This is a genomic window from Enterococcus sp. AAFC-DPL-5182 (assembly GCF_058216605.1).
This window is the reverse complement of the sequence record NZ_CM177101.1, coordinates 288,358-519,043: the sequence shown is the minus strand read 5'-3', so window position 1 is coordinate 519,043 and position 230,686 is coordinate 288,358. Positions and strand designations below refer to the sequence as shown.

Here is a 230,686-nt window from a genome sequence, read left to right as displayed (position 1 = left end):
AACCGCTTGTACGCCTCAGTACTAAACTGAGTAGTTCACCTAGTTTCGTATCACGAATTAAGGTGCTGGTGTGTATTCAATTGACCATGTGATATCTGCTTCGTAAGTGCCTAATTCAATGGTTTGAGCTGGTACGTTTAAGGAAACTGAACTAGCAGATTTACCAACACCTGCAGTAGAAGCACCTGGACGTATAATCCCCGCTGCAGTAAAGTCAGCGGATTGTCCGAATTCCGCAGAATACGTTCCTAAACCAACAGCTCCTGTAGACGCTGTGTTATCAAAGACCAACTGTTTGCCGGCACCTGGATTGGTTGCGCCATTTCCTAATGTGAAGTTTGTTGGTTCTCCTGCTGGCCAATAGTTAATATTTTCTTGTGTTGAATTTAATAAGCCATTTGTGTAAGCAATCGTTGCTTTATCTAGTGATTTCGTTGTTTTTGTTGTGTGTGTAAATTGTTTTGTCATTTCAGCTTTGATAGAATACGTGTGGTCATCTCCAGCACGTTTGTCTGTCCATTGTACGTATGGTCCACGTACTTTTCCTGCTGTTTCTGTCCCATCTGGAGCCACTTCTGTTACTGGAATTTCTGCGGCTGTGTATGTTTCTGTTTTTGTCGATACTTTTTGTTGCCCAAAATTCAACACCGCTACACGGTCAATCGTAATTGGACCAAAGACTGGGTTTTTATCTACAGTGTTTGGATCTTCTGGCTTGATTGTCCCTGGTTTCTCTGGATCGATGTCTTCATTGTCCCCATTGTCTTCAATGATTTCAATGATTCCTTTTCCTTTTAATGAGTGCTCATCCGCAAAAGCTGTTGCGCTCCCTGCTAGTGATGCTGAAACGATGGCTGCTAAAGCAACGGTACATAGTGTTCTTGTTTTCATTGTGTTTTCCTCCTAAAGATATATGTGTGTTTTATATATAGTTACTTGCTTGCACAAGTGAACTCCAATTAAGTTGGCAAGGCTGCCAAGATCCAGGTCAATTCTGTTTCATATTGCACTGGTTTGATTTCTGTTCTCTCTGGAACAGATAAGAAAATAGCGGTGTTTCCATAAACTGGTTGATTCTCAAAATCTGGGTCTACGATGGCATCACCAGATGGGGTCGTTTTTGGAAATAGAGTATTTTTTTGTTGGTTTTTATTCGTTTCCGATGCGCCAAATTCAATCGTCCATTGACCTTTCCCACTGCCTATTTCGGCAATCGCAATGTTTTGCGTCATGGCCAACTCTGAAATTTCAATGGTATCTTTCGTCACGATCGGCGGGGTTTCCCACGTATAGACACTATTGGCCCAACCGTGGTCTAAAGACAAGGTCGCTCCTTTTAATTCTTGGGCTTCTTTTTCTTGAATGATCGTATTTCTAAATTGATATTCTTGGCGTACTTGTAAGGTCCACCCTTTTTTATCCGAACGCTCATCCGTAATTTGGATATAACTCCCTCTGGGCGTTGTCCCGTCGTGAAACAATTGGGCATTCGCGTAAAACTGTCGGTTTTTTTCCTCGATTTTATTATGTCCAAAGTGGAATGATGACACAAAATCGATGCGTAATGGACCGTCTGTTGACGGGCTTGGCCCCGGATCAACGGGGATTTCTGGGTTTTCTGGATCGATCGGCTGTTTCAGGATGCCCCCTGTCATTTCGATGTTTCCAGTCCCTGTTACATCACTGCTTTCGGCATAACTAGTAAGGGGTGAGCCTAGCGCTAAGAGAGCCAAGCAGGAAAGAGGAATAATTGTTTTTAAATCACTCATTGATTCCCCTCCTTCGCTGACCGATTTTTCTTCGCTCGTCGAAACAAGATCAAGGCTCCGACAGCCAACAACACGCCCACCCATGTATACGGACTTTGAATGAGCTCACCGGTACTCGGCAAGCGGCCTTTCGGTTTTGTAATGGGCAACTCTTTAGAAGAACTGGTTGCCGTTGACGGTTCACTGGTACTAGACTGTGTCGGTTCAGTACTTGATTCTTCATAGAAACCAACTACACCATTGGTCGTGACTTGGCCACCCTCGGCCAAGGCCTTTTGGGTATTCGCCGCTCCAATTCCTACAAGAAGTAACAGAGCGAAAAATAGTCGTTTATAGCTTTTTTTCATATCTCTCCTCCTTCTCTTACGGATCCGGCGTCGCTGCGAGTTCCCATAGAATTTCTCCTTGGTAGCTGCCTAATTTTTTAACATCGCCTGGGTCAACTTCTAACTTGAAGCCGTCGCCTGCTTTGGTGCCATTCCATGTGGTACTAATGTTATAGAGTTCTTTCTCTGCCTCATTTGTATGAACCATGATCGGCTGAGCACCCTTGTCTAAGATGATTTCTTTCCCTTCATATACATAACGAATCGCATTTTTTAAGACACTGTCTTTATGAGCAGGATCTATATGGGTCATTTCAGCTGTTAACTTCGCCGTTAAGGTCCATTTATCTTTGACAGAACGGCCATCTTTGACCACCAAATCTTGGTCGTATGCCGGGGCGTTCACCCTTGTGGTTTTCCCATCATATTTGTGGGTACTGAAATTAATTCTATTGGGTGCAGAATAAAGCAGAAGTTTTCCATCAAATACATAGGTCACTTCATTGACTCCGTCAATAATTTCAACAGAGGCTTCATTCGCGGGGCGCTCAACGAGTTTAAATTGGTTCGCTTCGACCGCTTTGATCGCATTGTAAAGAGCTGAACCGACAGTCTCTGCCTCTTCTTTCAACTTGACAATCGAACCAATCGTTTCACTTCGGATAATCGGCTCCGCAATTTTTTCACCGGCCTTATTTACAAAGTGGATAGTGAGGTCTTTGGTCAAAGGTTTTTTGGGAAATACTGGAATCGCCACTTGAGCCTCTGCTTTTTTGGTCGAATCACTCACTGTATAAGCTGTAACTTTATTGGTAATCGTCGTTCCTTCACCAGAGATGATTTTTGCTTTATATCTTAGGGTTATCTTTTTCCCTGGTTGTACCTCTAGTGGTGTATCACTTACTGTAAATGAAGGAAGTGATGCATGAAAAATAGGTGTAACTTTCTTTTCTACGCCTTTGTCATCTACTAAGACGAAGGACTCTTTATCTAATTCTAATTCTGCTGGATACTCATCTTTCCAGCCCACTTCTTGCCAAGAGGCTTCTCCTGCATTTGATGCACTTAATTCGAAAGTAAGACTGTCATCAATTCGATCTTTTCCGTCCGTTGACGTGTTATTGGTATATGTTTTAGCCGCTTCTGGTTTGGCGGGTTCTCCTTTCACTAGAATACTAAGTTCGGCTTCATCTTCATCGTTTTTGTCATTGTATGCTTTAAAACGATTGATGATCGTTGTTTGCGCACCACCCACGATTTTTGCTTTATACTTAATAGCTATTGATTTTTTCGCTTCAATATCATATTTGCCAATTGCAAAAGTGTGTGTGCCCGGATCATAAATAGAGGCAGGTAACGATGTCTCTATTCCATTTACATCAACCATTACAAGTGAACGAGTATCTAGTTCTAATTCTGGTGGTAATTTATCTTCTAAAGTCACTTGTTGCCAAGGGTTCATGTCTCCATCATTTGAAGCTATAACTTCAAAATCAAGAATATCTCCAACCATGTTCTCTCCATTGAGTGATGTCGTGTTCTTGTATGACTTCTCTGCAGTAGGTTTCAAGAGTTCTGGTTCTTCGATTGACATATCTAAAGTTGCGGTTCCGACGCTATCGTTTGGAACGGTTATCTTTGGCCACCTCATTATAAAAACAGGGTGTTTTAAAATGTATTCCTCATGCATCGGTAGGTAGTTATTGGACCAAGGACGATACGGTTCATCCTGACTTCCAGCCTTTTCAACAAAACTAGTTCCTATCATATACTTAAAGTAGCCTACTTTGGCGTCACCGCTACCTAGATCCCCCCACAGATATTCTGTCGGCATATTACTACCTTCTGGATAACCAATATTTGTATAAAAATAAATACGAGCTGGAATCCCATCTGCGATTGTCTTATCGGGTTCATTGAAATATAACCCTCCTGTCCCATATGAAAATAACCTAGAAGACGTATGGTTCCCACCAACATCCATATGGGAAGAGTGAGTCACTCCAAAGCTTGTCTGTTGGCCACGTTGATTATAAAAACTAACATCATAACGAATTCTACCCTTTTTAAAATTAGCTACATAGCCATGAACTCTTACTGGTAAATATTCATATTTCGGCGGATAAGAGTTTCTAATCTCTTGCATAAAATAGCCATATGAAACAATTTCATTCTCTTTCACATATTGTTCAGTAATGTACTCACGTGCAGCGGAAGATACTGCTGGCGCAACTACTCGCCCTGATGCAGATATTTTCCCTGTTAAATCATCTAACACACCAATATCAAAGCTGCTATTAGAAGCCCCATATCCTCCCTGATTATAACTATAATCATAGCCAAATACTTGTTGCTTCCCACTTGTTCCTTTTTTCACACCAATCATAGCTGGACCTGTTAATGCTAAAGTTCGACCAGTTGTCATATCTATTTTCGCATAAATATTTCTCCCTTCGAATTTACCAGTATCATGGTTGAATACCTCTCCTTTAGATGGATGACCGAAATACATGTAATAATCTCTCTGAGTAGTGGAGAAGGCTCCACCCGTTAATTTAACAGGGGTATTCACATCTACTTTTTGAAACGTTGACAAATCTATATCGTCTGTATCTAACAATCGCCAATTAAAGTCTGGTAGATTGGCCCTTGTTCCAGGAGACAACGCTAGTTTATCGTTGCTTAATGAATCCATAATTTTATTTGTTAATTGTGCTGAGTCATTTTCCCCATCACTTGTTTCATGCGCTAACACATTTTTTCCTAAGAAGAATATTCCCACTATAGCCATAAGCGCAATCATAGAGAAAGTGATTTTTTGAGTATTTTTATTTTTTTTCACATTTCTCCTCCTTTCATAGTAAATAATAGTATATATTTCATTTTTTATAGCAGCCTACATTCAAAGGAAACCTTGCCGATCATACAAGAACTACTTCCTTATATGTTTTAGCTTCTTTTAAACGATGGTTGGTATAAAAATTGAAAACTAAGAATAGTTGTATTCGAAATATTTTTCTATTTTTCTGGTTTATAGTATTATTAAATTAGTCACTTCTCACGAATTTTCTACAAAAATTATTTTATCCCAAACTTTTATATCCTTACATTATCAAATTTATTTTTTCAATTTATACTGAAAAAAAAGTAATAAAAATATATACCTAATTATAAATTCCAGACAGATAAGCAAAGCAATTGAATTATTTCTTTTTTAGAAAGGGGCTTTTTCAGTGCTGTTTCCTGTTTTTCTATAAAACAGGAAACAGCACTGAAAAAGCCTTATATAAAACTATTTACCTTTCTCGTTTGACGACTAATTTGACGGCGGATTGCAAAAAAATAACCTTACTCAGATGAGTAAAGTTAATCATAAGAATATTATCCCAATAAAAAAACATTGGTTATTTAAAAAACACACAAATATAATGTATTTGAGATAAAATTTTAAAAAACAGATTAAATAAGCGATAATTTTTTTATTGCAGCTCGTTGTTCTTCTAAAAATGAGTTGGTATAGGTATCTAATGTTAACTTTATAGATGAGTGGCCTAATAATGAACTAATGGCTGCTATATTTACTCCTAATTCTACACAACGTGTGGCAAAGGTATGGCGAAGAGCATGAAATGGCATGTTAAATAAACCCAGCTTTTGTTTAATTTTTTCAAAGCGATAACTAACTGTACGAGGCTCTATTGAGCGATTATCACTAGTCACGACATACTCAGCTGAAGAATGACCTTTCCAATACAATAGTACTTTTTTTATTTTTGTCGTTAAGGGAATAACTCTAGTCGAATTTGCTGTTTTTGGCGCTGTTTCCACAATTTTTGACCGTTGCCCAGTAGTACTATTGGGTAAACAAATTCGTTGCTTTGTCCGTTCAACTCTTAATAAAGAGGACTCAAAATCGATATCCGTCCATTTCAATGCACAGATTTCACCAATGCGCATCCCAGTTTCTAATGCTAATAAAATAGGTAACCCCTTTTCATCCATTAAACTCTCTGCTTCTACAGCTTTCTGTTGAGCACGAGTCAAAGCTTGTATATTTTTTTTTGAATTTTTAGGTAAAGCTGTGTTCTCACAAGGATTCAAATAAATAAATCCTCGTTCTTTTGCCGCTTCAAAACAACTTTTGACGATCCGAAATACAATTCTGATCGAACTTGATCCCAATGACTTCGCTAACGATTGAACGAATTGATTGATCGTTAATGAAGTAATTTTTTTTAGCGGATAGCTTTCTAAAAAGGGTAAAATATGTAATTGAAGTTTATTGTTATAGCTAGCATATGTGCTTTCTTTGATTTTTTTCGCCATTATCTCTGTCAGCCAAAGGTGCGCCCAGTGACCAAAAGTTCCTTGAAATTCTTTTGAATGCCCTTCATAAGATACAATTGCCTGTGCTTTTTTCTCAATCATCTGTTCTTTGACGGTTCGATAAGAGCGTGCATAGATATAGCCATAATAAATAGAACCATCTGCTTTTCTAGCCTTTGGATAACGTCCTTCCCACCGTCCATCTTTTCGCTTATAAATATTTTCACCTTTAATCAAAATAATCAAATCCTTTCTATTGTATTGACGGCGGAACTGACGGCGGAAAAAAACGAACCGCCTCTTGTACACTTCGATACTGATTTTCTAAATAAAGTCACTATCAAATTTCATCTACTGAAAAAAATTAGACCAGATTTCTACTTTTTTCTCTCAAAAAAAACGATATAATTATATAAATTCTCATTTTTTTGCATATTTAATAAAAAAATTGGAAATAATTATGAGATATTTTTCGATTAGCTACTTGATTTTTATCAAATACTCTAATAGAATTAATTGTGTTGTTAAACTAGTTACTTTAAAAATCAAATTAAAAACGTTTCCTGTTTTATAGAAAAACAGGAAACGTTTTTGATTTAAATAAAGTATACAATAAACATGCCAAAGAAAAATTTCAATTTTTACTAAAAATACAGTATTTTTCTTTATACTAATTTCATTTATCGTGGAGTATTTTCACTATACAAATACGCTTAGCTTATTAACATACCTGTTTCTTCAATATGACATTTAATTTATAGATGTAATTAATCCATATCTACTTTTTCTAGATATTCAAAAGCATATTGCGCGTATAGTTCCGCGCCAACTTCCATTGCGTCTTCATCCACATTGAAACGACCATGATGATGAGCCCATTGTGTATCTTTTTCTGGATTTCCACAACCGACTAAAGCAAAACAACCTGGTGTATTTTCAGTAAAATAGCTGAAATCTTCTCCTCCAGTAGTTGGCGGTTCTTGAATAAGTGCTGAATCACCAAAGTTTTCTTTGATAATGCCTTGGGCAAACAATGCGTCTTCTTCATCATTGATTACCGGGACTGTCCCATAATCATAATTCAGAGTAGCTATTCCTCCATACATCTCGGCAGTTTGTTCTGCATAACGTTTTAAAGCTTTCTCTACACGATCTCGCGTCTCTATACTAAAACAGCGCACAGTTCCCTCTAATCGAGCATTTTCAGCAATAACATTAAATCGCGTACCAACATCCATTTTACCCACAGTCACTACAACGGGATCTAATGGGTTCGTTTCTCTTGAAACAATCGTTTGTACATTCATAACAAAGGATGAGGCCATAACGGCAGCATCTACACAAGCATCCGGCATAGCACCATGCCCACCGCGTCCTTTAAAATCAATGGAGAAGATATCAGCTGAAGCAAATGATGAACCAACAACACAAGATGCTGTTCCAGAAAGCATTTGTGACCAGATGTGAATTCCAAAAACATCATCTACACCCTCTACCGCGCCTTGTGCAACCATCGCTTTTGCCCCTTGTGCATTTTCTTCTGAGGGTTGAAAAATAAAACGGACAGTACCTTTTATTTGCGCTTGAACCTCTTTTAAAACTTTGGCTGCTGTTAGTAGCATCGCCGTATGTGCATCATGTCCACACGCATGCATTTTCCCATCTTCCAGCGACTTATATGAAAGTCCATCCGTTAGTTCTTGAACAGGTAAAGCATCCATATCCGCTCGTAGAGCAACAGTCTTTCCAGGCTGAGCGCCAACAAGTTCCGCAATAATCCCTGTAGGCTCCGTCTTACGATAAGCAATCCCAATTTTATCTAACGCTTCAGCAACCTTCTCAGTTGTTCTAAATTCTTCAAATTGCAATTCTGGATGTTGATGTAAGTCTCGTCTAAAATCAATCATCTCTTCTTTATATTTTTGGATCAACGCTTTTATTTCTTTCATTTTATTCCCTCATTCCTATTCTATAAACTCAATAAAATACTTGCAAAAACGCCTGCTAATATCACTGATACAATGGTAACCGTTATGAAACCAGCAACTAACATTGGCGGCATCATATGGCTGGTCAGTGCTTCTTTTTCTTTTTCATCTTCTGTCAATGACTGAATAACTTCATTGGTAATGATGTAATCCGCTGGAAAGCCGTATAACGCTGTCAGTGAAACAGCAAAGGCCATTTCTTTACTAACACCTAACAAACGCCCGACAATCGCAGAAAAAACATACATCCCAATAACGCCAATAACAATAATACCAATCATAGGTAAAAATAATTCTTCTAACATCTCTGGCGTTGCTTTTTTCAGTCCATCAAAAATAAATAACATTAACCCTAAAATCGCAAAACCAAAACTATTCGCCTTTTTCAATGGTTGCTTCTCTAGAAAGCCTATTGAAGAAGCTACAACACCAAAGAATAAACATAAAACAAATGGGCTAATTGAAACAAAAGGTGCGCACCATACTGAAACATAATAGGCGGCCAAGGCCACAATTGCCAAACGAAAGATTCTTGAAAAATCAGTATGGTATTTTACAGGAACATTTTTAAATAATCTTGGTATATCTTCATCTACTTCTACTTGTCTATTTTCTTGTTCATGAACGGGTGTCCATTCCCCATTTCGGTACTTTTCAAGCATTCGTTTTCCTTCTTTTTTCAACATAATCGACGTTAACGGATAGCCTGCGAACCCTTGCATTACATAAATCAAAATGGCCAATACTGATAGCGAGGTTAATCCCGCCGTTTGAGCAGCCTCTGACATAATCAATGATGAAACAACACCGCCAACTAGCGGTGGAACTGCGACCAAGACTGTTTTAAAATCAAAAATCAATGATCCCACTGTTAATAATAATACAACGATACCTAAAATTCCTGAAAGTGTAATCACGATTGTTTTCCATTGATTGGCTAGTTCTTTGATCGATAATAAGGTCCCCATATTTGTAATCAATAAATACATCAATAATGTCGCGACTACTGGTGGAATCCCTGCAATTTCAACAATATTCTCTGGAAAAAAAGTCCAATAGCCAATAACAAATAGTACTGCACAAACAAAAACGGATGAAATCCACGCTTTTGTCTTACTTGATACAACATCTCCGATATATAAAATAGCCATCAGTAATGTGAAAGCTGTCATTTGCGCCATGATACTCCCCCTTTAAACTCTTTGTATTTGTCTGAAAATTCCGACTAATAAAAGTATACTAAAGTTCACACCTAGATGCAATAACATAACAAAAATAAAAAAAGTCCTAAGAAAAATTCTTAGGACAAAAAAATACACCTTATACTATGATGAGTGCTTCCCTGTCAAACCAAGTTCGACAGGGAAAGCGTTGAGCTAGACTAGGAGTCGCCTCCAACATCATAACACTCTAAAAGAATCATCTATAAAGTGACGGTATAGTTTGATTATTTAACAAATTCGATAATTACCATTGGTGCTGCATCTCCGCGTCTTGGTTCTGTCTTCAAGATACGAGTGTAACCACCTTGGCGCTCAGCGTAACGAGGTGCAAGATCATTGAATAACTTTTGTAAAGCTGATTCAACAACGATTTTTTCGTCTTCTTCACGTACGCTAGCAACTTCATTACGTACATAAGCAGCTGCTTGACGACGAGCATGAAGATCTCCACGTTTGCCTAAAGTAATCATTTTTTCTGTAGTTGAACGAATTTCTTTCGCACGAGATTCTGTCGTAACGATACGTTCGTTGATAATTAAATCAGTAGTTAAGTCACGCAACATTGCCTTACGTTGGCTTGATGTGCGTCCTAATTTACGATAACCCACGTTGGTTTTCCTCCTTCGTAAAAAGTATTAATCGTCTTTACGTAAGCCTAAACCTAAATCATGTAGTTTTAGTTTAACCTCTTCAAGAGATTTACGACCTAAATTACGTACTTTGATCATTTCTGGTTCAGATTTATTTGTAAGTTCTTGTACAGTGTTAATACCTGCACGTTTTAAACAGTTATATGAACGAACAGACAAGTCTAGTTCTTCGATGGTCATTTCTAGCATTTTTTCTTTTTGTGTTTCTTCTTTTTCAACCATGATTTCAGCGTTTTTCGCTTCATCAGTAAGGTTAACAAAGATGTCTAAATGCTCCGTCATAATCTTAGCAGCTAAGCTAAGGGCTTCTTGAGGAATGATTGAACCATCAGTCCATATTTCCATTGTTAATTTGTCGAAATCATCACGACGACCAACACGAGTGTTTTCTACTTGGTAGTTCACACGGCGAACTGGTGTATAGATGGAATCAACAGGGAGAACACCGATTGGCATATCTTCCTTTTTGTTTTCGTCTGCTTGAACATAGCCACGACCAGGTTTCACTGTTAAGCGAGCATGGAAAGTAGCTCCTTCAGAGACACTACAGATAATTAAATCTTTATTCAAGATCTCAACATCGCTGTCGACGATAATATCGCCAGCAGTTACTGTAGCAGGTCCTGTAATATCGATCTCAAGGGTTTTTTCTTCTTCTGCATAAAGCTTAAGAGCTAAACCTTTAATATTCAAAACTATTTGAGTTACGTCTTCTCTTACACCTTTAATGGTAGAGAATTCATGCAACACACCATCGATCTGAATATTTGTAATAGCCGCACCCGGCAGAGAAGATAATAAAATACGACGTAGAGAATTACCTAAAGTAGTCCCGTAACCTCTTTCCAGTGGTTCAACGACGAACTTGCCATAATCTCTATTCTCATCAATTTTTTCGATTCTTGGTTTTTCAAATTCAATCATTCTTATCTATACCCCTTTCAAAACGAAAAGTGTCTTGTTCAATGACGTTCTTAATTCAAACTCAGAATGAGTGGCACTCATTAAACACGACGGCGTTTTGGAGGGCGGCATCCATTATGAGGAACTGGAGTCACGTCACGAATTGCAGTCACTTCTAAACCTGTTGCTTGCAATGAACGAATCGCTGCTTCACGTCCAGAACCTGGTCCTTTAACTGTTACATCAACAGTTTTAAGTCCGTGTTCTTGTGCTGCTTTAGTTGCAGCTTCTGCGGCCATTTGAGCTGCAAACGGTGTTGATTTTTTGCTTCCTTTAAAACCTAATGATCCTGCTGATGACCATGCTAATGCATTACCATGACTGTCAGTGATCATTACAATTGTATTGTTGAATGTAGAATGGATATGTGCAATCCCAGTTTCTATATTCTTTTTCACACGGCGTTTACGACTAACTTTTTTTGCTGCCATGAAGATCTAACCTCCTTCACTTAGGAATTATTTTTTCTTGCCTGCTACAGTACGAGCTGGGCCTTTACGAGTACGTGCATTATTTTTCGTGTTTTGTCCACGAGTTGGTAATCCACGACGGTGACGGATTCCACGGTATGAACCGATTTCCATCAAACGCTTGATGTTCAAGTTCACTTCACGACGAAGATCACCTTCAACTTTTAACTTATCAATTTCCGCACGGATGGCATCTGTTTGATCATTCGTTAAATCACGAACACGAATATCTTCAGATACGCCAACGTTTGCTAAAACTTTTTTAGCAGTAGTATTACCAATACCAAAAATATAAGTAAGAGAAATTACTACACGTTTATCACGAGGGATGTCTACTCCTGCAATACGAGCCATTATTCGTTACACCTCCTATTATCCTTGACGTTGTTTATGTTTTGGATTTGCTGGGCAAATGACCATAACACGTCCTTTACGGCGAATTACTTTACAATGTTCACACATTGGTTTTACTGATGGTCTTACTTTCATGATAATACCTCCCTGAATTTTACGGAGTACAATTATTTAAAGCGATAAGTGATTCGACCACGAGTTAAATCATATGGAGATAACTCAACAGTTACTTTATCTCCAGGTAAAATTCGAATATAGTGCATACGGATCTTACCGGAAACAGTAGCAAGAACTTGGTGTCCATTTTCTAGTTCAACTTTAAACATTGCATTCGGCAAAGTTTCGACGACTGTACCTTCGACTTCAATCATATCTTCTTTAGCCACGCACAGTACCTCCTTGTACTTGTTTCGCATTTTCACACGATAAAATGGCGGAAACTTCAGCCCCCACCTAGAATTTTCAATTAAACCTCTACAAAAAGGTAGAAGTCGGACTGATATATTCTATCATAAACTATTCTATTTGGCAAGAGAATCTGAATCAAACACAAATGGTAAGCTTGCGGCAAATCAGAAAACTATTTTTTTTCAATGATTTGTTTCACTTCTGAAAAAACAGTATCGATCTCGCGATTCCCATCTATTGTATGCAATACGTTCTTAGCCTTGTAAAAGTCTAAAATTGGCGCACTGCTTTTGATGTTGACTGCCAGACGGTTTTTGACCGTTTCAGGCTTATCATCTTCTCTTTGATAAAATTCATGTCCGCCGCAACGATCACATGTTCCTTCCTCTTTGGGAGGATTGAAGATTTTATGATAAGTTGCGCCACATGAACGGCAGATAAACCGACCAGCTAAACGTTCAACCAAAATCTCTTCTTCAACATGGATGTCGATGACAGCATCAATTTTTTTATTTAACTCTGTTAACATTTTATCTAATGCTTCTGCTTGATCCAAAGTACGTGGAAAACCATCTAATAAAAATCCTTTATCAGTATCAGGTTCTGCCAAACGTTCTTTGACAATTCCATTCGTTACATCGTCCGGAACCAAAGCACCTTTATCGATATAAGATTTCGCTTCTAAGCCAAGAGCAGTTTCGTTTTTCATAGCGGCACGGAACATATCTCCTGTAGAAATATGAGGAATACCATAAGTATCCACGATCTGTTCTGCTTGAGTACCTTTGCCTGCCCCAGGCAGTCCCATTAAAATGAGGTTCATTTCATCTCCTCCTAATTTTAAAGGCTGGCTTTTGAAGCTAGCCTAGCGAGAGAATGGTGCTGAGGATGATCCTCAACACACGACTCTTACTTATTGATAAAGCCAACATATTGACGTTTCAACATTAAACCTTCTAATTGTTTCGCTGTTTCTAAAGCAACACCAATCACAATCAGTAAGCTCGTTCCACCTAGTCCGATAGATTGCGGTAACTTCCAGATCATTTGAGCAATGATCGGTAGCAAGGCAACTAGTCCTAGGAATATAGAACCGACAACACTTAGTCTCATTAACATTCCAGAAATATATTCTTCTGTCCCTTTACCTGGTCGAACGCTTGGAATATAGCTTCCTTGTTTTTGCAAGTTTTCCGCTAATTTCTCAGGGTTAACTTGAACAAACGCATAGAAGAATGTGAAAGCGACGATCAGTACAGTATAAATAATTGCACCTGGAACGGTATTATAACTAAAAATTTGTGTCATTATATCATACCAGCCTTCACCAGCATAGCTTTTAGAAAAGGCTTGTAAAACAGCGTTCGGCGTTGCGATCAATGAACTGGCAAAGATAACTGGGATAACACCGGCAGCATTTACTTTTAACGGTAAATAACTACTAGTCGGCGCACCAGAAACACGTTTAGTATATTGAATCGGAATTTTTCGTTCTGCTTGCTGGAAAAATGTTACTAATGTAACAATAACCAAAATTGCAAGAATTAAAATTGCGATGAAAATGGCAGATTGCCAAATTCTAGAAGACTCAATATTGATAAAGTAATCGTCAACGATTTCTTTGATTCCTTCTGGTAAACGGGAAATAATCCCTGCGAAGATAATCATTGAAACACCGTTACCGATGCCTTTTTCAGTAATTTGTTCTCCTAACCATGTAACAAACATTGTTCCACCAGTTAAAATTACAGAAATCATCACAAAAGTGTTGATGTTCGGATTTTTTACGATCCCAACTGAACTTAAGCTTTGAAATCCAGCAGTAATCCCAATAGATTGAGCAATACCCAAGACAATCGTTAGATATCTTGTTGCTTGATTCAATTTCTTACGTCCAACTTCACCTTGCTTCGACCATTCTACAAATTTTGGTACGATGTCCATTTGTAATAATTGGATGATGATCGATGCTGTAATGTAAGGCGAAACCCCCATCGAGAAGATAGAGAAGTTTTGCATTGCACTACCACTGACCATATTCAACATATTTAAAAATGGTAAATTGCTTAAGTCTTGCAATCCTTTTGCATTTACGCCAGGTACAGTTATATGCGCACCTAAACGAAATACAAAAAGAATGAATACAGTAAACAAAATTTTTGATCTAATGTCTTTGACTTTAAAAGCATCTTTTAATAGTTTAAACATTAGATCACCTCGATTGATCCACCAGCTGCAACAATTGCTTCTTCTGCTGCTTTAGAGAATTTAGCTGCTTTCACAGTTAATTTTTTAGTTGTTAATTCACCATTAGCAAGAACTTTGATTCCAGCTTTTTCGTTTTTCACGATTCCAGCTTCGATCAAGCCTGCAGGTGTTACTTCAGTTCCATCTTCGAAACGATTTAAGACATCTAAGTTGATGACTGCATAATCTTTACGGTTGATGTTCGTGAAGCCGCGTTTTGGTAAACGACGGAATAATGGAGTTTGACCCCCTTCAAATCCAAGTCTTACACCACCACCTGAACGAGCTTTTTGCCCTTTTTGTCCACGGCCGGCAGTTTTACCATTACCAGATGAAGTACCACGTCCAACACGGTTACGTACTTGGCGTGAACCTTCAGCAGGTTTCAATTCATGAAGTTTCATTGGTTTGGCACCTCCTTAACAATGTACTATTGTAAATTAAACTTCTTCAACGTCCACTAAATGTGACACAGTGTTGATCATACCTTTGATTGCTTCGTTCGCAGGTTTCACAACAGAGCTGTTTAGTTTACCTAAACCTAATGCTTTAACTGTATCTTTTTGGTTTTGAGGACGTCCGATAACGCTGCGTTTTAATGTAACTTTTAATTCAGCCATTATTTTGTCCTCCTTATCCTAAGATTTCTTCTACAGATTTACCACGAAGTGCTGCCACTTCTTCGGCACGTTTTAATTGTTTTAACCCTTCAACTGTTGCACGAACAACGTTGATTGGTGTATTTGAACCTAATGATTTTGATGTAATATCTGCTACACCAGCTAATTCCAATACGGCACGAACTGGTCCACCAGCGGCTACCCCAGAACCTTCTACTGCAGGTTTCATAAGGATACGGCCACCACCGAATACCCCGATCACTTCGTGAGGGATACTAGAACCAACCATAGGCACTTCAACTAAGTTTTTCTTCGCGTCTTCGATAGCTTTGCGGATTGCTTCTGGCACTTCTTGTGCTTTACCAGTCCCAAAGCCAACGTGACCGTTTTTATCTCCCACAACAACTAATGCTGCAAAGCGTAGACGACGTCCACCTTTAACAACTTTCGTTACGCGGTTGATAGCAACTACGCGGTCTTCTAATTCCAAGTGTTTTGGATCAATATAAACCATGAATGGTGTTCCTCCTTCTCCTAAAATTCTAGTCCATTTTCACGCGCTGCTTCAGCTAAAGCTTGCACGCGGCCATGGTAAAGGTATCCACCACGGTCAAAGACTACTACTTTAACGCCTTTTTCAGCGGCACGCTCAGCGATTAATTTACCAACAGCTGCGGCTGTTTCTGTTTTGTTTCCACCTGAAATTTCTTTATCTAAGGCAGAGGCACTTGCTAGCGTTACACCCGCTACGTCATCAATGATTTGCGCGTAGATGTTTTTGTTAGAACGGAATACGTTCAAGCGTGGGCACTCAGCAGTACCAGAGATTTTGTTACGTACACGACGGTGTCTCTTTTGACGTGTTTTGTTTTTATCTGGTTTTGTAATCACAATTGTCACCTCTTTATATTTGCTAGCTATTAAGCTGCGATAGACAACGGATCGTTATTTTTCAAACAGAGTTGAAAAATAACTCTCAAGCTGCTATTATTTACCAGTTTTACCTTCTTTACGACGTACGAATTCGCCAACATAACGGATTCCTTTGCCTTTATAAGGTTCTGGAGGACGAGTTCCACGAATGTTTGCTGCTAATTCACCAACGTGTTCTTTGTTAGCGCCTTTTACAACTACTTGTGTATTCGAAGGTACTTCTACAGTTACACCAGCTGGTGGTGTAATTTCGATTGGATGAGAATACCCAACGTTAAGAACTAATGTAGTTCCTTGCATTTGAGCACGGTACCCAACCCCGATAAGTTCAAGACCTTTTTCAAAGCCTGTACTTACACCAACAACCATGTTGTTGAAGTTCGCACGAGTTGTTCCGTGGATTGTTTTCATGTCTTTGCTATCATTTGGACGAGTGAATGTTACTTCGTTTCCTTCGATATTCATAGTGATATCAGCAGAAAATTCACGTGTTAATTCACCTTTAGGTCCTTTTACAGTAATGTTGTTTCCTTCTTGTTTGACTTCAACGCCTGCAGGAAGTACAACGATTTTATTACCAATACGGCTCACTTAGAGACACCTCCTTGTGTGTTTTTTTAAATTACCATACGTAGGCGATTACTTCGCCGCCGATGTTTTTAGCTCTTGCTTCTTTATCAGTTACAACACCTTCAGAAGTAGAGATAATCGCGATTCCTAGACCATTCAATACTTTAGGTACTTCGTCAGATTTGACATAAGCACGTAAACCTGGTTTAGAGATACGTTTTAAGTTTGTGATAACACGTTCTTCGTTTTTACCATATTTAAGGAAAACACGAATCACGCCTTGTTTGTCATCTTCGATATATTCTACATCGCGTACGAAACCTTCACGTTTCAAGATTTCAGCGATATCACGTTTGATTTTTGACGCAGGCACTTCTAAGCTTTCATGTTTAACCATGTTTGCATTACGAATGCGCGTTAGAAAATCTGCAATTGGATCTGTCATGACCATTGAACTATTTACCTCCTTTATGCGAGTTTACTTGTTTACCAGCTAGCTTTCTTCACGCCGGGAATTTGACCTTTATAGGCAAGTTCGCGGAAGCAAATACGGCAAAGATGAAATTTACGATAAACTGAATGTGGACGTCCGCAACGTTCACAACGAGTATACGCTTGTGTTGAATGTTTTGCAGGGCGTTTGTTTTTAGCAATCATTGATTTTTTAGCCACGTAGTTCGCCTCCTTTTATTATTTTTGGAATGGCATACCTAATTGTGCCAACAATTCACGAGATTCTTCATCTGTGTTTGCTGTTGTTACAATAACGATGTCCATACCGCGTACTTTATCTACTAAATCGTAATCAACTTCTGGGAAGATTAATTGTTCTTTAATACCTAAAGTGTAGTTACCACGTCCGTCAAAGGCTTTTTTGCTTACACCGTGGAAGTCACGTACACGAGGTAGAGAAACTGATACTAATTTATCTAAAAATTCGTACATTCTTTCTCCGCGTAAAGTAACTTTCGCACCGATTGGCATTCCTTCACGTAAACGGAAACCAGCGATTGATTTCTTAGCTTTAGTGATCAATGGTTTTTGACCTGTGATCAATGCTAATTCTTCAACTGCTTTATCTAAGTTTTTTGCGTTTGAAACAGCGTCACCCACACCCATGTTAATAACGATCTTATCAACTTTTGGTGTTTGCATAACTGAACTATAATTAAATTTTTCCACTAATGCTGGAGTAATTTCTTTAATATATTTTTCTTTCAGGCGGTTCATTTAGTAAGCCCCTCCTTCCTATTAATCTATTTATCTAAGACTTCACCGGTTTTTTTAGAAACACGGACTTTTTTACCATCGACTTCTTTGTAACCTACACGACCAGCTACACCTGTTCCGTCAATCACCATTACATTAGAAACATGAATCGGCGCTTCGACTTCTAGGATTCCGCCTTGCGGCGCTGCTTGATTTGGTTTTTGGTGTTTTTTCATAATGTTAACACCTTCAACGATGACTTTGTCTTTTTTAGGAAACGCTGCTAATACAACGCCTTCTTTATTTTTGTCTTTACCAGTGATAATTTTCACTTTATCGCCTTTTTTAACAAACATTACTGTTTCGCACCTCCTTTGATACGTGTCCTGATTATAATACTTCTGGTGCTAGAGAAACGATCTTCATGAAGTTGTTTTCACGTAATTCACGTGCAACAGGACCGAAGATACGAGTTCCACGCGGGCTCTTATCATCACGAATAATTACAGCAGCATTTTCATCAAATTTAATGTATGAACCGTCTGTACGACGAGCTCCTGATTTAGTACGAACGATAACGGCTTTTACGACTTCACCTTTTTTGACAACCCCACCTGGCGTTGCTTGTTTAACCGTAGCAACAATCACGTCACCAATATTAGCAGTTTTACGTCCAGAACCACCTAGTACTTTAATCGTTAAGATTTCACGAGCACCTGAGTTGTCTGCGACTTTTAATCGGCTTTCTTGTTGGATCACGATGTGTATCCCCCTTTCAGATTTTATGTTTCAATCTATATAGGAAAATCTCGTTTTTATTAGATAATAACTGCTTCTTCGACTACCTCTAGTAAACGGAAACGTTTTGTAGCTGATAATGGACGAGTTTCCATGATTCTTACGATGTCTCCAACTTTTGCAGTGTTGTTTTCATCATGAGCTTTGTATTTCTTAGAATATTTCATACGTTTACCATAAATAGGATGGTTTTTCTTTGTTTCTACGACAACAGTGATAGTTTTATCCATCTTATCTGAAACAACACGACCTTGGTAAACTTTGCGTTGATTTCTTTCTTCAGTCATACGCGTTTGGCCTCCTTCCACTATTAGTTAGCTTGTTCACGCAATACTGTTTTGATGCGTGCAATCGATTGACGTACTTCTTGAATACGTGCAGTGTTTTCTAATTGACCTGTTGCTAGTTGGAATCTAAGATTAAATAATTCTTCTTTGAATTGCTTTTCTTTTTCAAGCATTTCGGCAGTGGTTAATTCTCTGATTTCTTTAACCTTCATTCGATTCACCACCCATTTCCTCACGTTTTACAATTTTGGTTTTCACCGGTAATTTGTGGGATGCAAGACGAAGTGCTTCACGAGCTACTTCTTCAGGTACGCCTGCGATTTCAAACATGATCTTGCCACGTTTAACTGGTGATACCCAGCCTTCAGGTGCCCCTTTACCTTTACCCATACGAACACCGATAGCTTTACTTGTATATGATTTGTGAGGGAAAATTTTAATCCATACTTTCCCGCCACGTTTCATATAACGAGTCATAGCAATACGGGCAGCTTCGATTTGACGGTTAGTAATCCAGTGAGATTCAGTTGCTTGTAAACCCCATTCACCAAATGCTACTTCTTTTCCGCCTTTGGCTTCACCACGCATTTTACCTCTAAATTCACGACGGTGTTTCACACGTTTAGGTACTAACATGATTATTTCCCTCCTTTCTCAGTGTTTTTTTTCGTTGGAAGAATTTCTCCACGGTAAATCCACACTTTAACTCCTAATTTTCCGTAAGTTGTGTCTGCTTCTTCCCATGCGTAATCAATATCAGCACGCAAAGTGTGAAGTGGAACTGTACCTTCAGAGTAACCTTCTGAACGAGCGATATCAGCACCGTTTAAACGACCTGATACTTGTGTTTTGATTCCTTTAGCGCCTGAACGCATAGTGCGTTGGATCGCTTGTTTTTGAGCACGACGGAAAGCAACACGGTTTTCTAATTGACGTGCAATTCCTTCGCCTACTAATTTTGCATCTAAATCTGGTTTTTTGATTTCAATGATGTTGATATGAACTCTTTTACCAGTTAGTGAATTCAATGATTTTCTTAGGTTTTCGACTTCAGATCCGCCTTTACCAATAACCATACCTGGTTTAGCTGTGTGGATTGAAATGTTCACACGATTTGCAGCGCGCTCGATCTCAATTGTAGACACAGCGGCATCAGCAAGTTTTGTCGCGATAAATTTACGGATTCTTAAATCTTCGTGTAAGAACTCAGCATACTCTTTTTCAGCATACCATTTTGCATCCCAGTCGCGGATGATGCCTACACGCATTCCAATTGGATGTACTTTTTGACCCACTGATTGTCCCTCCTCTTAATCTTTTAAGGTTCGGTAGTCACTATCTTTTAATACTTAGGTATCAAAGATAATGATCCTCCTCTTATTAAGTGACGTCTGTTTAAAACAGAATTATTTTTCTGATACTACTACTGTAAGATGACTTGTACGTTTATTGATTGGTGATGCTGAACCTTTTGCACGTGGACGGAAGCGTTTCATTGTTGGTCCTTCGTTAACAAATGCTTCAGATACTACTAAGTTTTCAACGTCTAAGTCAAAGTTATTTTCTGCGTTAGCAACTGCTGACATTAAAACTTTTTCAATGATTCCAGCAGATTTGTTTGGCATGAATTTCAAGATAGAAATTGCATCCGCAACGCTTTTACCTCTGATAAGATCGATTACTAAACGGGCTTTACGAGGTGAAGTGCGAACTGTTTTAGCAGTTGCCTTAGCTGATGTAATTTGTTCTGACATTTGCATTTCCTCCCCTCAAAATTAACGTCTAGTTTTCTTATCGTCGGCACCGTGGCCACGATAAGTTCTAGTTGGTGCAAATTCACCTAATTTATGTCCTACCATGTCTTCTTGGATGTATACAGGAACGTGTTTACGTCCATCATATACGGCAATTGTAAATCCAACGAATGTTGGAAAAATTGTAGAACGGCGAGACCAAGTTTTAATTACTTTCTTCTTTTCGGCACCTTGTTGAGCTTCTACTTTTTTCATTAAATGCTCATCAGCGAAAGGTCCTTTTTTCAAACTACGACCCATGGTGAACCTCCTCTCAAAATGTACGACACATGGTCAAAAAAATTATTTAGTACGACGACGAACAATAAGTTTGTCTGATTTAGCTTTTTTATTACGAGTTTTCAAGCCGATAGCTGGTTGACCCCAAGGTGATACTGGAGCTTTACGTCCAATCGGTTGTTTACCTTCACCACCACCGTGTGGGTGATCGTTCGGGTTCATTACGCTACCACGAACTGTTGGGCGTTTACGCATCCAACGAGAGCGGCCTGCTTTACCAATGTTGATTAATTCGTGTTGTTCGTTACCAACAGAACCGATTGTTGCACGGCAAGTTGCTAAGATCATACGAACTTCACCAGAGTTCAAACGGATCAATACGTATTTGCCTTCTTTACCAAGTACTTGAGCACTTGTTCCAGCAGAACGGATCAATTGACCGCCTTTACCAGGTTTCATTTCAATGTTGTGGACAACAGTACCTACTGGAATATTTTCCAATGGTAATGCGTTCCCTATTTTAATATCTGCATCAGTACCGGAAACAAGGCGCATGCCTACTTCCAATCCTTTTGGTGCTAGAATGTATGCTTTGATTCCATCTTCGTAATGTACTAACGCGATGTTAGCAGAACGGTTTGGATCATACTCGATAGTTTTGACAACCGCTACAACGTTATCTTTATTACGTTTGAAGTCGATCATACGGTATTGACGTTTGTGACCGCCACCTTGATGACGAACTGTAATACGACCGTTGTTGTTACGACCGGCATGGTTTTTTAATGGCGCCAACAACGATTTCTCAGGTGTTGATGTCGTGATTTCAGCAAAATCAGATGCTGTCATATTACGACGGCCATTTGTGGTAGGTTTATACTTTTTAATCGCCACGTCTTTTTCCCTCCCATTTAATAGTTAACATGGACTGCTTATTCAGCAGCATCGAAAATTTGAATTTCTTTTGAATCATCTGTTAATGTCACAACAGCTTTGCGACGTTTTTTTGTGTAACCAGCGTGTTTGCCCATACGTTTAAATTTAGGGCGCACGTTAATGATGTTTACGTTTTTAACTTTAACATCAAATGCTGCTACAACAGCTTGTTTTACTAAAGTTTTGTTTGCGCGAGTGTCTACTTCGAAAGTGTATTTCTTTTCGTCCATAGCAAGCATGGATTTTTCAGTGATCACTGGGCGTTTGATTACGTCTAGTAAGTTCATTATGCAAGCACCTCCTCAATTTGAGTAAGAGCAGTTTGTGTTGCCAATACTTTAGTATTAGAAACGATATCTAAAACACTTACGTTATCAGAAGTTACTACAGAAACGTTTGGTAGATTGCGAGCAGATAATGCTGCGAAATCATTGCCTGTTTCTAAAACAACTAATACTTTCGTATCAATAGATAAGTTTGTAAGAACTTGTTTGAATTCTTTTGTTTTTGGTGCATCAAAGCCTAAAGCTTCAACTGCTACCAAGTTGTTTTCAGCAACTTTATCTGACAATACAGATTTCATTGCTAAACGACGAACTTTTTTAGGAAGTTTGTAGCTGTAAGAACGCGGTGTTGGTCCGAAGACTACGCCACCTCCACGCCATTGTGGTGAACGGATTGATCCTTGACGAGCACGACCAGTTCCTTTTTGACGCCATGGTTTACGGCCGCCGCCACGAACTTCTCCGCGGTGTTTAACTGAGTGTGTGCCTTGTCTTAATGAAGCGCGTTGCATGATGATTGCATCGTAGACAACTGTTTCATTAGGTTCGATTCCGAAAATCTCTTCGTTTAAAGTGATTTCACCATTTTGAGTTCCATCTTGTTTGAATAATGCTACATTCGGCATTCCTTAGTTCCTCCTTTCCCTACGCTTATTTAGCTTTCACAGCTGATTTGATTGTGATTAATGATTTTTTCGCTCCAGGAATGTTACCTTTGATCATGATTACATTTCTTTCAGCGTCCACTTTAACAATTTCAAGGTTTTGAATTGTTACGCGGTTACCACCCATACGGCCGGCAAGTTTTTTATTTTTAAATACACGGTTAGGTGCTACTGGACCCATTGACCCAGGACGACGGTGGTAACGAGATCCGTGACTCATTGGTCCGCGGCTTTGTCCGTGACGTTTGATAACGCCTTGGAATCCTTTACCTTTCGAAGTTCCTGTAACATCAATAATGTCTCCTGCTTGGAAAACATCTACCTTAATTTCTTTACCTACTTCATATTCTCCTAGCTCAACATTTTTGAATTCCTTAATGAAGCGCTTAGGAGCCGTGTTTGCTTTTGCAACATGACCTTTCGCAGGTTTGTTCGATAAAACTTCACGTTTGTCTTGGTAACCGATTTGGATAGCTTCGTATCCGTCAGTCTCAACAGTTTTTACTTGTAAAACTACGTTTGGCGTAGCTTCAACTACTGTTACTGGAATTAATTCACCAGACTCAGTAAAGATTTGTGTCATTCCCACTTTTTTTCCTAAGATTCCTTTGGTCATGAGTACACCTCCATCATCTTGATTTTATAGTTTGATTTCAATATTTACACCAGATGGTAAGTCAAGCTTCATTAAAGCATCAACTGTTTTTGGTGTTGGGTTCACAATGTCGATTAGACGTTTGTGCGTACGCATTTCGAATTGTTCGCGTGAATCTTTGTATTTATGAGTCGCACGAATAACTGTGTAAAGCGAGCGTTCTGTTGGTAATGGAATTGGTCCTGACACGTCAGCTCCAGTTCTTTTTGCTGTTTCCACAATTTTATCCGCTGATTGATCTAAAATACGGTGTTCATACGCTTTTAAACGGATACGAATTTTTTGTTTTGCCATCTTGTTCCCTCCTTCGCCTATTTTGAAAGTAGACATAGCTCCACGAAAATTTTTCCGTCACGCTCGTTCGTGGCAAAGCGTCCGGGCGTGTCGCAACCTCTCGTTTCTTAGCCGGTAGATCAAAAGCTTGATTTACCAATGCTTTTTACACTTCTGTAAATAGCACCTTTGTAATTATATTATAGAAACATAGTAATAGCAAGGTTTTTTTCAGAAAAAAGGTATTTTTTTATTGCAAGCATTTTCTCAACTTTTATTTCTTGATGCACAACTTATTTAATTAGCAATTTTAAAAACTTTATAATAGAAGAAAAAGCTATTTTTTACGAGACAAAAAAATAAGGCAAAACATTTTTTGTTTCGCCTTATCTTTCTACATAGCACTGACTTCTTTTATAATTTAGCAATAATTCGTTCAACATTCATATACTGAAAATCTTCGGGTTGTATAAATATGATGTTAGATGTACATTTTTCCTGTTCAACAATTCTTTTTATTTTGTCTTCATGCCTTGCAACTTGAGGTGTCAAAAGTAATACATCATAATTTTTAAAGGCCAGCTTTTCTTGAACGCGACTTACAGGTGCATAATCGATCGTATACTCTAACTCTTTTTCCCTAAGAGCCTCAAGCATTTTTGAAACCAATAAAGACGCACTGATTCCAGCCTCACAGATAATCAAAATATTCTTTTCCATTCTATCCCTCCCTTAATTGATGCATGCTTTCCCAACTATATGTTTACTTATTTTATTGCAGACTCGCTAAACCTATTGGAGAAAACGCAATATACGTCAAAATAACAATTGCAACCAAAACAACGGAAACAATTTTTGTATAACGCCATGGTTTAATATCTACTTTCGTATCAAACGACTCCAACACAAAATTGCCATCTGGTTTCCATTTCGAAATTGCTAGCATAATCAAAACATCTAAGAAAAACAGCAGACTTAGCACATATAAGAAATGGATATCTTTCAAAAAGACTTTTGATAACGCATACAAAACAATATGAATCGCAATCGTTGATTTCGCTGCAACAGCTGTGGCTTTTTTAGAATAAAAGGCAAATAGAATAATCACCAATAATGGCATATTGTATAACCCATTAAATTCTTGGACAAATTGATACAGCCCTGCTGGTGCAAAAGATATGAATGGTGCTACGATCACAGATATTACACCCACTACTATAGTAACAATTTTCCCAGCTCGCGCAATTTGTTTATCATCTGCTTGCTTATTGAGCACAGGTTTGTAGAAATCTAATGAAAATAGAGTTGCGGTTGCATTTAAGGCTCCAGCAAAAGAGGATAGGATCGCCCCGAAAATTACAGCTGCAAACACACCGAACAACGCTTGTGGTAACACTTCTGTCACCAGATGAGGATAAGCATTATCAGGATTGCTCATCAAGGCATCTCCAAAAATATTACGCGCTACTATACCTGGAAACACCAAGAATAGCGCTCCAAACACTTTAAATAGCCCCACCATAAATGTTCCTTTTTGCGCTTCGGCTAAATTTTTCCCTGACAACGCTTTTTGTACGATCATTTGGTTGGTACACCAGAAATACAAATTATTAAATAGCATTCCTGTAATCAACGTCGGCCATGGTACGATTGCTGAATCGATTGCTCCAACAGAGTTTAGCAGCCACGGCGTATGATCGACGATATAATCAATCCCGCCAATAAAATTGCCCTCACCTAATTTCATCACACCTAATATGGGGATCAACAGGCCGCAAATCAACAATCCAACCCCATATACTGTATCACTATTGGCACTCAACGATAATCCACCGATCAATAAATATAGAATACCGATTACGCCTATTATCAAGGCTACCAAAATAATTGCTACGATTGGACGGACACCTAATAGTTCATCTATATGAAAAATCTTATTAAAAACGAGTGAACCTGAATATAAAACAACAGGCAAAAAGGAAATCATGTACGTTACGATAAATAAAATCGAAATAATCCGTTTCGTCACTGTATCATAGCGAATTTCAATAAAATCTGAAACAGTATTAATACCATATTTAAAATATTTCGGTAAAAAGACGACCGCTAAAGCAACAATTGCAATCGCAGCGGTCACTTCCCACGCCATCACTTCCATACCCGCATGATAGCTTTGACCATTTTGACCGACGATTTGTTCTGTTGATAAGTTTGTCATGATAATTGAACCTGCAATCGGCAAAGCAGTCAGGCTTCTCCCTCCCATGAAGAAGCCTTCCGAGCCAGAAGTATCTACACCTTTAGCACGACTGTATGCAAAAATCCAGACACAAGCCACGATTACGACAAAACTAATAAGAGAAAATAGGTTCATAGGATTCCGCTCCTTTTTTGGATTTTAAATACTCGTGATTTTACGAATATAGTTTCTCGCTTTCACGGCATATTCAAAAGGATTCGCTTTTGCTGGATCTTGTTCTGCTTCAACAACGATCCACCCTTTGTAACCGCTACTCTTGATAGCTTCCCAAATTGGCTCAAAATCGATCATTCCATCACCTGGAACAGTAAATACACCTGCTTTAACTGCATTTAAAAAACTTTGCTCCTCTTCTCTTACTTGCTTTGCTATTTCCTCTCGAATATCTTTAAAATGGATGTGTTTGATACGATCTTGATATTTTTGATAAATCTCGATCGGATCTTCTCCAGAAAAAACTAAGTGTCCTGTATCAAAAAGTAACGAAACTTTCTCAGGATCGGTCAGTTCCATCAATTTAGCGATTTCTTCCGTCGTTTGTACACCTGTCCCCATATGATGATGGTAAACAATTGCCATTCCTTTAGCTTGCGCTAACTCACCCAAGCGCTCCAATCCAGTAGCCAACGTTTGCCACTCCGCTTCTGAAAATACAGGCTTTTCTTTAAAAATCCCTAGTTCCATTTGCCCTTGAATACTATGTCCTTGTTCTGAAACGACGATTACTTTAGCTCCCATAGCATGCAGAAAATTCATATGTTCAATAAAAGCTTGTTCTGTTTCACCATACGGCTTCGTTGTTAAAAAGGCGCTGAACCACGCACTCGCTACAGACAATCCACGAATATCAAGATATGGTTTCAGTACAGCGGGATCTTTTGGGTACTTATTCCCAATTTCAGTCCCCACGAACCCTGACAAGGCCATTTCACTGATGCATTGTTCAAACGTGTTTTCTTTACCTAACTCTGGCATATCATCATTTGTCCAGGCAATTGGTGCAATCCCCAAACGGATTTTCGACTCATTCATTTTATTTTTTCTCCCCTTTCTAAGGAATATTGCTTACAAATTCTCAATTTCAATCAATTCATTTGTTTCAAACGATTGTTTACATGCTAATGCCACTTTTGTTGACTGTAGACCATCATTGGCTGAAACTTGCGGTTGGCGCTTTTCTCTGATACAGGCAATAAACTCTTTCGCTTCATTAACAAAAGCTTCGCGAAATCTTTCTGGAAAATCTTGTGAGCAAGCTCGTACAACGCCATGTTCATCCATTATCGTAACTAGATTTTTCTCTGGTGCTGCAGCCACCCTAAGCATTCCTTTTGTTCCGATCAGCTCTGTTTCTACATGATACCCGTGATGACAATTTCGACCAGCGACCAAGATCGCCATCGCTTGATTTTCCATCTGCATCATAGCAGCTCCTGTTTCCAATTCTCCTACTTCATCTAATTCAGGATAAGCCGCATTTTTTCCAATCGCCCAAACTTTACTAACTTCTTTTTTCGTAAACCAACGGACTAAATCAATATCATGAATCGACATATCCATGAAAATCCCTCCGCTATCGCTAGCCCCTGCAAACTTCACAAAGCTTTCCATACCGGAACTAGGATCAATACTATAACAGCGTATTAAAGTCAGTTCCCCTAGTTCCCCAGCCTCTAATAGCTGTTTGGCATAACGATACGAATCGTCATAACGACGCATGAATCCCAACATGAAGACTTGATCTGGACGACTTTGAATCACTCGTTCAGTTTCTTTTATTTCAGCCAGATCCAGGCCGATTGGTTTCTCACTAAATACGTGTTTCCCCTGTTTCATCGCTAATTGAATCTGTTCGCAATGAAAACCTGAAGGTGAAACAATAAAAACAGCGTCGATCGTTGGGCTTTTTACCATCGTTTCATAATCTTTGTATGTTTCTTGTACGCCTAATTCTGTTACCGCATAATCTAATTCCTCTTGAACAAAACTACAAGCAGCAACTAATTGACATCCTTGAACATTTTCAGCTAAATTTTTGGCATGAACTTTCCCTAAACGACCTAAACCGACAATTCCAACTTTGATTTTCCACATTCGGACATCCTCCTAAATTTAAAAGCTGAAAGAGCTGTTCAGCCTTGACTGGAAAATAGGAAAAAACGACTGTGGCGCTTTTTGACACATTCTTTTTTTATCTTTTTCCTGAAAGGCTAGCTCTTGAAGCTAGATAATCACAAAAACTGAAAGAGCTTGTTCAGCCTTGACTGGAAAATAGGAAAAAATGACTGTGCGCTTTTTGGCACATTCTTTTTTTATCTTTTTCCCGAAAGGCTAGCTCTTGAAGTTCATCGTTATTTCCACAAATAAACTTGTCTTATTTATATAATGCTGGGCAATCTGGCAATTGAATAGACGTTTTCTCACCTGTATCTCTTGCCTTACCACAAGCATCCATCGTAACGGCTGCCGCATAGCCATCCCAAGCCGTTGGTCCTGTTAAATTGCCTGTTTGAATTGAACGGATCCACAACTCAAACTCATAGTCATACGCTTCGACAAAACGAGTTTGCCAATCTGGGGCAACTTTCGTGTAATTTTTGCCTTTTGCCTTCACATGAGTATACGCCGGATCTTCTAGTCCAATCTCCCCAGTCTCACAAACAACTTCACATTTGATATCATAGCCAAACTGACAATTAACGAAAATCTCCAAATCAATGTGAATACCAGAAGCTGTTTCTAAAATCAACATTTGCGGATCATGCAATTTTTCATGCGTAAAACTCGTTTGTTTCGGCAAAATCATCTGAGCCGAAACATAATCTTCTTGAAGCAGCCAACGCAACGCATCGATTTCATGGATTCCTGTATTGATAATCGCCATTGGTGTTAGATAGTTTTCATCTGCCGTTGGATTTCTATGAGCACAATGAAGCATCAAAGGTTCTCCGAATTTTTTAGTTTCGATTGCTTCTTTCAACTCAATATAACCACGGTCATACCTTCTCATAAAGCCAACTTGGACTAATTTCTTTCCAGCTTTAATTTCGGCATCAACAATCCGTTTACAACCTGCACTATCTGTAGCTAAAGGTTTTTCGCAAAAAACGTATTTTCCATGTTTAATTGCTTCTAATACATATTTTTCATGGGTTGGATCCCAAGATGTTACCACAACAATATCCACCTTCGATGACGCAATCAATTCTTCTCCTGTCTCAAAAAAGACAGCCTCAATCTGATCTGCTAAACTTTGCGCTTGCTCTACATTAATATCTGACACCGCAGTAACATAAGCACCTTGTACTTTTTCATTGATTCTTCTAATATGTTCGATCCCAATTGCACCTGTTCCAATGACGCCGACTTTTAAATCCATTGTTTTGCCTCCATTTTCTTTTTTTACAAACCTGTCAGACAACTTCTCCAACTCAATTGAACGTATGCGCTTTCAAAAAAACTTTAGTTATATGTCCGCTTCTTTATAAAGCGGACATATAACGTTAATACTCTTTGGCTTTTTTCAACATTTCTTGACTATGCTCATACGCTGCCTGAACAGTTGGACTATTCGAAACTTCAGCAACGCCCACATGCCACCAACTATCATAGCCATCTGACATCGTTTTCGGTAAAACCTTCATTTCGATCAACGTGGATTTTTCTTGTTTCTTAGCATCTTCTAACGCTGCAATAAGTTCTTCTTCCGTATTAGCCCGATAACTTTTAGCGCCATATCCTTCCGCGATTTTTGCATAATCTATATTCATGATTTGATTATTATAATCTCTAAATTCGCACTTATAGCTATCACTGCCATTCCCCATTTGCAAATTATTGATACAGCCAAATCCAGAATTATCAAACAGTAGAATATTGATTTTTTGTCCATATTGCAGTGCTGTGACCAGCTCTGAGTGAAGCATCAGGAAGCTCCCATCACCTACCATGGCATACACTTCTTGTGCTGGATTTGCCAACTTCACACCTAAGGAACCGCTGACTTCATAGCCCATACAAGAATAACCATATTCTAGATGATACGTATTCGGTACAACAGGATTCCATAAACGCTGCATGTCACCAGGCAACGATCCAGCCGACGCAATAACAATACTGTCTTTAGCTACCGTATGATTGATCGTAAGAAATGCACTCGTCTGAGTCAGTTCAGTCTGCAACGCATCCGCATATTCATTAAGAATTTCTTGTGCAAATTGGTCTTTGATTTCTGGTGAAAAATGCTCCCTTGAAAAAGAAATCTCACCTAGACGCCTTCTTTCAACAGCCCACTCTTCTTTCAGCTTTTGAATACTTCCGCCAAATGATGTTTGATATTCTGTTAACATCGGTATCAGTCGTTCCAATGTCTCTCTTGCATCACCGACGAGCTGAAAAGCATCAAACTTGTAGGCCTGCATTCGATTGACATTGATATTTAGAAATTTCGTTTCTTCATAATTAAAAGCCGTTTTTGAAGAAGTCGTAAAATCTGTATACCGTGTTCCAATCCCAATAATCAAATCAGCTTGTCGAACCGCTTTGTTGGCCGCTAACGTTCCTAAAATACCAGTACCACCTAAGTTATTCTTAAAATCCGATTCTACAGTGGACTTGCCCGCAGGTGTTTCTACTAGCGGAATCTCACATTGTGAAGATAAACGAATCAAAGCCTCACGTGCTTCGGAATACTTCGCACCGCCTCCAACGATAATCACTGGTTTCTTACTTGTTGCGATTCTCTGTGCAGCCCCTTTTAATTCACGCTCCGTCGGGACTTGCCGATCAATGTAGTGGACTCTTTTTTTAAAGAACTCTTCATCGTAATCATACGCTTCGGCTTCTGTATCTTGGGCAATACAAATCGTTGCTGGTCCACAGGTCGCCGGATTCGTCATCACTTCAAAAGCTCTTAGCAAACTACTCATTAACTGTTCTGGTCGTTGAACACGATCCCAATACCTTGAAACTGCTTTAAACGCATCATTCGTTGTGATTGCCGCACTCGTTTCATGTTCTAATTGCTGTAAAACAGGATCAGGCTGCCGTGTAGCAAAGGTATCAGCCGGTAAAATCAACACTGGAATATTGTTAGCAAATGCCGTCGCCGCTGCTGTAATCATATTAGCTGATCCAGGGCCAGCTGAAGCCGTAACAGCAAAAATTTTCTGTCTCAATTTCTGCCGACTGTACGCCACGGCTGCATGTGTCATCCCTTGTTCATTTTTACCTTGAATTACTTTCAAATGCCCCGGATCTTCTTCAAGCGCCTGACCAATCCCCAAAACATTTCCATGACCAAAGACATTGAAAATCCCTTCAACAAAAGGGAATTCTTCCCCATCAACCTGAATATACTGCTGATTCAAAAATTTGATAAGTGCTTGTGCTGTGGTTAATCGAATTTTTTTAGCCATTACTTCCCCGCCTTACTTTTATCAAGATTGATCTGCAATTAATTGCTCGATTTCTTTGGCTGTCGGCATCGCTTCTGATGAACTATGTTTACTAACAACGATAGCCGCCGATGCACTTCCATACTTCAACGCGGTTTCTATATCTTTTCCCGTATTCAGTGCGTATAGAAATGCCGCTGCATAAGAGTCTCCCGCACCAAACGTTTTCAACACTTCGGTCTTATAAGAACCTGCTTGATACGTTTCCCCATTTTTCGTATAGGCATAGGACCCTTTTACACCATGCTTGATTACGATCAACTCTGGTCGATGTTGAAATAGATATTCAATAGTAGCTTGGTTTGTTCCACCTTTTTCCCCTTCCATTTCATCGTATTCATCTCTCGTACCGATCACAATATCAGCATTTTCAGCGACAATTGAATAATAAACTGAAACTTCTTCCGATGATTGCCATGTGTATGGACGATAATCTAGTTCAAAGGCTACTTTTACTTGATTTTTTCTAGCATACGCAATCGCTTTTAATACAGCTTCTCTAGAAGGGCTTTGCGCAAGAGCCGTTCCAGAAACTAACAAAAGATCTGTTTGTTTGATATACTCCTCATCAATTTCTTCAGGCGCTAAGTACAAATCCGCCACTTGATCCCGATACATCAAAATACTACATTCTTCTGGACTTTTAATTTCTGTAAATGCAAGTCCTACTTTATGGCCTTTTTGATCAATAAACATCTGGCTCGTATCGATTCCAGCTTCACTCATAAATCCTTCAATAAAACGTCCATGCTGGTCATCTGGAATTTTCCCGATAAAGCCAACTTTTCCCCCTAACTTCGCACTACCAATCGCAATATTTGCGGGAGAACCGCCCACATATTTTTTAAAGGTTATCGTTTCTTCCATCGGCCGATTATATTCAACTGCATTCAGATCAATACATGCTCGACCAAGCGCAATCATATCAAATTTCTTTGTCATCATTTCCACTCCTTCTATTCTCTCGTTAAAATCCATTCATGATCAGGATCATTGTGAAACTGCCATTTTCTAGTTGGACCAGCCATGACATTCAAGTAATAAGAGTCGTAGCCATCAGGCACCCCTACTGGGTGGTAGCCTTTAGGAACTACAACAACATCGCCATTTTCCACAGACATTGTTTCATCTAGCAATCGATCATCTGTATACACTCGTTGAAACACAAATCCTTGCCTTGGATTCACTTCATGATAGTAGGTTTCTTCTAATTTAGATTCCATTGGCAAATTATCTTGATCATGTTTATGCGGCGGGTAACTAGACCAGTTACCGCCATCTGTGAATACTTCAACGACTAACAAACGATCAGCCAGTAAACTAGTATCTGGTAAAATATTATGAACTAAACGTTTATTCTGATACTTCCCTCGATGTTCAATGGTATTGTCTGAGGCTTTGATCAGAGCAGTCGTTTTTTTCGTTTCAGATGGTGAGTAACAAAGAATCACCATGGCTTCGGATATCGCTGTAATCTTAAAAGTATGTTCTATCGAAATATAGACACTATCTGTCGGGATTTTTTCAAAGACACTTTCCCTTGTACCGATAGCCTCAAATTTTTGTTCGCCATCTGATACTGTGATTTTTCCTGTCAGTGCAACGATACATACTTCTTGCTTTCCTAAGCTTTCTTGAAATACGCTTCCATTAGTCATTTTGATCACTTTTAGTTCAATGTATTGCAACGCTGTATTTTTATCATTGATATGCTGAAGCAATGTGATCCCTTGTGATAATGTTTGCGGGACAGGTTTATACTTTAAATGAGCCATCTTTACGCCTTCTTTCCCAAATTAAATACTTGTTTTTGGATACCGCGCTGTCACTACTTTTTTCCGTGTGTAAAACTCTACGCTGTCTTTACCATTTGCATGAAGCGTTCCGTAAAACGAAGACTTCCAACCAGAAAACGGGAAGAAGGCCATCGGTGCGGGAACCCCTAAATTGATTCCTAACATGCCAGCATCGATATTTTCCCTAAAGTAGCGAATCGCCGAGGCATTATTCGTGAACAGGCAAGCCCCATTTGCAAATTCAGACTGATTCGCTGTAGCAATAGCTTCTTCTAAATTTTCGACTCTGATGATCGACAAGACAGGGGCAAAAATTTCATCCCGCCAAATGGTCATATCTGTTGTTACACCATCGAAAATGGTTGGACCAACAAAATAGCCATTATCCGGAATATTTTCTCTGCCATCAGCAATCAATTTTGCACCTTCTTTGACTCCTTTTTCAATATAAGCTAATGTTCTTTTTTGATTTTCTTCTCGAATGACTGGTCCTAAAAAGACACCATCGTCCAAACCATTGCCTATGTTGATATCTGATGCTTTTTCTTGTAATTTCGTGATAAACGCATCTGCTATTTCATTTTCAATCGTTACCACCGCACATGCCATACAGCGCTCACCAGCGGAACCGAAAGCAGCGGATACAATATTGGTCACTGCATCCTCTAGATCTGCGTCTTTTAAAACAATTGAATGATTTTTAGCACCTGTCAATGCTTGTACTCGTTTCAAATTTTTACTCCCTTGAGTGTATACATATTCTCCAACTGGTTGCGACCCAACAAAGGAAATCGCTTTCACTTCTGGATGTTCTAAAATCCCATTCACAACATCATGTGCGCCATAAACAATATTGAACACACCAGCTGGCAATCCTGCTTCTGTAAATAATTCTGCCAAGCGCTCAGTCAACAAGGGCGTTCTTTCTGAAGGTTTTAAAATAAAACTATTCCCACACGAAATCGCCATTGGAAACATCCAACAAGGAACCATCATTGGAAAGTTAAACGGAGAAATTCCAGCAACCACCCCCATTGGGTAACGATAGTTAGCAACTTCCACATCCGTTGCAATCGAAGCTAATGAATCTCCCATCATTAGTGTGGGCGTTCCTGCAGCAAATTCTACATTTTCAATTCCTCGTTGAACTTCTCCTAAGGCTTCGTTAAGGTTTTTTCCATTCTCTAACGTAATCAGACGAGCCAATTCTGATTTATGTTTGATTAGAAGTTGTTGATAGTTGAAGAGAATCCTTGCACGTCTTGGCACTGCCAGCTCTTTCCATATTTTGAATGCCTCTTCAGCAACCGTGACCGCTTCTTCTAAATCTTCTTTTGTAGAAAGTGGCACCTCACAGAGTTTTTCTTTCGTAGCTGGATTATAAACCGCTTCATACACTTCTGTACGACTGGATTTCCATTCTCCACCAATGTAATTTTTTAACTTTCGTACCGCTACCATCTATCATGTCCTCCTTGTTTTCTATTAAAAATCAACACATTGGTCATATCTTGATAATGTTTGGTTAACTTTTGATTACATTGTACAATTCCAATTTCCGATAGTCAACCCATTTCCGGTGAAATATTCTTTTTTTTGATTACTTTTTGCTAAACTTCTTTCTTCAAAATAAAATAGTCAGGAGAAGAAAGACAAAAACATACACAGATTTGGTTACATGTTGATTACATTCAGGTCATATGTTATAGTAAATCTAATTACACGAAGTGGAAAGGTTACAGAATATGAAATTACAACGGATTCAGCAAATTGAAAATTACATACAGCAACAAGGCAGTATTTCGCTTGATGAACTATGCCGTGTTTTCAATGTCTCTAAAAACACCATTCGTCGCGATATCAATGAATTAGAGAAAAGGGGAACCTTGAAAAAAGTCTATGGTGGAGTAGTTTATGTAGAAAATAATCTGGTTTCATTTGAAAATCGGAACATCCATAACCAAAAAGAGAAAGAACAGATTGGTCAAAGAGCTGCTGCATTGATCGAAGAAGATGATTTAATCTACATCGATTCAGGGACAACTACTAGTCAAATTTTAAAAAACATCGATCCAGAACTGCCATTTACCTTACTCACGAATAATCTCGATATTATCAATCTTGCAGCTGCCATGAAAAATGTCCAACTTATCCTTATTGGTAATAGTTACAAAAGAAAGACACGTTCTTTTGTAGGGATCGAAGATGAAGCTGTTGTGACAAGATACAATATAAACAAAGCTTTTATGGCAGCCACTGGGGTCTCGATCACAAGCGGCTTGACCAATTCAGATTTGATGGAGTATCGGATAAAAAAAATGATTGTTCAACGAACGAAAGATATTTATTTGCTCGCAGATAGCTCGAAATTTGACCATTCCACTTTACTCACTTACTCTCCTTTAGAAAGTATTAAAGGAATCGTCACTACAAGAGATATACCTGAAAAGTATGTAGAATTTTGTACCACACATACGATTGAACTTTTATATAGCAATTAGAAATATTAAAAAGGAGGAAACAACTTGCCACTACTAAAATTTGATTTGGTCGAAGGACGCAGCAAAGAAGAAATACAAGCGATACTTGATGTCGCTCACTCCGCAGTTTTAGCATCCTTTAATGTTCCAGCAGGCGATAGATATCAAATCGTGACTCAGCATAAATCTTTCGAAATGGTGATGGAAGATACTGGATTGGGTTTTAAAAGAGATCCTGCTAAAATGATTTCGTTAACTGTCATCAGCCGAGAAAGAACCACAACTCAAAAAGAAAAATTCTATCAGCTACTCTCACAACAGCTAGACGAGTTATGTGGGATCACACCCGAAAACTTACTTATTTCTTTCATCATCAACAATGATGCGGATTGGTGTTTTGGCTTCGGGGAAGCACAGTTTCTGACGGGAAAACTTTGAGATATAAAAACAGACTGAAGAAATTTCTTCAGTCTGTTTTTATATCTGCTCTTCTCTTTTGATAATGCGATTGAGCTTCAAAAAATTTTTTAATTGAACTCCTACTAACACAACCATAATCACTCCATAGATTGCTACTAACATCAGCAAAACATTGTCTCTTCCATTGCTTCTATTTAACAATAAAGGGACTAAGTACATTAACGGAAATAGTGTTAAAAGAAGAATCATACTTTGAAACCTGACTACTTTCTTAGCCATCTCCGCACGAGATGGAGCATCATTAAAAATTACATTTTCCTCTTCTAATTCAGATTTTGGCTTTCTAAAATAATACCAATTACCAAATTTATAGAAATAATCCCAACCGCAGTCTTCAAATAATTGTAAATATTCTTCAAGATCCTTTCCTTCTTGTTTAAAATCTAGCTGATATACATAATCCTCTGATTCGCTTTTTTCAAAGATATACGTACTAAACGGTAACCTGAGATCCACCATTTTCCAGCCATTTTTATGTTGTTCTTGCAAAAATTTCTCTTCCTCTAAATAATCTGCCAACTCGAAGCGTTTTCTGATTTTTTTATACTCCATTCTTTTTCTCCCCAATACTATTTTTATATAACCTTTTAATTCTATTGATTTCGTGTAGTAGTATTTCTTCTCCCAGCTCGGTGATCAAATAGCTTTTCCTTCTATTTTCTTCTTTTGTCACTCGAATCAGACCGTCTTTTTCCATCTTGCTGAGACTCCCATACATTGTACCAGCGCTAATAATAATTTCTTGATCTGTCAATTCTCTCACGTATTGAATAATGTTATACCCATGTCGTTCTTCTCGAAGGGCAAATAAAATATAAAACCCTGTTTCAGTCATTGGTATGTAAATTCTTTTTAGTTTATCTTCCACCAGCTCATCCATTCCTCTCACGGTATATCGAAGTTCGATACATTGTACCACTATATTATATCGAACCTCGATACATGTCAAGTTAATTTTGATTTCTTAAAACTATGTACGTAACTGAACTAAAAATTTTTCTAATCCGCCTATAAAATTAATCAAACAAAAAAAGCCGAAGGGAAATCCCTTCGACTTACGTCCGAGTACGCCGATGTTTTACGTCGGTTTTGTTGCTTTATATTAAATCCTTAAATTTAAATTATTTAGTGATTTCAGAAACAACGCCTGAACCAACAGTACGTCCGCCTTCACGAATAGAGAAACGAGTTCCGTCTTCGATAGCGATTGGGTGGATTAATTCAACGTCCATTGCAACGTTATCACCAGGCATTACCATTTCAACGCCTTCTGGTAATTCAACTACACCAGTTACGTCAGTTGTACGGAAGTAGAACTGAGGACGGTAGTTAGTGAAGAATGGAGTGTGACGTCCGCCTTCTTCTTTTGATAAAACATAAACTTCAGCTTTAAATTTTGTGTGTGGAGTGATTGAAGCAGGTTTTGCCAATACTTGTCCACGTTCGATATCTTCACGTGCAACACCACGTAATAAAGCACCGATGTTATCGCCAGCTTCAGCGTAGTCTAACAATTTACGGAACATTTCAACACCAGTAACTGTTGTTTTAGCTGTATCTTCTTTAATACCAACGATTTCGATTTCGTCACCAACGCGAACTTCTCCACGTTCAACACGGCCAGTAGCAACTGTACCACGTCCAGTGATTGAGAATACGTCCTCGACTGGCATCATGAATGGTTTGTCAGTATCACGAGTTGGAGTTGGGATGTACTCGTCAACTGCAGCCATTAATTCCATGATTTTTTCTTCGTATGAAGCGTCGCCTTCTAATGCTTTCAAAGCAGAACCAGCGATAACAGGAGTGTCGTCACCTGGGAAGTCATATTCAGATAATAAATCACGAACTTCCATTTCTACTAATTCTAATAATTCTTCGTCATCTACCATATCCATTTTGTTTAAGAAAACAACGATGTATGGTACACCAACGTTACGTGATAACAAGATGTGCTCACGAGTTTGAGGCATAGGACCATCAGCAGCAGATACTACTAAGATAGCTCCATCCATTTGTGCAGCACCAGTGATCATGTTTTTAACGTAATCCGCGTGTCCTGGGCAATCCACGTGCGCGTAGTGACGAGCATCAGTTTCATACTCGATGTGAGAAGTGTTGATTGTGATACCACGTTCTTTTTCTTCTGGAGCGTTATCGATATCAGCATAGTTTTGAGCTTCACCGCCACCGTGTTTAGCTAACACAGTTGCGATTGCAGCAGTTAATGTAGTTTTACCATGGTCAACGTGTCCAATAGTACCAATGTTTACATGGGGTTTAGAACGGTCAAATTTTTCTTTAGCCATTTTAAATGTTCCTCCTAAAATATATGAATTTTATTTTATTTGATAGATAGTGACAACTACCTGATCATCTTTAATTAGTTTAACCGAAATCGGTAGAAAATCCTAGTCATAAATAAGCTTACGCCAATTTCTTAACTATTATGCGTTGTTTCCGCCATTTTTCTTGATGATTTCTTCTTGTACAGATTTTGGTACGTCTTCATAGTGGTCAAAGACCATCATAAATGTACCGCGACCTTGTGTTGCTGAACGTAATGTTGTAGCGTAGCCGAACATTTCAGCTAGAGGCACCATCGCGTTAACGATTTGTGAGTTACCGTGTGCTTCCATTCCTTCAACACGTCCACGACGACTTGTAACGTGTCCCATGATATCACCTAAGTAATCTTCTGGTACAGTGATCGTTACTTTCATCATTGGTTCTAAGATAACTGGGTTAGCTTTCTTAGCAGCCGCACGTAGAGCCATAGAAGCTGCTACACGGAAGGCTGTTTCATTTGAATCGACATCATGGTATGAACCATCGTAAAGTTTTGCTTTAATATCAACTAATGGATATCCAGCAAGAACACCGTTGTTCATAGATTCAGCCAAGCCTTTTTCAACCGCTGGGATGTATTCACGAGGAACCACACCACCGACGATGGCATTTTCAAATTCAAAACCTTTTCCTTCTTCGTTTGGTGTAAATTCAACCCAGACATGTCCGTATTGACCTTTACCACCAGACTGACGTACAAACTTACCTTCTGCCTGAGTTAAAGGCGCACGGAAAGTTTCACGGTATGATACTTGAGGAGCACCAACGTTTGCTTCAACCTTGAACTCACGTCTCATACGGTCTACTAATACGTCTAAGTGCAATTCGCCCATACCAGAGATAACTGTTTCACCAGTTTCAACGTTTGTTTCAACGCGGAATGATGGATCTTCTTCTGCAAGTTTTTGCAGAGCCACACCCATTTTATCTTGGTCAGCTTTTGATTTAGGTTCAACAGCAACTTGGATAACTGGTTCTGGGAACTCAATTGATTCAAGAATAACTGGTGAATCTACCGCACATAAAGTATCACCAGTTGTTGTATCTTTCAATCCAACAGCGGCAGCGATATCTCCTGAGAACACTTTGTCGATTTCTTTACGTGTGTTCGCGTGCATTTGTAAAATACGACCGATACGTTCTTTTTTGTCTTTAGAAGCGTTCAATACGTATGAACCACTTTCAAGGACACCAGAATAGACACGGAAGAATGTTAGACGACCTACGAATGGGTCAGTCATAACTTTAAATGCTAATGATGCAAAAGGTGCTTCGTCATCAGCAGGACGAGTTGTTTCTTCGTCTGTTTTAACGTCGATCCCTTTGATTGCATCAATATCTAGTGGTGATGGCAAGTAATCAAGAACTGCATCAAGCATTATTTGAACACCTTTATTTTTAAAGGCAGACCCACACATTACTGGGAAGAATTCAACGTTAATCGTTGCTTGACGGATACCCGCTTTTAATTCTTCGATTGTAATTTCTTCACCGTCTAAATATTTCATCATTAGGTCTTCATCAGTTTCAGCAACAGCTTCAACTAATTTTTCACGCCATTCAACTGCTTGATCCATATATTCTTCTGGAATTTCAGTTTCTTGAATGTCAGTACCTAAATCATTTGTATAAATTTCAGCTTTCATCGTAATTAAATCGATGATCCCTGTGAAGTTATCTTCTGAACCAATTGGTAATTGGATTGGATGAGCATTAGCTTGTAAACGATCATGTAATGAGTTTACAGAGTATAAGAAATCCGCACCGATTTTATCCATTTTATTACAGAAAACAATACGCGGAACTTTATAATCAGTTGCTTGACGCCAAACTGTTTCAGTTTGAGGTTCCACGCCTGATTGTGAGTCAAGAACGGTTACAGCACCATCTAATACACGTAGTGAGCGTTGAACTTCAATAGTGAAATCCACGTGTCCTGGTGTATCAATGATATTTACACGGTAACCTTTCCATTCTGCAGTTGTTGCAGCAGATGTGATAGTAATACCACGTTCTTGTTCTTGTTCCATCCAGTCCATTTGTGATGCACCTTCGTGTGTTTCACCAATTTTATGGATTTTACCAGTATAGTATAAAATACGCTCTGTTGTTGTTGTTTTACCCGCATCAACGTGCGCCATAATACCGATATTACGAGTGTTTTCCAACGAAAATTCTCTTGGCATTCTAGGTTTCTCCTCTCTTTATTTAAATCGATTGTAAAGTGACTGTCTGCAGTAAAGTTAAATTACATACAGAGAGGATCTTACCAACGATAGTGTGCAAACGCACGGTTAGCGTCCGCCATTTTGTGTGTGTCTTCACGTTTTTTAACAGAAGCACCAGTGTTATTGGCAGCATCCATGATTTCTTTCGCTAGACGTTGTTCCATTGTATGTTCACCGCGTAGGCGAGCATAGTTAACAACCCAACGTAAACCTAAAGTTGTACGACGTTCCGGACGAACTTCAACTGGTACTTGATAGTTAGAACCCCCAACACGGCGAGCTTTTACTTCTAGTACAGGCATAACGTTTTTCATTGCTTGTTCGAAAACTTCCAATGGATCGTTACCTGTAGATTCTTTGATGATATCAAATGAATTATAGATGATATTAGCAGCAATCCCGCGTTTTCCATCAACCATTACACGGTTGATCAAGCGAGTTACTAATTTTGAGTTATAAATTGGATCTGGTAAAACATCGCGTTTTGTAACAGGACCTTTACGTGGCATCCGTAACTCCTCCTTCCGAAAATTCTTTATTATATAAGACCTTAGTGATTGTCAAATTATTTAGCAGCTTTAGGCATTTTAGTACCATATTTAGAGCGGCTTTGTTTACGATCTGTAACACCGGCTGTATCAAGCGCACCACGTACGATATGATAACGTACCCCTGGTAAATCCTTTACACGTCCACCGCGTAATAGTACCACGCTATGTTCTTGTAAGTTGTGACCAATACCTGGGATATAAGCTGTTACTTCGATTAAGTTAGACAAACGAACACGGGCATATTTACGTAAAGCCGAGTTAGGTTTTTTAGGTGTCATTGTTCCCACACGAGTACAAACCCCACGCTTTTGTGGTGAATTTACGTTCGTTTGAGATTTCTTAAAGCTATTATATCCTTTGTTTAACGCTGGTGAATTAGATTTATCCACCTTTGATTTACGAGGTTTACGTACTAATTGATTAATTGTAGGCATTCCTTGTTTCCTCCTTCCTCATTTCGCATCTAGTCCCACACATCCAGGTGGTTCTTTTTTAGCGATAAAAAATAATGCAATCTCTGCACTTATTATCAAATATGCTTCGATAGACAGTCAGCACGTCTCAACGAGAGACCTGTAGATAAAGCACCTTTGATAGCATATCACGTCATGTTTTGTTTGTCAACCTCTGTATTTCATTTCTATTTCAACTCGTTAAAACTTGAATATCCCCAATCAAAATATTTTGCCAACTACTTAAAAGAAGATAGGATACAGACATTTAGAAGGAACTAAAAACCAATGCTGCTATTAAAATATATAAACTTTCTGCATAAAGCATTAGATTTGGTCAACTCAACTATTAACATGACTTTTCCAATTGCAAGACACTGCTGTCCAATCAATCCGTACGCACTCACTTCTTCTTTCCACATTCCTATCAGTTTTATCATGATATTTCCTATAATATAAAAAATATAACAAAAATATTTATATTTCTTTTTAAAAAATATATTTGACCTGCAGGAATATAATAAGTACAATTGTAAATATATCAAAAGGGAGGCTCTAAAATGAAAACACACACAACAACTGCAATTAATACTACTTATCAAAAAATAAAAGTAAAAAAACACCGTTATTTATTTTTTTGTATCACGCTCATATCCTTTTTATTTTTGTTACCAAGCCGCAATTATGCAACAGATTTACCAGAAAAGTACGACCCTAGAGAACTAGGACTGACCACACCTGTTAAAACACAAACTAGAGGACTTTGTTGGGCATACGCAGTAAATTCAGCGCTTGAAAGTTATTTAATGATGTCAGGGGAAACGCATGATTTTTCTGCAAATTACTTTAACTATTTACTTGCAAGGGATGCTACGGGAACAATTGGGGAAAATCCGTACGCACATTCTATCAACAGCAATGGAGGTAATTTGGATCAAGGATTTGACTCTGCACCTGCTTTGACTGCCCTGCTAGATTGGTCTGGTCCTGTGAGAGAAACAGATTTTCCAAATAGTATTACTGGAGCTCAACCTTTATCTCTATGGGAAAATCTTCCTGAGCAAAAACACGTGCAAAATGTGATTAACATGAACTCGGTGCCGCTAGATATCAGTGCGGAAGAAAATAATCAACGCGTACAAAAAATCAAGGAATATGTCCATAAATACGGCAATGCCATCCAACGAAATCGAATGTATGTTGGCTACGAAACAGGTCACGCTTCCCAGTTTATTCCCAAAGACCGTGTCGGCCCTGTAAATCATGTTACGACTATCGTCGGTTGGGATGACTCGTATAGCAAAGATACTTTTGTTTATACTCCTTCACAAGATGGTGCATTTATTGTCAAGAATAGTTGGGGAACTTCATGGGGCGATGGCGGCTATTTTTATATCTCTTATGACGATTTTCAATTGAAACGTTCTGATATCGACATCATCTCTCTGGTAGAACCTACTACTAACTACTATAAAAAATATAATTCAGCACTAGAAAACATTGGTTCTTTGATGTCTATCCCTTCAGACAAAACTAGAACTATCGCTAATTCTTATAGTCGTGATAGCAACACCAAAGAGAAACTATCTGCGGTTTCGTTAAAAACTCTTTATGAAAAAACAGCCTATGAAATTTATGTATTACCTTCTGGAAAACCAACGAAAAACTTGGATGGCTTTATTAAAGTCAAAGAAGGGATCAAAAATGACATCGGCACAGAAACCTTTTCTTTAGACACCCCTGTAACATTATCTGGGTCAGATTATTCAATCGCAGTCGCTTACCGCTCACTCGATCCAAATAACAAGTGGCTACCAGTAAATTCAAAATCAGGTGACAACTTGGGTGACAGCTTCACACTCACTGATCGAGGTTCCTGGTACAAAGAAACCTATCGTAATTATTTCATTGCCGGCTTTACTAATCTCGCAGTTGAACAAGTTCCTAGTAATATTAATATCTCAGAAAAAAATGTTCAATTAATTGTCGGGGACAATCATCAAGTAAAAGCAGCCCTAACACCTGAAAATGCGACTTATCCTGAGATTGGATTCAAAAGTAATACACCCAAAATTGCTACAATCAATAGCAATGGAACAATCAATGCTCTGCAAGAAGGTAACGTAACTATAGAAGCTTTTTCTACAAGAAACCCAAACATTACAGCTACTGTCCAAGTAACCGTAACTGATAAACCTAAAATAGATAAGATAGAGTTGAACCTATCCGCACTTTCACTAAAACGCAATGAAAAAGCGACCATCACAGCTAAGACATTGCCAGAAAACGCTCAACCAGAAAAAATCATTTGGAAAGCCGAAAACCCACTTATTGCAACGGTTGATGCTAATGGCGTCATTACAGGTCAAGGAACCGGCGATGGAAGAATATTTGCTATGACAAGCGATGGACGCATTAAAGCTGAATGTGTAGTAACGATTGCTCCTAGCACGTATAATGGCGGGTTCACTTCACTTGAAATGGCGACTGATTTACGAAATAATCAACGTTCCTATTTATATGTTGATGATCCATTAAATGACATAATCTACCTACGCTACGGAAAAGGAATTATATTAAACAGTAAAGATAATTGGTCTGAATTCCATTTGACTACACCTCAAGGCAGAAAGCTAAAATTACTAGACTATCCAGTAATTTCTTGGCATAACATTTCAGAAACCAAGCAATTTGAGCCTAATATCATAATTGAATATTCTACCGATGGAACAACTTTCTCACCAGAAAAACCTGCACTACATGATTTAGAAGGATTTCGTATTACTTTAGATGCTAAAATATCTGAACAGATATTGCTATATGCTGACTTAAAAATGAAGGCCGATAATCTTCAACCAGAAGACAAAAATAAACGCTACTTACCATTAAAAATTGCTTCTGGCGACACTATATACTCCCCATCAGAAAAAATACATTCTGACGGTGAAACAACAAATTGGATTACTAGCTGGAATTTATACTTTGCTAATTAAAGAGACCATCTTTCCTTGCTTTTCTACTCCTAAAAATTTTGCTCGTCGCCTTGATTAGACTATCTTTTTGTACCGTTTAACGGTACAATATCTTTGATTATTTGAAAGGGGCTAACAAGTGAATGAATCTTAAACAAATGGCAGGGATAGAAGCAGCAAAATATGTAAAAGACGGGATGATTGTAGGTCTCGGTACCGGATCTACTGCAAAATTCATGGTAGATGAGATTGGTCGCCGTGTAAAAGAAGAAGGATTATCGATCATCGGTGTAACAACCTCAAAAGAAACGGAGCGTCAAGCACAAGAGTTGGGTATCCCTTTAAAAGGGATCGATGAAGTTCCTTATGTTGACCTAACAATTGATGGAGCAGATGAAATCAGTGAAGATTTCCAAGGCATCAAAGGGGGCGGAGCTGCTTTATTATTCGAAAAAATCGTTGCGACCTACTCAAAAAAATGCATTTGGATCGTGGATGAATCAAAGCTTGTAAAAAAACTTGGTAAGTTCCCGTTACCTGTAGAAGTAGTTCCATATGGCAGCCAACAGTTAGTTCGTTTATTTGAAGAAAAAGGTTATGCTCCTATTTTACGAAAAACAACTGGGGGAGAAACATTAATCACTGATGGCGGTCACTATATCATTGATCTTCATTTAGAAGAAATAGCAGATCCAATCGCTTTAGGTACTTACTTAGATCAATTAGTAGGTGTGGTCGAACATGGATTATTCCTTCAAATCGTCTCAACTGTTATCGTCGGTGGAGAAACAGGTCCTAAAACTATTCATGTACCCAAATAACGAATTATTTGAATAAGATTTGAAAAAAAAGAATAGCATTAAAAAAAGATAAAAAAACAACTACCATTTCGTTCGTTTATATGCTACATTTTTAGTATCCTATTTTACTTTTTTATTAGAAAGGACGAACGATGAAAACAATTGGTTATGCACGAACAACAATTACCGATAACGATTTAGAGGCTCAAATCAAAGTGTTATCTGAATACGGCTGTGACGAGGTTTATCATGAATCTTTCGAGTTTACAGATGACAAACACCTCATTTCTGAGCTGGAGACTGTCCTTAATAGTTTAGAATCAGGCGACACCTTAGTCATCTGCCGCTTGAATCGCCTAGGACGTTCTACACGTCAATTAACTGAATTGACACAAACGTTCAAAGGTTCTGGCATTCATTTAGTCAGCCTAGACGAAGAGATCGATACTCGACATCCCATGGGAGAAATTTATTTCAAGTTAATGAATGGTTTGGCGACGATGGAATGTGATTTAATCAAAGAACGTACTCTAGTCGGGTTGAATAATGCGCGAAAAAAAGGCAAAATCGGCGGACGACCAAAAATAGATGGACGAACCGTAAAAAAAATCCGACACTTATACCACGAAAAGAAAGAGACGATTCAATTTATCTCTTCAAAATGCAACGTTTCTGTCGGTACTTGTTACAAATACATCAATTTATCTGACGAAGATGTTGCGAAGCTTTCTCAAGATTGATAACAATACAACCACTTAATTTTTTAGGAGAGCACAGTGTTCTGGCGCTCTCCTTGTTTGCGCCCTCTTCTTTTTTTATTAAGGAGACTTATCTGTGCTCACTAACTTAAGCAGCACTTTCAGTATTTTCCACTAATTTACAATGGAAATCTATTTTAAAACGGTGTACAATAGAAAAGGAAATGAAAGTTTCAGAAACTACAACTCAAAGGAGAGCTATACATGCCAAAATTAGTATTTTCTCGTCATGGACTTAGTGAATGGAATGCGTTAAATCAATTTACAGGTTGGGCTGACGTAGATTTAGCACCAGAAGGTGTTGAAGAAGCAATCGAAGGCGGACGCAAAATCAAAGAAGCTGGAATTGAATTTGATGTAGCTTATACTTCTGTATTAACTCGTGCGATCAAAACATGTAACTTACTTTTAGAAAACTCAGATCAATTATGGGTTCCACAAATCAAATCTTGGCGCTTAAACGAACGTCACTATGGTAAATTACAAGGTTTAAACAAAAAAGAAACTGCTGAAAAATATGGAGATGACCAAGTTCACATTTGGCGTCGTTCTTACGATACTTTACCTCCATTGATGGAAGCAACAGACGAAGGTTCTGCTGCAAACGATCGTCGTTATGCAATGTTAGACCAACGTGATATTCCAGGTGGAGAAAACTTAAAAGTTACTCTAGAACGTGCATTACCATTCTGGCAAGACGAAATTGCCCCTGCTTTACTAGACAACAAAACTGTTTTAGTAGCAGCACATGGTAACTCTTTACGTGCCTTAGCAAAACATATCGAAGGTATTTCAGATGAAGACATCATGGATCTTGAAATCCCAACAGGTCAACCACTTGTTTATGAATTAAACGATGACCTAACAGTAGCTAAAAAATACTACTTATAAAAAGAAAGACCGCTGAAACCTTATCGTTTCAACGGTCTTTTTTTATTTTTCTAAATTTTCTTTCAAGCGTTTAAGCCAAATAGAGATGCTATCTTGTTGTGTCACAAATTCAAAATCAGACATATTATATTGAACATAGTATCGTTCATCCACAAAACGCACCATGATCGAAGATCGTACTTCTTCCTCTAATGCATCTTTTTGTAACTCTTCACGGTAAAATATCCAACTTGTCGCCGAAACATCCTTAGAGGCCTGTAAATCCTTTTGGATAATTTGGCTAATCGTTTCTATTAAATCCATTTGCTCTATATCTTTAAAATAAGCATACCAAAGTGTTCTGTTTTCAGCATACGTTTCATCAAACAATTGTTTCATAGAATCGTCCCTTTCTCAAGTCGTTGATTTTAGTTATACAAAGTTAGTTTCTGTTAAACATTCACGATAAATCGCTTCAACATCTGATTCAGTTAAGGGAACAAACGCATCTGTTTTAATCGTACTGTGTGCAACTGCTTGTTTCGCCATCTCACCAAATTTTTCCTCATCGATCCCAACAGCTGGCAATGTCATTGGAATATCACAAGCTTTAAAGAAATCGTATGTTGCTTGAATGCCTTTTTTCGCCGTAAGCATGGGATCTTCTTCAGTGATTCCCCAAACATTATGGGCAAACTGAGCAAATCTAGCGACTGTTTGTTCCGAAAGTACATAATTCATCCAACGAGGTGTTAAAATAGCTAAGCCAATTCCATGCGTAATATCATAAAATGCGCTTAATTCGTGCTCCATGGCATGACACGACCAAACACCATGTTTGCCATTTCTTGTTAATCCATTTAATGCTAAACTACTTGACCACATCAAGTTCGCGCGAGCATCGTAATTATCAGGTGTTTCTAATGCAATCGGGCAATTCTTGATTACTGCACGCATCAAGCCTTCTGAAACAAAATCTTGTACATCCGTTCCTTCCGTGATATTAAAATAACTTTCAAATAAGTGGCTTAATATATCAGCAGAACCTGCTGCTGTTTGATAAGCTGGTACAGTAAATGTCGTGGTCGGATCTAAAAATGATACTTTGGGCATCATTGCTGGCCCACCAACACCTAATTTTTGGTTTGTAGCTAAATTGGTGATCACGGCACCAATATTCATTTCGCTCCCCGTTGCAGCTAAGGTTAAAATCGTCACAATCGGCAGCGCTGCACCTTGGAATCCTTTGCGTCCTGCTATGACTTCCCATGGGTCTTCATCACTGTAAAAACCTGCCGCAATCACTTTAGAACAATCGATCGTCGATCCGCCACCTACAGCTAAAATGACATCGATCTCATTTTCCCGGCATAATGCTACGCCACGACGAACCGTTTCAATTCGAGGATTGGGCTCTACACCGCTCAATTCCACCACTTTATTTTGATTCTTTTCAAGTAAGTCGATAACTTGATCGTACAAACCATTTTTCTTAATACTGCCTCCGCCGTAAACGAGCAATACATTTTTACCATATACATCCAATACATCTGTTAACTCTGTTGCCAAACGGTCTTTCCCAAAGCGAATATCTGTGGGTACGTAAAATCTAAAATTATCCAATTTTTCTTCCTCCGTTCAATTTAGGTTTCTTATTATATGATAGTTCATCAAAAAAGAGTGTCAAGAAAACAGACCTTTAATTTCACTCGATTAAATCGTAGTATAAAAACAGCTCCGTCTATAAGCAGGAGCTGTTTTACTAACTATTTTTATTAACTGTTGATTGCTGTTTCTAAACCGACTTCGATCATATCATTGAATGTTGTTTGACGTTCTTCAGCAGTTGTTTCTTCACCTGTTACTAGACTATCACTAACCGTCATGATCGCCAAAGCTTGCACATCAAATTTAGCTGCTAAATAATATAATGCTGCAGCTTCCATCTCGATTGCTAAAACGCCTAATTTCCCTAACTCAAAAACGCCATCCATACTATCTTTATAAAAGACATCATCCGATAAGACATTCCCTACATGCGTTACGAAACCTTTTTCTTTTGCTGTTGTGTAGGATTTCAACAGCAAATCAAAATCAGCGATTTGCGGAAAGTCGTACTTAGGAAAATCATTTCGGATCATTGATGATGGTGTCGCTGCCGCTTGAGCGATCACTAAGTCTCTTACATGTACTTTCTCAGAGATGGATCCGCAAGTACCAACACGAATCAATTTTTTCACATCATAAGAGTTGATCAACTCATGGGCGTAAATAGTCGCAGAAGGCATTCCCATCCCTGTCCCTTGAACAGAGACACGTTCCCCTTTATACGTACCTGTATAGCCTAACATTCCTCTGACTTGGTTATAACATACTGGATTTTCTAAAAAAGTTTCCGCGATGTATTTTGCACGCAGAGGATCTCCCGGTAATAAAATTTTATCTGCGATTTCACCTAGTTTTGCTTCGATATGAACGCTCATATTTTTTCTCCTTTATAATAACTCTTTTATAGTTCAGCTAATGTTGCTTTGATCAATTCTTTAAACTGCGCCTTAACACGTTCTGTTGTTTCAACAACTTCCGCATGGTTCAAACTACTTTGCATACCAGCAGCTAAGTTTGTGATACATGAAATCCCTAAAACTTTCAAACCACTATGTGCTGCAACAATCACTTCTGAGACAGTCGACATGCCAACTGCATCGGCTCCCATCACACGGGACATACGAATTTCAGCTGGTGTTTCATAGGTTGGACCAGAATAGCCCATATAAACGCCTTCTTGTAATGGTACATTTTGTTCTTTTGCCACTTTTTTAGCAATTTCAAAGTAAGCAGGTGTATAAGCATGACTCATATCTGGGAAACGAGGACCCATCGCTTCGTCATTCTCACCAATTAGCGGGTTATCGCCTGTAAAGTTGATATGATCTGTGATCAACATCAAATTACCTGGAGTGAAGTTTTCGTTCACACCGCCAGCGGCATTTGTTACGACAAGCGAATGTGCACCCATTGCTGCCATTACACGAACTGGATACGTCACTTTTTGCATCGAGTGGCCTTCATAATAGTGGAAACGTCCTTGCATAGCCAAAACTTTTTTCCCAGAAAGTGTACCATAAACTAACTTACCAGCATGTCCAACAACCGTTGAAACTGCAAAGTGGGGAACTTCTGAAAACGGAATAGCGATCGCATCTTCGACTTCATCTGCCAACTCACCTAAACCAGAACCCAGAATCAAACCAAAATCAACTTCTCCAACGCCTTTTTCTTTTAAAAACGCTGTTGTCTCTTTTAACATTTCACTTAGTTTTGTCATTATGTCTCTCCTATACCAGTTTATTTAAAAAGCTTTCGCCATTTTCTGTTTTTGGAACTGCAAAGTTTTCAGCCACAGTTGCTGAGATATCTGCATAATGACCTTGCGGCAAGCTGCCTTGGCCGTTCATCTTTTTGCTGTACACTAACAATGGAACATATTCTCTTGTGTGGTCAGTTCCAGGGAAAGTCGGATCATTTCCATGGTCGGCTGTGATCATCAATAAATCGTCTTCTTCCATTGCATCGATGATTTCTGGAAGTCTTAAATCAAAAGCTTCGATTGCATGTGCATAACCGACTACGTCACGACGGTGACCATATAATGCATCAAAATCAACCAAGTTAGTGAAACTCAAACCTTCAAAATCGCGTTTCATCACGTTAAGTAATTGATCTACACCATCCATATTGCTCTTTGTACGAACAGAATCAGTAATTCCTTGACCGTTGAAAATATCGTTGATTTTCCCAACTGCAATGACTTCTTTTCCATTTTCTTTCAACGAATCCAACACAGTGTGACCGAATGGATCTAGCGCATAGTCATGACGGTTGCTTGTTCTTGTAAAGTTGCCTGGTTCACCAAGATATGGACGTGCAATAATACGACCGATCATATAGGGCTCATCTTTAGTAATGTCACGAACATACTGGCAAATACGATATAATTCTTCTAAAGGAATGATTTCCTCATGAGCTGCAATCTGTAATACCGGATCAGCAGATGTATAAACGATCAAATCTCCAGTCTCCATTTGATGTTGTCCATAATCATCAATAACTGCCGTACCACTATATGGTTTGTTACAAACGATCTTACGGCCAGAAAATTCTTCGATTTGTTTTAATAATTCATCTGGAAATCCATCAGGAAATACTCGGAAAGGTTTTTGAATATTCAAGCCCATTATTTCCCAGTGCCCTGTCATTGTGTCTTTCCCTACAGAAATTTCTTCTAATTTTGTCGCATACCCTTTATGATCCGCTACAGCTTCAACATTATGAAGAGGAGCAATTGTTCCTAGACCTAGATTTTCTAAATTTGGGATCGTCAAACCTGCTTCTTTTGCAATATGACCTAACGTATCACTACCTACATCGCCAAATTTTTCAGCATCAGGCGCTTCCCCGATACCAACTGAATCCATTACAACTAAATGCACACGTTTAAACATAACCATCCTTCTTTCCTATTCTTTTAAAAGCTTTACTCATTCATTCTGTAAAACTAGAGTGATAATTATTTATAAAAAGGGCATGACTTAAGATAACTTCCCATAGCCCGCCCTTTTATACTAACTTTATTTTGATTTGATATAATTTTTCCCAATCGCTTTTGGTCCAGAAGCTTTTCCTAAGAAAACGACTAAAACAATAATGGTCAACACATACGGTGCTGCTTGTAAATAAACCGCTGGAATTGATGAAATCACTGGTAAGTTTGATCCAGCAATACTGATATTTTGAGCAAAACCGAAGAATAAAGCAGCGCCCATCGCACCTAGTGGATTCCATTTACCAAAAATCATCGCTGCCATCGAAATAAATCCTTGTCCAGCAATTGTTGTAACTGCAAAACGTCCAGCAATCGTTTGAGCAAAGACTGCTCCTCCGATTCCGCCTAAAAATCCAGAAATCAAAACGCCAGCGTAGCGCATTAAATACACATTGATTCCTAACGTATCAGCTGCTTGAGGATTTTCACCTACTGAGCGAAGACGTAAACCAAAGCGGGTTTTAAACAACACAAACCATGAAAGAATCGCGACTAATATCGCTACAAATGCAGGTAAGGTCGTTTGTTTGAAGAATAAATCTCCTAAAATTGGAATATCCTTCAAAATCGGAAATGAAAAATAACCAAACGATTCAGTGATTGTATCTGTTTGACCTTTTCCATAAATAACTTTGATCAAGAAAATGCCTAAAGCTGGTGCCATCAAATTGACAACCGTTCCACTAATAATATGATCGGCTCTTAAATTGATTGTCGCAACTGCATGAAGCAATGAAAACAACATGCCGACTACACCACCGACTAAACAAGCTAGCCAAGGCGTTGCTGCACCAAAAGTTTCAGCAAACGTTAAATTAAATACGACTGAACTAAAAGCACCCATAACCATGATACCTTCTAGTCCTACGTTTACAATACCACTACGCTCAGAAAATGTCCCGCCCAAAGCCGTGAAGACCAAAGGAGTGGAATAAACCAAAGTTTGTGTAATAATCGGCGCTAATACAGCGATTAATGCAATATTCATTAGATTTTTCCTCCTTCTTGACTGGTCGGATCTGATTTTCCAACTAATTCTTCAACTACCGCTACTTCTTTTTTGCTGCCTGATGCTTTTGCTAATAAGAAACGAATTAAATAGTTGATTGCCACAAAGAAAATGATTGCCGCAATAACAACATCCACTAATTCAATAGGCACTCCTGCACGAAGCGGCATTCCTTGCCCACCCAGTTTCAGCACGCTGAAAAGGATTGCTGATAAGAATATTCCGACCGAGCTTCCTGCCCCCAATAAAGAAATAGCCATTCCGTCAAAACCAATACTTAATGAAGAGCCTTGGACAAAGAAGTTACCAAATGTTCCTAAACCTAGAACAACGCCGCCAAGACCAGCTAATGTTCCAGATATCACCATTGACATCACGATTGTCCGTTTACTGCTCATCCCTGCATATTCTGAAGCGAATGGATTCAACCCAACTGAACGAATCTCGTAGCCCAATGTTGTCTTCTTCATAAGGAACCAAATTAAAACTAAGAAAATAAGAGCCATAAAAATACCAATGTTCAAACGTGAACCGCTACTCAATTCTTTCAAGAAACCTGTTCGTAAACTAGCATTTTCGCCAATTACTTTCGTAACACCTTTGTTGGTCATTAAATCTTTTGACATGACATTATTCACAATATGTGTACTTGTATAAAGAAAAACATAGTTCAACATAATCGTAACGATTACTTCACTTGTCCCAAAGAATGCACGTAACAATCCTGGAATTGCAGCAGCCAACGCTCCCGCCAAAGCACCTGCAAGTACAGCTACAGGCAGTACGACCATACGAGGTGCATCAGGCATAGAAAGTGCCACCCAAATACTTGTTACCCAACCGCATAGCGCTTGACCTGAAAGCCCGATATTAAAGAATCCAGCTGAATTCGCTACGGCAAATCCTAGCGCTGTAAAAATCAATGGACCTGCTGTTACAAAAATTTCCCCGATACTTTTCGGACTTTGAAAAGCAGTCTTCAGCATCGCTTGATAACCAGTGATTGGATCTTGCCCTGAAATCAGCATAATAATTGCACCAAGAAGGAATCCCATCAATACTGATAAAATAGGGACTAAAATATTCCGTAGTCTTTCTGATTGATTATTCAACTGCCTCACCTGCCTCTTGACTTAATTCTCTTCTAGCTTCTTCTAATGAATAACCTGCCATCAGCAATCCTAATTCATTTTCGCTTGTTTCTTTAGGGTCAACGATTCCGACGATTTTTCCAGCATGGATCACTGCAATACGGTCAGAAACATTTAAAATTTCATCTAATTCAAAACTAACAACTAATACCGCTTTATCTTTATCTCGTTGTTCAATCAGGCGTTTATGGATATATTCGATTGCACCAACATCCAATCCACGTGTTGGTTGAGAGACAATCAGCAAATCAGGATTACGGTCGATTTCTCGTGCAATGATCGCTTTTTGTTGATTCCCTCCTGATAGTGCTTTAGCAGGAACCAATTCATTGACTGTCCGCACATCGTATTCTTCTATTAATCTACGTGCGTATGAATTGATTTGAGTGTAATTCAACACGCCAGTATTACTTAATGGTTTTTTATAGTATGTTTGTAGCGCAATATTTTCTGCCAACGTCATATCCAAAATCAATCCATACTTATGACGGTCTTCTGGTACATGTCCAACTCCTGCTTCTGTAATCGCACGAGGTCGTTTATTGGTGATTGATTCTCCTCTTAATTCAACTGATCCGCTTTCTGCTTTGCGTAATCCAGTTAGAGCTTGGATCAATTCCGTTTGACCATTACCATCGATCCCAGCAATCCCTACTACTTCACCAGCGCGTACATCTAAACTAAGACCTTTCACCGCTTCTAATCCACGGCTTTCTTTGACAATTAAATCTTTGATGGAAAGAACCACTTCTTTAGGTTCAGCTGCTTTCTTTTCTGTTTTAAATGAAACAGAACGACCTACCATCATATCCGCCAATTGTTGTGAAGAAACATCTTTGACATTCACCGTGTCAATACTTTGACCGCGACGAATAACGGTACAACGATCCGCTACTTTTTTGATTTCATCTAATTTGTGTGTAATCAAAATGATCGATTTGCCTTCTTGTACAAGTCCACGCATGATTTCGATCAACTCATCGATTTCTTGTGGAGTCAAAACGGCTGTCGGTTCATCAAAAATCAGAACATCTGCACCACGATACAACGTTTTCAAAATTTCCACTCGTTGTTGCGCGCCGACAGAGATATCACGAATATACGCACTTGGATCTACTGATAACCCATACTGCTCAGAAACTCGTTTGATTTCCGCTGTTGCTTTTTTGCGGTCTAATACGCCAGCATTGGTTGGTTCACTTCCAAGAATGATGTTCTCTGTTACGGTAAAAGCATCTACCAACATAAAGTGCTGATGGACCATCCCTATTCCTAAACGATTTGCTGCAGTCGGTCCATTGATCGATACTTTTGAACCATTCATAAAGATTTCACCCGATGTTGGTTCTAATAAACCAGATAAAATATTCATCAAGGTGGATTTTCCTGCACCATTTTCTCCAAGCAAAGCGTGGATTTCTCCAGGCCGGACAGTTAAGTTGATATTATCATTGGCTTTAAACGTCCCAAACTGCTTAGTGATATTGCGCATCTCAATTACAAAGTTTTCCTGAGCCACATTTTTCACATCCTAACGATTTAATCACTTACATTTATATCATCTATTAATACGGTAACTCTAAAAAAATAAAGTAGCTTTTAGGCTCTTAAAGAAAGAAAATGAGTGGTTCGATCATTCGTTTTCTTTCTTTAAAGGCTTAATAAAATCTTAGCGCTGCTACAAACGCAGCGCTAAGCAGTAAATCCTATTCTTTTACGTCTTTTGGTACTTCTGGAACAGTGATTTTTTCAGCGATAATTTCTTCTTTCGCTGCATCAACAGCTTTTTGTGCTTCTTCTGACAAGTAACCTTTTGTCAAATCAACACCGCCGTCTTTCAAACCGTAAACTAAGTGTTCGCCACCAGGGAATTTATCTTCTAATGCACGATTAGAGATATCTTGTACTGCAGCACCTACACCTTTAAGTGTTGATGTTAAAGTGAAGTTATCTTCTTTACCATCTTTTGTTTTGTATTTACCTTCTTTATCTTGATCACTATCTACACCGATAACCCAAACTTTGTCTTTTGAACCAGTTTCATTCAAGTCTTTTGCTTCTTGGAAGACACCTTGTCCTGTACCACCAGAAGCGTGGAAGATAATGTCTGCGCCTTTTTGATACATAGAAGCAGCTAATGCTTTCCCTTTAGCTGGATCACCAAATGAAGCAGCATATTCGATCTCAACTTTGATGTCTTTGTTCAATTTTTTCGCTGTATCGATTACACCTTGATGGAAACCAGCTTCAAAACGGTCGATAACCGCGCCTTCTTCACCACCGATAAATCCTACAGTATTTGTTTTTGTAGTGTGAGCAGCTGCTACACCAGCTAAGTATGAAGCTTCTTGGTCTTTAAATGTCGCAGACACTACGTTATCTTTTCCTTCAATGACACTATCAATGATACCGAATTGTGTATCTGGATTTGCATCTGCTGCAGTACCGATTGAATCAGCTAATAGATAGCCAATACCAAAGACTGTTTTAAATCCGTTAGAAACAGCTGTATCAATATTTGTTACGTATTCTGAAGCATCGTTTGATTGAATGTAATCAAAACCATCTGCTCCTTTTTTCAAATCATGTTCTTTCCCCCAAGCTTGTAAACCTTCCCAAGCTGATTGGTTAAACGAACGGTCATCTACCCCACCGATATCAGTAACGATTACAACGCTATGATCAGCGTCCCCACCTGCTGATTTTCCACCTGTTGAATCTTTTTTACCTCCACCACATGCCGCTAGTGCAACTGTTAATGCTAGTGCAGTCAAGCCAAAACCAAATAATTTTGCTTTTTTCATCTCTGTAAAGCCCCCTAAAATAGTTTTATATTTTCAACAGCCGGATGACTGAATGAAACAAGATAATAATGATACTTAGATTTAAAACAAGTAATGTTCTATAAATCTTTTTCTGTAAATGCATACGGCAATAACTCAGCGACAGTCGTCTCTTTCGTTACACCGTGTTCGCCAACCAGCGTAACTGGCATTTCAGGCGCGCAAAATTCAGCCATCACTTGGCGGCATGCACCGCACGGAGAGATCGGCTCAGGTGTATTTCCTGCAATCACTAAATGTTGAAATTCTCGTTCGCCTTCAGAAACAGCTTTAAAAATCGCTGTCCGTTCTGCACAATTGGTCAATCCATATGAAGCATTTTCAATATTAACACCTTGATAGGTTTTTCCTTCTTTGGTGATTAGGCATGCTCCCACCGGAAAGTGAGAATACGGTACATACGCTTTTAATAACGCATCATCTGCGATAGCTAACCATTCTTGTTTTGCTGTCATTTGTCCGCCGCTTTCTTCTTTAGATTAATAGCCTGCTCCAGTTGAGCCTTCCATAATTGCAACCCCAGCACTTGTTCCGATACGTGTCGCTCCTGCATCGATCATGGCTTTAGCTTCTTCTTCATTGTGAATACCGCCAGAGGCTTTAACGCCCATATCTGGTCCTACTGTTTCACGCATCAATTTCACATCTTCTACAGTTGCTCCGCCAGTTGAAAAGCCAGTCGATGTTTTAACAAAATCCGCACCTGCTTCTTTAGCAAGCTCACAAACTTTGATTTTTTCTTCGTCTGTTAGTAAAGCTGTCTCAATGATTACTTTCACTAGCGCTTTACCTTTCGCTGCATCAACAACGGCTTGAATATCCTTCAAGACTTTTTTATACTGCTTAGATTTAAGCGCACCGACATTGATGACCATATCAACTTCTGTTGCTCCATTATTAATCGCATCCGTCGCTTCATAAGCTTTTACTTCTGAAGTATTAGCCCCTAGAGGAAATCCGATTACTGTACAAACATCAACAGATGTCCCTGCCAAGTGTTCTTTTGCTAAAGCAACCCAACATGGATTGATACAAACTGAGAAGAATTCATATTTTTTTGCTTCTTCAATGATTCGTAAAACATCCTCTTCCTTTGCGTCTGCTTTTAAAATAGTGTGGTCAATCATTTGATTTAATTCCATTATTTTTTTACACATCCTTTATGCTGTTATTATATCATGAATCAGCTCAGGTTCAGTGCCAGAACTGCCGATTTCGATATTTTTATATAAAAGTTCTTTTACGTTCTCGATTGATTCTGAATTTGAATAAATAGTTAACAGAGACTCCCCAGATTTCACTGGCATACCGACTTTCTTGTGTAACTTGATACCTACTGCATGATCGACTTCGTCTTCTTTTGTTGCTCGACCTGCACCTAGTAACATTGCAGCGATACCAATTTCGTTTGCCACGAGCTTTTGAACAACTCCTGACGTTTTTGCAGGTAATTCTATTTGATATTTCGCTGTCAATAAGCGTTCAGGATGATCGATGATACTATCATCGCCACCTTGATTGCGGATCATTTCTCTGAATTTATCCAATGCTTTACCTGACTCTAGCGCTTCTTTCAACATCGCACGTGCTTCGTCTAATGTATCAGCCTTTTTAGCTAAAACAACCATTTGACTTCCTAAGATGTAGCACATCTCCATTAAATCTTCTGGCCCTTTTCCTTGAAGTGTTTCGATTGCTTCGACGACTTCTAAGCTATTTCCAATCGCTTCACCTAAAGGTTGGGACATATCTGAAATCACTGCCATTGTTTGACGATTGGCTAATCGACCGATCCGAACCATTGTTTCAGCTAAGCGACGCGCTTCATCGATATTTTTCATAAAAGCACCTTCACCAGTGGTTACATCCAACACGATTGCATCGGCGCCAGCTGCGATTTTTTTACTCATAATCGAACTTGCGATCAACGGGATCGAGTTGACTGTTGCCGTAACATCGCGCAAGGCGTATAATTTTTTATCCGCTGGCGCTAAATCACCAGACTGACCAATTACCGCTACATGACTCTCATTTACCAAACGAACAAATTCTTCATCTGGTATCTCTACATGAAATCCTGGTATAGCCTCTAATTTATCAAGTGTACCGCCTGTATAGCCAAGCCCTCTACCAGACATCTTAGCCACGCTAGCACCAACACTTGCAACAAGTGGCGCTAAAATCAAGGTTGTCGTATCACCAACACCACCTGTAGAATGCTTATCTACTTTAATGCCTTGAATCGATGAAAGGTCGATCATTTCTCCTGAATTAGCCATGGCTAATGTCAGCGTCGTAATTTCTTCATCTGTCATGTCTTTGTAAAAAACAGTCATCAAAAAGGCACTCATCTGATAATCCGGAATATCGCCATTTGTATAACCTGTAATAATGAATTGGATCTCTTCTTTCGTTAAAACCTGTCCATCACGTTTTTTCTCGATCAAATCTACCATTCTCATGCTTTTTTCCTCCGAATCAATCCCCAAGGATGTATTATACACTAAAATCATTCAGGTTAAAACCTTTTAGTAAAACAGTTTACTAACGCTTACATAATTTGAAAACGCTTATAACACGAACATTAAATCAAATCGACCAGATTGTCAATCGATTTCGTGCTATTTCTTAAAATAAATGTTGTATCGAAAATTTTATTGGGCATTTTTTTGTCAGGATCATTGATCGATTCCACTAAAAATTGTGCGGCATAAAAGCCAATATCAAAACTAGGCTGATAAACAGTTGTTAGTCCAGGCACTAAATATTCTGAAATTTCCAATCCATCAAACCCGATAACAGAAATGTCATCCGGAATTTTCTTGCCGGATTCTTCAATGGCTTGATAGGCGCCCATCGCCATTTCGTCATTTCCACAAAAAACAGCTGTGATCTGACGATTTTTCAATACATTTTTGGCCGCCATGTACCCGCCGCCTAAATTCAAGTCACCACTGCTCATATATTCTTCTCTCACTGGAATTCCATGATCTTTTAGCGCATGCTGATAGGCTGTTACTCTTTCTGTCAGCTGATAATAACCGTCATTTTCTTTTAGCATTGCAATATGTCTGTGTCCTTGCTCAATCAAGGAACAAACTGCTTGGTAAGCGCCCTCATATTCTTTCACGATCAAGCGGCCGTTTTCACGGGGATTGATGCCGCGATCGACTAAGATCACTGGTACTTTCCGTTTGCTTTTATTTCTCAAGATATGATCCACTGGTAAAATATTCGGCGTTGCAAAAATAATTCCATCAACTGAACGATGGATCAGTTCAGTAACATATTGCGTTGCCTTTTCTTCATCATGCTTGGAATTACACAACAAGATCATATAGCCTAATGAATTTAAATAGGTTTCAACACCTTCAATCACTTTAGCAAAGAAAAAATCTGTCACATCCGGTACAACCATTCCAATCGTTTTCGAATGACGAGTAATGATATTGGAGGCAAAGTAATCTGGCTTGTAATCAAATTCCTCCACTACAGCTAACACTTTGTTTCTAGTTTTCTCACTAAAACGACTGCCTTTGTTATTGATGATTTGAGACACTGTTGTAACAGATACACCTGCCATATCTGCAATTTCTTTAATAGTCAATTTCATATTTTATTCTCCCTTTATTGACAAGACCTACCAACCATGTCAACGTTTTCAAAATACGTATCGAATGATCCTAGTTTATCAGAATTCGATAGAATAAAATAGCTTAAGCAAACATTTTACAAAATTTAGCAAAAAAAAGCTGCTACTCCACTTTCACAGACCACTTTTTTCACCAGTTATTCGTTAGCATCAACAGCCCAGGAATCCAACAAGTGACAACTCCTTCAAAAATCGCAAAATAAAGAACAGGTCTCCCAATTTCTTTTTTCAGGACATATTCTATCTCTTATTGACAGAGCTCACTCAGCATGTTAAAGTCTTCAAAATACTTATCAACGAGACCAATCGCTTCAAAAGAAAAGAGAGGATGATATCGTGAAACGAGAGCAAGTCAAGAAACTACCAAAAATAGAGCTGCATTGCCATTTAGACGGTTCCATACGCCCAGAAACCTTACGGGAAATAGCAACCCCTCAAGGAATCTCTTTGCCCGCGGATAACGAGCAGCTAAAAGAACTCTTAGTCGCGCCTGTTGATTGCCAAAATTTAAATGACTACTTAGAACGTTTTGATTTAGTTTTATCTTGCCTACAAACCGAAGCAGCCTTAACAGCCGCTGCATTCGATGTCATCAGTCAAGCAGCAGAAGAACATATCCAATACATCGAAGTCCGTTTTGCGCCTTCTCTCCATACGGAAAAAGACCTTTCCTTACCTAAGATAATAAAAGCTGTATTAGCAGGTCTCGAGCAAGGACAACAACGTTTCGGCGTCAAAAGCAATGCCTTATTATGCGGCATGCGACATGAAGATACAGCAGCTATCGAAAAAATTGTTCAATTAGCTGAAGATTTCAAAACAGATGGTATCGTAGGTTTTGATCTCGCTGGAAATGAATCAGATTTTCCGCCTTATACTTTTGAAGAAACGCTAGAGTTAGTCAATCAATTGACGATCCCTTTAACCCTTCATGCAGGCGAATGTGGTTGCGGAAAAAATGTTGCTGATGCAATTTATTTAGGCGCCAAACGAATTGGACATGGCATTGCTGTAAAAGATACGCCTGAATATTTTTCTTTATTAAGAGATAAAAATATTTTGATCGAGATGTGCCCTACCAGTAACTTTCAAACGAAGACCGTCACTAGATTAGAAGATTACCCTTTCCAAACATTTATTGATGCTGGCATCAAAGTCTGTATCAACACTGACAACCGGACCGTTTCTAACACAACGTTAACAGATGAATATATAAAACTCCACGAATGGTACGGTATCACTTATGCAGATATGGAAAAATTAAATCACAACGCAGTGGATGGTGCTTTTATCCCTGAAAGTGAAAAACAAGTTCTTCATGAATACTTAACAGGTAGCTATCAACTTTAGTTCAATAAATCCACTAAAAAAGTCAAAATGAATGACTCTTGAATCATTCATTTTGACTTTTTCTATCTCAAGTAAATGCTAAACTTTAACATTTACTATTTGATGATGCCCGTTTGATCCACTCCAATAATCTGCCAATCATAAATTCTAGCTGTTTTTCCATTTTGTTCTGCTTTTTCTAAAGACAGTTTGACATATCTCGCTTCAACCAAACTGATTGCATCTTTGCTATTGTCTGCTGCGTTTCCTCGATGTTGAACCACAGTTGTCCAATTACTTCCATCATGGCTTACAGAGATATCATAGTCTCTCGTATTCCACTCTGGACTTTCACCACCTGCTCCAGCATGGAAAAGCTCAAACCCAGAAATGGTTTTCTCTGCACCTAAATCTACGATCATCCACGGCTTCTCACTACCGTTATCACACCATTTTGTCTGTAAATTTCCATCTAGTGCAAAACGATAACTTTCACGCTCATTCGTGTAGCCAGAACCTTGAGTAGCACTCGTTGTTGGCAAAGTAGCCAAATTTTCTATTTTGATTCCAGCATTTTGATCGTAAACATAGAGATAATTTTCTTTGATAACCTCTGTTTCACCTGAAGCATTCACTGCAACTGCTTTAACTGTATAGATGCCAGATTTAGCAAAAGAAAGTGTCACTTCTTTGCCAGAAGCACTTTGAGGTATCGCTCCAACCACTTCCCAATTAACCGTTTCCGTCGATTTAGAGACCTCTGCTGACAATGTTACTGTTTCACCCACTGACAACAATGTACTGCTAGCATTGATCGTTATTTCTGGTTTTTTCAACGCTTCAAATGTATAAACTGCCGCCGCTCCTTTTCTTTGGTCTTCTCGACCATACTGATCGACTGGGATCACTTGATAGTTAGCCGTGTCACCTGTTCGCTCTTGATTTAATAGCGTATACGACGTATTCGCTGTTTCACCTTCAAATTGTAATTGTCCAGCGACTTCTCGATAAATACGATAAGATGCAGTGTTTTTCCCTTTTGTCTGCCAGTTCATTCGAATACTTTCTGTCAAATCGTCCACAATCGTTTTCCCAGAAAATGTAAGATTGCTGACAGCGCTGATCGGTGTTGATTTTTCTTTCCCCATTCTTAATTGACCTAAATAGATAGAAGCTGTTTCAGTTTGAGCGTTTTTCACATTCAATCCAATCGCTGTAATCGTTTGGCAAACCGCTGGCTTAAGTGAATAAGTCGTTTGTACCCAACCATTTTCTAAAGGTTGCTTAGTTCCTTGAATAATCAATGGTTTTTCTTTTCCTTGTAATTCCAAGACTAAAGATGTTTCACCTGCACCTTTCGTTACAATCGATGCTGTTTCTGAAGCACTAGCTTTCACTTTGGTAGCGTAAAGCTTGATAAAGGTGTTCTTGTCTGCTGTCATTGGCCCTGTCAACTTGATAGAAGAACCGCCATTAAAAGCATCCTCATAACTAACTGCAGCCTTCAATTGGTTGCCCTCTTCATTATCAATGACCCAACGATAGGTTGGCATTACGTCTTGAATACTTCGGTTATTAAACGTTCCTTCTTTGACCTTTGTGCCATTTTTATAAAAAGCATCTCCATTTCCCACGTTAAAATTCGTTAAGAATGGCAACTTCGTAACAGGCGTTTTTTCTACATAGTAACGTGAGACTCCTTGCCATTCATCGTTAGAGCTTTCCACTGCACGTGGATCTCCTTGCGGATTTATCCATAGTAGTTTTTCATTTTCCCAATACTGATTGATATCATACTGTCCACCATCTCGTAATGTCCAGTCTGGGCAATACAGTCCTAACGAAACTAATGGTTTTCCATCTTCGCCTAAAATACTACTTGGCTTACGTCTGCTATTTACCCCATTCGCTTGTACATCAATTCCAGCAAAAAGGTCGTAGGGACTGCGCTTCAATTGGGTTGCTTTTTCGTTGGATGATTTAAGTCCTTGCCAACGGAAATCAATAAACATCTTATCTGAAACACGTTTTTTCCCTTCTTGAAAATAGCCTTGGTTCGTTTCATTGAGTGCTCCTTGCCAAGCTACTGCACCACTCGGGATCATGGAATCATACCAAATGATTTGCTGATTCTTTGGTTTTCGTGTTTGTAAATAACTCATAAACTCTTTCATTCCACTAGCCGTTTGCGCATCAACATTGGTTTCTTGATTAATAAACCATCCATCAAAACCATACGCTTTGGACATCTCCAACAACTTATCCGCCATCGGAAATCTTCCTCTTTGATCCTTTTGAACGAATTGTTCTACCCACTCACTCTTTCCCCCATATGCTTCTGGCGGAAAGAAAACGGTACCCACTACCGGCACGCCATTTCTATGAGCTGAATCCGTTACATCACCACTCGGCGGAACAATGATTCCTTCACCCGATGAACCTGCCCACGCAACCAACGTATCTACATATTGCCAATTTGTAAAATTATAGACTGCTTTATCCGTTCCACCTTGTGATGGGGTACCTTTTGTATGCCGATTCACGATTGCGATCGATAGTACTTTTGCTTCTGTACTTTGATTCGCGTTTGATTTCTTCCCTTGAACTCGATCAGCTAAAGGAACTTTTGAAACATTAAACGGTGCATCTGGATCAATTTTAGGACTCCAATTTAACAACGTCTCTGGAAACAACGCTGTTGATTCTGGCATTTGCTCAAACACTGGAATGCCACTTTCCTGATTACTTCCCAATTCAGCTGACTCTGCATAAACAGTTGTCGTAAAAGCCAGATTCGCTCCTGTTACAAAAGCAAACATAACAGCCGAACAATAACATACACTTCTCCACGTTTTTCTTTTCACTGAATGAACCTCCTTAAGTTAGTTGCCTAAATCCCAGCATTATTCATTCTCCACCCAAAATGTTAACGCTTTCTTTCCGTTTTATAAATAGATAAACTATAGCATTTATATCAAAAAGTATAGGTTTTTTTCTTGGTAAATCAGGAATAACAGCCGAAATATCGAGCTTTACACTCTTTATCTCAGCTGTCCTATCACTCGGATCTGTAAAAATGAAAAGAATAGCCTTCCATCAATTTCATAAGCTCGATTATGATCTCCTCTTCTTCTTTCGCTTCTGGTTTATCACACCAAACTGCTAGAGCGGCGCCTTTGAGCTGTTGCCGTTTAGTTGGGGAAATTAGTTGGTGTGAAGCGAATAAATCGGGATGCCAATTTTCTTTGATTTTTTCTGTCGTTGGATAAGTATAGCCTGCATTCTCACCAAGTACATAATAAAGATAATTATCATTGAAATTAATGACGGTATATCCTTCATCCAAAAATGTGTGAACAGGTGCCATTTCTTTTTGCCATCTTGTCCAATAGGTGATTTCAACATTTTTTGTCAGTGTAGAACTTTGATTTTTTCTAAAAAAAGCGTCATTCCAAACTCTAGGAATAAATCCGTGATTTCTAACAAAATCTGCTACCGTGTTGATGTAGGATTCAAATTCTTCGACCCCATTCTTTGCCAACGCAGGATAGCACTCCATTTGATCAAAAACAACAAACTCATCTCCACCGATATGGAAATAGCGACTATCAGAAAACAACTGCAGATACTCTTCGTACAGCGAGAGTACAAATGACACTGCTTGCGGATTCGTAATATCTAAAGCCGAAGGAATTTTATCGATTCTGCCATCTTCCTCTTGTATCGACAATTGCCATTCAGGATATGCTTTTAATAGATGTTCCATATGCCCTGGCGTATCAATATCAGGAATAATTTCAATCGAGAGATAGGCTGCATAGCGAATTAGTTCTTCTACCTCCGCGATCGACAGACATTCATCTGAAACAAGTTCAGGATAGCGTAGTGATTCAATTCGAAATCCATTATTTTCAGAAAAATGTAGCTGCAGGAAGTTACAGCCATACAGAGCCATTTCCTCTAAAATCCGGTATAATCCTTCAGGGGAAAAATATTTTCTGCCAATATCTATCATAACGATTCGTTCGCTTACAATCTCTGAGAATTTTCCGGAAGTGATTTCAACTCCTGTTCTTAACTGCTTCGCTAAATACATGACACCACGAAAAGCAGTCACTTGGCTACTTGCCTGAACCACAATCTGTTCAGCTGCTTCAATAACAAAAGAGTTCTTCGCCTCTGATGAAAAACGCACGATAACATCCGCTTTCTCTATCGTCTTTATAAAACTAATTTTTTTGTTTAATAATCGCAAGTATAAATACGCTATTTTCTCCTGCTCTGTTTCAAAAGTCTGATCCATATAAAAATAGATTGTTTGTAATTTAAATAAACGAGTCACGCTATCATGCTTCACATCAAACCTCTTTGTTCCTTCGCCAACAATAAGCACCCCATCGTACCGCTATTATCACCTAAACCACAACCCACAATATACTCTTCTAAGTCTGGCAACGAAACATAACCACCTAATTGTTGTTCTAATGACTCACGTATTTTAGGTAAAAGATGCGTTTGCTTCATCACTCCTCCGCCTAGGATGATTTTTTCTGGCGAAAGAACTAATGTATAATTCATCAAAGCCTGTGCTAAATAAAATGCTTCAATTGACCACGCTTCATGAGCTACTTCTAATAGTTGCCCTTTGATTCCCGTCCTTTTTTCTAACGCTGGTCCAGCAGCCAAGCCTTCCAAGCAATTATCATGATAAGGACAGACACATTCCAATGTATCGTTTGGATAACGCTGAACAGTAATATGCCCCATCTCGGGATGACTAAACCCTTGTAAAACAGCACCATTCACAACCGCACCACCACCAATTCCCGTACCCACAGTCAGATAGATACAGCTTTGAGTTCCTTTTCCAGCACCCAAATGAATTTCACCGTAAGCAGCAGCATTTACGTCAGTAGTCCAAGCAATCGGAATAGCAAAACGCGCTTTTAGCGCTCCTAAAAGATCCATATTTGTCCAACCTATTTTTGGGGTTGAAGTAATATAACCATACGTACTGGATTTCTGATTAACATCGATTGGTCCAAACGAACCTACCCCGAGCGCCTTTAATTGGTAGCTATCAAAAAATTTAAAGACTTGATTTAATGTTTCTTCTGGTAATGTCGTAGGCAAACTGATTCGTTCAACGATCTGTAAATCTTCGTCCGCTACTGCGCAGACAAATTTAGTCCCGCCAGCTTCGATCGATCCATAATATTCCATCAAAATCACTTCTCTTTCTTATCGGTCAAATCCAATCGTACGAATTTCATAAGCTTCTAGGTTGTCCGTTACTTTTTCAGGTTGTTTCACTTCTAGTAGGTTTAATAAATATGATTTTTCGCCAGTGCTTTTTTCTACTTTAACTTCATCTGACTTATCACTCATATTGAACCCTCTAACAACAAGTGCTTGATTCTTTTCACTGTTTTTCATTGCTGTTACTGCAAAATTTGTGCCTTCAATCTTTAAGTAGACGTCTTCGGCTTTTAATCGCCCTGCATGATTTGTTGTTTGTTTTACACTAAAAGGTATTTGCGCCGCGTATGCTCGTTTATAGCTAGCGTATCGCTCCGCCGCTTCTCCATGAAAGTCAACACCATAATTAAAAGTATGTTGTCCTATGCATTGCGCTTCTGGTGTCGGGAAGTAACCCCAATCACCCATTTCACCGACGGATCTTAGAAGCGTTAACGCAATCGTATTGGTTTCAGGTAAAATCTCATATTCGTTCAATCCAAAATTTGAAACAGTTATTCCAGCTTTTTCATCATGAATATTGACAAATGCATGCTGATGTTGAGGATTGGTTGGATTCTCCCAACTTTTGCTAACTTGATTCGGTCTAGTAACTACTTCATAGATGCTATCAGCTTCATGCGTCTCTGCTTTTATCCCTGTTGGAAATAGCATCCGCAAGCGATGATCTTTCATTTGGTTATTTACAGTTGTTTCAAAGTTCAGGTATGGAGAATCTTTTTCCATCGTTACTACTGTCTCGATCGTCAATTCTTTCAGTTTCGATGAACGCTTGGCTTTTCTATAACGAAAATCAACAACTGATTTTTGTTCTTGTTCTAATAAATCTTCTGCAGATTCGGGAATCATCATGCGTTGGATGATCTTGATTTGTGCTATGAAAGATTCATCTTTCACTACAGAAATTTCTGCTGGAAGTCCGCTAGATAAAAGTGGAGTTGTATCTTCTGGTTGTTTAAAAATATATTCATTTCCGATATCGCCTGTATTTTCGATCGTCAGTAATTCAGTGTATTTTCTACCAGATTTTTTATCCAGTACGTCTAATGTTCCATCTCCATTGATCATTACCTTCAAGCGACTATTTTCCAGCACACCGTTTTCCGCATTTACGACCATTGAGTCTGTTTTCTTTACTGGCGCTTTTGTTTCTTGTAATGCAAAAGAGTTCCACGAGAAGGCTGGCATGTTACTTATCGACAGTTCTATTTCCACATACTTAGCCATATACGGCACTCTGAAACGGTCTTTTGGAAGGTCATACCCAAAACTAACTTCTGGATTTGAAATCAAAGACGGTACTACTTGCCCTTTAGAATCAATCACTTCAAATGTTGGTGTTTGACTTTCAGCAAGCTCTTCCCATAATTCATGAGGAATCCCTTCTTTGAACGGTTTTCTCTCGATTTCTACTTTTATTTTTGTGATTTCTGATTTTTGATATCCCGATGTATTAAAGACAACAAACGGATAACTTGTGTCGGCGAATTGCGTTGTATCGACCGCCTCTACTAAGTGGGTCAACGCTTCTTCAGCCAAAAACTTCCCGACTTCATTTGCTTTTTCAAATCTCGGAATCATTTCACGATGTACTTCGTCGACTGAGCATCCGCAAATACTATCGTGTGGATGATTTTGCAGCAATAATTTCCAAGCATAATCCAGTTGATCATGTGGATAGGTTTGTGTTAGGTCATAAGCCATTGCAGCTAATGGTTCTGTCACATTTTCCAATTGGCGCTCCACAGTTGTATTCCATTGCTTTAAATAAACTCTTGCTGACGCCGTATTCGCTAAAGTAAACCAGCCATCCGTCTCTTGGCTCGTTAATTCTCCTTGAACGGTGCCAACTTTATCGGGTAAATCTTGGCGCATCTGCTTTAGGTATTCATCAAAATTCGAGTGAATAAATTCATATTCAGGGAACAACTCATTTGCCAAGGCAATTGCTTTGGTAATATCTTTTTGGACTGGTTGATGATCCACACCATTCATCATTAACAAATGATCCGTAGAAGCGAATTTTTCAGCTTCAGCTAGCTTTTGATTCCAGAACGCTAAAGCTGCTTCTTTTTCAGCAGGTATTTCATTGCCATTACTGTACCAATTAGCAAATAGCAATCCTAAAATAGTGCTACCATCTGGCCCTTGCCACCACATTTCGGAATACTGTGATGTATAATTTTCATCCTCTAACACTTCATTGTTAAAGCCAACTGGTTTCACTCCTCGACCAAAAGCCGCTGCGTCTAAATCAGCCTGTTTCATCATTTGTGGTGTTTGCCCCATGTTACCAAACGTATCTGGGAAATAACCTAGCTTGACTTCCGGTCCCCATTTTTCGCTTTCCTTTTTACCGATCAGCATATTACGCACATTTGACTCAGAGCTGATCAGAAAATCATCTTGCAAGATATAAAATGGACCGATTCGTAGTTTGCCATCCGTAATTGCTTTTTGAACGGCGGATTTCTTCTCTGGTCTAACTTGTAAATAATCATCTAAAATAATCGTCTGACCATCCAAATGAAAACTATCGAATGCCGGATCGGTCTCAATCAATTCCAACACGTCATCTACCAGCTCAACTAAGCGCATATGGTGTTGTTCATACGGCATGTACCATTCACGATCCCAATGAGAATGAGAAATGATATAGACTTTTTTCTTCATAATTTTACGCTCCATCCATTCTTTTTATCGTTCAACTCGAATATCAAAATAATCCATCACCAACTCACAAAACATCATGTTAGCCCAAGAGAACCATTCACGTGTATAATTTTTCGGATTGTCTACATCAAATCCTTCATGCATTAAGTGTGTCCCTCCGTCGTTGGCTACTAAAGAATTCAAGATTCGTTCTTTTTCTGACTTGTTTTTTGTCGTCATACCTTCCATCGCCAACGCGATCGGCCAAATATAATTTTCTGGCGTATGAGAACTACCGATACCTTTAGCGTATTTCCCCTCATAAAAATAAGGGTTTTCCTTACTTAAAATTGTTTTTCTAGTTGCTTGATACGTCTCGTCATCAACTGTTGTATAGCCCAAATAAGGTGCAGAAAGCAGATTAGGAATATTGCTATCATCCATAATGCTAGCATTACCTAGACCATCTACTTCGTATGCGTAGATAGCGTCTCCAGCTCGATTGTCCGTTTTGCCAAATTGGTGAATTCCAGAATCAATTTTTTTTCTAAGTGAAGATGCTTGCGCTACTATTTCTGGATCAGACAATATTTCAGTAAAAATCTCTTCGATATAGCCCAAAATAACTACAGCAAACATATTCGATGGCACTAAATAACCGTAACGGCAAGCGTCATCGCTCGGACGAAAGCCCGACCAAGTCATCCCTGTTTTACTGACCTCACTGCCTCGACCATCATTTGGAAGTGTGTCCTCTAAACGTGTAGTATCGCGTTCGAATGTATATGGTGAATTTTGGTGCTCTTGTTCTGTTTTAAAAACCGTCAAAATCTTTTTCACACCTGCTACAAAATTCTCATCGAATTGCTTCTTGCATCTCGTATTTTTGAATAGCAAGTAAGCGAGTTGAACGGGGTAACAAAGTGAATCTATTTCGTATTTCCGCTCCCAGATCCACGGACTCATTACCGTGTGATCGCTCTGATGTCCAGCACCATTCGGTTCTTCATTGAATGCATTAGCATAAGGATCCATCGTAATATAGAAAAATTGACGTTGGACCAAACCGCAAATCATGTCTCTTAATTCTTCATCTTCTTTGGCGATAACTAAATAAGGACGAACTTGCGCAGTAGAATCTCTCAGCCACATCGCAGGAATATCTCCTGTTAGTAAAAACGTAGTCCCATCCGCTTGTCTTTTGACTGTCGTAGTCAAGGTATTGGCAAAAGCTGCATTGAAGTTTCCCGCCCAACCAGCGTGCTCTTCCCCACACATCTTAGTGATTTTATCCATAAAATCTTGAACTGAGTTTGGTATTTTTTTGTAAGCCATACGTACCTCCCATTAGTTGATATATCATTTCACAACGAAAGTATATGCTAATGAAAGCGTTTTGTCTACTGTTTTTATTAATATTTTTAAATTGAACTCTTTTTCTTTCTATGTTAAACTAACAACAATGATATATCATTTCACATTTAGGAGAACAACTATGTCAAAACCATTATATAAAAAAATCACCGATGACTTATTGCAAGCAATCGAAACTGGAAAATTACCAGAAAATGCCCAACTTCCAACAGAGAAGGAACTCTCTCAAACGTATAATGTCAGCCGTATCACCTCGAAACGAGCATTAACAGAGCTCGAAAATCAAGGGTTGATTTATCGTATCCAAGGAAAAGGCAGCTATGTTCAAAAACGTAAACCTATGAAGAAAAAAGTGTCACGTATTTTATTTTTGATTCCTTTCGTAAATGATCTTTCTCTTGGAAACTTCAATGAGGGATTAGCTCCTGTTACAAGTGAACATCACTACGAAGTAATCATGTCATCCTCAGAATTTTTGATCAATAAACAAGCAGCTGATATCATCGAAGATTTTGACGGAATGATCTACTATGCACATAATACTGAAGACTTTTTAGATACGTTATTCGAGTTGTCTATTCAGCAATTTCCAGTCATCATCTTAGATAAAAAGATCCACGATCTGCCTTATCCCACTGTTCAATCGAACAACTTTTCAGGTGGTGCGATGGCGACAACTTATTTAGCAACCCAAGGTCACCAACGGATTGCTTATATTTTTGGAGAAGAAACACTGCCGCAATCTGTACGGCAGCGCTATTTAGGCTACATTCATGCGACGAAAGAACAGCACTTATCTTTTCATACCGCTTTAACAGATAAGCAAGCCTTTCTACACTCCGATGTTATTGCTTATATTTTAGAAAATGCGATTACTGGTGTTGTCTGTGAAAATGATTTAGTAGCGATTTCTTTAATGAACCAAGCCAAGCGAGCCAATATTGATATACCAAATCAATTATCCGTTATTGGTTTCGATAATATCCAAGCTGCCTCATTGATCGATCCATCTTTAACCACAATTGCTCAGGATTTTAAAGGGATGGGTAACCTTGCCGGCACGATGCTGATAGAATGGATCGAAAAACAAGTGATTCCAACAGATCAGCAAGTTCCAGTAAAACAAATTATTCGACACTCTACAAAGGAGAATTAATGTATGAAACCAACATTCATCGACACTAGACACGGAACTGATAATCAACATTCTTTTTCAAATGGTAATTGTTTACCTTATACGGGTGTGCCTTTTGGCATGAACTATTTTGCACCTCAAACTAATGGAGATAACGGTAGTTGGTGGTTCAATCCTCGTGATCGAGTCTTTCAAGGGTTTCGCTTGACCCATCAACCTAGTCCTTGGATGGGGGATTTTAGTTATTTGGTTATGTTGCCTTTTAATGGCAAACTAAAAGAATCGACTGTCTTTCATGCTCAGTCTTCTTACCGACCAGATGAAAGCGTTTTTAACCCTAGTTATTTAGAACTGACAGCACAGCGCTATCAACTGACAACTCGTTTAATTCCTAGTATGTATGGTGGTATCTTAACAGCAAGTTACACACAAGCAGATGCCGGACTTTTACTTTCGTTACCTGGAAAATATCACCTTACTATCGAGGATGCTCATACCGTTTCCGGCTCTATAATAAACTACGCAGGTTGTGAGGATAATCATTTTTCTTTTTACTTTACCTTGCATTTTGACCAAGCTTTAACTTTTGAAAAACCTGTCGAACAAAAAGGTGAAAATGAGTGCATTACTTTTTCATTTGGAAATATTGGAGAACAAGTAGTCCAGTTCGGTACTTCTTTTATCAGTTTAGAACAAGCTAAATTGAATTTGTCTCGTGAAGCACATTGGCAACCAGCAGACTACCTTGCAAACTCAGAAAAGCAGTGGTCTCATTATCTGAATAAAATCGAGATTCAAGATAAGAACCAACAGCGTCGTTCGACCTTTTATCATAATTTATATCGTGCTTTTTTATTTCCACAAACATTTTATGAAAAAGATGCTCACAACAAAATTATTCATTATGATACGTTGGCTAAAGAAGTAAAACCAGGATTTCTCTATACAAATAATGGGTTTTGGGATACTTATAAAACGGTTTATCCTCTTTATTCATTGATTGCTCAAGAAAAATATGCAGAAATGCTGGAAGGTTTTTTGAATAGTTATCGAGAAAGCGGCTATTTGCCTAAATGGCTTTCACCTGACGAACGAGGCTTGATGCCAGGCACATTGATCGATGCTGTGGTTGCTGATGCTGCAGTAAAAAATATTCGTCCTGATTTGATGCCTGAATTTTTAGAAGCTATGATCAAAGGAGCGACAATTCAAAGTGAGAATCCAAATTACGGCAGACAAGGAACCACCGATTATTTGACTCATGGCTATGTACCTGCTCACTATCATGAGTCTGTAAACCATACCTTAGATTATTGCTATAGCGATTTTTGCATCAGCCAAGTTGCAAAATCATTGGAAGAACATACAATTGCTGAACATTATGAAAAACAAGCAAAGAATTATTTAACTATTTTTGATTCTGAAACTGGCTTTATGCGGGCTAAACAAACAGATGGCACATTCAAAGAACCTTTTAACAGTCATCAATGGGGAGAAGATTACGCTGAAGGTAGTGCGTGGCAAAGTAGTTTTGCGGTGTATCATGATTTTAAAGGTTTGATTGCAGCATATGGTGGGTCAGACAAATTCCAAGAAACATTGATTGATTTATGCAATCAGGCACCAGTCTTTAATGTTGATGGATATGGGTTTGAAATTCACGAAATGAGTGAAATGGCCGCCACAGAGTTTGGCCAATTGGCAATTTCTAATCAGCCTAGCTTTCATTTTCCCTATTTATTTAGCTATATTGGAAAACCGGAGTTTGCTCAGCCATTGCTAAAACAATTAATGATCCAAGAGTTTGATGATAGCTCTACTGGTTTCCCAGGCGATGAAGATAATGGAAGCATGGCTAGTTGGTATATTTTTAGTTCATTAGGATTTTATCCTGTTTGTCCTGGTTCAGGCGAATATGTGATTGGGATGCCTTTGTTTGATAAAGCGATTATTCATTTATCTAGCGGTGAAACATTGACTATTTCCAGTAGTCCAAATCAGGAACAGCAACAATTTGTGGACCATATTCGTTACAATGATTCTTTGCATGAGGAATTAGTTTTCACTCATGACAGCTTGATAAATGGTGGTACGATCGACTTTACTTTGGGCAACGTGCCTAGACCGAGACAATACAAAAAAGATCAACTTCCTTTTAGCATTTAATAACGTGTTATTTACAAAAAAAGCAACTACAAGAGCAGATCTCTTGTGGTTGCTTTTTCACCTATTCTTCCCCCACCGAATCGTAATGGTGTTTATATTTTTCTCGAAATTCTTTCGGCGTTAAATCATTCATCTTTTTGAAAATTTGAGAGAAGTATGTGCTGTTGTTAAAGCCGATTTTATCAGCAATTTCATTTACGTTATCATCCGTATAAAGCAACAAATTTTGGGCTTTTTTCATACGATATTGGTTTAAATATTGGGAAAAGCTCTTCTTTGTTTCTTTTTTAAATAGTTGCCCCAAGTACATCACATTAAGATGTAATGATTGCGCTACACATTTCAATGTTAATTCGCTTGTATAATCCGAACGAATTTTATCGATCACTTTTTGAACGTTTTCTGAATAATCGTATGCTATTTTTTCCCGCGTGATTTGAGTCACTGTAGTGGATAGAATATCATGCAGTTTATCAGCGTTGGACGAGTGATTGATATCATCTAACACTTGCTGATACTCCCCTTCATCCAAATGATTAAAACGGCGATAAATATCCATAAAAAGCATAAACGTAATATGCCGAACATCCTCAGGACGAGCACCGATTTTTTGCGTCTTAGCAAAGATTTCAGCGATCGTCGTCTCAATCGTGGTAAAATCTCCCACCATCAACGTCTTGTTAAAATTGATAATATCTGCTGATAGATCAAAGTCATCTGAAAAAACAGAATACAGCACATTGCTGCCGCTAGCTTCGTAAAACTTATAGCGCTGTAATGTCTGATTTGCTTTTTCATAACTATCCGGTACGTCCTCCCAGTCACTGACCGTCTCACCAACACTTATCAACCAACTATCATCTTCATTGGCTTGTAACGGATTGGCTGTTAACAATTGGTTCAATTGATACTTACCACCTTTAAATATATGTACAATCAGACTTTTATCCCCTAAATTGCGAGTAAATAACAACGATTGCTGCTGATTTTCTAGCCAGTCAATCACATTGATCTTTTTCTCGCGATTAACCTCTATCAACAGAACTGTCCACTCTGATTTTTCTGCAGTATTGACCAATCGATCCAGCTCTTCATAACTATCCTTATCAATTTCGCCATTCACCCATTGGGACAATAAAATTTCACTATACAAACCATTTCTAGTTTCTTGTTGATTGCGTTCATCTAGACGTTTTCTTGCTTTTTTAACACTTTTTAGAAGTTCAACCTTATCTACAGGCTTCATCAAATAATTGATAGCCCCCAACTGTAATCCACCTTTTAAGAAATCGAATTTTTGATAACCAGAAAGAATCATAAATTCAAATTCTCTCGCCTCTTTTTGAGCAGCTTCAATAAATTCTAATCCTGTCATTTCCGGCATCGTGATATCCGTAATGACTAGATCAATCGCCTCTGTCTCCATCATCGTCAGTGCTTCTTTGGCATTTCGCGCCGTCCCTTTGATGGAAAAGCCTTCTGCTTCCCAAGAAATAATTTTTTTCAGCCCATTTACGATCATATACTCATCATCAACCAATAAAACATTGTAATTCATTTTATTACTCCTTTACTCTACGACTACTCATCGCAAAATGATTTTGCTGTAAAGACGGTGACTTTTTTTGAAATAAACTTTCTTTTTCTTTTCGTTATCAATCAGATTTGTTAGGAAAGAGGATCATCAAAGGTTAACTCAATTGCGATTCCTTTTATTTCGTTCGGCGTAATCGTCATTAAAAATGATGGGCCAAAATAAGCACGCAAACGTTCATTTACATTTTGCAGCCCGATCGAATCATGCAGCTCGATTTGCTCGCTCTTCAATTTAGTTTGAATCAACGCTAGCTTTTGTAAAGAGATTCCTTTGCCATTATCACGTATTGAAATCTTTACCTGACCCTTAATTAAACGAGCCTTCACGCTGATAGCATTGTCATTTCTGGAAAAATCGATACCATGAACAAAATAATTTTCAATCAACGGCTGAATTGAGAATTTCGGTAAAACCAGTTCCTTTAATGCCTCATCGATCTCAAAGTGATATGCAATTCGATCTGGATATCTCATTTGATATAAATACACATACTTTTCACAAAAACTTAGCTCTTTTTCCAACGTTGTTGTCTTAGCCTGATCGGTATTATTCCGCAGTAAGGTTGAGAAGGCATATACGACATCCGCTAGTTCCTCACTCCCTTCACTTAATGCATACATTCGAATATACTCGAGTGTGTTATATAAGAAATGGGGACTGATTTGCGATTGTAAGGCTCTCATATGTGCGTCTTGTTGCTTGATCTCTAGTTTATAGATATCCGCAATATATTGCTCAATATTATCCAACATCGTATTGATTCCTATAGATAGTTCTTTTAACTCAAATTGGGTCTCTTGATCATTGATCCGTGTATTCAAATCTCCTTCAGAAACAAGCGCCATCGATCCCATAATAATATCGACTTGTTGAGAATACTTCGTAAAGGTTCGATAAAGCAAATATAACAGTAATAAAATCAACACCAAACCACCCAGCATCAGAATCCGTAAATCAAAAAGAACTTGCGTCAGGATCTTTTTCTTAGAGATTGTCACTAAAATATCAAAACCACTCGTCGTTTTCAGATGTTCCAGTATATTATTTTCTGCCAACTGTTGAATTGGCAAAGCAGATGTTTCTTTCATTTTTTGCTGAATCAGTTGCTGGTCTGACGCGTTATTTGGTTCCGTATAAGTCAATAGTTGATACCCTGTACTTGAAAATACATACGCTGATAATCCATCGAATGTCGTTAAATGAGTCAAGCTATCGATGATATCTTTTTGAGAAAACTCAATATAAAAACTGCCCAGCACTTCTAAAGTCACTGGATTTGTGATTGGATACGCCAAATAAAACTTATTATTTAGACGTGGCGTTCCTTCTATCTTCTTACCACTCTTATTTTCAACACTAGAAAGATAATAATCAGTATAATTGTTCAATACGATGATAATCGATTCGATATTATCATACATGGTATAAAAATTTTTTACTTGGCCGGGTAAAAATAGATAGTTGCCTGTTTCTAACTGTTGATCATAAGAGTAATTCAAGTAATCTGAAATCGAAGTATCCATGTAACGATTTAAATTGTTGATTTTGTCTTGATTATCTCTCAAACTATTCAACATCGTTTTACCTTGTAGATTCTTATCATTGATCGAGCGGCTAATCGTGTCTACAGCTTCTTGTGCTGTAATCTCCCCTCTTCCCATCGATTGCCAATAGGTATTCATACCAATACTGACCATGCCAATCAAAATCAAAGACACAAGGATCAACGCATAATTTTTCAGCAAACGGTTCAGTAACGTTTTTTCATTAAAGAAAGAAGGTTTTTGTTTACGCATGGAGTTCCAATCGTTGATCGATTGTTTGGCGCCATGATTTTGTTGCAGTGAAACTCCAAATTTGAATCATAGAAAACGTACCAAATAGAATCAAACCTTTAAACTTCCACGTAATGAATAGAATCAAACATATGCCAATTGCAATTTTTAAAAGATTGGTAAAATTTGATAATGTCGAAATAAACGCTAGTTTCAATAAATTTTTTAAACCGATTTCATAATAACTGTCTAATAGTAATGTATACTGAAAAGTCACAACTGCATAGATCATTGCAAAGACTAAAAGAAAATCAATCATCAAAAACGCCAATCCTTGGATTTGAACAGATAAAAATAAATTATAGGCTAAACCTGTTAATAACAAAATAGTGCCATAAAAGAGAATATTTCCTCTGACAAAATTCTGCTTAAAACGACTCCAACCTTCTTTCAACGTAATATCTTTGTAATTAAATTGATGACTGATAAATAATTCATTGATTGTTTTCAACGCTGGCCCAATCCCCGCTACAAGTAAACCGCAACAGCTGAATAACCAAAAAAATAAATTTAACTTTACAATGACCCAGATTTTAATGAACAATGTTTCCAACGCTTTTCCAACCATCTAACTCTTCCTTTCTACTTCTCTATTAGTATAATAAATAACTATTCCGGATATTCCAAATAAAAAACTACTGTCTAAGATAATAGTACGCAGTTTAACCCAATTATTTTTAAAAGAACCAAGTAAAAACGATGTATTATCGATTCACTTGGTTCCAAGGATTTATACCTGTTTTATTTTTTCAAAAATTCATCGTATTGTTTTTGCATTTCAGCTAAGACTTTTTCGTAACCAGCGTTAACAAGCGCTTCTTTTAATTTAGGGACTGTTTCTTCTGGGTCAACAGTTCCTGTATTTAAACCATCTAGGTATTGACTCATAACGTTCGCTATATTACTCATTTCTGTTTTCACATTTGATGTCACGAAGTTAAAGCCTAAAATCGGAGATGTCTCTGCTTTAGCAATTGATTCATCACGCTCTTTGATCATATCATCTGTGATGGTATCTTGGGTGTATAAAATCTTATTATTTCCTGTATTCCAGGCTGGTAAATGTGTGTTTGGTTTATACCCATCGAGCAATTTGATTTTACCCTCTTTGCCTGGAATTTTTTCCCAAGCTTCGCCTTCAATTCCCCAAACTAATCCATTCAGCAATTCTGGATCACTATTGATTTGACCTAATACTTCTACAGCTTTTTCTTTATTTTTAGACGTATTTGAGACTACAAAGTTAGCCATTCGAGCTTGATCACTTGATTTAAGTGGTGTAGTAAAGGCTTTAGATACTAATTCTTGTCCTGCAGCATTACTTAAAATCGTATCACCATAATCGTAAGGACCTTGTGTTTCTTGACGAACGAACCAAGTATTTCCTTCTAATGGAAACTCTGTATTACTTGTAGCCGCATCTGATGGGATGTAGCCTGCTTGATACCATTTATGCATTGTTTTTAAGACGTCCATGAAGTCTTTATTTTCATATTGGTTGACGATTTTTTTAGGATCACCATTTAAATCCACTGCGAATGGATAGCTGTTCCCAATCGGAAAATCAAAATCACCTTGCGCTTTGAATCCTTGACCAATCGCAAATGCTGCAATATTCGGTTCTTTTTCATGGAACGTTTTTAGTACGCTTTCTGCATCTTTGTATGACTTAATATCATCGATCGATAACTTGTATTTATCCAAATATTGTTTGTTGAATGTCAGCACTTGTTGAGAGTATACGTTGCCATTAACTGGAAATGCGTATAATTTACCATCCACCAAATTTCCTTTTATATACGCTTCATCCAACTGGTCATAAGCATCTTTAGCAAATTTCGGTGCCAGTTCAGTTAAATCAGCATACGCACCCTTTTGCGCATTTGGTACGTAATTATCCGCAAACGCAATATCATAATTTTCACCAGAAGAGACAATAACACTCATTTTTTTCTCGTAATCGCCCCATCCAATATACTGGATGTTTAGTTTAACGCCTGTTTTTTCTTCGATTTTCTTGTTAGCCGTTTCCATCAAGGCATCGTAGTTATCAGGTTTATCTCCGATTTGATACATCATTAGTGTATTTTCATCCGCTTTTTTGCTACTTCCTTCTGTTTTTCCTTTACCACCGCCACATGCTGTTAACGCACCTAAAAGAACAACTGCTGTACTTAAACCGATTACTTTTTTCCACGTCTTCATTCCTGTTCCTCCTTGTAATTTAAAATAGTAACAATGTTCCACTTCACCTTGTACCATTCAACATCAACACAGTTCTTCGTTGTGTTTCTTGGCATGTTTCAAGGAAAAAGCGTAGCGGGCTCGTTTAGCCTTGCAGGAAAAGCTGAATGAGCAAGCTTTTTATTCCTTAACTCCGCCAATCGTTAACCCTTTTACAAAATACTTTTGGAAAAATGGATAACTGATTGCAATTGGTAATGTCGAAATAACGACGATTGCCATCCGAGCTGATTCTCCCGGTATCGCTGCCATCCCACCAGATAATTGACTACTGGCTCCAGCATTTTGGGTCAAGTATTGAATGTTGTTTTGAATCTTCATCAATAAATATTGCAGTGGAACTAAACTATCTTTTTGAATATATAACAGTGCATTAAACCAGTCATTCCAATACCCTAAAGCGGCAAATAAACTGATTGTTGCAATCCCTGGTACTGCTAGTGGTAACACGATTTGAATAAAAATCCGCATCTCAGAAGCCCCGTCGATCCGCGCTGACTCAATGATCGAATCAGACACCGAGCGTTTGAAAAAGGTTCGCATCACAATAATATTAAACGGACTGACCGCCATTGGCAAAATCAATGCCCAAATCGTATCTTTTAACTGCAGTAAATTCGTCATCACTATATAATTTGCCACCATCCCTGGGGAAAACAACATCGTAATCAAACAAAAGACAGTAAAAAACCGACGAAACGGAAAATTAGATCTTGAAATCACATACGCATATAACGATGTCGCCGTACTATTGATCAACGTTCCAACCACCGTTACTAAAACGGTGACAAACAATGCTTGAAAAATCTTGTCTTGCATCTGATCAAATAAGTAAGTATAGCCAAAGAAACTAAACTCCTTAGGCCAAAAACTATACCCATGAGTGGCTAGTGCTGTTTCATTAGTAAGTGAGATCGCCACAACAAACAAAAACGGCAAAATGCAAGATAGAGCAAAAACTGCGATCAACACATTAAAAAACAAATTTGCAGGTCTATTAAATGAGCGTATTGCTACTTTTGAAACTGGCTTTTTCTTCAATGTTTTCACTCCTCCTTAGAATAATGCCGAATCATTGTCAAAGCGACGAACGATTCCGTTTGTAACCATCAACAAGATAAAACCGACTGTCGACTGGTACAACCCAGCTGCTGCTGTCATGCCGATATCGCCTGTAGCGGTCAAGCCGTTGAAGATGTAAGTATCCAAAACAGACGTGACCTGATACAATGAACCAGAATTTCTTGGAACGTTATAGAACAAACCAAAATCCGCTCTAAAAATATTTCCCACAGCCAAAATCGTCATGATCGTCATCAGAGGTAACAATTGAGGAATCGTTACATTTTTGATTTGCTGCCACTTGCTGGCACCATCCACCATCGCAGCCTCATAATAAGTCGGATCAATTCCCATAACAGAAGCAAAATAAATGATACTATTATAGCCTATTCCTTTCCACGTTCCGATAAAGACTAAAATAAACGGCCAATATTTCGCTTCACTATACCAATTGATTGGCGTTCCTCCACGACTTGCAATCCACTGATTGAAAATCCCTTTATCTGGACTTAAAAAGGCATAAACAAAATACCCAATAATAACCCAAGATAAGAAATACGGCAAAAGAGACATTGTTTGATAAACTTTTACCAAACGCTTATTCCGCAATTCACTCATCACGATTGCAAAAAATACAGAAATGACAAGGTTTAGCGTAATAAACGTCACGTTGTACAACACTGTATTTTTCGTAATCAAGAAGGCATCATTAGAAGAAAACAAAAACTTGAAATTATCCAAGCCAACCCAAGGGCTCTCTTTCAAACTAGCGATAAACCCATCTGGTGAAATATGGAAATCCTTAAAAGCTACCACATTAGTCAATACTGGAATATAAAAGAAAAAGATCATCCAAACCATCGCTGGAATCGCCATTAAGATCAAGGCTTTATACCGCCAGACATTCGTAAAGAAAAGCGAGCGCTTTGATTTCTTCTTCATTTCCCCAACTCCTTTCATCAAATTGTCTACAATAGAATTGTAGCGCTTTCAAAAAGGAATAAAAATAAACAAAATATAGATATTCTTATAAAAAATATAGATGTTACTAAAAATACCCCAAATAATGCCTTTCCCTATAACCATTCCTGAATATGATACAATGAATCTAACAACTAGAATGGAGGAAGCAACGTGCAAATTTATCAAAACACAAAAATTGCTGGCAACAAGTCCCTATATATTTCAGGCCAAACACCAAGTAAAGAGGGTTACACACCGCATAGTATTGAAGAGCAAACAGAAATTGTATTAGAAAAAATCATCACTGCTTTGCATGAAAATAATTTAACGGTAGATGATTTAGTAAAAATCACGATATATATTACAGATGTTGCCTATCTACCAGGCGTTAGAAGTAAGCTAGTATCATTTGTCGGCGCGTCAAAACCTACTTCTACATTAGTTGTTGTTGCCGGATTGATCGATCCAGACTTTAAAGTTGAAATTGATGGAATTGCAGCATTTTAGATAAACTATTCACTTTATTAGATACTAAAAACGAAGCGAGTGCGAGACAAAACTTAATAAACGGTGACCAACAGTCAGGTTCTTCGGCAATTTCGCAAAAAAGCGAGCAATATAAAAAGCGCATTGCTCGCTTTTTATATTGCTCGAACCTAATCGACTCTTGTCTCAAACTCATTTCGCTTAGTTATGTTTTTTTTTGATAAACAATGTACCCTAGTAATCCAACTAAGATAACGCCCATTCCAGCTGCCACCCACGGCCAATAATTGGTTGGCTGTTTTACTACATCTACAGCTTCTTCATTAAGTTTCTCTGCCTCTTTTTGCTCGACATCAAATTCTTTTGTAAAGGCCCACTTCTCTTCACCACTTGTAACCTCTAACTTAAGTGTGTACTCGCCTGCACGTATTTCTTCATTCTCTAAAGAAACATTGTAATCAAATACAGAATGCGGCGCCATCGCCAATTTTTCCGTTTTTGTTGTGTATATCAATTGATCTTTTTGATACACTTTTGCTTCAACAGTCGCTTTTTTTAAGGTTGCACTTTGAACATTTCTTAATGTCGCTAAAAAAGCTGTCCGTCCATTTGTCAGACCTGCCTTAATGTCCCCCAGTTTGATTTCTGGTTTTACAATGGTATCCGTTTCGCTTAGTTTTACACCAATCGTGTATGAAAATCGATTTGACAACTGGACACCTGAAGCATTTTTTTGTTCCTGCTTGCTCTCATTTGAATCCTTTGAAGGCTCTTTGTCATTGACTTCTTGGACAAAAAATCCACCTAAAATTTCGCCATCGAAAGAATCGCTTGGCATTTTCAAATGAAACTGAATCTCTTTTTCTTCTTTAGGATTTAACGTAACGACTTGTTTTTCTGAAACTAAATCCGTCAAACTATGCTTCATCGATTTGTCTAATAGAGGTTTATCAACACTATAATCGACCATTCCATTATTATTTGTGAAAGCATCTCTAGGGGTAACTGCAATCGTTGATGGACGATCTGCATAATTTATGAGTTTTAATTTTAGCTCTTGCTCTTTCGAAGGAGTCATATGTAAATCAAAATAACTAACATCTGTCTTTTGGTTCTCAGGTAAAATAGCTTGAACTGAGTATGACATTTCTTCGGCAAAAACAGTGTTTCCGTAAAATAATCCAACAACAAAAATAATACTTAAAAATCCTACTATCTTTTTCATTTATCATTATTCCTTTCTATATATAACATGAGTGACTTATGTACAGATAAGTTTGAAACAAAAAGCCATGCTCTTTGTTTCAAACTACTTTTGTTATAACTATTGCTATGTCTAATTAATCTACTGCTTATTCTTGACCTGTTTCAGCATCAACTAAGTTCCAATTGATTTCACCAGAGTAATCTCCAGCTACGACTTTTTTGTTCTTTGTATAACCGAATGTCATCATCGCATTTGATAGCCCGATCGTGTTAACACCTAAACCTGTTGTTTCGCCATCAGAAACGATATTCGTTCCCACTTGATCGATGATAATTAAGTTATCTGCTGATTTAGGTACTTCTTGCCCTAAAATTTTTGATCCTTCGATCAATGGTGACGCAAGTGTTTGTTCTTTATTCTCAGTGTTTACAAAGGCAGATAGTTTAACGTTTACTGTCCATTTTTCGTTAGATCCTAGTAAATCAACTACTTGACCTTGGATGATTCCTAATTCATTTTCCATTGGTTTAGACTTGATAGTTGAATTGATGGTTGTATTCCCATTTTCATCAGTTGATACAGCATCGTTTAAATCAAAATCAAAATTCGCTGTATTAGTGAAACCTGTTAAATAAAGGTCGCCACCTTTAACAGCTGCTTCAGTCTTTGTTGTTGCTTGTTTTGCTGGTACTTCTTCTGCATGGGCCGTCACAGCAAATAGACTTCCCGCTGCTAATAAAATCATTCCTGTTGTTAAGGTACTTGTTTTCATAATAAAATTCCTCCTAATATTGGTTTAACTGATTGATTATTTTAAGGATAGACACTAAAGATTCTATCTATTTAAAACGATAATAATGGACGTTTGAATCTTAAGGCACATCCATCAGATTCCAAGAAACGGTTCCTTGGTAATGGCCTTTCGTCATGTTTGGAGATAGTTCAGCATATATTTTTTGCTCGCTTTTCTCCCCGAATTTCAATTCTTTCATTCCTTTGTGACTAATGATGACTCCAGCTTCTAACGATTGTTTTTGATTCCCCTCTTCAAAGAAGAGAGGTAACTTGTCACCAGATTCATTTTTAATTTCACTTGATACTTGTAACGACCACGAATTGTTACCACTACGTGTATCTTGAATCGTTATACTTAAATCTTCTGCATATCTTTTTTGTTTTTCTCGTTTTATTGTCCATTCACCAAAATTCAATTCCCCTGTAACCTCTGCAATGGTCAACATTTCTTTGGGTTGAACCTTAGGTAGCTTGATCTCTTTTTCAAGCTCAACACTTTCTTCTGTTTTATCTATTCCAAAAGCAGAAGTATGCACAATGATTGGTTCACTAAGCTTAGACGAATCTTTTGCTGCTGTCGCCTTCACTCGTATATGATATTCTTCTTGGGGTAAAATATCCTTTTTAAAACGAGCAATCGCCATTCTACGATAGTTTTGTTTTACCTGCTGCCCATCTGTTTCGGAAACGATCCCGCATTCAACTTGGCTATCAGGTAAAGGTTGGTTATTTTTATCCAGAATCTGAATTTCTTTAAGAACTAGTCCTTCTTCTTCTGGAAAAACATACTGCACTTGCTTCCATGCACCAGAATCAACGTCTTTGGCTAGTGTCGAGTTGCCGATCTTACCTTCAAAGACCAATTCATCCTCTTCTTTGATATCTTTATTTAGCAACTGCCCTTCTAAGTATGGTTTAGGAAAGTTGGTAACAGTTCCTTCATTTGCTATACTGATTTCGCTTTTCACTATGGGTTTTGTGGTACTACCTTTTTCATAAAAACTAGCTTTGTTCACGATAGATGCCAGTTTTACGCCTAAACTTTCATCTTTAACAATTGCGTCAAAACTAAACGTAATTACTTCATTAAGAGCCATTGCCCCGTTATAAATCATTTTGTTCCCTTGTATTTGAACATCTGGTTTAGGATCTCGCTTGTTTTCGATATGCAGTGAGGCCTCATCTAGCGTCAAGTACTTGGAAAATTCATTTTCCCATCGGAAATAAATGTTTTTTCCTCTGTTTTCTAGATATATTTCATAGTGTAAACGGTCGCCCGGGTGAACTTTTGAGAGTAGTCCATTCATATTCGTAACAGTTGAATCAAAAACATATTTTGTATCTTTTGAGACGATTCTAAACGTACGTGTGATTTTCTCAGATAAGTTACCATTGCTGTCCTGTGCCAGAAAAGTAAGCGTATGTTTCCCAGGTTTGTATGCAGATAAATCAATTTTGTCGATCGACCATTCCTGTTTTTCACCAGGATTCTTATTTTCAATCTCTTCAAATTTTGTATACGGTTCATCATCGATTGCATAGAGCATATCAATCGTACTACTTAGTTCGGATTCTACCGTACCGCTGACGTTCTCAAAGTTTTTTCCTTCAAGTAAACTAGCAGGAATATCTGATTGTAGGTTTATCTTGGGTTTATTGATTTCATCTAAATGAATCGTATATGACATCGTCCGCTTTTCTTGTGGTTTCACTTTTTGTTTGTTCCACATCATAGCAACTGCCGCATCTGAATAATAATCGACGATTTCACCTGGCTGACCATTCTTTTCTTCTAACCCATGAACTTCACCACCGATGATCGATCGGCTCTTAAAGAAGTCTCCTGGTTCTGCATAACGATACCACCAGTGAATCCCTATACTTAAATCTAAATAGGTTCCTTTTGCAGCCCCCCATTTGTCTGGATTAGTTCCAGCATTACTTGTCTCTCCAACTTTAAACATCACTTGATAAGGATCATTTGCAATTGAAAGTCCACGTCTATTTCCGATATAAGCAACGTCTCCGCTGTCTTTTCCGTTCAACTTAGTATCAACAATTTCTGAAAAACCAACATTCATCGGTTGAGGATCACCTAATAGAGGTTTATCAACACGTTTGATCTCAATTTGTTTTTGAATATCTCCAGTTTCGGAATTTGAACTGAGTGTTACCCGCACTACTACTTTATAGGAATAGATTGGATTATGATCAAGCAGAAACTCGCCATAGGCCCTGATTTGGTTCTCTTTGACTGATACTGCACTCACGGCAACTTTCTCTACAGGCGTGTATTCCCCAGCTTTTTCAAAAGAATAAAAACGAATCCCTCTACCATTTGAAGAATTACTTTCATTGCGATAATCAACTCGCTGACCATTTTCATTGGTTAAGAAAATATTCGTTAAAAATAAATCCTCTTCTGTGGCAAAACCATATGAAATCTGACTCCCTGATGATAATGAGGTAGCTAACGTCGTTTGCTTATCGAGTTGAACTTTCCAACCAGCATCTCGATCTGCCGCAATCTCACTCACCAAGTCTCCTGACCGTGTTTCTGGTTTACGTGCTTGTTCTGTCGTTGTTGACGTTGAACTCGATTCTGTACTGTTACTAGTGCTACTTTGGGTTTCTGAATTTTTTTCAGGTTCTGACGATTCTGTGGTTTCACCTGTCTCCACTGTTGAAACAGTTTCTGAACTCGATTGATTGGTGTCTTCTGTTTCACTACTTGTTAATTCTGTTGTGCTTGTTTCTGTAAAACTTGCGTCTAACTGTAGTTGGTAAGTGATCGTCTCTTGATTCTGTTCTACTATAATTTCTTGTTCTTGTACCTGATCGACATCAAAATATAATTGAAACGGTGCTGTTCCCTGATAGATAAATGAGATACTATGATTTTCTTCATCATTCGTTAAATTTAAGATAGACTGTTCCTGCTCTAAAGCAACAATATCGATTACTGTGTTTGTTTTAATGGTTACTTCTTGCCCAGAACTGATTTGAGGCAATGAAACAATGGCTTGTTCTTTTTCATTTTTATGTATTTTTAATATGTTTGTCTGTTCACTTAGTGTTTCGGCGAATACATGTATCGGACTTTGACATAACGGACTGACAACTAAAAAAATAATAACCATCCATAAATTGAATCGTTTAATGAATTTCACTGAATCACCTCTTGTTTGTCAATATTTGTTCTGCTTACAAAATATAAAAGAATTCAGTTCCAACTTCAAGATATTCTCGTATTACAATATTTTGCTTATTTTTAATTTTTTAATATGAAAAACATTTAAACCCGTTTATAATATCTACTATAAAGGTGGGATCGTTATGTTAATGACTCAATTAATCAAAAAAAATGAACAGATAAAATTGGATTTATTTACTAGAATCGTAAATAGTCCCATGATCGAAAGCGAGACATTACAAACACAATTGTCTCTCTCTAAAAATCGGCTGTATCACTTTGTCCTTCAGCTCAATAGAGATCTGGCAATCTATCAAATCCCAATCACAATTAATTACAAAGAAAATAAATATATAGCAGATAAATCAGAAAAGGGGCATCATCCCTCACTATTGATTTACGAACTTATTCAACATTATTTAAATGCTTCTGCTATGTTCCAATTGACGTATCTTTTTTTACACGAGGAGCAAATTCCAATCACTGATATTGCCAACAAATTGCTATTTTCTCAGTCCCATACGTATTATGTAGTCCGTCAGGTCAATCCTTTTTTGACGCAATTTAATTTAAGATTATCAGTTGCCAATAAGAACGTTTATCTTGATGGTCGAGCTGCTGATATTTTTATCTTTCGCTTTTTAGTGTTTAGTTTCCTATTCTTTTACCGTTCAGCCTATCCTGCGATTGAATCTGAGCGTCAAAAAAGTGTAGCAAATGAAAAAACACTTCCTTACGCCAAACAGATGACTTATTCTGAGCTTCACAGTTTAAATTCTTTTTTCTATGTGTTAGAACATACACCTACGGATCTAGATCGCTTAACAGAAGAGCTTCACTGCTCCTCCGTCTTTCCTTTAACAACCCTACTGAAAGCGAAAGAAAATGAGCCGGATCATGCCTTCCTACTATTTTTCCTGCGGATCTTTATTCCCAGACTCTGCAGCTTTGAAGAAATGATTCGTTTGGGAGAACAGTTAGAAACCATGATTGATTTTGATCTAGCAATGCTTGCCAAACAAATGCTAGATGCCATATTCGAAGCCTTTACATTGGAATCCTTGCCTCGTCTTTATAAAAACTATTACGCTAGCCTTTATATTTTGACCCTACATTTAAGCTATATTCAGTTTTTTGGGCATGATTTAAAAAATATCTTTTATTCACAAGCCTTAACTACTAAAAGTATTCAAACTCATGCAGCTTTGTATGAGCAATTGGTTGATTTCTACGATCAATTTCAACCAGCAGTCCCTTGGTCTAAAAAAGAAGAGAGCAAACAGGTACTAATCGATACACTTTATTTGATCGTTCTCGGTGAGCATCAGCAAAAAGTTATGATTTATATCGACTTTGGTGGGAATATCGTTGCTGAATTGGCCTTAAAACGTAAACTAATGAAAATACTCAACCCAGACACTTTTATCTTCACGACGGATGACACGATTGCAGATGTGATCATCGCAAATTATGTGGCACCGATCGAAAGACCAGATACCACCTTTTTACTTGTGGAAAACTTTAATGAAGCTGGAACTTGGAAAGCTATTTATACACATCTTTTACAGCTCGTTAAAGAATAATACGCAAAAAATCGAGACAATCATTTCGACTGTCTCGATTTTTTTATTTTTCTATTCAATCTTATGCTTCTTTAATGCTTTTTAAAATATAGTAGCCTTTATCTTTTGTTACGATTTCTACGTTACCAAAAACTTCCGCCATTCTTTTTTCGGCACTTGGCGCCCCTTGTTTCTTTTGGATCACGACTGTCAGGGTTCCACCGACTAAAAGCCTTGGATGAGCTTCACTTAAAATTTCGTGAACCACTTTTTTCCCCGCTCGGATTGGCGGATTGCTGATAATTGCAGCGTATTCCTTTTCATGAACATCCGCATAAATATTTGAAGTATGGATATCAACATTTTCTACATGATTTTTCTTCGCGTTTTCTTGCGCTAAGGCTACCGCACGTTGATTCACATCGATCATTTCTACTGTTCTACCGCTCAACGAAGCAAGCGTTAATCCAATCGGACCATAGCCACAGCCAACATCAAGTAGCTTTCCTTCTGGTAATTCTTCCCAATCAAAGGCATCGATCAACACACGTGAACCAAAGTCCACCGTATTACGGGAAAACACCCCGCTATCTGTTAAAAACTGGAATTTCTTCCCTCTTAATTCAAACGACCACTGCTCTAAATCATGCGCTAGATCTGGATTTTCTGTATAATAATGATTCGTCATTTTCTTCTTCCTAACTATTTTCTTTTGTCATCAGTCTACCTTTTATTTCACGAACAATCAAGGCAGCAAGTAAGTCATAACCTGTTTTAGAAAAATGGAGTCCATCCGCTTGTAAAAATTCATCTGTGCCTGGGTAAACAACCATAGCTTTGTATAAATCGATGACAGGAATTTCATATTTAGCTCCGATCACTTTTACTCGTTCTACATACTCACGAATACGGTCATCATCTCGGGTTGGCTTTCTAGCACAATCTACGTAAGGCGGTGTAAGTAGAATGACTTTTTCTTTGCCGATTTTGGTAATCATTGTTTCGATATTTTCTGCGTATTGTTCTAAAGGCACTAGGTTATCGATATTTGTATCATTGGCACCGAAAAAGATTGTTACAATATCCGCTTGCTCAGCTAGTACTTCTTTCTCTAAACGTTTCATGGTATCTTGCGTGGTGTCTCCTGGCATACCAGTATTTACGATCATGACTTCTTCATAATTTCGAGTTGCTAAATCTTCTGAGATTAGGTTTTGTAAAATAGGAGTAATGGCTTCTTCGCCGTATCCTGCAGTAATACTATCTCCAAATAAAACAATTTTTTTCATTAAGCATTTTCCTTTCTCGTCTTGTTTTCTTTGTTTATCATACCATTGAAAAGACCGTTTTGCTGAAGCAAAGAATTATTTCAGGAATTGGTGTTAGGTCCAGCTAAATTGTGTTAAAATAGGAGCAGAAATAAATGTTGGCTTTGGTGGAGGAACCGATGGACGATAAAATGAATTATTACCCCATTTCACGGAAGGAATGGCAGGGCTTCTATCATAACGGCAAAGCGCCGCTGACAGAAGAAGAATTAGAAGATATTAAAGGCTTCAATGATCAAATTTCATTGCAGGATGTGCAGGACATTTACGTGCCGCTGACCCATCTGATTCATTTATATATGAAAGAATTTGAGTCTTTAACTGTTAGCAAAGGGCTATTTTTGCATGAATATGTACCTGTTCCGCCTTTTATCATCGGGATCGCTGGTAGTGTGGCTGTTGGGAAAAGTACCACCGCCCGCTTACTGCAGCTGATTTTATCCAGAACCTTTAAACGCCGCAATGTTCAACTGATTACGACGGATGGCTTTTTATATCCGAATAAAGTGTTGGAAGCAAAAGGTATCATGGATCGTAAAGGATTTCCTGAAAGCTACGACATGGAAAAGTTGATCGACTTTTTAAACCAAGTCAAAAACAGCCAAGAAGAAATCAAAGCACCACTTTATTCTCACAGCGTATATGATATTGTGGAAGGCGAATATGAAGTGATCCAACAACCAGATATTCTGATCGTTGAAGGAATCAATACACTACAATTGCCAGCCAATCAGCAAATTTACGTCAGTGACTTCTTTGACTTTTCGGTCTTTGTAGATGCAGAACCGAAACTGATTGAAAAATGGTACCTTGAACGATTTGGCGCCTTACTCGATACAGCCTTTCTTGATCCAGATAATTACTATTATCAATATGCGATCGGAAACCGTGAAGATGCCTTTGCAATGGCTAAAGAAGTTTGGAAAACGGTGAATTTGAAAAACTTAGAGGAATATATCTTGCCAACTCGAGGCAGAGCGGATATTATACTTCATAAGACTGAAAATCATATTATTGATGAGATTTTCATGCGTAAATACTAGTTCGTGAAGCTAAATCACAAAGTAACACTTAACTTGATTCTAAAAAGGTCAAAAGTTCTTTTTGACCTTTTATTAGATAAATCTAAATGGATAGGGGTAATAAATGTGACCAATGTTGCCGATTTGACAACTGTCGAAAAAATTATTGTTTTAGACTTTGGTAGTCAATATAACCAATTGATTACTCGACGTATTCGTGAATTTGGCGTGTTCTCAGAATTATTGAGCCACCGAATCACAGCGGATGAAATTCGCGAAATGGCACCAAAAGGAATTATTTTCTCTGGTGGCCCAAATAGTGTTTATGATGAAAATGCGTTTAGTATCGATCCTGAAATTTATGAATTAGGTATTCCAATTCTAGGGATCTGTTACGGTATGCAACTGATGATGCATAATTTAGGTGGAAAAGTTGAGCCTGCTGGCAACCGTGAATACGGCAAGTCAGAGCTATCGCTTTTGATCCCTGATTCACCTATTTTTAAAGGAACACCTGAAAAACAAATCGCTTGGATGAGTCATGGTGACCTAGTCGCTGCTATCCCTGATAGCTTTGAAACTGTCGCAACTAGTGCAGATTGTCCGTTTGCAGCTGTTCAAGATACAGCTCGCAACCTTTACGGTGTGCAATTCCATCCAGAAGTACGTCATTCTGAGTATGGTAACGACTTATTACGTCACTTTACTTTTGATATTTGTCATTGCGAAGGCGACTGGACAATGGGCAACTTCATCGAAATGGAAATCAACAAAATCCGTGAACAAGTCGGCGATAAAAAAGTGCTTCTTGGCCTTTCAGGCGGCGTGGACTCAAGCGTTGTTGGTGTGCTTTTACAAAAAGCTATCGGCGATCAATTGACGTGTATCTTTGTGGATCATGGTTTGTTGCGTAAAGGTGAAGCAGAACAAGTAATGGACAGTTTAGGTGGGAAATTTGGCTTAAACATCATTAAAGTAGATGCGAAAAAACGTTTCTTAGATAAATTAACTGGCGTATCTGATCCAGAAGAAAAACGTAAAATCATTGGAAATGAATTTGTGTATGTTTTCGATGATGAAGCAACAAAACTTGATGGCATCGACTTCCTAGCGCAAGGTACCCTTTATACTGATATCGTAGAAAGCGGAACTGAAACAGCGCAAACGATCAAATCTCACCATAACGTGGGCGGATTGCCGGAAGATATGCAATTTGAATTGATTGAACCGTTGAATACGTTATTTAAAGATGAAGTTCGTGCTTTAGGAATCGAATTAGGCATGCCGGAAGCACTTGTTTGGCGCCAACCATTCCCTGGTCCTGGTTTAGGGATTCGTGTGCTTGGTGAAATTACGGAAGAAAAATTAGAAATCGTGCGTGATTCTGATGCGATTTTACGTGAAGAGATCGCCAATGCTGGTTTAGATCGTGATATTTGGCAGTACTTTACTGTATTACCTGGCATCCGTAGTGTGGGTGTGATGGGTGATGGCCGTACGTATGATTATACGGTTGGGATTCGTGCTGTGACTTCGATCGATGGGATGACAGCTGATTTTGCTAGAATTCCTTGGGATGTGTTGCAGAAGATTTCTGTGAGAATCGTGAATGAAGTGGCTCATGTGAATCGGATCGTTTATGATATTACGAGTAAGCCGCCTGCTACTGTTGAGTGGGAATAAAAGTATTAGATAACTTAACCCAAAAATGTTGGTATAACAGCATTCCAGTTGTTTTAAAATGAGTTAAAAACAGTTAAAATAAGCTCTAGTGGTACCAAAATTGGTACCAAAAAGCAAGTCTACTAAATTATGCTTTAGTAAACTTGCTTTTTTCATGTATTTATTTTGTATATTAAATTTTCTTCTTATGAGAGAAGGCTATGTTCCTTTGCAGAAAAATTACAGTCATTAATATGAACCCTATTATTTTCCAAAAGGATTGTTAAGAAATCAAAACATATTTCTTCAACAGAATTCAAGAAACTATTGGCTAAATCAACACTACGTTCTTTTCCTTTATGATAAAAATGTAACATACATCTATTGTCTTCATCATATTCGAGAGAATGATGCCAGTCCATTTCATTCATTTGAGCTATATAGTTGTCTTCATAAACGTTAGCTAAAGAATAATTTTCTTCTGGGTGAATAAGTAGCTTATTTCTTATAAAGATAAATTCATCTATCTGCGAATTTTCATTATTTTTATATAACAATTTTTCAACCCTTACAAGTCTTTTTAGATTTTTGTACAAAACTCCTAAATTTGCATATGCACCTGTGAAATATGTGTAAAAATCAGGATAAGCAATTTCTTTATTCGATCTTATACTTTCATTAAAAAACCTTAAACTAAAATCATTTTCACGAAAAAAGACATATAGCTCTTTTTTATTATGAATGTTCTCTGTAAAAATTGTAGAATTGTAAATAATGTTTAGATAATTGATGCAACTGTCAATTTCAAAAGCATTTTTTGAAGTATCGTAATTAAAATTACTATCTAATAGTTTCACAATTAATACAATTAAAGTTTCAAAATACTTTGGTTTATCAACCTTATACCTCTCCTCAGTCTCAAAGACTAAATCAAATTTAAAATTATCATATCTATCAAAGCTTTTAATTTTCATTTGTTTTCTCCGTATCTGTATAATTCAAGTAATTTCAGTATATCAAATCAATCACCATACTTCTATAAATTGTCATACAGCTAACAAAAAAATTCACTCTGAAACTATCATTGTATTCATGAGTGAATTTACTCAACATTCAAAATATTTTTTTATCGTATGGGATACTCTAATGATTTGATATTCACTTATTTAAATCTTTATCTGATAAGTTTACTTTTTCAAACAAGTAAATATATTCAAATTTTGAACGTTCTCCCGAGTTATTAATGAAAGCAGTAGTAAAAGCTAACTTTTTCCCATCATCTAGAAGAATGTAAGTAGAAGTATCATAATCTGTACCGAAAAAATAAAAATTGTCAAAATCTGTTACTTTAAAATCTATTTTTTGTAATAAGCGATTGTAATCTCCTAGTGTTTTAAATGAATACATAGTCGAGGTATGGTCAGTACCTAATTTTTTCTCAAGCTCCTTAATTTCTTTTTCTACTTGTTCATCACGATTGTAAGAACTATCCATTTCTTTATACTGTTTTTCAAATGACTTTTTTCGTTCAATATCACTTCTGATTTTTTCGTCCTCAGCTTCTTGTCGAAGTTCCACCTCATCTTCATAGTTTTGCTTCATTGAATTATAGTCTGTAAATTGGTAGTAGTTTTTCGCAAATCCTTTTTTTGAATTAAAATCTTTGTCTTCCCAAACCTCCTCTCTCAGAAGCTCTTGTACATTATCAGGAATATACAAAGAATCTTCATCTCCAAACGGTTCTAAATGGTCAACTATATCTACAGTAACATCAGCGGAAGGATAACCTTTCACGAACCTCCATTTGCCTACTAAAGAGGAGTTAATTAAAGAGTCTATTGTTTGTTGATTATTTATAGATGATTCAGTCGTAAAACTTCTTTCCGTATTAGATGATCTGCATGCACTGAATAACAAAATACTGCACGCCAAACCTGTGTAGTAAAAGCATTTTTTAATTTTCATATGTGCTAAATTGTTCTCCTTTCAAAAATCACCCATGAACATTGAGCTCATGAGTGATTTTAATTCTTGTTTATTGTTATTCTTTAAAGGTACTAGAGTTGCTTATTTTACCGCTGTTACTACTACTTTTACGTAGTAAGCTCCACCGCCACCCTCAGCATTGATGTCAACATCGATACCGTGTGCATCTGCGTAAGCATACCAAGTTCCTGCAATATCATACATGTGAAGCTCTGCTTCTGCAGGTGTTGCAAAGTTTTGAGATTGGTGTAACACTTGACCTACGTAAAACTCGTCAGTTGGTGGAGTTACAGCATCTTTCTTCCATACACGAGTTGTTGTGTAAGTAGTAATTGTATTTCCGTTTTCCAATGTTTGAACTACGCCACCATCAGTAGTTTCAGATACTAAAGAGTACCCCTCTGTTGAAGCAAGCACATTTCCTGATTCGTCAACGTTAACTGTTACGTAACGGTCTTCGTTAGTAGGTTGAGTTGGTTTTTCAGGGTCAGTTGGGTCTGTAGGAGTTCCTCCACCATTACCTTCATTACCACCATTTTGGTTTGAACCATTAGAACCGTTGTTAGTTCCAGTTGAACCGCCATTACCACCGTTTGAACCACCTTGAACGTCTTTGTCAGTTGCATTACCGTTAACTACGTCTTGTTGAACGTTTTCGCCAATTGCTTTGTCTTTAACGATTTTTGAAGATTCTGTAATAGGCGCTTGTCCGATTACTGTACCGTTAGCGTCAGTTGCAGTAATTACTTTGTCAGTCCATGAAATGACTGTTCCAACTTGCAAGCTGTATTGTTGCCCACTTGCTAAATCGATGTTGTTTACTTGAGCTAGTGTTTCAACGTTTACGTTAATTCGTATTGAAATTGCACACAATGTGTCACCTTTGACCATTTTATAGCTTGTCGCACCTTGTTCGATTTGAATCGACTCTGGCGTGTTAGCTGTCCATTCCTCAGCGTGTGCTTGTGTTGCTCCGATTAATGATGCTCCTAAAATTCCAAAGGAAGATAATACCATTACTTTTGCATATCGTTGTTTCCTAGCACGTAGTGCCATTTTTCTACGATAGTCTGTTCTCTTTTCCATTTAAAAACCTCCTAAACAATCTTTTACCTACAGAAAACATTTTACCATCAAATTATCTGTAAGTAAATATATAAACAAAAAAGCATACTTCTGTTTATATAAGTGATTGCAAAAAATATTTACAATAGTATATAAACGGAGGTAGATTTAATGGGAAATGAAATTTTAAATAACTTAGGTAGTCATATACGTAATTTAAGAATTGCTAGAGGTATGACACAACAAGAATTAGCTGAAAAAAGTGAATTATCGCTTCCTTTCATTAATTTAATAGAAAACAACAAACGTAATGTTTCTCTAGAAACACTAATTAAGCTTTTAGCAACGCTAGATACATCATTAAGCGATTTTTTTCTTCCATTCAACAGCCAGCAAGAAGATACTTTAAAAATTTTATTGACCTTAATTCAGCAATCACCTGATAAAGAAAAATACATTCGTCTTTTTACGGAAATATTGGTTCTAGCGAAGAATTAATTTTCTAGTCATAAACATAAGCAAAAAACCTCTACCTATATGGCTGAGGTTTTTCGTTTTTTAATCTTCTTTTTTTAGAAACTTATTAACAGCAAATTGCACATCATATCTATCTTTTAAAGCCATAAGCATCTGCTTATTATCATAGTACAATTCATCAGTAGCTTCTGGCAAATATGCTTGTAGTGCTTGCGCCTCAAAAAAATCAACTGTTTTCTCTTCGGTTTGAAAAATGTCTTTATAAAAATAAAAAATTTCTTCTGCAACTTTGTCAATTTCTTCATTAAATACCTTAGCAAACTTCGGTGATTCTTTTATCATATCACCAATTTTCTCAAACGTTGGAAATGATTCTCCGTTCTCCCAACGATTTAACTTCCGTTCACGTTCATCCCAAGGTACTTCCTCATCAAAATCTTGAGTGATATCCCTATAGCTTTTAATATTAAGATTGCGAATGATTTCCCTCCTTGTGAGATTCCACTCTTTTCTGTACCTCTTTAATGATCTTGAAAAAGCTTGTTTCCTAATCTCATTCACAAAGAAATTATTCTCTTTTTTCATCTTTTCCTTTTCTTCCATTAACAATCTCTCCTTTTTTAATAATAACTAATTTTATTACAATCATAGTTTAACAAATCAAGGTGTTTTAACGAGACAATTTTTTGATGACAAAATATATCAATTATGACCTAAAACGTCTTTACATTTCGGTATTATCAAACATGTAATCAACATTGATTACTACAACTATTAAAGGAGTGCATACAAATGAGGAAAACGGAATTCCAACTAAAGAAGAAGTATCAGCACTTAATAATTAATCGGAGGTATACAACCATGAATTTTATCCAAAAATATAGATATATTTTTTATCCACCATGAGACCACTTGTCATTCAACAAGAAAAAATAAAAAAAGTGAGGTAGAAAAAAATGAAGAAAAAGAAAAATCAACATGAAAAAGTTAAAAAGTGGGTCATTTTTGGAATTGTCTTACTCATTGGAATCCTTATTTGGGTTCTCAAGGATATCCTACTACTACTTATATCAGTTTTGTTAATAGGAATTCTCTACTTTTCTGACAATATTTTTCAAACGATAGAGCAACATCGTATACAAAAGAAATATAGTGAGATTCCTTTACAGTCAAACTATATTATTAATTGCTCTTGGGAATTACTACACCATTTAAAAGAGCATTTAAACATACGATTTCCAATTGAACAAGATATTTTTTTGCAAGATGCTGTTGAACACATCGAATATGCAGACTTAGGCGCTACAACGATTATCAGGATCACAATAATGCTGAATGCTGAACTAGGCGAAAATGAAGTTATGACTGCTGTTTCGCAATCATATGTCAAACAGCAAAAAAGCACCCCGCTTGGGTCTCAGAATCCCCTTTTGCAACGCCTAATGCTTGAGAGTGTGAGCGAAGAAGAAGGCTATTTAAAATTTATCTTCCATGATTCAAAATTCTATCGTCCTGCTGACATATTTGAAAAAGAAAGCCTAGATGATGATTACTATGCATGATAGCAAATCAAACAAGTTATTCGTTTTTAAATCAAGATTAGCAAATGGAGCTGTTATTTCAGCTCCTCCTCTTGATTTTTTTCATACTACTATCCATCTCTGCTTAGTATCTCCTACAGGCGGAGGAAAATCAATTGCTATCAAACTAATTCTTGCATCTATAGCTCGAAATAGAGCATACAAAGATACCGAAATACTCATATTAGACCCCAAAAATTATGAGTACAGACCTTTTGAAAATTTAGCCAATGTCTTTTTAGGAGAAAAAGTAGTTGATGGCTTCAATCAGGTATACGAACGTTTTGAAAGAAGACTAAACGGACTAGAATCTTCTAACAATTTGCTATTACTTGTTATTGAAGAATATTCATCACTTCTACTTCATTATGACAAGAAAACACAAGAAGAAATCAAAGCAAAGATGGCTCGATTACTCATGATGTCCCGTGTGTTCAACATTCGCTGTATTTTTGTTATGCAACGATTTGACAGTGCTTACTTTACTAATGGTTCTCGTGATAACATCACTACCAGAATTGCATTTGGTACCTTATCAAAAGAATCCCAAAGAATGCTCTTTCCTGATTGTGAAGAAATAGAACCACAACCAAAAAGACACGGCTATTTTTATATAGATGGAAAAGGGATAACGAAAATTATCGTTCCTACCGTACGTCACTTTGGAAAGTTAGACAATGACATTGCTAGATTTTTAGCAAGAAACACGTAGTTAAAATGTCCAAAGCTCTGATTGACATTAAAAGCTGGGCAGAAAGAGGTGCTATATATGAAACGATTAAACGCTTTTTCACACGTAGATGTGGAAACAATGACTTCCAATATGGAACTAAAAGCAATGAAGTCAGAAATACTACTAGATTTTGATACTAAAAAAGAGATCGGGGCAAAGTATACGGTTTTAGTATGGAGTGACTCAAACGACTATGGAACCATTGGAGTTAGCAATGCTGGAGAAACATTCACAGTCAAGGTACTAGGTCAGAAGCCTAAACCTATTGAAACACCTGTAGACATAGAATTAGAAAATCCTACTGGTGTTATTTATGGAGATTATAGAAATCAGTTATCTGTGACTGCTGATGATATCATTTCACTTTAGTATTTTCTGTTTTTTTACTCCGTCAGGCTGAGCGTAAGCTCAAAGACTGACGGAGTAAAAAAAACAGGTTCCAACTATTAAAAGTCAATGTTAACAAGGCGGGAGGGCTTGTTATCCCGCCTAAATTAAGATTTCCAGTGTCAAATTAGATTATGAAATTGAGGTTATAAAATGAAAACAAAAAAGGCAAAAAGCATGATGATAACACAACAAGTAGAGCACCTTCCTTCTGACATGAAAACGACTGACGAGTGTTTTACAACTATCATGAACAAATTAGAACCTTCAAAATGTGCAGTTATCCTTCATGATAAAGATATAAATGATAATGGAGATGTTAAAACGCCCCATGTACATGCCATGGTAACCTTTGAAAATGCCAGAAGCTTAAATAACGTAGCTCATCTCTTAGGCATTGAAACACAGTATATTGAGCAGTGGAAGGGCAACTCAATTGTTGGTTTCTCATATATCATACATGCCACAACAAACGCTGAGCATCAATATCAATACAGCACAGATGAAGTCATAGCCAATTTTGACTTTGATGAATTAATGGAACAAGCACGTCAAGGGATTCAACGTGTCACTAAAACAACTAGTGCTAAAGATGAAATCATTATACGGGCTTATTTAGATGAATTGAAAAAAGGGTCTATTATTCTTGAAGAGGTAGAGGAAAAACTCACAGGCTCACAATATGCTAAAGCTAAAAATAGGCTCGAAAATGTTTGGCAAAAGCGCCGAACACTCCTAGCAGAAGAATGGCGAAAAGAAATGCTCGAAACAGGTCGTTCGATTGACGTTATTTACATTTATGGGCAATCAGGAACAGGAAAAACACGACTAGCTAAAGATTATGCTGAAAGAACTGATTGCGATTATTTTTTAACAGGTTCAAGTCGTGACCCTTTCCAATTATATGAAGGTCAACCAACAATTATTTTAGATGAATTGAGACCTTCTACCTTTCCTTATAATGACCTGTTAAAACTACTAGACCCTTTTAACACTAGATCAAATGCACCAAGTCGCTATTTTGATAAGTTGCTAACTGCCGACTTAATCATCATTACCTCGCCTTATAGTCCGAAAGAATTTTACCAGCGTATTATAAAAAGTGATAAACACTTTGACGAAAGAATAGATAGCTATTATCAGCTTGCAAGACGATTAGGCTTAGTTATATTTATGACAAAAGACTACATGCAAGTAGCATTCTTTGATGAATCTTGGCAAGATTTTGTATTAGATAATTCATCAAAAGAACCTAATCCCTACAAGGAAGATACTGTAAACAATATTTTAAGTCAAAATCAAAAAGCGGAGAAACTCTACAAAGGTGTCCTAGATGCATTTCGTCCAGCTGATAATTTGACAAAAGAAGTGAGCGAAGAAGTATTAAATGAACAAACTGCTCTCTTTGAGACTCATACAAAACTAGAAATAAAGAAAAAGGTAGTAAAAACAGATAATAAAAAAAGCCCCATCACCAAGCCGACCAAAGCAAATGATGATGAGACAAGAACATAGACAATAAAACATGCCTACGCTGTATTATCTCACAGTGTGGGCATTAAAAAAAGTGAGGGCATACAATGGAAACAATTACAGCAAAAGACCTAATCAACTTAGGTTATCCAAAGAACACAGCACAAAATATTATTCGACAAGCCAAGCATAATATGGTACAACAAGGATATGCATTATATAACAATAAGCGTTTGGGGCGTGTACCTAAACATGTTGTTGAAGCTATTTTAGGGGTTAAGTTGTCTGATAACGGAGGGTTTTCAGATGGCAAAAACTAAATTTGAAGGTGTATACAGAGATAACGACGGAGAAATTTTTATTTCAGTCAGTTGCGGTGTAGATAAAATGACAGGTAAGCGAATTAGGAAAAAAAGTAGAAAAACAAGCACTGGGAAAAAGTTTTCCAGTGAGGAAGAAGCTTATGCAGAAGCCATAAAGCTAAAGAGTCAATACCTCGAAAGTACAGGATATTCTAACTATCATATTACATATGGTCAATATATGAATACTGTATTCATTCCTTACTACGAAGCAGACGTTCAAGAAAGTACCTTTACCTCTCGCAAACCAATGCTTAAAATTTTCATAGACCGTTTTGGAAAGAAGAAACTCAAGGATATTACTGTCCAAGATGTACAATTTTTCAGAACATGGTTACGCTCGAAAAATGGTGCAAATTATTCTCAGTCTTATGCTAGCCTCGCTTTCAGCATGTTCAAGCGAACATTAGAATTCGCAGTGTCGATGCAATATTTGACAACGAATGTCGCTTTGCGGGTTAAAGCTATTCCAAAAGTAAAAGCCATAGTAGCCTACTGGACGAGAGAAGAATTTGAGCAAGTGATTTCTAAAATCTATATTGATGATTTCTATGAGCATTTGTGTTTCGTTATGCTTTGGGTCTATTTTACAACTGGTGTCCGAGTAAATGAAGGTTGTGCCTTGTGGTGGAAAGATATTGATTTGAAAAAGAAAGAGATGCGTATTCACCATATGCTATTGTTCAGGTCTAAAACAGATTGGACTCGTCAACCATATTCAAAAACCGAAGCTGGAAGCCGAACCATTACACTAGATGATGATACCGTTGAAATTTTGAAAGTATGGAAAAATCGTCAAGAAGAAATGGGTGTTAAAAATTTTGTGTTTAGCTATGATGGCTTACCTATGCAAAAATCAACTATTTCGAGAATTGTTAAACGCTATGCTCGATTAGCTGATGTAACTGAAATTCAGGCAAAGGGATTGCGACACAGTAATGCTTCTTACTTGATTAATGAATTTAATGCTTCTGTTTTAATCATTTCAAAACGATTAGGTCATTCATCACCTGAAATCACATTGAAACATTATGCTCATTTGTGGAGTGGTGTTGATAAAGAATTGGCTCTTGAAATGACTGGAGCAATTACAATCAGGTCTGCACAACAAAAATTCTTTACGTTCAATGGCAATCAAGCAATCAAAAATGACTATTGATTTAAGTGTCGCCAAAAGTGGTACCAAGACATTTAAAACAATTGATAAACGCTGATATATCAACAACAAATCAACCATTCAATTGCATTGAGTGGGAATAAAATGAACAAAATCAAACAAAATATAAAGTAATGAAATGCGCTAAATTGGCTTAAGTATAGCTGAGTTAACATGAGTTGAACTGAGTTAAAATGAGTAGTCGAGTACTAAAAAAAGTACCAAGTAGTCAATTAATAGACTATTTGGTACTTTTTAATTTCTAGCTATTTTGACATGAAAATAAAGCCGGTCTGTGACCGACTTTATTATTTAAATTATTACCAGCCACCTGATTCCAATTCGTTTCCGTTGATATCATTAGTACCAGTTGTATCAAGTTCCCAACCATTAGGGCCGTCAGTACCTGTTGTATCAAGGTCTTGAGAAGGAGGTGTGGGTGTGTTGTTTACAGTATCTTGTGATGCATTATTATTTGATGCACCACCATCTGTCGTGGACGGGGGATAAGTTGGTGCGGATGTCCCATTATCCGCTGGTGGAGTGTAAGCTGGTTCTATTTGTTCTTGATATTGTGGTTGTGCAGGCTGAAATGTTTCCGCTTGAGTCGTGTCTTCATTACTCTCCTGAGTGGCTAAGGTTTCTTTCTTAGTTTTTTCGGTCTGTTCTTTCTCTGTTGACAGTTGCGTCTTAATTTCGTCAAGTTTTTTTTGTGCGGTATCTTTGTCTTTCTTTAAGTAGTCATCTGTTAGTTTGTCAATAAGTTGTTGAGTAGCATCAATGTCCGCTTGAGATTTTGATTTTTCAGTTTTAGATAATTGTTCGTTGACGTTATCAAGCTGGTTTAATAACTCAATCAATTTAGTCAATTTGTCTGTTAATGACTTCTTATCTTCCTTCTGATTATCACTTAAATTAGATATAGCTGTTTCCGCTACTTTGACATTCTCTTCTTTTCTTGTTTGGTATGCTTCCTCTACGGCTGTTTTAGCTTTATCTAAGGCATCTTTATCTTTTTTTTGTTTAGCATCCTGTTCTTCTTGAGCAATGCGTTCTGCTTCAACTTTTTGTTGATGTATGACGCCAAATGAGATGCCAACAATTAGAATGGTAGTAATAGCTGTAATCATTGTCTTCTTTTTTATTTTCATCTATTCACCCTCTTTGTCCTCATTAACATACGTTGCTCCCGAAGGAATAAATCCATTATTAGATTCAAATATCAAAGTCTTTTTATCTTTTGATAGTTTGGCCGTCTCACTTTTACCGTCAATTGTTATCACAACATTATTTTTGGTAATCGCATATGTTCCTTCCAATGAGTAGCTATTTTTATTTCCAACTAAACTTACTTTATCTGCTTCAAATATTAAAGTCTCTTTTGTTTCATTTCCAAATAAATTCTTACCTATTTTGACATAATCTCCATCTAATTTATTTGTTCCACAAGCTGATAAAGTTATCAGACTGAACAGCATCACCATTACTACTACTTTTATTTTCTTTTTCATCTGTTTATTCCCCCTAATTGTGTTATTCCCAAATGTCATTCTTTCCATTATCGACGGTTAATATCCTATTATGTTTAACAGCTTTTCTCCATGTTTTAATCCCGCTAAATGGGGAGATGAAAGCTATCCACACAACAACAATAATATTTTGAACTAATATTTTCCAAACTAAGCTGAAAACTGAACCGAAATGAATAATATTCCTTGAAAATGTATCAATAACTTTGCCTTGATAACTCCAAAACGAATAATGCCAAAATTTCCATGCTACAAGTGAGTAGACAAGTGCAATAAAACTTCCAAAATTAAATAGATAACTTTCATACTCGTAATAAGATGGCTTTAATATAGCTTGAACAATAAAGAATAATAATACACAACTAGTAAACCTTCGTATATTATACTGTTTGCGATATGTAGGATTCAAATGCTCCTTAATTGATACATAAGCAATTTTTATATCATTCTTATCATCATGCACCTTTTCATTTTTTTGATTATTACTCTCATTCTCCATAATTTTATTCTCCTTTTCAACGGTGACTTCAAATGCTTCGATAATAGTAAGATTACCACAAAAATCTATAAAATGGTACCCTCAATGCAATTATTGCATTTTAAACACCCTTAAAGAAGATAGAATACAAGTATTATGAATATGGAATACTTTGGAGATAAACTAAAATCATTAAGAAAATCAAAAAAAATGACGCAAGCTGAACTCGCTAGTAAAATTGGTGTTTCAAAATGGTCTGTAACCTCCTATGAACAAGGACGTACATCACCTAGTGTTGAAGTACTGATTAAGATTTGCGAGACATTAGACACCTCCTCAGACTACATGTTGGGGATTTCTGATACAGTCCCCCATGAAATGACTACCGTTGGACTATCTGACGAAGAGGTTCGCTTGTTGTTACAATTTTTAAATCTAGTTGAGCAAAACCGAACACCAAAAAAATAAAAAGGAGCAACTTAAGGTACTTATCAGTAAAAGTATGCAATCAATTGATTGCATACTTCAGACTGTAGACAAACGCCTAAATTTGGAGTGTTGTTTACAGTTTTTTTGTTTTATACTAATTGTATAAACTATTTTGGGAGTGATTCTAATGATGAAAAAACAATCTGTTGAAGGTAGAAATCAATTTGCTATGTTAACGCTTGATGATCTTGTACCGAAAGATCACCTAGTTCGAAAAATTGATGCCGCGATTCAATTTGATTTTATTTATCCCATTGTAGAATCTACCTATTCGACCTTAGGTCGCCCTAGTATTGACCCGGTGATCTTAATTAAATTAGTTTTTATCCAATATTTATTTGGTATTCGTTCGATGAGACAGACAATTAAAGAAGTCGAAACAAATGTTGCTTATCGTTGGTTTTTAGGCTTTTCTTTTAACGAAAAAGTCCCTCATTTCTCCACATTCGGTAAAAATTATGTCCGAAGATTCAGAGAAACCACTTTGTTTGAAGACATTTTCTCTCATATTCTAGAACAAGCTGTAAAAGCTGGTTTTGTTACGGAAGACAACCTTTATATTGATTCTACTCATATCAAAGCAAATGCCAATAAACATAAATTCACGAAAGAAATGACCTACAGTCAAGCAAAAGCCTATCAAGATGAATTAGAAGATGAAATAAATAAAGAACGTATTGCGACGGGAAAACGCCCTTTTACATGGGACACAGAAAGTGAGTTGAGTCTTCGAAAAATAAGTTATTCAGACCCAGAAAGTGGTTACTATGTTAAAAGCGAACGAGAAAAACAATTTGCTTATTCTGCACACACTTCTTGCGATGACAATGGATTTGTCTTATCTACGCTAGTCACACCAGGAAATGTACATGATAGTCAAGTCGCAATTACTCTGGTTAAACAGTCAAAAAGAGCTTTTCCAAATATAAAACGTGTTGTCGCTGATGCGGGATATAAAAATCCGAAATTTGTTCATTTTCTGACACACTTGAACCTTTATCCAGTTCTTCCCTATACTGCACCTCATGGTGTGAAAGGGATGTTTCGTAAAAATGACTTTGTCTATGATGACTATTTTGATTGTTATTTATGCCCTAATAATCAACCGTTGCTATTTTCAACAATTACTCGTGAGGGCTATAGGACATATAAATCAAATCCAAAATTCTGTATGAGCTGCCCGTTACTTAAAACTTGTACATTGAGCGCAACACATCAAAAAGTTGTGACTCGACATATTTGGGCTGATCTGATGGACGAACTTGAGCACCAGCGCCATACAGCGTTGAATAAAGAAATCTACAAAAAGAGAAAACAAACCATTGAACGAATATTTGCAGATGCAAAAGAGAAGCATGGGATGCGTTGGACGAACTATCGAGGGATTGAAAAAGTCGCCACGCATACGATGCTTACGTTTGCTACCATGAATTTAAAGAAACTGGCTACATGGCTATGGAAAGAAGAAAAGCCTATAGCTTTTCGTTTCAAAATTAAGTATAGGATAGCCAAAAGGAGCTGGTTTAATTACCAACTCCTTTTTGTCTACAGTCTGAAGTATGCAATCAATTGATTGCATACTTTTTATTTAATTAAAGACATCTATTGATAAAATCCAAACTGCTTGTATCTGACAAAGAACTATAGTTTATTTCGCCAACATCATTACAATACATATTTTCATAATCTAATGTTTATCCTCTTGTTCTACAATATTTCTACCTCTAATGTATTAGTTATTCACTTTAAATAGTAAGTAAAACACTTTATCTGCTTTCAATAACTGTACTGATGATTTAGAATAAGAAGTATATATATTACAGGAGGGATCAAATTGATTGAGAAGATTAAATTAATAAACTATAGGAGTTTTGAAAATTTAGAAATCCCATTTAATGGTAGTAGAAATATTTTTGTAGGAGAAAATGGAGTTGGAAAAACTTCTATATTGATGGCTATATCATATGTGCTATCAGGTTCATATTCTGCAATTGAAAAAAAAGGATTCCAATCATTATTTAATTCTGAAACTGTTCAAAGATATCTTGCTGGAGATAAAGAGGTCAAAGAGCTTCCTTGCTTGTATGTTGAAGTTTATTTTTCAAAAGATGTTGAACCCAAAAATTTTAATCTAAATGGCAAAATAAATACTGACAATAAAAAAGCTTCTGGATTGCAGATGAAAATTTCTCCAAATCAAGATTTTTTAGATGAGATAAAACAATCTCTTACCTCATCTGATATCTTCCCTTTTGAATACTATAAACTTGAATTTAATACATTTGCGGGCATTGGCTATAATAGTTATAATAAAAAGCACAAAGTTACCTTTGAGTATATTGACAGCACTTCAATAAACTCAGCCTTTGCTATGAAAAATTATGTCTCAAGATTATATACAAATCAATCAGACAGAACTAAAAGACAAAAAATCAGCTTTGAATTTCGCAAGTTTTCTAATGAATTTTCCGAAAAATTCTATGATGAGTTTCAGCTAGAGGACACTTCTGATTATAAACTTAAAGTTAAATCTTCTTTTGAAGCAGAATTCAATGAAAGAATCACTGCTCACAAAAATACGGTTGATATTTCCGATTTAGGTCATGGAGAAAAGGTACTTTTAGGTATGGAGGCTTCATTAGAATCATCAGAAGACGAAGTACACATTGTGCTGATAGAAGAGCCTGAAAATCATTTAAGCTTCTTAAATATGCACAAATTAATAGAAATGATAGAGATGAACCTAGGCAAACAAACCTTTATTGCAACTCATAGCAATATGATAGCATCAAGGTTGGATTTATCAAATGTTATTTTACTTAGTCAATCTTCGTCACTAAAGCTGAATCAATTAAATCATGATACTGCTAGATTCTTTCAAAAAGCACCAAATACAAATATTCTTGATTTTCTTCTTTCTGCAAAAGCTATTTTGGTTGAAGGTGATGCAGAATACATTTTAATGGAAGAATTCTACGAACAATTAACAACTACTAAACCGTTCCAAAATGATACAGCTCTTATTTCATGTGGTGGAAAAACATTTGAAAGATACTTACAAGTAGCTCAATTATTAAATAAAAAAGTAGCTGTTATAACTGATAATGATGAAGATTATGAAACAAATATCACTATTAAATATTCAGTCTATACTTCGGAAGAAGATATTGAAATTTACTCAGATGACAACAATGAGAATCGAACATTTGAAGTTTGTTTGTACAATAGCAATGTTAAGCTATATGAGGATAACCTAAAAACACCTTATATGAAAAATGGTATGTTGGAGTATATGCTAAATAATAAAGCAGAAGCGGCTTTTCGACTGCTAGAATTTATGAGAGAACCTGAATATAACGGCGAATTTGTAATTCCAAAATATATAAAGGATGCGATAGAATGGATAAGCAAAAGCAAGTAGTTCATGCAGTAGCTGGCTCAGGTAAGACATCCCTTATTATTGATGAACTAACATTAGAAAAAGACATTGCAATCATCACCTATACTATCTCAAACCAAAGCGTTCTAAAAGAAAAAGTTATAAAGAAATTTGGATGTATACCAGATAATATTCATATTTTTGGGTTTTGGCAATTTATTTATAGTTTTTGCTTAGTTCCGTGCTTGCATTGGAAACCTAATGGAATTATTTATGATGAAGAAATAAAAAGAGCTAATAAATTTAGAAACAGAAAATTAGCTTATGGAGTTAAAGGATATATCTTTGAAAATATGATATCTAAATTCTTATTTGATGAAAGTATTCCCTATCTTGAAAGGATTGATGAATTCTTTGATGAGATTTATATTGACGAGATGCAAGACTTTGATTCTTATGACCTTGATTGGCTTCTAAGTTTGGCAAGAACTAAAATTAAAGTTTGGCTAGTAGGAGATTATTATCAACGGACTTATTCAACTAGCAAATCAGGGAATAAAAGCTCAACTGTAATGAAAGATTATTCTTCATATAAAGGTGTTTTTGAAAAAGCTGGTTACCATTTCAATGACACTTTACTGAACAACAGTCGTAGATGCTCTCCTGAGATATGTAGTTTTATTTCTGAAAAAATAGGAATTGCAATTGGCTCTCACAAAGAAAACGGAAATTCAACAATCTCACTTATTCAAGATGAGACAGAAATACTGTCTATATTGGCAGATGACTCAATAAAAAAACTTTTTTTTAAAGAACATTATAAGTATTGTTGTAATTCTATCAATTGGGGTGAATCAAAGGGACAGACATATGAAAATATCTGTGTTGTTTTAAACCCTGAAAGTTTTAAATTATACTCGAAAAATAAACTTATAGAAATGAAACCAACTACAAAATCTAAGTTTTATGTCGCATGTACTCGCTCTTTAGGTAATCTCTACTTTATTGAACAAAAAAATATACCTAAAAATGTTATAGTTTGAAGTTTAACTATTGAAATTAAACAGAACTCTTTAATTTCAAATTTGATTTCTCTCAATTATACAGCGACACTAAACACCTATAAGTATATTGCTTACTTAGATATGCTTATAGGAAGCTATCATTTAAATAAAAATATCCTAGATAGCTAAAAAACTATCTAGGATATTTATGTTTTACCTGTGACTAACTTTTAACAAGTCCTCATATTAAGTCATCTGTTGAATCCCTTGATCTTTTGATAACTCCTCAAGAGCGTCTGCTAGATTAAAGTCTTGCTTCAACTCCTGAATATTACCACCAGTCCCTGTCTTGTCCGTTGTACTTTTAGATAATTCTAGTAAACCCATTTGAAAATTTGTTGCATTAATATCTTCAGTCATAGTACATGACCTCCCATTATTTCAACTTATCTTTATTATAACGATTCAATTTTACCAATTCAAATGTCATGTCGTAGTTTGTAAAACCTTGTTAATTTAACCTTTGGAGACCGTATTGCCTTTTAATTACTTTAATGTAATACTAGTTATAGGAAGTGTTCCATTGTAGCACAAGAGCCGTAACCAAACGGACACCCGCAGCTTCCTATTAATAAAAGCGGCGGGTGCAATAATCTTAAACAGTAACAAGCCCCGTCTTAATAAACGGGGCTTGTTTTTTTTAGTCCCAGCCAACTATTAGGAGGACAAGGTTATGTCAGCAAAACTAATCAACAAAAAAGAAATCAAAAAAATGGGATTCACAGACAGTCAGGTCAATAAAATCTTTAGGGAAGTTAAAGTGATATTGAATGAAGCTGGCTACACAATATATACACAACGAACCAGCCAAATTCCACGAGATTATGTAATGCGCTACTTAGGTGTTGAAGATGGTTAACTGGGGGTGTCGGGGGTAAGACGAAGTCGTCCCCTGACCAAGTAGGCAAAGGTGGACAAAGTCCACCCTTTGCACCTGCTTGCCAACGACAGAGATAAATTAAAGACAAAAACTATATTATGAGGTGTCAGATATGAGTAAGGAAAAACAAGTTAGGAAGGTTCAAGTCTCATTGCCAATTGAACAATATCCAGAGATTGAAGAGCGTTGGACTTCACTTGGATTTAAGAGTGTAGCCGAAGCAGGACGCTTCCTACTTATGGACAAGGTCAATGAATTCTATAAAGATACTAAGAAGTCACAAAGAGCTATCTTGAGATTGGAGAAGCTAAAACAACAAAATAAAACTGACAGCACTTCGACTGCACCCGTGCAGACGAAGCAGTATCAACACAACAGGATGCATCAAAATAAAGAACCAAAAATTGAATATATCGCTAAAGAGTCAGATGAATACACACGATTAATCGAATCGTTTAAGGAACGTAAAGCTAAATTCACAATTCCCAACGATATTAAAGGTATTACACGACAAGTTAATGATAAAGGCACAATAATATATGGGTGGTGGTTAAACGATGGTAGTAAGTAGTATTAAACCAATAAAGAAATCTGTTGGGGCATATCAAAATTATATATTCGGGAAACCTCATAATGATAAAAAGGAACGTAATCTTATCGTTCTTGGTATTGGAAACTGTGAGAATGTGAACCCCAATATTATGAAGGAAGTTCTAAAACTAGAACGAGATGCATTCCCTTCTAAGATACGTAAAAACGACGCTTATACGCTAGTTATAGCATTTAGTGATGAACTAGACCCAAATAACTCAAACGACTGGGAGAAGGCTGGAGAAATCACTAAAGAAATTGTTGAAACAGCTTATCCAAATCGCTCAGCCATGATTGCTGTTCAAAGGGACGGTAAAAGCGGACTATTACACACTCATGTACTTCTGAATAATGTTGACGCTGAGGGGAAAGCTTTAAGAAAGAACGGATGGAAGCACCTGAAAAATACAACAGATACGGTTGCTAAAAAGAATGGACTAGTTCCCTTAACCGAAAAGAAAGATAGCCATAGTAGCTATGACTGGCGAAGGGATCTAGCATCAAAAATTGAGGAGACTCTTGGTGATAAGCAAACCTTATTTAAATTAGGTATTACAAGAAAAGACCGAAAAAGCAAAAAATACCCTCCTGCTGTAGCTTCATTCTCTTTTGTAGATAAAGAGGGAAAGAAAAGAAACATACGAGGACGTCAACTGTCAAACCAACTTGGTCTACCCAATAATAGTTTCGATGTAACTTACTTAAATAATCTGCAACAGCAACAACAAAATGAAATTGAAAGCTTTTCAAAGGCTCTAGATGACTTGAGTTTAAACTGTACAAATACAGCCATTAACGAATTAACTTTATAAACTCAAGTTAAACAATAAATATCCGAGAGGTACTAATTATGAAAAATATTAATCTAACAATCAATGAAGAGTTATACTATTTCGCTCTAAAACATAGCATTGATTTAGAATCAGTTTTACAAGATGCAATTTATGACTACCAAGATGCTATTGAATATGGTTTTGACGTACCACAGAAACATATCAAAGAAGAAACGACACATAATGACTATAGTATTTGGGGAGTTGATATTTCATGGTAATTCATGAAAAACTGCTAATGAAATTATATTTACTACTCCAAAAAACGTTATTTAGGTATGGGGAATCTTCTGGTAAATATAGGAATGTACTACGACCCCTAGTAATAGTAATCAATAATCAAAACAGAGTGGTTATTTCTTATTATCAGCCACTTAAACAGCATAATCAAAGACCACCCCCATAGGAGCAGTAATCAACAATCAAAATATAACAGAAAAGAGATTAATTATGACAGAAGATAATAAGAAAAAAAATACATCAGCAAAACGTACAACCATGTGGGCTTTTCTACTATTTATGGATAGTGCTCCAAAAAACTACAAGATGATTCTAGATTCATTGAATGTTCCATACATGCTTAGCCCTGTACACAATAAAGATATCAAGGCAGATGGCAAACAGACTAAAGAACACATTCATGGTGTCCTTCACTTTGAAACACTAAAGAGTCAAAAACAAGTGGTTGAATTACTTGAGAAATTAGAAACTCCAAAGCATATTGAACCCGTTTTATCGACTAAAGGTATGTATCATTATTTCACACATGCTAATAATAATGAAAAATTCCAATATAGTGAAAAAGATATTGTAGTTGGATGTGGTCTTAATCTTGAACAGTTTTTAAGTAGTATTAATACGGATTCATCATATAATGACATGATTGATATTATTGAAGAACAAAATATCTTAGAGTTCTCTCATTTAGTTGCTTACGCACGTGAAAATAACTATGTGTTACTAGCTACTATTATTCGGAATACTCCATTTTTCTCCAAGTATATAGATTCACGTAGATACAGTTCTAGCTCAGAGAGCAAAACAGATAGAGATTCTGAAACAGAAGTTGAACGAAAAGAAAAACCATCATCTGCTACTTTGGTGGGTACAGATGATAGTCCATTCAATTAGTTACTCATAGCTTAAGAATTAAAAAGCCATCTTATGCTGTGTCTATTATAACATATAAACACAGTTCAGGTGATTCATTCAAAATATTAATGACAAAAAAAGAATATTGCGCTAAAATTGTTGGTGACTGTTCATTGACAATTTAGCGCCTTTCAAACGAGAGGATAAAATATTATGAAAAAATACAAATGTGTCTACACCGATAAAAAGGGACGTATTTACTATAAAGTGACTCTGGGGAAAGATAAGGTCAAAAATAAACCTATCCAAGTTAAATCCTATAAGGACGAGTACGGAAAGTCATTTAAGACATTAGAAGACGCTTATGCGGCAACTCTTATAGTAAAAGCTGAGTTCATCAAAAATCAAAATCAATGTACAGATGAATGCCAGACATTTTCAAATTATATTGATAAAGTTTATAAACCTTATTACTCACGAACAGTACAGGATAGTACCGCTTATAATGCTAAATCTCATTTCAAGTTAATGAAAGATTATTTTAACAACAAGCCACTAAATAAAATCACTCGAATTGACTGTTCAGATTTCTGTTTGTTCTTGCTGGATAAATTCCCTGGAAAAGACCCAAGTCCTACCGCATCTAATTATGCTGGAGCGGTTTGGGTACGTTTCAGAGCTGCATTAACACATGCATTTGACATGAATATTATCCATGTTCAACCCTCTGCTGGTTTACGTTCCCCAGCAAAAGAAAAGATTAAAACACCATACTGGACTTTTGAAGATTTTAAAACAGCGATTACTTCGTTTGATATGTCAGATTTCCATCAACAATGGCATGCAACTATCATTTGGTTGTACTACTTCACAGGAATTCGAGTAAGTGAAGGTACTGCACTTACTTGGAATGATGTTGACCTTGATAAAGCCGAAATCATCATTAATAAGACCTTCTCGCAGGATAGTGATGGAAAGCAGACTCTTCACGAACATACGAAGACAAATGCAGGAATGCGAACAATTGACCTAGATACCCAGACAGTAGAAATTTTACGACGCTGGAAATCAATACAACCTAATGCGTCTGCGAAGGGTTACGTTATTGGTAAGAGTGGAACTGTGGCTGTAAGCAAATCAACAATTTCTAGGCTATTAAAAACTGTTTGTACAAAGAATGACGTTACTAGTATTACAGGGAAAAGCCTGAGAAAATCTCATACTTCATATCTAATCAATGAATTGAACGAATCCAATCAGAAATATGTTCAACAGCGATTAGGTCATGAAAAAATTCAAACTACATTAGATTATTATGCTGCCTTTGATGCAAACGATGATGCACGAAAATTAAAGCGTCATAACATGGATAAACAGCTTAGCGAATCAGGTTTACAGTTATTTGAAAATGACAAAAAATCATTAAAAAGTACTAAAAAAAGTACTATTATCAAATTAGTTGGTTAAGAACACCGTTATAAAGCCATTCTTAGCTAACTTGCTACGATAGAGTGGGAATAATATACAGGTGAATCACTCACAAACCCATTAATTTATAAGGTTTCTGCATCATAGAATTATTCCAAAAGAATAAAATTAAGCAAATTTGGTAGCTTGTGTGACCACGTTTGTAACCAGATTTTCAGCTAACTATAAGATTGTTTTTTTCACTTTAACAATGGAGGTTTTTTCTATGAGTACAGACAGTTTTACTTTCGACATGCAAGATTCACCTTTCGACTCAGAAGAAATTGTTACAAAACAACTAATCAAAGAGGCTTTAGATTATATTTTTGAAGATTATACTTTAGGAAATTTTAATTTTTTTGTTTTAAGCCATCAAGATACTTTTATTCAAGTGATTTTTGAAAATGGACATTGGCATATTGAACTTTCCTTAATTGATGGAGTTATATTAACGAAGAACTCTACAAAAGATACCGAGATTTATTCTCTTTTCTATGATTTTTTTGACTCTAATATAATTGATACATCTTCTTTTCACGAGACACCTTTATAAAAAATATAAGTAAAAATTTGAGTGAATAGAAGTTCAAATGTATTTGTAGCTAAAAAAGTCAGTCAGAAATGGCTGGCTTTTTAACTATACGCAAGAAGGAGGACCCCATGAACCTATTTAACTTTTTTAAGAAAAAAAATCCAGATGAAACAACAAATACAATACAACAAGAATCAGAGGTAACGATTGAGTATAGTGGATTAATCGAAATTACAAAAATTTTAACAGAGAACGATACAGATACCTTAGAGGTTATTAACCTTTTAGTACACAAACCCTCTGAATTTGAAAAGAAATTTGAGGATTGGCTATATGAGTATGATTTTTCACCTGAAATTCAACCAGATATAATTACTGCCTTCATACTTACTGGACACAATGTTGATAGTCCATACGACTTTGGAGGTTATGTAGATTGGAAAGAGGACGGAAATGAAATCATTTGGAGTCTAAAACCTGGGGTTATAAATAAAAAATACCCTATAAACTTAGAAAAAATTAAATTTCTTGATGAAGAATGTGGATCGGATGCAATAGAAATTATTAGTTCTTTTTTAGAGAAAACAGATTATTTACTCGTAATTTGGGATGTCGACGGGGATTGCTACAACCTGTTTATAATACCAAAATCAAAATGGGCACAATTATGTGAACTAGGTGAAAAAATGAAAATAAAATTTTGGCATGTACAATCAGATTTAGAATAAAAGGATTCCAACACAACCTCTTAGCATCTATATGAACAAGAAAATGGGGCCTGTAGCTTAGGCTCTCATTACTTTAAATTTTGAAGAAGTAGAAAACTCACCACAAAGTTAGTAAATCTACTAACTTCTGAAATTGATTGACAAAATTTTCCGTATCTTCAATTTTTAATGGCAATAGAATCATTTATTAGATGATGTTATTTTCTAAGCAGATATAATTTAATAAAACCAATTAAAGCTTAATAATGCAATTAGTTTTCAATTTATTAAAATAACGTGGAGGATACCAATAGAATGTTTAGCTTTTTCAAAAAGAAGAAAATCAATTTAACCACACCCAAAATAAAAATATTTAATTTAGAAATTTCTGCTTCTAGTAGTGCAATACCTAAACAAGATTTGTGTTTACTAAATTGTTTTCTGAACTTCTTCCCATTGAAAAAAATCTATGTTGCTGTATTCAATCCTTTCGAGATAATGTCTTTGCCAATATCTATTGTCAGACATCTTTAAATGAGTGGAAACACTCAAACAAAGATATGGTAGAAGTCACTAAACTTCTATCAGTTCATGATTCTCCAGAAGATGTTTTAAATCTATTAGACATTTCAGATGATGATTATTCTAACTATTTCAATGAAAAATTAATTACTACAAAGACAAGTGATTTCATTAATAATAATAAAAGAGCTTTTCAAACAAAATGCACCACTGAATACAAAATATACATTGACAAAAATAGTGATGTAAATTACTTCAAAATTGTTTGGGGTCGACCTAACTATATGAATTTTATGTCAGAGAATTGGAGTTAGCCTCTTCCTATAATTAAGACTTCTTCCATTCTGGAACAGTTTAAAAAGAATTGAAATACATTTTATTTCATCTATCATAGAGAGGTGGGGATAAATTTTGTTATCTTATAAGGGGGAATATTATGAACAAGTTGGAGTCGATATTTATAAAATATTTTGACGATAAAGTTGTTAATCGTTTTTTTCAAACAAAACAACAATGTATAAATTTAGAAACAAAAAAAAGTAAAACAAGTTTGATTGATAGCAAAATTGGTGGCTATGGTTACTTTCCTAAACAGACGAATTATCCAATAAATGACAAAGGGCAACCTTTGTCATTATTAGCACAAATAAATTTCAGTGAGATGCCTGTAATTGAAGATTTTCCTGACAATGGAATTTTGTCTTTTTATGTAGATTATTTTGATAAATTAGTTGGACTAGATTTCGATAAACCAACTGATCAAAAAGGATTTAAAGTTTTTTATTTCCCGAAAATAGATTTGGAATGTTACAGAATTGAAGAACTTAAAAATCTATTCAATGATTATAAAGATGATGAAATGAATTCTGTTGTTGAAAATGAGATGTTACTGATTGGCTATTTATCAGAGAGCATTGTTCTTTCTGATACAGTAGAGTTTACTAAATTGATGAATGAATCATATTACGAATTTTATAAAAATATCCTTAGTGAAGACGCATTTGATAATTTTGAAAATGAAGTTATTGAATATATAGGTGGAACTAAAATTGGAGGCTATCCATTTTTTATACAAAACGATCCTAGAAAATATGAAGATGATATGAAAGAACAATATGATACATTATTATTTCAATTAGACTCTGAAGATAATAATGTAATTTGGGGAGAGTATGGAGTCGGAAATTTTTTTATTAATAGAATCAATTTGAAAAATAAAGACTTTAGTAGTGTATTATTTAATTGGGACTGTTAGTAATTTTGCTGATAGTAATATTAAGTTAAACAACAAAAAAGTTATTTATATGATATTCAAAATAGTTCCACTCAAAGAATTATATTCAAATCCACCACGTTTGTAACCACGAAATCAGTCAGAAATGGCTGGCTTTTTTATTTCACTTCTTCTAAAAATAAAATAGATAATTTACCTCTTTTGGGGAAACCGGAAGTTCTAATTCAATTCTAAATTCGTTGTGGCCTTAGACACCGACTAAATAGAAAGAAAAGCGACTTACTCTTTATTGAGCACGTCGCTTATTTTTATACATTGAATTAACAAATTTTCTTTTTCTTTAGGAGAAAGTTTATCTACCTTCTCTAAAGTATCTTTATCTTCCCTGTTAAATTCAAAAAATTCTTGGTATGAAATACCCAAACCTTTTATCAAACTATCTAATGAGGGAACTGAAAGACTAAAGCGACCATTTTCTAATTTATTCACATAATGCCTATCTAGTCCTGCTTTTAAAGACAACTTTTCTTGACTTATTTTCAATCTAGTTCTAATTTCTTTCAAACGGTTTACTAAAATTTGATTTAAATCATTCATTGAAGAACCCACCTTTCATTATAATGCTACAAAGTTACTCAAAAGATAGATACCTCGAATAAATGAATATAAACATAGCATTATAATGAACTATTTGATAAAATATACTAGTATCAACAATAAAAAGGAGGAATTTAGAATGAAAAAGAATTTCATATTTTTAGGCGTACTCTGTTTAACACTGCTAATTTTTGCTGGTTGTAAAAAAAACGAATTAAATGGTACTTACTATGGTATTAGCCAAGACAATGGTTATGGGGAAATGATTATTAAACTCAAGATTAATGGAGAACAAAATAATCTTTCTTCCAACAACGATAAAGATTTGAGACCTCATGCGGAGGCACGATTTACCGATAATTCTGGTGAAGTAAAATATGGAATGATACCTACATTTACCTTTATGAAGAATAAGGAAGGAAAACTCCACTATGGTGGTGTAAATGGGGCTTATACATTTGAAAAAGAAGATGGCACAATAACCGTCGAAACTGGAAGCACAAAAATTGTATATTATGAAGAATCATCTGAAAGAGGCAAGGAATTAAAAGAAACATACAATGAACTAAGATAAATTATTGGAGGTATTTTAAAAATGAAGAAAATTATTATATCATTTGTTCTAGTAGTTATCTTGACTGGTTGTGGACAAAAACAAGTGACTGAAACAAAAAATAATACTGCTAGTAGTGAAATTAAGTCTAAGACTACAACGAAAAGCTCTGCTAAAGAAAGTCAATCAACAGACGAGTCAATTACAGAAGCGTCCAAAAAGAGCCAATTCACTAAACAAGAACAATCAGCTATTGATGCTGCTAACTTAATTGCAAATGACTTCAGCTCTAAAATTGCTGGTAAGTGGTCTGGTAGTATAAGAGTGTTTCAAATGATTGGTTCCAGACCTAGTGATGAGTTTACCTTTACATTGAATTTTAGTGATGGTAGTTTGGATATGACTGAAAAGAGTGATAGCTCTGATTTCCCTACGGATATTGTTTATGATTATCAATATAAAGTAGATGTAAATGCATTAGCTTCTACTTTACTCAGCTATACGGACGATTTTAGTGACATTTCAGATTATGAATCATTGGTGGCTAATTATTCTAAGTATAGTTCTACTATTGGATATCTTCCTATAATTTTTACTGGCTCAAATTCTGGGGTTTATGATGGTAAATCAGTTACAAACTCAAATGTAAGTTATGAGCTAAATCTTGCTTATAAAGACCTATCACTAGTCCCATTATCTGTTGAAGGCTTATTTAACGTTGATACGCCTAGTAAGTTTACTAGAAATTAATTTTTACATTTTAATCACCAAATAAAAATATGTTAGCACAAAAAAGGCAGTCGAAAATTCTCGGTTGCCTTTTTTATTTTAGCTACCAAACCTAGGTGAAACTAAAACGTAATCTAAAATTAATCAAAAACCTCTATTAAGCTACTTGACGTAATAAAAATGATATAAATAAGATTTCGATGAGAAATAAAATTAAGCTCTTTTTTTCTTGCCATAACAGGATTTCTCAGCTTTTTTCCAACCTCTATATCTCATTTTGAATCCATTGTATACTAATTAACGTCGACAAAGCAGTTCTACTTTCAAATTTTCACAAAGCCTTTTGCAAAAGGAATAATAAAAAAGGAGGACTACATTACTGCATTTTCAAATAATCAGGAAAGGAGAGATGTTCCAATGAATATATTAAAAAAATGCTTCACTTGTACACTTTTGATTCTCGGTAATTTCTTAGAATTAAAACTCATTAACTTTAAAACTTAGGAATGCAATACTCACTAATTCATAAAAATAACGAATTTCCAAAAAAAAACCTATTTTAGCATTTTCAAATATTTCACTTATTGTAACAATCCATTTTCTAATTAATCACATGAAAAATTCTCGAAAGAAGTATCTGGTTTTTAAACAAAAAAAGTCCTCTAAAAAACAGATTACACATTTCATAAAATTAAATGATTGTTTCATGAATGTTACACCGCTGATTTCTCGCTATATAGCATAATGTATACAAATAAAATAACATAAAATTCAGCAACCTGTTCGTTTCAAAAGTATCCATATATAATTAATTCAAGAGGTATTCCAAAAGAATATCTCAACAAAAATATATTTTCTAATGAGAGATTTTTTATGAGTAATATAACAAGCAAGTCTCAAAGTATTTTAGAATCATACATTAACCAATTAAAATTGGATGTAACACAAACAATTGATGGAACATCTATCAGTACTCCAAATGATATCTTATTTGTAAAACTGAGAATCCCTAATAGGTTTGAAAAAGTTGGTGACAATTTTGTTGAAACGAATATTCCAAAACATATTGAAATCACTGGTGTCGATGCTACGGTTGCTAGGCTATTAACAGAGTTGAAGCAACCCGTATCTTCCCTACAGCCTTTAGTCATCTTAGTAGACCCCACACCAGAAAACCTTGAGGTAGCAAAACGTTGCGAACCTGAAATGATTCTTAAAGTTTCCGATTACTATGGAACGGCCAAAATTGTAAAACGTGGACAATACTCAAATCTAGACTTTGATTTAAGAGCTACCAAAATGGAGATAGCTCATCAGACACAAAGTACTACCAAGGAGAAATAGCAAAATGAAAATAATCAGTTCGGCTCAAGCAGAAGTTTCAACTATTTCATATCGAGTAAATCATATATTTGACGAATATCTTAGTAATATTCGTCAAATAATCAAGACAGAGGAGTTGGTATCCAATGCGAAAAATGAGCATAACTATGCTGAACTTCAGACTCGAATAGAAATTCTGAGCAAAGCCTGCAATGCTCAAATTTTGGAAATCACAACTATTAAATTACCCTAAAATGGAGGTCTAATAGATGGATACACCTCATAGCGAACAATACAATACTTCTCACGATATATACATTGGAGAACACGGAATTTCAATAGTTAGCCATATAAACGATAATTTACTATTCATACTCGAAAATAGTGATTATGGTAAAAAAATAGAAATGGAGATGGAAAATATGAATGGTGATGAGAAAGAAATACAAAACGAACTTAAACAATCTTATAGCAAACGATACAATTCTTTTCATAATGCATCTGGTGAGTTTATATCAGATATAGCTATCAGTGATATCTACGTTGGGAAGCAAGACATTTCAATAGTTTCTCGCATAAGCAAAGATGATTTACTGCTCATACTGGAATGTAGAAATTATAATAAAAAGATGGAAAAGGAGAGTAAGGAAAATGAATAAGAAACTTGTTGATGCACTTCGTACATTGCTACACACTCATTTCAATCATTTGGATGAGGAATACATTTACCTCCAATCATTAGGTCTTCACGATGATTTTGATTCTGCTGATGAAGAAATGCAATTTTTACTATTCCAATACAAAGAGATGCGCAAGTTAAGAAACGAATTTTATAAAAATTATGGTCATGATTAAGCAATACATTTTTTCAAGCTAATCTGTAGAGAAGTTCCTTGAAAATTCTATTTATCTTAAAATTCATTAATTCTTCGTGGCTCTTAGCCACGAAGGGCTATGTTTGAAACCATTGAAAGGAGCCTACCGATAGTCATTAACCGAGGAAATTGGTTTGACATTACAGTCACTAGAAGCTCAGCCACCATCAAAGTGAGGCCTTGGCCTCCGTGATGGAACTGGCAAGCTTTGTAGTGACTGTTGTCAAATTCACTAGTGAAAAGAATCCGAGGTGGATGCTAAGAGGTTATGGCTACTGGAAATGCGTTGAAAATTATAGCCAGCTTAGTAGATAGAAACAGGCGTAAGCAATCAATGCTTTAATTAGAAAGATAAACAGGCTCTTCAACTATACATTTTCACAAGATACGAGAATGAAAACTTTATTTTTTAAAATCCTGTTCCAAAATTTATAAAAACATTGGATTATCAGGCAACAGAGCTTGTTATTGTTGCCAATAATTACTGTTCCATAAATAGATAAAAAGCAGTGAAAAAACAAATAATACTTGAAATTAAACAAAAAAGATTCTGGAACAGAAAAATTCCACTTCTGTTCCATTGAGGAGGAATAAAACATGATACAAAATCCGTTGGAACAAATCAAAAGTAGGACAATCATGTATACGAATCAGGTTGATAGGCTAGAATCTTTAGGACTTCCTACAACATGTGATGAATTACTAGTATATTTTCAAACCTTATTTACACCTGTAGAGAGTATAGCCATAATTTTGCATGATAAAGACATAAGTCCAGATGGCTCAACTGCCGAACCACACTTTCATATTGCAATGAAATTTGAGAACCCTCGTTCTCTTATGGCACTATCTAATAAACTTAGTGACCGCCCTCAAAACTTTACTGTATTTAATAAAAAAGGTAGAAACAATTATAACAATATGATGTCTTACCTTACTCATCGTACAACAGAGTCACAAGCAAAATATCAATATTCTCCACATGATGTGAAAGCCAATTTCAATTATCCAGAATGGTTGGAATTGATTGGAGGCTCTATCACTATTGCTCGTAAAGTTGAAATCAATACTTTGTTAGAAGAATTTGGTCATGAAAAAATCAGTTTAAAACAGCTAAGAGCTTTATTGACTCCTTTAGAATATGCAAAAAACAGCAGTATCATTAAACATATCCAAGCTTTAATTGCCGAAAATCGTTATGAACAATTTAAAGAAGAAATGATCCAGCAACACAAGCAAATAGAAACCTTTTATCTCTATGGCACTACTGGAACTGGTAAGACAAGATTTGCAAAAGAAAAATTCTCTAGTGATTGCTTTATTACTGGCTCAAATCGTGATATGTTCGCTAACTACGATGGCGAAAAAACGGTGATACTAGATGAAATTCGTCCAGATACAATTACTTACAATGAGCTTCTTAAGCTCCTTGACCCTTTCAATTTTAATAATGTTGTTGGTAGTCGCTATTATGATAAGAAGTTGGTTGCCGAACGATTAATTATTACCACACCATATCCGCCTCATCTTTTCTACCAAAAAATCAAACATCCAGAGGGAGTATTGGAAGTCGAAAAAGATGGTCCCAATCGAGTTTTGGATGCAACTTTTAATGACCCAGATAAAGCCGAACAGCTTTTTCGCCGAATTAATGTATTAGAATTTGAAAAAGAGTACATTACCCCAATGTACTTTAATCCAGATACACTTAAATTTGAACCACTTTCTAACCAAAAATTTGTAAATAAATGGTCTCAAGAAGGTAGCACGTTCAAATCAAAAGAAGATTTTACTCAATCAATAAATGCCCTGTTTGGAGATGATAAGAATGTCGTCTAATTTATGGAAAAATGTTTCAAAAGAAATTACTCGAAGAGAGCAGAAACACTCATTATCTGCTCTCTCAATTAGTTCAGAGTTCCAAGAATTATTTGAATTAAGTCCGTCCACTCTTCTTGATTTTCAGCAAGTGAAAAAATGGAGACAGAAGAAGTTTCCTCGCAAGAAAGGATTTCCAACAGAAAAAAATTATGAGACTCACCAACAATTCTATGAACGCTACAAAAAGGAATTTCAAACAATCATTGACCCTCATCTCTCGCTTGATAAAATGCCTTAAAGGAGCTGATTATTATGACAAAGAAAAAAATTGACAGAACAACAGGCTATAACGGCATCTATTTATATGACCCGTCTGCTACACCAAAAAGATATTTTATTCATTTCAGATTTGGGAAGAATATGAACACAGGCAAGTCAATTGTCATTAAACGTATGGTTGGAAAAGACAAAAAACCTATTTACTCACTCAAAGAAGCTCAGCAATTTCTCAAAGAGCTGAAAGAAGAAGCCGAAAAAGATGTAAAGCTTAACTATGACAACCACATGCTATTTTCTGAATTTATGAACCGAGTCTATATCCCTTCTTATAAAACTGATGTTGAATCCAGTACTTTTTTACGCGCCGAAGGAACTCTCGAAAAAATACGAGATAGATTCGGACATAAGGCACTGAAAGATATTAGCGCTCTTGACGTACAAGAATATCGCACTTGGTTACTGACACCAAAAGAAGATAATGGAGCAGGTCTAGCTCAAAGCACTGCCGCTCTGACTTTTGGAATGTTTCGGAAAACCTTAGACCGAGCTGTTGAATTAGATTATTTAGAATCTAATGTATCAAAGAAAATGAAAGCTATTCCAAAAGGGAAAGCTTCTGTTCCTTTCTGGACGAAAGAGGAATTTGAAAAGGTCATTTCTCAAATTTGTATTGATGATTACTATCAACACTTGAATTTCATTATGTTATGGACCTACTTTACAACTGGTGTTCGAGTAAATGAAGCTTGCGCACTCTATTGGTCTGATATTGATTTTGAAAAGAGAACACTGAGTATTCAACATATGCTTGAAATCAAAAATAAAGATATTTGGGTTAGAAAAGATTATACAAAAACAGAAAGTGGAAAGCGAATTATTTCGTTAGATGATGATACACTTCAAATTCTGAAAGATTGGAAGATACGACAATCAAAACAATGTACCTCTAAATTCATTTTCAGCTATGATGGAAAGCCAATGCAGAAGTCAACAATTGCTCGAATTATTGAGCGTTATTCAAGACTGGCTGGAGTTCATAGAATTCAAGCAAAGGGTTTAAGACACTCTCATGCCTCGTATTTAATCAATGAATTTAATGTGGATATTCTTATGTTAAGTAAAAGATTAGGTCACTCAGGACCTGAGATTACCCTGAGACATTATTCTCATTATTATCCTAACCGTGATGAAATAATTGCGGAGAATATTACAGGAAATATCAAAATACAAACTTCTACAGAGAATCATGTTAAGTTTAATGGGAACCAAAACTTAAGAGGTTCTGTTAAATAGTCACTTAGATTTATGTATACAAATAAGAAGACTTAACGATATTTTTATCACTAAGTCTTCCTTCTTTTTAAAAAAGTGACGTCTGAATGTTATTCTTTTCGAAATCTCCCAATGAGCTCCCATAAACTATTTTTAAAAAAGATTCTTTACTTACTAAAGCTTCCTGTAACAAATTGCGTCTAGCCAGAGAAATGAAAATAGAGCATGCTTCTGCTTGAGAATTAACACTTTTATTTTTTGAAAAAGCAATATCTGTAAATGCATCATATTTCATTAAGTCATTCTGTAATTTTTTATTTTCATTTAAAGTGTTTATATATAACCAGTTATAAAAAAAAGTTTTAGGATTTAATGGAAATACATTTCCAAAACAATTAAATTCTATTAATGTATCTTTTTTATGGATTTCACTGATATACTTTTTTATTTCTCTCGGAGGAAGCATTATAGTTTCTTCCTGAGTTCCATTGTGTTTAAATACTTTACTTGACTGAAAAGCTTGTTCAACACTAATAGTAATTCCTTTTTTTGTCTTTAAACTTAGATTAAAGGCGCTAAGACTTACTCCTAAATCATCTCTTGAATAGCTAGAAACTTCTAAAATTTTATATCCTGGAAATGTCTTAATATAATTTTCATGTAAACTAGCAATTGATTTTTGCTTTTGTATTTTTGCAAATCCAGGAAACCATTCAAATGTTACATCAATATTTTTATAAAATAAGGTTTCTTTGTCAACAAAAAAAACAGTTCTTGAAGCCATGATACATCTCCTTTATAATGTATTTAAAGATTAATTAAGTATATCATGAAATGGCGGTGTATCTAATGCTTTCACCTTCTGTATTATCTTATATAGAGAATGATATTAATGTTAGAAACATTAATAAAATTTTGCATTTTACAAACGAGAAGAATTTAAATAGTATTTTAGAAAATGGTTTAAAGTCTATAAATCTGTTACGGTCAGAGAAAAAAGAATATTTTTTTAATGATTCTTATAGATACGACAACAGACACGATTATATCTCTTTATCTATTTCATTTCCAAATAATAAAATGTTTTATAAGTGTAGATGTGAAAATCCAAACGACCAATTTGTTGTACTTGAGATATCGCCTGATGTTATATTATCAAAAAATTGCTTGTTTTTCTATACAAATGCGGCTTGTTCAGAATTTTATGGTCAAAATGAACGCCTATATCAAACCAAAGATGCTTGGGATTCATTATTTTCAAGCCAAAATAGAAAAGCTATTTTACCTGACAACTATACAACAGATGTCCAAGCAGAATTAATGATAAAAGATATAATTGAAACAAAATTCATTCAAAAAATACATTTTTCCAGAATTAAAGACCGAGATTTACCAATTAATATAGGGTATGAGAACTATTCATATATGTTTTCATATAGGAAAGAAGACTTCATATAATTGTTTGATGATTTAGAACTAACAAATCTGACAATTATTTTTAAGTATAACTACTTGCATTCTTATTTTTTAGCAACGGTAGCACTCTGTGTAACCTACACTATGAAACATAATTCAGCTTAAATTATTTTGTAACAACAGTTTAAACAGATATACTAAGCTGTATTTATACACGTTAAAATTATATTGTAACTCTGAGTGTGACCAAATAAAATATGATGCATACTCATGCCAATACTCGCTTGCATTTAAGCCCTAGCGGATTGGTTAGAGTGGGAATAAAGAGCCAACATAATAAGGATGGGGAATGCCGATAAATCAACGTTTTTCAACTTATGAAATGCTTGATTTTCATTAAAAATGATATGGTTCCCTACCATTTTCCCTACCAAAAAGACCTCTGACTATCCTTGTGATAATTAGAGGTTTTTCCTTTATTTATTTTTGTCTAATTCATTCCGTATTGGAATTATAAATCATTTAACGATTTTATATAATTTCAATTTATCTTTGCTAAAAGATAAAAATAATTCTGTGCTTTTAAATCAATAACAATGGATCTTGGATATGGTTGTTTTATTTTCCATTGGATTACATACTTCAAAATTGAGTAAAAATAGATAACTTATTTGAAGCATCATAAACCAATAATATTATGAGGTAATCACTACCCATTAAATCTGAACAGTGACTACCTCTTTATGCATGTTTCTCAAAATCAACTCATCGGTGTTTTCACTAAGAATTTTAGGTGTATGGTTAGCAATATCATCTGTAAGTTTATTGGTTCCATAGCCAACCCCATATGATTTAATTTCATCAGGTTTTGCAAAACGATATTTTATACTCTCTTTCTCCATAAGGACTCTGAATAACTCTTCTTGTTCGGCTGACAACTGAACATCAATAATATCTGCTAAGAGTAGCTCATAATGGTTAAACACATTACCATATTCGACATTTGTCATATGCCTTCCACAATATTTATATGTTAATTCACCAAAAATATTTTTATCTAAAATATTTGTGGAAAAAAGTTCTTCACAGAATTCTCTACTTAGATCATTTATATTTTCTCTATGCAACGTTTTATCAAATCTTTTAACAAATTTTCTTAGGTCTTTATTTTTAACTAATAATCTGTAGTCTCGCTTCGTAATTTTATCTATTGGTATTCGATCATCATTTTCAACTGGAATATGATCTGCTAAAAAATTTGCTTCTTCTTGTTTAAATTTATAAGCTCCACCAACTGGTTGATATTTTTTAGTTCTAATATTTTGTATTAAAAAATATTGACCATCAACTTTTATTCTAAACAAGTATGCAAATGAAACTCTAATAATCGTATCATTTTGTAATAAATGCGCTCTTAATAATTTACGCTGAGATGATTTCCAACTTCTATTATCAGTCAAATCAACAATACTTGTGAGAAGATATGGAAGTAGATATCCTGCAAGTGCCCCTCCCAAAGCTGCTCCAATAGAATTCTCTTTTGTTTCAAAATAAGCTATCCCCCATACGCTCATAGCCATGCTAATCAGTAAGAAGACCATTTTCAATATTTTCTTTTTGTAATGATTCTCTCTCAATCAATTACCTCCGATTGGAACATTTACATGACCAATTGCCACACAAATACCATTTTTTATCAAATAACATTCAATATAATGTTCACCAAAAAAATTTGAATTCTCTGTTATTTCGTTACCTCGATCTTGGATTTGACCACGAATATCATTACGTCGTTCAGCTTCAGTTCCCACATTCAAAACTTTCCATAAAACCTTATCGTACGATGGACAGTTTGTACTTTCTATTTTACATTTAATAGAAAAATTATGAGGGATACATTTTTTTAAACGCGGTGCAAATTTATCTAAATACTCTAAAATTGGCATTACTGAAAATCCATTACCCGAAACTTTGCAATCGATACTTACATCATACTGCTCATAGATAGGAAATAAATCTTCAATGAATTCTTCAGTTTCATTGAAATTGTATAATTTGTTTACATTAAATTTTTTATTGACGGCAGATAGTTCTAACTCTTCCCAATAAGAGTGATTAAAAAAATTTCCCCAAGCATTTATTGCATCCGTATAAGTACATTCTGAATCAAATAACACTTCTAAATTATGTAGATTAGATTCAAGACGATTCCTCCAATTTTTCATTCTTTGATAGTCAACTTCTCTATTTACCAACGCTCTTCCATTGTCAACAGGAGCTACAACCTCCAAATAAATATTCAAACGACTCACGATCGACTTCATTGTGTAATAGAATAATTCATCTAATCGAGTGTAATTTGATGTGAATTTTTCATCACATAAAATCGTCTGAATCAAACCACTCGGCATATTTTTCCAAGTACTTCTTGATTTGCAGAACATTTTTGATAGTCTTGTAACTTTTCTTAAATCATCTCCTAGATTCTTTATTTCGTTATTAAACCATTCTTCTAGAGCTTTTATATGCCTAACTGTCCATTCTGATCCTGCATGTTCATAAGTATACTCATCGTCCCATGAATGCTCTTTGTATCTTTTGAACACTGCAAAATCCACATGATAACCTACAGATGTATACTTTAACCTAACACAACTTGTTTTTACATCAGGTTCTTCTGCAAATAGTTTAGTCTTTCTTTCTAGCGCATTTGCCACCATATTTCTTGTAGCAAGAGGGCCTTCCACATTCAAATTGTCTGATTCAAACACTATACCAACGTCTATATCATAATCGTTTTCATCATTTTGGGTGATTGTATGCATAGCCATACTACCTTGAATTCTTTCCTCCGAAATTTTATACTCTGTTTTCTTTTCTTCGTTGTACTCAGATAGCCCTTCTTTCAACCTCTTTATATTCAATCTTCGTTTTTCTCTTAATTCATTTTGTTCTTTTGCTAGAAGTACAACCTCTGTTCGGTAAAATTTTTTAAATTCTTTTGAGCAATCATACACTTTTATCACTCCTTCTTTAGTTTCATTTTTTTTTACTTTTTAATCATCTAAAATTTTTAATTATTACGTAACACAATAATCCACCTTTGTTCTATTATCAGGCTTAGGGCCTGCTCCACCCTCAAATCACTTTTGTATTTGTTTCCTCTGAAATTCGCTTATATAATTTAATCAATCTCAATTGCAACTATTGAACAAGTTTAATAACCTCCTCTTCCCCAATTTGCGTTTTAAAAGCTTGTTTGGTCAGTTGCTTCGTTAAAGATTAATTAGCTCGACACTAACTTGTTTATACGCCAGTAAGTAGATAATCTTCCCTGCCAAATAATAATCATTAAATTTTGCGGTATCACCCAATGGGTTTTCTTACGGGTATCCATCCACTGCCTATTATGTCACGTCATCACTAAACGAATCTAAATCTTTGGCATTTTGAAAAAAGGCTAAGTAAGTCAGCGAATATTACTGTAACAATCTCATTCTTTCTTTGACCATCAAAATCAGATGCTTTAGCTTCGACTTTCTTTGCGATTTGCACTCTAATGTATTCCGCAATTATTTTATCTCGCAACTCATAAAAATAATCTTCAATACGTTCCTCAGTTGGATAACCAACCATTTGACCAATCACTTTGTTTTTGTAAATTTCCCACAAAAACTTCTTTAATTGACTGAATTATTTCTGTGTGAGCATATATTCTTTGATTATGTCCCACTGTTACTAAGTATCTCTTTCATTAGCTCTACTAATACTTTTTTATTCTTTTTCAATTGCTCAGAAGCACCATTTTCTTCAGAGATTTTATCCAGTACACTGCCGATGTTAAAGATATTTCTAGTCACATTTAAATTATATTGATATGTTTTCTTTCCATCTTCTTCAATCATGATTCTATGAGAAGGCGGCCATAGTACCACACTACTATAAAAATATTCCAAGTAAAATTTAGCCCATGCAACTAGGTTAATCCCGTAATCTGAATAAAGATCTTTAATAAACTTCTTGGATTTTTGCGATAGTTTGTATTGCGAAATTGATAGTCCACAATTTTTATCACATATTTTATAGTATTCTTTAGCAAAAGCTAACAACTCAAATGGATAATCACTCAGAATCTTGTATTTGCCAATCATTTTTGTATACAAATCATATGACAACCTTTCCCAATCCTTTGTGTCTGAGATTAACAGGAAAAAATCCGTACTATCAAGTATTTTAGTTATTTGTCGGTTCATTTTAACATCATATTTTGTGAAAATATTTATGAGCCATCTTTGAGTGTCTTCGCTGTATAATTCAATTTCGTATTAGTAATTAACATTTCGCCTTAACTCTGTCGTTTGGCTTTTCCTTGAACTTTGATCTTCTTCCAAAAGCTTATAGTAATCAAATATATAGTCTATCAATTTATGGATATTTTCCTCTTTATTTTTCCAGTGTGTTTCATCAAAGCCATCATGTTTTTTCCTAAGTTTAATATATTCTTCTATTTTCATATTGAATCACACGCTTGCTTCATATAGTCTTCATAGAGTTCATCACTTACTGGAGAAATACTTTTTTGCCAATAGTACATTACCAATATTTCTAAAATCTTCTTTCTTCCTTTAATATAGGGTAAAGTTGAAATTTGAGAGTAAATATTATCAATATTAAATTTATTTTTCTTTGCTTTCATCGGATTATATGACTTTCCGTATTCCTCAATGTCACATGCTCCAACTGGCCACATATGTTCATATCCAAAAAAGTTATCTGAATACACTTCAGCCCATGCAAGCAGGTTAACTTTATACTTATCAGCAGTAGCTATTATATACTTATCAATTTTTTCATTAAAGCTAGTTTCATTTTCTTGGTTGAGTTGATAATTATTACTCAAAATTCTATGTTCATCAAGAATAAATTCGTAAAGTTACTCTGTATAATTTTCCATAAATGGATATTTTTTAATTAGTTGTGAATAACATTTGTACGAATATTTTCTAAAACTTTCTGACGAATTTGTCAATAAGAATACATCTATATCCTTTAGTAATTTTGGGATTTGTTGATTCATCTTTTTGTTATATTTGGAGTATACTTCAATGAACCAATTTTGAACTTCAGTGGAATATTTTTCTATTTGCCAATAGTACTTCTCAATTTTTTCATCATTTTCAATTTGCAGACGTCGGCTTTCATCGATATTGATGTAGGTATTAAAATACTCAAAAATGTAGTTAACACAGTCTTGCAGATTGTTTTCTTTCTTATCTAAATCAAGCAAATTTTTCTTGTCATCTTTCAGCCTTTTTTCAATGAACTTATCTAATGTCATCATTAAGCCACCTCTTTCAATAAAATATAATAAATTGTCTTTTAATACATTCTAACAAATTTCGAAGGATGTTTATATTATTTTCATGTTGATACATAAAGAGATTTTTCAAAAACGTTATACAGTTAAGAAGTAGAAAAATGCATATGTTTATTACATTCACAAAAAAACACGCTCCAGATTTGGAGAGTGCTTTAGATATTACTATATTCTCTTTCTCTTGCTCTAATCTTTTCAATACACAAGAGATACCCTGTAAAATCGCCCCAACGTTTTCTATCTTCTGCTGAACCTAGTTTATCTTTCCAGTAAAGGGACAGTGTTTTCTACATGTTCCAACAGATTCCAAACACAATTGTATCAACATTTATAGTTCCAAGTAATCCCATAAATTTTTGACGTTTTTTGGGATTGGTGCTAGTTGGGGGATTAGTTTCTAGATTTTTAGCAAGGTTTCCATTTGAAACAACATTTAAAACAATGACTCCCATTATCGTGCAGAAATAATTTTTTTTACATCTTCTAAATAATCATCTGTAATTTCAGGTAATAAATTTTCACCATCAATCGCCTGCATCATTACTACTTCTTTTTCTTTCAACCTTTCATAAACCAATCTATCAATAAGTCCTCCCCGTGACTTACTTCCCTCACTCATCAAATAATAATAACGAGTATATTGATCATCAGGAAGGCCTAAACGGTGAATTCGATCTCTTGACTGAAGCATGAAAGTTAAATTAAAATTATATTCAAAATAAACAGCATCGTGTACTGTCTGGTGTAATGAAATAGATTCACCCAAAGTAGCCGGATTAGAAATCAAAACTGGGATATTTCCATCTCTAAAATCATTTATTAGATTGACTCGATCCTCTTTTGGGGTTTGTCCATAAACTAAATTAGCATAGATTCCAGTCTGGTTTAATTCAGTATGAATCTTTTTCATTGTACCAACAAACATTCCCCAGACAATGACCTTTTTCCCTTCTGAAACAAGTTTTCGGATTAGCTCCATTCCCTTATCAAATTTAGGTGTTCTCATGTTTGAAACACCTAAATCCAGATAAAGTTTCTGCTTAGCCATTTTAATTTCTTCATCATCTAGCGCAGAAGAAACAGTATAGCCAACTTCATCAAAAAGTAGACCAAGGTCGCTTACATCAAAGTCTTCTGCTAATAACTCAGGATTAGTAGATGCTTGTAACAATCGAATATATCTTCCTAGTACATTTTGTTCAATTTCATGAATAGTTTCTACTAACTCATCCTGCTCTATACTTGGGTTGACAGCGATTATATTATCAGGATCAGCTGTTGGAATTTTCAAATCCTTTTTATTTGTTCTCCAAAAAAAAGGTTGCAATTTTTCATTTATCTCAGTCGGATTAGCGTACTTCAAATCGGAAATACTCCAACCAAAAAAAGAATCATACTCATTACGGTAGAGAAGATGTAAAAAATTGTATATATCTTCATAAGAATTGGGTATAGGCGTTCCTGTTAAGACAAAATTATAATGAGCTTGCGGTCCGAGTTCCAGCGCATTTTTAGCTCTCTCTCCAATTGGATTTTTTACGCGGTGGACTTCATCAAAAACAATCATCGTATTTTCATTGATAAGTTCGTTCAATACAGATAGCTTCCATCCTGATAAGGATTCATAGTTTAGAACAATTACATTAGCTGCACCCCACTCTATTCTAATATCTCCCGAATTATCAAAATCCTTTAAATTCATGTAATGAAGTTTGCGCTTTTCACCAAACACTTCAGAAAATTCAGTTTTCCAAGCTTCAAATGCGTTAATTGGTGAAATCACTAAAAGTTTATCTACTTCATTCATTTTAGTAGAACTTAAATATGCAAAAGCACCATACGTCATAGCGGTTTTACCAGCGCCTGGCACACTAAAATTTGCAGCACGTCTCATTTTTCCAAAATAGAAGCTAGCTTGCACTTGCTGTGGTTTCAATGGACGACTAATCTCTTCGTCAATAATCGCTTTAAAATTGTTCAACTCCTCATTCCAACGGTTGTCATAATCTTTAATAGTAAGCCCAGCGATTCGTTGCTCAGCAATCGCATACTCAGATTCAGTTATAAATAATTTAATTGATTCATCAACGTCTAGCAAACAATCCATTTTATTATTCAATTTTTGAATAAACTCTGCCAATTGAACATAGTTTAAGTCAGCCGAAAGTTCTAAATTATTAAAGTTTTCAAAATATGAGTGATACCGCTCTAATAAACGAATCACTTTTCTTTTTTTTAAAACCCCATCCTGGCTATCTACTAGTTTAAACACGCCATTTTCGTCAATCAATTTCGGGTTATAGTTCATCCTCATATACCTCAATTAAATCTCCACTGATAAGATTGATTTTCACGAGTATATCTCGAATTTCTACAATTTGATCTTTACTAAAATTATTAAAATGCAAATTACCAGTTAGACCGTCTCCACGCTTCATATCAATTAGAGTATTAGATGTTTCTTTTATATCTAAAATAAAACTATCTACATTTTTCCCCCGATTCTGATGATTTACAATTGTACTATAGGTCTGACTAATTTCGCGTAATTCTGGAGTTGCTTCTTCTAATCGCTTTCTGTACTCTGATGATGTATTTATTGGTTCAGTATCTAATTTATCGCGAAAACTTTCTACTGCTTCTTCAATTTTATGATTAAAATCATTATTCATCGGTGAGTTTGCAATATCTTTTAAGTAATCACGCATTTCTCGAAGTGTGTCTCCTCCGGTCAGAAAAGTCTTACTTAAAAAAGTAAATATAGACTCTTTGGTTTGCTCATAATTAGGTCCTTTATTTGGATATAAACGATTCAACTTTTTAGATAATTCGTACAAATGAGTATAAATCTTAAGGTCTTTAATAATATGGTAATTTTCTGGTGAACTATTTATAAAAAGAAGAAAATCATGAATTAAATCTACTGTCGCAATTCTATTTTCTAAATCCTTAACATTAAGATTCGCCTCTACTGAGTAATCTTTTGTGCTCATTAGTTCGTTATAAATAATTGTTTTATAGGCGTCTACAGCCAAATCTACTGGATCATACTGTAATTTTTCCTCAATACCCATTTGGATTGCTAACTCTAATCTTTTAATTTGAGCACGGTCAGCTTTAGCATCATAAGTAAATGGTAAAACTACTGCTTCAAAATATTGTGTAGCTCCTGTCTCAAGCTGTAGTTGTCTAAGCGCAGTAAAACGTCTATTACCATCAATAATTCGCCCATCTTGCAAAACATACCCATAGACTTGTTGTCCTTTTTCTTTGATCGATTTTTTCGTTTTCTTTAAAGCGGAGGGGTTGTCTTCTTCAATAAAATTAGCGATTTTATTATTATATTCTGTACTGAACTCATCACTACTAGGAGATAAACTACCAATTTCACGTTTTATTTGTGTTGATATTCGACCATTTTCATCATTATAATATAAATATTTCAGCGGAATCCGATACACATCAAGCATTGTGTCAGTTAAGTTGGGAATCGTAGTTGGTAGTTTGGGTTTTGCTCCAGTACTCGCAATTTCTCCTGACTTCACTAAAGCTACTAATGGCTTACTCACTTGCTTTTACCACCTTTCTTAATTTTGAATAAACGTCTTCTGGTGTAGTAGCTTCTTTGTATTCAACGCCAAACTCTTTTAGTTGACCAAAAAACTTATCTTGGATAGCAATAACCTGTTCATCGCTTAAACGCTTGCTAGCTCCCTCAGCCTTTGTCTCTACTAATAAATATACATGGGCTTCATCTTCACGTTCTACGATATAGACAAAATCCGGTGTAGTAGTTCCACCCATATATTTTGGCACTTGGATTGCTCTTTTAGGCAGCTTTCCGAATGAAACTACGCTGGATTCATAGCCACGTTTTAATAATGCTTTTTCAGGATAAGCAGAGTCATAGCGTAGAGGTGGGAGATCATATAATTGACGACCATCATCACGGATGTCATTATCCTCATTCACACCAATTACTGTTGCTAAAATATCTTCCTTAAAATCATTTAAGGTTATGTCAAATACAGAGGTACTCGCCTGAAAATCTAATGATTGATAATGATAACTTTGCGCATAGCGTTCTTCAAAACGTCGCTTAAAATCACGATTCAAATTATTAAGAGTGATTTCATTTAAAAATCTAGTATCACCACTATATTCTTCATTTAAAGTTCTCACTAGACTTCTGTGTACTTGCGAAGGTTTTAACTTTGTAGATCTTGTAAGTCGCAACAAGAATTCACCATAAACCATGCCTTCAATTGGTTGTCGATTTTCATAATTTGATACTTGTTCCCTAACTCTCATCTCTCCCTGTTCATCATTGTAGTATAATTCATTTAAAGTAAATTCAGGATACTGGAGAACAAAATTTTCCTTATTCATAATCATTTCATCTATCATTAATTGTAGTGAGTCTTTATTAAGTCGTTCAAACTCAAGCATATAACGATTAGCAAATTGCTCCCATAATTTTCGCATTTTGTTCCAGTTTTCTTTATTCAACTTGATTCTTTGTTTGGTATTTGGTCCACCGGTCGTTATTTTATCTTTCTTCACTCGATTAGTCTCAATTAACACAGGATAGAGTTCGATTAGTTTTTCGAATCCTCCCTCTTTGAAATCATTATTACGCTTAATTATTCCCTCATTATCTAACTGTTCAAGCAATGTCTCTTCATCAAGGTTATCAACTTTTTCAATAAGCAACTCAATCATTGATTCTGTTAGCTTTGTTTCATCTAATTTAACAAGTGCATCATCATTAACATCATTAACTAGTTTGTTAGCAAAATCTTTTTCATCATAGCCTATTAAGAAACGTAATCTACTTGGTAGCTCCTCCTGTACAAGACGATGTCCATTTTCATCTACAGGTAAGCGCAATCCTCTGCCGACTTCTTGAATTTTTGAGTTTTCACTTCCTGATGTACGGAGCTTAGCAATTACGAAAACATTAGGATTATCCCACCCTTCTCGTAGTGTCCATTTTGAAAATAGGAAACGGCGTGTCTGCCACTTACCTTTTTCATCTTTAAATGAGAGCAGCTTTTCTTTATTACGTAAAATATCATCAACTTCAGCCTGAATCGCCTCATCACCACTCCCACGATCTTCACCGAAATAACCTGCATGAACATCTTTGGTTAAATTCGATAACGTTACTTGTAAAAATGAAAGGTACTCCTGCTCTCGAGGTAATTTCTTTAAACGAAATTCACGAATAAGTGACTCCACTTTTTTCTTTAGTAATTTTTCAAAAACTACTTTGAGCCATCCATCTTCATCTCTATACGACTTGATTGAATCAATAAAGAACAGAGACAGAGTTTTCACTTTCGCTTGGTGTTCATTTTCACGTAAAAAATTATAGATTTCGGCTTCAAAATGTTTATCAATGGCAGCTCTAATGATTAATTCCTGATACGAACTAGTCATTGTTGCTGGTAAAAAGACCATCCCTTTTTCCAACTCCAAACCGTTTGACAGCATCTTAGCCCCTTCATAATATATATCACCATCAAAATGAAGTACATCACCATTAGCATAGGTATTTATCTTTGAACCGTGTTTCAAAACTAATTTTTTGTTATTGACTGATTCAACTACATATCTTTCCTTTGATTCAGATTCTGTTACGTTCGGATAGTGGATATCAATACCTTTAACCAAACCGTTATTAAAAGAAGATACCGCGTTTAAATTAAATTGAGGTTGATTCCGATAATAATCTTTAACAACTTTAGCATTCCGTCCTGTTCCTATTTTTTTATCTGGGAAAGTTGCCCCAAAGCGAATAATCATTTGCGGATTAGTACTTTGAATAGACTTATAGAATTCACCATCTCGCGGAAACCTATGTGGTTCATCAACAAGAACTATAGGACGCGTCGCTTGAATCGCGTCTAGCGGCTTAGTAAAACCTGAAAGTAACGTCTGATTAAAACGTTCTTGACCTTTATTTTTCCCACGTGTAATAATTCCTTTCATATTATCAGAATTCAACATAGAAGCGTTTATTAGCAATACTTGAATTGTTGAAGAATTCAATCGATCACCTTCAATAAACTCTACTAAATGAGCTGGCAACAAGCCCTTTTTGCTATTAAAATCGCCTGAGTTGATAATATTTAGATTTATTTGAGTGTTTTCATAAAATTGTGAAAAGTGCTGTTTTGCATAATCGGCTTGAATAAAACTTTTCCAACCTTCTTTAATAGCTGGAGTGGGTACTACTACAATAAACTTAAACAAACCATATTTTTGGTGTAAATCATACATAGCACGTACACCCACATAGGTTTTCCCAGTTCCTGTCTCCATTTTAATATCAATATTTGTATTATCATTTCCACGCCCTTTAATAATAGGGTTAGCATAGACGTAGTTGCCATCTGGGTTTTTTGTTGATTTATCCACTCCATAAAATGCAGTATCAAGTGCTTGGAGCGCCTCCAACTGATGAGGTAGCTCTTCTAATAAAATTTTCATAGACTTTCTACCTCCTAGTATCTCACCTGAAGATTAACTTTATTTTCTAACTGACTTAATGCAATTTCTAATTCTCGTAAACTTTCCATTTCAATGGTATATCCATAAATAACAATTGTTTGAACAGTAATTTCATTTGTTCCGATAGCATTTACTAACGCTTTAGTATTTTCTGCTTTCCAATTATTACTAATAATGTAAATTCTTTGATTATTCACATAAGGTAATTCAATTCCTGAAAAATTAATCATTTCAACTGAAACATCAAATTTGTAATTGTCCTTAACAAGATATGTTTGCAAAATAGTATCAACACCATCAGCATTACCTTCGACACCAAGTTTTTCACTTGAAAATAAACTAATCATATCGTCAAACATGTCTAACTGTAAATTATCATGATAATTAATTTTTTCTAGGGATTCTTGATTAACAGAAACCACTCGATAATGCTTAAAACCCAAATCTTGTGCTTCAACTGCTAGCGGATTCTCCATTTTTATTTTTCGTGTAGCGCGAATAATTCTCTCTCGGGAAATTTGATCAATTGACTTATAGCCATCTCTATAGGCCTCTTCTCCACCTTTAGTTGGTATTTCTGAACCATCTGCGTTTACTATATAAGTGGGCTCAGGTAACGTACACATTATATATTGTCTATTTTTATCATCTTCAACATTAAGCTGCATAACTGCTTCAGCGGTTGTTGAAGAACCCGCAAAGAAGTCGAGAATGATGCTGTTATTTTGTGTGTAGAGTTGCAATATTCTTTTAATTAAACCGACCGGCTTCGGGTAGGAAAAGTACGCCTTTCCATCAAATAATTTTTTTAAATCTTGGCTTGCTGATTGAGAGTGCCCTACCTCTTTATACTTCCAAATTGTCATTGGCACTGATGTATTTCTAACCTCTGACAAAAAACGTTTTATACGTGGAACACCATCTCCATCATTACCAAACCAAATTCTGTTATCCTTGACATATTCATCAAATCGTTCCTTTGAAAGCAACCAACTACGGCCACTTGGTGGATTAACCTTTCTCCCAGACTGCAATTCTATCTCATAAATATTTTTTTGAACTGCTGGCCCAACAGAGAAATTATCTGACTGCCATGCCCCTCTTGGATCATTATCTGGATTCAAATAACGTTCATTTGCCTCATCTGACCGTGGTAAACCATTAGATACTAATTTTGGTTCATTTTTTGCGTAGACCATTAAATAGTCATGGCTCTCAGAAAAATGTTTTTTTAAATTAACTGGCGCATAAGCTCTTTCCCAAATGATATCCGCGACAAAGCTTCCTTCACCAAAAACATCATCCATCATTAACTTCAGATTAGCTTGCTCGTTATCATCAATTGATACAAAGATAACACCAGTATCCTTTAATAATTTTTTCGCTAAATACAATCTTGGATACATAAAAGTCAGCCAAGCACTGTGATTAGATTTACCTTGAATACTTTTTAGACGTTTTAGTTCTTCATCATTTAATGCAAACATACTTTGCAACTGATCATCTGTATACTCAAACTTATCTGGATAGACAAAACCGTCTGACCCCGTATTATATGGAGGGTCAATATAAATAAAATCAACACTATTCGCATAATTTTGTTGTAAATGACGTAACACCTCTAAATTATCTCCCGTAAAAAATAAGTTATTACTGTTTATATTTGCTTCCTTTTGGTTATGTGCTTTATCGGGGACAATAACAGTTATCGGTTGTTCCCCAGCTTGCTTCTTAGCGTAATTTTTACCAATAAAATCTAATCGATAACCACTAGACAATTCTTCAATATTTTGCTCCTTTAAAGCGTTATTAAATTTTTCCATATCAAATTTTGCCCGTTCAATGATGTTACCTTCTTCATCTAATTTACTACTTGTAAAAAAATCTGGTAATTTTTGACTTAGTTCATTCAAAAATGCAGAATTTGATTTTATTGTTTTGTTAATTTTTTGATTATCTCTTATCATTCTTACACTTCCCTTTAACAATATTTTCTTTAATTTAACAAATTCAATTAAAATAAAGACATGTAAGTTAATTATATCATAAAGGGACTGCCAAATTGCCTAAGAAACGGTTGTTTTATTTAGAATTAGAAATATAAAAGCTAACGGAAGAATTAATACTTATTTAATTTTTTAAAAACACATCTAAACTACTGAATTGACTATCAAATATAATTCTAATCCATTGTGATATCAGTCTTTATCACATACACTATTTAAATTTATAAAACAAATAAAAATTAATAGTATACGGTTACAAATGTTTTTCCCTAAAAATCATAATTGTTGAAATTCTCCTATTTATTAAATTTAATGGTTATACGTAAACGATATCCCAATCCCTTGAAACGAATAAATAAGTACTTTCATGCAATTAATAACTGAGATTATGTACTTGTTATATCGTTCCATAGAACAAGCATTAACAACAAATTTATACTTGTATTATCACCTAAATTGATGGATTTTATATCCTGATAATGTTAAAAAGTACTCAGCAAGTTCGTGCCAAATAATAATTCGAATAAAATTTATTAGGAGGTTATTCACATGTCAAATTAAAGAACAAACTTATCCCTATGAAACAGTTAATGCTAAAACTCATTTACTTGCTGCATCTGCTGAATTTCTGTCTAATCAAGAATTTATTGAATTAGCATTCAATGTCTCAGCTATCAAAGCTACTAACTTGATTGGAAAAATTGAGAGTATTAACGAAGTCAGATGGCTAATCGATGAACTGGATGAACCGAATGCGCTTCAAACACAAGCAATGTTCGAGCTGTGTCGTCGCTTTTGTTTAAGCACTGCTACAAAAGGAAATAAGGTCTCTTCATCAGTTGAAATAGCGGAACGATTAATGATTGAAATGGCAAGCTATCCCTAAGAAAACTTGTTACTAATTACATTAGACACAAAAAATCAAATCATTAAACAGCACACCCTTTTTAAAGGTTCGCTTAATCAAGGTGTGGCTCATCCTAGAGATATATTCAGACAAGCAGCTATTGATAACGCTGTTCGCTTCATTGTCTCTCATAATCATCCGAGTGGTGATCCTACCCCTAGTCAAAATGATGATGATTTTACTTCTCGACTTATTCAAGCTTCAAGTATTCTGGGTATTCCAATGCTTGACCACATAGTTGTAGGCCAGGATACTTATTATTCCTATGCAGAAGAAACAAGTCTTTTCAAATAGAATAGCAACAATATTTTATTATTATGTCGACTTCACTTGACACATACTTTAAAATTAATTTTGTTAAATAATTTTTTTAATAACGAAATTAATTCATAAGCTCACGAGCTATTCACAAACTAAATTTTATAGCGTATCCTTACCTCAACCAGTTGGTTAGGTTTTTTTGACGTCAAAAACACCTTCCAACTGGAGCGGAAAATGGTGACAAACAAAAAAGCTACCTCAAAAGGCAGCTCGATTAATCTGATAGTTCGATAACGTCTTTAATTATTTTTATCAATTATTTTATACTCAGCTTCTCCACTTATTTTTTTATAGTTTTCATTATTTTTAATATTTTCAAATAATCGATATTCCCAATATTTTCTTGCCAAAGTAATTGGAGAGTTATTTTATCATTCATATGTAATTCTTTCAAATTGAATGATCCACAATCATTCATGAGCCTGTTTCTACCAACATTCTCTAAAGATTTCATTATTCCTTTATAACTAGTAGACTGACTATACGTTGCATTTAAGTCTCCATGTCTCACATAATATCTGATCTCTCCATTTGAACTCTCTACCGCTCCTGTTGGCTCTTTTAATATTTCTATTACATCAACAAGTCTTTCCTTCAACATAATAAGTTTAGGATTTATAAAACTTATTTCATAGTGTCCTGAACTGTAACCCAATCGTCCTCTTCCTATGAGCTCTAAAACATCACCTTCTGTTAGCTGATAATCTACATATCCTTTAAACATTGGTAGCAGCGAGGGATTTTTACGCAGATATTCTGATTGGTGTTCAATGACATCCAAAAAAAATTCAACATAGTTTTCTTCATTATGCCATTTTATGTTTTTAACTATAATTTTGAATTTAGCTTTCCAGTTATCTTTTTTAGCTTTTTCATACCATTTAGTTTTAGAATCCATTGTCTTTCCTCAAAAATATCTTCCCATTTCTTTATTTTATTACGCAATGGATTACTGATAATTTACATCATTAGTATCCTGAATAAAAGTTGGTTTTTGCATCTCAACTAAAAAATCTGATAAAATTTTTACTTTTTCAGACTCATTAAGTAATGATTCTGATAAAACAATTTGTAATGAGTAACTTCCTGACGGATTATATTTTTCTAGTATTTCAATAGACTCCACATCAAACTTAATATACTCTTTTCCTCTAAGACGTCTATAATATACTATCTCCTTTGTGACAGGTAACTTTAGTTGCTTTCTTAAATCTTTGGAAATCATGCTGACCGCTCCTAATATTTTTTTAATTACTATTTTTCCATTCATCAATAGATGGAACCCTATTCTCTATCAACATCTTAATTGCAAGATAAATTAGATTTGAAGAATAACTTCCATTGACATAAAGATCTGAACTATGTGAAATTTGTGTTTCAATACTTTCACCAGCATACTCTTTTTCAACTCGACCAGACTCTTTTAAAATATCTAAATATCCCCTTAAATCTTTACTGGTTGCAAATAAGCACTCAACAAGCCCATCCCTTACTACTAATCCATAAGGCATGAGGTAGTAGTATTCAGCTGTTTGAATCGTTATTTCTAAAAAATCATCTATTTTTTGGAGTTCTAGTTTATCTATATATTCCGCATAATTCATAATAATGCTATTTCTTGTACTAATTTTCTCAAAAGTAACTTGACTCTAATCCGGAATAATTGAGCCAAACCAATTTTTTTCCTTAATAACATTCACAAAAAACAATTTTGTTTGTATATCTAGTTCTAATTGATTTGGATAATCATAGCTCTTAACTTCCCATCCTTCTTTCTCGTACTTAGTAATCATTTTATCAACGAGTACAATAATAAACTTAATTTCATGATACTTATAGTTACCAATAGTCCCAGTTGTTCTGGCATTATCTGCATCTCTTATTGATTTATATAATAGCGCATAGACTTGTGATGGGGAATATAATTTAAGCCACCCATCAAATGCATTACAAAGTACCTTTTCTTTTTCTTCATCATTCAATTCTCTAGAAAATCCCAGCTTGTTCATTTCAAATCTAAATATCTTAAGTAATTCCTTAATAACGTAACTCTTCCACAAATGAATATATTCCTTAGAATTTGCTAACTCAATATCATCTAAATACTTTAACTTTTCAAAAAGTTCTATTCTGCTATAGCGCTCGCTTACTATATTTAATGAAAAGAGTGTTTCATCTACTCTATAAGAAAAACTTGTATCAGTAATTTCTGAAAAGACTTCTATTGGAGTTTCTTCAGAGACTTTCAGTATATCCTTATCAATTAACTCCCTAAGGGTTTCCATTGTAAAGCCATTTACTGATTCCGTATATGTTTTATATTGTGGCACTAAACAATTAAACTCCAAATTGCTAATTTGAAATAGCACTGCAATGTTCACTCTGTCAAAAACATTTACATCTTGAAGTTCAACTTCACTATCTAAATAGATATCATGGATAATAGATGAAACTTTCTTTTTATCATTTTCTTTTTTTGACTGACAATTACTACAACTACACTCCTTGTTTTCTTTATCATATTCAATATGACCACACTTCTCACATTGAACATCAGGGGAAAAATATTTTAAACTAGATTTACTCGGCAATTGTGCAATTAGATAACGATTATCGTAAGGGCATTTTCTTGTTGTATAGAAAAATGGCAAATACACAGAAAATTTGGAAGCCTTATCAATTTCAAGTTCAAACTTATCAATTATTTTTTGTCACTGACAATTTTCCCGTATAGTAAAATTCAAGTATCTCTTTAAGAACTTTTGTTTCTAATCCACTTAAGGGATGTTTTTTTTCTTGAATTTGTACTAATTCAAAATTCTTTATCTCCTCATATTCCAATTTATTTCCCTTCTTTCAAGTCATTTTCATATATTAATACAATATAGCATTTACGAAAATAATTATTCTTTCATATTGGGACAATCTAATCACATTTTATCTTCATTACCATTATACATTATATAAGACTACAATCCAGATAAATTTACTAAATGTTCTTTAATTGAATAATCTCACCAATGTCATCTATATCCAAAGCTTCTGCAATTCTAATTAAATGATTGATTTGTATTCGCTGTCTTTTACCATTAGCTAGTTCGCTCAATCTTGCTACTTCAATATCAGATAACCTAGAAAGCTCGCTTAAAGAAATATTATGCTTACTTATCAAATCGTGAATTTTTATTTCCAATATTTTTTCTTTCATAAAAACATCCCTCTCTATTGCTTATATAGGCATGATAATATATAATGAATACAAGACCTTTGCTGATATAGGCAAAAAAAGAAATATTAATGTCTTTAGGAAATAAGAAAAAATAAAACTATAAATCAGGAGGTTCAACATGGCTCACCCAGTAAAAATGATCACCTATCAAGACCTACATAAACTAAATCATTCCATTCAACAATTAAAGAACTGGCACGAAACATTCAGTTTACTAAAAAACAACACCCATAATCATTCTATTCCCGATAACCTCTTCTATGAGCATGAGCGAATACTAAAAACATCAACTCAAGAAACACATAAACTTAAAACCAAAGAGAAATTGAAAAACATTTTGATTTAAAATCCTAGCTGCAAAATGGGATTTTAAAGTTCATCAGTATTAGCCGAACTGTTACTGATGAACGATAGATTTAAACAAGTAGTTGGATAACTGGCTACTTGTTTTTTGAATACACATCAGCAGTAGAATGAGAATATTCATGATATTTAGACCGATTATTTTTTTCTCTAGTAACTAGCGCAACGCAAAAAAGCCTAGAGGAAATCCCCTAGACCTTACCACTACCAAATGAATTAGATTTTTATCTCATTCCCTATTGCATATTCTTCTCCAAGTGCTTCTTGTAGATAATTTGTTATTTGATTAAACTTATCAAGAAATACTTCTTTTTCTATATCTGAGTTAAATCCAATGTACTTGAACTCGGTATCTGTATCAATAAATAGGTCATTATATTTTTCTTGTAAGGAAACTAATTTTCTTTCTAATTCTTTATCTTCCACTAACTCTTTAGGTATATCGTTATATAGAAAATGCCCATCTGCATATATCCATATAGGAAAACATTGATACTCTAAATATAGTTTTATTTTTTTCATCTCTGTACTCCTAAATTAAATAGTACCTTAATTAAACTGATCTATTTTTTCTTAAATATTTAAATTTATTTCGTCTATATCATTTTTCGTAGACATCTGAATCAATCCATTAGCAAATTGCTCTATAAGACTAATTTCACTGTATAGATAAAAACAGCATCTATGTTTACGTTCATCGTTATCGTCTATTTCCATGTCTACTTCTATTTGTATTTTTCCTGTTGCATCTGCTGGAGAAAAATTCAGCGAAAAAGCTGGCGTGAAATCTCCTTCTTTTTTTCCAAACTCTACATAACAACTATCATTAAATTTAAAAGAAAATTCCTTAATTCTGTTTCCAATAATTTCTAAGTCTGTATTCTCAATATAGCATAATTGATAAGCTGAAATATATTTTGATTTAGCACTAACTTTTATTTCTAATAAATTTGAATCTTCCCAATTTTTTTCTATTTTAATGTTATTCATATTTTCTCCATTGGACAGCTTTATATTTTTATTTTGAAGTAAATCTAGCTTGCTTTTGCATATCTGTTTTATCAGCTTTGTAGTTTACAAATACTATGAAACCTTTTGATAACTTGATTACCCGCTTTACTTATTCCACATTATTCGTTACTTAGGAATTTTGTGAAATCTTCTGGTATCTGTGGATTACTTGAAAACAGACACTCTACAATTTCTTCATGATCAGTCATAATAACTTCTTGATAATTATTATCACTTTTCCACTCTACTTTATCGTGTGTCTCATCTGAATGTGCTACGCGTTCTATAGAAAAGTAATGCTTTTTAACTCCATATTGAACTAAAGCATCTAAGAACTTTATTTCATATTTATACTCAACATGAAATAAGTTATATAGTCTTGAAACAATTGCATCTTCCTCTATTGTTGAACTCAGAAATTCTATCAAATCTTCTTTTTTCATTTTTATCTCCTACTCACTTAGTTGGTTAGTTGAAATATATATTACGAAACGGCATCAGCGATTTTCATTCACTAAGACCGTTTCAATAATTTTATATTTTCTACTTAAGCCTACTAAAATTGCAAATCAATTATCCGAAAAGCTTTTGAGTGAGTTTAGCATATCAGTTAATATCTATTCTTTTAATTCCTCTACTGACAGAATACTTTTTTAGCTTACTTTCCCTGAAACTAAAGAAAACGTTGTATTGTCTCCATCACTACAATCAATACTGATAGAATCATTTCCCTCTAAATAATAATCTTCAATTGTATCTCTAAATCCTATTTTCCATAAAAAAGAACCATCATTTTTATAAACAAATATATCTAACTCACAAACGTATATAATATAGTTTGAATCAGAATCTATTAATATATCATATAATAATGAAGGTAGTTTTTCTTCAAACAGCACAGATTTAGTAGTATAGTCTATGCACGCAAAAATACTATTTATTCCTAAAAACACCTTATTTGACTGAGTTAGTAATTTTATTTGTGGTTCCAAACCAATATCATAATAAATAAATCCTACCTCAGATAAATTGTTACTAAATTTTATAAACTTGTTACTTTCAGATACTTCTTCACTAAATAAGAAAGAATCCTTACTCAAGTTTTTCTCTAATTCAATTGCTGACTCATAATACTCTATTTTCCAAGAATCCATTTATTTCTCACCTTTAACAATTATTGTTAGTAATCTGTCTCCATCCCACACAGATTCTATTTTTACGCCCCCATTTGGACCTTTTAAAAAGCTTTCTCTTACAGTAGTTGTATAATTTACGGTTGGCCGACCTAGTAATTCTTTAGCCACATAGCTTCTTGTTTCTGTTTTTAAAATATTGGAAGAATCATTGATAACATCCTTTAAATAATTATTTCGGTTGTGCTTTGCTAAAGTCCTTTATACCAACTTCTATGTATTTAAATTAACTTTCAACTAAAAAAAGTCTAACAAAAATACTTTTAGACTTTTTTTAGTTGAATAATACTTTAGGGAAGTGAAAAAACTACTATTTTAATAAATGTCAATTCTTGAAATGTCAACTTCCACATAATCATTTTTATCAATGTCCTTAGGTATATCGCCGTCAGATATATCTATTTTAAGCTCTCCTATTTGTAAAATCTCACTGTCCTTATCTACAAGTTTCCCTTGAATAGAGTAGCTACCATTTTTTTCATCTATTACGTATTCCTCATTGAAGTTTTTCACGATATTTCTAACATTAAATCCATAAAGAATATCTGAAAATGCGTCACCTTCTGAAAGAGTACAATCACTACAAAAACATTCAATGGAATACGTACCATCTGAAAGTAAAATATCTGCCTCTTTTGAATCTATATCTATCCAATTTACTTTTTTTACAATAATCATTATATATATCCTCCTATGGTTTTAAACCTAAGCTAGGTGCTTTTTTAGCAAGCTCTTTTACAGATTTCAAATGTAACGTTGTTATATTACCAGTTGTCCTATCTAATCCTACAAAAGCATATTTGGCACTGCCTTCACCACTAAAAGGATTTTAAAAATCTTATTGATATCAGTATTTTGTATTCTCTGATATCAATAAGATTCTAAATTAGATGTTTATTTATTTTTCAATATAACTTTCAGCGATATCAATATCTTTAGTCATATCTAACTCAGGAAATTTTTTTTCCAGTTCTCTCAAACAGTTAATAAATTGTTCACTTTGAAGCTTTTCAGATATATCTTCAAAAATTTCACTGATATAGTATAGATCATTTTCATTAACATCAGCAAGATAACGTATTGTCTCACCCTCATTTTGAGATAGTAATTCTGTCATCTCATTCCAACACTTTTCAATTCCAAAGTCATCATTTATATTTAAGTTTTTTCTCTTTTTTAAGACTTCTATCATTCTGATTTCTAATTTTTTTCCTTTCTTATCTGCGTTCCTTTAACTTCAATAACTTCAATTGTTTCATTTTCGTTATCTACAAATTCCACTTCATATACTTCATTTTCCAAATCTAATATCATCATTATTACGCCTTTAGTTCCAACAACAACCTTATTATCTATATCTATTGTACTGTATACAACATCGTACTCTTCAAACATACATTTTCCCTTATCCAAAATTCTTTATCGTTGTAGTAAAAGTTATACTCTTCCCTATAACCTATGTTTTCGGTTATTTTTATATAATCCATTTAATCGTTGCTTTCTTCTAAAATATTTACATTAATTCTATCCACTCTCATTTTGACAAATTGTTTTTCCAAATACCAAAAATCTGAGAAATCTTCATTTTCCAGATCTATGTCTATCCCAGCATCTATTATTTGGTCTGCAGGATAAAAAATACCGTGAATGTAGTATGAAAAGCTATCCCCCTGTTGAACCAGTTCTTTAATTTTCAAATCACTTTTTTCAATTTCTAAATCATCAAAGATTACTATATCCAATTCAATATCGTACAACTTACCAATCTCTATAGGACATTTATATTCTTCCACGAAACATAAAAGTTCAATACCTTCAATTTCAATTCTTACTTCTTCTTCAATATCGGGATTTTCCGAAATTATTTTAGCTTTATATTTCACTTAGATTCTCCTATTCTAATGGATTTATTATGTTTATATGTTTGTTGCCATTCAATAATTTGTATATGTCCTCTCCACGCTTTACGTGGTAAGTTGTTATATCCCCCGCTAAATTTGTTCCAACAAATTCAAACTTAGCTTTTCCTTTACCAGAATTCCCCATAAATTTTACATAGCCAGTTCTTAATTCTACTGTTCCATCTTTTAAGGTATAATTGTACTGAACTTTTTCTCCGTTTTTCATTACATGCCTTGCACCATCAAGATATTCATCTGCATTAGAATATAACCCTTTAAATTCTCCACCATGTTTTGTAAAATGATCATTAAGTTTTTTTGCATCTCCAAATTCAGCTCTAACAACTTTCCCTACATCTTTCCCTCTATCAACAGTCTTAACAACATCCGCTGACCTCTCAAACTCTTTCAACGCTTCCCACTCTTTGGCAGTCAGCCTAATCGCATCAAGCGAATAATCACCATTTCTAAGCAACTTAGCCGACTTCAAAATATCCTTCACTCGATCAATCGGCAATACAGCTAATAACAAGAAAACACCCGAAGATGAGCGCTGCATCGTTGTTGAATCTTTCGCAAGCAGAATCTCAATATCATCAATATTCGTAAGAATTTTAAAAATCTCCGGCCCATACTCTTTAAACAATTCAATATTATGAACACGAAACAATTCATGTAACTCTTTTGTTTTTTGAACATCCAATTTTCCATTGCGATAAATCTGATATTCGACACCATTCGATAATTCTTTGATCACCACATCGATCCGGTCTTTCGGTTGTGCTTTGTTAAAGTCCTTTAGTGCTTTATACCATTTTTGATTTTTAAAATCAATGGTTTTATAGCCGTCTTTACCGCCTGAAAAATTCCCAGCACTACCTAGAAAAGCTAATCCTTCGGCAATCGAAGCAATAACTGTTTGGACATCTGAGAAATCACTGCCATGCGCTGCTTCAAAAGCGCTATATTTTTCGAGAATTTCAATTTTCTTTGCGGTTCCTAGCATACTTTGTTTATTAAAAAATTGATTCACAAATGGGACATCTTCAAAAGTTTTCGCTAAAGCTTCCATGATTACATTATTTTCTGCTTGTAAACGACGTAACTCAGCTTTCAACTCTCCCATTTTTTCAGTGTCTAAATCATTCTCTGCTGGTCCAACTTCTGAGGTAAAGGCGCTTAAATAGGAGATGACTGCATCATCAAGGGTATTTAAGGCGTTCCCCACCGTAGTTGATACTTCTGAGTAGGCATCAAAATAACTTTTGGTAGACGCCCACCCTGTACCAGATAATTTCCCTGCACTTTGAAATGCTTGTTGCGCCTCTTTAAAAGAATTTAGTTGATCTAACACGGTTAAACGCAACGCTTGGACTTCACTGGCAACATTTTGCCATTCCGTATATCTAAATTTAGGCATCTTTTTCCTCCTCTTGTGCTTGTTTCTTTTTCTGCAGCCATAGGAGGTCGTCTTCTGCTTGGATTTTTTTACGTTCTGTTTCACTTACTAATTCTGTGAACTCTTCTTTGCCCGCATCAAAGGTTCGGAAGGCTTCTGTTCGTTCGTCTTCCAGCATTTCTAGGTCTATTCTTGCAGAACGTTCTGCTTCTGTTCCTTTGCTGTAATAGAGAAATTCTTCTAAGATTTCGGCTTGTTGTTGATAAACACGCTGTAGATCATTGATTAGGAAATCACTTTCGGTATCCTTTTTCTTTAACGCTATCTTTCGTTCTTCATATTCTTCGATTTTTATTTGTAGTTGTTTTTCTTCCATAACATACCTACTTTACTGCATTTTTTTCAGCCTGTTTGATGGCTTGGTGTATTTTTTCTAAGTTTCCAATATCTTTTGATGCATTACTTTTGAATGTTGATACGATAGAACTTAGAGAAGAAACACTGCTTTTCATAGCGCTAGCTGCACTACTTTCAGAAAAGCTCATGCTACTTGCTTGTTTTGGTTTGAATGATAAGGATGAGAGGCTACTTGTAAATTTACTTGTTAAAGAATTTACTGTCGCTGCATCGGTACTGATTTTATCTGCCATCTGAATGTCTCCTTTGATAGATTAGTTGATTTTATCCTCTACATAATATTCATCTTTTTAGCTAAATTGTCCAACCATATAATTACTTTTAAAAATATTATGTAAGATAAGAATACCATATTGAAAACTATAGACTTTATCAGATTATTCAGTGTGCCTGTAACTTTTTGATAAACCTTTTTGAAGTCTTATAAGACATTCACCATTTCATTTCAGCACATAGCAATGAAGTAGTTACTTCCCTTAAGAAAAAGTTGAATCAATCAGTTGAAGAATTAGAAGAAAATCATCTTGCATTGACAAAAGAAATTCAACTTCTCGAAACAGAAAACGACCAAATCAGAAGGGAGATGACTGAAACTCATGACTAAAATAAAAAAATCTGAGCTAGATAAACTCTTAAAAACAGTAGAATCTTCCAACGAAGAAATGTACAATCAATTGTATAGTTTAAATCAGGCGTTATTGAACAACAATTAAGTCAATTCATCAATTCCTTTTCAGCAGAGGTAGACACCAACAAAGACAAGTTGGACATGAATGATTTACAGGACTTGTATTTTGAAGCACAACGATTAACTGCTGAGCACAATAAAATTTTAACGCAATTAGCAGAAATGCCGATTATCGGGAAATTATTTAACGAGTTCAATTTGACAAAAGTTATGGATGATATTGAGGTACTACAGGATTTCCAGCAATTCGTTTCAGCTCACAGTAGTGATTTTGATTATATTGATGAATTATTAAACAACATTGAGATGGGTATCAATGAATTAGGTAGCGATGCTAGTTTTCTAGGTGCAAATGTTGGCTTTGCAATGGTGGATTATAGTAAATCAAGTTGGTCTAAAGGGATTAATGATTTCAAAAAAGCCCATAAAAAAGAGATTGATGCAGGAGTAAACCGCTATAAACTTCGAATACAAGCAAGAACGGCGGGTACAATTATCGGGCTACAACAAATATACGGATATCATGAATTTGAAAGGTCCATGGGAAAATGCAGCCAGAGACTTTTATATGCCAGATTATCAGAATAAAATGCTTTTGTTGAACAGAAACATGAGAATATCTGATTTAAGTAAAATGAGTCCTAAAGATGATTACTTTATTCGTTTCCCTGACGTTTTAGATGTTAGCGGATTGAGGAATACACAATACTTTGATCCTAAAGCAAAAGGCATTGAGCATATATACTTAGGGGAAGTTAACCGTCGTGGGAACGCTGTAGGATTTCATACAGAAGCTTTTCCAGGCACACCTGGAAAAGTGATACCAGGAACGAATACTTTACCGGATGTAAACGGAGTTTATAAAGGACAAGTGACTGTTAACGGGATACTTAAAGGTGGAAACAATGGAGAATCAACAGTTTTCCCAAAAGAATGGCATCCTCAAATGATTGTTGATGCTATAAACATTGCGTATGAAAATAGAATTCCAGTGGTGGGAAATCCCGGAGAATTTCATTTTGAATACAAGGGTATTGATATTCATATGTATTTAGACAGAAATACCGGATTGATTCGTTCAGCTTTCCCTGTCTATTCAAAATAGTTTAATTAAAGGAGATTTTATTATTTATGGTTAAATATAGATTTTATTATATGCATTTGGTCTCACCTAAACCACATAAAAGAGCTATGCTTTCATTTGTTGATCCTAAATACTTAGGATTAAATTTTCTTATAAACGATACTATTACAACGGATTTAGACTGGGAATACAGTATTGTTAATCAATTGAAGAAAGTACTATCTGGAGAATTGGAGCCTCAAGGTACAGGAACAAACAGAACAACTGTAGAGATTACAAAAGAGACTACCACCATTATCGATCACTTTTGGGACGATGAAACGATGGATTATTTTGAAGATGTCGTTGTTCCAACAAAAGATTTATATGACTTAATTATTTGGTGGATTCAAAAAAAGATAGACTTAGAAATAGAAGCTGATCAAAGTGGATTAACAGAAGATGAATTGAATGCTATGAGTACGATAATAGATACAGAAAAACTTCTGCAGAATGATGATATAGAATAAAAAATAGTTAAATCTAAAACGATAACTTACATCATGGTTAGTAAGTTACCGTTTTAGAGGGTTTGTCAACTAAAGTGTGTAACTGACAAATCTAAGAACGAAAAAGAACATCAAACCATTCCTAAATAACCTTCGGCTAAAAGGGTATAAGAAAGAAACCTTACCAAAAAGGAAAATTTGATGTTCTTTTTTGATGCGTTAGTGATTAGGAAATATATAAGCTATAAGTGTTGATGCGCTCAGAAAACTGTTCATTCGCCATCAATTGATTTAAGACCATCGGCCAATTAGGAATAAACCCAGCTTTCCATTTCTTTTTCAATTCTGTTACTCGTAGATAAAGAAGCTTTAAAAGAGCGGTTTCATTTGGAAATGCGCCTTTTTTAGTTACTTTTCTAAAGCTGGAATGAATACTTTCAACGGCATTTGTTGTGTACATAATTTTACGCACTGCGCTACCATAATCATAAAGTTGTTCCACATGAGAAAAATTCCGTTTCCAAACCTCTACTGCACCAGAGTAGTGAGACCAACGTTTTTGAAAAGCATCAAAAGCACTCTGACAAGCTTTTAACGAAGGTGCACCGTAAAATTTCTTCATTTCCCTAGAAAATTCCTTGTAATTTTTATACGGAACATACTGGAGCGCATTGCGCACTAAATGAACGATACAGCGCTGAACGCTCACCTTTGGAAAAATAGATTTTGCGCCGTCTTCAAGACCAGAAACACCATCCATAGACATAAAGAAAATGTCCTGTACACCGCGAGATTTCAACTCATTAAAAATCTGCATCCAGCGGTTTTTACTCTCAGTTTCATTCAGCCACAACCCTAAAATATCTTTTTTACCTTTTAAATCTTACCCAAGAATCGTATAGACAGCGTATTCTTTCACTTCATAATTTTCTCTTAATGTCACATACATACAATCCACAAAAACAAAGGCATAGCACTTCGCTAAAGGGCGATTTTGCCATTCCTCCAGTTCTGGAAGAACAGAATCAGTGATTGTGGAAATCATTTCGTGAGAAATGGAGAATCCATAAATATCATCAATGGTATGAGCAATATCTCTTTAAGACATGCCTCTGGCATACATGGATAAAACCTTTGATTCCATGGTCGAAACATCACGTTCACGTTTTTTGATAAGTTCTGGTTCACACGTGGCTTCTCTGTCTCTAGGCACATCAATAGGGGCTTCTCCAAAGCTTGTTTTTACTTTCTTAGAGCCGAATCCATTTCTTCGATTGTTCGTTTTTTCTCCTGTTTTGAGTGAATATCGTAGCCTAAATGGTGTGTCATCTCGCCTTGAAGCATTTGTTCAAACAGGGGACCAAAAATATCTTTTAGAGCGTCTTGCATGTCATCGACATTTTCAGGATTGTAGCTTTCTAGAATGGTTTTCGCTAATTCAACAGTTTTAGGATCTCTTTTCTGTCTTGCCATATTCTCGCATCCTTTCATTTTTATTTTATCTGAATTTCCTTTACACGAAAAGAAAAACTGTATAAGCAGCTTATCTAGAATTAGCTACTTACACAGTTTATTTTACACTCTCATCGGGTTAGAACATCAACACAATAGTGACACCTTATAATTTTTGTCAAAAAAAGTATTGCCATTCTATCTTTTTCATTTCTTCGTTGGAACCCTTAGTATTATAGTAATCTCAATTTAGAATAGGACTAAAGTAAAGAAATCTGTTTTAACTCTTTTTACCATCCAAACCAAATATACTTATAAACTTCATACTCTACTTCTAAGTTCTTTGATACGCCTTGTGCTTTTACTGTTACCATCAAGTGATCTTTTAAGGGACGATCTATCATTAGTATCCTTGTGGATAGATTCGTAAATTCTACTTCATAATCGTTCGTAGCTACTCCATCTACTTTCACATTTTTCACCCAGTTTTTTAGTTCTGCTGCTGTTGGCTTCCACTCTTTTGCATTGCTACCAACTGCTTGCTGAACTCTCACTGGATTTTGTTCCACGGTCAACGTCTTTTCTTTATACACTTCATAATCCACTCGTAAGGTTTGTGAGAAGCCTTTTGCTTTTACTGTTACTGTCCAATAATCTTTTAATGGACGATCCGTCGGTACTGTTCCTGTGGATAGATTCGTAAATACCACTTCATAATCGTTCGTGGCTACTCCATCTACTTTCACATTTTTCACCCAGTTTTTTAGTTCTGCTGCTGTTGGTGTCCACTCTTTTGCATTGTTCCCAGGATGTCCGACTAGCACTCTCACTGGATTTTGTTCCGCTGTCAAAGCTTCATACACTTCATAATCCACTCGTAAGGTTTGTGATAAGCCTCTCGCTTTTACTGTGACTGTCCAGTAATCTTTTAATGGACGATCCGTTGGTACTGTTCCTGTGGATAGATTCGTAAATACCACTTCATAATCGTTCGTGGCTACTCCATCTACTTTCACATTTTTTACCCAATTTTTTAGTTCTGCTGCTGTTGGTGTCCACTCTTTCGCATTATTCCCAGGATGTCCGACTGGCACTCTCACTGGATTTTGTTCCACGGTCAACGTCTTTGCTGCTTCTTCATATACTTCATAAACTACTTGTAAGGTTTGTGATACCCCTTTTGCTTTTACTGTGACTGTCAAATGATCTTTTAATGGGCGATCCGTTGGCACTTTCCCTGTAGCAGGATTCTTTAATTCTACTTGATAATCATCTGTTGCTACTCCATCTACTTTCACATTTTTTACCCATTTTTTTAGTTCCGCTGCTGTAGGTGTCCATTCTTTCGCATGGTTCCCAGGATGTCCGACTGGCACTCTCACTGGATTTTGTTCCGCTTCTAAAATAGGATCTTCAAGATATAACTCTGGGTATTTTGTTTTGTATTCTTTCTGAAGAGCATCTGAAAGTAAGCTTATTGCCGCTACAATATCCTTTTTCTCAAAGACTTGTGTAGCTGGTAATTCCCATAATACTTTATTTTTTTGTAGCGAACTAATCCGTTGATTAATTTTTTCAATTAATTGTTTTTCTAAATTCCCTTCGACTTCAAGGTTTTTTAAGCGTGATTTTGTTACAATCCATCTATTAGTCTTAGAAGAATTATTGATATCCGCATCGTCAGATACTATTCTTCTACTTGGCTCTGCATGATAAATTTCAACGATATCTCCTTCTGTAAGAGGTATCTCGTTCGTTTCAACAGTAACATGCGTTCCTTCAATATTTTTAGTATATTTTATTTTTCCATTCTTATCTTTTACTGAGATACTTGCATACAACTCCCCAGGAAAATATTCATGAGGTGTCTCTTTAAGAACTGACACAATTAACTTTTCTCTGTCCAAGTCAGTTTTAACAGTGGCAACTAGATCATCACCTTGCCCTAATAGATTGATTGTTTGATTTACCAAGCTCCCTGACGAAATTTTATCAAAAGACATAGTTGTATTATTCTCTGCCTCTTTGACATACACATATGGATTTTTCGGAACATATTTCATCATTTTTTTCCCTGAAAACTCTAGATGATAAATACCATTAGGAATATTTTTGAACACGATAGTTTTGCCGTTAATTTCCTGACTCGCTACTTCTTTTTTCCCATCTTTTAACACGACATTTGTACCAAGTAACTCATTAATATCCTCTACGCCCAATTCAATAGCTACATTGCCTTTCAAGTTCAATGAAGCAATTTCATCATTCGTTACCATTTCAAAATTCGAATTGATCATGTATGACTCATCAACTAGTTTACGTGCTTCTGCCAGTCTATCTTGAGGGACAATATCCGACAATGAAGCAATGCCTGGGTATCCTAAAGCTTGATGCACTTCAGACTCTGACTCTCCCAACTTAAGACCCCATCTTAACAATACAGGACTAAAATCTTGGTGGCTATTTTCGCTGTAAATACGATTTAATAACTCAGGTAAAGGATAATTACTGCTGTCAAAATTTGGTTGCGCTGCTAACTGACGATACTCTTGATACATTTTAGTAAATGAATCGTCTCCAGCTTTTTGTTTTAAGAGAGAGAGCAGAATTAATTTTTCTCGCCCATCTACCGAATTATAGCTACCATTTTGACGAACCATTTTGTTATACAAATTGGTTTCGACACTCTCTTTTTTACCGTAATTAAATAGCCAACCCGTTTCAACTGATTCTTTTCCATATTTATTGTATAGATACTGTAAACCAAACAAATTATTGGAGACTTCTCTAGTGTCCATTCCTATACCATCGAAACTAGCTTGATACCCATGTGCAATTTCATGTAATGTTCCCCAATTATCTTTAGTTAACCACATATCTACCGTGTCATAGCCATTTGCTGTCCAAGTATTCGTGTAATAAGCACCAACTCCTCCAGCATGTTTGTCCGCTTTAAGAAAGTAGCGGTTTTCTCCGTTTTGATTCTCTTTTGTGGAATTATCAAAACCGGCAATTTGATTATAATAGGCAAATAAATCAGTGTAGTAGTCAATCAATTCATCCAACGAGCGAAAATCTTTCATATGTCTAGTCGCTTCTTTGTCTCTTTTAGGAATAAGTAATTGAAAATCCTTTCCTTTCACTAACGCATAATCGCCATCAAATTTATCCCACTTATCAAAAAATTCTGTCTCACTTTTCTTATAGTCATACACTGGCAATGGCTTTTGTGTTTTAGCATCAGCCACTTCATACTCCACTTGTGCAGATTCACTGCCGTAAGGAGTATCTACAAATGGAACAAGTGGCTCTGAAGCTTTGATTGTTACCCAATCTGTTCCAACACTCGCATTTTTTTCAACTTGGGAATCATTCCCTAATAATCGAAACGTCAGTTTCCCCTTAAAATTTGGATTGATTTGTCTGACTCTTATTTCTGTGTTTGCCTCCAAAATAAAGCCCAAATCTTGGCGATCATGGTACTGACCTTTACTTATCCCTGCCTTTAAAATCCAAGAAGGTTCAGGGATACTAAAGATCTCTTTTGTTTCTGTCCCTTCCGCGTGTGTTTCTACTGTAGAAAAGCCAAAAAATACACAAATCAAAAGAATAACTGGATACAATTTTTTCATAATTTTTCTCCTTAAACTAATTTTTTTAAACTATACACGTGTAGTAAATAAACGGTGGGGGTATCAGTAGACCCATTTGAAGCTAAAAAAGAGACTGCCATCAATTGTATGCCATTACTTGGTTCTAGCTTAATTTTTAATTTTTGATACTGTTGCTGATAAAAAAGAGCCAAAAAATCCTAGGCTCTTTCAATATACTTCGATTCTTAGTGCTTTAACATGTGGCATTCGATGCAATTGAATGGCAACGTAGTCGTTGCTTCTGCTTCCACCGTTTATTCGTATCCCTTGAGAAAGTAAACAGAGACAGAAAAGGAGAAACGAAATCCAGCTATATTTTTTCATACCGTTTCTCCTTTCCTCTAGTTTTTAAAATGTATCCTTTAGTCTCTACCTTTTATGGCGTATTTCCTACTTGCCATAAAATTTTGGCACGATAACCCCTATGTGCGACGTCCTCGTCTGTAGGAATTTCTATTTTAAACCCTGTTTTTCCTGTCTTCCAATCTTCACTCAATGTATAATCATTTTTTACACCATCACTTGCTTTTTCTGCGAGTATCTCTGCATCTCCTTGCCTGAATTCAACGATACTTTTGTCCTCTTTTTTATATTTGAGGACTTCATCTGGAAATGTTTTAGTAGCCTCTGTCACATTTGTAAATGGTGTCTCTAAGGTCGCTGTGACATTCCATTTGTTACTTTTCTTCCTACTATCCCAAATCACTAACGGTTTATCAAATTCGGCGTTATTTACTTTAATGAAGTGAATCCCTTTTTGAATCTTTTGTGTGCCAAAAGACATCGTTGATGGAGATGATTCAATAAATAATTTTCCATCAAATGTGTACACAACCGTCTGAGGACTATCGCTAATCGTTATTTTATCCGCTGGCTTGTCTACAGATTGGTAATGCTCTGCATCTATAGAACGAAGTGCTTTTTTCACATCTTCATTCTTAGATAGGACAATTTCTGTCCCAACCGCTCCTTTAATCGTGACTGGCTTCACCACAGGATCTAAGTCTTCGTGATCGACTGTTTCAAATTTGACAGTTATTGTTTGTTCCACCTTTTTAATTACTGTTCCGGTGTTATTATTACTATCTGCATTCACAACCGTATACTTCGTTGGGTCAATTACTTTTTCTGTTGTTCCACCACTCGCATCTAGTATAAAACAGCTAATATTAATTGTCTGTATCCAACAAGATGAGTTGGCGATCAATTAATTTATAAACATATCGGTTCGCTTTTATAGATTTTAATTCAACATCATCATTTGTATTGTAACGGTGGCTTGTTCCTTCTGCATGATAGATTTCTACAATACTACCTTCTTTTAAATGGATGTTATCTTGTTCATATTTTGTAACACCTTGATTTCCATTCCAGCTTTGATCATAGATGACCGTACCATCAGCTTCAACAATTTTTATGGAAGCATAAACTCTATTTCCAAAATAAGGATTAAAAGCATATTTACTAGACTTATAAATAGTCGCAAGTCTATCCTTTCCAATTTCCATGGACACTCGCGCAAACTCACCTTTTCCTCCGACACCAATTCCTATCAACTCTATTTTTTGGGGTTCAACATTCTTTCTAATAAACTCATAAATACTTGATTTAAATCGAACAGCCATATTCTCGCTACTAACTGCACCAAAATGGATTCCGATTACTTGATTTTGGTCATTGAAAACAGGTGATCCTGAATTCCCACCAAAACTACTCGCATTATAATAAATTCTATTTGTAGTTTCTGTTGTAGATATTCCTTTACTTTCCCACATTGTAGCCCAAGATTTATCCCCTGGATATCCAATAACTCTTATAGGTGTTCCAACTGTAGTTACTGGGTTACTTATATATTCAACAGGGGCTACAAGATCTCCAATATTCTGTCCATTAGCATTCGGTTTTAAATACACAATAGCTAAATCTTGTCCGTCAGGGCTATATTTTATTTCTTCCCCATTGAATGTGCCTTTAAATTCAGTGTTAGAAGTTCGGGCTACATTTACTTTTATATTGGTTGCATTCCCATTTTTGGCAGCCGCTGCAACATGTCTGTTAGTCAATATAGCATTTTCCCCTATAACCACACCCGATCCCTGGGTAGCATTGTTTACGTAGATGAAACATACTGCCTGATAAGGTTGTTGTGTGGCATCTTTTATTTGGACTCTGTCATTATTCGGTAATATTGCCCTGGTATTTAAATTCGTCTCTTCTGCGCTTACTATTGCGCTTGAACTGGTAAGACTTACAAAGAATACGATTATCAAAAGACCCCAAATTCCAAACGTTCTTTTCTCCACTTCTATCTTCTCCTTTTTACATAAAATCCACTTCATTATTCGTTCAACACACCAAACTATTTGTACCTATCTAAGGTTAAAGTGCCCCACAATGATGTTTCTAACAATTCTTTACTTAGTTTGTAATTTCTACTGTTTTACTATCTAACACATTATTACTAGCATCTAGACCTTCTATTAATACATTATCGGTCACTTTTGTTACCAGATTACGTGCATAGTATTGAACTTTACCAGCTGAAGCTGGTATTACTCGTTGAGTAACACCATTGATAACCAATCGAACTTTAACAATATCTCCGGTAAATGATCCAGTAATATGACTAGCATTTAGCTTATAACTATCTATTGCTAATGTTCCAGAAGTAGCTAAAATTTTCAATGGTGTACGTTGAATTTCTGTTTTATTTCCATCCATCAAAATAATATTGATTTTATCGTCTACAGAATTTATTTTGCCTTTAGCATAATATTTCAGTATCCCATTAGCGATGCCAATCGTTTGTTGTTTAATTCCATTAATTTCAATAGCCATATATTTAGCGTCTCCAGAATACGTTCCTTGAATGTATCTTTCACCTAATTTATACAAATCAACTTTCATAGAAGCAATAACATCACTAACTTTGACTGGTTTTACAGCAACCTCTTTCCCCCATACGTTCATTGCCACAAGTTCAACGGTTGATGAAGAATTTGTTATTTTTCCTTTTGCATAATATTTAATAACTCCATCTTTTACAGCGATTTTTTGTGTCAATACCCCATCAATTCTTAAAGCCACTGTTTTAATACTTCCTTCGTAAGTACCAGTTATATAATTATCTTTTCCGAGAAGAAACGAAGAAACAGTCAAGTTTATTTTTTCTGCTTCGTCAAAAGGAATAATGTTCACTTTACTTCTTTTAACTTCATTACCATAAATATCTAAACCAATAACAAATACTTCATCTTTTTCATTCATAATTTGACCCATTGCCCAATATTGGAAAGGACCTGTAGATACATTAATACTTTTTTTCAGTTCTCCATTGATTTCTAAAACAGCCTTCTTGATTACTTTTCCTGAGATATTACCTTTAACATATCGGCTATTTCCAATTACGTAATCGTCCACGTCAATTTTAGAATCATCTACTAATGTTAATAAATCTTGTGCTTTTTTGATCTCTGCGGTTAATTGCGTTTTCACTTCACCTGTTGGTAATGCGTCCACTAATTTTTTTGCAGCATCAATTGTTGCTTGAGTTGTTTTGACGCTTAATGATGCATGTGTGTTGTCTTTAAATAAATTGTTGACTGCTTCTTTCGCTGCTACTTCTTGATTCTTTTTATCCAAGAAGTCTTGGGCTTTTTTGATTTCTGCAGTTAATTCCGTTTTAACTTCACCTGTTGGTAATGCGTCCACTAATTTTTTCGCTGCATCAATTGTTGCTTGGGTTGTTTTGTCGTTTAACGTTGTATGAGAAGCATCTTTAAATAAATTGTTAACTGCTTCTTTCGCTGCTACTTCTTGATTCTTTTTATCTAAGAAGTCTTGGGCTTTTTTGATTTCTGCAGTTAATTGCGATTTCACTTCACCTGTTGGTAATGCGTCCACTAAGTTTTTCGCTGCATCGATTGTTGCTTGGGTTGTTTTGTCGCTTAATGATGCATGTGTGCTGTCTTTAAATAAATTGTTGACTGCTTCTTTCCCTGCTTTTTCGGCGGCTGCTTCTTGATTCTTTTTATCTAACAGCTCTTGCGCTTTTTTGATTTCTGCAGTTAATTGCGATTTCACTTCACCTGTTGGTAATGTGTCCACTAAGTTTTTCGCCGCATCGATTGTTGCTTGGGTTGTTTTGTCGCTTAATGATGCATGTGTGCTGTCTTTAAATAAATTGTTGACTGCTTCTTTCGCTGTTTTTTCAGCTGTCTCTTGATTCTTCTTATCTAAGAAATCTTGCGCTTTTTTGATTTCTGCAGTTAATTGGGTTTTAACTTCGCCTGTTGGCAATCCGTCGACCAATTTTTTCGCTGCATCGATTGTTGCTTGAGTTGTTTTGTCGTTTAACGTTGTATGAGAAGCGTCTTTAAATAAATTGTTGACTGCTTCTTTCCCTGCTTTTTCGGCGGCAGCTTCTTGATTCTTTTTATCTAACAGATCTTGCGCTTTTTTGATTTCTGCAGTTAATTTGGTTTTAACTTCGCCTGTTGGCAATCCGTCGACCAATTTTTTCGCTGCATCGATTGTTGCTTGGGTTGTTTTGTCGTTTAACGTTGTATGAGAAACGTCTTTAAATAAATTGTTGACTGCTTCTTTCGCTGTTTTTTCGGCGACGGCTTCTTGATTCTTTTTGTCTAACAGGTCTTGGGCTTTTTTGATTTCTGTGGTTAATTGTGTTTTCATTTCACCTGACGGTAATGCGTCCACTAAGTTTTTCGCTGCATCGATTGTTGCTTGAGTTGTTTTTTCATTTAATGATGTATGTGAGCTATTTGTAAATAGTTTGTCAACTGCTTCTTTTGCTTTAGTTCCGTTTTGATTAGTTAATTGGTTCTGTGCCTCATAAAGTTTCCAAAATAATTCACCAAACCAATCTCTATTTACAACACCAGATAGTTGCGATTTTAAGTTATCAATCATTTTTTGAGTTACATCGGGTTTTAATGAAGTACCATTCTCTTGAAATAGTTCCTTAATACTTTTTTCTAAGTTATTATTATATACGAATTGTTCTATAGCATTCATATATATAGTAGATAGTTCATTCTTTTTAGTTTGATTGCTTTGAATGTTATTTATATACTCTTGAACTTCAGTAAGATCCTCTCCAACAACTTTCGAGCTAATTCCACCATCCAATAATTGGGTTAATTTTTGGGTAGCTATTGTAATCCAATAGTCATCTGATAATATATCTTGCGCTTTTTTGATTTCTGCGGCTAATTGTGTTTTCACTTCACCTGTTGGTAATGCATCTACTAATTTTTTCGCTGCATCGATTGTTGCTTGAGTTGTTTTATCGTTTAACGTTGTGTGTGAAGCATCTTTAAATAAATTGTTCACTGCTTCTTTTGCTGCTTTTTCAGCGGCTGCTTCTTGGTTCTTTTTATCTAAGAAGTCTTGCGCTTTTTTGATTTCTGCGGCTAATTGGGTTTTCATTTCGCCTGCTGGCAATCCATCGACCAATTTTTTCGCTGCATCGATTGTTGCTTGAGTTGTTTTATCGTTTAACGTTGTGTGTGAAGCATCTTTAAATAAATTGTTCACTGCTTCTTTTGCTGCTTTTTCAGCGGCTGCTTCTTGGTTCTTTTTATCTAAGAAGTCTTGCGCTTTTTTGATTTCTGCGGCTAATTGTGTTTTCACTTCACCTGTTGGTAATGCATCTACTAATTTTTTCGCTGCATCAATTGTTACTTGAGTTGTTTTATCGTTTAACGTTGTGTGTGAAGCGTCTTTAAATAAATTGTTCACTGCTTCTTTCGCTGCTTTTTCAGCGGCTGCTTCTTGGTTCTTTTTATCTAAGAAGTCTTGCGCTTTTTTGATTTCTGCAGTTAATTGGGTTTTCATTTCGCCTGCTGGCAATCCGTCGACCAATTTTTTCGCTGCATCGATTGTTGCTTGAGTTGTTTTATCGTTTAACGTTGTGTGTGAAGCATCTTTAAATAAATTGTTCACTGCTTCTTTCGCTGCTTTTTCAGCGGCTGCTTCTTGGTTCTTTTTATCTAAGAAGTCTTGCGCTTTTTTGATTTCTGCGGCTAATTGTGTTTTCACTTCACCTGTTGGTAATGCATCGACTAATTTTTTCGCTGCATCAATTGTTACTTGAGTTGTTTTATCGTTTAACGTTGTGTGTGAAGCGTCTTTAAATAAATTGTTCACTGCTTCTTTCGCTGCTTTTTCAGCGGCTGCTTCTTGGTTCTTTTTATCTAAGAAGTCTTGCGCTTTTTTGATTTCTGCAGTTAATTGGGTTTTCATTTCGCCTGCTGGCAATCCATCGACCAATTTTTTCGCTGCATCGATTGTTGCTTGAGTTGTTTTATCGTTTAACGTTGTGTGTGAAGCATCTTTAAATAAATTGTTCACTGCTTCTTTTGCTGCTTTTTCAGCGGCTGCTTCTTGGTTCTTTTTATCTAAGAAGTCTTGCGCTTTTTTGATCTCTGCGGCTAATTGTGTTTTCACTTCACCTGTTGGTAATGCATCTACTAATTTTTTCGCTGCATCGATTGTTACTTGAGTTGTTTTATCGTTTAACGTTGTGTGTGAAGCGTCTTTAAATAAATTGTTCACTGCTTCTTTCGCTGCTTTTTCGGCGGCTGCTTCTTGGTTCTTTTTATCTAAGAAGTCTTGCGCTTTTTTGATCTCTGCAGTTAATTGCGTTTTAACTTCGCCTGTTGGCAATCCATCGACCAAGTTTTTCGCTGCATCGATTGTTGCTTGAGTTGTTTTGTCGCTTAATGATGTATGTGTGCTGTCTTTAAATAAATTGTTGACTGCTTCTTTCCCTGCTTTTTCGGCGGCGGCTTCTTGATTCGTTTTGTCTAACAGCTCTTGCGCTTTTTTGATTTCTGCAGTTAATTCCGTTTTAACTTCACCTGATGGTAATGCATCCACTAAGTTTTTCGCTGCATCGATTGTTGCTTGAGTTGTTTTGTCTGCTAACGTTGTGTGTGAAGCATCTTTAAATAAATTGTTGACTGCTTCTTTCCCTGCTTTTTCGGCGGCGGCTTCTTGATTCGTTTTGTCTAACAGCTCTTGCGCTTTTTTGATTTCCGCAGTTAATTGGGTTTTCACTTCGCCTGTTGGCAATCCGTCAACTAAGTTTTTCGCTGCATCGATTGTTGCTTGTACTGTGTTATCATTTAATGATGCGTGCGTGCTATCCTTAAATAAATTGTTCACTGCTTCTTTCGCTGCTTTATCTTTACTTTCTTCATTTAATATATTCTGTGCCAACGAAAGTTGGTTCCCCATTCTTCCGCGCCAATTCTCCTCTACAACACCCGGTAATCTTGCTTCTAAGTTATCAATCGTCTTTTGTGTTACATAAGATTTTAATATTGACGTAGTCCCATAAAAAAATAAATCTTGAATATCATTCTCTAGCGTACTATTATACTCATACTGTCTTTTCATTTCTAAAAAGCCCTTGACCAGTTCAGCTTTTTCAGAAGAACTATTGTTAATCTTGTTTATAACTTCTACCGTATTTGCTAAATATTCTTTTCCTATCGCTGATCCAATTTTAATTACGCCATCCTTTGTGACGAAGTTTATTATTGATCTAGCTCTTGCTATCCAATATGCATCAGACGTGTCATAAAGGGCTCGCTTTTCTACTTCAGTTCCAGCTGTACTCATTGCATCTGCTTTAGCTTCAATAGCTTGGCTATTCTCTGAATATTGAGTTTCTTCTGCCCTCACTTGCATGATAGGTAATAATGATTGTGAAATCAATGTAGTAGCTAATAAGGTGCTAAATATTTTTTTTACTTTCATCTCTCAGTTCCTTTCTTTTCTCAAACGAATTCTATTTATTCTAAGTGCTAATTAAGTTTCGAATTTCTCTGTCCAGACTTTTATTGTTGAAATTTTACTTTTTCTAATTAACAGTCAAAATAGTTAGTTTGTTTGTTTTTCTTGCTAAAATTACTTTTTCCAAAAAAATAGCATTTAACCTCCTGTTCCCATTAAAAATTATATTATTTTAGCTAGTATGTATATGGTACATTTTTTTTTAAAATTACAACGTTTTTTTAAAGCGGATTCATAGTATTCTATGACATAATTTTATTTTAAAAATATTTTAGTCTATCCTGATAGACAGAAAAAGTGAGAGGGGAATTTTCTATGAACAGACACACAGAAAATTCAAAAAAATACGTGCTGAATTCTAAAACAAGACAAACTAAAATAAGGAATCCCTATAGTTACAAAGGAATCCCTTATGCTCATTCTTCGTTAAAAAAAATGAGATGGATGTAAGATTTTGAGAAAATCGTTCAAACCTTATTTAGTTAATTAAGGATTTTATACTCAAAACTGATAGGAGACTTTTTATCCCTACAAAAATAGCGACTACATGCTATGCACCCCACACAATCGTTTGCTATTGCGATTTTCCTTTCTGAAAATCTTCTATTTTTTTTACAGCTTGTTTTCCGATATACAGATCAGAATCATTTCTAAATATAATGATTCCCTCAGTCTTATTCATAGTTTTTATGGCGTCAAAATTAATAATAAACGATTTCAAGTTTAAAATGAATGGCGGAGAAGTGAGGTCTTTTTTTATTTTAGATAGTGTACCGATAAATAGCATCTCTTGAGCATCGCTTCGCAGTAACAAACCATTTCGTATCCCAGGAACAACAGCTATGTATAAAATTTCCTTGTAAGCAACTAAATTTTTTTGAGTACCAGAGGTAATTAATAATTTTTTGTCATTATTTGTATAATCAATAACTATTTTTTTTAGTTGCTGAATGACTTGAAGAACTGTATTCTCAAGATTTTCGGACTTTACAACATAGCCTTCTGGATAAATGTTTTCATTAATAATGTCTATTACTTTGTTTTCAACAGCAGTTAAGTAAATCATTTTGCATGTTTTACTTTTTCTTCTTATCTCTTTACCTAGCATAATCCCATCAAAGTAGGTATTTAAATCAATGTCAATAATCAAGATGTCTACAGATGAAAAATTATGGAGGTGTATATTATTGTAAAAATCAATGAAATTTACAATAGAAACAATGTTAAATTGTATGTAACCCAAAAATTCTCTTAGTTTTTCACGTAAAGCTGTATTTAAATTTCTTTGAAAACTTAAACTATCCTCAATAATATAAATCGTTAAATTAACCATATGAATCTATATTAACCTCCAAAAATAAATTTTATTCTATTGATTCCCCGTATGATAAATGTTTCTTAATTCATAAAGAGAAAATAATTCGATCTATCAATTACGATAAGAAAATATTTTAGCCTACAAAAGAACAAGGAAATCTGATCAGTCTTTCAAAAAGCATAAACAGTTATTTTATTTCTGCTTTAATTTTTCCTGATATATTGATTTCCAGCACTACGTTCAAACTCTAAAAAAATACCATCAATAGAAAGTCACTTAATATTTCCTGTCTTGAATATTTTCACTCATCTTTAGTTTAATAGGGCTTTCAGTTCATCTTTTACACGTGTTAATTCATTCAGCTCAATTCGTTGGTAAGAAATACCATCTTGCATAAATCCTTCACCTTTCATCTGGTCTGACTTGATATTTCCAAATGCAGCATGATAATCTCCAACCAATGTTTGTACATCTTGAAAAGATAAGTCTGTTTTTACTTGCTTACTCATGACTTCTAGGATTGATTTATAATTTGTTACGCCTTCCATGCTTAATAGTTGTCTCGCAATGCCAGTTATAATTTGACGTTGGCGTGCTTGCCTGCCATAGTCACCATTTGGATCATCATAACGCATCCGCGCATACTTCAGCGCCATTTTTCCATTCAAATGTTGTTTGCCTGCTATAAAGCTCGTTTTTTGATAGTTAAACTCAAAAGGATTGTTCACTTCGATTCCTCCAACAATATCTACTAAATCCACAATGCCTTGCATATTGATGGTAACGTAATGATCAATCGGGATCTCCAATAGATTTTCTACTGTGTCCATTGACATGCCTGCTCCACCAAACGCATAAGCATGATTCATTTTATCTTTAGTATTGTGTCCAATAATCTCTGTGTAGGTATCACGGGGCAAACTTACTAACAGCGTCTCCTTCTTTGATGGATTCACCGTTGCCACAAGCATTGTATCCGATCGGCCTTGCTCCGTACGTCCTAGCGCTCCAGTATCCACGCCTAAAAGAAGAATACTAAAAGGATCGGCATCTGAAATGTTTGCAGATTGACCTTTAGAGCCAGTACTTATCGGATGTTTAATGACTTTCGTTTTACGTTCTACCACTTCGTATGTATCATTCACTGTAGATTTTATATCGTAGTATGCTTTAGTAGCAGCACCAAATATAACAAGTATTATGATAAGTAAAATTCCAAGTATTATTCGTACTATTTTTTTTGATCGCTTTGTATGTTCAACGCCTTGTTTTCCTTTTGTTTTAGACATTTGATTCAACTCACTTTTTAGTTAGTTTTGTAGAATTTTGATCTCATAACATTTATTTAAATAAGATAATCTTATTTTTTTAGGTTTTCTCATTTATCCACTCTTTTGTGTATATTTTTCTTGAATAATAGTCAAAATTTTTCTTGATGCAGTTCCATCTCCATATGGATTTTCTACGTCGCACATCTTCTTATGCTGTTCTACATCGTTTAACAAATCTTCCATTGCATGTTTCACATCTGTTTTTTTGGTTCCGATAAGTTTTAATATTCCTGACTTTACACCTTCTGGTCGCTCGGTCGTTTCTCTCAAAACTAATACTGGAACTTTTAATGCAGAGGCTTCCTCTTGTACACCACCTGAATCGCTAAGAATAAAATAACACCTCGAAGCAATGTTATGAAAATCGATGACGTCCATCGGGCTAACTAAGTGTATTCTGTTGTGAGCCCCTAATATTTCTTTGGCTAGCTTCTGTATTTTTGGATTTAAATGTACAGGGTAAATAACTTCTACATCCTCATTACTTTCTACAACTTCTAAAACGGATTCAAAAACCTCTTGCATCGGTTGACCTAAATTTTCTCTACGATGCATTGTAAAAAGTATTTTTTTTGAATTTTGATTCAATTTATCCAAAATAGGATGTTGATAATCTTCTTTAACCGTATAATTTAGCGCATCTACTACAGTATTTCCTGTAATAGAAATACATTTGGAATCATGATTTTCTTTCAATAAATTTTTAGCTGCATCCATAGTAGGTGCAAAATAGTAGTCCGCTAATACGTCTGTAACTTGTCTGTTTATTTCTTCTGGAAACGGAGAATGTTTATAAAATGTACGTAGTCCTGCTTCAACATGCCCAATTGGTACTTTATTGTAAAATGCTGAAATACTTGCTGCAAAGGTCGTTGTTGTATCTCCATGAACCAAGAGAATGTCTGGCTTTTCTTCCTTAAAAATTAAATCTAAACCATTAATAACATTATTGGTTATTTTTGTTAATGTTTGGTTTTCTTTCATAATATTCAAGTCATAGTCTGCTTTAATTTTAAAAAAAGCCAATACCTGATCTAGCATTTGTCTGTGTTGTGCAGTCGTTACTACAATTGAATCAAAAATATTCTTTTGTTTGTTAAGTTCAATAATTATTGGCGCCATTTTAATCGCTTCAGGTCGCGTGCCAAAAATGGTCATTACTTTAATTTTTCTCATAAATTACGCTCTTTTCTCATCTTAAAATCTTAAACACATTGTAAATGAACGCCAAAGTGATAATCGAAATATACACAACGGAATACCATTTGCAATTCAAATTTTTTTTCAGAATTTGATCCTTGCTTAAAAAACGTGTTTTTTCTTTTTTTTTCTTATAATCTCTTTTTTTTGTCTCGGTTAATTCATTAAAAGTCTTAATAAATAGTTGAAATTCTTCAAGCACTTCCTCAGTTTCTCCAAATTTCATTAATTTGCCTTGATCTAACCACATTACCTTATTACATAAGCTTCTCACTTGGGACAGAGAATGACTTACAAAAATAATCGTTACGCCTTCTCTGTTCTTTTCTAAAAGCTTATCTAAACATTTTTGATAAAATGTTTGATCCCCTACAGCCAAAGCTTCATCTATCACTAAAATATCTGTATCCAAATGAATCGCTATACTAAACCCAAGTTTTGCCTTCATTCCACTCGAGTATAATTTAATTGGTTGGTTGATAAACGGAGCAAGTTCTGAAAATTTTATAACTTTGTCAATGATTTTTTTTATTTCTTTTTCTTTAATCCCATGATACAAACACTTCAATTTTATATTGTCGATCCCCGATAAGTTGGGTTTCAATCCAGCATTTATTGCTAGCAACGAAACGCTCCCCTTACAGAAAATTTTTCCATATGTGGGCTTACTCGTTTGAGCAATTAAATCAGATAGGGTTGACTTTCCTGACCCGTTTAATCCAACTAAACCAACAATATTCCCCTTTTTGATTTTAAAAGAAACATTATCGACGGCCTTTAAAATTATTTTTTGATTTCTATCGAATAAGCGATATGACCCAATTTTTTTTAAAGAAAAATATTTACTAACATTTCTAAATTCAATGACATTCAACGTTAACCTCCATTAAATATAATTATTGTATCTATCCCTATATCTAGTATGAATAAAAGCGCCTATAGAATAGACAACTAGAACAAAATTCCAAAAATATAACTGATTCACTTCTTTGATGTTTGCTTGTCCTATGCCAAACATCCCAAAACGAAATCCTCGAATTAAAAACATAATCGGATTCAATTGTAGGACTTTATATAATAAACGATCATTATTTAAATCAAATTGGGCAATAACGCCTGAAACAAAAATTAATAACCTCATTGCTGAGTTTAACATTAATTTGAAATCCTTAAAAATTATAGTGATTGTTGAAGTTAACATATTCAGAGAAAAAACGAAAGTAATCATCGCTATCGTATAATAGACCAACCAATAAACCTTTATATATAGGAAATAATTAGAAAGAAAAGCAAGCAACAACAGCAATGATTCCATCACTAGAAAGTTTGGCATATTATTGACAAGAACAACGGTGGGGATAATAGCTGCTGGCATGTTTGTTTTAGATATAATAGATAATTGACTATAAATTGAATTCGCGCCTTGTGTTATATTATTACTGATATAAAACCATGGAATAATACCCGCTAGAAGCCAAAGGATATAAGGAATATCATGTTCTGAAACAGTCCCTTTATTCATAGCAACGCCAAAAATCAAATAATAGATAGCAACTTGAATACACGGATTCAAAATCTCCCAAAATCGACCAATTTTATAGGAAGCATAGTTGGCTTTTCTTTCAAATCTAGAAATTCTTAAAATAAGATGCCAGTTCACTAACTGAACTTGGATAATTTCAATAAATGATCTCATTTTTCCCCCTCTTTTTATTAAGAATATCTGTAAGTGTTTTTCTCAAATAAGGGGAGAAAAAGCTGCCTGTTTGTGAATGGTCTGAGTAGCTTTGAATGTCTAAATTATAGGAAACATTGATTGAATCACAGTAATTTAAGTACGGTAATAAATGCTCTTTATAATGATAATCTTGATCTCCAATATGAAAAAATAATTCTGGTCTTTTTTGGTTACATGCCATTCTCATATAAAGTATATTGTTATAGTACTCAGACATTACTTGCTCGTTTTCTCCATGTAGAAACTTATAGACTCTTTTCATGTAGTTATTTTTATAAGTGCTCTTTAAAAAATCACTAATTCTGATTTGAGGTGCACCAACAATTGCATGTCCGTAGTTATAAGTCAATGCATAATACAACGCTGCCGTCCCACCCTTACTCGATCCTGTAGATACAATATTTTGACTTGTTATTTCTAATTCGTTTGCTTTAGTTGTAATCAACGAATTAATTGCACGCTCAAATTCTCTGTTTCCTTTTTCCCCAAGATAATAACAAAATTTTTTTTGAAAATCATCGAGTATATATAAGCGGTGAATTGACAAGCCGTCTAGCGTTTTTATATAATTATAAACTGGAGATCCTCCTTTAAATTCTTTCGAAGAAATCCCCGAAAAACAAATGACTAAAATAGTCGACTTGATTGGACTTTCTTTAAAAACATAACGGACAGGAATATCATTAAAATAAACTTGTTCATTGTAATAGGTCGTCTTCATTATCTTTTTTGCCATCAAATCAACGGGGCAAATATCCGTATTTCTATTTATAATTATTTTTTGCTTTTTCTTAACAAATACTTGGCATTTGTAGTTTCCGCTCTCAGTTATGTTATAACTAATAGTTACTGTTTTTTTCACTATTTTTTTGTAAGGAAACCGCTCAATAATGCCACCTTCTTTCCATATATAATAGGCATATTCATAATTCTGTTCTGGCTCAAATTTTAGTAAATCAAATGTCCATACAACATTAGTATTCAACATCTCTTGCTTTAAAAAAATTAATTCTTCTATAATCACTCCTCTCCCTTCTAAAAATCAATAACTATTCTCTAATTTTGTGATATGTTAATAATAAGTTTTTTTAGTTTTTTGATAATAATAGCGGCATTAAAATATTTTTTAGGATAGTCAGATAATGCTTCTCTATCTATCTCTGCATATTCATTTAATTTTAGAATCATTTGAACCATCTCATCCGTATTCTGTTTAATGAATGCTTTGGGATAAATAGTTTCTGCACCTTCCCAATTGATAACACAGGGAACTGAGCCAGCCGCCATTCCTTCCATCGGTCCTAAATGAAAGCTCTCATTATCACTTGTAGAAAGGACGAAGCCAATCTTCTCAAACCACTTGTTCATATTAGAACCATATTTATCAAAATACACATGTTGGTTTAGATGACTATTTTTTATACGGTCAAATTGTTTGGTATAATAGTTTAATTCTTCTGGTCTATTCTTCATCCAGTCTAGTTCTTCTGGTAATTTACTCTTAATAAATAATTTATAACGATTATCTTTTTCTATTAGTTTTTCAAGGATATCTAACGCTCGGTCTACTCTTTTAATTTCAGGCAAAATGCCGACCATGCCAATATGATATTGAGCGCTTTTAACTTTATCCGTTGTATAGTTGTTGGTATCAATCATATTGTAAATCGTTGTGATCTTCTCTTTTGGTAGTTGGCATTCATCATGAAACTTTTCATACATCGAAGGAGAAATAACAATAAATTGGTCAATGTTTTTTAAGAGATAGTTTTTTGGATACACAGTCTTTACTTCTTGAGCATGTAAACGAACAATTAATTTTTGATGTTGCTTTTTATAGGTTGAATACCATACAGTATTTCCTAAACCCCATTCACAAAAAATAATGTCTGCCCATTCCAATAATTTTTTGCTATCCTTTTCATTATGTTTATTATGGCCTGTCCAATGATCAATCTTAACCTCAAACTTTCTATCACTTTTCCAAGCGGAGATTGCTGAATCTAAAAACTTCAAATCATGTCCGGCAACTAACAACTTAACAGGTTCTTTATAAAAAGACCATAAGACAGACTTTAATCGCTGGTAACTATTTTTGAATGTAAAAGGTTGAACCGCGTCAAAACACTGTCTACTTGCTTCATGATAAAAGTCAATGTCGTTAAATAACCTTCTGATTTTTTCAATACATTCTTTTTCACTCGATACGAATAAGGGGTAGTCTTCTCCTAAAAGTTGTTTGTGCATCCGAGTAGGTCTACAAATAACTGGTTTGCCTAATCCGCCGTATTCTAACAACTTTGTCGACAGTTCAACGCTATTATAACTGTCAATAGCACACGAACGATAACTAAAACCAACATCTGAACTTGCAATGATTTCTTGACTTTCTTGTCTAGAAACAGCTCCATACCATGTCAGATTGGAAATCGTCTCGAATCTCCTTATAATATCTTCTTTTTTGTTCATTAATTTCCCTTGAAATTTGTCTCCAGCAATTGCTAAATGATAGCCTCCCTCATACACCTTTAGTTGTTCAAATATATCTAATAACTCTTCTATATACCATTCTTTAGCAAACTTACCAGTATACACAATCCGACTATTTCTATTTTTGAATACTGGTATTTTAGTGATATTGGGAATCATCGGATATAACAGTGCAACTTTTTTAGGTTTTTGTTCAATAATAGTGCTAAAAGAATCCCTCATTTCAGGCGTTTGCATGAATATTTTAGGAAATCGTTGATAAATTTCTTTCAATAATTTTTTTTCTTTCATTGCTATTTTAGAATAGTCATGTTCAAAGTTAGTAATATAAGGAATCGTTTTTTTGCTTAACACCACATTGTCTTTCAGCTCATTCACTAAGTCTAACCCTCTAATAATAATCACATGGTAGTCAGCCTTCTCATCTAATTTTTGGATGATTTTGACAGCTTCTTGGACATTCATACGGTTTCTATTTTCAAATGAATCATTTGAAAACAGACTTCGTGGGTCAATTATTTTAGTATTTTTTAAATTAGACATTTCATCAACTAACAAACGATGTTTTGTTTTTGCTTTTAACAAGACATCTGTTAAAATATTTTCTCCTTCTGCTAACATTTTGATTGTTGATGTCAACCACACAGATGACCCATCGATATAGTTTAAATCTACGTCACCATAAACTAACACTCTTAATTTTCTCAATGACTATTTCTCCTTTATATGTCAAACCTCTGCTGATCTTTAGTTAATAAATCACTACCATTCTTGATAAAATTAGCATTATCTATACTAAATATCCGCTTTCCAGAACTAAATTCATACTCTAAAGAGGCTTCTTCTTTCATCCTATTTATAAACTCCATCGCATTATCCGTTGTTGAATAATTTGTTTTCACTAAAGAACAACCCCAGTTGCCTTGATTTGAATATTTAAATTCTTGACCTTTACCAACTTCTAAAATGTTATGTCCCCTGTATTCGTAATAATTATTTTTTGTCACAATATCTGCTTTACTATAGATTGATCCTGCTATCAAATCTTCAATAAAATGTTTTCCGTAAAAATGTCTGGAATCCATAAAAATAAAATAGTTCGTCGTAATCAACTGCGTCATTTTCTTACATGCATTTACGGTGTTTTTTATGATAACTTCAATATTTTTTTCTTTGTTCAGCTCTAAGAACCCCACATTTTTAGGAGTAATAGTAGAAAAAACCAATATTTTTTTCTTTGAATACATTTGTTTATTGTACATAGTCATTATTTTCTCAAGTTCTTCAACCGTATCCGCTTCTGCGATTACGGTTACATCTTCGGCTAAGTCAAAGTTGATGTTTAAATTTTTTAGGATAAATTGAAGACGGTTAGAATACGTGTGATTTAACATAACTTCTCGAATCCCTTGTAGTTTTTTTCGCTGATATAATTCTTTATCCTTTACAATCTTTGCGAATTTTTCTTTTAAGCTTTCCTCTTTGTCGCCGACGATCACAATATCACCAAACATTTTTTTTATACCTTCTGAATAACTACTGATAATCGGCGTTCCACTTGCTAATCCTTCAAACACTCTTCTTGAAAACATGGTAGGAGAGTATTTGATACTATTAACATTAGCCATAAAATCGTACCCTTTATAAGCTAGTGCAATTTCACTATAGGCCAAGCTTCCTTTTACTTTTGCATGAAACCTTTTCGGAAAAGAAAACTCCGTAATCCCTTGCTGTTTTTTTTTGAAATTACGATCATAGATATCCAATCCTAAAGAAGATGCAACATCTAAAACCTCTTCCATATCATTTTTCCTATCAATATGTCGGTTAGTATAATAGGAACCTGCAAACGAGACTTTCTTTTTACGTCCTTCACGTATATCTATAGGATTATGAAATTCAGGCTGTGCAGAAAATGGCAGAGCGTAAACCTGATTATGATTGCATTTTTTCTTATATTCTTCAATTAAATTTGAATCAGTTGTATATATATAATCAAATTTTTTTGCTGCATCAATAAATTTGTCAAAATGAATAGGGTCTTCTTTATTCCAGAAAATTGTTGGTATCGCTCTTTTTTTGCACCAATCCAACAAATGGGCTAATTCTGCCCCATCCTCATTTGCATACTTACCAATCTTGTATTCCCATGAACCTTGATTTCCTCGCCAAGCACTTTCAACAAATAAAAAATCTGGTTTATGTTCATCCAACACTTTTTCAAAATCATCGGGAGTGAACGTAATTAAGGTAACTTCTTCTTTATAGCAACTTGTTGTAAATTCATCAAAAATAGCGGCAACATTCAACTGTTTTAATTGGGTGATTTTTTTATTTTTTTTATTTTTTTTATTTCTTGGTCGAGATTCACATGTAATAGTTGGCTTATCTGTATAATCAGTAAAACGATCAATGCTCCCATTATGTAAACTAGCAATTCCTTTGCCGCTAATTTTTACAGCTATGCGTATCGAATACGTTTGATCAGACATTTCATGGATAAAAGAACTTTTACATGAATATAGTGTAGATTTTAGTTTCTTCAAATGGCTATATTCAATAATTGCTATGTTTACCGTTGATTTTCCTACAATATCAAAATTCATTTCACACTTTATTTTCTCATTTGGGTATACCTCTATTTTTTGTTTAGGCAGACTATTAAAGTATGTATTTTTTTCGATTAATGAGACATAATTGGACTGATCTGAGGCATTCACAAATACAATTTCATTTTCTTGTGCTTGGATGTTTATTGCAGGATTCGAACAAAACCAATTATCTGATGTCATTATCAGTTTTTTCTGTAAAATTGTTGGGTTTATTAATGATAATAAGCTTTCACGCATTTGCATGATCTCAGTTGAAATTTTGCTCATACTACTGAACACCTCTTTTTTTATTTAAGATTTTCCAATATTTTCTAGTTGCTTTTATGATCTTAGTATTGTTTAATTTAATTGTTTCCCTTTCAAAATAGTCTTTTTCACTCTTTAATTTTTTATATTTTTCTTTTAGATCTTCTAGTTTCTTTGTAACTTCTATCAGTTTTTCAACGGTTTGATCATTTTCCCGTTTACTATCAGAAATTTCTTTTGATGCCTTGTCTAATAATAGTATTATTTGTTTTAATCTTATCTCTGATTCTTTCTTTTTATCATTAGCCTTAGACTTTATTTCGTGTTCGATTTTATAATTTTCTAAAGCATGAAGTGCTTGGTTTCTTTCTTCTGTCAGCTTTGCCACTTCTTCTATCAAATTGCTACGTTCCAAGTTTTTTCACCTTTTATCTCAATAAATTTTTATAAATTTCAAGTAAAATATGTTCTTCATTTTCCCAATTAAAATGTTGTTTTGCTCGTTTACAATTTTCTTTCATTTGAAAATAAGCTGCTTGATTGTTCATTAGATTGTTGACCGTATCAGCAATCGATTGGCTTGAATGAGAGTTTACTAAAACGCCTACCTGCCATTCAGAGATGACTTTTCTCATTTCTGGAAAATCGCAAGCAATGACGGGCACTTCTGCCATAATATATTCAAACATTTTATTCGAAGATGCAGAATAGTGATTGAAGCATACATTATTTAATACCTGAAAGCCTATGAATGCCTGTTGTGTATAGTGATGTAAGCTATTTAAAGGAACTTTATCAATGAAATAGACACGATGTTCTAACGCTAACTTAGCTACCAGTTTCTTTAAGTCATTTTTGATTTTCCCATCCCCTATCAATATGAGTTTTCCTTTAGAAATCTCAGGTATTGCTTCAATTAAAACTTCTAATCCCCTACCTTGCTGAATTCCTCCTTGATAAAGAAGAATCGGCTCTTCTAATTTTATATGTAACTTTTCTCTTAGATCATTGTGTGTTTCTTCTTTCATCTTTTTGGTTGGATAATTGTGGATTACTTCTGGATTTATCTGATATAACTCTCGTATATAAGCTGCTCGGGTATCATTTTCATGGATTACCGTATCCGCGAATTTAATGAGATAACGTTCAATTTTTTCATACCATTTACTATCATATCCGGTGCGACTGCTATGGACTTCATGTGAATCATATACCAATGGGACACGTTTGATTTTTTTTAAAATAACGCCCTGAAGTAAGGTATTTAAATCATTGCTATGAATCACAGTACATGGCCTACTTATTCCTTGCTTCATCATCCCCATGAAAATCCAACTAATTCTAATGAATCTTCTTTTTTTGTACAGATAAATCATCGCAAAGAGAAACAGTAAAAATGCTATATGATGGCGGTAGTACAAGAAAAAAAACAGCAAAAGAAAAACTAAATATTGACTAAATTTTATTTTTGGAATCGTGCTGGACGTCCGATAGACAAAGAACGACTTCGATACTTCGTCCATTTTTGGTAACTTTTTTCTCTTATCTTGAATACTAATTAATTGAACACGATAGCCTGAATTAGCCAACGTACTACAGCTACGCATGACACGTGCATCATTAGTGAATTGATTCCAAACAAACATTGTTACGAACTGACCTTTCACTGAAATAGCTCCTTTAACTTGTACTTATTTTTTTCCCAATTAAAATACGTTTCAGCATATTGCAATCCACTTGCACTCATTTTTTGTCTGGTTTCGTCATGAGTTTTCATTTTTTTTATGAAATGAATAACACCTGCTATGTCTTGATTGTTAAATGCTTTTCCTGCATTTGATTTCTCTAAAACTGCTCTGCTATATCCTGAAAGAACGCCTATTATTGGAATACTACAACCTAAGTAATCAATTAATTTCCCAGGAAGTACAGATTCAAATATCTGATGATTTTTCAAACTAAGAAAAGCCAAATCAGCTTGTTTTACCTCATTCAATGCATTTTCCCTTGAATTTGGTGGAAGAATTTTCACTATGTTCTCTAATTTCTTTTCTTTAATTTTTTTTTCTAAATATTCTATTCTATAACCATATCCAATCACAACAAACCTAATCTGATCGTCCATTTTTAGTTTTTCTGCAACCTTAAGAAAAATATCAAAATCTTGTGCTAACCCAACATTCCCTGTGTAAATAATTGTAAATAGCTCTGACTTTTCTTTTTTTTTTAGTGCGAAATCAGTTTTAGTTAAGCTATTAGGTATAAAAACTAATTTTTCTTTACGCATTCCCTTCTTTGCTAAATAGCTTTCAAAACCTTGACTATTTATGATAATCTTATCTGCTGATCTATACAGTTTCTTTTCTAATGTAAAAGCTATTTTAAGAAAAAAAGAATTAGTAAATTTATTGATTCCCACTAACGAGTCTGGCCATAAATCCCGTATGTCCATTATTAAATCGGCTTTCCATTTATTTTTTGCAACAATTCCTGCTAAGATAATGAATAGTGGCGGTGAAGAAACGAAAATTTTGTCATAGGTTCCTTTCCTTTTTAATATGACAAAAAGAATTTTTACTAAAACCTCTATATATAATAAAAATCGAAAAAATAAATTTTTTTCATATTTTTTCATCTTAATATTAACTTGAGTAATATTTTCAGAGCCCTTTTCCTGTTTATCCAAATACAAACGAGTATCTGGATATAGAGGAATGGTCGTAATAACATCTACTTCGTTATCTTCAGACAGGGTTTCATAAAAATTTTTCATTCTATTTGCAGCACTACCTATTTCAGGGAAATAGTTTTGAGTAATTAACAATATTTTTTGCCCCAAACTTGTAAGCTCCTTTTCGATACTTTAAGCATTAAATTAAGACATCATTTCATAAAGGTTTCCGAAATTGTAATAGTTATCACCTTTTTCTTCTAAAATATTTTTTGTATCGAAGATATTTACATTTCTCATCACTCGGAAATTTTCTTGATTTAATTTTTTGAATTCACTATGATCCGATAAAATAAATGCCATGTCTGAGTTTTCTAATGCAGTTTGCAGATTCTTTTCAACAAAGGTCGCTTCAACGTGCGGGTCAAATGCAATGATTTCAAAATTGGTTTCTTCTTTTAATCGCTTATAGATTTCCATGGCTGGACTTTCTCTTACATCATCAATATCTCCTTTGTAAGTTAACCCCATAACAGTAATCTTGTTTCCATTTATTTTTTTCATCATTGTTATAGCAATATCAAAAACATATTCCGGCATTGATTTATTTACTTTTCTTGCTAACTGAATCAATGGTGAGTATTCTGGTGAAGAAGCAGCAATAAAATAGGGATCGACAGCCAAACAATGGCCTCCAACACCTGGTCCCGGCATATGTAAATTTACGCGTGGATGTTTATTCGCCATGGCAATAACATCTAAAACATTAATTGATAAGTCATTTGCTATTTTTGTTAGTTCATTTGATAATGCGATATTTACGTCTCTATAAGTGTTTTCCATCAACTTTGATAATTCTGCAGTCTTTGCTTCTGTTACTATCAATTCTCCTTTGACAAACGTTTCATAAACTTTTTTTCCTGCTAACGTACATCTTGGAGTAACGCCACCAATAATTCGATTATTGTATACTAATTCTTCTAAGACTTGTCCGGGTAAAACTCTTTCTGGGCAATGCACTAAGAAAATATCTTCTCCAACAATAAATCCTTTTTCTTCAATCAAAGGTAAAATATAATCTTCGGTAGATCTTGGTGCGATAGTTGATTCCACGATAATTGTGTTTCCTTTTCGCACATATACTAATACATTTTCTAGTGCATTTAGAACATAAGATAAATCACATGACTTATGTTCATCTTCATTGTTTGGAGTTGGAACAGCGATAATGAAAACATCTGCTTTTTCTGGTGTTAGTTGCGGTTTAAAATTCCCTTTATGTAAAGCTGACTGTAACGCTTTTTGTAGCCCAGGCTCTTCAATATGAACCTGTCCTTTTTTTAGCTTTTCTATTGTATGTGGATTTACATCTACGCCGATTACTTCTTGACCATGATTTGCAAACATTACTGAGGTCGGTAATCCTATATAACCTAATCCCATTATTAAAATCTTCATTTCAATTCTCCTTTATTATTTTGACTGTGGAATAATTAGATCCCACTTTCCTATAATTTTTTCATTTGGGATATACACAAGTTCAGCATTTTTCAAATTTTCTGGTACTTCAAAATAAATATTCCCTTTTGTTTGTTTTCCAACTTCAATTTCTTCACCAATATTATTCGCGTCGCTTACTACGCTATATTGTGTTTTTGCTGCGTATAATTTAAAATCACTGCCACCAATGCCAATAACTGAACTATCTTCATTTTTGATTTCAAAATGAAGTTGAATCATTTTTTTCTCTTCATCTACTCCAGACTGCATTGCATCAATAGATAGTAACTTTATTTTGGTATTTTGAATTAATTTCGTTTTAAATTCTTTTTTACTTTCACTAAACTCAAGATTATTCATTTTGACAACTTTCGTACATCCAGCTAACAATAAAACTGCACTCACTAAAATAAACACTTTTCTTTTCATTTAATTTCCCTTCTATTTCTTATTAAAATAATGAGTGCGGGACAAAACTAAAACTCAGTTTATTACGCACTCTAAAGCTTACTAACCGACGACCAAAAGTCAGGTTCTTGGCAATTTCGCCAAAAGTAAACAATACAAAAAGCGTGTTGTTCGCTTTTTACTCCAATTGTTCGAACCTAAGCGACTTTTGTCTCAATCTCACTGATCTTTTTTCAATTATGCTAGTTTCACTGTGTATTTATCATATAAAAAATAAACACTGAGTGATTGTTTTTGAAAGCGCATTTTCTATTTTTCGCGAAAGAATGTACTCTATTTGAAATTAATATCCTGAAAAAAGGGACAGCCTTTAAACGATAAGCATACGTTCACCTCTTGCCAAGTCTTATTTTCTAGTACATTCAGCTTATTCTGACAGTATGCGATTCTTAAATTATTTTAATCTACTTTCAAAGAATACAAAAAAACGTGACTGAGATAAAACTCGTTGAGTTTTATCTCAGTCACTAAAAATCTGAATAAACGGTATGAAAAAGTTGAATACTACATTTTATTTCAATCACATCAATTTTCTAAATCTTTAAATATAATACAAATTCTCAGACGGATAAACCGCATCACTGGTAATATCCAAACCTAATTCTCTTAGTGTTTGCTCATCATTCTTGCTCAACATCACAGTAGAATGCGCTTGTACTCCATTCAATTCAGATAACTTATCATAAGCCAATTGTGCCGTCGGGTTCGTCACAGCGCTAATTGCTAAGGCAATCAAAATTTCATTGGCTTTTAAAGCGGTAATTTTGCTGTGAAGATCTTTTCGTTTCATTGTTTGAATCGTTTCAAGAATCACTGGAGATAGTAACAAGATTTCATCTGAAATATTGGCTAACATTTTAATCGAATTCAAGATAGCTGATGAACAAGAATCCATTAAGTTGCTAGTTCTTCCAGTCACAATTCTGCCGTCCGCTAACTCGAAAGCAATAACTGCAGGTGTATCATTACTTTGGGTTTGTTCTCTTAATCGTTCTGAATACTCTCTAGCAGGAAGCACCGCTTTGCGGTCTTCTTTTTTAAGCTCGACTTCTTCCATGATCAATTTAATGCGATTGACTGTCTCTTCATCGATCAGACCTTTTTTAAAGTCACATTCTGTGGCGAAACAACGACGAATAATTTCTTGTTTGGATGCTTCTTTTACCACGTCATCATCGATGATCCCAAAACCAACACGGTTAACGCCCATATCCGTTGGTGATTGATAAACTGATTCTTCGCCTGTGATTTTTTCAATGATTCGTTTGATCACAGGGAATGTTTCCACATCACGATTATAGTTGACTGCTACTTTTTGGTATTTATCAAAGTGGAATGAATCGATCATATTAACATCTTTTAAATCCACTGTTGCCGCTTCATACGCAATATTTAAAGGATGTTTCAACGGCACATTCCAAACTGGGAAAGTTTCAAACTTGGAGTAGCCAGCCGTTTTGCCGTTCCGACTTTCATGATAGAGTTGGTTCAAACAAGTGGCTAATTTTCCACTTCCTGGTCCAGGTGCCGTGACAACTACGATCGGCTTGGTTGTTGGGATGTAGTCGTTTTTACCAAAGCCTTCTTCGCTGACGATTTTTTCAAGATTTGATGGATAATCTTCGATTGCTGCATGTTTATAAACTTTGATATCTCTTCTTTCCAGTTTGTTGATAAACATTTTTGTAGAAGGTTGTCCACTATAGCGGGTAATAACCACACTATTAACCGCTAAGCCATATTCTCTTAATTCATCGATTTGGCGTAAAATATCCATATCATAGGTAATGCCATAATCGCCACGAATTTTATTCCGCTCGATATCGCCCGCATACACACAAATCAAGATCTCCGCTTGATCTTTTAGTTTTTGTAAAAGTTTGATTTTAGCATCTGCATCAAACCCGGGCAAAACGCGTTTCGCATGCATATCCCCGATCAATTTCCCACCAAATTCTAAATATAACTTGTCATAGTGATTAACTCTTTCAAGGATATATTTTGATTGTTCTTCAATGTACTTTTGTGGATCAAAACCCAGTTTTTTCACGTGAGAACCCTCCGATATTTGTATACTGCCATCTATTATAAACTTATTTACGGCTGATTACGATAAAGAATTTTACTTTAATTTAAAAAAAGCCCACTATCTTGTCAGATATTTTTGATATCTAAAAATTCCCACTATAAACAAGATTGCTAGCATCTTAGATACAACACCACTATACAAAAACAAACAAACTGGAATCACAACACTGACTCCATAATAAACCCATTTAACAAATAACTTACCTGCGCGTCTTTCTGCCTTATTTTCTGGAGAACTTTCATAGTTTCTAGTATCTAGTGGATTTCTTGCTAAAAATAATCCGTTTGACTTCTCAATAAGTATCGCAAACAATAGCACTACCAAACTAAATACAATTAAAAATAATAAGAATTGGTCCTTTGAAGAAAACAGTCTGTCCATCTTGAACCTCCTTTAACCTACATCTATTTTTACATTATTATACAGCAAAATAAACCTATGTACCTCTAATGGAAAAGGTGCACAGGCTTATTTTATGATCAAACTTTTTATACTTTATTCCCTACTATACAATCGGAGGTGTTCCTTCCGCATTCCCAACAATGGCATCAATTTGAATCAACGCATCCTTCGGTAACTCAGATACCCCAACCACTCTTCGTGCAGGAACTCCATCTGAGAAGAATTTTGCATACACTTCATCTACAGCGTCCATATCCTCAATATTTTTCACAAAAATATTGACTTTCACTACATCAGCCAGTACATGATCTGCACTTTCGATGATCGCCTTGATATTTTCCAAACATTGTCCTGTTTGTTCTTTGATACCACCTGAAACAACTGCATTTGTCTTAGGATCGATCGGCAATTGAGCTGATAGATTATTGTAATGAGAAAAAGCAACAGTCTGGGTTGAAAATGGGCATTTTGGTGCCTTTTCAGTATTATTCGCCTCGATAATCAATCCATGTCGATCTTCGATTGCTTGGGGCGGCGTACCGTCTCCGTGTGAAACGACTGCTTCAATTTGTACATCAGCGCCCATTGGTAAATCTTTTACTGCAACAACTGTTCTAGCTGGAACATATCCTACTGTTCGAGCAATCCCTGAATCTGGGAAAAAGGTTGTATAAACCTTATTCACAGCATCTATTTTAGACAAATCTTTAAGGAAGATATTGATTTTCACAATGTCATCCAGAGGAACATCAATACTTTCTAAAATCGCTTTGATATTTCTTAAACATTGTCTTGTTTGCTTTTTCACACAACCCGCTACCACTCTACCTGTTTTTGGATCGATCGGTAATTGAGCTGAAAGATTGTTATAGTGAGAAAATGAAACAGTTTGTGTTGATAATGAACTACTCGGTGCATTGGATGTATGGTTCGTCAGTTTGATCAAATCACCTGCTTGTGGTGCATTTGGAATCGTTCCTTCACCATTTGAAACAAGTGCTTCAATTTGAACTAAAGCGCCCATTGGTAAAGCATCTACCGCCACAACAGTTCTTGAAGGTTGATAGTGTGTGAAAAATGATGCGTATACTTCATCTACCGCATCAACGTCTGTAATGTGCTTAACAAATACGGTGATCCGAACAATATCACTCATCACATGATCGATGCTGTCCATAATAGCATTAATATTTTTAAAGCACTGATTGGCCTGTTCCTTGATACCACCTGCAACCAATTGTCCAGATGTTGGATCGATCGGTAATTGGGCCGAAAAGTTATTATAGTGAGAAAAAGCGACGGTTTGGGAGGCTAGTGGATGTTGTGGTGCGTTTTTTGTATTTCTTGCTAGTACTGCGTTGTCATTACTCATATTCTGATTCCTCTTTTCTTTTCATTACATTCAAATAAAAACGATCCTACTTACAAAAAATTGTTCGCGCTTTCAATTCTAAAAGACAACAATCGCTACTTTTTATAAGTGTACTATTTTATTATCCTGCTTGCATTATAAAAATCATGACAAATTGACAAAAATGATATCACTTATTCCAGTCTACAATAATAGCGCTAACATTTCAATAACGTATTTTGAACTTTAGAGCGTTATAATTCTTACTTTTTTAATGGAGGTTGCTTTTCAGCCATAAAAATGCAACAATTCTTCTATAATCAGAGTCACGGCTAAAAACTGACTTATTTTCAAATGTTAGGAGCAACTTCTGAATGATAAAAAAAGAAGACATGCCGCTTTGCGATGTGGCAACGACGGTTCAATTAATAGGCAGCAAATGGAAAACATTGATTATCCGAGATCTAATAACAGGTCCAAAAAGAAATTCTGAATTAAAACGATCCTTGACGGGGATTTCTCAAAAAGTGTTGACCGAAAGTCTGAACTCAATGATACTAGATGGCATTGTGGAACGAATAGATTTCCAAAAAGTGCCTCCTCACGTTGAGTACCAATTAACACCATTAGGCGAAAGCTTACTACCTGTCATTGAATCAATGAGACAGTGGGGACAATTTTATAAGCAACAACTTAGCTAGATAGTTACAAATTAGTGCCTACTTAACATTTTTTCAAAAGTTGTCTATACTTTTATGAAAGAGAAAAACGATTAAGGAGGATTTTTGAATGAATAATGAAACAACAGCTATCGAAGCAGTTCATACTACTGTTGAACAAACTACACTGAACGGTGAATCGGTTTTAAGAGTCGTAAAAAAAGACAAACTGATGGAATTTGATGAAAACACTTATGCAAAAATAAACGATTCAACTTTTCATAATGGAATAATCGAAGTTAAAATGTTGAGCCGATTATTACCCGATGCACCAGATTTTGCACGAGGATTTATCGGCATTGCATTCCGAATCAATGAGGATGATACAAAATTTGAATCGTTCTACGTAAGACCCACAAACGGCCGTATTGACGATCCCATAAGAAAAAATCGCGGTGTTCAATATTTTTCCTACCCTAAATATACGTTTGACTATTTCCGAAATCTTGGTATCACTGATTTTGAGGGTCCGGCTGAGATTGGACTGGATGAATGGATCAGCTTAAAAGCTGTGATCAACGGGGCTAAAGGAGAATTTTATCTAAACAATAGCGAAGAACCTGTTTTAGTAGTGGAAAATATGAAACACGGTGCTGATACTAGAGGTCAGATCGGCTTCTTTGTCGATATTGGCACAGAAGCATTTTTCAAGGATTTGAAGATTACAGCAATTGATTAAACCAAACCGATTTAGATACACATAAATCCCTTCTTTATTTTCAATAAAAAAACATAAAACCGTGAATCCTTAGATACAACCAAAGGACTCACGGTTTCTTTTCATCATTACAGACTCATGCACAAAGCGAATTAATTCATTTCTATCTATCTATTAGTTTGATATCATAATTATACGCTGAGTATAGCTAATGCTCTGAAAAACGAGTTGATGCTATAAAGATATGTCTGTATCGCTTTTGTCCTTGCTTTGTTTTTCAGGAAAGGCTCTCCTTGAAGGATTGGTTAAAAGATATCACTTCTAATATAGTAAAAAGACCGCTATCTTCTCGGCTAAAGTAAGATAGCGGCAACATCATAAACATTATTCGAGCTTCAGTCAAAACTCAACTAAGAGTCAGTGTTGTCAGCACTGACTTTTTCCGTATAAAAATACGTACTTTACACTATTTATTATAGCCAGCCACCAATACTATGTCCAGTCTGTTCATTACAGCCGCTATTCTTGTAACTTTCTAGAATGTGAGTAATCTCTTCAAAACCCCTTTGACAACGCTTTCTTTTTAGTGTATATTTGCTTTGTTAAATGGATAGTGATTATTAAGTTAAGCTAAACCTAAACAACGCCTTTTTGGCTTTTGTTTGGGCTTTTTCTATTTTCAGTCCCTTTATTCAGGAAAACGGAGGTCGATTGCTTTGGAAATTCTAAAAATTTTAAATAATAACGTGATCATTGTTCGAAATGAGGAAAATGAAGAAGTGATTCTTATGGGCAATGGATTAGGTTTTCAGATGAAAGCTGGTGCAGAAGTTGATGAAGCTAAAATCGAGAAGGTTTTTAAGCTTGAAAATCAGGTTGAATCAGAACAAATCGAACAATTATTTTCAGAAATTCCCGAAGAAATCATTGAAATCTCCTATAGAATTCTATCTCAAGCAAAAAAAACGTTGGATAAAGAACTGAATGAATCCTCTTTTATCGCAATTGCCGATCACTTACACTCTTCTATTCAACGGACGAAGAAGAATATTCAGGTCAAAAATTTTTTATTATGGGATATCAAACGTTTTTTCCCAGTTGAATTAGAAATAGCGCGCTCAGCTATTCAAATGGTCAATCAGCAATTAGATGTAGAGTTGACCGATGATGAAGCGGGTTTTCTAGCTTTGCATATCACCAATGCTCAACTCGACAGCAATCATGAAGATGCAATCAGTCTGACGCAATTGATCGAAGAAATATTAACGGTCATTAAATATACACTTAGAATTAATTTCGCCGAAAATGATATTTACTTTCAACGATTTATCACACATTTAAAATTTTTCACTGAACGGGTGTTAAAAGATAACACCGTTAAAACATCAGAAGATAAAGTTGAAAATGAATTGTTCATACTCGTTACCAAACAATATCCAGAAGCTTTTAAAGCAACAAAAAAAGTCGCTGAACTGTTAAAAAACCGACGCAATTATACAATGTCAAAGGATGAGCAGGTCTATATCACCATCCACTTAGCTCGTATCAGTGATAAAACTAGTTAGTAAGAGAGGCTTTCTCTTAACCTAAATTATTTTCAAGAAAAGGAGCGTAGGAGTTCAATTGCCTGTGGAAAGGTCTTGGATCGTGACATTAAGTTGGCGAGACCTCTGAATAAAAATAACTAAACATTTGGAGGAACGAAAATGGGTAAATATGAAGAACTTGCAAAAAACATTGTCAAAGAAGTCGGAGGTAAAGAAAACGTCAATTCTTTAACCAACTGTATCACACGCCTTCGATTTAAATTGAAAGATGAAAGTAAGGCAAACACTGAAGTTTTAAAAAATATGGATGGTGTTGTGACAGTCATGCAGGCTGGTGGACAATATCAAGTCGTGATTGGAAATCATGTGCCTGATGTCCGTAAAGATGTCGATGCAGTATTAGGGGTGCTAGAAGCTCAGACTGAGTCTGGGCCAAAAGGAAATTTATTTGATCAATTTGTTGATATGATTTCCTCTATTTTCCAACCGATTTTAGCGCCACTGTCTGCAGCCGGTATGTTAAAAGGGGTTAATGCCATTTTAATTTTCGCGTTAGGAGCTGGCTTTGCGGAGTCGTCGACATCAGCTATTTTTAATGCGATGGGTGACGGATTATTCAAATTCTTGCCAATCTTTATTGGTTACACAGCAATGAAAAAATTTGGCGGCTCACCCTTCCTTGGGATGCTGATCGCATCAAGTTTAGTCTATCCTGGATTTTTAGAAGGTGCAGCTACTGCTCAGTTTGCTGAAACGGGAGGGCTTAATTTCTTTGGTATTCCATTCTCTATTCCGCCTGCTGGTTATGGTTCTACGGTTATGCCGATTATTGCAGCGGTAGCTTTTGCTGCCTTTTTAGAAAAGCAATTAAGAAAAGTTATTCCTGACGTTATTAAGTTGTTTATTGTTCCATTTTTAACAGCGCTTGTAACCATTCCATTAACATTCTTAGTGATCGGACCAGTCATGAATACTGTTTCTGACGCTTTAGGAAACGGCTTACTTTCTATTCAAAGTTTCAGCCCAATTTTATTCGGTGCTATTCTTGGTTTCTCTTGGCAAATTCTTGTTATGTTCGGTTTACATTGGGCACTTATTCCATTTGCCATTATCGCGTTATCTCAAGGTGATCCAACATCATTATTAACACCATCAGGTAGTGTGAGTTTTGCTCAAACTGGTGCGGTATTAGCGGTCATGTTGAAAACTAAAAATGCTAAATTAAAAGAATTATCGATCCCCGCTTTTATTTCAGGTATCTTCGGTGTAACTGAACCGGCTATTTATGGTATCACTTTACCTAGAAAAAAACCTTTCTGGGCCTCTTGTATTGTTGGGGGTGTTACAGGCGCCATCGCTATGGGATTAGGTATGCAAGGCTATCAAATGGGCGGCTTAGGAATATTCCGCTATCCAAGTTCTATCTCACCAGATGGCGATGTTACATTTGCGATTTACGCAATGATTTTGGATGCGTGTGCTCTAGCAGCTGGTTTTGGTTTAGCATGGGTTTTAGGCTTTAAAGATGATGAACCGACAATTCAATTATCAAAAGAAGAAGCAAAACTGGCTGCAACTGGACAAAAAAAGAAACTAGCAAAAGATGAAGTATATTCTCCAGCAGAAGGAAAAGTCCTTCCTTTAAGCCAAGCAAGAGACGCAGCATTTTCAGAAGGAATCATGGGTAAAGGTGTCGTGATCGAACCAACGAATGGCGAAATTGTGGCACCATTCGATGGAACTGTGATGACCCTGTTTCCGACAAAACATGCGATTGGTTTAATTTCAGATAATGGAACTGAATTATTGATCCATATTGGAATCGACACTGTTCAATTAGATGGTGAAGGATTTGAATCATTTGTTGAACAAAATGCACGAGTTAAAAAAGGCGACAAATTAGTAACCTTCGATATTAAAGCGATTGAAGAAGCAGGTTACAGTACACAAGTACCAATTATTATTACAAACACACCAGATTATACAGATGTAATTGCAACTTCTGAGACATCGATCAAGCAAGGAAATCTTTTAATCACTGCGATCATTTCAAATTAATCGTTTTGAATCAAGACCAATTTTATTTATAAAGGAGTAGAAATACATGAGTTTTCCAAAGAATTTTTTATGGGGCGGCGCCACAGCCGCCAACCAATGCGAAGGAGCATGGAATGAAGACGGCAAAGGGGATTCGATTTGCGATCATAATCGTGCTGGAAGTCGAACAGCCAATACACATCGGACATTCGATTTAGAGATCGATACAGGTCAATATTACTATCCTAGCCATACTGGGATCGATTCTTACCACCGCTATAAAGAAGATATCGCTTTATTTGCAGAAATGGGCTTTAAAGTGTATCGAATGTCGATTGCTTGGTCACGAATTTTTCCTAATGGAGATGAAGCTACGCCAAATGAAGCGGGTTTACAATTTTATGATGAGGTCTTCGATGAGTTAGCGAAATATGGTATTGAACCACTTGTGACGATTTCCCACTTTGAACTGCCTTTTCATTTAGGGAAAACTTATGATGGCTTTTTAGATAAACAAACGATTGGCTTTTACGAAAACTATGCAACCACTCTGTTTGAGCGTTATAAAGATAAAGTAAAATACTGGCTAACATTCAATGAAATCAATTTTGGGACAATGGATCATAGCAAACGAATCAATGGTTTATTTAATCGTGAGTATACTGAAACTGAACAGTATCAAGCCTTACACAATGTCTTTTTAGCTTCCGCTAAAGCAGTGGTTGCAGGACACAAAATCAACCCAGACTTTAAAATCGGCTGTATGTTAGCCTATATCACCATGTATCCAAAAACTTGTCGACCAGAAGATGTGTTAAAAACACAACAAATCAATGAAAAATTCAACTTTTTCTGTGGGGATGTACAAGTCAAAGGAAAATATCCTTATTTCATGAAACGTTATTTTGAAAAGAACAATATTCAGGTAGAAATAACAGAAGAAGATAAAGCCTTGTTGAAAGCTGGAACTGTTGATTATTATACGTTTAGTTATTACATGACCACTTGTATTACAGATGATTTAGAAAAACGGAATGATAAAACAGGTGGCAATCTGTTTGGCGGCGTCTCAAATGAATACCTTGAAACCAGTGACTGGGGTTGGCAAATCGATCCTATTGGGCTACGCTATACCTTAAACCAAATCTATTCTCGCTATGAAGTACCGTTAATGGTCGTAGAAAATGGACTTGGTGCCTTTGATAAAGTAGAAGCGGATGGTTCGATCAATGATGATTATCGAATCGATTACTTCAAACAACATATTATTGAAATGGAAAAAGCGATTGATGATGGTGTTGATTTGATTGGGTATACGCCTTGGGGTTGTATTGATCTAATCAGTGCTGGAACTGGTGAAATGAGTAAGCGTTATGGGTTTATCTATGTTGATCGTGACGACGAAGGCAATGGGTCGCTTGATAGAAGCCGGAAAAAATCATTTTATTGGTACAAACAAGTGATTGAATCAAATGGTGGAAATCTCGCCTAGTGAACATTTTTTCTCTCTGATTTTCTAGAAAAATAAAAACTGTGTAAGTAGTTTTCCAAGCGAGTCTACTTACACAGTTTTTTTAAGCACATCAATTGTAATTATACTAAAATCTGCTATCTTACACTTAAGGAGAGTGAAGGAAATGAAACAACCAATAACGTTTATTTCAGTAACAGAACATGCTAAAAAGCAAATGGATTTTTATGTTGACGTTTTTCCAAACACTACGATTCAATCCACAACTTATTATGATACGTTTCCAGACCGTGTGTTGAATGGACAATTAGATTTAAACGGCACTTTGATTTATTTTTTAGAGATGGGACCTGAAAATCCCGTTACACCTGGTTGGAACCTCTCATTATTTGTAGAAATGGACACTGAAGAAGAGTTTGACCAAATTTTTTCAGCACTTTCTGCTGAAGGTGTTGTGATTATGGGACCAGAAGCAGCTGGCATTTTCAAAAAAGTGACGTGGCTGACAGATAAATTCGGTGTCACTTGGCAGTTCGTATTTGCTGGTAAATAAAAAAGCCGCTTCCAGCTTTATCTAGTAAGGAAGCGGTAAACACATGTTGATTTTACGGGTAAAGTCAGTGCTCGCAGCATTGACTTTTTCCTTTTAAGTAAACTACTGACGCTTAAATTCGACTTCAGTATTCCCATAATGGAGTAGCAACAAATCTGCTTGATCATATCCTGGGTAATCAAAAATTACCTGATAATACTGTTTTCCATCTTGTTCATTAGTGCTAAGTTCTCTTAGCAAATAACGCTCTTCTTGGCCATTGATTGTAGCTTGCAGCCAGATATCATCTATATCGACTAATTCATTAAATGTCTTATCACTTGTTGTCATCACAAACGAATTTGGATACACTAAAGCCGACACTATTTCTGACCATGAAGGATCAGTCGGAGCAAAATCAAGTGCATCAAACGACTTGATTTTTGACGTATCAATCGGCAATTCCCACATACCTTGAAGCTCTTCGAATATTTTCCCTTCTTTTCCTTCATGAGATCCTGGGCTATCATCCATAGGATACATCGCAGTTAAACGATTAATGACAATTACTGCATTCTCCAATGCTGGTACATTTCCGTCACTTGCGCGAAGTCGATAAGTTAATTCTAGCTGATTTGTACTGTGGTCAAAATGAGAATCAGATACAATTGAATGAAATAGATTCAAATTCTCATGTGATTCTGACAAACCACTTTTCAAATCAACCAGATAACGACCATCACCATTTTTAAGTGCAAAGTTGATCCCATAATTATCGAGCGTTTTATCAGTGAATTTTGACTTTTTCGGAACTTCGATCGTAAAATGCAGGCCTATTTCATTTTGATCTGCATAGACTTCATTTAACTTGATTTCTATCTCTTCATTTAATGCTTTTGTCCTTTGTTGTGTGACAAAACCTTTATCTTGAAGGGTCTTAGAGGTGAACTGCCCCAGATGTAAGAAATTGGTCACGGCTTTACCAATTGGCGTAAAGGCTAACGAAAGTCCTAATAAAAGGATCGCTGCAAGTACAACGAATGGTAGAATTTTTTTCTTTTTAGGATGCACTCGTTTCTTTTCATGAGAAATTTTTTGGTATGCTGTATCAAATGCTTGACGAGCTTCTTGAGAGAGTACTTGATTTTCTTGCATGGTCTTGTTCAACTCTTCTTCAAAATCTTTCATCATACTATTCCTCCTTCAGATCCGATATAATCTTTTTGCAATAACGCGCGCCCCCGGGCTAAACGAGATTTAATCGTTCCAGTGGGTTCAGTTAAAATCTCACTGATTTCCTTTACTGAAAAACCATTGTAATAATACAAGACAAGAGGAATCCGATAAATTGGTTTGAGTCCACTCAGTAAGTCATTCATTCCTAAATGCTCTGTCTCTTGATTATCAACTAAAAACGGATAATCCTCTATATCAAAAGAAGGCTCCAAGTTCAATAACTTCTTACATTGATTGATCATTATTCGACAGATCCACGTATTAAAATATTTTGGATTTTTAAGTTGATCTATTTTTTGGTACGCAGTGATCACTGTTTCTTGCAGTACATCTGCTATATCTTGTTCATTCGATAAAAACCGCCTAGCCATATTATAAAGTACCATTTCATACCCTTGAATCAATTGAATGAATGCCTCTTGATTCCCCTTTTGAGCTTTTTTAACTAAAAACACATCATTTGCCAAGTAAAATACTCCCTTCATCTCCAACAGTTAATTTGAACCTTATATCTATTAGAGTCTCAAAAATCGTAAATGGTTGCATCAAAATTATAAAACAGTGATATTTATATACATAGCACAATTTTTAGGATATATATAAATAAAGGATAAAACAAATAGTCAGTGCTACTTGTTTTATCCTTTATCCTATTCTTTATTTAGTTACTTTTTTACGAATTAGTACATAAGCACCAACTGCCATCATGATTACTATCAACCCAGCAATCACTGCGGCATAGCTATCTTTACTGCCAGCTTTAGGTAATTGTCCTTTTGATTGATTTTTAGAAGCATTCAACAGAACTTTATCAGCTTTTGGTTTTACTTTTTCTTCTTTAACTGGTATTAGTTCACCTTCTGCATGTCCGCTAGGTTTGATTTCTTCTTGTTTGCTTGATTTATCTTCACTCGTTTCCTTAGGGTCATTGATGCGTATTTCTGGTTGTTCTTCTTTGGCTTTATTTAGTTCTTCTTCTTGCGTTTCTTTCGCTTGTTCTTCTGGGATTAGTGGTGTAATTTCCTCTAGTTCTCCTGATTCATCTTCAATCACTTCGACTTGCTCACCAACGTGGATTTCTGGTTGTTCTTCTTTGGCTTTATTTAACTCTTCTTCTTGTGTTTCTTTCGCTTGTTCTGTTGGATCTAATGGTGTAATTTCTCCCACTTCTCCTGATTCGTCTTCAATCACTTCAACTTGCTCGTCGATGTGGATTTCTGGTTGTTCTTCTTTAGCTTGGTTTAGCTCTTCTTCTTGTGTTTCTTTCGCTTGCTCTGTTGGATCTAATGGTGTAATTTCTCCCATTTCTCCTGATTCGTCTTCAATCACTTCAACTTGCTCGCCAATGTGGATTTCTGGACGTTCTTCTTGTGCAATATTTAGTTCTTCTTCTTGTTCTTTCTTTGCTTGCTCCGTTGGATCTAGCGGCGCAATTTCTTCTAGTTCACTTGACTCATCTTCAATATTTTCTTCCTCTACGACTGCTTCTTTAATAGATTGATTTTCATCACCAATTGCATTACCGTCTAAAAAGATATTTTTCACTTTATGAGCAGCGATTTCGTAGATTGGTTTTTGATATAAAACCTGATAATCAACTTGGCAATCGTTCGTAAAGTTTGGTTGCTTTTTCCCAGCTTCTGTTATTGTTGCTGTATACATAATTGTAAATGAAGTCAAACGTGCTTTTTCACGATACAAACGAATGACAAAAGCATTATCTGCTCCAAACTCCACTGTCCCGTATCCTTGATTTATAAATTCTTCCAAACTTAGTGCTGAACGACCTAAATAATTATCCACCGTAAATACAAAACTATCTTGATTTAATACTTGACCGCCACCAGACTTGTCTGTTAAAACGATATCTTTAGCTAGATCGCTCTTCGTTAAATTTGCATTTAAAAACCAACGAATTTGGCCTGATTTCCCCAGTAAATCACCCGTTTTATAAAAGAACGGTTTTTCCCCTTCGACGTCACCACCAGAGTGTCCTTTAACAACAATATTTTTTATACTGATTGACGTTCCTAAATTTACGGGTACTTCTTTTACTGTATTTTTCTCAACATTTGTCACACGAACGCCAAATGTGAATTCTCCGCGAACGCGCTCTAATTGACTCACTTTTTCATTAAATGTACAAATAACTTTATCTTTATATACTCGAACTATTCCTAATCCGTTTAAATCTATTTCACGTGGTGCATCATTAGAATCTGTCAGTCCCTCTAATTCTTTTGGTAAAGACAACGTCAAAACATCACCTGCTTTAAGCTTTGCACCTGCTTTTTCGCTAAATGTCACATGGATAGATGTCAATTCCCCATCCATCAATTCTGTCTTATCAAATTGAATTGTATCAACAAACCCTGCCTTACTTAGTTCGGCAGCTAACGAATGTTCTCCAAACCCAACTAATCCTAAGAAACCTACAACCATTACTAGACACCATGATAATTTTTTTAACATCTTTTATACATCGTTCCTTCCTCTAATTGATATAGACCAATATGTATTCTCCATTGCGTTTATAAAAAGCACTTTTTTGATGTTAAACAATATATATATTCAAGTCAAATCATATACATTTTTGCACATTATTTTATAATAAAGCTCTTAAAGTAATATATTCAGCTCGTCAGAAGACCAAACCGCGCCTTCCATCTCTCTACGTATCAGCTATTTTTTTGCCTTCAGTCGTTTTGCTGATAATAGTAAAAAAAGCCGCTTGAAATTTCAAGTGACTTCCTTATCCTTAAATTTGTGTGTGTTTAATAACGTGGTAACTTCAACAAGACATGCGTATACTGATTTGGTTCAGTACGGATTTTCATTTCATAGTCAGAACCATATTGTAAGCTAAGCCGCTCATCAATGTTACTCAGACCAATACCTCCAAGTTTAGTACAAACATGTTCATGCTCTTGATCTAAACAATACCCCTTACCATTGTCGCAAATTTCAATATAAAAACTAGCATGATCTGCTCTTGTACGAATAGTAATCAGCCCAGGTCTATTGATTTCCTTGATTCCATGGTAAATTGCATTTTCAACAATCGGCTGTATCACAAGTTTCGGTAATTGATAATCAGATAAACGCGGATCTTCGATTATTTCATATGTCAATTGCTCACCATAACGTTGTTGCTGAATAAATAGATATTGACGTACATGTTCTATTTCATTTTTCAGAAGAATCATTTCATTCCCCTGATTCAGTGACAATCTGAAAAAATTCGCTAATGATTTAGTTGTTTCAACTACTTTTTTGGTATCATTGAACTCTGCCATCCAAATAATCGTATCTAACGTGTTGTATAGAAAATGAGGATTGATTTGGCTAGCCAGTGTTTGTATTTCATACTTGTGAATTGCCTGTTCTTTGGCTTTTACTTCTAATACTAACTGCTCCATCTGCATCAACATGAGATTGAAACTGCGGGCAAGACTCCGAATTTCATCAGGACCTGATTCTACAACTTGTGCATCTGATAAACCTGATACAACATGTTTCATTGAATGTTCAAGGGTTCGCATCGGTTTAGTTAGTCCTCTGATAACAAATACGCTCCCTATAAAAATAACTAAAAACATTAGCACACCAACCATTGTCATCTTCCACCACATATTACTTGAAATCATAGTCAACTCTTCTAAAGAAGCAACTCCTATTAACCGCCATCCCGCTTCCACAATTAATTGATGATAAACAAGTTGTTGTGCCTTCTCGTCATACCCTGTTTTACGTCTACTATCAAGTTGAACCTGAGTTTGGCGCTTTTGCTCTGAAAAAACAGTATCATTCTGATGATAAACGAGTTCTTCACGATCATTAATCATAAAAACATACCCTTTTTGTCCAATATTTAACTGTCTTAAATAATTTTCTATCCCTTTAGAATCAATATCCAATCGAATCACACCAATTTTCTGATCCTCGTCAGTGACGATTTCTTTAGTAATAGAAATTATCCACTCTTCTTCACTGCCCTTTACTGTCTGTTTCCTAGCAGAAGTTACGATTGTCATACCATCTATGTTAATTCCTTGTTTACGCCATTCTTCCTCTAAATTTTTTTTTGACTTTAACACTTCAACAGACTCTTCATTAGATACAAAACGACCATCTTTTGTTAATAAAATAGCTGAGATCAAAGAATCATCTGTCGCAAGCATGTTGGTCAGTACGTTCACTGCTTGAGCACGGCTTTCTGGATTATCTGCCGCCATAAATTCTTTAACATCTGAACTAATGGCAATGGCTGTTGCGACCTGCTTCAAACGTTTGATATAGTCATTGACATAATCACCACTGCGCTCAATTGTATTTATCGTATCTTCTTGCGCCTTCTTTAGCATGATCGCAGACGTATTATACGTCGTTGAAACGCCGTAATAAACTAATAGAATAAGCGTCGTTAGGAAAAAATAATGGCTGATTTGGACAGACAGTGAACGCCACTTGAGTTTACTCAAGTGCCTCATCGTTGTACCGCCTCTTTTTTATATTGCCTCGGCGATACCCCTGTCACTTGTTTGAAACGTAAAGAAAAATAATTAACATCTTCAAATCCAACTTTTACAGCAATTTCATAGTTTTTGAGTGGTGTTGCAAGTAACAATACTTTCGCTTGTTCGATTCGCTTTTTACTGACATAATCTTGAAATGTTGTGCCTAGTGTTTTCTTGATCACACTACTCAAATAACTCGCATTATAGCCCAACTTATTTGCCAACCATGTTAATGATAATAAGGGGTTACTTAGTTGCTCTTCAATGATTTGTTTCACTGTATCTGCTAACGTACTATCTTTCCTAGCCCCCTCTTTAGTCACACGTACATCGCTCAGTTGTTGACACAATTGATCTGACTTTATCTTGTTGATCGATCGAATCAATAGCCCTTCGATTTCTTGTCTTGTTACTGGTTTTAAAATATAATCATCTGCCCCTAATTTTATAGCAGTCACAGCATAGTCAAAATAATCATATCCTGTTAAAAATATGATTACCGTTTTCGGCAAAAATAATTTGACCTTTTTAGCAAAAGTTAAGCCATCCAAATAAGGTAAATTGATGTCTGTCAAAATAATGTGAGGGCTTTCTTTTTTGACAATCTCAAGAGCCTTTTTCCCATCACCCGCTTCAAATATTTGATCGATTTCCAACCCTTTAAAATCAATCAACGTTACGATCCCTTTACGTACCAAAGGTTCATCCTCTATAACCAAAAGTTTATACATGCTATCCCCTTCTTTCTTTACCTCAAATATAAAAAACTCCTTTATTTATCATAACAAATAAAGAAGTTTTTTATATCATTTTTTTGTAACTTTTAGGAATAATTAGCAATCATCTTTTTTTTATTTAGAAATATTACAGTTTAAATTATCTAATAGAGAAAAATCAGTTGTTTTAGTTCCTATAAGATTCAATTTTTTTAAACCTAATCTATTGATTCAACACTCGCTTGTTCCCTATAACCTCTTATCTTGATAATCCACTAACTGCTAATACAAGTATTATCACAGATCTCAATACTTTTAAATCTAATTCATATCTCTTCCTGTTGTTACTAATTATCTTTTTTTATTATTAAAATCTTTAGGATTTCCCCTAAACATCTTGTTAGTTTTAATATTTAAGGTAATCCTTTTTTATGAAGAAATGGTAATTCATCTAGAGGTGAATAGTCAGCAATCGGATTCCTATCAAGAGACAAATTAAACATTTTTTTCAAGGTTTTCAAAGGCTCAATATCTACAATTTGATTTGATCTTAATCTTAGTAGCTCAAGATTTGTTAATGCATTCAATGGTGAGACATCTACGATCTGATTAGAATCCAAGTTTAGACTGCTCAAATTAACCAAAGTTTTCAATGGAGAGATATCAGTGATTTGATTTCTTGATAAAGACAAACTACTTAAATTACTCAGTGAAGAGAGCTCTGTAATATCAACAACCTGATTGGAAATTATAGACAAATGAGTAAGATTACTTAATGTAGCGACCCCTGAGATATCAGCGATTTGATTGTAATCGAGAGTCAAATATTTTAGATTTTTTAGGAGTTTCAATGCTGAGATATTTGTTATTTTATTGTTTCCAAGTCCCAGAATTTCTAAATTTTCCAAAGATTTCAAAGAGTCAAGTTCGACTATCTCATTTACGTCAAGAAATAACTGTTTTAAGTTCGATAAAGTTGCCAATGATGAAATATCTGTAATTTCGTTGCCAACTAATGATAATTTAGTTAATTTCTTTAATGGTACTAAAAATTCAAGGTTAGTGATTCGGTTTGTTCTTAGATTTAAATCTATTAATTGGGTCAGTTTACTAACACTTGAAAAATCTTTAATACTAGTTCCCTGAATATCTAAAATTTCAAGACTTGTTAAATTTTCAAAACCTGATATATCTGTAAGTTTATAACTTCCTAGACGAAGCTCTTTTAATTGTTTCAATTCAGAAAGTCTATTTATTTTTGTAAGTTCATTTCCTTGAATGGTAAGTTTTGTTAGTTGCTTTAATGCAGAAAGTGAATTTACTTCTTTGACTTTGTGTCCCCATATCCTTAAATCGGTTAGTTGTTCTAAGTTAGATAATGGAGTAATATCTGTAAAATCACCTTGTAAATCTAATTGTTTCAACTGTTTTAAGTTTGAAATTGGCGAGATATCTGTAAGTTTATTTTCAGAAATACTAAGATCTTCTAACTGTTTAATAGAAGCTATCCAACTAATGTCCGACATCTCATTCCCAGATAATCTAAGTTTTTTCAGTTGTCCCATCTTTCCTAACTCTGAATAACCTAATATATTAGAATTCTTAATCCCATATAATCCCAATGTTTCTAAAGAACTCAATTCTCCTAGAGGACTAATGTCACTGATGTTAGATGGACTGTCAATAAATAATTCTTTCAGTTTTTTTAATTGACCAATTCCTTTAAATTTTAATGGAACATCCCCTTTTTGCCAGATATTATCTATTATATTTTTTCTATATTAGAAAGGTTATAAATTGGCTGTAAGTCACTTACTTCACTACTGTATAGTTCAAACTTCTTTAATTTTGTTAAACGCTCAGCTCCTTCAAGATTAAGCGTATCTCCTTTTTGGGCACTTCCTCTATAAGTAAAATCTTCTAAAGTTTGCAATTGATATACTTCACTAATATCTTTCAAATTTCCTGTAGACCTCAAGTGTAGTTTTTTTAGATTCGTAAAATTTTCTACTCCTGCTAAACTTTCTAATTTGGAAATAGAAAGATATAATGTCTCAAGATTTTTTAAGGAAGTTATTTTGGAAAAATCCTTCACCTCTTCCACGTCAATACTTAGATATTGAAGGTTTGTTAAATATTGTATCCCTTCAAAATCAGTAATGTTAATTAAGTAATTCAATTTTTTGATACCACTTAACTCATCTGTTGTTACTTGAGAAGTAACCTCTTTATCTAAAATAACAGCAATTTCTGAAGCTAAGTTTTTTTCTGGGAAAACCTCAGAAATTGTTCCCAACACAGGATCGGCATCTGCATATGCTAATCCCTGATCTTTAATCTTTTTTAGCGTAGCAGCTCCAATTCCCTTAACATTACTCAATTCGTCCAGTGACGCATACGGTCTTGAAGCAACAATTCTCTGCGCAAGTACTGCTCCGATTCCTGAAATCTTCTGCAAGTCTTCTATACTTGCACTGTTAATATCAACTTGCCCGACTTGTGCCGTTGCTTCAATACTTTCTTGTGCTCGAGCAAGCTCACCTTTTGATAATCCACCAACCGATAATACAAGCATCATCATAATGGAAATCAATACTTTTAATTCTTTTTTCTTTCTCAATTTTTGTTTCCTCCTTTTCTTTTTCAGCAATAGTTTCTTGATTAACGGATGTTCAGAGACCTTAATTGACTCCGAACTTTGCTAAATAAATCATCTATCGGCTGTCTTCTACATCAATCAAATCATAACTATATGTACAGTTTATATTATATTTTCCAATTCTTATATAGAGAATCATTATAAAAATATAGAGTTTAATCAGGTCTTTCTATTCGTCAAATAAAAGAGTCACCGAAAAATTTCGGTGACTCTTTTTAGCATTTATGGTCTACTCTTATCAAATTTAAAAATATACCCTCGAACTTTATTCCCTTGTGTCTTACTATATTTTTTTTCCACTTCTAAATGCCTAAAATACTTACTTAACTCCTCAATCGATGGCTTTAAAATCTTTTGATCGATTTGTCCAACTTGGTAATTCTCAGGAACCCCGAGTAAAAAGGTCAAATTCTCAAACGACACTTCCCAGCACCCTTTTTTTTCAGCCTGTTTTAACAAACGATATAGATTTTTTGCATATTTCTTTTTCACCGAAATAAATTCTTCTAAAGAAAAACAAGTAGCATTGGCATGTACTTGATTTAACAGGCATGTGAATTTGGCATTAAAACGGGCTTGGATTGCTTTCTCTTTTTCAAGAAATGTAAAATCTTCAAAAATCATAAAACGTTCTAAACCAACCTGGTCTTCGTCCGTATACATATGCAGATAATTGGTCTTCGTCAGTTTTTGATACATATTATTTAAATCCTTTAAGAACCTCGTGTTAGAGGTTGAGGTATAGTGGGCCAAATGTTTTAAATCATCCCATTTTAAATAAATTTGTTCGTGTTGCTCTTCTTTTGTTTTACTTAATAGAGAAAAAAACAAGTTGAATTCATTCGCATTGAAAGTCCCTAGTGAGACCGTATTCAACTCATTTTTATACTTTACATAGTCATGCATTCTAAAACCTGCTTTCTCTCATTTACTTGAAGGCTATTATAGTCAGTTTCATTTTACAAAGCAAGTTCACATACAAAAAGGTACTGATTAACCTCTGTTATCTACACATCTTTCTCCAGTCTATATAGCTTATAAAGCCTTTAGATTTAAGGTCTTGCTTCCCTTATCTCATTTTCCCAACACTTATTTGCGCTGACAAGATCTGTAAGCGATGCTATTCTTTGGAAGTAATTTAACTACACAACGGAAGGATGTTTTTTATGAGTAAATCAATTATTATCGTAGGTGCAGGTCCAGGAGTTGGCTATGAAACAGCTAAAAAATATGGTTCTCAGGGTTATAAAGTCGGATTGATCAATATTTTGGAACCCGTTTTAATTGAGTTGAAAGATGAACTAGAACAAGATGGTATTACTGTTTATTATGAAACTGCTGACGCAAGCAACACAGCAGAGTTAAACCAAGCAATCGATCGTCTAGTTACACAGCTCGGCGGTTTAACTACTTATTTCTATAATGTTCCTGGACCTTTAGGAAAATCCTACATGCCATTGAGTGAGGCACCTGAATCGTTATTCTCTTTATTTTTACAATTAAGAGTCACTTCTGTCTTAACTTCGGTTCAACATGTGCTGCCTTATTTAGAAGAAAGTCATGGATCTGTGTTGATCTCTAGTGGGCAATCAGACCGAATTGCTTATCCTTATACCGGCATCATGGGAACAGCTCAAGCTGCATTGAAAATGTTGATGACCCATCTAAGTCAAGAGCTAAAAGAAAAAGATATTTTTGTTGGTTACTTCCCATTAGATAATCCACCTGTGATCACTGATGAGAAAAAAGAAGCAAAACGAGAAGACTTACCTGGTGGTTTTGAATTGACTAAAGAAATGAGAATCACAGCTAAAGACGTGGCGGAAGTTATTTTCAAAGAAGATGTACTTAGAGAAAATTTTGATGTTCGCGTCCAAAAAGCTTAATAAATTTTTTTGTTCTCTAAAACATAGTTTTAAAGTTATTCACTACTAAAAATCAAACAATAAAGCGACCATAAATGAATGATCCGTTTATGGTCGCTTTATTATCGATTTTTACTTCTGTTTATCCTTAGTCAAAAGTTCAATTAACTCTTGTTGCTGCTCGATCACTTCTACCAATCGTTCGTTCAACTCTATTTGACGACTTCTTTTCGTCCGCTGTAACTTCACTTCTATCCACTGACTATTTTTCAAGATACGAATCCCTTCTGTCATATGACCCACTAGAATAATAGCAACAGCACTCAGGCTCAATCCAACTAACCAATTCTTCAAAACAAGTAACTGTTCCCATGTTTCCTGAACAAGATTTGGAATACCCGCAATGTTTCTGGTTGTGTGAATCAATTCCTTCAATTGCTCCAACAAGGACATAACACTTGGAATCAACTGATCTAAAGTAAAGGTAGACTGGCGGAAGATATCTGAGAGTTTTTCCTGAAAACGATTGAGTTCTTGTACACTCAGACTATTGATTCGCTGATCGATCACTGTATAAGTTTGATACATTTCTATTGTCATTTTTGTTAATACGGTTAAAAGAGCAATCACTAAAAATAAATAACCTATCACTAATAATTTCTCACTCAAATGCCACTGATCCTTTTTTCTTAATCGCCATAAAAGGTACCCCACAAGCACTAATCCCGCTAGCACAACAATAGTCTGGATAATAACCAGTATGCTCAAATTCGTTACTACCTGACTAACTTTGTCGGTTAATCCTGCTTGCCAATCTTTAGATGAAAAAAAAGTTAGCACATTATTGACCGTGATTCGAAAAGATTTCCGAATAATAGTTTCAAAAAATCCTCGCTGATTGATTACTAAAAATAATAGTATAACTAGATAAATCAGACTACTTAAATGGACAGCGGTTCTTAAATGTCCCTTTTTAGTAAAACGTTCTCTCACCACCATAAATCCCCCTCGGATAAATCACTAAATAAAATATGATTATATAGTAGCATTATAACAAAAAAGTAAATACTGATACACTTTCACCAACATTAAGCCGCTAGAATTTCTATAGTATTTATTTGATTATAACTTTAAACTACGTTAAACTTTTAGAAAGTTCACTTTAGCTTAAATTATTCTATAATCTTATTTTTTTAGATAAACTATTTATTTCATTAAAAAGAGGGAGCGATAATCTATGTGCACAAGTGTTACGATGATGACGAAAGATCAACATGTTTTATTAGCAAGAACAATGGATTTTGCGGTTGTTCTTGAGGCCGAACCAACGTTTATTCCGCGGAATAAATTTATATTCGTTAATGATGAAAGCTATGATCGCAAAAACGACTATGCTTTTGTAGGAATGGCGCGACAAGTAGATAAAGAACACTTTGTTTTTGCTGATGGTTTAAATGAAAAAGGCCTTTCCTGCGCAGCCCTCTATTTTTCAGGTTATGCTGATTATAATAGTCAAGATACTTCAAAAAAATATACTTTAGCACCACACGATGTTGTGCCGTTTTTACTTTCTACTTGTTCCACTATCGAAGAAGTAACACGTACCATGGAAAATGCCCAAGTTGAAGACACGGCCTTAGATTTTCTAGGAATCGTCTTACCTCTTCATTGGGTCATCACTGATAAAACAGGGAAAAGTATTGTCATTGAATACACAGAACAAACATTACACATCCACGAAAATACGATCGGCGTTATGACCAATAGTCCTGATTACAAATGGCATACAACGAATTTAAGAAATTACATCGGGCTTCAACCTGAACAAAAAACAGAAGTTCATTTAAAAGATATGGTCATGAAACCGTTTGGAGAAGGGGCTGGTGCCTTTGGTCTGCCTGGTGATTTTACTCCGCCATCAAGATTTGTCAGAGCGGTCTTCTTAAAAGCTTGCTTACAGGATGTCCAAACAGAATTAGATGGCGTTACCTCTATGTTTCATGTGCTTGCTAATGTTGATATCCCTAAAGGTGTTGTAAAAACAACGCAAGCTTATGACTATACGCAATATACTTCTGTTATGGTCAATAGCTCATTGAATTATTATTATAAAACATACAATAATCAACGGATTCGCTGTATCCAATTAGAAAACGAAGACTTTGACGCTACTTCTGGGAAAATTTGGTCTAATGGTGATTCGGAAGATATTTTATATCGAAATAGCAAAAAATAATCACTTTAAAAAAACAATTAACGGGAGTGACACATCACTAAATTAGTGTGGTGTGTCACTCCCGTTAATCTATTCTAGCTCTTTATCTATTTTTTATTCGGAAACCGAAAATCAAACTAAATAGAAACAAACTCAGCATTCCAGCCGATAAAATCACTGTATTTTGCTCTGCTGCTCCCGTTTTGGGTAGTTGTGATTGCGCTTGTTCTTGTTGCTGTTGCTGTTGTTCTTTATTTACGTTGTTTATTTCTGGTTCAATTGGATCTGTTTTTACTTTTTCATAAATAAATGTCATTTCCTTAGGTTGCTCTGTAAAAATTCCTGTGTCATCCCCAATTACTTCTTTTAACTGATAACCTGCGATTTCCTTATCAATTTCATAACGAGTTCCAACATCTCCTGTTAGAGTAATACTTGGCTTTAACGTCGTTCCATCTTGATCTTTGAAATTGGCAGTAACACTTGATAGCGTCGGAACATGAATGATGGTTGTTGTCACACTGTTAGACTGTAATGTAAAAGGTTGTTGGGCTAAACTAGTCACACCCTCTAAGGACACGTTTTGATCGATTGACGCTTGATTTTCCCCAGTTACTTTTACTTGATAACTAAATGTTATCTTTTCATTTTCGGGTATATCAGTAAACGAATAGGCAAATTCACGACCATTCCAAGCACTATCGTCAATAGGAAGGTCATTAATCTTGGTCGTATTTGGCAGGTATTCAACTCCTTCAGGCAAATTGTTTTTAAGAACACTTTCCCCAACTTTACCTCCGCTGTTCTCTGCTGTTAAAGTATACGTCAAAATATCGCCAACTTTGGCTTCTGAATTACTAACCGTTAGCGGCAACTGGAACTCAGGTGCTACAAAAAGGTTTTGTTCAGCTAAGGATAATGGAATCGGTGAGAATGGCTTGATGCCGCCTGCGCCATCTGAAGTCTCACCAGTGAACAAACCAGGCAGATCAACATTACCAGTGATATTCCCTACTTTTACTTTAAAATAGTAGTATACCTCCATACTGCCTGATAATGACCCTTTAAAAGGAAGATTCATTTCATTTGGGAAATCAGGCATAATGCTAGAAAGACCTTCATCACTAAGATGGGTTGGAGGCAGATCGTTGGAACCAACATAAAATGATTCTGCCGCATACTCCAAACCTTCATTGAACCAAAAAATAATATTATGATCATAAATCTCTTGATTATTATCGAATTCTTTTAGTTGATATCTCATAGAAAAAAGATACGTTTCACCTATCTTTAATGGTATATTCGCGTCTATGGGCTGCCCATCTTCTTGGAGTAGTTGATACTTCACCGCTAATTCACCTGGCATACTGATTCTATCTGCTCTTGCTAAAGAATCGGATTGAGGCAATTCCAAAGCCGCTACATGGTCAACGTGGGTAAAAGTCATTAAGATAAACATGATTAGGACAGCTAGTATGCTCGTCCATTTTTTTTGTTTCATTTCTAATGTTCTCCTTCTAAAATACATTTTGATTAACATTGACTTTACCACACTAAACCTGTCTTTACAATTCAGTTTTTGCCAGGTAACAGCTTATTTTGATTCATCGCTAAGTAAAATCATCAGCTAATGATTTCTTTTCCTGACAGTCTCTTTCAGCTCAGTATCCTCCCTTAATAAATTATCAAGAGAGATACCGAACAAATCGCTGATTGCTAAAATCGTTTCTAAATCCGGATAATTTCTTCCACTTCCCAACTTGAGACAGTCGAACGCGAAACATTTAATAAGTCACTTGATTGCTCTTGTGTTAATTCTTTTTTTAGTCGTTGCTCTTTGATTTTATCACCTCTTTCTTTTTTATTATCTTGATAACTTATAATAAAAGATAGCCACTTTTCGTATCACACTGAAATGTTGCACTGATACAATTCGTATCATGTTGGTTTATCAAGGTTTAAAGGAATCTGCACCTCCATATTATAGCAAATAAATACGCAGGCTATTTCCTGTTTAAATAAAAAACTACAATCAAAAACGTGTAAAAATCACAAGTTTTTTGATCGTATTTTCTCTGTTACTTACTATTCAATTTACACATTCATCTTTCTGCCAGCCATCCATCTGATCATCTCAGGATCTGCATGGGAGAAAAATTGGCTTTCCCCTTCATTCAATGTAGCAATTGCTGCTTTGTCTTCTTCTGACAGTTCAAAATCAAATACAGCCATATTTTCAGCCATTCGCTCTGGTTTTACCGACTTCGCTAGAACAACGATCTCTTGCTCGATCAACCATCGAACAATAACTTGCGCTACAGATTTATGATATTTATCACCAATAGCTGTTAGGATTTCATTTTTAAAAATCCCATTTTTACCTTCTGCAAATGGCGCCCACGCTTCAGGGTGGATTCCTTCTGCTTTTAAGGCTTCGATATTTTTTGTTTGCTGATTGAACGGGTTGATCTCAATTTGATTGATTTGCGGCACCACTTTATTGAACTCAGCTAAATCAACTGCGCGATCTACTGCAAAGTTTGAAACACCGATTGCACGAATTTTCCCAGCTTCTTGTAGTTCCTCCATCGCCCGCCAGGCACCATAAACATCATTATACGGTTGATGTAATAATAGTAAATCAACATAATTCAGACCTAATCTGTCCAGAGACCGCTCAAAAGATTCCTTGACTCCTTCATAAGAAACATTTTCTACCCAAATTTTAGTAGTAATAAACAGTTCTTCGCGAGGAATACCCGAAGCTGCAATTCCCCTACCGACTGCTTCTTCATTCATATAAGATTGAGCTGTGTCAATGTGACGGTAACCTACTTTGATCGCATCAATCACTGCTTGCTCAGCTTCTTTAGGTTCTGTGATTTGATACGTACCGAAGCCTAAAATAGGGATTTCTACGCCATTGTTCAATTTGACTGTTTGCATTTGTCTTTCCTCCATCTCTTCTTAGTTCTATGAGTGCCTAACAACTTCACTATAAACTATGGAGTCAGCTTCATAGCAAGCTGTTTATTCTTAATTTTTGTGATTTACCTTCCAAAGCTCTTCAACATTGTCTGATGTGACTTCTCCTGATTTGAACTTGGCGATATGCTCATCATAGGTATCGATTTTGTATTGAAGTAAATCACGTGTTTTAGTCATTTCTTCTAATTTTCCAGTGATCTCTTGGAGTTGATCTTGCAAGATCTGTTTTTGCGCCTGCTCAACATTTCCCTCGAGTTGAGAAAGTGTAGCGAATTCGATCAAAGACTCGATCGAGACTCCTGCATTACGTAAACTTTTTGCTAAATAAATCCAATTTAGGTCTCTTGTTGTGTAGACACGGTAGCCGTTTTTATCCCGTTTGATTGGCGGAATAACACCCACTCGTTCATAATAACGAACTGTATCAGTCTTTAAGCCAAACATTTCAGCTGCTTCTTTACTGTTCAACTTGGTCTCCTCCTTACTTATTCTAAATTTGAATAATCGTGATTGATGATTTCTAATAATTTAAATGTATCATGCTCAAATTCAAATTTCAAAATACAACAATTTCCTAATCGGTCTTTTTGATCCACTTCACTAGTATGCGCCCAGTTTCGCATAAATTGTCGACAAGATGCACCATGAGAAACCGCTAAAACAGTTTCTCCCGCTTCCTTCATGATGTCCATCACAGTTTCAGATACTCGTTGTCTAAATTGCCCTTCTTCTTCTCCGCCATAACCAGCAAAAAAATCACCATACGGTAAAGGTGGATTCAGTGATTCACTCTCTGATTCAAATCGTCCAAAATTCCATTCTTTCAAGCCTTTTACTCTTTTATAAGGCATATCCGTTACTTGTTCTAACGTATCACTTGCTCGCTCAGATGTTGATGCATACGCACTGTCAAAAATAATGTTGCGATTCTTGAAATAGTCTCCTGCAATTTGAGCTTGCCGGATACCTTTTTCTGTCAGTGGAGAATCACACCATCCCTGAATTTTTTTCTGTTGATTGAATAACGTTTCTCCATGTCTCATCAAATATAATGTTTTGGTCATAACCTTGCCCTCATTTCTATTCGTTATGTTTATCATAAACCATGAAGTGAACTCCAGGGCAAGTAAAAAAAGCTGAACTTTATTGTTCAGCTCAACTTTTTAATTATTCGAGCAATCGGCCTTCATCATGCCAAGCGCCATACATTTTTGCAGCCTTTGTATTTTCCAGAAATTTGTCCAAGCGTTTCTCAAATAATTCCGGCTGATGTTTATAATTTTGGATCGTGTCGATGCGGATACGGCGATATAGCTCTGGGAAGTTTAGGAATATTTCATAGATATCTGCATTTTCTTTGAGTCTTTTTTCTATGATTTCATCTATTTGAAAGGAATCTTCCGTCATATCTGGTAGAACTTTTCTACCTTGTTCTGTCATCAATCCTAGTCGTTCTAGACGACGGACGCGTTCTTTGTTTAATTCCGTCCAAGGGCTTTTTTTCGCTCTAGGTGACAGACGTTGAGCAGTTTGAGTTTCAGATATTTTCTTTTTGATGCCGTCGATCCAACCAAAGCAAAGCGCTTCTTCTACAGCATCTAGGTATTGGATTTTATCGGGTTCTGGTTTGATACTCACAATGATCCAGCAGTACTTTTCAGTTGTGCTGTTGCCTTCTAACCAGTTTCGTAATTCTTGCCTAGTCGTTACGGATAACAGATTATCTATTTCCATTTTAATACGGCTCCTCTTAGTTGATTAAAAATAGTATACATTAATCCGACTAAAAAATGAAAATACTCACTCTCTTATTTATGCTATCAGAGAAACTGCCTTTATTTTTGTTGAATTACTAATAGCGTTGGATATGCATAAAATAAAGGTCATAACTAATCCGTATACTTTTTTAGTTAAAGCTTTTTTTCGACAAAAAAGTGGAATAGGGAATATTTGATTGACTCCCCCGCTGCTGATTTTCACAAATCATTGATAAAAAACTTCATGCCTATTTACTGATTTCAATGCACACAAAAATAGGAAACCTGAAGGAGATTTCCTCTAGGTTTCCTATTAACTGATTTAATTCTTGAAATTCAACTTGTTGATAAAGCCTTTGATACAGCTCAGTTTTGTAATGTTTTTTTATTTCTAGCTATCAAAAAGAGCCTACTTTATCATTGATTTTTAGATACGAAGATGGGCAAGAATTATTTTTGTATATCAGCTTCATAATAGTAATTCACAATGTATTCATTACCATCTTTCACAACTTCAAAATCTTCGCGGTCTATTTTCAAAAGATCCCATTCTGTTTTACCAAAATCATAAAGATAGTTGTTCACTTCGAAAATATTTCCAATTTCAATATCGTAAACAGTTTCATTATAAAGTTTAAATTCGTCTGTATCAAAATCTAATACCCAGTGTTTTGTTGTTACTGGTAAAGTAAATTTAGTTGGAGTTTCAGAGAAAATCACTTCATGTTTACCATTTGTTTTAATCTGACTTACTTCATTTTTATTGTGTAGTTTACTTTCTTGACGTGAACCAATGATTTTAAGTTCTTTAGGCGTCCCTTTAGATAAATCACCTAATAAACCACCTTGTTCATTTAAAAATACATTGTCAGGTTCTGAAACCCACGTATAGTTTTTCATATCTCTCATATTACGAGCAACACTTGTAAAGTCAGTTACAAATACTGGTACATCATCCGTAATTTCAAATGTTGGTTTTCTGTATTCTTCACGAACAACAGCACCTGAATATGCTCGTAGCATTTGTTTATCTGCATGTAAAGCTGAGTACTGACTATTAATATCAGTCGAAATACCAGTAATTGAACTTCCCGCACCTTCTGCTTGGATATGAGCAATAATCGAACGAGCACCAGAAACTTTTCCTTCGCCTACAACAGTTGCACCTTTCCATGCATAAATGTCACGATAAGCGTAAATACCAGTTCCCTCACTACCTGTCCCTTTTAACACGGCATCATGATAAGGTTTAATATCGTTTTCACTGTAAACACCATAGTTCTTACCAAATCCTTCTACAGTTCCACCGTCCATTTGGATTTCGTTATGAACGAATACACCCGTTCCAGCAGCAGTTGCAGTGATGTGTCCTTTACCATATTTCGTAAATTTAAATGCTTTTAAATGATCACCGACATTAATCCCTACTTCTTCGTTTGTTTTAACATTCAACTCACCATTTCCGCGGAATTCAAGCGTTCTTTTAGCATTGATCGCACCCATATTAACTGGTTTTGTATTGTTCAATGTAATCGTAATGATCTTTGAGCTATACAAAGATGCGTTTTCATTTAAAAGATACTCACCTTTTCTTGTTGTCAGTACATTTGTACCATCTGCCTTAGTAGTTACAGTTGCAGCATAACCATTCAAATCAGTATTAGATGTCAATAGTTCAGCGGCAAATGCTTTTTGACCACCAGCTACTGCTAATAAACCAAAAAACAAGACTCCAGCAACATTTTTAATTTTAACCATTTTTTTACCTCTTTCTTTTTTTATTTGCTGTTTCCAGCATCTCTATTCTAACATATAAAATAACTTGTTTTTTATCTTTTATTTTAGTGATTCTCTATTTTTTTGAAAAAACAACGCATAAAAAAGCCTATAAATAGACAAATAAGTTTTTGCCGTCTTTTTCACTTAAAAATAAAAAATAACAACAAAAGCATCATTCAGATTGTTTTATAAACCTGAATACAGCTTAATAAAGTATTGAATTTTTTTACCTAAAACACCTGAGAAATCTTCAATTTTTAAAAACTGAAATAAAATAGAGCGTACATAATCTATCAGACTAGATCCGACATAAATCAAACTACCATAAACAAAAATCAGCAGGACCGCAATTAAAAGATTCTCACTCGCCAAATGACCAAATTGATTTTTCAATATAAAGTAAAATATCATCGGATGTGTATGAATCAAATAGACACCGAAAGAAACGGGAGCTATTGCGGTAATAACTTTAACCACTATTTGATTCTCTATCCTTATTTTTAAGAATAGAAGAAACAATACTACCGAACTACCCAAAATCAAAGGCGATACATAATCAATAAACCAATTTCTACCCATTGTTTCTTCCAAAAACGGACTGAATGAACTTACAATAATCAAGAATAACGCTGCTCCATTAAGGCCTAAATAGCTAATCCATAGTTTTTTCGTCTCTATTTTTTCGATATCCACATGTAGTCTTAGATACGCACCGATCACATACATGAAAGCCAACCAAATCATACTGTAGCCTTTATAAAGATTAAATGGGTCGTTTTTTGAAACGACCGAAGCTGTTCCTAGTAAGACAATCACGCCCACACCATACATCATTTCAGTTTTGCTTAATAATTTGATGCCTTTATTCAGTAGCGGGATAAATAGAAATAATCCTGCGTATGCTGAAAAAAACCAATAACTTTTTGTTAATACAGGAAAAAAAGAATAAATAGGCAACGAAATCTCTACCCCTAAAATATATTGAGCCATAATAGTGAGTAATACCGAATAAAAGAAAACTTCAAACCATAGATAAATAAATTTTTCTATGCGCCACTTTCCTCCGATCATGAAATATCCTGTGATCAGTGCAAAACAATTCACACCAATAAAACAAATCGTTTCAATGCTCCAAAAAACAAAGTAATTTAAGCTTCCATATTCAACGTTATCTAATACCCCACCAATTCCTAATATATGAAGAATAACCACCATGTACATTGAAACGATCCGTAACAACTCTATGCCTATATGCCTCTTCAACTTTCTCCACTACTCCTTTTATCATCCCTCGTTTGCCCTTCATAATATTCTTCAACAAAGTACAACGGACGCTTTTTCGTCTCATTGAATACCCTACCCAAATATTCACCAATAATTCCTAAAGAAATCAATTGAAGTCCTCCCAGAAAGAGAATACCGATCATCAATGAAGGATATCCTGATACACTAGCTCCTAGTAAAAGCGTTTGAACCAAGACAATCATCATATAAATAAATCCAACCACCGAAACTACCGCCCCAATCATAGCTGAAACCCTAAGCGGCAGCGTTGTATAGGATGTGATTCCATTCATAGCTAGATTCGCTAACGAAGATAAACGCCATTTTGTCGCTCCTCCCGCTCGCTCATCAGCATCATAAAACAGTTCTTTTTTTCTATAACCAATCCAACCATATAGCCCTTTTGTATAGCGCTCGTGCTCTCTTAATTCTTTTAAAGCATTGATTGCTTTGCGATCTAACAATCGAAAATCACCAGCATGGGGATAGATTGTCGTTCTGGTAGTTTTTTGTAGAATTTTATAATAGGACGACGACAACAATTTTTTTAAGAATGTCTCTCCTTTACGGTTTTTACGGACAGCATAAACATCTGAGTAGCCTTGTTCCCACCAAAGGATCATTTCTTGAATCAATTCCGGCGGTTGTTGTAAATCGGCATCTATCACAACTGCAGCATCTCCTTTGGCGTAGTCAAAACCAGCCAACATTGCAACCTCTTTCCCAAAATTTCTTGACAGATCTAACAGAGTAATTCTAGAATCTTTCTCTTGCAATGCTAAAATGATCGAAACACTTTGATCTTCACTACCATCATTGACAAAAAGATACTCAAACTGATAGCTTGAACAAGTTTGACTTAACTGCTCTAGCCTCTGGTAAAGCTGCTCCAACACTTCCTCTTCATTTAAAAATGGAACGATAATCGTTATTTTTTTCATCCTTTATTCAACCTTTGCTAAGCTGCTGCTTTTCTCTAACTATTCTTTATAAAAAAGAATAAAGTCTTTGTTCTGGTATACTTCGAAATCTTTAAGTTTCTTTTCATAGTTGCTTAAATCTGCTCCTTGATGATATAAATACCCAATCTGTCCTTTATTATCTTCTACAAATTCTCCCTCTTTCATAAATGTATACCGGGCATACTGGTTAGATGTCATATTCGTTTCCCGCTCAAAAGGTTGATCTCGACTTGCTTGATATGCTTCCGGTGAAACTGGGTCAAAAAATCGGAAAAAGATAAATGTTAATTCAGTAAGCTGATGAATACTCGTTCGATCCACATAAATTGTTCCAAGTTTTTTCTCTTTGCTGATTTGAATCACTTCATTCATCGTTTGCGGCGCCATGTAGGTACTATCTTGCTGTTCATCACGATAAGAAGAGTTATAACTAAATAAAAATGAAACAAACAACACAGTGAAAAAGCTAAAAACTGCTGTAGTAACTGACTTTTTATATAGCGACCATAATGCTGATAACCCATATCCCATGACCAAAATTACTGGAAAAAGAAAGACATTCCAATGATGCACAACAGGAACAACAATTAAAATTAAAGGGATCGGTGCAATTAGCCACGCTAAAAGAACGCTGCTAAAATGACTTTTTTCTCGCACTACTTTGACAATCCCAACACTAAACAATAATAGTCCAGCTAAATTGTAAAACATTCCGTAATTTGGTAACGAACTAAAAATCAACCCATCTCTTCCAGATAACAAAAAGCCATGGATTCTACTTAAATTCATTAAGAATGCTGACCAAATATCATTACTGTACAAAATCGTCTGTCCTTCATTTTGACTACCTAACAATTTTGGAAAAGTCATCCCTACTATTGTTATTGATCTATCACCAAAATATTGAATATAGGCAAAGAAAATGATTGGCACTATCGTAATAACTAACACCAACGATAACCCTATACCCTGACGTATACTCAGGAGTTTTTTCTTCCAAAAATAAAAAAGTAATAGTAACGAAAAGACCGGCAAGAAATACCATGTAGCAATATATGCATAAGCCGTTAAACCTATCGAAATCATCGCTCCGCTATAGAACCAATTCTGTTTTTTCCCTTGACTCTTAAGCCCTAATTGAAGCAAACAAAAAGCAATCAGCAACAAGTGCGGTGCAACATTGGCATCTAAGCCGAATCGGCTAATCATGATTTGCCAAGGATTGATGATTACTATAAAAATGATCGACATCAATAATTGATGAGAAATTTTCAGTCTGATCAATGTCCACATTGTAAAAAGTAATGTTGCAGAGGAGAGACAGACCATTGCTAAGCGTGTGCTAATAACTGTCAAACCCAATATTTTCACAAAGGGTAAAGAGAGATACGAATAGAGTGCAGACGGTCCTGTTCCATACCCAATCAAATAGATGGGCCAAGAATTCAAGGCACTATCCTGTCCGTAATTTGCAAGAGCCCACGTATCATATCCCGACATCGCTTCATCGATTTGCAATCCTGGAAGTTGGCCTAAGTTATAATACCGAACAAATAACCCAATACAAAAAAGTACGAATAGTACTTGATGAAAATCACTTTTAAAAAGTACTGTTCCTGCTCTTTGAGCTTCAAATCTAATAGTCAAAAAGCCCGCTGTCATAAATAGAATCAGCAATCCATATAACACCACAACGTCCATTCTATATCTCCTTTTCCAACCCCGTTTTGTTACTATCCTTTTAAGTTAATTACTTATTCAACAGCGCAAATAATGAAACTTGATTCATGCTTTCTAGCTACTTAGATAGAAAAATCTCTAATCAACGCGTGTATTTGCAATGGAGTGCCATCGGTCGAAAAACTCATCAAAAGATTTCTTCCAATTTCTTTATCCGCTTCAGCTTGTGTCACTGTATCGATCACATAAACCTCAGCGTTCGCTAATTGCTCTTTAGGTGCTTTGATTTGTTCATTAAATGCAGCCATTTTATTTTCTATCTTAGAAATTTGCATCATTTCACCTATCGAATTAACTACTTCCTCCGGCTGTTCAATATACACCTTGCCTTCCTCAACATCGTTATAAATATCAATGATTTGTGTACTCAAGCAAGCTTCTTTTTTAGCTTTTACAAATAGATATGACCACTCGATCCGCCCGTAAGAATGACGCTTTCCATCTTTATTTTTATAATACTTTTCTGTAAATACTGTTAATTTGTCACCATTAGCAATCAAATTAAAGACTTGAGGTTCTAACTCGTTATCTTCTGATTTAAGTGCTTTTTCAATCACAACATCCGCTTTTTTTGAAAATTCTGGTACTTGCAACTTAAATTTATCCTTTATGAGTTTGTTTAGTTCTGCTTCAGATATCTTCAAATAATCAAAGTTACCAAAACGCTTCTCTTGTTTGGTACTCCACGTAAAGTTTTGGTCTTCTTTAGACCATGTTTCCTTTCCCTCTTCTTTTTTACACCCCGTAAAAATCGTTAAAGACAATAGGGCTATGATCAATAATTGACTTTTTTTCATAACATACTCCTTGTCTATTTACTTAGAGCTTTTAAATCTAAAACTATTTCTTCTTGCTCAGGAAATTCCTCATCTGAAAAATGAAGCATCACTGAGCCATTTGTATCCCTCAATCGATAAATCACTACTGATTCACTATTTTGATTTTCACCGATTGCTTTAGAAGATTGTTTTTCTAGCTCTCCAAGCTCTGTTTTTTCAGATTCCTTTGGTAAAGTAGCCTGTTGCAATTCCTGCCCCTTATAGCTTGCTGTTACCAATGAAGACCAAATCATTGGCTTTATTGGTGTTTCTTTCAAGTTGGTCACCCCATATTTAACAGCAAGAAGTTTCCCATCACTTTCAGATTCAATGACCTTATAACCACTTACTTTGATAGCTAAACGATCATTTTTTGCAGTATTTTCTTCCTTTTCTTCAGTGCTTCCTTTATCTGATTGTCCAGTTTCTACTAAAGATCTTGCCGATTCATCAATGATTTCCGCCCTTTTTTTATAGCCATTATCATCTGCTGAATAATAGATCAATTGTGCAAACCCGTTTTCTGTTTCAATATAGTAAATATGAGCCCACGACTTTTTTTCTTTAAAGCGTGTAAAGACTGTATATTTGTATGCAGGTAACTTATTCACTTTGAATTCTTTCATATAGATATCTTCTGCTTTATCATACTTATATACTTTACCTAACTGCTTCTGAGTTTTTTTAGCAAAGTCTTTCAGATCTACTTCTGATTTTTGCTTAGTGGTGATAAACATAGCTGAATTACTTTTCTTATCTGTTGCAGCAAAAACAGTTGTTGCTGAATAATTTTCTTGATAATTTTTATCTTCTTCCCAAGTACTGGGTAGTTGAAATGCATAAGACACACCTTTATCTTCAAAGGTTTGCTTTTTAGCGTCCAACTTTTGCGAACATCCTGTTAAAACAGCCAAAGCTAACGCGATAGCAATCAATTTCTTTTTCATTTTGTTTCTCCATTCTTCAAACCCTCAGAACCAACTTCCACCTTTTGAACCACTTGACGCTTATTGTTCCTACTATCAATCAATGTGTACAGTAGAAATATAAGAGAACAGCTAATAAATAATCCTAACCCTAGCTTAAAGCCTTGGGGAAGAAACACAAATTCAACTGTATGCTTCCCTTTTGGCACCCGTAAGGTCAAAAACGCATCTTTGAATGTTGGAATCTCAGTCCTTTTACCATCCACGTAAGCCGTCCATCCCTTATCAAAAGGTATCGTAGTCAAAATGACCTGATCTTCTGTTAAATCTACTGATGCTTTTGCCTTACGCCCTGTAGTTTTAAAATTCACACCTTTTTTCTGAATTTTATTTATAACTTCTTCAAATTTAGGAATATCCAATACCACCACATCTGGTTTAAAAATCTTTATTTTTGTTTTGTCATTATCTCTGAAAACAGCTTTGATATTGACTGTTTTAGCTTCCTTATGATAGCCAAGATCATGATATTGACCGCCATCTACCATATTACTTTTTCGACTAACGCCTTCAATCGTTAACTCTATTTCCGTTTTATCCATATACCCAAAATCTGTTGGCGTAATACTAAAATAGGCTTGAGAATTAGCCGGAACATCCACAGACCATTCGATAATATTTTCTTCTGTCGGTTCGATTTCAGAATAGATGTATGCTCCATTTTCCTGTTCTTCAACTAAATTTCCCATTCCTACTTGCTTAGTATCAACAAATTGGAACAGTTTTTCTTTTTCACCAGCCATATGAGTCAGTAACGCAGTTTGGTTTGCTACAGCATTTTTTTCATATATTTTTTCATCTGTTAAAACGCCCAATGGCAATGCGTATTTATTCTCGTAAAGTGCATATTCTCCACTTTCACTTTTTTTATCAAAGCCATATTTCGAGAGTTTTTCCTTTGAAATATTGTATTTGATCCCTAACATTGCATCCATTAACAAGGTATTATTTAGATAACTGATATTCAAATTGCTACCAAAAGAACGAAAGCCTAATTGATGTAAATATGCAGATGAATTACGATTTCGAATAGATGAAAACATCGTTACACCACTATAACCATAAAGAAAACTATCATTTCGACTCACACTATCCATATTCTCCAAACGATATAATTGCTCATTTTCCACTTTCGTTTGATCAACTAGTTTCTTGATATCTGGATAATATTTATCAAAGTATTCTCGTGCAGGATATCCCCAATCAGTACGAATACCAGCAATCATGCGTTGAGCGTTAAAACTTGTTTCAGCTAAAATTAGTACGGTTAAGATTATCGGCAGCCATTTCAATTTCCATTCTTTTTGATAACAGTAAAACAACAATAGATACAGCAACAAAAACACAAATGTCAAAATAATCGATCCGCTCGATAGGTAATCGTAACGCTGTTTGTTAGTGAAAAAGATTGCCGCTAAGAAAATAAGAAGTAGCCCTATACTAATATTCACCAGTTTTTCAAAGTCATCTTTTGTGAATACTTCCAAAGCATAGCCAGCTAATAAAATAATCAAACAGGACAACAAAAAACTATAACGGAATAAGAACATATTTGGTGCATGCATTCCTTGCCAAAAAAGATTGAGAGGATCGATATAAAAGCTTCCAGCAACAATTACACCCAAACTGCCATATAACAATTTATTCTTCAATGGAATTTTTTTACTCACAAAATAATAAAAGAAAAAAATCAAAGCCAACAAACCAATGTAAATAAATGGTGCACTTTTATATTTACTTGTATCATAGACACCCACCATATTTTTAGTAACCAAGTCCCACAGTTCAACATCCGCTGTAAATAATCGATTAACTCTATTCAATCCTTCACCATTGTTTTTCAAATCTAATATCGTTGGCAGAATCGTAACCATAGACGCGCCGCCAGCTAATATAGACGTAATCAAATAGGATATGACCCTTGAAGAATACCTTTTCCTATTCGTAAATAACCGAGCAAAAAAATAAAGAAATGAGAAGATTCCTATCATGAATGCCATATAGAAGTTCGATAAAAACAGCAATAAATAGCTAATAAAAAGTAATGCAGGCTTTTTGAAATCCATCAATCGATGAATTCCTAAAAGAATCAAAGGCAAGTAGATAAACGCATCCAGCCACATAATAACCTCTGAATAAGCTGTTGTATAAGACATCAGTGCATAAGCTACACTTAATCCAACATGTAGCGGCTTAGCAATTTTGTATGTTTGAGAGGAGAAGAACCAAAAGGCTCCTCCAATTGCTCCAAATTTTAACAACGTAATCATATATAACGCATCAGGCATTGCTTGATTATCAAAAAAGTAAACAAATGGTGTAAAAATACCGTTCAAATAATAAGCGGAAAGAGCCCAAAAATTTAGTCCTAACGAACCATACCAAGTATAAAAAGCACTTTGTTCACCATGTAAAACATTATTAAAACTAGCATGGAAAACTGCATACTGACTTAAGGCATCACTCGCTAGAATTGTCGTTTTACTCCCTGGATAAATCCCGATGCTATAATAAATGGCCGCCATGATTGTAATTGGCAACACGATACTTAAACATAAAAAAATTCCATTTCCCTTAATAGCTGCTATCACTTTTTGCTTCATATTGACCTCGCTCTTATTTCGTAAATTTTAAAATCAGCTGACAAACCCCATTTTATGCAACGGAAAGTAACGGTACTTGACTACCCCTTCAATTTGATTCTTCTCAACCAAACCAAACACCCTGCTATCAGTAGAATGTTTACTATTGTCGCCTAAAACAAAATAACAATTTTTAGGAATTTTATTTAATCCAGTCAACTGACTCATGACAGACATACTAATATTGATCTTAAGCGTTCCATCGGGCAAATCCATTGCTAATTTATTTAGACCATCGTTTAAATATCCATCTGTTTCTGATAGTCGATAGTTCAAAAATAGTTTATTATTCTCTAACCAAATCATATCTCCCGGCATTCCAATAACCCGTTTCACAAATGAATCGCCTGGTTTATCCTTTGGCTCAAACGTAATGATCTCATTGCGTTTAGGATCCTGGCTTTTTTGAACAAAGATACGATCTCCATTCTCAAACGTCGGAGCCATGGATTGTCCATCCACAACGTGCGTTTTTATATGTATTAAAAACAACAAGCAGCACAAAGCAAATAGTAAGAAAAAAACAGTCGTTACAACCTGATGGAATATTCTGTTATAACGAATTTCCTTTTCCTCCATTTGCTTTGAACGTATTTTTTTACTCTTCTTCATAAAATCATTCTTCTCTCAATTCTTTCCTGATTAAAAACCTGTAGCTGTATGAAACGGAAAATATCGTAGTTCCACAACGCCAATAATATCTTTTTCATCAATCAAGCCATAGTTTCTACTATCACTAGCAAACTGTCGATTATCTCCCAAAACAAAGTACTTACCCTGCGGTACCTTAGATACATCGACTGTTTGTTTCAACGTAAAGTCTTGTGTTACAAGAAATCCAGCAGACTTTACTTCAGCAATCGATTCTTCTAAAAAACGTTCTGGAGTCAGTTTATTATTAATATATAGTTCATCATTTTTATAATACAGCTCTTCTCCAGGTAAACCGATAACTCGTCTTATCGATTTCTGATTGGTTTGAGGAACTTTAAAATAAATCAATTTAAATCGTTTGATTTCTCCCCATTTATTGACCAGCAAACGATCTTTATCATTTAATGCTTTAGTCATAGCATATCCTTCCATCTTCGGAAGACGAACAGTAAAATATGACGCCACACTTACAAGAAGAAGCGTAATGATGATCGTAAAGACAATCTCTTTGCTCGTTTGCTTCAACCGTTTTCTTTGAGCTTTTTTTACTGATCCTTTTTTTCTTTTGTTCTTTGTTTTATTCTTTATAGAATATGAGGAACTTGATTTCCTTCTCTTCTTGTCAAAACCATCCCCCTCACCTTGAGAAGGACGCTTTTTTTTCGGTATCTGTTTTTTTTTCTTAATACTTTTTCTATGTCGTTTATTAGCAGATGCTATTGTATTTATTTTTTGCTTCTTCGGCTTTACTGCCCTTTTAGTCTCCTGTTGCACTAGCTCTTTTTTTTTCGTATTGATTGTTTTTTTCATGATTGAAAAATCACCTCTCAACAGTTATTTCTTTTGCTGTAAAGCTGATTCATTCACATCGAACTCTTTAAACACTTTCTTCTGGCTGGTCACTACCTTTTGTATATCCTTCAAATAACTTTCTCTGTAGGCAGGATCTTCTAATTTTCCAGCGTCTTGTCCACTAATATTGATTCCTAAGTTTCTAGTCATTGTAAAATGGCGGTTCAGCATTTTCTGCCCTTCTACTGACATTCCTTGTGAAGCATTCCTATTTGCAACACTTGTCAATTGTGTAGAAAGATCACGCATATTTTTAGATGTTTTTTCAGCATTCGCTCCATTATCAATAGCCTTCAGCTGTTTTTCCAATTCTCCAACAAAATAATAGCTTTTAGCTAGTGAATCTGCATCATCCGCTGTCAAATTAGTCAGTTGATAATACCTTGAATATGCGGCACTACCAGCTGTTAGAAGAACTAAAAAGAAAAAAATCAAACTTGTCCGAAATTGTTTCTTTTTTTGCTTTTCTAATCTACGACTTAAAAACTTGATCCTTTTGCGTTTTTTCTTATTCTTCACGCGTCGACTAACCATTATTTTCCATTTTCGTTTCGTGGATAGGCTTAAAAAAAGAAAGAAAATACCAAATAGAAGAAAGAGGATAGCACCTGATAATAAGCCAATGAAAGACATGTCTAAAATACTCACGGATCTATTCCCCTTTCAAATAAAAGAACAAATTAGCGTTTCTTCTTTTTCAATTGTTTTTTCTTTTTCTTGTTATTGTTCCCAATAGCTCTTACAACGAAAAAGACAATCAATGCAACGACCACAACTCCACCAACGATCATTGCAATCAGACGCCAGTTGATCCCGCGTTCTTGCGTCAGTGAGACATCTTGCGAATTAAATTTATCCGCTTCTTCGTCCGTAATCGAGAATTTTTCTGTCCATTCCCATTTCTTGTCACCAGCAGTGACTAAAATATGGGCCGTATATTCACCTGGTTCCATTCGATCTCCATTCATCTCGACAGGAAAATCAATCATTGTGTTTGGAGCCATTCTCATACCAGCTTTTTTAGTATCATAAAGGACTTCTTTGGAATCTCCCTTCATGATTTGAGCATCGACTGTCATATCTTCTAAGTATTCTGCTTCAACATTAGAGAAATTCAAAAAGACAGCATTTCGATAATTTGTTAGACCTGCATAAGCTTTATTGAAGGCTAGATCTGGTTCCACCTTTGTATCTGTTTCATTTAAAATCATTCCAACAAGAAAGGCGTATTCATTAGTAATACCAGCTTTTTTCTCTTCTTTTTTTTCTTCTTTGGTCATTTGTTTCATCTGAATCCCACCGGAAATACTGCCATCAAAGCTAGATTCAGGCATAGTAATTTCTAAATCTAAAGGTACCATTGATTTAGCGGGGATCTTCACTTCTTTCGGTCCTTTAACAACATCCACAAAATTATATTTAAGAGATTTATCATCTTCAATTGTTGTAGGTCCATATTCAATAACACCATTCCCATTGGTCTTAGCACCATTAAGAGAAACACCAATCACCATTTCATGTTCTGTTCCGTTGGATAGTTCAATTTGAACCGTTTGTTTTTGCCCAGGAGACATTTTCAAATCAAAATAACCAACAGTACTTTTTTGATTCTCCGGTTTGACGACTTTGTAATTAAACCCGACACCAAAATCTGCTTGAGTTCCGCCTTCCGCATAAGAAACTTGACTAAAACAGGTACCACAAGCTATGTACAAAAATAATGCCAAATAAAATAAATATTTTCTCTTCATATTCTTTCAATTACCTTTCTTATTTAACGATTAAACAAGGTCACCGACTCTTTGAGCCGGTGAGCTTGCCTTATAAATCAAATCTCTTCACCATGATCGGAAGAATAGTCGATTATTTTTTAGTTTACTTCAGCCAATGTCCAAGTTACTGTTGCATTGTATTTAGCTGTACGTACATCTGTATCTGCATCAAATTCTAATTTAATTGCATCGCCAGCAGTACCTTCTTTTTGACTACCGAAAGTTAATTGGTGAATCCCTTTACCTTTAACTTTACCATCGGCAGCTGCCACATCATTTAATAGGAATTGTTTAGATCCGCCACCAAATGAAATTGCTGAAGTTTCAGAACCATTTTCACCTAATTTAGGAGTTACTGGTTTTAAAGCAGGCGCAATATCAGTGATCAAACGCATTTTGTTATAAGTTAATGTAGAGCCTTTTAATTCAACAGCATCTTCGCCAGCGATTTCTGCTGTGAAGTTTTTCGTTAATTCTGCGCTTAATTTAAAGCTGTGGTTCGCAATTGAACGATCGTCTTTAAATTGCACAAGGTTTTCAATCGGATGTTGATCTGCGTTCCCTTTATTTGCAGTTGCAGGTTTAGCCCAATATTCAAATTTTTCTTTACCACCAGCTGGAATATCAAGTGCTGCATGTTTGTCAAAGTCAAGTGGTGAAACAGTCATGATTCCGAACTCACCTGGATCTGTTACAGTCCAGTCAGTGATTTCAGAACTTCCAGTTGGGTCAGTTACTGTTGTATTCTCAGTTGTATTTCTTGTAAACTCGATATCAGCCGAACCATTGACTGGTACGTTATCCGCTTTCGTTGCATTTGGAAGTGCTACCGCTGTTCCTACTGCTGCTAATAATACAGCGCCGCATAATTTGTGTGTTAATTTCATTTGTATTTCCTCCTAGGTTTTGTGTTTTATTTATGGCAACTCGGCAATAGTCCAAGTTAACACCGTTGAATATTCTACCAGGTCTTTTTTCGTTGCTCCCGGTATACTTAATTGGATGGCACTATTCTCATACACTTGTTTATTGTCAAATGCTGGATCTAGTACCGGTTGTTCTTTTAATAAGCGCGGACTTAATGTTCCTGGTTGTCCGTTTTTATTTTCTTTTGATGCACCAAAAGAGATACTCCAAATCCCGCGACCTTTGCCTGGCTTAGCCTCAGCTAAATTGTAGGTTTCACCAACATTGCTCAATCGAATAATCTCTTTTGAAACAGTTGGTGCCTCACTTAAATCCCTTGTAGCGTTTACCCAAGATTTATCAAAGGAGATCACTGCACCATTCAATTGAGAGTTTTGAGCTTTATCGTTTTTAAACTGCGTCTCTTGCCTAACTTGTAGTGTCCAGCCTTGAGCGCCTGGTCTAAAATCAGAAACTTGTACAAAATTTCCTCTAGGACCCGTTTGATCTTTAAATAATTGGGCATTCACAGGATAGGTTTGATCTTTGTCCGACAGTAGATATTTACTGAAATTCAGCTGTGGAACAAAATCAATTCTAAGATCTCCTGTTGTGCTTGGTGTCGGCCCCGGGTCAACAATCGTAGTTGGATTTTCTGGATCACGAAGTCCAATTTCTTGCTCTGGCTGTGTGAGTCCAATCGTGGCATTTCCATCTTGACTGTCATCAGCATGTACTTGCTGAACATCGGCTAAAAACACTATGCTTGCCGAAAGAAGAAGTAAGGGAATTGAACAAGTTATTTTCTTTTTCATCGCCTTATCTCTCCTTTCCTTTTTCAGCATTTTCTTTTTTACGTTTCCATATGAAATAAATGGTCACAATCACAACTACTGCTACACCGCTGATGGATAAACTTCTCGCCACCAATTCTCCAGTCGAAGGGTATCTTCCTTTTGGTTTAGGTGAAGGCTTTTCTTTTGGTTCTTCTGTTGTTGACGGTGTTGTAGTCGGCGTTGTCTCGTCTTCATAAAATCCGACTCCACCTGTTGTTTGAACAGCACCGCCATTACCTCCGCCCTCAGCTTTTGCACTAAGAGGCGTAATTGCAAAGAATGATACTAATACAATGGAGGTCAAAACGTAGTACTTCAAATTTTTCATACCGATTCATTCCTCCATTACTATTTTGTATCTGCTAAGGTAAACTCAATTGTCGCACTATATTTTCCAAGCTTATCTACAGCTCCTGGCGGTAAAATAATTCTAAAACCATCACCTTTTGACCATTCTTCTTGACTAATATCATAGTTACCAGCACTAGTATGTGTGTGTGTAACGATTGGTCGAGTCGTACCAGTTATTTCATTGATGACTTCTTTACCATTTTCTTTGCCTTTGTAGTAGATAGCGTTTTTCAAAACAGTTTTACCGTCTACATGAGTTAATGGTTTAAGCAATTGAGCAGATAGCGTCCAACTCTTGAACTTCCCACGGTTATCAGCAACCACTAATGGATCACCAACGATAGTCGGATTAACTGCTTCAGTATTTTCCTTCAAACTTTCTACCTTCTGTCCAAAATCTAGTGATTTTGGAGCAGATACAAACGTTAGAACACCATGTGGCGGCCCACCTGGTAACCCTATTTCAAGGGACCATTTTTCAATTTGCACATGTGATGCTGAAGGGTTCGTTGGTCCTGGTACAAAAGGTTCTTCTTGTGGTGAATCTCCTAGTGCACGCGCTTTATTCAGGACCTCAGTACCTTCTTCGGTCACAGCACTTTGTTCCACAGTCACCTCAAAAGTTGCCTTAACGCTCTTATTAGCAGCTATATCACCAGCAAAAATTGTTAATGTTCTTGTTGCAATTTCGTAACTATATTTATCTTTACCAACCGTCACTCCATCGATCGTTACCTTGCTTTTATCTGGATCAAAATTCAATCCTTCTGGTAAAATATCGATTAGTTTCACATTTTTCCAGCTGTAAGAATCAGCTTTTTTATTAGCTGCTTCTAAAGTGTATGTCACAATATCTCCAACTGAAGTTGTATCCCCACCGCTTGAAACAGCTGTTTTGGTCACAGTCGGATTATCTGGGATCACGTCGGCAACAAAGTATTTCTCAACACCTTTAAACACAGCATCATGGTACGTCAACTCTTTATAAGGATTGATATTACCATCTGCAGTATTTGTTACTGGTGGTTTAATCAAACCAATTTGATCGTAAATTTCAGGCTTAGTGCCTGCCTCCGAAATAATTTGAGCCGCTTGATGCTGCTTTTCACCATCTGCAAGATAAACACTTAATTCTTTTGTTTTCTCCACATAATTAGGTAAGTTAAACGTCCAAGAACCATCAGATTTAACAGTTGAAGTTCCTAGTAAAGTCCCTGTGTCTTTATCGCCAGTATCGTAATAAACGTTAACCGTAGCACCAGCCTCAGCACCAGTTCCTGAAAGAACTTTAGTTGCGTTGTTCAGCTTGATATCGGTTAATTTTGTTGGTGTTGGCGGAGTTACATCAAGAACTGTTCGTTCAGGAGCCGTTAAGTCTTTTGCCTCACTTGTGTGGACATAGTTAGTCCCTTCTTTATCTAGAGGTCCTCTCCATGCACTAGTAACTTTAACTTTTTGCTCTTTTACTAAGAATTTGTCATTAGGAACAGCAAGTTTGAACATACCACTTCTGGTATCGTCACCATAAACAGAAACACTGCCACTTCCTGGACTATCTTCTATTATTTCTGCTATACCTTGATATATCTCGCCTGAATCGTCACTCACAGATACTCTAGTATGAACTTCACCAACATAGGCGTCACGAGGTTCATCATGCTTTCCTTCTGGAATAACTGCATGCCCCCAGATAAACTTATCTGCATCAGTTGGTACTCTCAATTCATCAATAATAGCTGCTTGATTATTGGCGGATAATCTTGTATATGCAGGCATTCCACCGTCTTGGGCAAAACCTGTTATCACGTCCTGACTACTTGTAGGACTAACTGTGCCAAAATTAGTTCCAGTCAATTCAAAGTCTACTAATGGAAAGCTACGTATTGGACTACTTTCTAAATTCATTCCCCTTTTCCACACAGACAATTCTGAATTTTTACTACTGAAGCTAGATGCTGCTCTTGTAACATCAAAAACGAGTCCGCCACCAGTACGAACATTAGAAAAATCAAAATATTTTACACTATCCATTGCCATACTTACTTCTCGTCCATTGAAAATCCCATTATTTGCAGAATTAGTATTGCCTCGGGATACAAAATAAGTTTCAGGTCCTGCGTAAATATTAATATCTCGACTACCAGAATCGATTGAAGCCCCAAATTTGGCATCCAATGCAATATTTGAATCTGCTCCTTCTACAGTAAAACTGTTTGGTGGAAGTGATGCGACCCCACCTGTGAAGTAAATCGCCTGATTCCCTCCACTGACTCCAGGTGCACGAGGAGTACCATCGCCGTAGTTGGTAATCATAAAGTCTGAACCACCACTTATGTTTACTTTATTATTTCCTCCGTACATTCGAATTCCTGGTGCTCTCCCACTTTTTTTCAATATATTTATTTTAGAATTTCCAGATACATTGAAGGTCATATCACCTGCTTCTCGAAATCGCAAAGCAGCTCCCAAAGTATAGCCATGATCACCATCCGTAACTATACTCAATTCTGAACTGTCAGACACATTAAAGCTTCCACCTTTACTTTGAAGCACGATTGCCGAAGTTTGTGTACCATAAGCAGTCATTTTTGCTCCATTGGTGAGGTTTAAAGTAGACTCATCTGCAACTAAAACGAGAATGCCACCATAATCTACCTGCTGTTGTCCATCGCCTTTAATATCTAGCTCGGTTCCTTTTCCGTCAACGAAAAAGTCTAATTGCTGACGCATATCCCAAGCTTGTCCTCTTGTATTAGAAGTCTGACCTTTCATACTATGAGTCCGTACTTTTGATTCACTATCAATAAGCACTTTACCGCCAACGTTAAGTCTATTGTCATTTCCATAAAATTTTTCTGCGTCTGAGCTGATAACAGACTTATTGGTGATTGTTAAATTTTTAGACATAACAGCTGGATTTGCAGATGTTGAGTCATATGAAAGATTGGCATTATTAAAAATAACATTCCAACCATGTAAAACGGCAATTTGAGCCGCATTGCCAGCAGTTGACTTAATTGTTCCACTTAGAGTCAACAAACCCGTTCCCTGCATCAATTTCCCCGTTGTTCCAGTAAACTCAACGTCTCTAATAGTTACATCCGCTGTATCAGATGAATTCATATAATACGTTCTCATATCTAACTTATTATTATTTCCATTGATTGTGACCTTTCTTGCAATCGGCGGGTTAGAGGTAGCTACTAAATTAGAAACGATATTGATTTCATCACTATTTCCTTGTAACGCCGCTACAAATTCAGTCCACGAGCTAACATCTTGACTGACTCTTGACAAGTTATTCCTTGTCAGAACTGAGTCAGGAGACGCATCAGTTGAATTGGAATCTGAAGTAGTTATGATCTTTTCATTAATAACAGGACTTGATGATGTACTCCCTTTTTCTTCAGCAGATATATCGCTTATGACGTTTAGTCTTACAGCTAAAATTACTCCAAAAAGAAATAATACAGCTAAAAAAAACTTCTTTTTATTTCTCATTTATATCCTCCTTTCCTCAAAATTAAGCGTGTCAAAAAAAGTTTGCCAAACTCCAGACACATATATTTCAATTTTTTCTCATAGATTTTATTTACTCATTCAATGAGCTATCTATAGAAAAAATAGAAATCAACTATTGATAATAATTTTTTTGAGAATGCTTTTACATTTCATTCTCCCCACTTAAACACATCTTTTTAATTAAGCATTCAGCATATACCCTTTAGAGCGAACCGTTTTGATATACTCATTTGTACTACCATCATCCTCGATTTTTCTACGTAGATGATAGATAATATTGGCTACGCGGTATTGTTTATCTTCAGTTTCGTTGTTCCAAACATTTTTATAAATTTCTTCATATGTTAATGCCTGTCCTGCATGATTACTTAGTAATTCGATTGTTCGAAATTCAAGTTTTGTCAAACTTACTTCCTGATTTCCATTTAACAAAACACTAAAGTTAGAATGAATGAGTTCAACTTTATTTTTTGGCTCATTGACTTCTTGCAGTGCTTTATCCTCATAACTACTAAGCCTTTTTTGATTTCGGTTAGAATAACGATTCAAATTACCATGTATAAATAAAGACAGCTCATCTGAATCAACAGAAGCATTGATGATCCCATCTGCACCTAATTTCATATAAACGATTCTCGTAGACTTATCTGTATTCTCAGATAATATCCATAGTAAAGCCGATGTTTGTTCACGAATCTTTATGATTGATTCACAAATTACTCCTATTTGATTTACATTTTCTGCTTCTTCAATAATCAGTGCGTCAAATTCATCTCTATCAATATCCCATTCTTGATTTTCTTCCAGATAACGGACATTGCATCTTGTTTCTTTCAAAGTTTCTATGTATGTGTTGTTATCCGATTTTGTATTTGTCGAAATAATTCCAATATTGTACATGTCCTTTCTCTCCTTCGTATCCTATGTTTTATTAATTCTTTCCTATTCTAGTCATTATATTTGCAGTATTT

At 35.5% G+C, this 230,686-nt stretch carries 222 protein-coding genes and 4 pseudogenes; 56 read left to right on the top strand and 170 right to left on the bottom strand.

The genetic code is table 11. The features are described from left to right. Nucleotides 1-57: 57 nt before the first annotated feature. The 45 genes from AC4BB7_RS02470 to iolA form a co-directional block, all read right to left on the bottom strand. Complete coding sequence (locus AC4BB7_RS02470) at nucleotides 58-891, bottom strand: WxL domain-containing protein (RefSeq protein WP_490483041.1); 834 nt, start codon at nucleotides 889-891, stop codon at nucleotides 58-60. A 68-nt stretch (nucleotides 892-959) separates the two neighbouring features. After that, a complete protein-coding gene (locus AC4BB7_RS02465; protein ID WP_490483042.1) occupies nucleotides 960-1,769 on the bottom strand; it encodes a WxL domain-containing protein in 810 nt (269 codons plus the stop codon). After that, a complete protein-coding gene (locus AC4BB7_RS02460) occupies nucleotides 1,766-2,116 on the bottom strand; it encodes an LPXTG cell wall anchor domain-containing protein (RefSeq protein WP_490483043.1) in 351 nt (116 codons plus the stop codon). The genes AC4BB7_RS02465 and AC4BB7_RS02460 overlap by 4 nt, the downstream gene beginning before the upstream one ends. A gap of 16 nt (nucleotides 2,117-2,132) precedes the next feature. Beyond that, nucleotides 2,133-4,937, bottom strand: a complete 2,805-nt coding sequence (locus AC4BB7_RS02455; RefSeq protein WP_490484298.1) for an isopeptide-forming domain-containing fimbrial protein — start codon at nucleotides 4,935-4,937, stop codon at nucleotides 2,133-2,135. Nucleotides 4,938-5,554: 617 nt separating this feature from the next. Continuing rightward, complete coding sequence (locus tag AC4BB7_RS02450) at nucleotides 5,555-6,658, bottom strand: tyrosine-type recombinase/integrase (RefSeq protein WP_490483045.1); 1,104 nt, start codon at nucleotides 6,656-6,658, stop codon at nucleotides 5,555-5,557. A gap of 530 nt (nucleotides 6,659-7,188) precedes the next feature. Then, nucleotides 7,189-8,370, bottom strand: a complete 1,182-nt coding sequence (locus AC4BB7_RS02445) for a M20 family metallopeptidase (RefSeq protein WP_490484297.1) — start codon at nucleotides 8,368-8,370, stop codon at nucleotides 7,189-7,191. A 20-nt stretch (nucleotides 8,371-8,390) separates the two neighbouring features. Next, complete coding sequence (locus tag AC4BB7_RS02440; protein ID WP_490484296.1) at nucleotides 8,391-9,590, bottom strand: hypothetical protein; 1,200 nt, start codon at nucleotides 9,588-9,590, stop codon at nucleotides 8,391-8,393. Between the two features lie 266 nt (nucleotides 9,591-9,856). Then, nucleotides 9,857-10,240 carry a 50S ribosomal protein L17 gene (gene rplQ, locus AC4BB7_RS02435; RefSeq protein WP_086315352.1) on the bottom strand — a complete coding sequence of 128 codons (384 nt, stop codon included), beginning with the start codon at nucleotides 10,238-10,240 and terminating at the stop codon, nucleotides 9,857-9,859. Between the two features lie 27 nt (nucleotides 10,241-10,267). Then, the gene (locus AC4BB7_RS02430) at nucleotides 10,268-11,206 is read right to left on the bottom strand and encodes a DNA-directed RNA polymerase subunit alpha (protein WP_086315351.1); all 939 of its coding nucleotides are present in this window, start codon (nucleotides 11,204-11,206) and stop codon (nucleotides 10,268-10,270) included. 80 nt (nucleotides 11,207-11,286) lie between these two features. Next, nucleotides 11,287-11,676 carry a 30S ribosomal protein S11 gene (rpsK, locus tag AC4BB7_RS02425; RefSeq protein WP_010761668.1) on the bottom strand — a complete coding sequence of 130 codons (390 nt, stop codon included), beginning with the start codon at nucleotides 11,674-11,676 and terminating at the stop codon, nucleotides 11,287-11,289. A 27-nt stretch (nucleotides 11,677-11,703) separates the two neighbouring features. Next, the gene (rpsM, locus tag AC4BB7_RS02420; RefSeq protein WP_010761669.1) at nucleotides 11,704-12,069 is read right to left on the bottom strand and encodes a 30S ribosomal protein S13; all 366 of its coding nucleotides are present in this window, start codon (nucleotides 12,067-12,069) and stop codon (nucleotides 11,704-11,706) included. 18 nt (nucleotides 12,070-12,087) lie between these two features. Beyond that, nucleotides 12,088-12,204 carry a 50S ribosomal protein L36 gene (rpmJ, locus tag AC4BB7_RS02415; RefSeq protein WP_002288710.1) on the bottom strand — a complete coding sequence of 39 codons (117 nt, stop codon included), beginning with the start codon at nucleotides 12,202-12,204 and terminating at the stop codon, nucleotides 12,088-12,090. A 32-nt stretch (nucleotides 12,205-12,236) separates the two neighbouring features. After that, complete coding sequence (gene infA, locus AC4BB7_RS02410) at nucleotides 12,237-12,455, bottom strand: translation initiation factor IF-1 (RefSeq protein ID WP_002356224.1); 219 nt, start codon at nucleotides 12,453-12,455, stop codon at nucleotides 12,237-12,239. A 194-nt stretch (nucleotides 12,456-12,649) separates the two neighbouring features. Next, nucleotides 12,650-13,300 carry an adenylate kinase gene (locus AC4BB7_RS02405; RefSeq protein WP_086315350.1) on the bottom strand — a complete coding sequence of 217 codons (651 nt, stop codon included), beginning with the start codon at nucleotides 13,298-13,300 and terminating at the stop codon, nucleotides 12,650-12,652. An 86-nt stretch (nucleotides 13,301-13,386) separates the two neighbouring features. After that, a complete protein-coding gene (gene secY / locus AC4BB7_RS02400) occupies nucleotides 13,387-14,685 on the bottom strand; it encodes a preprotein translocase subunit SecY (RefSeq protein ID WP_086315349.1) in 1,299 nt (432 codons plus the stop codon). Beyond that, complete coding sequence (rplO, locus tag AC4BB7_RS02395) at nucleotides 14,685-15,128, bottom strand: 50S ribosomal protein L15 (RefSeq protein WP_010761672.1); 444 nt, start codon at nucleotides 15,126-15,128, stop codon at nucleotides 14,685-14,687. The genes secY and rplO overlap by 1 nt, the downstream gene beginning before the upstream one ends. A gap of 36 nt (nucleotides 15,129-15,164) precedes the next feature. Further along, nucleotides 15,165-15,344 carry a 50S ribosomal protein L30 gene (gene rpmD, locus AC4BB7_RS02390; protein WP_010761673.1) on the bottom strand — a complete coding sequence of 60 codons (180 nt, stop codon included), beginning with the start codon at nucleotides 15,342-15,344 and terminating at the stop codon, nucleotides 15,165-15,167. Nucleotides 15,345-15,357: 13 nt separating this feature from the next. Next, nucleotides 15,358-15,858, bottom strand: a complete 501-nt coding sequence (gene rpsE, locus AC4BB7_RS02385; RefSeq protein WP_010770628.1) for a 30S ribosomal protein S5 — start codon at nucleotides 15,856-15,858, stop codon at nucleotides 15,358-15,360. A gap of 20 nt (nucleotides 15,859-15,878) precedes the next feature. Beyond that, a complete protein-coding gene (rplR, locus tag AC4BB7_RS02380) occupies nucleotides 15,879-16,235 on the bottom strand; it encodes a 50S ribosomal protein L18 (protein WP_010761675.1) in 357 nt (118 codons plus the stop codon). A gap of 96 nt (nucleotides 16,236-16,331) precedes the next feature. Next, nucleotides 16,332-16,868: a 50S ribosomal protein L6 gene (gene rplF / locus AC4BB7_RS02375; RefSeq protein ID WP_086315348.1), complete on the bottom strand. Its 537-nt coding sequence runs from the start codon at nucleotides 16,866-16,868 to the stop codon at nucleotides 16,332-16,334. 31 nt (nucleotides 16,869-16,899) lie between these two features. Next, the gene (rpsH, locus tag AC4BB7_RS02370; protein WP_010761677.1) at nucleotides 16,900-17,298 is read right to left on the bottom strand and encodes a 30S ribosomal protein S8; all 399 of its coding nucleotides are present in this window, start codon (nucleotides 17,296-17,298) and stop codon (nucleotides 16,900-16,902) included. Nucleotides 17,299-17,333: 35 nt separating this feature from the next. Continuing rightward, nucleotides 17,334-17,519 carry a type Z 30S ribosomal protein S14 gene (locus tag AC4BB7_RS02365; protein ID WP_002356214.1) on the bottom strand — a complete coding sequence of 62 codons (186 nt, stop codon included), beginning with the start codon at nucleotides 17,517-17,519 and terminating at the stop codon, nucleotides 17,334-17,336. 18 nt (nucleotides 17,520-17,537) lie between these two features. Then, on the bottom strand, nucleotides 17,538-18,077 hold the full coding sequence (rplE, locus tag AC4BB7_RS02360) for a 50S ribosomal protein L5 (RefSeq protein WP_069635456.1): 540 nt from the start codon (nucleotides 18,075-18,077) through the stop codon (nucleotides 17,538-17,540). 26 nt (nucleotides 18,078-18,103) lie between these two features. Beyond that, nucleotides 18,104-18,412, bottom strand: coding sequence for a 50S ribosomal protein L24 (gene rplX / locus AC4BB7_RS02355; protein WP_010761679.1), 309 nt, complete (start codon nucleotides 18,410-18,412; stop codon nucleotides 18,104-18,106). Nucleotides 18,413-18,446: 34 nt separating this feature from the next. Continuing rightward, entirely contained in the window at nucleotides 18,447-18,815 is a 369-nt protein-coding gene (gene rplN / locus AC4BB7_RS02350; protein WP_010766218.1) for a 50S ribosomal protein L14, read from the bottom strand. A gap of 59 nt (nucleotides 18,816-18,874) precedes the next feature. Continuing rightward, nucleotides 18,875-19,141 (bottom strand): 30S ribosomal protein S17, encoded by a 267-nt coding sequence (rpsQ, locus tag AC4BB7_RS02345; RefSeq protein ID WP_010761681.1) that lies wholly within the window; start codon nucleotides 19,139-19,141, stop codon nucleotides 18,875-18,877. 23 nt (nucleotides 19,142-19,164) lie between these two features. Beyond that, nucleotides 19,165-19,353, bottom strand: coding sequence for a 50S ribosomal protein L29 (rpmC, locus tag AC4BB7_RS02340; protein WP_010761682.1), 189 nt, complete (start codon nucleotides 19,351-19,353; stop codon nucleotides 19,165-19,167). Beyond that, entirely contained in the window at nucleotides 19,343-19,777 is a 435-nt protein-coding gene (gene rplP, locus AC4BB7_RS02335) for a 50S ribosomal protein L16 (RefSeq protein WP_002356208.1), read from the bottom strand. Before rplP ends, rpmC begins: the two co-directional genes overlap by 11 nt. A gap of 2 nt (nucleotides 19,778-19,779) precedes the next feature. Further along, entirely contained in the window at nucleotides 19,780-20,436 is a 657-nt protein-coding gene (gene rpsC, locus AC4BB7_RS02330) for a 30S ribosomal protein S3 (protein ID WP_010766221.1), read from the bottom strand. 111 nt (nucleotides 20,437-20,547) lie between these two features. Next, nucleotides 20,548-20,895, bottom strand: coding sequence for a 50S ribosomal protein L22 (gene rplV / locus AC4BB7_RS02325; RefSeq protein ID WP_010761685.1), 348 nt, complete (start codon nucleotides 20,893-20,895; stop codon nucleotides 20,548-20,550). Between the two features lie 21 nt (nucleotides 20,896-20,916). Further along, a complete protein-coding gene (rpsS, locus tag AC4BB7_RS02320; protein WP_010761686.1) occupies nucleotides 20,917-21,195 on the bottom strand; it encodes a 30S ribosomal protein S19 in 279 nt (92 codons plus the stop codon). Between the two features lie 42 nt (nucleotides 21,196-21,237). Next, nucleotides 21,238-22,068: a 50S ribosomal protein L2 gene (gene rplB / locus AC4BB7_RS02315; RefSeq protein ID WP_086315347.1), complete on the bottom strand. Its 831-nt coding sequence runs from the start codon at nucleotides 22,066-22,068 to the stop codon at nucleotides 21,238-21,240. A 38-nt stretch (nucleotides 22,069-22,106) separates the two neighbouring features. After that, nucleotides 22,107-22,397, bottom strand: coding sequence for a 50S ribosomal protein L23 (rplW, locus tag AC4BB7_RS02310; protein WP_010761688.1), 291 nt, complete (start codon nucleotides 22,395-22,397; stop codon nucleotides 22,107-22,109). Beyond that, on the bottom strand, nucleotides 22,397-23,020 hold the full coding sequence (rplD, locus tag AC4BB7_RS02305) for a 50S ribosomal protein L4 (protein WP_010770620.1): 624 nt from the start codon (nucleotides 23,018-23,020) through the stop codon (nucleotides 22,397-22,399). Before rplD ends, rplW begins: the two co-directional genes overlap by 1 nt. 25 nt (nucleotides 23,021-23,045) lie before the next feature. Continuing rightward, entirely contained in the window at nucleotides 23,046-23,675 is a 630-nt protein-coding gene (gene rplC, locus AC4BB7_RS02300) for a 50S ribosomal protein L3 (protein ID WP_010761690.1), read from the bottom strand. 24 nt (nucleotides 23,676-23,699) lie between these two features. After that, on the bottom strand, nucleotides 23,700-24,008 hold the full coding sequence (rpsJ, locus tag AC4BB7_RS02295; protein WP_002389727.1) for a 30S ribosomal protein S10: 309 nt from the start codon (nucleotides 24,006-24,008) through the stop codon (nucleotides 23,700-23,702). A 393-nt stretch (nucleotides 24,009-24,401) separates the two neighbouring features. Then, complete coding sequence (locus tag AC4BB7_RS02290) at nucleotides 24,402-24,707, bottom strand: PTS sugar transporter subunit IIB (RefSeq protein WP_490484295.1); 306 nt, start codon at nucleotides 24,705-24,707, stop codon at nucleotides 24,402-24,404. A gap of 52 nt (nucleotides 24,708-24,759) precedes the next feature. Next, complete coding sequence (locus AC4BB7_RS02285; RefSeq protein ID WP_086315345.1) at nucleotides 24,760-26,361, bottom strand: solute:sodium symporter family transporter; 1,602 nt, start codon at nucleotides 26,359-26,361, stop codon at nucleotides 24,760-24,762. A 24-nt stretch (nucleotides 26,362-26,385) separates the two neighbouring features. Further along, nucleotides 26,386-27,279: a myo-inosose-2 dehydratase gene (gene iolE / locus AC4BB7_RS02280; protein WP_490484294.1), complete on the bottom strand. Its 894-nt coding sequence runs from the start codon at nucleotides 27,277-27,279 to the stop codon at nucleotides 26,386-26,388. A gap of 33 nt (nucleotides 27,280-27,312) precedes the next feature. Beyond that, nucleotides 27,313-28,341: an inositol 2-dehydrogenase gene (iolG, locus tag AC4BB7_RS02275; protein ID WP_490484293.1), complete on the bottom strand. Its 1,029-nt coding sequence runs from the start codon at nucleotides 28,339-28,341 to the stop codon at nucleotides 27,313-27,315. A gap of 280 nt (nucleotides 28,342-28,621) precedes the next feature. Then, on the bottom strand, nucleotides 28,622-29,626 hold the full coding sequence (locus AC4BB7_RS02270; protein WP_490484292.1) for a Gfo/Idh/MocA family protein: 1,005 nt from the start codon (nucleotides 29,624-29,626) through the stop codon (nucleotides 28,622-28,624). Nucleotides 29,627-29,750: 124 nt separating this feature from the next. Beyond that, nucleotides 29,751-31,664, bottom strand: coding sequence for a 3D-(3,5/4)-trihydroxycyclohexane-1,2-dione acylhydrolase (decyclizing) (gene iolD / locus AC4BB7_RS02265; RefSeq protein ID WP_490484291.1), 1,914 nt, complete (start codon nucleotides 31,662-31,664; stop codon nucleotides 29,751-29,753). A gap of 21 nt (nucleotides 31,665-31,685) precedes the next feature. Further along, nucleotides 31,686-32,645 (bottom strand): 5-dehydro-2-deoxygluconokinase, encoded by a 960-nt coding sequence (gene iolC / locus AC4BB7_RS02260; RefSeq protein ID WP_490484290.1) that lies wholly within the window; start codon nucleotides 32,643-32,645, stop codon nucleotides 31,686-31,688. A gap of 14 nt (nucleotides 32,646-32,659) precedes the next feature. After that, nucleotides 32,660-33,478 (bottom strand): 5-deoxy-glucuronate isomerase, encoded by an 819-nt coding sequence (gene iolB / locus AC4BB7_RS02255; protein WP_490484289.1) that lies wholly within the window; start codon nucleotides 33,476-33,478, stop codon nucleotides 32,660-32,662. Between the two features lie 21 nt (nucleotides 33,479-33,499). Continuing rightward, nucleotides 33,500-34,960 carry a methylmalonate-semialdehyde dehydrogenase gene (gene iolA, locus AC4BB7_RS02250; protein ID WP_490484288.1) on the bottom strand — a complete coding sequence of 487 codons (1,461 nt, stop codon included), beginning with the start codon at nucleotides 34,958-34,960 and terminating at the stop codon, nucleotides 33,500-33,502. Between the two features lie 284 nt (nucleotides 34,961-35,244). Between iolA and AC4BB7_RS02245 the strand changes: the two genes are divergently transcribed. Together AC4BB7_RS02245 and AC4BB7_RS02240 are read left to right on the top strand one after the other, a co-directional pair. Further along, nucleotides 35,245-36,000, top strand: coding sequence for a DeoR/GlpR family DNA-binding transcription regulator (locus tag AC4BB7_RS02245; RefSeq protein WP_490484287.1), 756 nt, complete (start codon nucleotides 35,245-35,247; stop codon nucleotides 35,998-36,000). Nucleotides 36,001-36,024: 24 nt separating this feature from the next. Continuing rightward, nucleotides 36,025-36,417, top strand: a complete 393-nt coding sequence (locus tag AC4BB7_RS02240; RefSeq protein ID WP_490484286.1) for a tautomerase family protein — start codon at nucleotides 36,025-36,027, stop codon at nucleotides 36,415-36,417. A gap of 39 nt (nucleotides 36,418-36,456) precedes the next feature. Here the strand turns inward: AC4BB7_RS02240 and AC4BB7_RS02235 are convergent, their stop codons facing one another. The 6 genes from AC4BB7_RS02235 to rpsL form a co-directional block, all read right to left on the bottom strand. Next, nucleotides 36,457-37,011 (bottom strand): DUF2812 domain-containing protein, encoded by a 555-nt coding sequence (locus AC4BB7_RS02235; protein WP_490484285.1) that lies wholly within the window; start codon nucleotides 37,009-37,011, stop codon nucleotides 36,457-36,459. Beyond that, the gene (locus tag AC4BB7_RS02230; RefSeq protein WP_490484284.1) at nucleotides 37,001-37,339 is read right to left on the bottom strand and encodes a PadR family transcriptional regulator; all 339 of its coding nucleotides are present in this window, start codon (nucleotides 37,337-37,339) and stop codon (nucleotides 37,001-37,003) included. The genes AC4BB7_RS02235 and AC4BB7_RS02230 overlap by 11 nt, the downstream gene beginning before the upstream one ends. A gap of 241 nt (nucleotides 37,340-37,580) precedes the next feature. Next, on the bottom strand, nucleotides 37,581-38,768 hold the full coding sequence (gene tuf, locus AC4BB7_RS02225) for an elongation factor Tu (protein WP_010761693.1): 1,188 nt from the start codon (nucleotides 38,766-38,768) through the stop codon (nucleotides 37,581-37,583). A gap of 138 nt (nucleotides 38,769-38,906) precedes the next feature. Then, nucleotides 38,907-40,994 (bottom strand): elongation factor G, encoded by a 2,088-nt coding sequence (gene fusA / locus AC4BB7_RS02220; RefSeq protein WP_069635477.1) that lies wholly within the window; start codon nucleotides 40,992-40,994, stop codon nucleotides 38,907-38,909. A gap of 80 nt (nucleotides 40,995-41,074) precedes the next feature. Next, nucleotides 41,075-41,545 (bottom strand): 30S ribosomal protein S7, encoded by a 471-nt coding sequence (gene rpsG / locus AC4BB7_RS02215; protein WP_010761695.1) that lies wholly within the window; start codon nucleotides 41,543-41,545, stop codon nucleotides 41,075-41,077. A gap of 56 nt (nucleotides 41,546-41,601) precedes the next feature. Further along, entirely contained in the window at nucleotides 41,602-42,021 is a 420-nt protein-coding gene (rpsL, locus tag AC4BB7_RS02210) for a 30S ribosomal protein S12 (protein ID WP_086315334.1), read from the bottom strand. A gap of 578 nt (nucleotides 42,022-42,599) precedes the next feature. Between rpsL and AC4BB7_RS02205 the strand changes: the two genes are divergently transcribed. The 4 genes from AC4BB7_RS02205 (at nucleotide 42,600) to gpmA (ending at nucleotide 47,460) form a co-directional block, all read left to right on the top strand. Next, complete coding sequence (locus AC4BB7_RS02205) at nucleotides 42,600-45,032, top strand: Ig-like domain-containing protein (protein WP_490484283.1); 2,433 nt, start codon at nucleotides 42,600-42,602, stop codon at nucleotides 45,030-45,032. A 122-nt stretch (nucleotides 45,033-45,154) separates the two neighbouring features. Continuing rightward, entirely contained in the window at nucleotides 45,155-45,832 is a 678-nt protein-coding gene (gene rpiA, locus AC4BB7_RS02200; protein ID WP_086315332.1) for a ribose-5-phosphate isomerase RpiA, read from the top strand. A 131-nt stretch (nucleotides 45,833-45,963) separates the two neighbouring features. After that, nucleotides 45,964-46,551: a recombinase family protein gene (locus tag AC4BB7_RS02195; protein WP_086315331.1), complete on the top strand. Its 588-nt coding sequence runs from the start codon at nucleotides 45,964-45,966 to the stop codon at nucleotides 46,549-46,551. A gap of 222 nt (nucleotides 46,552-46,773) precedes the next feature. Continuing rightward, nucleotides 46,774-47,460 carry a 2,3-diphosphoglycerate-dependent phosphoglycerate mutase gene (gene gpmA / locus AC4BB7_RS02190; protein ID WP_010770613.1) on the top strand — a complete coding sequence of 229 codons (687 nt, stop codon included), beginning with the start codon at nucleotides 46,774-46,776 and terminating at the stop codon, nucleotides 47,458-47,460. 42 nt (nucleotides 47,461-47,502) lie between these two features. On the opposite strand, the gene AC4BB7_RS02185 is transcribed toward gpmA, so the two are convergent. The 14 genes and pseudogenes from AC4BB7_RS02185 to AC4BB7_RS02120 form a co-directional block, all read right to left on the bottom strand. Further along, nucleotides 47,503-47,838 (bottom strand): hypothetical protein, encoded by a 336-nt coding sequence (locus tag AC4BB7_RS02185; protein WP_490484282.1) that lies wholly within the window; start codon nucleotides 47,836-47,838, stop codon nucleotides 47,503-47,505. Between the two features lie 33 nt (nucleotides 47,839-47,871). Then, nucleotides 47,872-49,062 carry an iron-containing alcohol dehydrogenase gene (locus AC4BB7_RS02180; protein ID WP_490484281.1) on the bottom strand — a complete coding sequence of 397 codons (1,191 nt, stop codon included), beginning with the start codon at nucleotides 49,060-49,062 and terminating at the stop codon, nucleotides 47,872-47,874. Between the two features lie 152 nt (nucleotides 49,063-49,214). Next, on the bottom strand, nucleotides 49,215-49,922 hold the full coding sequence (gene deoD, locus AC4BB7_RS02175; RefSeq protein WP_490484280.1) for a purine-nucleoside phosphorylase: 708 nt from the start codon (nucleotides 49,920-49,922) through the stop codon (nucleotides 49,215-49,217). A 26-nt stretch (nucleotides 49,923-49,948) separates the two neighbouring features. Beyond that, nucleotides 49,949-50,767, bottom strand: a complete 819-nt coding sequence (locus AC4BB7_RS02170) for a purine-nucleoside phosphorylase (RefSeq protein WP_490484279.1) — start codon at nucleotides 50,765-50,767, stop codon at nucleotides 49,949-49,951. A gap of 10 nt (nucleotides 50,768-50,777) precedes the next feature. Beyond that, nucleotides 50,778-51,944 carry a phosphopentomutase gene (gene deoB / locus AC4BB7_RS02165; protein WP_490484278.1) on the bottom strand — a complete coding sequence of 389 codons (1,167 nt, stop codon included), beginning with the start codon at nucleotides 51,942-51,944 and terminating at the stop codon, nucleotides 50,778-50,780. Between the two features lie 126 nt (nucleotides 51,945-52,070). Next, nucleotides 52,071-53,033, bottom strand: a complete 963-nt coding sequence (locus AC4BB7_RS02160; RefSeq protein ID WP_010770607.1) for an ABC transporter permease — start codon at nucleotides 53,031-53,033, stop codon at nucleotides 52,071-52,073. After that, on the bottom strand, nucleotides 53,033-54,166 hold the full coding sequence (locus AC4BB7_RS02155; RefSeq protein ID WP_170923043.1) for an ABC transporter permease: 1,134 nt from the start codon (nucleotides 54,164-54,166) through the stop codon (nucleotides 53,033-53,035). Before AC4BB7_RS02155 ends, AC4BB7_RS02160 begins: the two co-directional genes overlap by 1 nt. After that, nucleotides 54,159-55,724 (bottom strand): ABC transporter ATP-binding protein, encoded by a 1,566-nt coding sequence (locus AC4BB7_RS02150; RefSeq protein WP_490484277.1) that lies wholly within the window; start codon nucleotides 55,722-55,724, stop codon nucleotides 54,159-54,161. The genes AC4BB7_RS02155 and AC4BB7_RS02150 overlap by 8 nt, the downstream gene beginning before the upstream one ends. A gap of 187 nt (nucleotides 55,725-55,911) precedes the next feature. Continuing rightward, entirely contained in the window at nucleotides 55,912-57,009 is a 1,098-nt protein-coding gene (locus tag AC4BB7_RS02145; protein ID WP_086315324.1) for a BMP family lipoprotein, read from the bottom strand. 98 nt (nucleotides 57,010-57,107) lie between these two features. After that, nucleotides 57,108-57,503, bottom strand: a complete 396-nt coding sequence (locus tag AC4BB7_RS02140; RefSeq protein ID WP_490484276.1) for a cytidine deaminase — start codon at nucleotides 57,501-57,503, stop codon at nucleotides 57,108-57,110. Nucleotides 57,504-57,527: 24 nt separating this feature from the next. Then, nucleotides 57,528-58,190 (bottom strand): deoxyribose-phosphate aldolase, encoded by a 663-nt coding sequence (gene deoC / locus AC4BB7_RS02135; protein ID WP_490484275.1) that lies wholly within the window; start codon nucleotides 58,188-58,190, stop codon nucleotides 57,528-57,530. Between the two features lie 18 nt (nucleotides 58,191-58,208). Continuing rightward, nucleotides 58,209-59,510, bottom strand: coding sequence for a pyrimidine-nucleoside phosphorylase (locus tag AC4BB7_RS02130; RefSeq protein WP_490484274.1), 1,302 nt, complete (start codon nucleotides 59,508-59,510; stop codon nucleotides 58,209-58,211). Between the two features lie 122 nt (nucleotides 59,511-59,632). Further along, nucleotides 59,633-60,661 (bottom strand): LacI family DNA-binding transcriptional regulator, encoded by a 1,029-nt coding sequence (locus AC4BB7_RS02125; RefSeq protein ID WP_490484273.1) that lies wholly within the window; start codon nucleotides 60,659-60,661, stop codon nucleotides 59,633-59,635. Between the two features lie 169 nt (nucleotides 60,662-60,830). After that, nucleotides 60,831-60,944: pseudogene (locus tag AC4BB7_RS02120) on the bottom strand (AmiS/UreI family transporter); the annotation flags it as partial. Nucleotides 60,945-61,036: 92 nt separating this feature from the next. On the opposite strand from AC4BB7_RS02120, the gene add reads away from it, so the two are divergent. Then, complete coding sequence (gene add, locus AC4BB7_RS02115) at nucleotides 61,037-62,050, top strand: adenosine deaminase (protein WP_490484272.1); 1,014 nt, start codon at nucleotides 61,037-61,039, stop codon at nucleotides 62,048-62,050. A gap of 95 nt (nucleotides 62,051-62,145) precedes the next feature. On the opposite strand, the gene AC4BB7_RS02110 is transcribed toward add, so the two are convergent. From AC4BB7_RS02110 to AC4BB7_RS02090, 5 genes are all read right to left on the bottom strand, one after another. Beyond that, entirely contained in the window at nucleotides 62,146-64,893 is a 2,748-nt protein-coding gene (locus AC4BB7_RS02110) for an endo-beta-N-acetylglucosaminidase (RefSeq protein ID WP_490484271.1), read from the bottom strand. 194 nt (nucleotides 64,894-65,087) lie between these two features. Next, entirely contained in the window at nucleotides 65,088-66,386 is a 1,299-nt protein-coding gene (locus AC4BB7_RS02105; protein WP_490484270.1) for a beta-N-acetylhexosaminidase, read from the bottom strand. Then, on the bottom strand, nucleotides 66,383-67,252 hold the full coding sequence (locus tag AC4BB7_RS02100) for an ROK family protein (RefSeq protein WP_490484269.1): 870 nt from the start codon (nucleotides 67,250-67,252) through the stop codon (nucleotides 66,383-66,385). Before AC4BB7_RS02100 ends, AC4BB7_RS02105 begins: the two co-directional genes overlap by 4 nt. Before the next feature lie 18 nt (nucleotides 67,253-67,270). Continuing rightward, on the bottom strand, nucleotides 67,271-69,961 hold the full coding sequence (locus AC4BB7_RS02095; protein ID WP_490484268.1) for an alpha-mannosidase: 2,691 nt from the start codon (nucleotides 69,959-69,961) through the stop codon (nucleotides 67,271-67,273). A gap of 24 nt (nucleotides 69,962-69,985) precedes the next feature. Then, nucleotides 69,986-71,275, bottom strand: a complete 1,290-nt coding sequence (locus AC4BB7_RS02090; RefSeq protein WP_490484267.1) for a glycoside hydrolase family 125 protein — start codon at nucleotides 71,273-71,275, stop codon at nucleotides 69,986-69,988. Nucleotides 71,276-71,435: 160 nt separating this feature from the next. Here AC4BB7_RS02090 and AC4BB7_RS02085 point away from each other — a divergent pair, with 160 nt between their 5' ends. Together AC4BB7_RS02085 and AC4BB7_RS02080 are read left to right on the top strand one after the other, a co-directional pair. Further along, nucleotides 71,436-72,470, top strand: coding sequence for a GntR family transcriptional regulator (locus AC4BB7_RS02085; protein WP_490484266.1), 1,035 nt, complete (start codon nucleotides 71,436-71,438; stop codon nucleotides 72,468-72,470). 3 nt (nucleotides 72,471-72,473) lie between these two features. Next, a complete protein-coding gene (locus AC4BB7_RS02080; protein WP_490484265.1) occupies nucleotides 72,474-74,615 on the top strand; it encodes a GH92 family glycosyl hydrolase in 2,142 nt (713 codons plus the stop codon). A 61-nt stretch (nucleotides 74,616-74,676) separates the two neighbouring features. On the opposite strand, the gene AC4BB7_RS02075 is transcribed toward AC4BB7_RS02080, so the two are convergent. From AC4BB7_RS02075 to AC4BB7_RS02050, 6 genes are all read right to left on the bottom strand, one after another. Further along, complete coding sequence (locus tag AC4BB7_RS02075) at nucleotides 74,677-76,173, bottom strand: response regulator transcription factor (RefSeq protein ID WP_490484264.1); 1,497 nt, start codon at nucleotides 76,171-76,173, stop codon at nucleotides 74,677-74,679. 110 nt (nucleotides 76,174-76,283) lie between these two features. Then, nucleotides 76,284-78,008, bottom strand: a complete 1,725-nt coding sequence (locus tag AC4BB7_RS02070) for a sensor histidine kinase (protein ID WP_490484263.1) — start codon at nucleotides 78,006-78,008, stop codon at nucleotides 76,284-76,286. Then, nucleotides 78,001-78,615, bottom strand: coding sequence for a YesL family protein (locus tag AC4BB7_RS02065; protein ID WP_490484262.1), 615 nt, complete (start codon nucleotides 78,613-78,615; stop codon nucleotides 78,001-78,003). The genes AC4BB7_RS02070 and AC4BB7_RS02065 overlap by 8 nt, the downstream gene beginning before the upstream one ends. Before the next feature lie 173 nt (nucleotides 78,616-78,788). Beyond that, complete coding sequence (locus tag AC4BB7_RS02060) at nucleotides 78,789-80,252, bottom strand: ABC transporter substrate-binding protein (protein ID WP_490484261.1); 1,464 nt, start codon at nucleotides 80,250-80,252, stop codon at nucleotides 78,789-78,791. 159 nt (nucleotides 80,253-80,411) lie between these two features. Continuing rightward, entirely contained in the window at nucleotides 80,412-81,332 is a 921-nt protein-coding gene (locus AC4BB7_RS02055; RefSeq protein WP_086315307.1) for a carbohydrate ABC transporter permease, read from the bottom strand. A 15-nt stretch (nucleotides 81,333-81,347) separates the two neighbouring features. Beyond that, complete coding sequence (locus AC4BB7_RS02050) at nucleotides 81,348-82,313, bottom strand: ABC transporter permease (protein WP_490484260.1); 966 nt, start codon at nucleotides 82,311-82,313, stop codon at nucleotides 81,348-81,350. A gap of 174 nt (nucleotides 82,314-82,487) precedes the next feature. Between AC4BB7_RS02050 and AC4BB7_RS02045 the strand changes: the two genes are divergently transcribed. Continuing rightward, nucleotides 82,488-82,823: a RidA family protein gene (locus tag AC4BB7_RS02045; RefSeq protein WP_490484259.1), complete on the top strand. Its 336-nt coding sequence runs from the start codon at nucleotides 82,488-82,490 to the stop codon at nucleotides 82,821-82,823. Nucleotides 82,824-83,007: 184 nt separating this feature from the next. On the opposite strand, the gene AC4BB7_RS02040 is transcribed toward AC4BB7_RS02045, so the two are convergent. From AC4BB7_RS02040 to AC4BB7_RS02030, 3 genes are all read right to left on the bottom strand, one after another. Then, on the bottom strand, nucleotides 83,008-84,027 hold the full coding sequence (locus AC4BB7_RS02040) for a WxLIP family cell surface protein (protein ID WP_490484258.1): 1,020 nt from the start codon (nucleotides 84,025-84,027) through the stop codon (nucleotides 83,008-83,010). A gap of 127 nt (nucleotides 84,028-84,154) precedes the next feature. Further along, complete coding sequence (locus AC4BB7_RS02035; protein ID WP_490484257.1) at nucleotides 84,155-84,781, bottom strand: WxL domain-containing protein; 627 nt, start codon at nucleotides 84,779-84,781, stop codon at nucleotides 84,155-84,157. Between the two features lie 100 nt (nucleotides 84,782-84,881). After that, the gene (locus AC4BB7_RS02030) at nucleotides 84,882-87,974 is read right to left on the bottom strand and encodes a hypothetical protein (protein WP_490484256.1); all 3,093 of its coding nucleotides are present in this window, start codon (nucleotides 87,972-87,974) and stop codon (nucleotides 84,882-84,884) included. Between the two features lie 166 nt (nucleotides 87,975-88,140). Here AC4BB7_RS02030 and AC4BB7_RS02025 point away from each other — a divergent pair, with 166 nt between their 5' ends. Beyond that, nucleotides 88,141-89,580 carry a helix-turn-helix domain-containing protein gene (locus AC4BB7_RS02025; protein ID WP_490484255.1) on the top strand — a complete coding sequence of 480 codons (1,440 nt, stop codon included), beginning with the start codon at nucleotides 88,141-88,143 and terminating at the stop codon, nucleotides 89,578-89,580. A gap of 61 nt (nucleotides 89,581-89,641) precedes the next feature. Here the strand turns inward: AC4BB7_RS02025 and AC4BB7_RS02020 are convergent, their stop codons facing one another. Together AC4BB7_RS02020 and AC4BB7_RS02015 are read right to left on the bottom strand one after the other, a co-directional pair. Continuing rightward, complete coding sequence (locus AC4BB7_RS02020) at nucleotides 89,642-90,247, bottom strand: class I SAM-dependent methyltransferase (protein WP_086315300.1); 606 nt, start codon at nucleotides 90,245-90,247, stop codon at nucleotides 89,642-89,644. A gap of 10 nt (nucleotides 90,248-90,257) precedes the next feature. Beyond that, on the bottom strand, nucleotides 90,258-90,848 hold the full coding sequence (locus tag AC4BB7_RS02015; RefSeq protein ID WP_490484254.1) for a GDSL-type esterase/lipase family protein: 591 nt from the start codon (nucleotides 90,846-90,848) through the stop codon (nucleotides 90,258-90,260). A 158-nt stretch (nucleotides 90,849-91,006) separates the two neighbouring features. On the opposite strand from AC4BB7_RS02015, the gene coaA reads away from it, so the two are divergent. Together coaA and guaA are read left to right on the top strand one after the other, a co-directional pair. Next, a complete protein-coding gene (coaA, locus tag AC4BB7_RS02010) occupies nucleotides 91,007-91,930 on the top strand; it encodes a type I pantothenate kinase (RefSeq protein ID WP_086315709.1) in 924 nt (307 codons plus the stop codon). 105 nt (nucleotides 91,931-92,035) lie between these two features. Next, nucleotides 92,036-93,592 carry a glutamine-hydrolyzing GMP synthase gene (guaA, locus tag AC4BB7_RS02005; protein WP_490484253.1) on the top strand — a complete coding sequence of 519 codons (1,557 nt, stop codon included), beginning with the start codon at nucleotides 92,036-92,038 and terminating at the stop codon, nucleotides 93,590-93,592. Nucleotides 93,593-93,777: 185 nt separating this feature from the next. On the opposite strand, the gene AC4BB7_RS02000 is transcribed toward guaA, so the two are convergent. The 3 genes from AC4BB7_RS02000 to AC4BB7_RS01990 all read right to left on the bottom strand — a co-directional run bounded on the left by AC4BB7_RS02000 (nucleotide 93,778) and on the right by AC4BB7_RS01990 (nucleotide 96,643). Beyond that, nucleotides 93,778-94,545 carry a hypothetical protein gene (locus AC4BB7_RS02000; protein WP_490484252.1) on the bottom strand — a complete coding sequence of 256 codons (768 nt, stop codon included), beginning with the start codon at nucleotides 94,543-94,545 and terminating at the stop codon, nucleotides 93,778-93,780. A gap of 184 nt (nucleotides 94,546-94,729) precedes the next feature. Continuing rightward, on the bottom strand, nucleotides 94,730-95,536 hold the full coding sequence (locus AC4BB7_RS01995) for a hypothetical protein (protein WP_490484251.1): 807 nt from the start codon (nucleotides 95,534-95,536) through the stop codon (nucleotides 94,730-94,732). Between the two features lie 102 nt (nucleotides 95,537-95,638). Continuing rightward, a complete protein-coding gene (locus tag AC4BB7_RS01990; protein WP_490484250.1) occupies nucleotides 95,639-96,643 on the bottom strand; it encodes a LysM peptidoglycan-binding domain-containing protein in 1,005 nt (334 codons plus the stop codon). Between the two features lie 150 nt (nucleotides 96,644-96,793). On the opposite strand from AC4BB7_RS01990, the gene AC4BB7_RS01985 reads away from it, so the two are divergent. After that, nucleotides 96,794-97,120: a helix-turn-helix domain-containing protein gene (locus AC4BB7_RS01985; RefSeq protein ID WP_490484249.1), complete on the top strand. Its 327-nt coding sequence runs from the start codon at nucleotides 96,794-96,796 to the stop codon at nucleotides 97,118-97,120. Between the two features lie 60 nt (nucleotides 97,121-97,180). Here AC4BB7_RS01985 and AC4BB7_RS01980 read toward each other — a convergent pair whose 3' ends face one another. After that, nucleotides 97,181-97,702, bottom strand: a complete 522-nt coding sequence (locus tag AC4BB7_RS01980) for a helix-turn-helix domain-containing protein (RefSeq protein ID WP_490484248.1) — start codon at nucleotides 97,700-97,702, stop codon at nucleotides 97,181-97,183. A 353-nt stretch (nucleotides 97,703-98,055) separates the two neighbouring features. On the opposite strand from AC4BB7_RS01980, the gene AC4BB7_RS01975 reads away from it, so the two are divergent. The 6 genes from AC4BB7_RS01975 to AC4BB7_RS01950 all read left to right on the top strand — a co-directional run bounded on the left by AC4BB7_RS01975 (nucleotide 98,056) and on the right by AC4BB7_RS01950 (nucleotide 102,793). Beyond that, on the top strand, nucleotides 98,056-98,661 hold the full coding sequence (locus tag AC4BB7_RS01975) for a hypothetical protein (protein ID WP_490484247.1): 606 nt from the start codon (nucleotides 98,056-98,058) through the stop codon (nucleotides 98,659-98,661). Continuing rightward, a complete protein-coding gene (locus AC4BB7_RS01970) occupies nucleotides 98,642-99,391 on the top strand; it encodes a helicase HerA domain-containing protein (RefSeq protein ID WP_490484246.1) in 750 nt (249 codons plus the stop codon). Before AC4BB7_RS01975 ends, AC4BB7_RS01970 begins: the two co-directional genes overlap by 20 nt. A 57-nt stretch (nucleotides 99,392-99,448) precedes the next feature. Next, nucleotides 99,449-99,781 carry a hypothetical protein gene (locus AC4BB7_RS01965; protein ID WP_490484245.1) on the top strand — a complete coding sequence of 111 codons (333 nt, stop codon included), beginning with the start codon at nucleotides 99,449-99,451 and terminating at the stop codon, nucleotides 99,779-99,781. 171 nt (nucleotides 99,782-99,952) lie between these two features. Continuing rightward, nucleotides 99,953-101,314 (top strand): Rep family protein, encoded by a 1,362-nt coding sequence (locus tag AC4BB7_RS01960; RefSeq protein ID WP_490484244.1) that lies wholly within the window; start codon nucleotides 99,953-99,955, stop codon nucleotides 101,312-101,314. A gap of 65 nt (nucleotides 101,315-101,379) precedes the next feature. Then, on the top strand, nucleotides 101,380-101,592 hold the full coding sequence (locus AC4BB7_RS01955; RefSeq protein ID WP_490484243.1) for a DUF3173 domain-containing protein: 213 nt from the start codon (nucleotides 101,380-101,382) through the stop codon (nucleotides 101,590-101,592). Beyond that, the gene (locus AC4BB7_RS01950) at nucleotides 101,579-102,793 is read left to right on the top strand and encodes a tyrosine-type recombinase/integrase (RefSeq protein ID WP_490484242.1); all 1,215 of its coding nucleotides are present in this window, start codon (nucleotides 101,579-101,581) and stop codon (nucleotides 102,791-102,793) included. Before AC4BB7_RS01955 ends, AC4BB7_RS01950 begins: the two co-directional genes overlap by 14 nt. Nucleotides 102,794-103,110: 317 nt before the next feature. Here AC4BB7_RS01950 and AC4BB7_RS01945 read toward each other — a convergent pair whose 3' ends face one another. Genes AC4BB7_RS01945 through AC4BB7_RS01935 form a run of 3 tightly spaced genes read right to left on the bottom strand, consistent with a single transcriptional unit; the run spans nucleotide 103,111 to nucleotide 104,818 of the window. Next, complete coding sequence (locus AC4BB7_RS01945) at nucleotides 103,111-103,941, bottom strand: hypothetical protein (RefSeq protein ID WP_490484241.1); 831 nt, start codon at nucleotides 103,939-103,941, stop codon at nucleotides 103,111-103,113. Next, nucleotides 103,942-104,301 carry a hypothetical protein gene (locus AC4BB7_RS01940; protein ID WP_490484240.1) on the bottom strand — a complete coding sequence of 120 codons (360 nt, stop codon included), beginning with the start codon at nucleotides 104,299-104,301 and terminating at the stop codon, nucleotides 103,942-103,944. Nucleotides 104,302-104,323: 22 nt separating this feature from the next. Next, nucleotides 104,324-104,818 (bottom strand): hypothetical protein, encoded by a 495-nt coding sequence (locus AC4BB7_RS01935; protein WP_490484239.1) that lies wholly within the window; start codon nucleotides 104,816-104,818, stop codon nucleotides 104,324-104,326. A 135-nt stretch (nucleotides 104,819-104,953) separates the two neighbouring features. On the opposite strand from AC4BB7_RS01935, the gene AC4BB7_RS01930 reads away from it, so the two are divergent. The 4 genes and pseudogenes from AC4BB7_RS01930 (at nucleotide 104,954) to AC4BB7_RS01915 (ending at nucleotide 109,708) form a co-directional block, all read left to right on the top strand. After that, complete coding sequence (locus tag AC4BB7_RS01930) at nucleotides 104,954-105,265, top strand: helix-turn-helix domain-containing protein (RefSeq protein ID WP_490484238.1); 312 nt, start codon at nucleotides 104,954-104,956, stop codon at nucleotides 105,263-105,265. A gap of 148 nt (nucleotides 105,266-105,413) precedes the next feature. Next, a pseudogene (locus tag AC4BB7_RS01925) lies at nucleotides 105,414-106,842 on the top strand (IS1182 family transposase). Nucleotides 106,843-107,120: 278 nt separating this feature from the next. Beyond that, a complete protein-coding gene (locus AC4BB7_RS01920; protein WP_490484237.1) occupies nucleotides 107,121-108,707 on the top strand; it encodes an ATP-dependent nuclease in 1,587 nt (528 codons plus the stop codon). After that, nucleotides 108,686-109,708: a UvrD-helicase domain-containing protein gene (locus tag AC4BB7_RS01915; protein WP_490484236.1), complete on the top strand. Its 1,023-nt coding sequence runs from the start codon at nucleotides 108,686-108,688 to the stop codon at nucleotides 109,706-109,708. Before AC4BB7_RS01920 ends, AC4BB7_RS01915 begins: the two co-directional genes overlap by 22 nt. Nucleotides 109,709-109,915: 207 nt before the next feature. Here the strand turns inward: AC4BB7_RS01915 and AC4BB7_RS01910 are convergent, their stop codons facing one another. Then, complete coding sequence (locus tag AC4BB7_RS01910; RefSeq protein ID WP_490484235.1) at nucleotides 109,916-110,089, bottom strand: hypothetical protein; 174 nt, start codon at nucleotides 110,087-110,089, stop codon at nucleotides 109,916-109,918. A gap of 313 nt (nucleotides 110,090-110,402) precedes the next feature. On the opposite strand from AC4BB7_RS01910, the gene AC4BB7_RS01905 reads away from it, so the two are divergent. The 9 genes from AC4BB7_RS01905 (at nucleotide 110,403) to AC4BB7_RS01865 (ending at nucleotide 117,608) form a co-directional block, all read left to right on the top strand. Continuing rightward, nucleotides 110,403-110,588, top strand: a complete 186-nt coding sequence (locus AC4BB7_RS01905; RefSeq protein ID WP_185561232.1) for a DUF3173 family protein — start codon at nucleotides 110,403-110,405, stop codon at nucleotides 110,586-110,588. Between the two features lie 133 nt (nucleotides 110,589-110,721). Continuing rightward, on the top strand, nucleotides 110,722-111,180 hold the full coding sequence (locus AC4BB7_RS01900; RefSeq protein WP_490484234.1) for a hypothetical protein: 459 nt from the start codon (nucleotides 110,722-110,724) through the stop codon (nucleotides 111,178-111,180). Then, the gene (locus AC4BB7_RS01895; RefSeq protein ID WP_490484233.1) at nucleotides 111,167-112,012 is read left to right on the top strand and encodes a relaxase/mobilization nuclease domain-containing protein; all 846 of its coding nucleotides are present in this window, start codon (nucleotides 111,167-111,169) and stop codon (nucleotides 112,010-112,012) included. The genes AC4BB7_RS01900 and AC4BB7_RS01895 overlap by 14 nt, the downstream gene beginning before the upstream one ends. 38 nt (nucleotides 112,013-112,050) lie before the next feature. Then, complete coding sequence (locus AC4BB7_RS01890; protein WP_490484232.1) at nucleotides 112,051-112,254, top strand: hypothetical protein; 204 nt, start codon at nucleotides 112,051-112,053, stop codon at nucleotides 112,252-112,254. Nucleotides 112,255-112,483: 229 nt separating this feature from the next. Beyond that, a complete protein-coding gene (locus AC4BB7_RS01885; RefSeq protein WP_490484231.1) occupies nucleotides 112,484-113,164 on the top strand; it encodes a replication protein in 681 nt (226 codons plus the stop codon). A 174-nt stretch (nucleotides 113,165-113,338) separates the two neighbouring features. Next, complete coding sequence (locus AC4BB7_RS01880; protein ID WP_490484230.1) at nucleotides 113,339-114,592, top strand: tyrosine-type recombinase/integrase; 1,254 nt, start codon at nucleotides 113,339-113,341, stop codon at nucleotides 114,590-114,592. Nucleotides 114,593-114,818: 226 nt separating this feature from the next. Further along, a complete protein-coding gene (locus AC4BB7_RS01875; RefSeq protein ID WP_490484229.1) occupies nucleotides 114,819-115,145 on the top strand; it encodes a hypothetical protein in 327 nt (108 codons plus the stop codon). Nucleotides 115,146-115,252: 107 nt separating this feature from the next. Further along, entirely contained in the window at nucleotides 115,253-115,852 is a 600-nt protein-coding gene (locus AC4BB7_RS01870) for a DUF6630 family protein (protein ID WP_490484228.1), read from the top strand. Between the two features lie 937 nt (nucleotides 115,853-116,789). After that, the gene (locus AC4BB7_RS01865) at nucleotides 116,790-117,608 is read left to right on the top strand and encodes a YwqG family protein (RefSeq protein WP_490484227.1); all 819 of its coding nucleotides are present in this window, start codon (nucleotides 116,790-116,792) and stop codon (nucleotides 117,606-117,608) included. A 258-nt stretch (nucleotides 117,609-117,866) separates the two neighbouring features. Here AC4BB7_RS01865 and AC4BB7_RS01860 read toward each other — a convergent pair whose 3' ends face one another. Further along, on the bottom strand, nucleotides 117,867-118,184 hold the full coding sequence (locus tag AC4BB7_RS01860) for a helix-turn-helix domain-containing protein (protein WP_490484226.1): 318 nt from the start codon (nucleotides 118,182-118,184) through the stop codon (nucleotides 117,867-117,869). Nucleotides 118,185-118,323: 139 nt separating this feature from the next. Here AC4BB7_RS01860 and AC4BB7_RS01855 point away from each other — a divergent pair, with 139 nt between their 5' ends. The 9 genes from AC4BB7_RS01855 (at nucleotide 118,324) to AC4BB7_RS01815 (ending at nucleotide 125,057) form a co-directional block, all read left to right on the top strand. Then, entirely contained in the window at nucleotides 118,324-118,758 is a 435-nt protein-coding gene (locus AC4BB7_RS01855; RefSeq protein WP_490484225.1) for a hypothetical protein, read from the top strand. 21 nt (nucleotides 118,759-118,779) lie between these two features. Next, nucleotides 118,780-119,487 (top strand): hypothetical protein, encoded by a 708-nt coding sequence (locus AC4BB7_RS01850; RefSeq protein ID WP_490484224.1) that lies wholly within the window; start codon nucleotides 118,780-118,782, stop codon nucleotides 119,485-119,487. Between the two features lie 852 nt (nucleotides 119,488-120,339). Then, the gene (locus tag AC4BB7_RS01845; RefSeq protein ID WP_202472993.1) at nucleotides 120,340-120,810 is read left to right on the top strand and encodes a hypothetical protein; all 471 of its coding nucleotides are present in this window, start codon (nucleotides 120,340-120,342) and stop codon (nucleotides 120,808-120,810) included. A 4-nt stretch (nucleotides 120,811-120,814) separates the two neighbouring features. Continuing rightward, complete coding sequence (locus AC4BB7_RS01840) at nucleotides 120,815-121,042, top strand: hypothetical protein (RefSeq protein ID WP_490484223.1); 228 nt, start codon at nucleotides 120,815-120,817, stop codon at nucleotides 121,040-121,042. Nucleotides 121,043-121,058: 16 nt separating this feature from the next. Next, nucleotides 121,059-121,448: a hypothetical protein gene (locus AC4BB7_RS01835; protein WP_490484222.1), complete on the top strand. Its 390-nt coding sequence runs from the start codon at nucleotides 121,059-121,061 to the stop codon at nucleotides 121,446-121,448. Then, nucleotides 121,441-121,644 carry a hypothetical protein gene (locus AC4BB7_RS01830; protein ID WP_202472990.1) on the top strand — a complete coding sequence of 68 codons (204 nt, stop codon included), beginning with the start codon at nucleotides 121,441-121,443 and terminating at the stop codon, nucleotides 121,642-121,644. The genes AC4BB7_RS01835 and AC4BB7_RS01830 overlap by 8 nt, the downstream gene beginning before the upstream one ends. Before the next feature lie 617 nt (nucleotides 121,645-122,261). Then, on the top strand, nucleotides 122,262-123,503 hold the full coding sequence (locus tag AC4BB7_RS01825; RefSeq protein ID WP_490484221.1) for a Rep family protein: 1,242 nt from the start codon (nucleotides 122,262-122,264) through the stop codon (nucleotides 123,501-123,503). After that, complete coding sequence (locus tag AC4BB7_RS01820; protein ID WP_490484220.1) at nucleotides 123,493-123,783, top strand: hypothetical protein; 291 nt, start codon at nucleotides 123,493-123,495, stop codon at nucleotides 123,781-123,783. Before AC4BB7_RS01825 ends, AC4BB7_RS01820 begins: the two co-directional genes overlap by 11 nt. Before the next feature lie 14 nt (nucleotides 123,784-123,797). After that, a complete protein-coding gene (locus AC4BB7_RS01815) occupies nucleotides 123,798-125,057 on the top strand; it encodes a tyrosine-type recombinase/integrase (protein WP_490484219.1) in 1,260 nt (419 codons plus the stop codon). 67 nt (nucleotides 125,058-125,124) lie between these two features. Here AC4BB7_RS01815 and AC4BB7_RS01810 read toward each other — a convergent pair whose 3' ends face one another. Further along, nucleotides 125,125-125,820 (bottom strand): DarT1-associated NADAR antitoxin family protein, encoded by a 696-nt coding sequence (locus AC4BB7_RS01810; RefSeq protein ID WP_490484218.1) that lies wholly within the window; start codon nucleotides 125,818-125,820, stop codon nucleotides 125,125-125,127. A gap of 65 nt (nucleotides 125,821-125,885) precedes the next feature. On the opposite strand from AC4BB7_RS01810, the gene AC4BB7_RS01805 reads away from it, so the two are divergent. After that, entirely contained in the window at nucleotides 125,886-126,494 is a 609-nt protein-coding gene (locus tag AC4BB7_RS01805) for a DarT ssDNA thymidine ADP-ribosyltransferase family protein (protein WP_490484217.1), read from the top strand. Nucleotides 126,495-127,168: 674 nt separating this feature from the next. On the opposite strand, the gene AC4BB7_RS01800 is transcribed toward AC4BB7_RS01805, so the two are convergent. From AC4BB7_RS01800 to AC4BB7_RS01750, 11 genes are all read right to left on the bottom strand, one after another. Further along, complete coding sequence (locus AC4BB7_RS01800; protein WP_490484216.1) at nucleotides 127,169-128,089, bottom strand: SMODS-associated NUDIX domain-containing protein; 921 nt, start codon at nucleotides 128,087-128,089, stop codon at nucleotides 127,169-127,171. Next, nucleotides 128,090-129,469 (bottom strand): nucleotidyltransferase, encoded by a 1,380-nt coding sequence (locus tag AC4BB7_RS01795; protein WP_490484215.1) that lies wholly within the window; start codon nucleotides 129,467-129,469, stop codon nucleotides 128,090-128,092. Between the two features lie 406 nt (nucleotides 129,470-129,875). Then, the gene (locus AC4BB7_RS01790) at nucleotides 129,876-130,088 is read right to left on the bottom strand and encodes a hypothetical protein (RefSeq protein ID WP_490484214.1); all 213 of its coding nucleotides are present in this window, start codon (nucleotides 130,086-130,088) and stop codon (nucleotides 129,876-129,878) included. An 86-nt stretch (nucleotides 130,089-130,174) separates the two neighbouring features. After that, nucleotides 130,175-130,627: a hypothetical protein gene (locus tag AC4BB7_RS01785; protein ID WP_490484213.1), complete on the bottom strand. Its 453-nt coding sequence runs from the start codon at nucleotides 130,625-130,627 to the stop codon at nucleotides 130,175-130,177. A 150-nt stretch (nucleotides 130,628-130,777) separates the two neighbouring features. After that, nucleotides 130,778-130,966 carry a hypothetical protein gene (locus AC4BB7_RS01780; protein WP_490484212.1) on the bottom strand — a complete coding sequence of 63 codons (189 nt, stop codon included), beginning with the start codon at nucleotides 130,964-130,966 and terminating at the stop codon, nucleotides 130,778-130,780. Then, on the bottom strand, nucleotides 130,963-131,352 hold the full coding sequence (locus AC4BB7_RS01775; RefSeq protein ID WP_490484211.1) for a hypothetical protein: 390 nt from the start codon (nucleotides 131,350-131,352) through the stop codon (nucleotides 130,963-130,965). The genes AC4BB7_RS01780 and AC4BB7_RS01775 overlap by 4 nt, the downstream gene beginning before the upstream one ends. 33 nt (nucleotides 131,353-131,385) lie before the next feature. Beyond that, a complete protein-coding gene (locus AC4BB7_RS01770) occupies nucleotides 131,386-131,793 on the bottom strand; it encodes a hypothetical protein (protein WP_490484210.1) in 408 nt (135 codons plus the stop codon). Between the two features lie 487 nt (nucleotides 131,794-132,280). Next, a complete protein-coding gene (locus AC4BB7_RS01765) occupies nucleotides 132,281-134,137 on the bottom strand; it encodes a DEAD/DEAH box helicase (RefSeq protein WP_490484209.1) in 1,857 nt (618 codons plus the stop codon). Continuing rightward, entirely contained in the window at nucleotides 134,127-135,398 is a 1,272-nt protein-coding gene (locus AC4BB7_RS01760) for a hypothetical protein (RefSeq protein ID WP_490484208.1), read from the bottom strand. The genes AC4BB7_RS01765 and AC4BB7_RS01760 overlap by 11 nt, the downstream gene beginning before the upstream one ends. Then, a complete protein-coding gene (locus AC4BB7_RS01755; protein WP_490484207.1) occupies nucleotides 135,391-138,324 on the bottom strand; it encodes a type III restriction-modification system endonuclease in 2,934 nt (977 codons plus the stop codon). Before AC4BB7_RS01755 ends, AC4BB7_RS01760 begins: the two co-directional genes overlap by 8 nt. 14 nt (nucleotides 138,325-138,338) lie before the next feature. Beyond that, nucleotides 138,339-140,312: a site-specific DNA-methyltransferase gene (locus AC4BB7_RS01750; protein ID WP_490484206.1), complete on the bottom strand. Its 1,974-nt coding sequence runs from the start codon at nucleotides 140,310-140,312 to the stop codon at nucleotides 138,339-138,341. Nucleotides 140,313-141,243: 931 nt separating this feature from the next. On the opposite strand from AC4BB7_RS01750, the gene AC4BB7_RS01745 reads away from it, so the two are divergent. Further along, nucleotides 141,244-141,552: a JAB domain-containing protein gene (locus tag AC4BB7_RS01745; protein WP_490484205.1), complete on the top strand. Its 309-nt coding sequence runs from the start codon at nucleotides 141,244-141,246 to the stop codon at nucleotides 141,550-141,552. A 307-nt stretch (nucleotides 141,553-141,859) separates the two neighbouring features. Here AC4BB7_RS01745 and AC4BB7_RS01740 read toward each other — a convergent pair whose 3' ends face one another. From AC4BB7_RS01740 to AC4BB7_RS01720, 5 genes are all read right to left on the bottom strand, one after another. After that, nucleotides 141,860-142,477, bottom strand: coding sequence for a hypothetical protein (locus AC4BB7_RS01740; protein WP_490484204.1), 618 nt, complete (start codon nucleotides 142,475-142,477; stop codon nucleotides 141,860-141,862). A gap of 51 nt (nucleotides 142,478-142,528) precedes the next feature. Next, the gene (locus AC4BB7_RS01735; RefSeq protein WP_490484203.1) at nucleotides 142,529-142,804 is read right to left on the bottom strand and encodes a hypothetical protein; all 276 of its coding nucleotides are present in this window, start codon (nucleotides 142,802-142,804) and stop codon (nucleotides 142,529-142,531) included. Nucleotides 142,805-142,826: 22 nt separating this feature from the next. Continuing rightward, nucleotides 142,827-143,183 carry a hypothetical protein gene (locus AC4BB7_RS01730; protein WP_490484202.1) on the bottom strand — a complete coding sequence of 119 codons (357 nt, stop codon included), beginning with the start codon at nucleotides 143,181-143,183 and terminating at the stop codon, nucleotides 142,827-142,829. 45 nt (nucleotides 143,184-143,228) lie between these two features. Then, entirely contained in the window at nucleotides 143,229-144,236 is a 1,008-nt protein-coding gene (locus AC4BB7_RS01725) for a hypothetical protein (protein ID WP_490484201.1), read from the bottom strand. 332 nt (nucleotides 144,237-144,568) lie between these two features. Next, a complete protein-coding gene (locus AC4BB7_RS01720) occupies nucleotides 144,569-144,787 on the bottom strand; it encodes a helix-turn-helix domain-containing protein (protein WP_348921636.1) in 219 nt (72 codons plus the stop codon). Nucleotides 144,788-144,926: 139 nt separating this feature from the next. Here AC4BB7_RS01720 and AC4BB7_RS01715 point away from each other — a divergent pair, with 139 nt between their 5' ends. Beyond that, a complete protein-coding gene (locus tag AC4BB7_RS01715) occupies nucleotides 144,927-145,154 on the top strand; it encodes a hypothetical protein (protein ID WP_490484200.1) in 228 nt (75 codons plus the stop codon). Between the two features lie 233 nt (nucleotides 145,155-145,387). On the opposite strand, the gene AC4BB7_RS01710 is transcribed toward AC4BB7_RS01715, so the two are convergent. The 11 genes from AC4BB7_RS01710 to AC4BB7_RS01660 all read right to left on the bottom strand — a co-directional run bounded on the left by AC4BB7_RS01710 (nucleotide 145,388) and on the right by AC4BB7_RS01660 (nucleotide 151,325). Then, nucleotides 145,388-145,693: an immunity protein CdiI family protein gene (locus tag AC4BB7_RS01710; protein ID WP_490484199.1), complete on the bottom strand. Its 306-nt coding sequence runs from the start codon at nucleotides 145,691-145,693 to the stop codon at nucleotides 145,388-145,390. Nucleotides 145,694-145,744: 51 nt separating this feature from the next. Further along, a complete protein-coding gene (locus AC4BB7_RS01705) occupies nucleotides 145,745-146,161 on the bottom strand; it encodes a hypothetical protein (protein ID WP_490484198.1) in 417 nt (138 codons plus the stop codon). A 140-nt stretch (nucleotides 146,162-146,301) separates the two neighbouring features. After that, nucleotides 146,302-146,625, bottom strand: a complete 324-nt coding sequence (locus AC4BB7_RS01700; protein WP_490484197.1) for a hypothetical protein — start codon at nucleotides 146,623-146,625, stop codon at nucleotides 146,302-146,304. Between the two features lie 210 nt (nucleotides 146,626-146,835). Beyond that, complete coding sequence (locus tag AC4BB7_RS01695) at nucleotides 146,836-147,336, bottom strand: hypothetical protein (RefSeq protein ID WP_490484196.1); 501 nt, start codon at nucleotides 147,334-147,336, stop codon at nucleotides 146,836-146,838. Nucleotides 147,337-147,690: 354 nt separating this feature from the next. Further along, nucleotides 147,691-148,053 (bottom strand): hypothetical protein, encoded by a 363-nt coding sequence (locus tag AC4BB7_RS01690; RefSeq protein WP_429954207.1) that lies wholly within the window; start codon nucleotides 148,051-148,053, stop codon nucleotides 147,691-147,693. A 220-nt stretch (nucleotides 148,054-148,273) separates the two neighbouring features. Continuing rightward, on the bottom strand, nucleotides 148,274-148,567 hold the full coding sequence (locus AC4BB7_RS01685) for a hypothetical protein (RefSeq protein WP_490484195.1): 294 nt from the start codon (nucleotides 148,565-148,567) through the stop codon (nucleotides 148,274-148,276). A gap of 8 nt (nucleotides 148,568-148,575) precedes the next feature. Continuing rightward, nucleotides 148,576-148,770, bottom strand: a complete 195-nt coding sequence (locus AC4BB7_RS01680) for a DUF4926 domain-containing protein (RefSeq protein WP_490484194.1) — start codon at nucleotides 148,768-148,770, stop codon at nucleotides 148,576-148,578. A 92-nt stretch (nucleotides 148,771-148,862) separates the two neighbouring features. Next, complete coding sequence (locus AC4BB7_RS01675; RefSeq protein WP_069645998.1) at nucleotides 148,863-149,258, bottom strand: hypothetical protein; 396 nt, start codon at nucleotides 149,256-149,258, stop codon at nucleotides 148,863-148,865. 10 nt (nucleotides 149,259-149,268) lie between these two features. Continuing rightward, complete coding sequence (locus AC4BB7_RS01670; RefSeq protein ID WP_490484193.1) at nucleotides 149,269-150,696, bottom strand: T7SS effector LXG polymorphic toxin; 1,428 nt, start codon at nucleotides 150,694-150,696, stop codon at nucleotides 149,269-149,271. Then, nucleotides 150,689-151,051: a hypothetical protein gene (locus AC4BB7_RS01665; RefSeq protein ID WP_490484192.1), complete on the bottom strand. Its 363-nt coding sequence runs from the start codon at nucleotides 151,049-151,051 to the stop codon at nucleotides 150,689-150,691. The genes AC4BB7_RS01670 and AC4BB7_RS01665 overlap by 8 nt, the downstream gene beginning before the upstream one ends. A 7-nt stretch (nucleotides 151,052-151,058) precedes the next feature. Continuing rightward, complete coding sequence (locus tag AC4BB7_RS01660) at nucleotides 151,059-151,325, bottom strand: DUF3130 family protein (protein ID WP_086315287.1); 267 nt, start codon at nucleotides 151,323-151,325, stop codon at nucleotides 151,059-151,061. A 536-nt stretch (nucleotides 151,326-151,861) separates the two neighbouring features. Here AC4BB7_RS01660 and AC4BB7_RS01655 point away from each other — a divergent pair. Genes AC4BB7_RS01655 through AC4BB7_RS01645 form a run of 3 tightly spaced genes read left to right on the top strand, consistent with a single transcriptional unit; the run spans nucleotide 151,862 to nucleotide 153,373 of the window. After that, complete coding sequence (locus tag AC4BB7_RS01655; protein WP_490484191.1) at nucleotides 151,862-152,368, top strand: hypothetical protein; 507 nt, start codon at nucleotides 151,862-151,864, stop codon at nucleotides 152,366-152,368. Continuing rightward, nucleotides 152,310-152,885: an EndoU domain-containing protein gene (locus AC4BB7_RS01650; protein WP_490484190.1), complete on the top strand. Its 576-nt coding sequence runs from the start codon at nucleotides 152,310-152,312 to the stop codon at nucleotides 152,883-152,885. Before AC4BB7_RS01655 ends, AC4BB7_RS01650 begins: the two co-directional genes overlap by 59 nt. 26 nt (nucleotides 152,886-152,911) lie before the next feature. After that, on the top strand, nucleotides 152,912-153,373 hold the full coding sequence (locus tag AC4BB7_RS01645) for a hypothetical protein (RefSeq protein WP_490484189.1): 462 nt from the start codon (nucleotides 152,912-152,914) through the stop codon (nucleotides 153,371-153,373). A gap of 205 nt (nucleotides 153,374-153,578) precedes the next feature. On the opposite strand, the pseudogene AC4BB7_RS01640 reads toward AC4BB7_RS01645, so the two are convergent. The 21 genes and pseudogenes from AC4BB7_RS01640 to AC4BB7_RS01540 all read right to left on the bottom strand — a co-directional run bounded on the left by AC4BB7_RS01640 (nucleotide 153,579) and on the right by AC4BB7_RS01540 (nucleotide 185,715). Further along, nucleotides 153,579-154,825, bottom strand: a pseudogene (locus tag AC4BB7_RS01640) (IS256 family transposase). A gap of 269 nt (nucleotides 154,826-155,094) precedes the next feature. Then, on the bottom strand, nucleotides 155,095-158,436 hold the full coding sequence (locus tag AC4BB7_RS01635; RefSeq protein WP_490484188.1) for a putative mucin/carbohydrate-binding domain-containing protein: 3,342 nt from the start codon (nucleotides 158,434-158,436) through the stop codon (nucleotides 155,095-155,097). A 397-nt stretch (nucleotides 158,437-158,833) separates the two neighbouring features. Then, the gene (locus tag AC4BB7_RS01630; protein WP_490484187.1) at nucleotides 158,834-159,553 is read right to left on the bottom strand and encodes a hypothetical protein; all 720 of its coding nucleotides are present in this window, start codon (nucleotides 159,551-159,553) and stop codon (nucleotides 158,834-158,836) included. 73 nt (nucleotides 159,554-159,626) lie between these two features. Beyond that, a complete protein-coding gene (locus AC4BB7_RS01625) occupies nucleotides 159,627-160,760 on the bottom strand; it encodes a trypsin-like peptidase domain-containing protein (protein ID WP_490484186.1) in 1,134 nt (377 codons plus the stop codon). Nucleotides 160,761-160,875: 115 nt separating this feature from the next. Further along, complete coding sequence (locus tag AC4BB7_RS01620; RefSeq protein ID WP_490484185.1) at nucleotides 160,876-166,242, bottom strand: toxin Cry1Ac domain D-VI-related protein; 5,367 nt, start codon at nucleotides 166,240-166,242, stop codon at nucleotides 160,876-160,878. 610 nt (nucleotides 166,243-166,852) lie between these two features. Continuing rightward, nucleotides 166,853-167,611, bottom strand: coding sequence for a LytR/AlgR family response regulator transcription factor (locus AC4BB7_RS01615; RefSeq protein ID WP_490484184.1), 759 nt, complete (start codon nucleotides 167,609-167,611; stop codon nucleotides 166,853-166,855). Nucleotides 167,612-167,907: 296 nt separating this feature from the next. Beyond that, nucleotides 167,908-168,885 (bottom strand): LCP family glycopolymer transferase, encoded by a 978-nt coding sequence (locus AC4BB7_RS01610; RefSeq protein ID WP_490485109.1) that lies wholly within the window; start codon nucleotides 168,883-168,885, stop codon nucleotides 167,908-167,910. Nucleotides 168,886-168,978: 93 nt separating this feature from the next. Continuing rightward, the gene (gene wecB, locus AC4BB7_RS01605; protein WP_490484183.1) at nucleotides 168,979-170,103 is read right to left on the bottom strand and encodes a non-hydrolyzing UDP-N-acetylglucosamine 2-epimerase; all 1,125 of its coding nucleotides are present in this window, start codon (nucleotides 170,101-170,103) and stop codon (nucleotides 168,979-168,981) included. Between the two features lie 16 nt (nucleotides 170,104-170,119). Beyond that, nucleotides 170,120-171,001 (bottom strand): ABC transporter ATP-binding protein, encoded by an 882-nt coding sequence (locus AC4BB7_RS01600; protein WP_490484182.1) that lies wholly within the window; start codon nucleotides 170,999-171,001, stop codon nucleotides 170,120-170,122. A gap of 12 nt (nucleotides 171,002-171,013) precedes the next feature. Further along, nucleotides 171,014-171,823 carry an ABC transporter permease gene (locus AC4BB7_RS01595; protein WP_490484181.1) on the bottom strand — a complete coding sequence of 270 codons (810 nt, stop codon included), beginning with the start codon at nucleotides 171,821-171,823 and terminating at the stop codon, nucleotides 171,014-171,016. Further along, the gene (locus AC4BB7_RS01590; protein WP_490484180.1) at nucleotides 171,807-172,889 is read right to left on the bottom strand and encodes a hypothetical protein; all 1,083 of its coding nucleotides are present in this window, start codon (nucleotides 172,887-172,889) and stop codon (nucleotides 171,807-171,809) included. Before AC4BB7_RS01590 ends, AC4BB7_RS01595 begins: the two co-directional genes overlap by 17 nt. 32 nt (nucleotides 172,890-172,921) lie before the next feature. Continuing rightward, on the bottom strand, nucleotides 172,922-175,063 hold the full coding sequence (locus tag AC4BB7_RS01585) for a glycosyltransferase (protein ID WP_490484179.1): 2,142 nt from the start codon (nucleotides 175,061-175,063) through the stop codon (nucleotides 172,922-172,924). A gap of 14 nt (nucleotides 175,064-175,077) precedes the next feature. Continuing rightward, nucleotides 175,078-177,234, bottom strand: coding sequence for a CgeB family protein (locus AC4BB7_RS01580; protein ID WP_490484178.1), 2,157 nt, complete (start codon nucleotides 177,232-177,234; stop codon nucleotides 175,078-175,080). Between the two features lies 1 nt (nucleotide 177,235). Further along, a complete protein-coding gene (locus tag AC4BB7_RS01575) occupies nucleotides 177,236-177,613 on the bottom strand; it encodes a hypothetical protein (RefSeq protein WP_490484177.1) in 378 nt (125 codons plus the stop codon). A 28-nt stretch (nucleotides 177,614-177,641) separates the two neighbouring features. Further along, nucleotides 177,642-178,880, bottom strand: coding sequence for a glycosyltransferase (locus tag AC4BB7_RS01570; protein WP_490484176.1), 1,239 nt, complete (start codon nucleotides 178,878-178,880; stop codon nucleotides 177,642-177,644). Further along, entirely contained in the window at nucleotides 178,877-180,052 is a 1,176-nt protein-coding gene (locus AC4BB7_RS01565) for a glycosyltransferase family 4 protein (RefSeq protein WP_490484175.1), read from the bottom strand. The genes AC4BB7_RS01570 and AC4BB7_RS01565 overlap by 4 nt, the downstream gene beginning before the upstream one ends. A gap of 36 nt (nucleotides 180,053-180,088) precedes the next feature. Further along, on the bottom strand, nucleotides 180,089-181,342 hold the full coding sequence (locus tag AC4BB7_RS01560) for a nucleotide sugar dehydrogenase (RefSeq protein ID WP_490484174.1): 1,254 nt from the start codon (nucleotides 181,340-181,342) through the stop codon (nucleotides 180,089-180,091). A 15-nt stretch (nucleotides 181,343-181,357) separates the two neighbouring features. Beyond that, nucleotides 181,358-181,813 carry a DUF4352 domain-containing protein gene (locus tag AC4BB7_RS01555; RefSeq protein WP_490484173.1) on the bottom strand — a complete coding sequence of 152 codons (456 nt, stop codon included), beginning with the start codon at nucleotides 181,811-181,813 and terminating at the stop codon, nucleotides 181,358-181,360. Between the two features lie 580 nt (nucleotides 181,814-182,393). Beyond that, nucleotides 182,394-183,902, bottom strand: a complete 1,509-nt coding sequence (locus AC4BB7_RS01550; RefSeq protein WP_490484172.1) for a DUF1846 domain-containing protein — start codon at nucleotides 183,900-183,902, stop codon at nucleotides 182,394-182,396. 96 nt (nucleotides 183,903-183,998) lie between these two features. After that, complete coding sequence (locus AC4BB7_RS01545) at nucleotides 183,999-184,322, bottom strand: hypothetical protein (RefSeq protein ID WP_490484171.1); 324 nt, start codon at nucleotides 184,320-184,322, stop codon at nucleotides 183,999-184,001. Nucleotides 184,323-184,446: 124 nt separating this feature from the next. Then, nucleotides 184,447-185,715 (bottom strand): RidA family protein, encoded by a 1,269-nt coding sequence (locus AC4BB7_RS01540; RefSeq protein ID WP_490484170.1) that lies wholly within the window; start codon nucleotides 185,713-185,715, stop codon nucleotides 184,447-184,449. A 353-nt stretch (nucleotides 185,716-186,068) separates the two neighbouring features. On the opposite strand from AC4BB7_RS01540, the gene AC4BB7_RS01535 reads away from it, so the two are divergent. From AC4BB7_RS01535 to AC4BB7_RS01510, 6 genes are all read left to right on the top strand, one after another. Beyond that, entirely contained in the window at nucleotides 186,069-186,395 is a 327-nt protein-coding gene (locus AC4BB7_RS01535) for a winged helix-turn-helix transcriptional regulator (RefSeq protein ID WP_086315276.1), read from the top strand. Nucleotides 186,396-186,483: 88 nt separating this feature from the next. Next, entirely contained in the window at nucleotides 186,484-187,092 is a 609-nt protein-coding gene (locus tag AC4BB7_RS01530; protein ID WP_490484169.1) for a hypothetical protein, read from the top strand. A gap of 695 nt (nucleotides 187,093-187,787) precedes the next feature. Beyond that, nucleotides 187,788-188,636, top strand: coding sequence for a BglG family transcription antiterminator LicT (gene licT / locus AC4BB7_RS01525; protein ID WP_086315274.1), 849 nt, complete (start codon nucleotides 187,788-187,790; stop codon nucleotides 188,634-188,636). A gap of 141 nt (nucleotides 188,637-188,777) precedes the next feature. After that, complete coding sequence (locus tag AC4BB7_RS01520) at nucleotides 188,778-190,676, top strand: beta-glucoside-specific PTS transporter subunit IIABC (RefSeq protein ID WP_490484168.1); 1,899 nt, start codon at nucleotides 188,778-188,780, stop codon at nucleotides 190,674-190,676. Between the two features lie 46 nt (nucleotides 190,677-190,722). After that, on the top strand, nucleotides 190,723-192,147 hold the full coding sequence (locus tag AC4BB7_RS01515) for a glycoside hydrolase family 1 protein (RefSeq protein ID WP_490484167.1): 1,425 nt from the start codon (nucleotides 190,723-190,725) through the stop codon (nucleotides 192,145-192,147). 145 nt (nucleotides 192,148-192,292) lie between these two features. Then, entirely contained in the window at nucleotides 192,293-192,679 is a 387-nt protein-coding gene (locus AC4BB7_RS01510) for a VOC family protein (RefSeq protein ID WP_490484166.1), read from the top strand. Between the two features lie 102 nt (nucleotides 192,680-192,781). On the opposite strand, the gene AC4BB7_RS01505 is transcribed toward AC4BB7_RS01510, so the two are convergent. From AC4BB7_RS01505 to AC4BB7_RS01470, 8 genes are all read right to left on the bottom strand, one after another. Further along, entirely contained in the window at nucleotides 192,782-193,849 is a 1,068-nt protein-coding gene (locus AC4BB7_RS01505) for a DUF4179 domain-containing protein (protein WP_490484165.1), read from the bottom strand. Beyond that, a complete protein-coding gene (locus AC4BB7_RS01500; RefSeq protein ID WP_490484164.1) occupies nucleotides 193,846-194,361 on the bottom strand; it encodes a sigma-70 family RNA polymerase sigma factor in 516 nt (171 codons plus the stop codon). Before AC4BB7_RS01500 ends, AC4BB7_RS01505 begins: the two co-directional genes overlap by 4 nt. A gap of 190 nt (nucleotides 194,362-194,551) precedes the next feature. After that, entirely contained in the window at nucleotides 194,552-196,366 is a 1,815-nt protein-coding gene (locus AC4BB7_RS01495) for a collagen binding domain-containing protein (RefSeq protein ID WP_490484163.1), read from the bottom strand. A 302-nt stretch (nucleotides 196,367-196,668) separates the two neighbouring features. Continuing rightward, nucleotides 196,669-198,384: a cache domain-containing sensor histidine kinase gene (locus AC4BB7_RS01490; RefSeq protein ID WP_490484162.1), complete on the bottom strand. Its 1,716-nt coding sequence runs from the start codon at nucleotides 198,382-198,384 to the stop codon at nucleotides 196,669-196,671. Further along, a complete protein-coding gene (locus AC4BB7_RS01485; protein ID WP_086315266.1) occupies nucleotides 198,381-199,142 on the bottom strand; it encodes a response regulator transcription factor in 762 nt (253 codons plus the stop codon). The genes AC4BB7_RS01490 and AC4BB7_RS01485 overlap by 4 nt, the downstream gene beginning before the upstream one ends. 398 nt (nucleotides 199,143-199,540) lie before the next feature. After that, a complete protein-coding gene (locus tag AC4BB7_RS01480; RefSeq protein WP_490484161.1) occupies nucleotides 199,541-200,767 on the bottom strand; it encodes a leucine-rich repeat domain-containing protein in 1,227 nt (408 codons plus the stop codon). Between the two features lie 125 nt (nucleotides 200,768-200,892). After that, nucleotides 200,893-201,747 carry a ComEA family DNA-binding protein gene (locus AC4BB7_RS01475; RefSeq protein ID WP_490484160.1) on the bottom strand — a complete coding sequence of 285 codons (855 nt, stop codon included), beginning with the start codon at nucleotides 201,745-201,747 and terminating at the stop codon, nucleotides 200,893-200,895. Nucleotides 201,748-202,008: 261 nt separating this feature from the next. Continuing rightward, complete coding sequence (locus tag AC4BB7_RS01470; RefSeq protein ID WP_490484159.1) at nucleotides 202,009-202,692, bottom strand: replication initiation protein; 684 nt, start codon at nucleotides 202,690-202,692, stop codon at nucleotides 202,009-202,011. 260 nt (nucleotides 202,693-202,952) lie between these two features. Here AC4BB7_RS01470 and AC4BB7_RS01465 point away from each other — a divergent pair, with 260 nt between their 5' ends. Next, entirely contained in the window at nucleotides 202,953-203,672 is a 720-nt protein-coding gene (locus AC4BB7_RS01465; protein ID WP_490484158.1) for an SDR family NAD(P)-dependent oxidoreductase, read from the top strand. Nucleotides 203,673-203,783: 111 nt separating this feature from the next. Here the strand turns inward: AC4BB7_RS01465 and AC4BB7_RS01460 are convergent, their stop codons facing one another. Further along, nucleotides 203,784-204,650: a hypothetical protein gene (locus tag AC4BB7_RS01460; protein WP_490484157.1), complete on the bottom strand. Its 867-nt coding sequence runs from the start codon at nucleotides 204,648-204,650 to the stop codon at nucleotides 203,784-203,786. A gap of 238 nt (nucleotides 204,651-204,888) precedes the next feature. On the opposite strand from AC4BB7_RS01460, the gene AC4BB7_RS01455 reads away from it, so the two are divergent. Then, a complete protein-coding gene (locus AC4BB7_RS01455) occupies nucleotides 204,889-205,887 on the top strand; it encodes a linear amide C-N hydrolase (protein ID WP_490484156.1) in 999 nt (332 codons plus the stop codon). Nucleotides 205,888-205,969: 82 nt separating this feature from the next. Here AC4BB7_RS01455 and AC4BB7_RS01450 read toward each other — a convergent pair whose 3' ends face one another. From AC4BB7_RS01450 to AC4BB7_RS01345, 22 genes and pseudogenes are all read right to left on the bottom strand, one after another. Beyond that, nucleotides 205,970-207,367, bottom strand: coding sequence for a MucBP domain-containing protein (locus AC4BB7_RS01450; protein ID WP_490484155.1), 1,398 nt, complete (start codon nucleotides 207,365-207,367; stop codon nucleotides 205,970-205,972). Between the two features lie 135 nt (nucleotides 207,368-207,502). After that, a pseudogene (locus AC4BB7_RS01445) lies at nucleotides 207,503-207,747 on the bottom strand (helix-turn-helix transcriptional regulator); the annotation flags it as partial. 213 nt (nucleotides 207,748-207,960) lie between these two features. Next, entirely contained in the window at nucleotides 207,961-208,812 is an 852-nt protein-coding gene (locus tag AC4BB7_RS01440) for an aldo/keto reductase (protein ID WP_490484154.1), read from the bottom strand. A gap of 90 nt (nucleotides 208,813-208,902) precedes the next feature. Beyond that, the gene (locus AC4BB7_RS01435) at nucleotides 208,903-209,322 is read right to left on the bottom strand and encodes a MerR family transcriptional regulator (protein WP_490484153.1); all 420 of its coding nucleotides are present in this window, start codon (nucleotides 209,320-209,322) and stop codon (nucleotides 208,903-208,905) included. Between the two features lie 17 nt (nucleotides 209,323-209,339). Then, the gene (locus AC4BB7_RS01430) at nucleotides 209,340-209,918 is read right to left on the bottom strand and encodes a histidine phosphatase family protein (RefSeq protein WP_490484152.1); all 579 of its coding nucleotides are present in this window, start codon (nucleotides 209,916-209,918) and stop codon (nucleotides 209,340-209,342) included. 103 nt (nucleotides 209,919-210,021) lie between these two features. Then, nucleotides 210,022-210,588: a YdeI/OmpD-associated family protein gene (locus tag AC4BB7_RS01425; RefSeq protein WP_490484151.1), complete on the bottom strand. Its 567-nt coding sequence runs from the start codon at nucleotides 210,586-210,588 to the stop codon at nucleotides 210,022-210,024. 473 nt (nucleotides 210,589-211,061) lie between these two features. After that, nucleotides 211,062-212,369: a hypothetical protein gene (locus tag AC4BB7_RS01420; protein ID WP_490484150.1), complete on the bottom strand. Its 1,308-nt coding sequence runs from the start codon at nucleotides 212,367-212,369 to the stop codon at nucleotides 211,062-211,064. Nucleotides 212,370-212,576: 207 nt separating this feature from the next. After that, the gene (locus AC4BB7_RS01415; RefSeq protein WP_490484149.1) at nucleotides 212,577-213,653 is read right to left on the bottom strand and encodes an acyltransferase; all 1,077 of its coding nucleotides are present in this window, start codon (nucleotides 213,651-213,653) and stop codon (nucleotides 212,577-212,579) included. Next, nucleotides 213,650-214,615 (bottom strand): glycosyltransferase family 2 protein, encoded by a 966-nt coding sequence (locus AC4BB7_RS01410; protein ID WP_490484148.1) that lies wholly within the window; start codon nucleotides 214,613-214,615, stop codon nucleotides 213,650-213,652. Before AC4BB7_RS01410 ends, AC4BB7_RS01415 begins: the two co-directional genes overlap by 4 nt. 39 nt (nucleotides 214,616-214,654) lie before the next feature. Further along, a complete protein-coding gene (locus AC4BB7_RS01405; RefSeq protein WP_490484147.1) occupies nucleotides 214,655-216,337 on the bottom strand; it encodes a hypothetical protein in 1,683 nt (560 codons plus the stop codon). A gap of 101 nt (nucleotides 216,338-216,438) precedes the next feature. Next, nucleotides 216,439-217,173 carry a hypothetical protein gene (locus AC4BB7_RS01400; protein ID WP_490484146.1) on the bottom strand — a complete coding sequence of 245 codons (735 nt, stop codon included), beginning with the start codon at nucleotides 217,171-217,173 and terminating at the stop codon, nucleotides 216,439-216,441. A gap of 14 nt (nucleotides 217,174-217,187) precedes the next feature. Further along, nucleotides 217,188-218,141 (bottom strand): DUF5067 domain-containing protein, encoded by a 954-nt coding sequence (locus AC4BB7_RS01395; protein ID WP_490484145.1) that lies wholly within the window; start codon nucleotides 218,139-218,141, stop codon nucleotides 217,188-217,190. Next, on the bottom strand, nucleotides 218,138-220,783 hold the full coding sequence (locus AC4BB7_RS01390) for a YfhO family protein (protein ID WP_490484144.1): 2,646 nt from the start codon (nucleotides 220,781-220,783) through the stop codon (nucleotides 218,138-218,140). Before AC4BB7_RS01390 ends, AC4BB7_RS01395 begins: the two co-directional genes overlap by 4 nt. 33 nt (nucleotides 220,784-220,816) lie before the next feature. After that, nucleotides 220,817-221,434: a signal peptidase I gene (lepB, locus tag AC4BB7_RS01385; RefSeq protein WP_490484143.1), complete on the bottom strand. Its 618-nt coding sequence runs from the start codon at nucleotides 221,432-221,434 to the stop codon at nucleotides 220,817-220,819. Between the two features lie 30 nt (nucleotides 221,435-221,464). After that, entirely contained in the window at nucleotides 221,465-222,286 is an 822-nt protein-coding gene (gene lepB / locus AC4BB7_RS01380) for a signal peptidase I (protein ID WP_490484142.1), read from the bottom strand. 24 nt (nucleotides 222,287-222,310) lie between these two features. Further along, a complete protein-coding gene (locus AC4BB7_RS01375) occupies nucleotides 222,311-222,976 on the bottom strand; it encodes a hypothetical protein (RefSeq protein WP_490484141.1) in 666 nt (221 codons plus the stop codon). Nucleotides 222,977-223,008: 32 nt separating this feature from the next. Then, nucleotides 223,009-224,079 carry a WxLIP family cell surface protein gene (locus AC4BB7_RS01370; RefSeq protein WP_490484140.1) on the bottom strand — a complete coding sequence of 357 codons (1,071 nt, stop codon included), beginning with the start codon at nucleotides 224,077-224,079 and terminating at the stop codon, nucleotides 223,009-223,011. Nucleotides 224,080-224,198: 119 nt separating this feature from the next. Next, nucleotides 224,199-224,987 carry a WxL domain-containing protein gene (locus AC4BB7_RS01365; protein WP_490484139.1) on the bottom strand — a complete coding sequence of 263 codons (789 nt, stop codon included), beginning with the start codon at nucleotides 224,985-224,987 and terminating at the stop codon, nucleotides 224,199-224,201. 30 nt (nucleotides 224,988-225,017) lie between these two features. Next, nucleotides 225,018-225,821: a WxL domain-containing protein gene (locus AC4BB7_RS01360; RefSeq protein ID WP_086315242.1), complete on the bottom strand. Its 804-nt coding sequence runs from the start codon at nucleotides 225,819-225,821 to the stop codon at nucleotides 225,018-225,020. A 4-nt stretch (nucleotides 225,822-225,825) separates the two neighbouring features. After that, complete coding sequence (locus AC4BB7_RS01355; protein ID WP_490484138.1) at nucleotides 225,826-226,170, bottom strand: EF2685/EF0750 family sortase-dependent surface protein; 345 nt, start codon at nucleotides 226,168-226,170, stop codon at nucleotides 225,826-225,828. A gap of 20 nt (nucleotides 226,171-226,190) precedes the next feature. After that, nucleotides 226,191-229,694 (bottom strand): isopeptide-forming domain-containing fimbrial protein, encoded by a 3,504-nt coding sequence (locus AC4BB7_RS01350; protein ID WP_490484137.1) that lies wholly within the window; start codon nucleotides 229,692-229,694, stop codon nucleotides 226,191-226,193. A 201-nt stretch (nucleotides 229,695-229,895) separates the two neighbouring features. After that, nucleotides 229,896-230,615, bottom strand: coding sequence for a DNA-binding response regulator (locus AC4BB7_RS01345; protein WP_490484136.1), 720 nt, complete (start codon nucleotides 230,613-230,615; stop codon nucleotides 229,896-229,898). Nucleotides 230,616-230,686: the final 71 nt, after the last annotated feature.

Bases quoted from the DNA above. Each gene is read 5' to 3' on its own strand.
- AC4BB7_RS01750 (WP_490484206.1), bottom strand. From the start codon at position 140,312: ATGATAAGAGATAATCAAAAAATTAACAAAACAATAAAATCAAATTCT.
- AC4BB7_RS01545 (WP_490484171.1), bottom strand. From the start codon at position 184,322: ATGGACAGACTGTTTTCTTCAAAGGACCAATTCTTATTATTTTTAATT.
- AC4BB7_RS02460 (WP_490483043.1), bottom strand. From the start codon at position 2,116: ATGAAAAAAAGCTATAAACGACTATTTTTCGCTCTGTTACTTCTTGTA.
- AC4BB7_RS01425 (WP_490484151.1), bottom strand. From the start codon at position 210,588: ATGGAAATAGATAATCTGTTATCCGTAACGACTAGGCAAGAATTACGA.
- AC4BB7_RS01840 (WP_490484223.1), top strand. From the start codon at position 120,815: ATGAAAATAATCAGTTCGGCTCAAGCAGAAGTTTCAACTATTTCATAT.
- AC4BB7_RS01535 (WP_086315276.1), top strand. From the start codon at position 186,069: ATGATAAAAAAAGAAGACATGCCGCTTTGCGATGTGGCAACGACGGTT.
- rplV (WP_010761685.1), bottom strand. From the start codon at position 20,895: ATGTCAGAACAAATTACATCAGCTAAGGCAACTGCTAAAACAGTTCGC.
- gpmA (WP_010770613.1), top strand. From the start codon at position 46,774: ATGCCAAAATTAGTATTTTCTCGTCATGGACTTAGTGAATGGAATGCG.
- iolE (WP_490484294.1), bottom strand. From the start codon at position 27,279: ATGAATGAGTCGAAAATCCGTTTGGGGATTGCACCAATTGCCTGGACA.
- AC4BB7_RS01870 (WP_490484228.1), top strand. From the start codon at position 115,253: ATGAACCTATTTAACTTTTTTAAGAAAAAAAATCCAGATGAAACAACA.
- AC4BB7_RS02285 (WP_086315345.1), bottom strand. From the start codon at position 26,361: ATGAACCTATTTTCTCTTATTAGTTTTGTCGTAATCGTGGCTTGTGTC.
- lepB (WP_490484143.1), bottom strand. From the start codon at position 221,434: ATGAAGAAGAGTAAAAAAATACGTTCAAAGCAAATGGAGGAAAAGGAA.
- AC4BB7_RS02160 (WP_010770607.1), bottom strand. From the start codon at position 53,033: ATGAATATTGCATTAATCGCTGTATTAGCGCCGATTATTACACAAACT.
- AC4BB7_RS02140 (WP_490484276.1), bottom strand. From the start codon at position 57,503: ATGACAGCAAAACAAGAATGGTTAGCTATCGCAGATGATGCGTTATTA.
- AC4BB7_RS02020 (WP_086315300.1), bottom strand. From the start codon at position 90,247: ATGACGAATCATTATTATACAGAAAATCCAGATCTAGCGCATGATTTA.
- AC4BB7_RS01345 (WP_490484136.1), bottom strand. From the start codon at position 230,615: ATGTACAATATTGGAATTATTTCGACAAATACAAAATCGGATAACAAC.
- AC4BB7_RS01825 (WP_490484221.1), top strand. From the start codon at position 122,262: ATGATACAAAATCCGTTGGAACAAATCAAAAGTAGGACAATCATGTAT.
- AC4BB7_RS01930 (WP_490484238.1), top strand. From the start codon at position 104,954: ATGAATATGGAATACTTTGGAGATAAACTAAAATCATTAAGAAAATCA.
- AC4BB7_RS02130 (WP_490484274.1), bottom strand. From the start codon at position 59,510: ATGAGAATGGTAGATTTGATCGAGAAAAAACGTGATGGACAGGTTTTA.
- AC4BB7_RS01455 (WP_490484156.1), top strand. From the start codon at position 204,889: ATGTGCACAAGTGTTACGATGATGACGAAAGATCAACATGTTTTATTA.
- AC4BB7_RS01490 (WP_490484162.1), bottom strand. From the start codon at position 198,384: ATGAGGCACTTGAGTAAACTCAAGTGGCGTTCACTGTCTGTCCAAATC.
- AC4BB7_RS01370 (WP_490484140.1), bottom strand. From the start codon at position 224,079: ATGAAGAGAAAATATTTATTTTATTTGGCATTATTTTTGTACATAGCT.
- AC4BB7_RS01690 (WP_429954207.1), bottom strand. From the start codon at position 148,053: ATGATTATTGTAAAAAAAGTAAATTGGATAGATATAGATTCAAAAGAG.
- rpsJ (WP_002389727.1), bottom strand. From the start codon at position 24,008: ATGGCAAAACAAAAAATTCGTATCCGTTTAAAAGCGTATGAACACCGT.
- AC4BB7_RS01495 (WP_490484163.1), bottom strand. From the start codon at position 196,366: ATGTTAAAAAAATTATCATGGTGTCTAGTAATGGTTGTAGGTTTCTTA.
- AC4BB7_RS01430 (WP_490484152.1), bottom strand. From the start codon at position 209,918: ATGACCAAAACATTATATTTGATGAGACATGGAGAAACGTTATTCAAT.
- AC4BB7_RS01615 (WP_490484184.1), bottom strand. From the start codon at position 167,611: ATGGTTAATTTAACGATTTATATTATTGAGGATAGTTTAAGTTTTCAA.
- rplE (WP_069635456.1), bottom strand. From the start codon at position 18,077: ATGAACCGCCTGAAAGAAAAATATATTAAAGAAATTACTCCAGCATTA.
- rplX (WP_010761679.1), bottom strand. From the start codon at position 18,412: ATGTTTGTTAAAAAAGGCGATAAAGTGAAAATTATCACTGGTAAAGAC.
- AC4BB7_RS01485 (WP_086315266.1), bottom strand. From the start codon at position 199,142: ATGTATAAACTTTTGGTTATAGAGGATGAACCTTTGGTACGTAAAGGG.
- rpsE (WP_010770628.1), bottom strand. From the start codon at position 15,858: ATGGTTTATATTGATCCAAAACACTTGGAATTAGAAGACCGCGTAGTT.
- AC4BB7_RS02195 (WP_086315331.1), top strand. From the start codon at position 45,964: ATGAAAACAATTGGTTATGCACGAACAACAATTACCGATAACGATTTA.
- rplO (WP_010761672.1), bottom strand. From the start codon at position 15,128: ATGAAACTTCATGAATTGAAACCTGCTGAAGGTTCACGCCAAGTACGT.
- AC4BB7_RS01390 (WP_490484144.1), bottom strand. From the start codon at position 220,783: ATGAAGCAAAAAGTGATAGCAGCTATTAAGGGAAATGGAATTTTTTTA.
- AC4BB7_RS01700 (WP_490484197.1), bottom strand. From the start codon at position 146,625: ATGAAAAAAGAAGATTTGATAGAATTTCTGAGTTCAACAATAGAGGAA.
- AC4BB7_RS02065 (WP_490484262.1), bottom strand. From the start codon at position 78,615: ATGGTTGGAAAAGCGTTGGAAACATTGTTCATTAAAATCTGGGTCATT.
- AC4BB7_RS01950 (WP_490484242.1), top strand. From the start codon at position 101,579: ATGGCAAAAACTAAATTTGAAGGTGTATACAGAGATAACGACGGAGAA.
- deoD (WP_490484280.1), bottom strand. From the start codon at position 49,922: ATGAGCGTTCATATCGAAGCAAAACTAGGTGAAATCGCAGATAAAATT.
- tuf (WP_010761693.1), bottom strand. From the start codon at position 38,768: ATGGCTAAAGAAAAATTTGACCGTTCTAAACCCCATGTAAACATTGGT.
- AC4BB7_RS01735 (WP_490484203.1), bottom strand. From the start codon at position 142,804: ATGATTTCCAAAGATTTAAGAAAGCAACTAAAGTTACCTGTCACAAAG.
- AC4BB7_RS01955 (WP_490484243.1), top strand. From the start codon at position 101,380: ATGGAAACAATTACAGCAAAAGACCTAATCAACTTAGGTTATCCAAAG.
- secY (WP_086315349.1), bottom strand. From the start codon at position 14,685: ATGTTTAAACTATTAAAAGATGCTTTTAAAGTCAAAGACATTAGATCA.
- AC4BB7_RS01855 (WP_490484225.1), top strand. From the start codon at position 118,324: ATGAAAAAGAATTTCATATTTTTAGGCGTACTCTGTTTAACACTGCTA.
- AC4BB7_RS01990 (WP_490484250.1), bottom strand. From the start codon at position 96,643: ATGGAAAAGAGAACAGACTATCGTAGAAAAATGGCACTACGTGCTAGG.
- iolG (WP_490484293.1), bottom strand. From the start codon at position 28,341: ATGTGGAAAATCAAAGTTGGAATTGTCGGTTTAGGTCGTTTAGGGAAA.
- AC4BB7_RS01680 (WP_490484194.1), bottom strand. From the start codon at position 148,770: ATGTTTGAAGAGTACGATGTTGTATACAGTACAATAGATATAGATAAT.
- AC4BB7_RS01460 (WP_490484157.1), bottom strand. From the start codon at position 204,650: ATGGTGGTGAGAGAACGTTTTACTAAAAAGGGACATTTAAGAACCGCT.
- AC4BB7_RS01730 (WP_490484202.1), bottom strand. From the start codon at position 143,183: ATGAATTATGCGGAATATATAGATAAACTAGAACTCCAAAAAATAGAT.
- iolC (WP_490484290.1), bottom strand. From the start codon at position 32,645: ATGACAAAGAAATTTGATATGATTGCGCTTGGTCGAGCATGTATTGAT.
- rplC (WP_010761690.1), bottom strand. From the start codon at position 23,675: ATGACCAAAGGAATCTTAGGAAAAAAAGTGGGAATGACACAAATCTTT.
- AC4BB7_RS02100 (WP_490484269.1), bottom strand. From the start codon at position 67,252: ATGGAATATTATGGATCGATCGAAGCTGGCGGGACTAAATTTGTCTGC.
- AC4BB7_RS01355 (WP_490484138.1), bottom strand. From the start codon at position 226,170: ATGAAAAATTTGAAGTACTACGTTTTGACCTCCATTGTATTAGTATCA.
- iolD (WP_490484291.1), bottom strand. From the start codon at position 31,664: ATGGCTAAAAAAATTCGATTAACCACAGCACAAGCACTTATCAAATTT.
- rpsH (WP_010761677.1), bottom strand. From the start codon at position 17,298: ATGGTCATGACAGATCCAATTGCAGATTTTCTAACGCGCATTCGTAAT.
- AC4BB7_RS02075 (WP_490484264.1), bottom strand. From the start codon at position 76,173: ATGAATTACAATGTTTTATTGGTTGATGATGAGTATATGATCGTAAAT.
- coaA (WP_086315709.1), top strand. From the start codon at position 91,007: ATGGACGATAAAATGAATTATTACCCCATTTCACGGAAGGAATGGCAG.
- lepB (WP_490484142.1), bottom strand. From the start codon at position 222,286: ATGAAAAAAACAATCAATACGAAAAAAAAAGAGCTAGTGCAACAGGAG.
- AC4BB7_RS01815 (WP_490484219.1), top strand. From the start codon at position 123,798: ATGACAAAGAAAAAAATTGACAGAACAACAGGCTATAACGGCATCTAT.
- AC4BB7_RS01860 (WP_490484226.1), bottom strand. From the start codon at position 118,184: ATGAATGATTTAAATCAAATTTTAGTAAACCGTTTGAAAGAAATTAGA.
- rpsS (WP_010761686.1), bottom strand. From the start codon at position 21,195: ATGGGTCGTAGTTTGAAAAAAGGACCTTTCGCTGATGAGCATTTAATG.
- AC4BB7_RS01975 (WP_490484247.1), top strand. From the start codon at position 98,056: ATGAAGAAAAAGAAAAATCAACATGAAAAAGTTAAAAAGTGGGTCATT.
- AC4BB7_RS01505 (WP_490484165.1), bottom strand. From the start codon at position 193,849: ATGATGAAAGATTTTGAAGAAGAGTTGAACAAGACCATGCAAGAAAAT.
- AC4BB7_RS01820 (WP_490484220.1), top strand. From the start codon at position 123,493: ATGTCGTCTAATTTATGGAAAAATGTTTCAAAAGAAATTACTCGAAGA.
- AC4BB7_RS02040 (WP_490484258.1), bottom strand. From the start codon at position 84,027: ATGAAAAAGATAGTAGGATTTTTAAGTATTATTTTTGTTGTTGGATTA.
- AC4BB7_RS02095 (WP_490484268.1), bottom strand. From the start codon at position 69,961: ATGAAGAAAAAAGTCTATATCATTTCTCATTCTCATTGGGATCGTGAA.
- AC4BB7_RS02405 (WP_086315350.1), bottom strand. From the start codon at position 13,300: ATGAACCTCATTTTAATGGGACTGCCTGGGGCAGGCAAAGGTACTCAA.
- AC4BB7_RS01515 (WP_490484167.1), top strand. From the start codon at position 190,723: ATGAGTTTTCCAAAGAATTTTTTATGGGGCGGCGCCACAGCCGCCAAC.
- rpmJ (WP_002288710.1), bottom strand. From the start codon at position 12,204: ATGAAAGTAAGACCATCAGTAAAACCAATGTGTGAACATTGTAAAGTA.
- AC4BB7_RS01960 (WP_490484244.1), top strand. From the start codon at position 99,953: ATGAAAACAAAAAAGGCAAAAAGCATGATGATAACACAACAAGTAGAG.
- AC4BB7_RS01720 (WP_348921636.1), bottom strand. From the start codon at position 144,787: ATGAAAGAAAAAATATTGGAAATAAAAATTCACGATTTGATAAGTAAG.
- rpsQ (WP_010761681.1), bottom strand. From the start codon at position 19,141: ATGACTGAAGAAAGAAATCAACGCAAAGTTTACCAAGGTCGTGTTGTT.
- AC4BB7_RS01420 (WP_490484150.1), bottom strand. From the start codon at position 212,369: ATGGTTAAAATTAAAAATGTTGCTGGAGTCTTGTTTTTTGGTTTATTA.
- AC4BB7_RS01805 (WP_490484217.1), top strand. From the start codon at position 125,886: ATGCTTTCACCTTCTGTATTATCTTATATAGAGAATGATATTAATGTT.
- AC4BB7_RS02470 (WP_490483041.1), bottom strand. From the start codon at position 891: ATGAAAACAAGAACACTATGTACCGTTGCTTTAGCAGCCATCGTTTCA.
- AC4BB7_RS01765 (WP_490484209.1), bottom strand. From the start codon at position 134,137: ATGAACTATAACCCGAAATTGATTGACGAAAATGGCGTGTTTAAACTA.
- rpsM (WP_010761669.1), bottom strand. From the start codon at position 12,069: ATGGCTCGTATTGCAGGAGTAGACATCCCTCGTGATAAACGTGTAGTA.
- AC4BB7_RS01810 (WP_490484218.1), bottom strand. From the start codon at position 125,820: ATGGCTTCAAGAACTGTTTTTTTTGTTGACAAAGAAACCTTATTTTAT.
- rpiA (WP_086315332.1), top strand. From the start codon at position 45,155: ATGAATCTTAAACAAATGGCAGGGATAGAAGCAGCAAAATATGTAAAA.
- AC4BB7_RS01645 (WP_490484189.1), top strand. From the start codon at position 152,912: ATGGTTAAATATAGATTTTATTATATGCATTTGGTCTCACCTAAACCA.
- AC4BB7_RS01900 (WP_490484234.1), top strand. From the start codon at position 110,722: ATGAGTAAGGAAAAACAAGTTAGGAAGGTTCAAGTCTCATTGCCAATT.
- AC4BB7_RS01685 (WP_490484195.1), bottom strand. From the start codon at position 148,567: ATGATAGAAGTCTTAAAAAAGAGAAAAAACTTAAATATAAATGATGAC.
- rpsG (WP_010761695.1), bottom strand. From the start codon at position 41,545: ATGCCACGTAAAGGTCCTGTTACAAAACGCGATGTTTTACCAGATCCA.
- AC4BB7_RS01885 (WP_490484231.1), top strand. From the start codon at position 112,484: ATGACAGAAGATAATAAGAAAAAAAATACATCAGCAAAACGTACAACC.
- AC4BB7_RS01620 (WP_490484185.1), bottom strand. From the start codon at position 166,242: ATGAAAGTAAAAAAAATATTTAGCACCTTATTAGCTACTACATTGATT.
- iolA (WP_490484288.1), bottom strand. From the start codon at position 34,960: ATGGTAGCGGTACGAAAGTTAAAAAATTACATTGGTGGAGAATGGAAA.
- AC4BB7_RS01705 (WP_490484198.1), bottom strand. From the start codon at position 146,161: ATGAATAACATTAAAATAGAAAAAAATTGGGAAGATTCAAATTTATTA.
- rplP (WP_002356208.1), bottom strand. From the start codon at position 19,777: ATGTTAGTACCTAAACGTGTGAAACACCGTCGTGAATTTAGAGGTAAA.
- AC4BB7_RS02185 (WP_490484282.1), bottom strand. From the start codon at position 47,838: ATGAAACAATTGTTTGATGAAACGTATGCTGAAAACAGAACACTTTGG.
- AC4BB7_RS01465 (WP_490484158.1), top strand. From the start codon at position 202,953: ATGAGTAAATCAATTATTATCGTAGGTGCAGGTCCAGGAGTTGGCTAT.
- AC4BB7_RS01790 (WP_490484214.1), bottom strand. From the start codon at position 130,088: ATGGTTGGTTATCCAACTGAGGAACGTATTGAAGATTATTTTTATGAG.
- wecB (WP_490484183.1), bottom strand. From the start codon at position 170,103: ATGAGAAAAATTAAAGTAATGACCATTTTTGGCACGCGACCTGAAGCG.
- AC4BB7_RS01770 (WP_490484210.1), bottom strand. From the start codon at position 131,793: ATGATGACATTAGATAAGTTCATTGAAAAAAGGCTGAAAGATGACAAG.
- fusA (WP_069635477.1), bottom strand. From the start codon at position 40,994: ATGCCAAGAGAATTTTCGTTGGAAAACACTCGTAATATCGGTATTATG.
- AC4BB7_RS01410 (WP_490484148.1), bottom strand. From the start codon at position 214,615: ATGAAAAAAATAACGATTATCGTTCCATTTTTAAATGAAGAGGAAGTG.
- AC4BB7_RS02235 (WP_490484285.1), bottom strand. From the start codon at position 37,011: ATGGAGTATAAAAAAATCAGAAAACGCTTCGAGTTGGCAGATTATTTA.
- AC4BB7_RS01845 (WP_202472993.1), top strand. From the start codon at position 120,340: ATGAGTAATATAACAAGCAAGTCTCAAAGTATTTTAGAATCATACATT.
- AC4BB7_RS02035 (WP_490484257.1), bottom strand. From the start codon at position 84,781: ATGAAAACAAGTACCTTAACAACAGGAATGATTTTATTAGCAGCGGGA.
- AC4BB7_RS01890 (WP_490484232.1), top strand. From the start codon at position 112,051: ATGAAAAATATTAATCTAACAATCAATGAAGAGTTATACTATTTCGCT.
- AC4BB7_RS01935 (WP_490484239.1), bottom strand. From the start codon at position 104,818: ATGGAGAATGAGAGTAATAATCAAAAAAATGAAAAGGTGCATGATGAT.
- rplD (WP_010770620.1), bottom strand. From the start codon at position 23,020: ATGCCGAATGTAGCATTATTCAAACAAGATGGAACTCAAAATGGTGAA.
- AC4BB7_RS01755 (WP_490484207.1), bottom strand. From the start codon at position 138,324: ATGAAAATTTTATTAGAAGAGCTACCTCATCAGTTGGAGGCGCTCCAA.
- rplW (WP_010761688.1), bottom strand. From the start codon at position 22,397: ATGAACTTACTAGACGTAATCAAACGCCCAGTGATCACTGAAAAATCC.
- AC4BB7_RS02070 (WP_490484263.1), bottom strand. From the start codon at position 78,008: ATGCGTAAACAAAAACCTTCTTTCTTTAATGAAAAAACGTTACTGAAC.
- AC4BB7_RS01400 (WP_490484146.1), bottom strand. From the start codon at position 217,173: ATGAAAAAAAGTCAATTATTGATCATAGCCCTATTGTCTTTAACGATT.
- AC4BB7_RS02430 (WP_086315351.1), bottom strand. From the start codon at position 11,206: ATGATTGAATTTGAAAAACCAAGAATCGAAAAAATTGATGAGAATAGA.
- AC4BB7_RS02465 (WP_490483042.1), bottom strand. From the start codon at position 1,769: ATGAGTGATTTAAAAACAATTATTCCTCTTTCCTGCTTGGCTCTCTTA.
- AC4BB7_RS01850 (WP_490484224.1), top strand. From the start codon at position 118,780: ATGAAGAAAATTATTATATCATTTGTTCTAGTAGTTATCTTGACTGGT.
- AC4BB7_RS01940 (WP_490484240.1), bottom strand. From the start codon at position 104,301: ATGAAAAAGAAAATAAAAGTAGTAGTAATGGTGATGCTGTTCAGTCTG.
- deoC (WP_490484275.1), bottom strand. From the start codon at position 58,190: ATGGAATTAAATCAAATGATTGACCACACTATTTTAAAAGCAGACGCA.
- AC4BB7_RS01595 (WP_490484181.1), bottom strand. From the start codon at position 171,823: ATGAGATCATTTATTGAAATTATCCAAGTTCAGTTAGTGAACTGGCAT.
- AC4BB7_RS01580 (WP_490484178.1), bottom strand. From the start codon at position 177,234: ATGAGCAAAATTTCAACTGAGATCATGCAAATGCGTGAAAGCTTATTA.
- AC4BB7_RS02050 (WP_490484260.1), bottom strand. From the start codon at position 82,313: ATGAAAGGAGTTGGGGAAATGAAGAAGAAATCAAAGCGCTCGCTTTTC.
- AC4BB7_RS01530 (WP_490484169.1), top strand. From the start codon at position 186,484: ATGAATAATGAAACAACAGCTATCGAAGCAGTTCATACTACTGTTGAA.
- AC4BB7_RS02205 (WP_490484283.1), top strand. From the start codon at position 42,600: ATGAAAACACACACAACAACTGCAATTAATACTACTTATCAAAAAATA.
- AC4BB7_RS01450 (WP_490484155.1), bottom strand. From the start codon at position 207,367: ATGAAACAAAAAAAATGGACGAGCATACTAGCTGTCCTAATCATGTTT.
- AC4BB7_RS01980 (WP_490484248.1), bottom strand. From the start codon at position 97,702: ATGGAAGAAAAGGAAAAGATGAAAAAAGAGAATAATTTCTTTGTGAAT.
- AC4BB7_RS01780 (WP_490484212.1), bottom strand. From the start codon at position 130,966: ATGAAAATAGAAGAATATATTAAACTTAGGAAAAAACATGATGGCTTT.
- AC4BB7_RS01470 (WP_490484159.1), bottom strand. From the start codon at position 202,692: ATGCATGACTATGTAAAGTATAAAAATGAGTTGAATACGGTCTCACTA.
- AC4BB7_RS01665 (WP_490484192.1), bottom strand. From the start codon at position 151,051: ATGGAAGAAAAACAACTACAAATAAAAATCGAAGAATATGAAGAACGA.
- AC4BB7_RS01985 (WP_490484249.1), top strand. From the start codon at position 96,794: ATGGGAAATGAAATTTTAAATAACTTAGGTAGTCATATACGTAATTTA.
- AC4BB7_RS01655 (WP_490484191.1), top strand. From the start codon at position 151,862: ATGAATGATTTACAGGACTTGTATTTTGAAGCACAACGATTAACTGCT.
- rpmC (WP_010761682.1), bottom strand. From the start codon at position 19,353: ATGAAGGTTAAAGAAATCAGAGAATTAACCACTGCCGAAATGCTTGAA.
- AC4BB7_RS02230 (WP_490484284.1), bottom strand. From the start codon at position 37,339: ATGGATGAGCTGGTGGAAGATAAACTAAAAAGAATTTACATACCAATG.
- AC4BB7_RS02440 (WP_490484296.1), bottom strand. From the start codon at position 9,590: ATGGCGCAAATGACAGCTTTCACATTACTGATGGCTATTTTATATATC.
- AC4BB7_RS01895 (WP_490484233.1), top strand. From the start codon at position 111,167: ATGGTAGTAAGTAGTATTAAACCAATAAAGAAATCTGTTGGGGCATAT.
- AC4BB7_RS01865 (WP_490484227.1), top strand. From the start codon at position 116,790: ATGAACAAGTTGGAGTCGATATTTATAAAATATTTTGACGATAAAGTT.
- AC4BB7_RS02125 (WP_490484273.1), bottom strand. From the start codon at position 60,661: ATGAAATTGACTATTAAAGAAATTGCAGATATGGCAGGTGTATCTGTT.
- rpsK (WP_010761668.1), bottom strand. From the start codon at position 11,676: ATGGCAGCAAAAAAAGTTAGTCGTAAACGCCGTGTGAAAAAGAATATA.
- AC4BB7_RS01835 (WP_490484222.1), top strand. From the start codon at position 121,059: ATGGATACACCTCATAGCGAACAATACAATACTTCTCACGATATATAC.
- AC4BB7_RS01520 (WP_490484168.1), top strand. From the start codon at position 188,778: ATGGGTAAATATGAAGAACTTGCAAAAAACATTGTCAAAGAAGTCGGA.
- AC4BB7_RS01875 (WP_490484229.1), top strand. From the start codon at position 114,819: ATGAGTACAGACAGTTTTACTTTCGACATGCAAGATTCACCTTTCGAC.
- AC4BB7_RS02090 (WP_490484267.1), bottom strand. From the start codon at position 71,275: ATGGCTTACAAAAAAATACCAAACTCAGTTCAAGATTTTATGGATAAA.
- AC4BB7_RS01905 (WP_185561232.1), top strand. From the start codon at position 110,403: ATGTCAGCAAAACTAATCAACAAAAAAGAAATCAAAAAAATGGGATTC.
- AC4BB7_RS01945 (WP_490484241.1), bottom strand. From the start codon at position 103,941: ATGAAAATAAAAAAGAAGACAATGATTACAGCTATTACTACCATTCTA.
- AC4BB7_RS01710 (WP_490484199.1), bottom strand. From the start codon at position 145,693: ATGAAAAAAATAAAACTATATTTAGAGTATCAATGTTTTCCTATATGG.
- AC4BB7_RS01555 (WP_490484173.1), bottom strand. From the start codon at position 181,813: ATGAAAAGAAAAGTGTTTATTTTAGTGAGTGCAGTTTTATTGTTAGCT.
- AC4BB7_RS02290 (WP_490484295.1), bottom strand. From the start codon at position 24,707: ATGGAAAAGAATATTTTGATTATCTGTGAGGCTGGAATCAGTGCGTCT.
- AC4BB7_RS02000 (WP_490484252.1), bottom strand. From the start codon at position 94,545: ATGAAAATTAAAAGCTTTGATAGATATGATAATTTTAAATTTGATTTA.
- AC4BB7_RS01740 (WP_490484204.1), bottom strand. From the start codon at position 142,477: ATGGATTCTAAAACTAAATGGTATGAAAAAGCTAAAAAAGATAACTGG.
- AC4BB7_RS02025 (WP_490484255.1), top strand. From the start codon at position 88,141: ATGTTAATGACTCAATTAATCAAAAAAAATGAACAGATAAAATTGGAT.
- AC4BB7_RS01365 (WP_490484139.1), bottom strand. From the start codon at position 224,987: ATGAAATTAACACACAAATTATGCGGCGCTGTATTATTAGCAGCAGTA.
- AC4BB7_RS01360 (WP_086315242.1), bottom strand. From the start codon at position 225,821: ATGAAAAAGAAAATAACTTGTTCAATTCCCTTACTTCTTCTTTCGGCA.
- AC4BB7_RS01715 (WP_490484200.1), top strand. From the start codon at position 144,927: ATGGCTCACCCAGTAAAAATGATCACCTATCAAGACCTACATAAACTA.
- AC4BB7_RS01560 (WP_490484174.1), bottom strand. From the start codon at position 181,342: ATGAAGATTTTAATAATGGGATTAGGTTATATAGGATTACCGACCTCA.
- AC4BB7_RS01350 (WP_490484137.1), bottom strand. From the start codon at position 229,694: ATGAGAAATAAAAAGAAGTTTTTTTTAGCTGTATTATTTCTTTTTGGA.
- AC4BB7_RS01965 (WP_490484245.1), top strand. From the start codon at position 99,449: ATGAAACGATTAAACGCTTTTTCACACGTAGATGTGGAAACAATGACT.
- AC4BB7_RS02270 (WP_490484292.1), bottom strand. From the start codon at position 29,626: ATGGATTTAAAAGTCGGCGTCATTGGAACAGGTGCAATTGGGATCGAA.
- AC4BB7_RS01610 (WP_490485109.1), bottom strand. From the start codon at position 168,885: ATGTCTAAAACAAAAGGAAAACAAGGCGTTGAACATACAAAGCGATCA.
- AC4BB7_RS01830 (WP_202472990.1), top strand. From the start codon at position 121,441: ATGAATAAGAAACTTGTTGATGCACTTCGTACATTGCTACACACTCAT.
- rpmD (WP_010761673.1), bottom strand. From the start codon at position 15,344: ATGGCTGAATTAAAAGTTACATTAAAACGCAGCGTTATCGGACGTCCT.
- AC4BB7_RS02170 (WP_490484279.1), bottom strand. From the start codon at position 50,767: ATGACAAAACTAAGTGAAATGTTAAAAGAGACAACAGCGTTTTTAAAA.
- AC4BB7_RS01880 (WP_490484230.1), top strand. From the start codon at position 113,339: ATGAAAAAATACAAATGTGTCTACACCGATAAAAAGGGACGTATTTAC.
- AC4BB7_RS02245 (WP_490484287.1), top strand. From the start codon at position 35,245: ATGAAATTACAACGGATTCAGCAAATTGAAAATTACATACAGCAACAA.
- AC4BB7_RS01970 (WP_490484246.1), top strand. From the start codon at position 98,642: ATGATGATTACTATGCATGATAGCAAATCAAACAAGTTATTCGTTTTT.
- rpsL (WP_086315334.1), bottom strand. From the start codon at position 42,021: ATGCCTACAATTAATCAATTAGTACGTAAACCTCGTAAATCAAAGGTG.
- AC4BB7_RS01660 (WP_086315287.1), bottom strand. From the start codon at position 151,325: ATGGCAGATAAAATCAGTACCGATGCAGCGACAGTAAATTCTTTAACA.
- AC4BB7_RS01540 (WP_490484170.1), bottom strand. From the start codon at position 185,715: ATGAGTAATGACAACGCAGTACTAGCAAGAAATACAAAAAACGCACCA.
- AC4BB7_RS02145 (WP_086315324.1), bottom strand. From the start codon at position 57,009: ATGAAAAAAGCAAAATTATTTGGTTTTGGCTTGACTGCACTAGCATTA.
- AC4BB7_RS01635 (WP_490484188.1), bottom strand. From the start codon at position 158,436: ATGAAAAAATTGTATCCAGTTATTCTTTTGATTTGTGTATTTTTTGGC.
- AC4BB7_RS01440 (WP_490484154.1), bottom strand. From the start codon at position 208,812: ATGCAAACAGTCAAATTGAACAATGGCGTAGAAATCCCTATTTTAGGC.
- deoB (WP_490484278.1), bottom strand. From the start codon at position 51,944: ATGTTTAAACGTGTGCATTTAGTTGTAATGGATTCAGTTGGTATCGGG.
- AC4BB7_RS01510 (WP_490484166.1), top strand. From the start codon at position 192,293: ATGAAACAACCAATAACGTTTATTTCAGTAACAGAACATGCTAAAAAG.
- AC4BB7_RS02085 (WP_490484266.1), top strand. From the start codon at position 71,436: ATGTCAAAACCATTATATAAAAAAATCACCGATGACTTATTGCAAGCA.
- AC4BB7_RS01915 (WP_490484236.1), top strand. From the start codon at position 108,686: ATGGATAAGCAAAAGCAAGTAGTTCATGCAGTAGCTGGCTCAGGTAAG.
- AC4BB7_RS01670 (WP_490484193.1), bottom strand. From the start codon at position 150,696: ATGCCTAAATTTAGATATACGGAATGGCAAAATGTTGCCAGTGAAGTC.
- AC4BB7_RS01995 (WP_490484251.1), bottom strand. From the start codon at position 95,536: ATGAAAATTAAAAAATGCTTTTACTACACAGGTTTGGCGTGCAGTATT.
- AC4BB7_RS02015 (WP_490484254.1), bottom strand. From the start codon at position 90,848: ATGAAAAAAATTGTTTTATTTGGAGATAGTATTACTGCAGGATACGGC.
- AC4BB7_RS01695 (WP_490484196.1), bottom strand. From the start codon at position 147,336: ATGGATTCTTGGAAAATAGAGTATTATGAGTCAGCAATTGAATTAGAG.
- AC4BB7_RS01395 (WP_490484145.1), bottom strand. From the start codon at position 218,141: ATGAAAAAGAAATTGATTGCTATCGCGTTAGCTTTGGCTGTTTTAACA.
- AC4BB7_RS01910 (WP_490484235.1), bottom strand. From the start codon at position 110,089: ATGACTGAAGATATTAATGCAACAAATTTTCAAATGGGTTTACTAGAA.
- AC4BB7_RS02080 (WP_490484265.1), top strand. From the start codon at position 72,474: ATGAAACCAACATTCATCGACACTAGACACGGAACTGATAATCAACAT.
- AC4BB7_RS01405 (WP_490484147.1), bottom strand. From the start codon at position 216,337: ATGGACGTTGTGGTGTTATATGGATTGCTGATTCTATTTATGACAGCG.
- iolB (WP_490484289.1), bottom strand. From the start codon at position 33,478: ATGGCTCATTTAAAGTATAAACCTGTCCCGCAAACATTATCACAAGGG.
- AC4BB7_RS02060 (WP_490484261.1), bottom strand. From the start codon at position 80,252: ATGAAGACGTGGAAAAAAGTAATCGGTTTAAGTACAGCAGTTGTTCTT.
- AC4BB7_RS02445 (WP_490484297.1), bottom strand. From the start codon at position 8,370: ATGAAAGAAATAAAAGCGTTGATCCAAAAATATAAAGAAGAGATGATT.